The 230686-nt window shown below is 70.6% G+C and carries 198 protein-coding genes, 2 tRNA genes, 3 rRNA genes, 4 pseudogenes and 1 riboswitch (2 of these 208 cut by a window edge); of the genes and pseudogenes, 127 read left to right on the top strand and 80 right to left on the bottom strand.

The genetic code is table 11. The features are described 5' to 3' along the window. Positions 1 to 428: the beginning of a MarR family transcriptional regulator gene (locus OG446_RS14785; protein ID WP_328894477.1), read on the bottom strand. It extends 574 nt beyond the left edge of the window; 428 of the gene's 1002 nt are visible here — the first part of the coding sequence; the start codon lies at positions 426 to 428; its stop codon lies beyond the left edge, outside the window. A gap of 380 nt (positions 429 to 808) precedes the next feature. Beyond that, a complete protein-coding gene (locus OG446_RS14780) occupies positions 809 to 4093 on the bottom strand; it encodes a S41 family peptidase (protein WP_328894476.1) in 3285 nt (1094 codons plus the stop codon). Between the two features lie 182 nt (positions 4094 to 4275). Here OG446_RS14780 and OG446_RS14775 point away from each other — a divergent pair, with 182 nt between their 5' ends. After that, a complete protein-coding gene (locus OG446_RS14775; RefSeq protein ID WP_328894475.1) occupies positions 4276 to 4848 on the top strand; it encodes a TetR/AcrR family transcriptional regulator in 573 nt (190 codons plus the stop codon). Positions 4849 to 4978: 130 nt separating this feature from the next. Next, positions 4979 to 7207 (top strand): MMPL family transporter, encoded by a 2229-nt coding sequence (locus OG446_RS14770; protein WP_328894474.1) that lies wholly within the window; start codon positions 4979 to 4981, stop codon positions 7205 to 7207. A gap of 197 nt (positions 7208 to 7404) precedes the next feature. Here the strand turns inward: OG446_RS14770 and OG446_RS14765 are convergent, their stop codons facing one another. After that, the gene (locus tag OG446_RS14765; RefSeq protein WP_328894473.1) at positions 7405 to 7773 is read right to left on the bottom strand and encodes an SsgA family sporulation/cell division regulator; all 369 of its coding nucleotides are present in this window, start codon (positions 7771 to 7773) and stop codon (positions 7405 to 7407) included. Positions 7774 to 7960: 187 nt separating this feature from the next. Here OG446_RS14765 and OG446_RS14760 point away from each other — a divergent pair, with 187 nt between their 5' ends. From OG446_RS14760 to OG446_RS14730, 7 genes are all read left to right on the top strand, one after another. Further along, positions 7961 to 9025, top strand: coding sequence for an energy-coupling factor ABC transporter permease (locus tag OG446_RS14760; protein WP_328894472.1), 1065 nt, complete (start codon positions 7961 to 7963; stop codon positions 9023 to 9025). Position 9026: 1 nt separating this feature from the next. Next, entirely contained in the window at positions 9027 to 9788 is a 762-nt protein-coding gene (gene cbiQ, locus OG446_RS14755) for a cobalt ECF transporter T component CbiQ (RefSeq protein ID WP_328894471.1), read from the top strand. Continuing rightward, the gene (locus OG446_RS14750) at positions 9785 to 10564 is read left to right on the top strand and encodes an energy-coupling factor ABC transporter ATP-binding protein (RefSeq protein ID WP_328894470.1); all 780 of its coding nucleotides are present in this window, start codon (positions 9785 to 9787) and stop codon (positions 10562 to 10564) included. Before cbiQ ends, OG446_RS14750 begins: the two co-directional genes overlap by 4 nt. Before the next feature lie 100 nt (positions 10565 to 10664). Then, positions 10665 to 11825, top strand: a complete 1161-nt coding sequence (locus tag OG446_RS14745) for a serine hydrolase domain-containing protein (protein WP_328898302.1) — start codon at positions 10665 to 10667, stop codon at positions 11823 to 11825. Then, on the top strand, positions 11822 to 12613 hold the full coding sequence (locus OG446_RS14740; RefSeq protein WP_328894469.1) for an SDR family NAD(P)-dependent oxidoreductase: 792 nt from the start codon (positions 11822 to 11824) through the stop codon (positions 12611 to 12613). The genes OG446_RS14745 and OG446_RS14740 overlap by 4 nt, the downstream gene beginning before the upstream one ends. 310 nt (positions 12614 to 12923) lie before the next feature. After that, positions 12924 to 13487: an RNA polymerase sigma factor gene (locus OG446_RS14735; protein ID WP_328894468.1), complete on the top strand. Its 564-nt coding sequence runs from the start codon at positions 12924 to 12926 to the stop codon at positions 13485 to 13487. Continuing rightward, entirely contained in the window at positions 13484 to 14437 is a 954-nt protein-coding gene (locus OG446_RS14730; protein ID WP_328894467.1) for a hypothetical protein, read from the top strand. The genes OG446_RS14735 and OG446_RS14730 overlap by 4 nt, the downstream gene beginning before the upstream one ends. Positions 14438 to 14508: 71 nt before the next feature. Here OG446_RS14730 and OG446_RS14725 read toward each other — a convergent pair whose 3' ends face one another. From OG446_RS14725 to OG446_RS14695, 7 genes are all read right to left on the bottom strand, one after another. Next, the gene (locus tag OG446_RS14725) at positions 14509 to 14958 is read right to left on the bottom strand and encodes a DoxX family protein (protein ID WP_328894466.1); all 450 of its coding nucleotides are present in this window, start codon (positions 14956 to 14958) and stop codon (positions 14509 to 14511) included. Between the two features lie 16 nt (positions 14959 to 14974). Continuing rightward, the gene (locus tag OG446_RS14720; RefSeq protein WP_328894465.1) at positions 14975 to 16732 is read right to left on the bottom strand and encodes a discoidin domain-containing protein; all 1758 of its coding nucleotides are present in this window, start codon (positions 16730 to 16732) and stop codon (positions 14975 to 14977) included. A 104-nt stretch (positions 16733 to 16836) separates the two neighbouring features. Continuing rightward, entirely contained in the window at positions 16837 to 17946 is a 1110-nt protein-coding gene (locus OG446_RS14715) for a DUF1996 domain-containing protein (RefSeq protein ID WP_328894464.1), read from the bottom strand. 234 nt (positions 17947 to 18180) lie between these two features. Then, positions 18181 to 19032 carry an EamA family transporter gene (locus OG446_RS14710; RefSeq protein ID WP_328894463.1) on the bottom strand — a complete coding sequence of 284 codons (852 nt, stop codon included), beginning with the start codon at positions 19030 to 19032 and terminating at the stop codon, positions 18181 to 18183. A 19-nt stretch (positions 19033 to 19051) separates the two neighbouring features. Further along, positions 19052 to 19819 (bottom strand): hypothetical protein, encoded by a 768-nt coding sequence (locus tag OG446_RS14705; RefSeq protein ID WP_328894462.1) that lies wholly within the window; start codon positions 19817 to 19819, stop codon positions 19052 to 19054. 34 nt (positions 19820 to 19853) lie between these two features. After that, positions 19854 to 21509, bottom strand: coding sequence for a penicillin-binding transpeptidase domain-containing protein (locus OG446_RS14700; protein WP_328894461.1), 1656 nt, complete (start codon positions 21507 to 21509; stop codon positions 19854 to 19856). 133 nt (positions 21510 to 21642) lie between these two features. Then, on the bottom strand, positions 21643 to 23421 hold the full coding sequence (locus OG446_RS14695; protein WP_328894460.1) for a dolichyl-phosphate-mannose--protein mannosyltransferase: 1779 nt from the start codon (positions 23419 to 23421) through the stop codon (positions 21643 to 21645). 53 nt (positions 23422 to 23474) lie between these two features. On the opposite strand from OG446_RS14695, the gene rsmI reads away from it, so the two are divergent. The 6 genes from rsmI (at position 23475) to OG446_RS14665 (ending at position 28938) form a co-directional block, all read left to right on the top strand. Continuing rightward, positions 23475 to 24371, top strand: a complete 897-nt coding sequence (rsmI, locus tag OG446_RS14690; protein WP_328894459.1) for a 16S rRNA (cytidine(1402)-2'-O)-methyltransferase — start codon at positions 23475 to 23477, stop codon at positions 24369 to 24371. Between the two features lie 159 nt (positions 24372 to 24530). After that, positions 24531 to 24905 (top strand): hypothetical protein, encoded by a 375-nt coding sequence (locus OG446_RS14685; protein ID WP_328894458.1) that lies wholly within the window; start codon positions 24531 to 24533, stop codon positions 24903 to 24905. A 48-nt stretch (positions 24906 to 24953) separates the two neighbouring features. Beyond that, the gene (locus OG446_RS14680) at positions 24954 to 25820 is read left to right on the top strand and encodes a TatD family hydrolase (RefSeq protein WP_328894457.1); all 867 of its coding nucleotides are present in this window, start codon (positions 24954 to 24956) and stop codon (positions 25818 to 25820) included. Positions 25821 to 26102: 282 nt separating this feature from the next. Beyond that, positions 26103 to 27167, top strand: coding sequence for a ubiquitin-like domain-containing protein (locus tag OG446_RS14675; RefSeq protein ID WP_328898301.1), 1065 nt, complete (start codon positions 26103 to 26105; stop codon positions 27165 to 27167). After that, the gene (gene rsmA / locus OG446_RS14670; RefSeq protein ID WP_328894456.1) at positions 27164 to 28036 is read left to right on the top strand and encodes a 16S rRNA (adenine(1518)-N(6)/adenine(1519)-N(6))-dimethyltransferase RsmA; all 873 of its coding nucleotides are present in this window, start codon (positions 27164 to 27166) and stop codon (positions 28034 to 28036) included. Before OG446_RS14675 ends, rsmA begins: the two co-directional genes overlap by 4 nt. Continuing rightward, a complete protein-coding gene (locus OG446_RS14665) occupies positions 28033 to 28938 on the top strand; it encodes a 4-(cytidine 5'-diphospho)-2-C-methyl-D-erythritol kinase (protein WP_328894455.1) in 906 nt (301 codons plus the stop codon). Before rsmA ends, OG446_RS14665 begins: the two co-directional genes overlap by 4 nt. Here OG446_RS14665 and OG446_RS14660 read toward each other — a convergent pair. From OG446_RS14660 to OG446_RS14650, 3 genes are all read right to left on the bottom strand, one after another. Then, positions 28926 to 29186, bottom strand: a complete 261-nt coding sequence (locus OG446_RS14660; RefSeq protein WP_328894454.1) for a Txe/YoeB family addiction module toxin — start codon at positions 29184 to 29186, stop codon at positions 28926 to 28928. The two genes, OG446_RS14665 and OG446_RS14660, sit on opposite strands and share 13 nt — an antisense overlap. Next, positions 29183 to 29434 (bottom strand): type II toxin-antitoxin system Phd/YefM family antitoxin, encoded by a 252-nt coding sequence (locus OG446_RS14655; protein WP_328894453.1) that lies wholly within the window; start codon positions 29432 to 29434, stop codon positions 29183 to 29185. The genes OG446_RS14660 and OG446_RS14655 overlap by 4 nt, the downstream gene beginning before the upstream one ends. 101 nt (positions 29435 to 29535) lie before the next feature. After that, on the bottom strand, positions 29536 to 30192 hold the full coding sequence (locus tag OG446_RS14650) for a lipoprotein (RefSeq protein WP_328894452.1): 657 nt from the start codon (positions 30190 to 30192) through the stop codon (positions 29536 to 29538). 195 nt (positions 30193 to 30387) lie between these two features. On the opposite strand from OG446_RS14650, the gene OG446_RS14645 reads away from it, so the two are divergent. The 4 genes from OG446_RS14645 (at position 30388) to OG446_RS14630 (ending at position 38208) form a co-directional block, all read left to right on the top strand. After that, the gene (locus tag OG446_RS14645) at positions 30388 to 32208 is read left to right on the top strand and encodes an ABC-F family ATP-binding cassette domain-containing protein (RefSeq protein ID WP_328894451.1); all 1821 of its coding nucleotides are present in this window, start codon (positions 30388 to 30390) and stop codon (positions 32206 to 32208) included. 172 nt (positions 32209 to 32380) lie between these two features. Beyond that, positions 32381 to 34105, top strand: a complete 1725-nt coding sequence (locus OG446_RS14640) for an outer membrane protein assembly factor BamB family protein (RefSeq protein ID WP_328894450.1) — start codon at positions 32381 to 32383, stop codon at positions 34103 to 34105. 250 nt (positions 34106 to 34355) lie between these two features. Continuing rightward, a complete protein-coding gene (locus OG446_RS14635; protein WP_328894449.1) occupies positions 34356 to 36185 on the top strand; it encodes an outer membrane protein assembly factor BamB family protein in 1830 nt (609 codons plus the stop codon). Between the two features lie 112 nt (positions 36186 to 36297). Next, on the top strand, positions 36298 to 38208 hold the full coding sequence (locus OG446_RS14630) for an outer membrane protein assembly factor BamB family protein (protein ID WP_328894448.1): 1911 nt from the start codon (positions 36298 to 36300) through the stop codon (positions 38206 to 38208). 75 nt (positions 38209 to 38283) lie between these two features. Here the strand turns inward: OG446_RS14630 and OG446_RS14625 are convergent, their stop codons facing one another. Beyond that, positions 38284 to 38730 (bottom strand): hypothetical protein, encoded by a 447-nt coding sequence (locus OG446_RS14625; RefSeq protein WP_328894447.1) that lies wholly within the window; start codon positions 38728 to 38730, stop codon positions 38284 to 38286. Between the two features lie 212 nt (positions 38731 to 38942). Between OG446_RS14625 and OG446_RS14620 the strand changes: the two genes are divergently transcribed. Continuing rightward, positions 38943 to 39638: a helix-turn-helix transcriptional regulator gene (locus tag OG446_RS14620; protein WP_328894446.1), complete on the top strand. Its 696-nt coding sequence runs from the start codon at positions 38943 to 38945 to the stop codon at positions 39636 to 39638. Between the two features lie 35 nt (positions 39639 to 39673). Here the strand turns inward: OG446_RS14620 and OG446_RS14615 are convergent, their stop codons facing one another. Further along, on the bottom strand, positions 39674 to 39970 hold the full coding sequence (locus OG446_RS14615) for a hypothetical protein (RefSeq protein WP_328894445.1): 297 nt from the start codon (positions 39968 to 39970) through the stop codon (positions 39674 to 39676). 15 nt (positions 39971 to 39985) lie between these two features. Continuing rightward, positions 39986 to 41656 carry a sodium:solute symporter family protein gene (locus OG446_RS14610; protein ID WP_328894444.1) on the bottom strand — a complete coding sequence of 557 codons (1671 nt, stop codon included), beginning with the start codon at positions 41654 to 41656 and terminating at the stop codon, positions 39986 to 39988. A 233-nt stretch (positions 41657 to 41889) separates the two neighbouring features. Here OG446_RS14610 and galT point away from each other — a divergent pair, with 233 nt between their 5' ends. From galT to galK, 3 genes are read left to right on the top strand one after another with little or no spacing between them, the layout of a single operon-like run. After that, complete coding sequence (gene galT, locus OG446_RS14605) at positions 41890 to 42933, top strand: galactose-1-phosphate uridylyltransferase (protein WP_328894443.1); 1044 nt, start codon at positions 41890 to 41892, stop codon at positions 42931 to 42933. After that, entirely contained in the window at positions 42930 to 43910 is a 981-nt protein-coding gene (gene galE, locus OG446_RS14600) for a UDP-glucose 4-epimerase GalE (protein ID WP_328894442.1), read from the top strand. The genes galT and galE overlap by 4 nt, the downstream gene beginning before the upstream one ends. After that, on the top strand, positions 43907 to 45094 hold the full coding sequence (galK, locus tag OG446_RS14595; protein ID WP_328894441.1) for a galactokinase: 1188 nt from the start codon (positions 43907 to 43909) through the stop codon (positions 45092 to 45094). Before galE ends, galK begins: the two co-directional genes overlap by 4 nt. 40 nt (positions 45095 to 45134) lie before the next feature. Here galK and OG446_RS14590 read toward each other — a convergent pair whose 3' ends face one another. Then, on the bottom strand, positions 45135 to 45575 hold the full coding sequence (locus OG446_RS14590; RefSeq protein WP_328894440.1) for a GNAT family N-acetyltransferase: 441 nt from the start codon (positions 45573 to 45575) through the stop codon (positions 45135 to 45137). Positions 45576 to 45854: 279 nt separating this feature from the next. Here OG446_RS14590 and OG446_RS14585 point away from each other — a divergent pair, with 279 nt between their 5' ends. Further along, positions 45855 to 46652, top strand: a complete 798-nt coding sequence (locus OG446_RS14585) for a response regulator transcription factor (protein WP_328898300.1) — start codon at positions 45855 to 45857, stop codon at positions 46650 to 46652. On the opposite strand, the gene OG446_RS14580 is transcribed toward OG446_RS14585, so the two are convergent. Further along, the gene (locus OG446_RS14580; protein ID WP_148019081.1) at positions 46611 to 47108 is read right to left on the bottom strand and encodes a MarR family winged helix-turn-helix transcriptional regulator; all 498 of its coding nucleotides are present in this window, start codon (positions 47106 to 47108) and stop codon (positions 46611 to 46613) included. The two genes, OG446_RS14585 and OG446_RS14580, sit on opposite strands and share 42 nt — an antisense overlap. Positions 47109 to 47196: 88 nt before the next feature. Here OG446_RS14580 and OG446_RS14575 point away from each other — a divergent pair, with 88 nt between their 5' ends. Further along, the gene (locus OG446_RS14575) at positions 47197 to 47997 is read left to right on the top strand and encodes a trans-aconitate 2-methyltransferase (RefSeq protein WP_328894439.1); all 801 of its coding nucleotides are present in this window, start codon (positions 47197 to 47199) and stop codon (positions 47995 to 47997) included. Continuing rightward, entirely contained in the window at positions 47994 to 48377 is a 384-nt protein-coding gene (locus tag OG446_RS14570) for a VOC family protein (RefSeq protein ID WP_328894438.1), read from the top strand. The genes OG446_RS14575 and OG446_RS14570 overlap by 4 nt, the downstream gene beginning before the upstream one ends. A gap of 41 nt (positions 48378 to 48418) precedes the next feature. Here OG446_RS14570 and OG446_RS14565 read toward each other — a convergent pair whose 3' ends face one another. The 3 genes from OG446_RS14565 to OG446_RS14555 all read right to left on the bottom strand — a co-directional run bounded on the left by OG446_RS14565 (position 48419) and on the right by OG446_RS14555 (position 52048). Continuing rightward, a complete protein-coding gene (locus OG446_RS14565) occupies positions 48419 to 50149 on the bottom strand; it encodes a VCBS repeat-containing protein (RefSeq protein ID WP_328894437.1) in 1731 nt (576 codons plus the stop codon). A gap of 235 nt (positions 50150 to 50384) precedes the next feature. Beyond that, positions 50385 to 51071 carry a TetR/AcrR family transcriptional regulator gene (locus OG446_RS14560; protein ID WP_266779771.1) on the bottom strand — a complete coding sequence of 229 codons (687 nt, stop codon included), beginning with the start codon at positions 51069 to 51071 and terminating at the stop codon, positions 50385 to 50387. After that, positions 51068 to 52048 carry an acyl-CoA desaturase gene (locus tag OG446_RS14555; protein WP_328894436.1) on the bottom strand — a complete coding sequence of 327 codons (981 nt, stop codon included), beginning with the start codon at positions 52046 to 52048 and terminating at the stop codon, positions 51068 to 51070. The genes OG446_RS14560 and OG446_RS14555 overlap by 4 nt, the downstream gene beginning before the upstream one ends. A gap of 342 nt (positions 52049 to 52390) precedes the next feature. Here OG446_RS14555 and ppc point away from each other — a divergent pair, with 342 nt between their 5' ends. Next, positions 52391 to 55120 carry a phosphoenolpyruvate carboxylase gene (gene ppc / locus OG446_RS14550; RefSeq protein ID WP_328894435.1) on the top strand — a complete coding sequence of 910 codons (2730 nt, stop codon included), beginning with the start codon at positions 52391 to 52393 and terminating at the stop codon, positions 55118 to 55120. Between the two features lie 48 nt (positions 55121 to 55168). On the opposite strand, the gene OG446_RS14545 is transcribed toward ppc, so the two are convergent. The 7 genes from OG446_RS14545 to OG446_RS14515 all read right to left on the bottom strand — a co-directional run bounded on the left by OG446_RS14545 (position 55169) and on the right by OG446_RS14515 (position 60835). Beyond that, entirely contained in the window at positions 55169 to 55639 is a 471-nt protein-coding gene (locus OG446_RS14545; protein WP_328894434.1) for a hypothetical protein, read from the bottom strand. A 98-nt stretch (positions 55640 to 55737) separates the two neighbouring features. Beyond that, positions 55738 to 56331: an aminoacyl-tRNA hydrolase gene (gene pth, locus OG446_RS14540; RefSeq protein ID WP_328894433.1), complete on the bottom strand. Its 594-nt coding sequence runs from the start codon at positions 56329 to 56331 to the stop codon at positions 55738 to 55740. Positions 56332 to 56436: 105 nt separating this feature from the next. Further along, positions 56437 to 57024 (bottom strand): 50S ribosomal protein L25/general stress protein Ctc, encoded by a 588-nt coding sequence (locus tag OG446_RS14535; RefSeq protein WP_328894432.1) that lies wholly within the window; start codon positions 57022 to 57024, stop codon positions 56437 to 56439. A 184-nt stretch (positions 57025 to 57208) separates the two neighbouring features. After that, entirely contained in the window at positions 57209 to 58183 is a 975-nt protein-coding gene (locus OG446_RS14530) for a ribose-phosphate diphosphokinase (RefSeq protein ID WP_148019072.1), read from the bottom strand. 120 nt (positions 58184 to 58303) lie between these two features. Beyond that, positions 58304 to 59752 (bottom strand): bifunctional UDP-N-acetylglucosamine diphosphorylase/glucosamine-1-phosphate N-acetyltransferase GlmU, encoded by a 1449-nt coding sequence (gene glmU / locus OG446_RS14525; RefSeq protein ID WP_328894431.1) that lies wholly within the window; start codon positions 59750 to 59752, stop codon positions 58304 to 58306. 121 nt (positions 59753 to 59873) lie between these two features. Then, positions 59874 to 59945: transfer RNA gene (locus OG446_RS14520), tRNA-Gln, on the bottom strand. Between the two features lie 29 nt (positions 59946 to 59974). Further along, on the bottom strand, positions 59975 to 60835 hold the full coding sequence (locus tag OG446_RS14515; RefSeq protein ID WP_328894430.1) for a hypothetical protein: 861 nt from the start codon (positions 60833 to 60835) through the stop codon (positions 59975 to 59977). A gap of 155 nt (positions 60836 to 60990) precedes the next feature. Between OG446_RS14515 and OG446_RS14510 the strand changes: the two genes are divergently transcribed. Beyond that, positions 60991 to 62292 (top strand): sensor histidine kinase, encoded by a 1302-nt coding sequence (locus OG446_RS14510; RefSeq protein WP_328894429.1) that lies wholly within the window; start codon positions 60991 to 60993, stop codon positions 62290 to 62292. 72 nt (positions 62293 to 62364) lie between these two features. Here OG446_RS14510 and OG446_RS14505 read toward each other — a convergent pair whose 3' ends face one another. Together OG446_RS14505 and OG446_RS14500 are read right to left on the bottom strand one after the other, a co-directional pair. Further along, on the bottom strand, positions 62365 to 62907 hold the full coding sequence (locus OG446_RS14505; RefSeq protein WP_328894428.1) for an SUKH-3 domain-containing protein: 543 nt from the start codon (positions 62905 to 62907) through the stop codon (positions 62365 to 62367). Positions 62908 to 62917: 10 nt separating this feature from the next. Then, on the bottom strand, positions 62918 to 63451 hold the full coding sequence (locus OG446_RS14500; protein ID WP_148019068.1) for a YwqJ-related putative deaminase: 534 nt from the start codon (positions 63449 to 63451) through the stop codon (positions 62918 to 62920). A gap of 304 nt (positions 63452 to 63755) precedes the next feature. Here OG446_RS14500 and OG446_RS14495 point away from each other — a divergent pair, with 304 nt between their 5' ends. The 3 genes from OG446_RS14495 (at position 63756) to OG446_RS14485 (ending at position 68290) form a co-directional block, all read left to right on the top strand. Beyond that, on the top strand, positions 63756 to 64733 hold the full coding sequence (locus tag OG446_RS14495; protein ID WP_328894427.1) for an SMI1/KNR4 family protein: 978 nt from the start codon (positions 63756 to 63758) through the stop codon (positions 64731 to 64733). Positions 64734 to 64738: 5 nt separating this feature from the next. Next, entirely contained in the window at positions 64739 to 67204 is a 2466-nt protein-coding gene (locus tag OG446_RS14490) for an SUKH-4 family immunity protein (RefSeq protein ID WP_328894426.1), read from the top strand. A gap of 192 nt (positions 67205 to 67396) precedes the next feature. Continuing rightward, complete coding sequence (locus tag OG446_RS14485) at positions 67397 to 68290, top strand: cellulose-binding protein (protein WP_328894425.1); 894 nt, start codon at positions 67397 to 67399, stop codon at positions 68288 to 68290. Positions 68291 to 68329: 39 nt separating this feature from the next. On the opposite strand, the gene OG446_RS14480 is transcribed toward OG446_RS14485, so the two are convergent. Further along, positions 68330 to 68785, bottom strand: a complete 456-nt coding sequence (locus tag OG446_RS14480) for a MarR family winged helix-turn-helix transcriptional regulator (RefSeq protein ID WP_328894424.1) — start codon at positions 68783 to 68785, stop codon at positions 68330 to 68332. Between the two features lie 200 nt (positions 68786 to 68985). On the opposite strand from OG446_RS14480, the gene OG446_RS14475 reads away from it, so the two are divergent. Next, complete coding sequence (locus OG446_RS14475; protein ID WP_328894423.1) at positions 68986 to 70440, top strand: MFS transporter; 1455 nt, start codon at positions 68986 to 68988, stop codon at positions 70438 to 70440. A gap of 82 nt (positions 70441 to 70522) precedes the next feature. Here the strand turns inward: OG446_RS14475 and OG446_RS14470 are convergent, their stop codons facing one another. Next, positions 70523 to 71971: an NCS2 family permease gene (locus OG446_RS14470; protein WP_328894422.1), complete on the bottom strand. Its 1449-nt coding sequence runs from the start codon at positions 71969 to 71971 to the stop codon at positions 70523 to 70525. Positions 71972 to 72318: 347 nt separating this feature from the next. On the opposite strand from OG446_RS14470, the gene OG446_RS14465 reads away from it, so the two are divergent. Next, on the top strand, positions 72319 to 72933 hold the full coding sequence (locus OG446_RS14465; protein WP_328894421.1) for a helix-turn-helix domain-containing protein: 615 nt from the start codon (positions 72319 to 72321) through the stop codon (positions 72931 to 72933). 111 nt (positions 72934 to 73044) lie between these two features. Here OG446_RS14465 and OG446_RS14460 read toward each other — a convergent pair whose 3' ends face one another. After that, positions 73045 to 73962 carry a LysR family transcriptional regulator gene (locus tag OG446_RS14460; RefSeq protein WP_328894420.1) on the bottom strand — a complete coding sequence of 306 codons (918 nt, stop codon included), beginning with the start codon at positions 73960 to 73962 and terminating at the stop codon, positions 73045 to 73047. 70 nt (positions 73963 to 74032) lie between these two features. On the opposite strand from OG446_RS14460, the gene OG446_RS14455 reads away from it, so the two are divergent. Both OG446_RS14455 and OG446_RS14450 read left to right on the top strand, forming a co-directional pair. Further along, positions 74033 to 74974, top strand: coding sequence for an NAD-dependent epimerase/dehydratase family protein (locus OG446_RS14455; protein WP_328894419.1), 942 nt, complete (start codon positions 74033 to 74035; stop codon positions 74972 to 74974). 13 nt (positions 74975 to 74987) lie between these two features. After that, positions 74988 to 75869, top strand: a complete 882-nt coding sequence (locus OG446_RS14450) for an aldo/keto reductase (RefSeq protein ID WP_328894418.1) — start codon at positions 74988 to 74990, stop codon at positions 75867 to 75869. 31 nt (positions 75870 to 75900) lie between these two features. Here OG446_RS14450 and OG446_RS14445 read toward each other — a convergent pair. The 3 genes and pseudogenes from OG446_RS14445 to OG446_RS14435 all read right to left on the bottom strand — a co-directional run. Next, positions 75901 to 76791 (bottom strand): annotated as a pseudogene (locus OG446_RS14445) (haloalkane dehalogenase); the annotation flags it as partial. A gap of 42 nt (positions 76792 to 76833) precedes the next feature. Then, the gene (locus OG446_RS14440; RefSeq protein ID WP_328898299.1) at positions 76834 to 77223 is read right to left on the bottom strand and encodes a pyridoxamine 5'-phosphate oxidase family protein; all 390 of its coding nucleotides are present in this window, start codon (positions 77221 to 77223) and stop codon (positions 76834 to 76836) included. A gap of 41 nt (positions 77224 to 77264) precedes the next feature. Next, a complete protein-coding gene (locus OG446_RS14435) occupies positions 77265 to 77957 on the bottom strand; it encodes an NAD(P)H-binding protein (protein WP_328894417.1) in 693 nt (230 codons plus the stop codon). Positions 77958 to 78032: 75 nt separating this feature from the next. Here OG446_RS14435 and OG446_RS14430 point away from each other — a divergent pair, with 75 nt between their 5' ends. From OG446_RS14430 to OG446_RS14405, 6 genes are all read left to right on the top strand, one after another. Next, the gene (locus OG446_RS14430; RefSeq protein WP_328894416.1) at positions 78033 to 78656 is read left to right on the top strand and encodes a TetR/AcrR family transcriptional regulator; all 624 of its coding nucleotides are present in this window, start codon (positions 78033 to 78035) and stop codon (positions 78654 to 78656) included. 344 nt (positions 78657 to 79000) lie between these two features. Beyond that, positions 79001 to 79789 carry an ABC transporter ATP-binding protein gene (locus OG446_RS14425; protein ID WP_328894415.1) on the top strand — a complete coding sequence of 263 codons (789 nt, stop codon included), beginning with the start codon at positions 79001 to 79003 and terminating at the stop codon, positions 79787 to 79789. Then, a complete protein-coding gene (locus OG446_RS14420) occupies positions 79786 to 82365 on the top strand; it encodes an ABC transporter permease (protein WP_328894414.1) in 2580 nt (859 codons plus the stop codon). The genes OG446_RS14425 and OG446_RS14420 overlap by 4 nt, the downstream gene beginning before the upstream one ends. 261 nt (positions 82366 to 82626) lie before the next feature. Continuing rightward, complete coding sequence (gene mfd / locus OG446_RS14415) at positions 82627 to 86157, top strand: transcription-repair coupling factor (RefSeq protein WP_328894413.1); 3531 nt, start codon at positions 82627 to 82629, stop codon at positions 86155 to 86157. Between the two features lie 324 nt (positions 86158 to 86481). Continuing rightward, on the top strand, positions 86482 to 87057 hold the full coding sequence (locus OG446_RS14410) for an RNA polymerase sigma factor (RefSeq protein ID WP_328894412.1): 576 nt from the start codon (positions 86482 to 86484) through the stop codon (positions 87055 to 87057). Further along, positions 87054 to 88160 carry a CU044_5270 family protein gene (locus OG446_RS14405; RefSeq protein WP_328894411.1) on the top strand — a complete coding sequence of 369 codons (1107 nt, stop codon included), beginning with the start codon at positions 87054 to 87056 and terminating at the stop codon, positions 88158 to 88160. The genes OG446_RS14410 and OG446_RS14405 overlap by 4 nt, the downstream gene beginning before the upstream one ends. Positions 88161 to 88277: 117 nt before the next feature. Here OG446_RS14405 and OG446_RS14400 read toward each other — a convergent pair whose 3' ends face one another. Further along, positions 88278 to 88856, bottom strand: a complete 579-nt coding sequence (locus OG446_RS14400; RefSeq protein ID WP_328894410.1) for a TetR/AcrR family transcriptional regulator — start codon at positions 88854 to 88856, stop codon at positions 88278 to 88280. 116 nt (positions 88857 to 88972) lie between these two features. On the opposite strand from OG446_RS14400, the gene OG446_RS14395 reads away from it, so the two are divergent. From OG446_RS14395 to OG446_RS14380, 4 genes and pseudogenes are all read left to right on the top strand, one after another. Beyond that, positions 88973 to 89839: an SCO6745 family protein gene (locus OG446_RS14395; protein ID WP_328894409.1), complete on the top strand. Its 867-nt coding sequence runs from the start codon at positions 88973 to 88975 to the stop codon at positions 89837 to 89839. A gap of 108 nt (positions 89840 to 89947) precedes the next feature. Continuing rightward, positions 89948 to 90313: pseudogene (locus tag OG446_RS14390) on the top strand (HNH endonuclease); the annotation flags it as partial. A gap of 82 nt (positions 90314 to 90395) precedes the next feature. Further along, entirely contained in the window at positions 90396 to 91166 is a 771-nt protein-coding gene (locus OG446_RS14385) for an HNH endonuclease family protein (protein WP_328894408.1), read from the top strand. Positions 91167 to 91238: 72 nt separating this feature from the next. Next, positions 91239 to 92591, top strand: a complete 1353-nt coding sequence (locus OG446_RS14380; RefSeq protein WP_328894407.1) for a tetratricopeptide repeat protein — start codon at positions 91239 to 91241, stop codon at positions 92589 to 92591. A gap of 70 nt (positions 92592 to 92661) precedes the next feature. Here OG446_RS14380 and OG446_RS14375 read toward each other — a convergent pair whose 3' ends face one another. The 3 genes from OG446_RS14375 to OG446_RS14365 form a co-directional block, all read right to left on the bottom strand. Further along, positions 92662 to 93261 carry a DUF6262 family protein gene (locus OG446_RS14375; RefSeq protein ID WP_328894406.1) on the bottom strand — a complete coding sequence of 200 codons (600 nt, stop codon included), beginning with the start codon at positions 93259 to 93261 and terminating at the stop codon, positions 92662 to 92664. After that, complete coding sequence (locus OG446_RS14370; RefSeq protein ID WP_328894405.1) at positions 93258 to 95285, bottom strand: tyrosine-type recombinase/integrase; 2028 nt, start codon at positions 95283 to 95285, stop codon at positions 93258 to 93260. The genes OG446_RS14375 and OG446_RS14370 overlap by 4 nt, the downstream gene beginning before the upstream one ends. 173 nt (positions 95286 to 95458) lie before the next feature. Next, complete coding sequence (locus OG446_RS14365; protein WP_328894404.1) at positions 95459 to 96556, bottom strand: tyrosine-type recombinase/integrase; 1098 nt, start codon at positions 96554 to 96556, stop codon at positions 95459 to 95461. 143 nt (positions 96557 to 96699) lie between these two features. Between OG446_RS14365 and OG446_RS14360 the strand changes: the two are divergent. Next, positions 96700 to 97122, top strand: a pseudogene (locus OG446_RS14360) (HNH endonuclease family protein); the annotation flags it as partial. A 91-nt stretch (positions 97123 to 97213) separates the two neighbouring features. Here the strand turns inward: OG446_RS14360 and OG446_RS14355 are convergent. Continuing rightward, positions 97214 to 98080, bottom strand: coding sequence for a DUF4190 domain-containing protein (locus OG446_RS14355; RefSeq protein WP_328894403.1), 867 nt, complete (start codon positions 98078 to 98080; stop codon positions 97214 to 97216). 226 nt (positions 98081 to 98306) lie between these two features. On the opposite strand from OG446_RS14355, the gene OG446_RS14350 reads away from it, so the two are divergent. From OG446_RS14350 to OG446_RS14320, 7 genes are all read left to right on the top strand, one after another. Further along, complete coding sequence (locus tag OG446_RS14350; RefSeq protein WP_328894402.1) at positions 98307 to 100421, top strand: N-6 DNA methylase; 2115 nt, start codon at positions 98307 to 98309, stop codon at positions 100419 to 100421. A 121-nt stretch (positions 100422 to 100542) separates the two neighbouring features. Continuing rightward, positions 100543 to 101145, top strand: a complete 603-nt coding sequence (locus tag OG446_RS14345; RefSeq protein ID WP_328894401.1) for a hypothetical protein — start codon at positions 100543 to 100545, stop codon at positions 101143 to 101145. Further along, on the top strand, positions 101142 to 102668 hold the full coding sequence (locus tag OG446_RS14340) for a serine/threonine-protein kinase (protein WP_328894400.1): 1527 nt from the start codon (positions 101142 to 101144) through the stop codon (positions 102666 to 102668). The genes OG446_RS14345 and OG446_RS14340 overlap by 4 nt, the downstream gene beginning before the upstream one ends. A 100-nt stretch (positions 102669 to 102768) precedes the next feature. Next, complete coding sequence (locus OG446_RS14335; RefSeq protein ID WP_328894399.1) at positions 102769 to 103737, top strand: glycosyltransferase family 2 protein; 969 nt, start codon at positions 102769 to 102771, stop codon at positions 103735 to 103737. Next, positions 103734 to 104135: a GtrA family protein gene (locus OG446_RS14330; RefSeq protein WP_328894398.1), complete on the top strand. Its 402-nt coding sequence runs from the start codon at positions 103734 to 103736 to the stop codon at positions 104133 to 104135. The genes OG446_RS14335 and OG446_RS14330 overlap by 4 nt, the downstream gene beginning before the upstream one ends. A 137-nt stretch (positions 104136 to 104272) precedes the next feature. After that, on the top strand, positions 104273 to 104929 hold the full coding sequence (locus OG446_RS14325; protein WP_328894397.1) for a SurA N-terminal domain-containing protein: 657 nt from the start codon (positions 104273 to 104275) through the stop codon (positions 104927 to 104929). A 32-nt stretch (positions 104930 to 104961) separates the two neighbouring features. Then, positions 104962 to 105948 (top strand): nucleoside triphosphate pyrophosphohydrolase, encoded by a 987-nt coding sequence (locus OG446_RS14320; protein ID WP_328894396.1) that lies wholly within the window; start codon positions 104962 to 104964, stop codon positions 105946 to 105948. A gap of 19 nt (positions 105949 to 105967) precedes the next feature. Here OG446_RS14320 and OG446_RS14315 read toward each other — a convergent pair whose 3' ends face one another. Beyond that, a complete protein-coding gene (locus OG446_RS14315; RefSeq protein WP_328894395.1) occupies positions 105968 to 107209 on the bottom strand; it encodes a cytochrome P450 family protein in 1242 nt (413 codons plus the stop codon). Positions 107210 to 107363: 154 nt separating this feature from the next. Here OG446_RS14315 and OG446_RS14310 point away from each other — a divergent pair. The 9 genes and pseudogenes from OG446_RS14310 to OG446_RS14270 form a co-directional block, all read left to right on the top strand. Continuing rightward, positions 107364 to 107624, top strand: a pseudogene (locus OG446_RS14310) (cytochrome P450); the annotation flags it as partial. Between the two features lie 105 nt (positions 107625 to 107729). Further along, entirely contained in the window at positions 107730 to 108692 is a 963-nt protein-coding gene (locus tag OG446_RS14305) for a transglycosylase family protein (protein ID WP_328894394.1), read from the top strand. 301 nt (positions 108693 to 108993) lie between these two features. Beyond that, positions 108994 to 109165, top strand: a riboswitch (cyclic di-AMP (ydaO/yuaA leader). A gap of 4 nt (positions 109166 to 109169) precedes the next feature. Beyond that, positions 109170 to 109904, top strand: a complete 735-nt coding sequence (locus OG446_RS14300; protein WP_328894393.1) for a transglycosylase family protein — start codon at positions 109170 to 109172, stop codon at positions 109902 to 109904. A gap of 286 nt (positions 109905 to 110190) precedes the next feature. After that, positions 110191 to 111471: a phosphopyruvate hydratase gene (gene eno, locus OG446_RS14295; RefSeq protein ID WP_073738482.1), complete on the top strand. Its 1281-nt coding sequence runs from the start codon at positions 110191 to 110193 to the stop codon at positions 111469 to 111471. Positions 111472 to 111583: 112 nt separating this feature from the next. Further along, positions 111584 to 112054 (top strand): FtsB family cell division protein, encoded by a 471-nt coding sequence (locus OG446_RS14290; RefSeq protein ID WP_328894392.1) that lies wholly within the window; start codon positions 111584 to 111586, stop codon positions 112052 to 112054. 67 nt (positions 112055 to 112121) lie between these two features. Beyond that, entirely contained in the window at positions 112122 to 112661 is a 540-nt protein-coding gene (locus tag OG446_RS14285) for a DUF501 domain-containing protein (RefSeq protein WP_326661419.1), read from the top strand. Between the two features lie 115 nt (positions 112662 to 112776). Beyond that, on the top strand, positions 112777 to 113721 hold the full coding sequence (locus OG446_RS14280; protein ID WP_328894391.1) for a Ppx/GppA phosphatase family protein: 945 nt from the start codon (positions 112777 to 112779) through the stop codon (positions 113719 to 113721). A 434-nt stretch (positions 113722 to 114155) separates the two neighbouring features. After that, positions 114156 to 115541 carry an NAD(P)/FAD-dependent oxidoreductase gene (locus OG446_RS14275; RefSeq protein ID WP_328894390.1) on the top strand — a complete coding sequence of 462 codons (1386 nt, stop codon included), beginning with the start codon at positions 114156 to 114158 and terminating at the stop codon, positions 115539 to 115541. 361 nt (positions 115542 to 115902) lie between these two features. Continuing rightward, entirely contained in the window at positions 115903 to 117207 is a 1305-nt protein-coding gene (locus tag OG446_RS14270; protein WP_328894389.1) for a cyclopropane-fatty-acyl-phospholipid synthase family protein, read from the top strand. Between the two features lie 70 nt (positions 117208 to 117277). Here the strand turns inward: OG446_RS14270 and OG446_RS14265 are convergent, their stop codons facing one another. From OG446_RS14265 to OG446_RS14255, 3 genes are all read right to left on the bottom strand, one after another. After that, a complete protein-coding gene (locus OG446_RS14265) occupies positions 117278 to 119806 on the bottom strand; it encodes an ABC transporter permease (RefSeq protein WP_328894388.1) in 2529 nt (842 codons plus the stop codon). A 103-nt stretch (positions 119807 to 119909) separates the two neighbouring features. Then, positions 119910 to 120680: an ABC transporter ATP-binding protein gene (locus OG446_RS14260; protein WP_328894387.1), complete on the bottom strand. Its 771-nt coding sequence runs from the start codon at positions 120678 to 120680 to the stop codon at positions 119910 to 119912. A 220-nt stretch (positions 120681 to 120900) separates the two neighbouring features. After that, positions 120901 to 121920: a LacI family DNA-binding transcriptional regulator gene (locus tag OG446_RS14255; RefSeq protein WP_328894386.1), complete on the bottom strand. Its 1020-nt coding sequence runs from the start codon at positions 121918 to 121920 to the stop codon at positions 120901 to 120903. 223 nt (positions 121921 to 122143) lie between these two features. Here OG446_RS14255 and OG446_RS14250 point away from each other — a divergent pair, with 223 nt between their 5' ends. From OG446_RS14250 to OG446_RS14190, 13 genes are all read left to right on the top strand, one after another. Beyond that, positions 122144 to 123880, top strand: coding sequence for an ABC transporter substrate-binding protein (locus tag OG446_RS14250; RefSeq protein ID WP_328894385.1), 1737 nt, complete (start codon positions 122144 to 122146; stop codon positions 123878 to 123880). Between the two features lie 247 nt (positions 123881 to 124127). Further along, positions 124128 to 125123 carry an ABC transporter permease gene (locus OG446_RS14245; RefSeq protein ID WP_219574241.1) on the top strand — a complete coding sequence of 332 codons (996 nt, stop codon included), beginning with the start codon at positions 124128 to 124130 and terminating at the stop codon, positions 125121 to 125123. Next, complete coding sequence (locus tag OG446_RS14240; RefSeq protein WP_328894384.1) at positions 125120 to 126025, top strand: ABC transporter permease; 906 nt, start codon at positions 125120 to 125122, stop codon at positions 126023 to 126025. Before OG446_RS14245 ends, OG446_RS14240 begins: the two co-directional genes overlap by 4 nt. A gap of 48 nt (positions 126026 to 126073) precedes the next feature. Next, positions 126074 to 127015, top strand: a complete 942-nt coding sequence (locus OG446_RS14235) for an ABC transporter ATP-binding protein (RefSeq protein WP_148019026.1) — start codon at positions 126074 to 126076, stop codon at positions 127013 to 127015. Beyond that, positions 127000 to 127908: an ATP-binding cassette domain-containing protein gene (locus OG446_RS14230; protein ID WP_328894383.1), complete on the top strand. Its 909-nt coding sequence runs from the start codon at positions 127000 to 127002 to the stop codon at positions 127906 to 127908. Before OG446_RS14235 ends, OG446_RS14230 begins: the two co-directional genes overlap by 16 nt. Next, entirely contained in the window at positions 127905 to 130313 is a 2409-nt protein-coding gene (locus OG446_RS14225) for a glycoside hydrolase family 2 protein (RefSeq protein ID WP_328894382.1), read from the top strand. The genes OG446_RS14230 and OG446_RS14225 overlap by 4 nt, the downstream gene beginning before the upstream one ends. Before the next feature lie 248 nt (positions 130314 to 130561). After that, positions 130562 to 130647 (top strand) — tRNA-Leu (locus tag OG446_RS14220). A gap of 153 nt (positions 130648 to 130800) precedes the next feature. Beyond that, complete coding sequence (locus OG446_RS14215; RefSeq protein ID WP_328894381.1) at positions 130801 to 131007, top strand: superinfection immunity protein; 207 nt, start codon at positions 130801 to 130803, stop codon at positions 131005 to 131007. 205 nt (positions 131008 to 131212) lie between these two features. Then, positions 131213 to 132790, top strand: coding sequence for a hypothetical protein (locus OG446_RS14210; RefSeq protein ID WP_328894380.1), 1578 nt, complete (start codon positions 131213 to 131215; stop codon positions 132788 to 132790). A 25-nt stretch (positions 132791 to 132815) separates the two neighbouring features. Then, complete coding sequence (locus tag OG446_RS14205) at positions 132816 to 133406, top strand: hypothetical protein (RefSeq protein WP_328894379.1); 591 nt, start codon at positions 132816 to 132818, stop codon at positions 133404 to 133406. A 68-nt stretch (positions 133407 to 133474) separates the two neighbouring features. Beyond that, positions 133475 to 133924 (top strand): hypothetical protein, encoded by a 450-nt coding sequence (locus OG446_RS14200; protein WP_328894378.1) that lies wholly within the window; start codon positions 133475 to 133477, stop codon positions 133922 to 133924. Positions 133925 to 133934: 10 nt separating this feature from the next. After that, a complete protein-coding gene (locus tag OG446_RS14195) occupies positions 133935 to 134348 on the top strand; it encodes a DUF3592 domain-containing protein (RefSeq protein WP_328894377.1) in 414 nt (137 codons plus the stop codon). Positions 134349 to 134440: 92 nt separating this feature from the next. Continuing rightward, positions 134441 to 134818, top strand: coding sequence for a DUF4259 domain-containing protein (locus OG446_RS14190; protein WP_328894376.1), 378 nt, complete (start codon positions 134441 to 134443; stop codon positions 134816 to 134818). A 16-nt stretch (positions 134819 to 134834) separates the two neighbouring features. Here the strand turns inward: OG446_RS14190 and OG446_RS14185 are convergent, their stop codons facing one another. Together OG446_RS14185 and OG446_RS14180 are read right to left on the bottom strand one after the other, a co-directional pair. Further along, positions 134835 to 135182 (bottom strand): MerR family transcriptional regulator, encoded by a 348-nt coding sequence (locus tag OG446_RS14185; RefSeq protein WP_328894375.1) that lies wholly within the window; start codon positions 135180 to 135182, stop codon positions 134835 to 134837. Between the two features lie 23 nt (positions 135183 to 135205). Next, complete coding sequence (locus OG446_RS14180) at positions 135206 to 136141, bottom strand: aldo/keto reductase (protein WP_328894374.1); 936 nt, start codon at positions 136139 to 136141, stop codon at positions 135206 to 135208. Positions 136142 to 136267: 126 nt separating this feature from the next. Here OG446_RS14180 and OG446_RS14175 point away from each other — a divergent pair, with 126 nt between their 5' ends. The 3 genes from OG446_RS14175 to OG446_RS14165 all read left to right on the top strand — a co-directional run bounded on the left by OG446_RS14175 (position 136268) and on the right by OG446_RS14165 (position 138283). Further along, positions 136268 to 136870 (top strand): DinB family protein, encoded by a 603-nt coding sequence (locus OG446_RS14175; protein WP_328894373.1) that lies wholly within the window; start codon positions 136268 to 136270, stop codon positions 136868 to 136870. A 112-nt stretch (positions 136871 to 136982) separates the two neighbouring features. Continuing rightward, a complete protein-coding gene (locus OG446_RS14170; protein ID WP_306070327.1) occupies positions 136983 to 137870 on the top strand; it encodes a Bax inhibitor-1/YccA family protein in 888 nt (295 codons plus the stop codon). Positions 137871 to 137965: 95 nt separating this feature from the next. Beyond that, the gene (locus OG446_RS14165; RefSeq protein WP_328894372.1) at positions 137966 to 138283 is read left to right on the top strand and encodes a hypothetical protein; all 318 of its coding nucleotides are present in this window, start codon (positions 137966 to 137968) and stop codon (positions 138281 to 138283) included. A 109-nt stretch (positions 138284 to 138392) separates the two neighbouring features. Here the strand turns inward: OG446_RS14165 and OG446_RS14160 are convergent, their stop codons facing one another. The 3 genes from OG446_RS14160 to OG446_RS14150 all read right to left on the bottom strand — a co-directional run bounded on the left by OG446_RS14160 (position 138393) and on the right by OG446_RS14150 (position 142156). Next, positions 138393 to 139262 (bottom strand): hypothetical protein, encoded by an 870-nt coding sequence (locus OG446_RS14160; RefSeq protein ID WP_328894371.1) that lies wholly within the window; start codon positions 139260 to 139262, stop codon positions 138393 to 138395. 386 nt (positions 139263 to 139648) lie between these two features. Further along, positions 139649 to 140869, bottom strand: a complete 1221-nt coding sequence (locus OG446_RS14155; protein ID WP_328894370.1) for an acetyl-CoA C-acetyltransferase — start codon at positions 140867 to 140869, stop codon at positions 139649 to 139651. A gap of 225 nt (positions 140870 to 141094) precedes the next feature. After that, positions 141095 to 142156 (bottom strand): SGNH/GDSL hydrolase family protein, encoded by a 1062-nt coding sequence (locus tag OG446_RS14150; protein ID WP_328898298.1) that lies wholly within the window; start codon positions 142154 to 142156, stop codon positions 141095 to 141097. 163 nt (positions 142157 to 142319) lie between these two features. Here OG446_RS14150 and OG446_RS14145 point away from each other — a divergent pair, with 163 nt between their 5' ends. Further along, positions 142320 to 143732: a cystathionine beta-synthase gene (locus OG446_RS14145; RefSeq protein ID WP_328894369.1), complete on the top strand. Its 1413-nt coding sequence runs from the start codon at positions 142320 to 142322 to the stop codon at positions 143730 to 143732. 266 nt (positions 143733 to 143998) lie between these two features. Here OG446_RS14145 and OG446_RS14140 read toward each other — a convergent pair whose 3' ends face one another. Continuing rightward, positions 143999 to 144853 carry a helix-turn-helix transcriptional regulator gene (locus OG446_RS14140; protein ID WP_328894368.1) on the bottom strand — a complete coding sequence of 285 codons (855 nt, stop codon included), beginning with the start codon at positions 144851 to 144853 and terminating at the stop codon, positions 143999 to 144001. Positions 144854 to 145000: 147 nt separating this feature from the next. Here OG446_RS14140 and OG446_RS14135 point away from each other — a divergent pair, with 147 nt between their 5' ends. Continuing rightward, positions 145001 to 145762, top strand: coding sequence for an SDR family oxidoreductase (locus tag OG446_RS14135; protein ID WP_328894367.1), 762 nt, complete (start codon positions 145001 to 145003; stop codon positions 145760 to 145762). 5 nt (positions 145763 to 145767) lie between these two features. Here the strand turns inward: OG446_RS14135 and OG446_RS14130 are convergent, their stop codons facing one another. Then, positions 145768 to 146196, bottom strand: a complete 429-nt coding sequence (locus tag OG446_RS14130; RefSeq protein ID WP_328894366.1) for a hypothetical protein — start codon at positions 146194 to 146196, stop codon at positions 145768 to 145770. Between the two features lie 180 nt (positions 146197 to 146376). Between OG446_RS14130 and OG446_RS14125 the strand changes: the two genes are divergently transcribed. After that, a complete protein-coding gene (locus OG446_RS14125) occupies positions 146377 to 147222 on the top strand; it encodes a MurR/RpiR family transcriptional regulator (RefSeq protein WP_328894365.1) in 846 nt (281 codons plus the stop codon). 535 nt (positions 147223 to 147757) lie between these two features. Then, positions 147758 to 148294, top strand: coding sequence for a hypothetical protein (locus tag OG446_RS14120; protein ID WP_328894364.1), 537 nt, complete (start codon positions 147758 to 147760; stop codon positions 148292 to 148294). A 25-nt stretch (positions 148295 to 148319) separates the two neighbouring features. On the opposite strand, the gene OG446_RS14115 is transcribed toward OG446_RS14120, so the two are convergent. From OG446_RS14115 to OG446_RS14100, 4 genes are all read right to left on the bottom strand, one after another. Beyond that, the gene (locus OG446_RS14115; protein WP_328894363.1) at positions 148320 to 148694 is read right to left on the bottom strand and encodes a hypothetical protein; all 375 of its coding nucleotides are present in this window, start codon (positions 148692 to 148694) and stop codon (positions 148320 to 148322) included. 74 nt (positions 148695 to 148768) lie between these two features. Next, positions 148769 to 149239, bottom strand: a complete 471-nt coding sequence (locus OG446_RS14110; protein WP_148022508.1) for a roadblock/LC7 domain-containing protein — start codon at positions 149237 to 149239, stop codon at positions 148769 to 148771. Positions 149240 to 149277: 38 nt separating this feature from the next. Further along, entirely contained in the window at positions 149278 to 150057 is a 780-nt protein-coding gene (locus OG446_RS14105; RefSeq protein ID WP_328894362.1) for a transcriptional regulator, read from the bottom strand. After that, on the bottom strand, positions 150054 to 150473 hold the full coding sequence (locus OG446_RS14100; protein WP_328894361.1) for a hypothetical protein: 420 nt from the start codon (positions 150471 to 150473) through the stop codon (positions 150054 to 150056). Before OG446_RS14100 ends, OG446_RS14105 begins: the two co-directional genes overlap by 4 nt. Positions 150474 to 150694: 221 nt before the next feature. Between OG446_RS14100 and hutU the strand changes: the two genes are divergently transcribed. From hutU to hutI, 4 genes are read left to right on the top strand one after another with little or no spacing between them, the layout of a single operon-like run. Next, complete coding sequence (hutU, locus tag OG446_RS14095; RefSeq protein WP_328894360.1) at positions 150695 to 152440, top strand: urocanate hydratase; 1746 nt, start codon at positions 150695 to 150697, stop codon at positions 152438 to 152440. A 17-nt stretch (positions 152441 to 152457) separates the two neighbouring features. After that, positions 152458 to 153672 carry an allantoate amidohydrolase gene (locus OG446_RS14090; protein ID WP_328898297.1) on the top strand — a complete coding sequence of 405 codons (1215 nt, stop codon included), beginning with the start codon at positions 152458 to 152460 and terminating at the stop codon, positions 153670 to 153672. Next, a complete protein-coding gene (locus OG446_RS14085) occupies positions 153663 to 155057 on the top strand; it encodes a formimidoylglutamate deiminase (RefSeq protein ID WP_328894359.1) in 1395 nt (464 codons plus the stop codon). The genes OG446_RS14090 and OG446_RS14085 overlap by 10 nt, the downstream gene beginning before the upstream one ends. A 53-nt stretch (positions 155058 to 155110) precedes the next feature. Further along, a complete protein-coding gene (hutI, locus tag OG446_RS14080; RefSeq protein WP_328894358.1) occupies positions 155111 to 156328 on the top strand; it encodes an imidazolonepropionase in 1218 nt (405 codons plus the stop codon). Between the two features lie 172 nt (positions 156329 to 156500). Here hutI and OG446_RS14075 read toward each other — a convergent pair whose 3' ends face one another. Beyond that, a complete protein-coding gene (locus OG446_RS14075; protein ID WP_328898296.1) occupies positions 156501 to 157484 on the bottom strand; it encodes an RNA polymerase sigma factor SigF in 984 nt (327 codons plus the stop codon). Between the two features lie 281 nt (positions 157485 to 157765). Between OG446_RS14075 and OG446_RS14070 the strand changes: the two genes are divergently transcribed. From OG446_RS14070 to OG446_RS14045, 6 genes are all read left to right on the top strand, one after another. Beyond that, a complete protein-coding gene (locus OG446_RS14070; RefSeq protein ID WP_328894357.1) occupies positions 157766 to 158134 on the top strand; it encodes an STAS domain-containing protein in 369 nt (122 codons plus the stop codon). Between the two features lie 229 nt (positions 158135 to 158363). Beyond that, entirely contained in the window at positions 158364 to 158912 is a 549-nt protein-coding gene (locus tag OG446_RS14065; protein WP_328894356.1) for an ATP-binding protein, read from the top strand. A gap of 190 nt (positions 158913 to 159102) precedes the next feature. Further along, on the top strand, positions 159103 to 159780 hold the full coding sequence (locus tag OG446_RS14060; protein WP_328894355.1) for a peptidase: 678 nt from the start codon (positions 159103 to 159105) through the stop codon (positions 159778 to 159780). A gap of 45 nt (positions 159781 to 159825) precedes the next feature. Then, positions 159826 to 160869 (top strand): COG1470 family protein, encoded by a 1044-nt coding sequence (locus tag OG446_RS14055; protein ID WP_328894354.1) that lies wholly within the window; start codon positions 159826 to 159828, stop codon positions 160867 to 160869. Then, positions 160866 to 161996, top strand: a complete 1131-nt coding sequence (locus tag OG446_RS14050) for a hypothetical protein (protein WP_443050120.1) — start codon at positions 160866 to 160868, stop codon at positions 161994 to 161996. The genes OG446_RS14055 and OG446_RS14050 overlap by 4 nt, the downstream gene beginning before the upstream one ends. Before the next feature lie 38 nt (positions 161997 to 162034). After that, positions 162035 to 163402 carry a hypothetical protein gene (locus tag OG446_RS14045; RefSeq protein WP_328898294.1) on the top strand — a complete coding sequence of 456 codons (1368 nt, stop codon included), beginning with the start codon at positions 162035 to 162037 and terminating at the stop codon, positions 163400 to 163402. Positions 163403 to 163594: 192 nt separating this feature from the next. Here the strand turns inward: OG446_RS14045 and OG446_RS14040 are convergent, their stop codons facing one another. Further along, complete coding sequence (locus tag OG446_RS14040; protein WP_328894353.1) at positions 163595 to 165091, bottom strand: peptide MFS transporter; 1497 nt, start codon at positions 165089 to 165091, stop codon at positions 163595 to 163597. A gap of 420 nt (positions 165092 to 165511) precedes the next feature. Here OG446_RS14040 and OG446_RS14035 point away from each other — a divergent pair, with 420 nt between their 5' ends. After that, positions 165512 to 166189, top strand: coding sequence for a response regulator transcription factor (locus tag OG446_RS14035; RefSeq protein WP_018104033.1), 678 nt, complete (start codon positions 165512 to 165514; stop codon positions 166187 to 166189). Positions 166190 to 166204: 15 nt separating this feature from the next. Next, the gene (locus OG446_RS14030) at positions 166205 to 167470 is read left to right on the top strand and encodes an ATP-binding protein (RefSeq protein ID WP_328894352.1); all 1266 of its coding nucleotides are present in this window, start codon (positions 166205 to 166207) and stop codon (positions 167468 to 167470) included. A 4-nt stretch (positions 167471 to 167474) separates the two neighbouring features. Here OG446_RS14030 and OG446_RS14025 read toward each other — a convergent pair whose 3' ends face one another. Beyond that, complete coding sequence (locus OG446_RS14025) at positions 167475 to 168122, bottom strand: GtrA family protein (protein ID WP_443050271.1); 648 nt, start codon at positions 168120 to 168122, stop codon at positions 167475 to 167477. Between the two features lie 202 nt (positions 168123 to 168324). Here OG446_RS14025 and OG446_RS14020 point away from each other — a divergent pair, with 202 nt between their 5' ends. The 3 genes from OG446_RS14020 to OG446_RS14010 are packed head-to-tail and all read left to right on the top strand — an operon-like array spanning position 168325 to position 171199. Beyond that, positions 168325 to 169464 carry a 5-(carboxyamino)imidazole ribonucleotide synthase gene (locus OG446_RS14020; protein ID WP_328894351.1) on the top strand — a complete coding sequence of 380 codons (1140 nt, stop codon included), beginning with the start codon at positions 168325 to 168327 and terminating at the stop codon, positions 169462 to 169464. Further along, positions 169461 to 169997 carry a 5-(carboxyamino)imidazole ribonucleotide mutase gene (purE, locus tag OG446_RS14015; RefSeq protein ID WP_328894350.1) on the top strand — a complete coding sequence of 179 codons (537 nt, stop codon included), beginning with the start codon at positions 169461 to 169463 and terminating at the stop codon, positions 169995 to 169997. The genes OG446_RS14020 and purE overlap by 4 nt, the downstream gene beginning before the upstream one ends. Positions 169998 to 170002: 5 nt before the next feature. Next, entirely contained in the window at positions 170003 to 171199 is a 1197-nt protein-coding gene (locus tag OG446_RS14010) for a dipeptidase (protein WP_328894349.1), read from the top strand. A gap of 19 nt (positions 171200 to 171218) precedes the next feature. Here OG446_RS14010 and OG446_RS14005 read toward each other — a convergent pair whose 3' ends face one another. After that, positions 171219 to 171590, bottom strand: a complete 372-nt coding sequence (locus OG446_RS14005) for a VOC family protein (RefSeq protein ID WP_328894348.1) — start codon at positions 171588 to 171590, stop codon at positions 171219 to 171221. Between the two features lie 93 nt (positions 171591 to 171683). Then, complete coding sequence (locus OG446_RS14000; protein WP_328894347.1) at positions 171684 to 173027, bottom strand: UDP-glucose dehydrogenase family protein; 1344 nt, start codon at positions 173025 to 173027, stop codon at positions 171684 to 171686. A gap of 174 nt (positions 173028 to 173201) precedes the next feature. Between OG446_RS14000 and OG446_RS13995 the strand changes: the two genes are divergently transcribed. Further along, complete coding sequence (locus OG446_RS13995) at positions 173202 to 174359, top strand: acyl-CoA dehydrogenase family protein (RefSeq protein WP_328898293.1); 1158 nt, start codon at positions 173202 to 173204, stop codon at positions 174357 to 174359. A 184-nt stretch (positions 174360 to 174543) separates the two neighbouring features. Beyond that, positions 174544 to 175326: an isoprenyl transferase gene (locus OG446_RS13990; protein ID WP_328894346.1), complete on the top strand. Its 783-nt coding sequence runs from the start codon at positions 174544 to 174546 to the stop codon at positions 175324 to 175326. A 21-nt stretch (positions 175327 to 175347) separates the two neighbouring features. On the opposite strand, the gene OG446_RS13985 is transcribed toward OG446_RS13990, so the two are convergent. Both OG446_RS13985 and OG446_RS13980 read right to left on the bottom strand, forming a co-directional pair. Further along, complete coding sequence (locus tag OG446_RS13985; protein ID WP_443050270.1) at positions 175348 to 175995, bottom strand: DNA alkylation repair protein; 648 nt, start codon at positions 175993 to 175995, stop codon at positions 175348 to 175350. Between the two features lie 56 nt (positions 175996 to 176051). Continuing rightward, entirely contained in the window at positions 176052 to 176348 is a 297-nt protein-coding gene (locus OG446_RS13980; protein WP_443050117.1) for a hypothetical protein, read from the bottom strand. Positions 176349 to 176725: 377 nt separating this feature from the next. On the opposite strand from OG446_RS13980, the gene OG446_RS13975 reads away from it, so the two are divergent. The 7 genes from OG446_RS13975 to OG446_RS13945 all read left to right on the top strand — a co-directional run bounded on the left by OG446_RS13975 (position 176726) and on the right by OG446_RS13945 (position 181170). Next, positions 176726 to 177604 carry a helix-turn-helix domain-containing protein gene (locus OG446_RS13975; protein WP_328894344.1) on the top strand — a complete coding sequence of 293 codons (879 nt, stop codon included), beginning with the start codon at positions 176726 to 176728 and terminating at the stop codon, positions 177602 to 177604. Continuing rightward, positions 177601 to 177810 (top strand): DUF397 domain-containing protein, encoded by a 210-nt coding sequence (locus OG446_RS13970; RefSeq protein WP_328894343.1) that lies wholly within the window; start codon positions 177601 to 177603, stop codon positions 177808 to 177810. Before OG446_RS13975 ends, OG446_RS13970 begins: the two co-directional genes overlap by 4 nt. Positions 177811 to 177818: 8 nt before the next feature. Continuing rightward, positions 177819 to 178274, top strand: coding sequence for a hypothetical protein (locus tag OG446_RS13965; protein WP_328894342.1), 456 nt, complete (start codon positions 177819 to 177821; stop codon positions 178272 to 178274). Between the two features lie 171 nt (positions 178275 to 178445). After that, positions 178446 to 179117, top strand: coding sequence for an enoyl-CoA hydratase-related protein (locus tag OG446_RS13960; protein ID WP_328894341.1), 672 nt, complete (start codon positions 178446 to 178448; stop codon positions 179115 to 179117). Between the two features lie 224 nt (positions 179118 to 179341). Continuing rightward, positions 179342 to 179803: a hypothetical protein gene (locus OG446_RS13955; RefSeq protein ID WP_328894340.1), complete on the top strand. Its 462-nt coding sequence runs from the start codon at positions 179342 to 179344 to the stop codon at positions 179801 to 179803. 87 nt (positions 179804 to 179890) lie between these two features. Further along, on the top strand, positions 179891 to 180367 hold the full coding sequence (locus OG446_RS13950) for a hypothetical protein (RefSeq protein ID WP_328894339.1): 477 nt from the start codon (positions 179891 to 179893) through the stop codon (positions 180365 to 180367). Beyond that, a complete protein-coding gene (locus tag OG446_RS13945) occupies positions 180364 to 181170 on the top strand; it encodes a class I SAM-dependent methyltransferase (RefSeq protein WP_328894338.1) in 807 nt (268 codons plus the stop codon). Before OG446_RS13950 ends, OG446_RS13945 begins: the two co-directional genes overlap by 4 nt. 58 nt (positions 181171 to 181228) lie before the next feature. Here the strand turns inward: OG446_RS13945 and OG446_RS13940 are convergent, their stop codons facing one another. Further along, complete coding sequence (locus OG446_RS13940; RefSeq protein WP_328894337.1) at positions 181229 to 182527, bottom strand: LCP family protein; 1299 nt, start codon at positions 182525 to 182527, stop codon at positions 181229 to 181231. Positions 182528 to 182667: 140 nt separating this feature from the next. On the opposite strand from OG446_RS13940, the gene OG446_RS13935 reads away from it, so the two are divergent. Beyond that, on the top strand, positions 182668 to 183216 hold the full coding sequence (locus OG446_RS13935) for an acyl-CoA thioesterase (protein WP_148018987.1): 549 nt from the start codon (positions 182668 to 182670) through the stop codon (positions 183214 to 183216). A 40-nt stretch (positions 183217 to 183256) separates the two neighbouring features. Here OG446_RS13935 and OG446_RS13930 read toward each other — a convergent pair whose 3' ends face one another. Continuing rightward, positions 183257 to 184723 (bottom strand): LCP family protein, encoded by a 1467-nt coding sequence (locus tag OG446_RS13930; protein ID WP_443050116.1) that lies wholly within the window; start codon positions 184721 to 184723, stop codon positions 183257 to 183259. A 182-nt stretch (positions 184724 to 184905) separates the two neighbouring features. On the opposite strand from OG446_RS13930, the gene OG446_RS13925 reads away from it, so the two are divergent. After that, positions 184906 to 185934: a glycosyltransferase family 2 protein gene (locus OG446_RS13925; protein ID WP_328894335.1), complete on the top strand. Its 1029-nt coding sequence runs from the start codon at positions 184906 to 184908 to the stop codon at positions 185932 to 185934. A gap of 390 nt (positions 185935 to 186324) precedes the next feature. On the opposite strand, the gene OG446_RS13920 is transcribed toward OG446_RS13925, so the two are convergent. From OG446_RS13920 to OG446_RS13905, 4 genes are all read right to left on the bottom strand, one after another. Further along, positions 186325 to 188016 carry an LCP family protein gene (locus tag OG446_RS13920; RefSeq protein ID WP_328894334.1) on the bottom strand — a complete coding sequence of 564 codons (1692 nt, stop codon included), beginning with the start codon at positions 188014 to 188016 and terminating at the stop codon, positions 186325 to 186327. A 64-nt stretch (positions 188017 to 188080) separates the two neighbouring features. Beyond that, a complete protein-coding gene (locus OG446_RS13915; RefSeq protein WP_328894333.1) occupies positions 188081 to 189826 on the bottom strand; it encodes an LCP family protein in 1746 nt (581 codons plus the stop codon). A gap of 223 nt (positions 189827 to 190049) precedes the next feature. Next, the gene (locus OG446_RS13910; RefSeq protein ID WP_443050114.1) at positions 190050 to 191438 is read right to left on the bottom strand and encodes an LCP family glycopolymer transferase; all 1389 of its coding nucleotides are present in this window, start codon (positions 191436 to 191438) and stop codon (positions 190050 to 190052) included. 210 nt (positions 191439 to 191648) lie between these two features. Beyond that, positions 191649 to 192398, bottom strand: coding sequence for a TIGR03089 family protein (locus tag OG446_RS13905; protein WP_326736531.1), 750 nt, complete (start codon positions 192396 to 192398; stop codon positions 191649 to 191651). Between the two features lie 138 nt (positions 192399 to 192536). Between OG446_RS13905 and OG446_RS13900 the strand changes: the two genes are divergently transcribed. From OG446_RS13900 to OG446_RS13890, 3 genes are all read left to right on the top strand, one after another. Beyond that, the gene (locus OG446_RS13900; RefSeq protein ID WP_328894331.1) at positions 192537 to 193865 is read left to right on the top strand and encodes an N-acetylmuramoyl-L-alanine amidase; all 1329 of its coding nucleotides are present in this window, start codon (positions 192537 to 192539) and stop codon (positions 193863 to 193865) included. A 151-nt stretch (positions 193866 to 194016) separates the two neighbouring features. Continuing rightward, complete coding sequence (locus OG446_RS13895) at positions 194017 to 195108, top strand: NDP-sugar synthase (protein WP_328894330.1); 1092 nt, start codon at positions 194017 to 194019, stop codon at positions 195106 to 195108. Positions 195109 to 195197: 89 nt separating this feature from the next. Beyond that, entirely contained in the window at positions 195198 to 196181 is a 984-nt protein-coding gene (locus tag OG446_RS13890) for a DNA-3-methyladenine glycosylase family protein (protein ID WP_328894329.1), read from the top strand. Between the two features lie 195 nt (positions 196182 to 196376). Here OG446_RS13890 and OG446_RS13885 read toward each other — a convergent pair whose 3' ends face one another. The 3 genes from OG446_RS13885 to OG446_RS13875 all read right to left on the bottom strand — a co-directional run bounded on the left by OG446_RS13885 (position 196377) and on the right by OG446_RS13875 (position 199260). After that, positions 196377 to 197696, bottom strand: a complete 1320-nt coding sequence (locus tag OG446_RS13885) for a coenzyme F420-0:L-glutamate ligase (protein WP_328894328.1) — start codon at positions 197694 to 197696, stop codon at positions 196377 to 196379. Continuing rightward, positions 197693 to 198649, bottom strand: coding sequence for a 2-phospho-L-lactate transferase (gene cofD, locus OG446_RS13880; protein ID WP_328894327.1), 957 nt, complete (start codon positions 198647 to 198649; stop codon positions 197693 to 197695). The genes OG446_RS13885 and cofD overlap by 4 nt, the downstream gene beginning before the upstream one ends. Before the next feature lie 122 nt (positions 198650 to 198771). Next, positions 198772 to 199260, bottom strand: a complete 489-nt coding sequence (locus tag OG446_RS13875) for a cysteine dioxygenase (RefSeq protein WP_328894326.1) — start codon at positions 199258 to 199260, stop codon at positions 198772 to 198774. A 706-nt stretch (positions 199261 to 199966) separates the two neighbouring features. Here OG446_RS13875 and OG446_RS13870 point away from each other — a divergent pair. From OG446_RS13870 to OG446_RS13860, 3 genes are all read left to right on the top strand, one after another. After that, a complete protein-coding gene (locus OG446_RS13870) occupies positions 199967 to 200230 on the top strand; it encodes a WhiB family transcriptional regulator (RefSeq protein WP_018103995.1) in 264 nt (87 codons plus the stop codon). A 430-nt stretch (positions 200231 to 200660) separates the two neighbouring features. Next, complete coding sequence (locus OG446_RS13865; RefSeq protein ID WP_328894325.1) at positions 200661 to 204587, top strand: glycosyltransferase; 3927 nt, start codon at positions 200661 to 200663, stop codon at positions 204585 to 204587. Then, entirely contained in the window at positions 204584 to 206107 is a 1524-nt protein-coding gene (locus OG446_RS13860; protein WP_328894324.1) for a DUF5719 family protein, read from the top strand. The genes OG446_RS13865 and OG446_RS13860 overlap by 4 nt, the downstream gene beginning before the upstream one ends. Positions 206108 to 206166: 59 nt before the next feature. Here OG446_RS13860 and OG446_RS13855 read toward each other — a convergent pair whose 3' ends face one another. Further along, positions 206167 to 206595, bottom strand: coding sequence for a metallopeptidase family protein (locus tag OG446_RS13855; RefSeq protein ID WP_328894323.1), 429 nt, complete (start codon positions 206593 to 206595; stop codon positions 206167 to 206169). Positions 206596 to 206917: 322 nt separating this feature from the next. Here OG446_RS13855 and OG446_RS13850 point away from each other — a divergent pair, with 322 nt between their 5' ends. The 8 genes from OG446_RS13850 (at position 206918) to OG446_RS13815 (ending at position 215737) form a co-directional block, all read left to right on the top strand. Then, positions 206918 to 207295: a DUF3499 domain-containing protein gene (locus tag OG446_RS13850; protein WP_328894322.1), complete on the top strand. Its 378-nt coding sequence runs from the start codon at positions 206918 to 206920 to the stop codon at positions 207293 to 207295. A gap of 80 nt (positions 207296 to 207375) precedes the next feature. After that, positions 207376 to 208749: a phosphomannomutase/phosphoglucomutase gene (locus OG446_RS13845; RefSeq protein ID WP_328894321.1), complete on the top strand. Its 1374-nt coding sequence runs from the start codon at positions 207376 to 207378 to the stop codon at positions 208747 to 208749. Positions 208750 to 209377: 628 nt separating this feature from the next. After that, complete coding sequence (locus OG446_RS13840) at positions 209378 to 209560, top strand: Trm112 family protein (protein ID WP_328894320.1); 183 nt, start codon at positions 209378 to 209380, stop codon at positions 209558 to 209560. Between the two features lie 52 nt (positions 209561 to 209612). After that, complete coding sequence (locus OG446_RS13835) at positions 209613 to 210746, top strand: SIS domain-containing protein (RefSeq protein ID WP_328894319.1); 1134 nt, start codon at positions 209613 to 209615, stop codon at positions 210744 to 210746. Positions 210747 to 210885: 139 nt separating this feature from the next. Next, entirely contained in the window at positions 210886 to 212067 is a 1182-nt protein-coding gene (gene manA / locus OG446_RS13830; RefSeq protein WP_328894318.1) for a mannose-6-phosphate isomerase, class I, read from the top strand. 88 nt (positions 212068 to 212155) lie between these two features. After that, complete coding sequence (locus tag OG446_RS13825; RefSeq protein ID WP_328894317.1) at positions 212156 to 213202, top strand: cation diffusion facilitator family transporter; 1047 nt, start codon at positions 212156 to 212158, stop codon at positions 213200 to 213202. Between the two features lie 251 nt (positions 213203 to 213453). Continuing rightward, positions 213454 to 214911 (top strand): adenosylhomocysteinase, encoded by a 1458-nt coding sequence (ahcY, locus tag OG446_RS13820; RefSeq protein ID WP_328894316.1) that lies wholly within the window; start codon positions 213454 to 213456, stop codon positions 214909 to 214911. 214 nt (positions 214912 to 215125) lie between these two features. After that, positions 215126 to 215737: a hypothetical protein gene (locus OG446_RS13815; protein ID WP_328894315.1), complete on the top strand. Its 612-nt coding sequence runs from the start codon at positions 215126 to 215128 to the stop codon at positions 215735 to 215737. A gap of 35 nt (positions 215738 to 215772) precedes the next feature. Here the strand turns inward: OG446_RS13815 and OG446_RS13810 are convergent, their stop codons facing one another. Further along, the gene (locus OG446_RS13810) at positions 215773 to 216723 is read right to left on the bottom strand and encodes an RDD family protein (RefSeq protein WP_328894314.1); all 951 of its coding nucleotides are present in this window, start codon (positions 216721 to 216723) and stop codon (positions 215773 to 215775) included. Positions 216724 to 216843: 120 nt separating this feature from the next. Here OG446_RS13810 and OG446_RS13805 point away from each other — a divergent pair, with 120 nt between their 5' ends. From OG446_RS13805 to rrf, 4 genes are all read left to right on the top strand, one after another. Beyond that, the gene (locus OG446_RS13805; protein ID WP_328894313.1) at positions 216844 to 217851 is read left to right on the top strand and encodes a stage II sporulation protein M; all 1008 of its coding nucleotides are present in this window, start codon (positions 216844 to 216846) and stop codon (positions 217849 to 217851) included. Between the two features lie 703 nt (positions 217852 to 218554). Continuing rightward, positions 218555 to 220080 (top strand): 16S ribosomal RNA (locus tag OG446_RS13800). Between the two features lie 297 nt (positions 220081 to 220377). Continuing rightward, a 23S ribosomal RNA gene (locus OG446_RS13795) occupies positions 220378 to 223502 on the top strand. A gap of 79 nt (positions 223503 to 223581) precedes the next feature. Then, positions 223582 to 223698: ribosomal RNA gene (gene rrf / locus OG446_RS13790) — 5S ribosomal RNA — on the top strand. Together the 16S, 23S and 5S rRNA genes form the textbook arrangement of a ribosomal RNA operon. Before the next feature lie 82 nt (positions 223699 to 223780). Here the strand turns inward: rrf and OG446_RS13785 are convergent. After that, on the bottom strand, positions 223781 to 224731 hold the full coding sequence (locus tag OG446_RS13785) for a LysR family transcriptional regulator (protein WP_328894312.1): 951 nt from the start codon (positions 224729 to 224731) through the stop codon (positions 223781 to 223783). 135 nt (positions 224732 to 224866) lie between these two features. Between OG446_RS13785 and OG446_RS13780 the strand changes: the two genes are divergently transcribed. After that, positions 224867 to 226117, top strand: a complete 1251-nt coding sequence (locus tag OG446_RS13780) for an MFS transporter (protein ID WP_328894311.1) — start codon at positions 224867 to 224869, stop codon at positions 226115 to 226117. Positions 226118 to 226214: 97 nt separating this feature from the next. Here OG446_RS13780 and OG446_RS13775 read toward each other — a convergent pair whose 3' ends face one another. The 5 genes in view from OG446_RS13775 to OG446_RS13755 are tightly spaced (at most 11 nt apart) and all read right to left on the bottom strand, a layout consistent with a single transcriptional unit that may run on beyond the window. Further along, a complete protein-coding gene (locus OG446_RS13775) occupies positions 226215 to 227525 on the bottom strand; it encodes a DUF58 domain-containing protein (protein ID WP_328898292.1) in 1311 nt (436 codons plus the stop codon). A gap of 11 nt (positions 227526 to 227536) precedes the next feature. Continuing rightward, positions 227537 to 228538, bottom strand: coding sequence for an AAA family ATPase (locus OG446_RS13770; protein ID WP_328894310.1), 1002 nt, complete (start codon positions 228536 to 228538; stop codon positions 227537 to 227539). Continuing rightward, positions 228535 to 229761, bottom strand: coding sequence for a DUF4350 domain-containing protein (locus tag OG446_RS13765; RefSeq protein ID WP_328894309.1), 1227 nt, complete (start codon positions 229759 to 229761; stop codon positions 228535 to 228537). Before OG446_RS13765 ends, OG446_RS13770 begins: the two co-directional genes overlap by 4 nt. Then, the gene (locus OG446_RS13760) at positions 229758 to 230444 is read right to left on the bottom strand and encodes a DUF4129 domain-containing protein (protein WP_443050112.1); all 687 of its coding nucleotides are present in this window, start codon (positions 230442 to 230444) and stop codon (positions 229758 to 229760) included. The genes OG446_RS13765 and OG446_RS13760 overlap by 4 nt, the downstream gene beginning before the upstream one ends. 4 nt (positions 230445 to 230448) lie before the next feature. After that, positions 230449 to 230686: the final stretch of a hypothetical protein gene (locus OG446_RS13755; RefSeq protein ID WP_328894308.1), read on the bottom strand. The gene runs 965 nt beyond the window's last position; 238 of the gene's 1203 nt are visible here — the last part of the coding sequence; its start codon lies beyond the right edge, outside the window — the gene reads right to left on this strand; it ends in the stop codon at positions 230449 to 230451.

Below are 230686 nucleotides of genomic sequence, written 5' to 3'. Positions count from 1 at the left end.
GGTTGCGGCAGGCGGTGGTGTGCCTCGGCGGTGAGGAAGGTGTTCCACCACTCGTTGTCGCGGGCCGTCCGCGACCAGAAGGTGCGGGTGACCCAGCGCAGGGTGTCTCCGTCGCCGACCGCGCACCGCGCCTGGCGCAGGTGACCGGCCACGCCGAGGGCCCGCAGCGCGCTGCCGACGGCCATCTGCCCGTACAAGGGTTGCTGTTTGGCGAGCGACTTGATGTTCATCGCGGCGCCCTCGGGGAGCGTGTCGACGTATGCGGCGATGTACCGCTCCCGCTCCGGGAGGCACGCGAAGTCGTCGGCTCGGGGCGGGCGCTGGTCCGGGACGGAACGCTTGCCGTAGCCGGGGCTGGCCTTCGGGCACGGGGCCGGAGCCGGGACTGCGGGCGTCGGCAGGGCGGAGCTAAGGTTCGGGGTAGCCACGAGATCGGGTCGCTTTCGTTCGATCTTGGGGTGAGACCCCGGCCGGTGCATCAACACCGTGTCGGGGTCGCTACGTCGTGGGCACCGTAAGCAGCCGCGACGCTCTGCCGCAAGTCGGTCACAAATTGTCACACTTGCTCGCCGTTACGGGGTAGGGAGGTGGGGAGGGTTTCCCCAACCTCCTTCTTTTACCTACCGGTTGTCAGGCATCGCTCGAATCTCGGCACTCGAAACTCGGGGCTCGGGTCCCGAGCGTCGAGACCCGGGCCGAGCCCCCGTCGCGTACCCACGAAAGAGTGAACAGAGCCTTTCGAAGCTCGGAGTTCGGGGCTTGGATCTCGGGGCTCGAATCTCGAAGCTCACCGCTCCCGCCCCTACCCCTACCGCGGCGGCAACGGAGGCCGCCTGCGGTCCGGCGCCGTGTCGTACGTCGGCGCTGTCGCCGGCGGGTGCGCCGCCAGCAGGTCCAGCGCGACCCGCACCGCGTCGTCCAGTACCGCGTGCCGTCCCTCCGCCCAGTCGAGGGGAGTGCGCAGGGCCTCCAGGTCCGGTTCCACGCCGTGGTTCTCCACCGACCAGCCGTACGTGTCGAACCACGCCGCGTTCATCGGCACCGTGATCACCGTTCCGTCGCCCAGCCGGTGGCGGCCCGTCATGCCGACGACACCGCCCCAGGTGCGCTGGCCCACCACCGGGCCCAGCTTCAGCAGGCGGAACGCGGCGGTGATCATGTCGCCGTCGGAGGACGTCGCCTCGTCGGCCAGCGCGACGACGGGCCCCCGGGGGGCGTTGGAGGCGTACGAGACCGGCTGGGCGTTGCGGGTGAGGTCCCAGCCCAGGATCGTGCGGGTGAGTTTCTCCACGACCAGTTCGCTGATGTGGCCGCCCGCGTTGCCGCGTACGTCGACGATCAGCGCCGGGCGGGAGACCTCCAGGCGCAGGTCGCGGTTGAACTGGGCCCAGCCGGAGCCACCCATGTCGGGGATGTGGAGGTAGCCGCAGCGGCCGCCGCTCAGTTCGCGGACGACCTCGCGGCGTTTGGCGACCCAGTCCTGGTAGCGCAGTGGGCGTTCGTCGACCAGCGGGACGATCGCCACGCGGCGGGAGCGGCCCTCGCCCTCGGCGGGGCGGAAGGTCAGTTCGACCGTGGTGCCGCCCGCCGCGGAGAGGAGGGGGTAGGGGCCGGTGACGGGGTCGACCGGGCGACCGTCGACGTGGGTGAGGACCGCGCCCTCGCGGATGCCCGTACCGGCCAGCGGGGAGCGGGCCTTGGAGTCCGAGGAGTCGCCGGGCAGAATGCGGGCGAGGGTCCAGGCGCCCTCCCTGCACACGAAGTTGACGCCGAGCAGGCCGATCGCGCGCTGGTAGTGCGGGGGGCCCTCGTTGCGGCGGGCGGGGGAGACGTAGGCGTGGGACGTGCCCAGTTCGCCCAGGACTTCGCGCAGGAGGTCGGCGAACTCGTCCGGGGTGGCCACCCGTTCGACCAGGGGGCGGTACTGGTCGAGGATCGCCGGCCAGTCGATGCCGCACATGTCCGGCTCCCAGAAGTAGGAGCGGATGAGGCGGCCCGCCTCGTTGTATGCCTGGCGCCACTCCGCCGGCGGGTCGGCCTCGTGCAGGATGCGGCGCAGGTCGATGTAGACCGTGGAGTCGTTGTCGCCGGGCTCGGTCGCGGGTACGGCGCGCAGTTCGCCGTCGTCCATGACGACGAGGCGGGACGCGTCGCCGCTGACGGCGAACCAGTCGAGGTGGTCGACGAGTTCGGTCTTCTTCGCCTTGGCGATGTTGAAGTACTCCAGGGTCGGCCGCCCCGACATGTCCGCCGGGTTGGCGAACGTCTCGCCGAGCGCGCCGGAGATCGGCCAGCGCAGCCACACGAGACCGCCGCCGCTGACCGGGTACAGCGCGGAGTACTTGGAGGCGGAGACCGGGAACGGCGTGACCCGGCTCTCCAGGCCCTCGAACTCGACGGTGACCGTGGAGCCCTCGGCCGTACCCGCCTCGTCGGAGTCCACCGGGTCGAGGCCGCCCGCGGCGGGCCGGCCGTCGGGGGAGAGGGCGAAGGGGGAGGGCGTCGCCGAGGAGAGCGGGACGAGGTAGGGACGGCAGCCGAGCGGGAAGGAGAGGTCGCCGGTGTGCACGTCGTACACCGGGTCGAAGCCGCGCCAGGAGAGGAAGGCGAGATAGCGGCCGTCGCCCGTGAAGACGGGGTTCTCGTCCTCGAAGCGGCCGTTGGTGACGTCGACGATCGTGGGGGCGCCGGGGCCCTGGATGCGGGCGAGCTTGATCTTGCGCAGGGAGCGGCCGATGCCCGGGTGCGACCAGGTCAGCCAGGCACCGTCCGGGGAGAAGGCCAGATCGCGGACCGGGCCGTTGACGGAGCGGATCAGTTCGGTGGGCTCGCCGGTGGAGGTCTCCTCGTCGGTCTCCAGGAGCAGGAGGCGGCCGTCGTGCGAGGCGATGGCGAGCCGTTCGCCGTCCGGGTCGGAGATGAGCTCCTGGACCCGGCCGAGCAGGCCGGAGGCGAGCCGGAGCGGCGGGCGGTCGCCGCTGGCGCGCGGCAGGTAGGCGATCTCGATCGCGTCCTCGCCGTCCGCGTCGGTGACGTACGCGACCTTCCCGCCGCTGCCGAGCATCTCCGGCAGCCGGACACGGACGCCGGGCGTGTCCGTGATGGTGCGGGCGGGGCCGTCGCGGTGGGTGAGCCAGTACAGGCTGCCGCGTACCGCGACGGCGCTCGCCCGGCCGGTCTCGTCCACGGAGAGCGAGTCGATGTTGCTGGCGGCCGCCACCTGGTACGTACGACGGCCGGCGCGCGGCCCGCCGAGCCGGACCTCCAGCTTGCGGGGCACGGCGTCGGGGGACTCCAGGTCGTCGACCAGCCACACCTCGCCCGCGCACTGGTAGACGACACGGTGTCCGTCGCTGGAGGCGTGCCGGGCGTAGAAGGCGTCGTGGTCCGTGTGCCGGCGCAGGTCGGTGCCGTCGGGGAGGCAGGAGTACAGGTTGCCGACGCCCTCGTGGTCGGAGAGGAACGCGATGCGGCCGCCGACGAACATCGGGGAGTCGAGGTGCCCGCCGATGTCCGGGAGCAGCCGCTCGCCGTGCAGCCACAGCCGCCCGGTCGCGCCGCCCCGGTACCGCTTCCAGGCGGCCGGCTCGTGCGGCGGCTTTCCGGTCAGGAGCAGGGTGCGGCGTTCGCCGTCGATCTCGGCCACGGCGATGTCGGAGACCGGGCCCCAGGGCAGCCGGCCGCCGGGGCTGCCGTCCGTGGGCACGCTGTAGGCCCAGGAGAAGTACGAGAACGGCTGCCGGTGCGAGGAGACGGCGAGGATCTGGGCGCCGTCCCCGGGGTCGGGGGTCCAGCCGCAGACCCGGGCGTCGGTCGACCCCCAGTAGGTGAGCCGGCGGGACGGGCCGCCGGCGACGGGCGCGAGGTGGATCTCGGGGTCCAGGCTGCGCCAGGTCGTGTAGGCGATCCGGGTCCCGTCGGGGGAGAAGCGCGGATGGCTGACTCTGGTGCGGTCGACGGTCACGCGCCAGGCGCGTCCGGGCACCTCGCCCTCGGGGACGAGGGGGGCCACCCAGAGATCGTCCTCCGCGGCGAAGCAGAGCAGATCCTCGTGGAGGTGCGGGAACCGGAGATACGAGACGTCGTCACTCACCCCCCAATGCTTTCGGTGCGCGAGGGCCGCGGCAACTTGTGGTGCGGAACACAAGCGAAACGATTTCGTTTCGCTGGGGGTGCGGGGTACCGTCGAGGTGTACGAAACAGTTTCGTTCGATTGACTGATGTGCGAAGCGACTGACGTACGCATTACCGAGCTCAGGGAACAGGAGGTCGACCATGGCACGCACACGGCTCACGCCCGAGCGTGAGAGCGAGCTGTACGCCGCCGTGCTCGACCTGCTCCGCGAGGTCGGCTACGACGCCCTCACGATGGACGCCGTCGCCGCGCGTACCCGTTCCAGCAAGGCCACCCTCTACCGCCAGTGGGGGAGCAAGCCCGAGCTCGTCGTCACGGCCATGCGGCACAACAAGCCCGTTTCCCTCGGCGATGTCGACACCGGCTCGCTGCGCGGTGACTTCCATGCCGTCCTGGGCCGTAGTGACGACTGCCAGATGGAGAAGGACTCCGCGCTGATGCGGGGCCTGAGCCATGCCGTCCATGAGAACCCCGATCTTCTGCAGGCCCTGCGCGAGCTGCTGATCGAGCCGGAGATGACCGGTCTCGACACGCTGCTGCGGCGGGCCGTGGACCGGGGTGAACTGCGTCCGGACAATCCGGCGCTGAAGTACGTACCGCACATGCTGATCGGCGCGTTCGCCGCCCGGCAGCTCGTTGAGGACCGCCCGGTGGACCAGGCGTTCCTCTCCGACTACGTCGACTCCGTGATCCTCCCCGCTCTCGGAGTCTGACAGCCGTCCCCGCGCCGTCCCCACGGCACCCGTACGGCCCTCTCCCCAAGCCCCACCTGACACGCCGCTCTCGTCGTCGGGCTGGTTCCTCACGCCCATTTCCACTCGACCTGACCGGGAGTACGCCTCCGTGGCCACATTCCTCTACAAGCTCGGACGGCTCGCCTTCCGGCGCCGCCGCTATGTCGCCCTGATCTGGGTGGCACTGCTGGCGCTCGCCGGATTCGGCGCGGCCACCGCGTCCACCGCCACCTCCAGCTCCTTCTCGATCCCGGGTACGGAGGCGCAGAAGGCCTTCGACCTGCTGGAACAGCGATTCCCCGCGGCCAGCGCCGACGGCGCGACCGCGCGCATCGTCTTCAAGGCGCCCGAGGGCGAGAAGATGACGGACCCGGCCCACAAGGCCGACGTCAACAAGATCACCGGCGAGCTGAAGTCCGGCTCGGACCAGATCGCCTCGGTCGTCGACCCGTACACCGGGAACGCCGTCTCCAAGGACGGTTCGACCGCGTACGTATCGGTGACCTACAAGGTCAACTCGATGGAGCTGACCGACGCGACCCGGGAGTCCCTGGAGGACTCGGGGACGGCGGCGCAGAAGAGCGGGATGACCGTGGAGATCGGCGGTGACGCGCTCCAGGTGATGCCGGAGACCGGAGCCACCGAGATCATCGGGATCGCGCTGGCCGCGGTGGTGCTCGTCATCACCTTCGGCTCGCTGATCGCGGCGGGGCTGCCCCTGCTCACCGCCCTGATCGGGGTCGGGATCGGCGTCTCGTCGATCACCGCGCTGGCCAATGTGCTGGACCTGGGCTCGACCACCTCCACCCTCGCGATGATGATCGGCCTCGCGGTCGGCATCGACTACGCGCTCTTCATCGTCTCCCGCTACCGCGCCGAACTGGCCGAGGGCCGGGAGCGCGAGGAGGCGGCGGGCCGTGCGGTCGGCACGGCCGGTTCCGCGGTCGTCTTCGCCGGGCTCACCGTCGTCATCGCCCTGGTCGGCCTCGCGGTCGTCAACATCCCGATGCTGTCGAAGATGGGCTTCGCCGCGGCCGGCACGGTCGCGATCGCCGTCCTCATCGCGCTCACCCTCGTCCCGGCCATGCTCGGGTTCGTGGGCAAGCGGATCATGGGCCGCAAGGCCCGCAAGGCCGCCGCGGACGAGAACCGGCCCGAGGCCAAGCCGAACATGGGCACCCGCTGGGCGCGGTTCGTGCTCCGCAAGCCCGTGTGGGTGCTGCTGGTCGGTGTCATCGGCCTGGGCACCATCGCCGTACCGGCCGCGTCGCTGGAGATGGGCCTGCCGGACGACGGCTCCCAGCCCACCAGCACCACGCAGCGCCGCGCCTACGACCTGCTCTCCGAGGGCTTCGGCCCCGGCTTCAACGGGCCGCTGATGGTCGTCGTCGACACGGCGGCCAGCTCCGACGGCAAGACCGCCGCCAAGCAGGTCACCGACGAGATCTCGGGCATGCCCGGTGTCGTCGCCGTCAGCCCGGCCACCTTCAACAAGGCCGGCGACGCCGCGATGATCACGGTCGTCCCGAAGGACCGGCCGAGTTCCGTCGAGACGGAGAACGTGGTCCACGCGATCCGCGACGCGGGCACGGACATCAAGTCCGACACCGGCGCCGAGGTTCTGGTCACCGGCTCCACCGCGATGAACATCGACTTCTCGGAGAAGATGAACGACGCGCTGCTTCCGTACCTGGCGCTCGTCGTCGGCCTCGCCTTCCTGCTGCTGATGGTGGTCTTCCGGTCGATCCTGGTGCCGCTGAAGGCGGCACTCGGCTTCCTGCTCTCGGTCGTCGCGGCCCTGGGCGCGGTCGTCGCGGTCTTCCAGTGGGGCTGGCTCGGCTCGCTCTTCGGGGTGGAGCAGACCGGTCCGATCATGTCGATGATGCCGATCTTCATGGTGGGTGTGGTCTTCGGTCTCGCGATGGACTACGAGGTCTTCCTCGTCACCCGGATGCGTGAGGCGTACGTCCACGGCGAGAAGCCCGGCCAGGCCGTCGTCACGGGCTTCAAGCACGGGGCCCGGGTCGTCTCGGCCGCGGCCGTGATCATGATCGCGGTCTTCTCCGGATTCATCGGCTCCAGCGAGTCGATGATCAAGATGATCGGCTTCTCGCTCGCCATCGCCGTCTTCTTCGACGCGTTCGTCGTCCGCATGGCCATCGTGCCCGCGGTCCTCGCCCTGCTCGGGAAGCGCGCCTGGTGGCTGCCGCGCTGGCTGGACCGGGTGCTGCCCAACGTGGACGTCGAGGGTGAGGGCCTGCGCAAGGAGCTGGCCGCCGGTGGCGCGGGGGACGCCGGTCCGGACGCCGGGGACGCGCGTGAGCTGACCCGGGTCTGAGCCGGTCGGTGAGCCGACCCTCGGGCTGCTCGACGAGCCGCTGACCTCCGGGGCCGCGTATGAGCGGAGCGCGGCCCCGGAAAGCGCCGGTTACCTGTGGGGACGGGGGACCGGGGCGACGAGAGCCCCCGTGCGCACGTGCACGGGGGCTCTCGTCATGCCGTCCGCAGGGCGGCTCTCGTTCATGCCGTCGTGGATCAGGCGGGCGTGGCCTCGGGCCTGGCCTCGGTCATCGTCCGGCTGTGGGTGCGCCGCAGAAAACGGATCAGCGGCGCGCAGTCGAACTGCACCACCTCGACGCCGTCCGCGGTGTGGCGCTCGACGACCAGCTGGGCCCGGCCGCAGGGCCAGATCCGGAGGCTGTCGTGTGCGACGGGGGCGCGCAGCCCGCGCTCCAGCAGATCGCGCGGGACGGCCCACTGCGCGCCGCCGGGGAAGGCGACCTGGATCATGTCGGGGGCGTCGGCGGTGGCGGTGTCGTAACGCAGCTCCACGGGCACCACGGGCAGATCGCGGGCGTCGGTGACGAGCCGGGCTCGGGCATGTTCTTTGATCACGGGGGACATGGGCCGGCTCCTCCTGTGTATACGTCTTCGTCCTCCAATGTCCCATATTTTCCTAAAAAAGCACTGTGAGGACTCCGGGCAGTTGTGACGACCCCGCTCTTGCGAACGGTTCGCAACAAGGCTCTATCATTGAGAGGTTCACGACCCCGCGCAGCAATGCAGGAACGCAGGAAGCGGAGCCTCCCCCATGCATGTACCCGACGGATTCATCAACGCCCCCGTGTCCGCCGTCGCCGGAGTCGTGGCCGCCGGTGCGGTGGCCGTGAGCCTGAAGGGGGCCAGGCGTGAACTGAACGAGCGCACCGCGCCGCTGGCCGGGCTGGTCGCCGCCTTCATCTTCGCCGTGCAGATGCTGAACTTCCCCGTCGCGGCCGGCACCAGCGGCCACCTGCTCGGCGGGGCGCTGGCCGCGATCCTGGTCGGGCCGTACACCGGAGTGCTCTGCATATCCGTCGTCCTGCTGATGCAGGGCATCCTCTTCGCCGACGGCGGGCTCACCGCGCTCGGTGTGAACATCCTCGACATGGGCGTCGTGACCACCGTCGTCGCGTACGCGCTGTTCCGCGGTCTCGTCGGTGTGCTGCCGCGCACCCGCCGCTCCATGACCGCCGCGTCCTTCGTCGCCGCGCTGGTCTCCGTACCGGCCGCGGCCGCGGCTTTCACGCTGATGTACTGGATCGGCGGAACCACCGACATCCCGATCGGCAAGGTCTTCACCGCGATGGTCGGGGTCCACGTCCTGATCGGCCTCGGTGAGGCCGCGATCACCGCGCTGACCGTCGGCGCCGTCATCGCCGTCCGCCCCGACCTGGTCCACGGCGCACGCGGCCTCACGGCCCCGCTCAAGCTCCGCATCGACGGCGAACTCGTCGACGCCCCCGCTCCCGCGCCCACGCCCGCCCCGGCTCACCGGCCGACCAAGGGGCTGTGGATCACCGGCCTGGTCACCGCGCTCGTCCTGGCCGGCTTCGTCTCCTTCTACGCCTCCGCCAACCCGGACGGCCTGGAGAAGGTGGCCACCGACCAGGGCATCGACAAGGAGGCCAAGGACCACGCCGCCAAGGACTCCCCGCTCGCCGACTACGGAGTCAAGGACGTCTCCGACGCCCGGCTCTCCGGCGGACTGGCCGGCATCATCGGCGTCGGGGCCACCCTCGTCGTCGGCAGCGGTGCGTTCTACGTGGTCAGCCGCCGCCGTCGTGCGGACGACGAGCCCGCGGGCAGCGACGCCCGTACCGACGAGAAGGTCTGACATGGGTGCGGGTCACGCCCACAAGCTCTACCGGCACGGGCACTCGCCGGTCCACGACCTGCCGCCGCACTGCAAGCTCGCCGCGGTCTTCGCCTTCGTCGTGGTCGTCGTCACCACCCCGCGAGAGGCGGTGTGGGCCTTCGGGCTCTACGCACTGCTGATCGCGGGCGCGGCCGCCGTGGCGCGCATCCCGGCCGGCTTCCTCCTCAAGCGGCTGCTGATCGAGGTGCCGTTCGTCGCCTTCGCCCTGCTCATGCCGTTCGTCGTCCCCGGCGAGCAGACACAGGTCCTCGGGCTCTCCGTCAGCGTCCCCGGACTCTGGGGCGCCTGGAACGTCCTCGCCAAGGGCACCCTCGGCGTCGCCGCCTCCGTGCTCCTCGCCTCCACCACCGAGCTGCGCTCGCTGCTGCTCGGCCTCCAGCGCCTGCGACTGCCGCCGCTGCTCGTCCAGATCGCCTCCTTCATGATCCGGTACGGCGATGTGATCACCGACGAGATGCGCCGGATGTCCATCGCCCGCCGCTCGCGCGGTTTCGAGGCACGCGGCATACGGCAGTGGGGTGTCCTCGGCAAGTCGGCGGGCGCCCTGTTCATCCGGTCGTACGAGCGCGGCGAACGCGTCCACCTCGCGATGGTCAGCCGCGGCTACACCGGTTCCATGCCCGTCATCGACGAGGTGACGGCCTCGCGCGCCCAGTGGGCGTACGCCGCGGCACTCCCGGTGCTCGCCCTCGTCGTGTGTCTGCTGGGATGGACCACATGAGCCAGTCCCCCGCCACACCCGTACCGCCGCCCTCCCTGGAGGTCAGCGGTCTCGCCTACGCCTACCCCGACGGCCACCAGGCGCTCTTCGGCGTCGACCTGACCGTCGCCCGCGGTGAGCGCGTCGCCCTGCTCGGCCCGAACGGCGCCGGCAAGACCACCCTCGTCCTCCACCTCAACGGCATCCTCGACGCCGGCGCCGGCACCGTCCGCGTCGCCGGACTGCCCGTGGAGAAGCGCAACCTCGCCGAGATCCGCCGCCGCGTCGGCATCGTCTTCCAGGACCCCGACGACCAGCTCTTCATGCCCACCGTCCGCGAGGACGTCGCCTTCGGACCGGCCTCCGGCGGGCTGCGCGGCGCCGAACTGGAGGAGCGCGTCACCGAAGCCCTGAAGCAGGTCGGCATGGAGGAGTACGCGAGCCGGCCGCCGCACCACCTCTCCTTCGGCCAGCGCCGCCGCGTCGCCGTCGCCACGGTCCTCGCCATGCGCCCGGAGATCCTCGTCCTGGACGAACCCTCCTCCAACCTGGACCCGGCCTCCCGCCGCGAACTCGCCGACATCCTGCGGTCCTTGGACGTCACCGTGCTGATGGTGACGCACGACCTGCCGTACGCCCTGGAGCTCTGCGGCCGCGCTGTCATCCTCAGCGAGGGCGTCATCGCCGCCGACGACCGCACCCAGGACCTCCTGTGCGACGAGGAACTGATGCGCGCGCACCGGCTGGAGCTCCCTTTCGGGTTCGACCCGCGTTCCGTGACGGTTCGCGTTCCGTGACGGTTCGCGTTCCGTGACGGTGAACATCGGGTGACCCGCCCCTCGTCCGACCTGCGGCGCAATGCACCATGGGGGGATGAGCGGGAGCGCAGGAGCAGGCGTGGACGTACGGGGCACGGCAGCGCCCGGATTCGAACCGGTCCGGGATGCTTTCATCCGTAACTTCGAACAGCGTGGCGACCGCGGGGCAGCGGTCACCGTCTACCGGCACGGGCAGAAGGTCGTCGACCTGTGGGCCGGCACCAGAGACGTCGACGGAGCCGAACCGTGGGCCGTCGACACCGTGCAGGTCGTCCGCTCGGCCGGCAAGGGCATCGCCGCCGCCGTTCCGTTGCTGCTGCACCAGCGCGGCCAGATCGACCTGCACGCCCCGGTCGGCACGTACTGGCCGGAGTTCAAGGCGAACGGCAAGGAACGCGTCCTCGTCCGCCACCTCCTCGCCCACCGGGCCGGAATCCCGGCGCTGGACCACCCCCTGACACCGGACGAGGCGGCCGACGGGGTGAGCGGGCCGCGCGCGGTCGCCGCGCAGCGCCCCGAGTGGGAGCCCGGCACCGACCACGGCTACCACGCCCAGACCTACAGCTGGCTCGTCGGCGAACTGGTGCGGCGCGTCACCGGCCGGACCGTCGGCCGCTGGGTCGCCGAGGAGATCGCCCGCCCGCTCGGCCTGGACTTCTGGTTCGGCATCCCGGCGGACGAGGCACACCGGGTGGGCCGGATCGGCCCGGTCGAACCGCCCGCGGGCGACGGCACGGGCGCGCTGCGGATGCGCCCCAAGCGCTCGGTCGTCGACGCCTACCGCGACCCGGACTCGCTGACCCGCCGGGCGTTCGGCGCCATCGACCCGCTCCCCGACGAGAACGACCCCGGCTACCGGGCCGCCGAACTCCCCGCGTCCAACGGCATCGCCACCGCCCGCGGCCTGGCCCGCTGCTACGCAGCGATGATCGGCCCGGTCGACGGTCACCGGCTGTTCGCCCCGGCCACCCTCACCCTGGCCCGTACCGAGGAGTCGGCGGGGCCGGACCGGGTCCTGGTCGTGGGTACCCGCTTCGGCCTCGGCTACATGCTGCACGGACCGGCGGCCCCGCTGCTCGCCCCGGGCTCCTTCGGGCACCCCGGCCGGGGCGGCTCGCTGGGGTTCGCGGACCCCGAATCCGGCATCGCCTTCGGCTATGTGACGAACGGTCTGCAGAAGGGAGTCACCGCCGACCCCCGTGCCCAGGCGCTGGTGCGCGCACTACGTTCGGCCCTATGACTTCTGCCGCGCTTTCGCGCTTCCACGGACACCGCGTCCTCATCACCGGCGCCGGCCAGGGCATCGGCGCCGCCACCGCCCGCAGGCTGGCCGCCGAGGGCGCCCGGGTCCTGGTCACCGACCTCGACGGCGACCGGGCGCAGGCCATTGCGTCGGAGATCCGGGAGAGCGGCGGCGCGGCCGACCCACTGACCTGCGACGTCGCCGACCGGGCGGCCGTCGAGGCGGCGGTGGAGCATGCCGTCTCCCTGTTCGGCGGGCTCGACGTGCTGGTCAACAACGCCTACGCGTGCACCCCGGACGCCCCGCTCTTCGAGGACGAGCCGGACGAGGTCTGGCAGCGCGACCTGGACGTCACGCTCTCCGGCGCCTACCGCTGCTCGCGTGCCGCACTCCCGCATCTCGCCGCCTCCGGCCGGGGCGCGATCGTGAGCATCGGCTCGGTCAACGGGGTGCAGGACTTCGGTAACCACGCCTACAGCGCCGCCAAGGCGGGCCTGGCGAGCCTCACCCGTACCCTCGCCGGCCACGCGGGGCCGCGCGGGGTGCGGGTCAACCTGGTCACGCCCGGCACGGTCCGCACCGGTGGCTGGGCCGGCCGTGAGGCCCAACTGGCCCGGGTGAGCGGCCTCTACCCGCTCGGCCGGGTCGGCGAACCGGAGGACATCGCGGCGGCCGTCGCCTTCCTCGCCTCGTCCGACGCGGCGTGGATCACCGGCACGACGCTGTGCGTGGACGGCGGGCTGACCGCGGTGAACACGGGCTTCCGACAGGCGCTCAGCGAGTAGTCGAGCGGACTGCCCGGGTCGCGGGGGCGCGCCCGACCCGGGGGCGGGCCGGTGCGCCCCGGGGGCTGCCCGGCCCGGCCCGTGGTGCCTGATCCGACTCGGGGGCGGGCGGTGCCGCGTGCTCGGGTCCGCCGGTGACCGGGGCGGGCCGGGTGCGCCCCGGGGCTGCCCCGCCCGGCCCGTGGTCCCCTGACCCGACCCGGGGGGGCGAGGTGATGCCGCGCGCCGGGGCCCGACCGCGAACGCTCACCCCGCCCTTGTGCAAGTACGGGATGAGACCGCCGCCCGGCGGACTCGGACAGGAGACTTCATGGACCCGGACGAGGATCTGCTGGCTCGCTCCGCACGCGAGCCGACGGCCTTCGAGCCGCTGGTCGCCCGGCACTCCCCGGCCCTGCACGGTTACCTCGTGCGCCGCGCCCCGGCAGCCGCCGACGACCTGCTCTCCGAGGTGTGGCTCCAGGCGTACGCCCACCGTGAGACGTTCGACGCCGCGCGCGGCTCAGCCAGGGGCTGGCTGTTCGGGGTCGCCAGGAACGTACTGTCCCGGCACCGGCAGGCCGCGGCACGCGCCGCCGCCCGCGAGCAGCAGCACCCCGACGCCACGGCGGCGGACCCGTGGCAGGCCGTCGACCAGCGCCTGGACGCCGCCACTGTCGGACCGGAGCTGCGCGAGAAGATCGGCGGACTCCCCGCGGTCGAGCGCGAGTTGTTGCTGCTCGTGGCCTGGGAGCAACTGACCCCCGTGGAGGCCGCCGCCGTCGTCGGCATACCCGCCGGCACCGCCCGTTCCCGTCTGCACCGGGCCCGCGCCCGGCTGCGCGACGGGCTCTCCGGAACCACCCGTACGACCCTGACGGGAGACTTCGCATGACGCACGAGGACCAGCAGACGGACGTTCTCGACTTCCCCGGTGCCGCCGCCCTGCAGCGCGCGGGCCGCACCGAACTCCTGGACCCGGCCGTCCAGGCCCGGGCCCGCTCCCTGGTGCTGGGGGCCATCGAGGCGGACCTCGCAGACGCCCAGGACGCCCTGCCGGCCGCCGCCGTCGAGCCCCGCTTCGGCCGGGGCCGGGTGTTCGCCCTCGCCGCGGCGGTCGCGGCCGTCGCGGCGGGCGCCGCCGTCCTCCCGGTCATCGACATGGGCGGCAGCGGACCGGCGGCCGGCGCGTCGGCGTCCGAGGTGTTCACGAGCATGGCCGAGCACACCACCCTCACCGAGGCGTACAACGCGCAGACGCTGACCGATGCGTACTGGAAGACGAGGGTGCGGAGGTGGACGGAGGGCGGCAAGGGCCACACCGAGGACGTGTACCAGAGCCGCACCAGGACCGTCATCAAGGTCGCCGGCCAGCAGACCAGCGTCAAGTCCGTGCCCGAGGGCTTCAGCTGGCAGGTGGGCGACGGCCGGGTGGCCTGGCAGGACATCTACACCCTTCCCACCCGACCGGACGCCCTGCGCGGCATCCTCGCGGCCGGCGCCAAGGGGTCAGCCGCCGAGCAGACCGTCCGCCAGGCCGGTGTGCTGCTGACCCAGGCCCCCGTCTCAGCGCGTCTGCGCGCGGCGCTGTACCGCGTGCTCGCCGACACGCCGGGCGCCGTGGTGACGGAAGGGGTGAAGGACGGGGTCGGCCGTACCGGAACCCAGATCTCCTGGAAGTGGACCGAGAAGTACCCCGCCCACAGCGACCACAACCCGAGCTGGATCGTCAGGCCGTCCGACGGCCGGCTCCTTGAGGTCAACTCCATGCCGGGGGGCCAGGACGGCCACATCGTCCAGCGCTCCACCTACCTCTACGCGGGCCCGGCGAAGACCACGGACTGATCCCCGGAACGCCGGCCGGCCCCCCCGGGGGCAGTCCCGGGAGGCCGGTCGGTGTGGGCGCGTCCGTCCCCTCAGGCGGGCGCACCCGGGTGCTGTTCCCGCTGTGGCCGCGTACTCTCCCGGGTGGCTCCGCGGAAGAGGGGCAGCCGGTCCACGGCCGGCACGCCCGGACCGGTGAACACGAGCAGGAGCAGCGTCCAGCAGAAGAGGACCGCCGCCTCGCCGCCGTTCTGCATCGGCAGCAGGCCTGCCTGCTGGTGCACATCGAAGTACGCGAACGGCATGGAGCCGGAGCCCAGGAACGCGGCCGTTCTCGTACCGCGGCCGAGCGCCACCAGGATGCCGCCGGCCGGCCTGGTGACGGCCGCGTACCACCCCGGCCAGCTGTCGGCGGAGAGCATCGGCCTGCCGAGCACGCCGAAGAGCGACGCGGCTCCGTGGCAGGTGAGGAGCAGCCCGACGACGAACCGGAACATGCTGAGCGCATACGGCTGAGCCCGGTCGAGGCGAGTGACCCTCATGAGTGTCCGCCTCCCGTCAGTTGTAGACGCCGAACTCGTACAGCGAGTAGCCGTAACCGGAGCCGCGGGCCGTGCCGTTGATCCGCACGTAGCGGCCGGTGCCGTTGACGTCGATGTCGTCGATGTCGCCGTTCCCGTCGGTCACCGACTTCACCGTCGTCCAGTTCTGACCGTCCTCGGACGTCTGGATGTCGTACGCCTTGCCGAACGCCGGGTCCCAGGCGAGCTGGACGTGCTTGAACGTCGTCGAGGCGCCGAGGTCGACCTGGACCCACTGCGGGTCGCTCCAGTCACTGGCCCAGCGGGTGTCGAACTTCCCGTCCACCGCGTTGGCCGCACCGCACGGGCAGCCGCCCGTCGGGTCGGTCTGGAAGGTGGACGCGGTGGCCGCCTTGCCCTGGGACACGTTCGTCCCGTCCACCTTCGGTGGGATCACCTTGACCGACTTCGTCTCGATGCCCACGTTGCCCTTGCCGTCCGTGGCCTTCACATAGGCCTTGTAGACACCGGTCCTGCTCGGCGCCTTCGCGGTCAGCGTGCCGTCACCGTTGTCCTTGGTCTCGGCGGGGACCAGCGCCTTGTTCTGGTCGATGTAGTTGCTGCTGAAGAGGACCTGGTAGGTGATCGCGTCGCCGTCCGGGTCACTGGTGCGCGTGCTGATCCTCATGTCGCTGCCGGTGGGGACGCCGGTGGTGGCACCCTCCACCGCCATGTCCGTGATCACCGGCGGGGTGTTGTCGCCCGAGGTGTCGGCGCCGTACGCCTTCTTCACGGCGTAGTACGAAAGACGCTTCTCGCCGCCGGGCAGCAGGTTGAACCACACGCCGCCGAAGTCGTTCTCGACGCCGTAGTGGAACATCGTGGCGCCGAGCGCGACCCCGGTGTGCCCGGTGACGCAGCCCCACGCCTTCTCGTACCCCTCGCCCTTGGCCACATCGGTGGGCTCGGCCGGGACGCCGTTCGCGTCGTCGTCGACCTCCCACTCACCGGCCGGGCCCGTCTCGGTGACGATGTAGGGCTTGTCGTAACCGCCCTGCTCCCAGTCGGACTTGATGTCGCAGACCGCGTTGTAGGCGTTGACCGCGTACAGGTCGAGGTCCGGGGCGTTCTTCTTGTAGTAGGGCCAGGCGCCGGTCCAGGCGTCGGTCGAGGTCACCGGGTGGTCGGGGTCGACCTCGTGGATCTTCTTCGCGATGTCGTTGACGAAGGTGGTGTACGCGTTGCGCTGGGCCTCCAGTTCGTCGCCGCCGTAACAGTTCTGGAGGCCGAGCGTCGACTCGTTGCCGACGTTCCACATGAGTACACCGGGGTTGTCCTTGTAGGTGTCGACCCACTGGGGGAACTCGGCGAGCATGTCGTTCTTGTACTGCGTGTCCGTCAGGTAGTCGACGCAGCCACCGCTGCCGGGGCCGCCGCCGGGCTGGAGCCAGAAGCCGGCGATCACCTTGATGCCGTTGGCCGCCGCCGTGTCGAAGAGCGGTTTGCTGGTGGCGTCGGTGCCCCAGGTGCGGATGGTGTTGACGCCCATGGACTTCACGTCGGGCAGGTACTTCTGCGCGTCGGCGACCGAGGGACCCCAGGTGAGGCCCTTGACCGTGTACGGCGAACCGTCCACGGTCAGCTGCCAGGCGCCCTGCGAGCCGGTGACCTTCACGACGGTGCCGGCCGCCTGGGCCGCGGGTGCCTGGACGGCGAGCAGACCGCCGCCGAGCAGGGCTGCCGGCGCCAGTGGTGCCACCAGGCGTTTGACCCTGCGGGTGGGGGGACGGTGCATGTCATGCTCCTTGCGGGTGGGGGGTGAGTGACGCGCGCGATCTTGGAGAGCGCTCTCCGGGACGGCCCGAAAAAAGGGCCCCGCGTCCGGTGGGGGTGTACGGACTACGGCAGTTCGTAGTTCTGGTCGAGCACGGCACCCTGGCCGGGGTGGTTCTCGTCGTAGCCGCGCGGGTCGCACTGCAGGCCGCCCTTGACGCAGTGGGTGACCATCGCGTCGAGCGTGGCGGCGTCCCAGCCGTTCATGAAGTCGTAGTGGAAGGAGAATCCGGCGCCGCTCGCCAGTCTCACCTGCGACATGTCACCGTTGACCGGCCAGGCCATCTTGAACTCGATCATCGGCAGGGCGACGGGGTGGTCGGCCGGGCACGAGTTGTAGTTGGCGCCCCCCGCCACCGGATACGCCATGTGGCTCTTGTGGTCGGGCGTGTCCAGGTGGATGCCGTCCCAGCAACTGGGGGCCTGGAGGCGCAGGTTGAGCTGGACGTCCCGACGGTCGGGGCAGGTCGCCGGGAAGTCGTAGTTCTTGAAGCTGTCGCCGCACTCCCAGCCCTCGACGGTGCCCTTGAGGTTCTTGAACTCCTCCTGGGTCTGCATCGGGCTGCCGACGACGTACCGCAGCCCCCGGGGGAAGGGCCGCACGCTGGTGTAGTCGGTGACGCCCGACTTGTAGTAGATGGTCTGGACGCCTTCGGGGAGGATCTTCGTGTCCCCGTCGAACAGACTCGGCATCCAGTAACCGGACTTGTCGCCGGGTGCCAGACAGGTGGTGTCACCCGTCTCCAGTGAGGCGGTGGTGGTGTTCGCGTTCGTGGTGGTGTTGCCCATGAACGTGTGGTCGTGGGACTTTCCGGGCTGCCCCGGGTAGACGATCGGGTCGTCCGGGGCGGTGTGCGTCGGGGCGCACTTGGCCTGGAACTCGTGGAAGTACGCCGGCGGCGGGACCTTCGTCGAGGGGGTGACCCCGGTGACGGGCGGGTCGGCCATGATGTAGCCGTCCCCGTCCGGATCGTCGCCGGAGGCCCGGGTGGACGCGGGCATGCCGGGCATGCCCGGCATGGAGTACGCGGCGTGTTCCGCGTGCGCGCCCGCCGCCGCGGCCGGCGTCTCGGGAGAGGCGTTCGCTGTCGCCGCGATACCGGCGATCCCTGCCGTGGTCAGGGTCAGCGAGGTGAACAAGAGCAGTCCGGTGAGGGTTCTCGACCTCCGGGGCATGGAGACCTCCTGCTGCGTCGTGGGGGTGTGCATGGAGTTGGGAGAGCGCTCTCCCAACTCGGAGTGTTCCGCTCCTGACAAGAGCGTGTCAATAGTTGGTGAACGACGGGCGCCCGGGCCGGAGTTGTCCGCCCTGGGCGGGGCGCCGACGGGAAGGGCAGGTGACCTGCGGGGAGTTGCCCGGAACGCGGTGGGCCGGCGGCCGGTACGTGGTCGGCGAGGGGCCGGACGCGCTCAACTCGTGTGCAGCATCAGCCCGATCCCCACCACCATCAGCCCGGCCGCCGCGATGCGCGGGGCGCCGAAGCGTTCCTTGAAGAACACCGCGCCGATCGCCGCGCCGACGATGATCGACGACTCACGCAGCGCCGCCACCGGGGCGAGTGCCGCACGGGTCTGCGCCCACAGGACGAGTCCGTACGCCGTCACCGACAGGGCCGCGCCCAGCAGGCCCCGTACCGCGTACGGGCGGAGCTGGGCCGGGAGGGCGGAGCGGCGCCGGCAGAGGGCGTAGAGGGGGATGGCGATGCCTTCGAGGATCATCAGCCAGGCGACGTACCCGAGCGAACTGCCCGAGGCGCGCACGCCGACGCCGTCGACCGTGGTGTATCCGGCGATGGCCAGGCCCGTGGCGAGCGCGGCCAGGATCGCGGGCCACTGGGGGCGCTTGCCGGAGCCGCGGATGCCCCAGAGGGCCAGCCCGACCAGTCCCGCCGAGGCGACCGCGACCCCTGCCGTGGCCCAGCCGTCCGGGCGCTCGCCCACGAAGACGGCGGCCAGGACGGTGACCACGAGCGGCGCAGTGCCGCGCGCGATCGGATACATCTGGCCGAAGTCGCCGAGCGTGAACGACCGCATCAGCAGCAGCATGTACGCCACGTGCAGGGCGGCGGACACGATCAGGTACGGCCAGGCCTCCGCGGCCGGGAACGGGACGAAGCAGGCGGCGGCTGCGCCGATCAGCACGCCGCCCCCGGAGATCAGGGTGAAGGAGAGCAACTGGTCCTTGATCGCATGCGCGATGGCGTTCCAGCCGGCGTGGGTGAAAGCGGCCGTCAGGACGGCCATGGCGACGAGCGGTGTCACGTGGTACCCGGTATTCCGTTCAGCGGGGGCGGCGGCCGGTGAGAGCCTGCCAGCGTGCGTGGGCCGCGTCGAGTTCCTGGCGGGCCCGGGGGATACGGGGGTCGCCGCTCTGACGGGCCGTGACCTCTTCGAGCCTGCGTGCCTCCTCGCTCGGTCCGGTGGCGCTGCCCCGCAGGCGCCGCAGCTCGGCCCCGGCCTCACGGATGAGCCTCGGCCGGTCCCGCTGGAAGGTCCTGTCCGCGGCGATGGCGTTCTGGACGTCGAGGACGAACCTGCGGACGTACTCCTCACCGAGCTCCGTGTGCGGGTAGCTCAGCAGGTGCCGGCGTCCGTCCGGGCCGGTCAGGTAGACGTGGGACTCCCACGCGGAGTGGTCGGCGCGGATGGACGTCTCGTGCAGCGGCAACTGGAGGTCTCCGCTCCAGTCGTCGGTGCCGCTCGCCACGAGGACGTGCTCGTAGAGGCTGAGGTCCCTGATCTCGCTCCGGTACCCCCCGCGGCCCGGCTCGCGCAGGTACGCGAGCTCCTCCTCGGCCCTGCGCACCTCGCGCCGGAGGCCGGACTCGGCCTTCCGGGCGGCGTTCTGCGCGCCGGACAGCTCCCACCGGGCCGCGTGTTCCAGGGTGCGCAGTGTGTTCCGCGCCGTGTCGAGGTCGTGGCGCGCGGCGGCGTACGCGCCGCCGAACGCGAACTTCAGGCCTCCCGGGTAGCGGTGGAGCTGCCGGGCGACCGCGCCTACGGCGACGAGGGCGGCCACGACGAGCAGCAGGGACAGTCCGGCGATCATGGTGCGTCTTCTCCCGGTGTGTCGGTCGGTACGTTCACTGCCCCGCGCGCAGGACCGCGGCGACGATCGGGCCGGCCGCGTCCCCGCCGTGGCCGCCGGACTGGACGAGGGCCGCCGCCGCCAGGTCGTTGCTGAAGCCGGTGAACCAGCTGTCGGACGTGGCGTGACCGTCGATCTCCGCCGAGCCCGTCTTGCCGCCCTTGTTTTCGCTCACGCCCGCCATCGCGGCGGTCGCCGTGCCCTGGTTCCAGGTTGCCGTGTAGTGCAGCATCTCCTTCAGCTGCGCCGACACCCCGCCCGGCAGCCGGCTCGCGACGGCGAACTTCCGGTTGTCCAGGTCCCTCGGGACGATGTAGGGCTGGAGGAACTGGCCGTTGACGGCGGTGGCGGTGATGGACGCCATGTTCAGCGGGTTCATCTGGACCTTGCCCTGGCCGATGAACGACGCAGCCGTCTCCGCGCCCTGCGAGGGCGGCACCGAGCCGTCGACCGTGACGATGCCCGTCTGCCAGTTCTGACCGATCCCGAAGTACCGCGAGGCCTCGTCGCCGAGCGCCGTGTCGGCCTTGTCCTTGTCGTCCAGCGGCTTGATCGGCTTGATGAACGCGGTGTTGCAGGACCGGGCGAAAGCTGTCTTCAACGTGGGGTTCGACATGTCGAAGTTGTTCAGGTTGTGGAAGGGCACGCCCATCCACGTCAGGGAGGACGGACACTCGACCGGAGAGTCGGCGCTGCCGAGACCGTTCTGGATGATCATCGCGGCTGTCACGATCTTCATCGTCGAGCCGGGTGCCACCGAGGCCTTCCGCGCCGCGTCGTAGCCGTCCGCCCGGTTGTTGGCGATGGCACGTATTGCACCGGTCGACGGTTCGACGGCCGCCACGGACGATTCGGCGTACTTCTTCACGGCGCTCTCGGCCGCCGCCTGGATCCCCGCGTCCAGCGTCGTCCTCAGCCGGCCCGGCTTCCCCTTGACCAGGGTCAGCAGCGTCTTGTCCACGCCGTCGGCGTTCGCGCTGTTGATCCACGTCTCGATGCCCGTGGTGCCGCCGGCCTTCTGGCCGTACTTCTTGCGCAGCTCGTCCAGAATGCCGCCCAGCGACGGGTACTTCTCCTTGGTGAGCACGTTGCCGTTGCGGTCTACGGCCTCGATCGACGCGGTCTTCGACTCGCCGGTCTCCAGCGACTCGCCCTTGCCCAGCTCCGGATGGATCACGGAGGGAACCCAGTCGACGAGCGGGCGGCCCGTGGTCAGACCGCGTACGACGGTGAGCTCGGAGGCGTACGTCCAGGGCTTCGTCCTGCCCTCGTAGGAGACCGTCGCCTTGACCGTGTACGGCACCTTCGAGCCGGTCGCCGGGCCCGGCGTGATCAGGGCCCGGGTGACATGGGCGGACGCGCTGTAGCCGGCCAGTGCGGGCTCGGCATCGCCCTTGTTGTTGGTGAGTTCGGCCGCGACGGCCGCGTCGCCCTTCGCCCATGCGGCGAGGAACGCCTTCGACGTCTCGGCGATCTCCTCCTCGGTGACCGGGCCCGTCTTCACCTCGGTGGACGTGGCCTTGGTGTCCGAACCGCCCCCGACCCCGCTGTTGCCGAGCCCGTCCAGGACGTTGTACGCCCCGTACCCGACGCCGCCGACCACGACGGCGAACACCCCGCCGACCACGGCCACCTTCACTCCACTGCGCATCCCTGCAGTCCCCCTCCCCAGGAGGCCCCCTTGAACACGTTCAAGGGGGCTTTTCCCGGCACTTTACGGGACTGCCGTGACAGCGGGGCCGGTTGTTATCGGAATGCGATCCGGTGCAGCATGCACAGACCGGTCAAATCCAGGTATCCAGCCACATGCGGTCCCGCCAGGAATCCTCCGGAATCGGGGTCCCCGTATACAGCGGCCAGAAGTAAATGAAATTCCAGATGATCAGGAGGACCAGTACGCCGGCCGCGACGGCCCCCAGCGTCCGGCGTCGTTCACCTGACGGATCGTCCTTGGCCAGGCCCAGTTCGTGCTTCTCGCCGGTGCCCGCCGCCGGGCCCAGCATCGCGCCGATCATCATCGCGACCGCCAGGCAGAGGAACGGCACGAACACGACCGCGTAGAAAAGGAAAATGGTGCGTTCCTGGTACAGGAACCACGGCACCCATCCCGCGGCCACGCCGCAGGCGATCGCGCCCGCACGCCAGTCGCGGCGGAAGAACCAGCGCCACAGCACGTACAGCAGGGCGAAGCAGGCGGCCCACCACAGCAGGGGCGTTCCGAGCGCCAGCACCTCGCGTGCGCACTTGCCGGTCGCCGACCGGGTGCAGCCGTGCTGCTCCTCGTAGAAGTACGAGACGGGCCGGCCCAGCACGATCCAGCTCCACGGATTGGACTGGTAGGTGTGACCGGACGTCAGGTTCACATGGAAGTCGTAGACCTGGTTCTCGTAGTGCCACAGGCTGCGCAGCCAGTCCGGCAGCCAGGTCCAGTTGCCGCCCTTGCCGTCGGTCGCCGCCCAGTCCCGGTAGTAGCCGTGCCGGTCGGGGTCGTCGTGGATGATCCAGCCGGTCCAGGAAGCGAGGTACGTGAGGACCGCCACCGGCACCGTGGAGACGAACGCCGGTACCAGGTCCCGCTTCAGTACCGCCTTGTACGGCTGCACCGCGCCCGCCGTCCGCCGCGCGCCCACGTCCCACAGCACGGTCATCAGGCCGAACGCGACCATGATGTACAGCCCGTTCCACTTGGTGGCGAAGGCCAGGCCGAGGGAGATCCCGGCCGCGATCCGCCACGGGCGCCAGCCCAGCCGCAGCCCCTCCGCGATCCCGGCGTCCGGCCGCAGCACGCCGTCCTCGTCGACGGGCAGCGCGGCGGCGAGCTTGCGCCTGGCCCAGTCCCGGTCGATCAGCAGACAGCCGAACGAGGCCAGCACGAAGAACATCAGCACCAGGTCGAGCAGCGCGGTACGGCTCATCACGAAGTGCAGCCCGTCCACCGCGAGCAGCGCGCCCGCCAGACAGCCCAGGAACGTCGAGCGGAACAGCCTGCGGCCGATCCGGCACAGCATCAGCACGGACAGCGTGCCGAGCACGGCGACCATGAACCGCCAGCCGAACGGCGTGAACCCGAACAGCTGCTCACCGATCCCGATGATCCACTTGCCGACCGGCGGGTGCACCACATATCCGGGATCGGTCGGGACCGGCACCTGCGACGGGTCGTTGAGGATCAGCTTGTCGACGTCCTTGGGCCACGACCCCTCGTAGCCCTGCTTGATGAGCGCCCACGAGTCCTTGGCGTAGTACGTCTCATCGAATATCACCGCGTGCGGGCTGCCCAGGTTCCAGAACCGCAGCACCCCGGCGACCGCCGCGACCAGCAGCGGACCGCCCCAGGCCGACCACCGCACCAGCCGCTCCGCGACCGGCGGGGGCACCGCGAGCACCGCCCACACCTGGCCCCCGGGGCGGGTGTACGGCGGAACCAGCCGCTCCCGCAACCCGATACCGGGGCGCGGGAAATGGCCGAAGCGGCGCAGCCGCTGCTGCCAGGAAGTCGGCTCCGGGCCGTGCTGTTCCCCGGCGTCTTGGCCCTGCCGGGCTTCGGGCGCAGTACTCGTCACCGCGCCATCGTAGGGAACGCATCTGTGCGAGGGGTGCCGCCCGTGCTGGGAGGATGGACGTTGTGACTGGAACGACTGGAACGCTGGTACTCGCAGGGACCCCCATCGGTGATGTGGCGGACGCCCCGCCACGCCTCGCCGCAGAACTGGAGACGGCCGATGTCGTCGCCGCGGAGGACACCCGCCGGCTCCGCCGGCTGACCCAGGCGCTGGGCATCCACACGACGGGGCGTGTCGTCTCCTACTTCGAGGGCAACGAGACCGCCCGTACGCCCGAACTCGTCGAGGCGCTGCTGGGCGGCGCCCGGGTGCTGCTGGTCACGGACGCGGGGATGCCGTCCGTCTCCGACCCCGGCTACCGGCTGGTCGCCGCGGCCGTGGAGAAGGACATCAAGGTCACCGCGGTGCCGGGCCCGTCGGCGGTCCTCACCGCGCTCGCGCTGTCCGCGCTGCCGGTGGACCGGTTCTGCTTCGAGGGCTTCCTGCCGCGCAAGGCCGGTGAGCGCCTCGGCAAGCTCCGCGAGGTCGCCGACGAGCGCCGCACCATGGTGTTCTTCGAGGCCCCGCACCGGCTCGACGACACCCTCGCGGCCATGGCCGAGGTCTTCGGCGCCGACCGGCGCGCCGCGGTGTGCCGCGAGCTGACCAAGACGTACGAGGAAGTGAAGCGCGGCCCGCTGGGCGAGCTCGCCGTCTGGGCGGCCGAAGGCGTACGCGGCGAGATCACCGTCGTCGTCGAGGGCGCGGCCGACTCCGGGGCCGAGGAACTGGACGCCGAGGAGCTGGTGCGCAGGGTGCAGGTGCGCGAGGAGGCGGGGGAGCGGCGCAAGGAGGCGATCGCCGCCGTCGCCGCCGCGGCGGGGCTGCCCAAACGCGAGGTGTTCGACGCGGTCGTCGCAGCAAAGAATGCGGCTCGGACCGGCCCTGCGGACGGTAAAGGACTATCGTGAAAAGCAAAGCGAGAGCCGCGTTCCGGGCCTTTTTGCCACGAGAAGGCCAAATCCGCTCCAACACTCGACAGGGCCCGGTGCGCTCCCGCCGGTAAAGGCGTCCACTGGATCCAGGACGCATTCTCCGGAGTGCTTGTCCGGCGGACAAGAGGAGCAGGCATGAGCGAGATCGCAGCAACCACCGTGCACGAGGCGTATGCCTTCGCCTGCATGAGGTGTGGATACGGCTGGGAACAGGCCTACGAAATAGAGCACCACGTCGACGCCTCCAACCATGCATTCGTGGTCTACAAGGCGGACGGCGAACGTGTGCCCTCGCCGCTTTCCACGCCGACCTGCACGAACTGCGGCGGGCACGTCGTACGGATCATGCGGGCCGGCCGGGTCTCCACGGTGCAGCAGCTGCTCCAGAACCGTCCGCCGGCCGCCGAGGCCGACGCCGAGGTGCGGGAGCCCGTGGCGGCCACGGTCGCTCCCGCGGGTGACCACCACTGGCACCTCTCGGACCTGCTCCACCCCTTCCAGCGCCGGTGACGCCCGTGGGGTGAGGTCCGCGGCCACGGTCCTCGTACGATCGTGGCCATGAGCCGTACCGAAGCCCCGCCGTTGCCCGAGCCCCTCCGGGTGCCGGTCGCCGATTCGCACACCCACCTGGACATGCAGGACGGCACCGTCGAGGAGGGCCTGGCCCGGGCCGCCGCGGTGAACGTGACGACCGTGATCCAGGTGGGCTGCGACGTGAAGGGCTCCCGCTGGGCGGCCGAGACCGCCGCGGCGCACGCGAGTGTGCACGCGGCCGTGGCCCTGCACCCCAACGAGGCGCCGCGGATCGTGCACGGGGATCCGGACGGCTGGTCGCGGCAGGGGGCGCGCGAGGGCGGCGGGACGGCCGCGCTGCACGAGGCGCTCGCGGAGATCGACGCGCTGGCCGCGCTGGACCACGTGCGCGGCGTCGGCGAGACCGGACTCGACTACTTCCGGACCGGCCCCGAGGGCATGGCGGCCCAGGAGGAGTCGTTCCGCGCCCACATCGAGATCGCCAAGCGGCACGGCAAGGCGCTCGTCATCCACGATCGCGAGGCGCACGCGGATGTGCTGCGCATCCTGGCCGACGCGGGCGCCCCCGAGCGGACCGTCTTCCACTGCTACTCCGGCGACGCCGACATGGCCCGGATCTGCGCGGACGCCGGGTACTTCATGTCCTTCGCGGGCAACATGACGTTCAAGAACGCCCAGCCGCTGCGCGACGCGCTGACCGTGGCGCCGGTCGAACTGGTCCTGGTCGAGACCGACGCGCCCTTCCTGACGCCCGCCCCGTACCGCGGACGGCCTAACGCGCCGTATCTGATTCCGGTCACGCTGCGCGCCATGGCGGCGGTCAAGGGAGTCGACGAGGACACCCTGGCGTCGGCGATCGCCGACAACACGGCGCGTGCGTTCGACTACTGACCCGCCTTGCGCGACGCTGCGTAGCGGCGCCGCTTTGGAGAGTCACGCCCGCTCGGCTATCGTCCCGGGCGCCAAGAGTGAGCCGGGCGGTACGGACCTTCTGGAGCGAGCGTCGTGAGCAATTCGCAGGGCAGCCACCGTGCAGCACGCGGCAGAGGGCGTACGTCGCCGGCGGGGACGCGCGGGCCCGCCACCGTCGTCGTGCCGGGCCCGTCCCCCGTGCCGCAGCACGAGGAGCTGACGCTCGCCGCCTGGCCCCGGCACGCCCCGACCGTCGTGGACATGCCGAGCGGGCGCACCGCTGCCGCGACCGGCGGCGGCCCGGGCCACACCGCGCAGGCCGGTGGCGGTCCGCACGCTGCGGGCCACACCGCGCAGGCCCCCACCGTCACCGCGCTCACCGTGCCGGCCCCCGGCGGCAGGTCCGGGGCGCGGCGGGGCGCCCGGCGGCGTCGGGCGGCTGTCCGGCCCGAGCAGCTGCGCCGCCTGGTGCCGCAGGCCCTCGTGGTCGCGTTCCTGGCAGGTGGGACGACCGCGTTCGTCGCCGAGGACAAGGCGGTGACCCTGGACGTCGACGGGCAGCCCCGCACCCTGCACACCTTCGCGGACGACGTCGGCGAACTCCTCGCCGAACAGGGCATCGACGCCGACGACGGCACGGCGGTGTCCCCGGCCCCCGGTACCCGCCTCGGCGACGGAGACGTGATCACCGTCGGCGGCCCGCGCCCGGTGACGCTCACGCTCGACGGGGTGCGGCGCCGCGTCTGGACCTCCGAGCCCACCGTCGGCGCCGCGCTGCGCCGCCTCGGCGTGCGGGCCGACGGGGCCTACCTCTCCGTCTCCCGGGCCGCACCGATCGGGCGCACCGGTCTGACGCTGGACGTGCGCACCGAACGCACCGTCACCGTGATGGCCGACGGCCGCGAGCACACCGTCCGCACCAACGCCGCCACCGTCCGCGAGGCCGTCGCCCGGGCCGGCATCGTCCTGCACGGCGAGGACACCACGTCCGTGGCCCCGGAGAGCTTCCCCCGCGAGGGCCAGACCGTCTCCGTGCTCCGGATCGCGACGACCCGGGTGGTGCGCGAGGAGCTGCTGCCGTACGCCGTGGAACGGTCCGGGGACGGGACCCTGGCCGCCGGCACCGAAGTGGTCGAACGGGAGGGCCGGGACGGTTCGCGCCGGGTCATGTACGCCCTGCGGACCGTCAACGGCGTCCGGCAGAAACCCAGGGTGCTGGCCTCCGAAGTCGTACGGGAGCCGGTCAGCCAGGTCGTGAAGGCCGGTACAGGGCCCCGCACGGCAGGGAGAGCCGGGAAGGCGACAGCCCGTACGCTTAACAGGTGAGCACCACAGAGCCCGACGCCCTCCTGGGCCCCGCAGACATCCGCGAACTGGCCGCAGCGCTGGGCGTACGCCCCACCAAGCAGCGCGGTCAGAACTTCGTCATCGACGCCAACACGGTCCGCCGGATCGTGCGCACCGCGGAGGTCCGCCCGGACGACGTGGTGGTGGAGGTCGGACCCGGCCTGGGCTCGCTGACCCTGGCGCTGCTGGAGGCGGCCGACCGGGTCGTCGCGGTCGAGATCGACGACGTGCTGGCGGCCGCCCTGCCGGCCACGGTCGCCGCCCGGATGCCGGAGCGCGCCGGCCGCTTCGCCCTCGTCCACTCGGACGCGATGCTCGTACGGGAACTGCCCGGCCCGCCGCCGACCGCACTGGTCGCCAACCTTCCGTACAACGTCGCCGTGCCCGTGCTGCTCACCATGCTCGACCGTTTCCCCAGCATCGAGCGGACCCTCGTCATGGTGCAGGCCGAGGTCGCCGACCGGCTGGCGGCCAGGCCCGGCAACAAGGTCTACGGCGTGCCGTCGGTGAAGGCCAACTGGTACACCGACGTCAAGCGCGCCGGCTCCATCGGCCGCAAGGTGTTCTGGCCCGCGCCCAACGTCGACTCCGGGCTGGTCTCGCTGGTGCGCCGCACCGAGCCCGTCGCCACCACGGCGAGCAAGGCCGAGGTCTTCGCGGTCGTCGACGCCGCCTTCGCCCAGCGCCGCAAGACGCTGCGCGCGGCCCTGGCCGGCTGGGCGGGCTCCGCCCCCGCCGCCGAAGCCGCCCTGGTCGCGGCCGGCATCTCGCCGCAGGCCCGCGGTGAGGCCCTCACCGTCGAGGAGTTCGCCGCCATCGCCGAGAACAAGCCGGAGCTGCCCGCATGAGCACGAGCGTCACCGTCCGGGTGCCTGCCAAGGTCAACGTCCAGCTCGCGGTCGGCGCCGCGCGCCCCGACGGCTTCCACGACCTCGCCAACGTCTTCCTCGCCGTCGGCCTGTACGACGAGGTCACCGTCACCCCGGCCGACGGGCTGCGCGTCACGTGTTCGGGCCCGGACGCCGCCCAGGTGCCGCTGGACGCCTCCAACCTCGCCGCCCGTGCCGCGACCGCGCTGGCCGGGCGGTACGGCGTCGCCCCCGACGTGCACATCCACATCGCCAAGGACATCCCCGTCGCGGGCGGCATGGCCGGCGGCAGCGCGGACGCGGCCGGCGCGCTGCTGGCGTGCGACGCGCTCTGGTCCACCGGCGCCTCCCGCGAGGAGCTCCTGGAGATCTGCGCCGAGCTGGGCAGCGACGTGCCGTTCAGCCTGGTCGGCGGGGCGGCGCTCGGGGTCGGCCGCGGCGAGCAGCTCACGCCCGTCGAGGTCGGCGGCACCTTCCACTGGGTCTTCGCGGTCGCCGACGGCGGCCTCTCCACCCCGGCCGTCTACCGCGAGTTCGACCGCCTCACGGCGGGCACCCGGGTGCCCGAGCCCGTCGTGTCGCCCGCGCTCCTGGGCGCTCTGAGGTCCGGCGACACCGCCGCCCTCGCCGGAGTCCTCAGCAATGATCTCCAGGCCCCGGCACTGTCGCTGCGGCCTTCGCTGGCCCGCACCCTGGCCGCGGGCACCGTCGCGGGCGCACGGGCCGCGCTGGTCTCGGGTTCCGGGCCGACCACCGCGTTCCTCACCGAGGACGAGGCGTCGGCCCGCGCGATCGCGGACGCGCTGATCGCGTCGGGGTCCTGCCGCACCGCCCGGATCGCGTCGTCCCCGGCGCCGGGGGCGACGATTCAGCGGCCGTAGTGGTAGCGGCAGGAGGCGATGCGTACCTCGTCCTCGGCCACGCGGCAGACGAGGCGGTGTCCGTCGCTGATCCGCCGGGACCAGTACCCGTGGAACCCGTGCCGCAGGGGTTCCGGCTTACCGATGCCTTCGTTCCCGTTGCGGACGACGTCATGGAGCAAGGTGTTGATCCGCTTGAGGATCTTCCGGTCCTGGGCCTGCCACCACACGTAGTCCGCCCATGCCGTCTCATGCCAGACGAGCTTCATTCGGCGAGGTCCCTGACCGTGCCGCCACCGTTCTCGAGTTCATCGATCGCGGCCAGGACACGACGGGCGTTCTCGGGGCTCCGGTAGAGGTAGGCCGTTTCCTTCATGGCCTCGTACTCGTCGAGCGCCACGATCACCACGGGCTCGTGCCCGGCACGCGTCACGATGACCTCCTCGCGGTCGTCGACGACCGCGCTGAGCGTCTCGGCGTACTTGGCCCGCGATTCGGTGTACGTCATCGTCCGCACGACTGCCTCCCAGGTAGCGCTGTACAGGATGCTGTACGTACAGGTAAGCGTACGTACAGCACTCCCGCGAGGGCGAGGGCAACGGCGATACGCGCGCGGCCTCAGCCGAGCCGCACGCTCCGCTTCGCCAGCTCGAACGCCGGCAGCATCCCCTGGTGCTCCGCCTCGTCCAGCCCGCCCAGGTGCACCACGACCGGGCCGTCCGGGGTGGCGACGGCGAAGGCCCGGTTGGGGCGCGACTCGTCCAGGAGTTCGCTGTAGATGGTGTAGCGGGCCTCGGTCACGGACAGCTTCCCGACCGTGGTCTGCGTGTACGTGATCTTCGAGGGGTTGCTGTCGGCCTTCACGAAGCCCTCCAGGGCCTGGCGCGCCGTGCTCCCCTTGTCGTCGCCCTGCCACACCCGGAGGAACCCGATGTGTCCGGCGGGCTTCGCGTCGATCTCGCAGGCCAGGGTGACGGGGCCCTGGATGCCGAGCTCGGCGAAGTCCGAGCCCGGCTCGCCGGCGGCCACGGACTCCGCCGTCCAGTGCTGCGCCGTGTCGAGGACGACGGGCAGCCTGCACACGGAACCGGAGCCCCCGACCGTGCCGCCCTTGGCCGCTGACGTGTCCGCCTTCGCCTTCGCCGTCGTCTTCGCCGGGGCGCCGCCCGGCTTCGTGTCCGCCTTCGCGCCGTCGCCGGACCCCGACGAGCAGCCGGTCAGCGCCACGGCTGCCAGCAGGACGGGCGCCAGCCCGCGAACCGTACGTCGTGTCATGAAGTTCCCCACCCCGGGTGACACCCGGGAACCGGCCCCGGGCCTTGATCAATTCGGGCAAGGTACCGCACCGCGGTGTCCGCGAGAACGCCGTGCCCGGCACCGTCCCGCACAGGTGAGCGGGCGCTCGTAAGGAGCCCGGCGCCATGGCGACTACGCTGAAGGTCAGTGTTTCTCCTTCGAGCTGGAGCGTTCGTGGCCGTCAACCTCGTCAATGTCGAGCAGGTCAGCAAGGTGTACGGCACCCGTGCGCTGCTCGACGGTGTGTCCCTCGGCGTGTCCGAAGGGGACCGGATCGGTGTCGTCGGCCGTAACGGAGACGGAAAGACGACCCTCATCCGGATGCTCGCCAAGCTGGAGGAGGCGGACACCGGCCGGGTCACCCACAACGGCGGACTGCGCCTCGGCGTCCTGACCCAGCACGATTCGCTCGACCCGAAGGCCACGATCCGCCACGAGGTCATCGGCGATCTCGCCGACCACGAGTGGGCGGGCAGCGCCAAGATCCGTGACGTCCTGACCGGGCTCTTCGGCGGCCTCGACCTGGCCGGCTTCGAGCAGGGCCTGGACACCGTCATCGCCCCGCTCTCCGGCGGTGAGCGCCGGCGCATCGCGCTGGCCAAGCTCCTCATCGCCGAGCAGGACCTGATCGTTCTCGACGAGCCGACCAACCACCTCGACGTCGAGGGCATCTCCTGGCTGGCCGGGCATCTGCGCGCCCGCCGATCCGCCCTGGTCTGCGTCACCCACGACCGGTGGTTCCTCGACCAGGTCTGCACCCGCATGTGGGACGTCCAGCGCGGCACGGTCCACGAGTACGAGGGCGGCTACAGCGACTACGTCTTCGCCCGGGCCGAACGCGAGCGGATCGCCGCCACCGAGGAGGGCAAGCGGCAGAACCTGATGCGCAAGGAGCTGGCCTGGCTGCGGCGCGGCGCCCCCGCCCGTACGTCCAAGCCGCGCTACCGCATCGAGGCCGCCAACGAACTGATCGCCGATGTGCCGCCGCCGCGCGACACCAGCGCGCTGATGAAGTTCGCCAACGCCCGGCTCGGCAAGACCGTCTTCGAGCTGGAGGACGTCACCGTCCAGGCCGGCCCCAAGACGCTGCTGACCCACCTCACCTGGCAGCTCGGCCCCGGCGACCGGATCGGCCTGGTCGGGGTCAACGGAGCCGGAAAGACCTCGCTGCTGCGGGCGCTGGAACAGGCCGCCCGCACCCAGGGCGAGGCACAGCCCGCGGACGGGAAGATCGTCGTCGGCAAGACCGTGAAGCTGGCCTACCTCTCCCAGGAGGTCGCGGAGCTCAACCCGAACCTGCGGGTGCTGGAGGCCGTGCAGCAGGTGCGCGACCGGGTCGACCTCGGCAAGGGCCGGGAGATGACCGCGGGCCAGCTCTGCGAGCAGTTCGGCTTCTCGAAGGAGAAGCAGTGGACGCCGGTCGGCGACCTGTCGGGTGGTGAGCGGCGCAGGCTGCAGATCCTGCGGCTGCTGATGGACGAGCCGAACGTCCTCTTCCTCGACGAGCCCACCAACGACCTCGACATCGAGACCCTGACCCAGCTGGAGGACCTCCTCGACGGCTGGCCCGGGTCGATGATCGTGATCTCGCACGACCGGTTCTTCATCGAGCGGACGACGGACAAGGTGCTGGCGCTCCTCGGCGACAAGTCGCTGCGGATGCTGCCGCGCGGCATCGACGAGTACCTGGAGCGCAGGCTGCAGATGGCCGGGGCCGCAACGCCCGCCGCCGCACCCGCCGCGCCCTCCCGGGCCGCCGCCGCCCCGGCGCCGGGCGTCTCGCCGCAGGAGGCGCGCGCGGCGAAGAAGGAACTCCAGAAGGTCGAGCGGCAGCTCGACAAGATGTCGACCCGTGAGACGACGCTGCACGCCCAGATCGCCGACAACGCCACGGACTTCGAGAAGGTCGCGAAGCTCGACGCCGAACTGCGCGAACTCGTCGCGGAGCGCGATGTGCTGGAGATGCGCTGGCTGGAACTGGCCGAGGACGCCTGACCGGCTGCTGGTTCGGGGCGCCTTGCCGCGTGGCCGGTACAACTGCTGTGACCGGTGTGGCCGATGAGGCCTGTGGGACGAGTGGTAGAAAGAAACCTTGCCCGGTGTGACAACCGGACCGCGTCGCACCACAGGCACCGACGGACCGACAACGGAACAGGGGAACGGGCCGATGAGCCAGCCGCCCGGACAGCAGCCGCCGCAGGGTGGGTTCGGAGCTCCTTACGACCCGCCGCCCGGGGCGTATCCGCCACCGGCCGCTCCGCCCCAGCCGGCCGGTCCGTACGGCACTCAGCCCGGTCCGTACCACCAGCCGGGCCCGTACGGCACCCAGCCCGGCCCGTACCACCAGCCGACGCAGGGATACGGGTACCCGCCGCAGCCGGCACCGCAGCCGCCGCAGTCCGGCGGACCCCGGGGCGGCGGGCGTCTGCGCGGCAGGACCGGAGCGATCGTCGCCGCGGTGCTCGGGGTGGCGCTCCTGGCCGGCGGCGGCATCTGGTTCGCCTCCGACGGGGACGGCGAGGACAAGAAGCCCACGGCCGGCGGTCACGACTCGGGACAGCCGAACCCCTCGCCCTCGCCGACCCTGGACCAGGGCGACGGCACGGGTGACGGCGACGACGACGGCACGCTCACCCCGCGCGAGGAGGCCGCCGACATCAACTCCCGGCGCAAGCCGGGCGAGGCGAAGGTCCTCTGGCTCCAGAAGAGCGGCATCGACCTCCCGGAGGGCGGCGAGGACGTCTACGGCCCCTGGTTCGCAGGCGACACCGTCGTCACGGCGATGTACCACACCATCACGGGCTATTCGATCGCCGACGGCAAGCAGAAGTGGACCCTGCGGCTGCCCGCCAACGCCTGCGCGGCGCCCACACAGCCCACCGCCGACGGCAAGATCGTCCTGGGCATCGAGCACAGCACCGCGAGCGACGCGTCCTGCGACAACCTCCAGATGGTCGACCTCACGACGGGCAGGCTCGGCTGGCGCAAGGCGTACGTGCGCGACGGTGCCTGGGACGGGCTCTCCAACCTCGCGATGGCGATCAACGGCGACACCGTGACCGTGGGGCGCACCAGCAGGACCGACGCCTTCCGGGTCAGCGACGGCAAGGTGCTGTTCGGGAAACTGCCCGGCAACTGCCAGCCGTTCGGCTTCGCCAGCGGCCCCGTGGCGATCGCCGCCGCGAGCTGCCAGACCGCAGCGGACGACCACAAGGAACACCAGGTGCAGCGGATCGACCCCGCCACCGGCAAGGTGCGGTGGACGTACAAGGTGAAGAAGGGCTGGCAGGTCGAGCAGATCTACTCCGCAAACCCCATCGTGGTCTCGCTCACGCAGGGGGAGCAGAAGGACAAGTGGGGTGTTCTCGTGCTCAACGCCGACGGCACCTACCGCACCCAGCTGTCCGGCGGGCCGGGCAACTTCGCGCGCAAGTGCGAGAAGGACCGGCACGTCCAGGGCTCCAACCTCGACAGCTGCGTCGGGGTGGCCGCCGGGGCGAACACGTTCTACATGGCGACCGGGGCCGTCGACATCAAGGCCGGCGACGGCAACAAGGTCGCCGCCTTCGACCTGTCCAGCGGCAAGTTCAAGTGGGCGGTCAGCTCTCCGGCCGACCAGCCCCTCGCTCCCCTGCGGGCGGAGGGCGGCAAGCTCCTGATGTACCTCGGGGCAGCCAAGAACAAGGGGGGCGGCATCGCCTCCGTCCCGTCCACCGGCGGTGCCTGGCAGATGGTGCTGCGGCACCCGGCGTCGGCCTACGTCGTCGAACGGGCCTTCTTCGAACCGCACATCTCGTACGTGGACGGGCGCAGCTTCCTCACGCATTCGAGGATCAGCGGCACGGACGACGAGGAGATCGAGACACGCTCGATCGCGGCCTTCGGCAACTGACGGTTCTTTAGGCGTAACGGCGGCATCACGGGGCGGTTCTCCCTTGGGAACAGGGGCGGACCGAACCGGAGCCGGTGCCGGGCCGGGTGGTACAAAGAAGCCCCGCTCGACTGACGTAACACTGCGGGATCCATGCCCGATTCGCTCCATTTCGCCAGCAATGCAAGGGTCTTGTTCGACCCTTGGAGTGCCGGTGCGATCGCGGGGGAGTCCGGACCGGGCACCGGACCGCATGAAGGGGGACGCGCTGATGACCCAGCCGCCCAGCCAGCAACCGCCGCAGGGAGGCTTCGGCGCTCCGCAGGGCCCGCCGCAGGGAGTCCCTCAGCCGCCCCAGGGCCCGCCGCAGACCCCGCCGCCCGCCCAGCCGCCCCAGGCGCCGGCCGGCCAGCCGGGTTACGGCTACCCGCAGCAGCCGACCCAGCCCGGTTACGGCTACCCCCCGCAGCCCGGTCCGTACGCCCAGCAGCAGCCCGGCCCCTACGGTCAGCCGCAGCAGCCGGGCCCGTACGCCCAGCAGCCCGGCCCGTACGGTCAGCCGCAGCAGCCCGGTTACGGCTATCCGCAGCAGCAGTACCCCGGCGCGCCGAGCCCCGCCGGTCCGGCCGGACCCGGCGGCGGCAACCCCTTCAAGGGCAAGCCCGCCGTGATCATCGGGGCCGCGGTCGCCGCACTCCTGGTCATCGGCGGCGGCGTCTTCCTGCTGTCGGGCGGGGACGACGACGAGAAGAAGCCCGTGGCGAAGAAGAGCGGCGAGGTCCAGAAGCCGTCCGCCTCGCCCACCGTCGACGAGGGTGACGGAGACGGAACCGGACGTGAGGGCAGCGACGACCTGAACGGCGGGCGCAAGCCCGGCGAGGCGAAGGTCCTCTGGCTCCAGAAGAACGACGTCGACCTGCCGCGCAACGGCGCGGACGTGTACGGGCCGTGGATCGTCGGCGACACCATCATCAAGGGCATGTACCGCACGGTCTCCGGTTACTCGGTGGCCGACGGCAAGCAGAAGTGGACGCTGAAGCTGCCCGCCGACATCTGCGCCGCACCGGCGCAGACCACCGCGGACGGCAGGATCGTCATCGGGGTCAAGAACGGCACGACCGACAAGGCCGACTGCTCCGACCTCCAGCTGATCGACCTCAACACCGGCAAGACGGGCTGGAAGAAGCCGGTCAAGAGCAGCGGGCTCTTCGACCTGATGTCGGACATCTCCCTCGCCATCAGCGGCAACACCGTGACGGTCGGCCGCACCGGCGCCTCCAACGCGTTCCGGGTGAGCGACGGCAAGGAGCTGTTCGGCAAGCGCGACGGCATCTGCCAGCCGTTCGCCTTCGCCGGCGGCGCCAAGCTGATCGCCGCCACCAGCTGCCGTACCGACGACCTCGACAACCCGCAGCACCAGATCGAGGAGATCGACCCGGACACCGGCAAGCCGAAGTGGACCTACAAGCCCGCGCGCGGCTGGGAGGTCGACAACGTCTACTCGGTGAGCCCGCTCGTCGTCTCGCTGACCAAGGGCAGCAGCAGCCAGGACAAGAAGTGGAGCATCCTCGCGCTCCGGGAGAACGGCACACTCCGCTCCCAGGTCATCAGCGACAAGGGTGACAAGTTCCCGATGGGCTGCGGCAGCGCCTTCGCCATCTTCGGCAAGTCCGTCGACGGCTGCGACGGCGTGACGGCCGACGCCAACACCCTTTACATGCGCACGCAGGACGACACCAGCGGTGCCGGCCGCACCAACCAGGTCGTCGCCTTCAACCTGAACACCGGCCGGACGAAGTGGAAGGCGAAGGCCCCGGCCGAGCAGACCATGAAGCCGCTGCGGATGGAGGGTGCCGACGTGATCCTCTACGTGGACGCCGGATACAACAAGGGCGGCGGGATCGCCACCCTGTCCCCCTCCGGCGGCAGCCCGAGGATGATCCTCCAGCACCCGGCGTCGACGGCACAGATCGAGAGCTCCTTCTGGGACGAGGACGTGCTCTACGCGGCCGGCCGCTCGTTCATCGTGAGCGGGCGGATCAGCGCGGGCAATGACGAAAAAGAACTGGAGACGAAGACCATGATGGCCTTCGGCAAGTAACAGCTCCCCACGGCACCCGCAGGAACACCACCGGTCGCGGGCGGCGGCAGACCCGTCCGCGACCGGTTCCGGCCCACCGACCGACTCCCCTTCTCCAGAGGTACGCAACGCCATGACGCAGCCGCCCCAGCCGCCGCCCAACGACCCGCCCCAGGGCGGGTTCGGCGCCCCCCAGGACCCGCCGCCCGGTGGTTTCGGCGCTCCGCAGGACCCGCCCCCCGGTGGTTTCGGCGCCCCGACGCCGCCGCCCGCCGACCCGTTCGGCAAGCAGCCGGCGACCCCGCCGCCCCCGGCCCCGGGCGGCTACGGCACCCCGCCGCCCCCGGCCCCCGGCGGATACGGAACCCCGCCGCCCGCGGGTCCGCCGCAGCAGCAGCCCGGTTACGGCTACCCGCAGGCCCAGCCGCCGCAGCCCGGATACGGATTCCCGCAGACGCCCCCGCAGGGCCAGCCGCAGCAGGGGTACGGATTCCCGCCCGGCCAGGCGCCGCAGCAGGGCTACGGCTATCCGACCGCCCCGATGCAGCAGCCGTACCAGCCGCAGCAGCCCGGCGGCAACGGGCCGAAGAAGTTCTCCACGCAGGCCCAGATCATCGTCGCCGCGGCGGTCGCCGTGGCGCTGATCATCGGCGGCGGTGTGTGGTTCGCGTCCAGTGGCGGCGACGACGAGAAGAAGGACGAGGCGGTCAGCTCCGCCGGAACCACCGGTGAGAACAAGGGCGGTTCGGGCGGCAGCCTCGGCGGTGGCGGCAAGGAGAAGGCCCCGGCGGACATCAAGGCGCACGTCGGCTTCCAGCTCCCGCAGCCCAAGGTCACCGACGTCACCACGGTCACCGGCTCCTGGCTGACGGACAAGGCGTACGTGAAGACGGGCGTCAACGAGATCGTCGGCTACGACCCGGCCAAGGGCACCAAGCTCTGGTCGATCCCGCTGGCCGGCCAGGTGTGCGCCGCCTCCCGGCACATGAGCAAGGACTTCAAGACGGCCGTCGCCTTCGAGGAGGGCAAGCGGACCGCGGCCAACAAGTACCCCAGCTGCAACCAGGTGGGCGCGCTCGACCTGAACACCGGCAAGCTCATGTGGAACAAGTCGGTCACCGCCTCCACCGGCGGTGACCGCCCGGTCCGCTTCGACGAGGTCACGCTCAGCGGCAGCACGATCGCCGCCGGCGGCACCGAGGGCGGCGCGGCCTTCGACCTGAACACCGGCGCCGAGCGCTGGAAGCCGAAGGTCAGCACGGACGGCTGCTACGACAAGGGGTACGGCGGCGGCGAGGCACTCGCCGTGGTCCGCAAGTGCGGGACGTACGACGACCCGCAGCTCATCATCCAGGCCCTGAACCCGACGACGGGCGCCCCGCTCTCCTCGTACAAGATGCCGGCCGGCGTCGAATACGCGAGCATCGTCTCCACCAAGCCCCTGGTCGTCGCCGCCGACGTCGGCGACACCGCGGGTGACGGCAGTGGCATCTCGGACTTCTTCTCGATCGACGCGGCCAGCGGCAAGCTGCTCACCCGGATCGCGGCGGACGGCGAGAAGTACGCGGCGAGCTGCCGCGCCACGAAGGTCGAGAGCTGCCAGCACGTCGCCGTCGGCAACAACCGCGTCTACGTGCCCACCGAGGAGCACGAGGGCACCGGGGAGTACGGCAACACCAACGAGATCGTGTCGTTCGACCTGACCACCGGCAAGCAGACCGGTGACCGGGCCGACGCGGGCGACCGGTACTCGATGTTCCCGGTCCGCATGGACGGCGGCAACCTCATCGCGTACAAGGAGCCCCCCTACGACAAGGGCGGCCAGATCGTCTCCATCGACGGCGCGACCTTCAAGCCGACCGTGCTGATGGACAACCCGGGTGACGAGGCCGTCCGGGACGCGGAGACCAGCTTCTCCTCGGACTACGCCGAGTACGTCTACGGCGGCGGCAAGCTGTTCATCTCGGAGACGATGGTCAGCAAGCCGCGGGCGAGCTCGCTGGGCGACAAGGAGTACCTGGTCGTCTCGTTCAGTACGAACTGACCCCAGGACACGCGTGAGGGGGCGGAGCCGGCCGGCTCCGCCCCCTCACGCATGTCTCGTCCCGCCCGTAACGGGTCAGGAGTTGGTGCTGTCGTCGAACGCCGGGTACATGATGCCGGACGACACGCACTTCAGGATCGTGCTGCCCTCCATCTGGCACAGCTCGATCCGTGCGGTGCTGATCCAGCCACCGGGGTTGGCGTAGCTGGTCGCGCCCCACGCGGTGCCGGCACCGGTGGAGACCCGGTGGATCGGGAAGTAGTGGGTGCCGGCGTCGCCGGTGGTGATCAGACGCACGCCCACCGAATGACCGTCCGGGGCCTTGTCCTTCACGTACAGGTAGAGCGGGTCGAGCTTGTACGGGTTCAGCCGCCAGGCCGCCTTCACCTCGGCGTATCCCCACGTCGTGGAGACGTCCTCGGCGGTGACGTTGGAGGCGGCGGCGGCCGTCCCGGTGAACGCGGGCCCCGCCAGCACGGCACACGTGGCCGCCGAGACGAGCAGAGTCTTCTTGAGACGCAAGATTCCCCCAGAAGGTGATCCGGACAGGTCAGCATGCAGATTACAACAGGCAGTATTCGGCCATGATGGGCCATCAACTCGCTTTTAAAGCAACCGAAGTCGGCTAACTCGAACCTTCTGTCCGCCAATGGGCCCGCTGCCTCGAACAAGCGTGTAACTTGCCGGGTCTGTAGGGGGCCGGGGGGCCTGCCGGTACGAGGGGGGAGTGCCCGATGGCTGTGCGGCTCATGGTGATCGACGACCACCGACTGCTCGCCGAGGCACTCGCCTCGGCACTGAAACTGCGCGGGCACCGCGTGCTCGCCGCCGCCGCACCCACCTCCGGGGCGGCGGAACTGGTCGTCAGCAGGGCTCCGGAGATCTGTCTGTTCGGCACGGCGGCGCCCGCCGAACCGGGCACCTTCGACCCGGTCGTCAGGATCAGGCGCGAGCGCCCGCAGACCGCCGTGGTGGTCCTCGGCCCGGTGCCCAGCCCCCGGGGCATCGCGGCGGCCTTCGCGGCCGGCGCTGCGGGGTACGTCCGGCACGACGAACGCATCGAAGGCGTCGAGCGGGCGATGGCCAAGGTGCGCGCCGGCGAGGCGGCGATCGCGCCGCAACTGCTCCAGGGCGCCTTCGCCGAGCTGCTCAACCCGGCGGCGCAGCCGGACGACGAGGGCCGGAGGCTGCTGCGGATGCTCACCCCGCGCGAGGTCGAGGTGCTGGTCCGGGTCGCCGAGGGCGAGGACACCCGGCTGATCGCGGCCGGAATGCGGATCGCGCCCAGCACGGCCCGTACCCATGTGCAGCGCGTGCTGATGAAGCTGGGCGTGGGCTCCCGGCTGGAGGCGGCGGCGCTCGCCGCCCGTACCGGACTGCTGGACCGGGCGGTGCTGGGGACGCCGCAGGGGCCGGGCAGCGTCGGCTGACGGTGCCCGGCCCCTGCGGCGTCACTGACCTGGCGTCAGTTGCCGGGCGTGTCCGTGGTGTCCGGCGCGGCGGCCGGCGGCTGGACCGGGCGCAGCTTCATCCAGCCCAGGAAGAACAGCCCCAGGGCCAGCATGGCGAGACCGGTCCACAGGTTGATGTGGACGCCCTCGGCCTTCTTCAGGTCCGCTTCGGACGGGCTGATCCCGGCGATGGTGACGATGACTCCGTAGACCACGAAGAGACCGCCGATGATCGTCCGGATGTCGAACAGCCGGGCCGCCGTGGCGGACTTCTTCTCCAGATCGGAGACTTCCTTGTGCAGGTCGGACATGGTGGGTGACTCCGATCAGAACGAGTAGGGGACGTAGCACAGGGCGGCGAGCACTATCGCGCTCCAGCCCAGCAGCGCGGGCCTGCGGTACCAGGCGTCGTCGCCCTCCGCGGGCACCTCGTCGGCGTCCGGGGACTCGGTTCCGTAGACGAGACCCGCCAGTTCGGCCTCGGGCTTGGGAGCCGTGAACAGCGTGACGACGACCATGACGACCGCACCGGCGACGAAACCGACGATCGCGGAGACGAAGTTGGCGCCCTGGTCGCTCGGGATGTCGATGACACCCTGCTTGTAGATCACGAAGTAGTTGACCATCGCGGCCGTGGTGCCCGCCAGCAGGCCCCAGACGCCCGACTTCATCGAGGCGCGCTTCCAGAACATGCCGATGATGAAGACGACGAAGAGCGGGACGTTGAAGAAGGAGAACAGCGTCTGGAGGTAGCTCATGATGTTGGAGAAGCTGGAGGCGATGAACGCCGTGCCGATGGAGGCCAGCACCCCGAGCACCGTGATCTTGCGGCCGAAGCCCAGGTAGTACGCGTCCGGCTGGTCCTTCTTCACGTACCGCGCCCAGATGTCCGTGGTGAACACGGTGTTGAACGAGGAGACGTTGGCGGCCATGCCGGCCATGAACGCGGCCAGCAGACCGGTCACCGCGATGCCGAGCACACCGTTGGGCAGCAGCTCCCGCATCAGCAGCGGGATGGCGTCGTTGTAGGTCGTGTCCGAGCCGGCGGCGCCGATGTTGGGCACGACCACGGCGGCGACCAGGCCGGGGATCATCACGAGGAAGACGATGAACATCTTCGGGAACGCGGCGATCAGCGGGGTGCGCTGGGCGGCCGAGAGGTTCTTCGCGGACAGGGCGCGCTGCACCTCGGCGAAGTTGGTCGTCCAGTAGCCGAACGAGAGCACGAAGCCCAGGCCGAGGATGATCGTCAGCCAGTTGGCGCCGAGGGGGTTGGCGTCACCGATGCCGGTGCCGCCCCAGGCGGTCATGAAGTTCGCGCCGTGACTCGATTCCAGCGAGTCGCTCAGCCCGTCCCAGCCGCCGACGCGCTTGAGGCCCAGCACGGTGAGCGGGATCAGCGCGGCGAGGATGACGAAGAACTGCAGCACCTCGTTGTAGATCGCGGAGGAGAGCCCGCCGATGGTGATGTAGATCAGGACGAAGAGGCCCGCGACCACGATCGCCACCCACTGCGGCCAGCCGAGGAGCGCCTCCACGACGATCGACAGGGCGTACAGGTTCACGCCCGCGATCAGGACCGCGGAGAAGGCGAAGAGTACGGAGCTCAGCAGGTGAGCCGACTTGTCGAAGCGCTGGAGGAGGAACTCCGGTACGGAGCGCACCTTCGACCGGTAGTAGAAGGGCATCATCACGAGGCCCAGGAAGACCATGGCCGGGATGGCGCCGATCCAGTACCAGTGGACGACCGCGACGCCGTACTGCGCGCCGGTCGCCGCCATGCCGAGGATCTCCGTGGCGCCGAGATTCGCCGCGACGAAGGCCAGACCGGTCACCCATGCGGGCAGTGACCGTCCGGACAGGAAGAAGTCGAGGCTCGTCCTCACGCTCGACCGAGCGGCGAAGCCGATGCCGAGAACGACGACGAAGTAGATCGCCAGGATCGTGTAGTCGAGCCCGTTCGTGGGGAGCCGGAGCCCTGCAGCCAGATATTGCATGTGGGGGTACTCGCTTCGTTGCGCGAACTGAACCCGAAGGAAACTACGCTCTTGTGTTCAGAAACTGAACAGTTCCGATGAGGTTCTTTGTTGGATTGTGATCGTATTGCCGAAAAAGGCGGCCCCAACCCTCTCGCGGCCCCCGCGATGCCCGTCACGTCGCGGATGCCGAATCATTGACGAGCCTGTTGATTTGTGGTTCATTGTGTTCGGTTCTGTTTGGGAGGAGTCTGGTGAAGAAGACGGTTACGACGCTCGCCGACGGCCGGGAGCTGATCTACTACGACAGCCGTGACGACGTCGTGCGCGACGCGGTCGACCGGCGCCCGCTGGATCCCGTCTCGACCTCCTCCGAGGTCCGCCGCGACCCGCTCCTCGGCGACAGCGTCGCCATCGCCTCGCACCGCCAGGGCCGCATCTACCACCCCCCGGCCGACGAGTGCCCGCTCTGCCCCTCGCAGGAGGGCCGGCAGAGCGAAATCCCGGAGCCGGACTACGACGTCGCCGTCTTCGAGAACCGCTTCCCCTCGCTCGCCGGTGACTCCGGCCGCTGCGAGGTCGTCTGCTTCACCTCCGACCACGACGCCTCCTTCGCCGACCTCACCGAGGAGCAGGCCGGACTCGTCCTGGAGGCGTGGACCGACCGCACCGCCGAGCTCGCCGAGCTCCCCCAGGTCACGCAGGTGTTCTGCTTCGAGAACCGGGGCGCCGAGATCGGCGTCACGCTCGGCCACCCGCACGGTCAGATCTACGGCTACCCCTTCGTCACCCCGCGCACCGAGCTGATGCTCCGCTCCGCGGCGGCCCACCGTGCGGAGACCGGCGGCAACCTCTTCGACGACGTTGTCGCCCGCGAGGAGGCCGACGGTTCGCGGATCGTGCTCGCAGCCGAGCACTGGGTGGCCTTCGTGCCGTACGCCGCGCACTGGCCGTACGAGGTCCATCTGTACCCGCGCCACCGCGTCGCCGACCTGCGGCAGCTCGACGAGGCGGCCCGCACGGAATTCCCACAGGTCTATCTGGAACTCTTGAGGCGATTCGACCGGATCTTCGGCCCCGGCGAGCCGCCGACCCCGTACATCTCCGCCTGGCACCAGGCGCCGTTCGGAGTCGAGGGGCGGGAGGACTTCGCGCTCCATCTGGAGCTTTTCACCATCCGACGTACCTCCGGCAAGCTGAAGTTCCTCGCGGGTTCCGAATCCGGCATGAGCGTGTTCATCAACGACGTGCCGCCGGAGACCGCGGCCCAGCGACTGCGAGAGGTAGCGAGCGAGTGAGCAAGTCCCCGAAGAAGTACCTGGTGACCGGCGGCGCGGGATACGTGGGCAGTGTGGTCGCCCAGCACCTGCTGGAGGCGGGGCACACCGTCACCGTCCTCGACGACCTCTCCACCGGTTTCCGCGAGGGTGTCCCGGCCGGCGCCGAGTTCATCGAGGGCCGCATCCAGGACGCGGCCAAGTGGCTGGACCCCTCCTACGACGGGGTGCTGCACTTCGCCGCGTACTCCCAGGTCGGCGAGTCCGTCACCGACCCGGAGAAGTACTGGGTCAACAACGTCGGCGGCTCCACCGCCCTGCTCGCCGCGATGCGCGACGCCGGGGTGCGCACCCTGGTCTTCTCCTCCACCGCGGCCACCTACGGCGAACCGGTCTCCAGCCCCATCACCGAGGCCGACCCCACCGCCCCGACCAGCCCGTACGGCGCCACCAAGCTCGCCGTCGACCACATGATCACCGGTGAGGCGGCCGCCCACGGTCTGGCGGCGGTCTCGCTGCGGTACTTCAACGTGGCGGGGGCGTACGGCAGCTGCGGTGAGCGGCACAGCCCCGAGTCCCACCTCATCCCGCTGGTCCTCCAGGTCGCCCTCGGGCAGCGCGCGTCGATCTCCGTCTACGGCGACGACTACCCCACCCCCGACGGCACCTGCGTCCGCGACTACATCCACGTCGCCGACCTCGCCGAGGCCCACCTGCTGGCCCTCGACGCCGCCACCGCGGGCGAGCACCTGATCTGCAACCTCGGCAACGGCAACGGCTTCTCGGTCCGCGAGGTCATCGAGACGGTCCGCCGGGTCACCGGCCACCCGGTCCCCGAGACCGCGGCCCCGCGCCGCGGCGGCGACCCGGCCGTGCTCGTCGCCTCCGCCGCCACCGCCAGGGAGCGCCTCGGCTGGCAGCCGTCCCGCGCCGACCTGGCCGGAATCGTCACCGACGCCTGGACGTTCGCCCGCCGAGAGGAGCCCACCGCACCATGACCGACCACGCTGAGCAGACCGCCTCCCAGACCGAGCTCACCGCCTCCTTCACCGAGCTCTACGGGACCGCCCCCGAGGGAATCTGGGCCGCCCCCGGCCGGGTCAACCTGATCGGCGAGTACACCGACTTCAACGACGGCTTCGTGATGCCGCTCGCCCTGCCGCACACCGCACGGGCCGCCGTCGCCCGCCGCACCGACGGCGAGCTGCGGCTGCACTCCACCGATGTGCCGGGCGGCGTCGTCCAGCTCCGCGTCGACGAGCTGGCCCCGCATTCCGGCCACGGCTGGGCCGCGTACCCGGCCGGTGTCGTCTGGGCGCTGCGCGAGGCCGGTCACGTGATCACCGGCGCCGACATCCAGCTGTCGTCCACCGTCCCCACCGGCGCCGGCCTCTCCTCGTCCGCCGCACTCGAAGTGGTGACCGGACTGGCTCTGAGCGACCTCTTCGGGCTCGGCCTCACCGCCCCCGAACTCGCGGTCCTCGCCCAGCGCGCCGAGAACGCGTTCGTCGGCGTCCCCTGCGGCGTCATGGACCAGATGGCGTCGGCCTGCTGCACCGAGGGCCACGCCCTGCACCTGGACACCCGCGACCTCACCCAGCGCCAGGTCCCCTTCGACCTGGCCGCCCAGGGCCTGCGGCTCCTGGTCGTCGACACCCGCGTCAAGCACGCGCTGGGCGACGGCGCCTACGCGGAGCGGCGGGCGGGCTGCGAGGAGGGCGCCCGGCTGCTCGGCATCCGTACGCTGCGCGAACTCCCGTACGCGGAGCTGGGCACCGCACTTGACACGCTGGCCGCGTCCGGCGCGGACGAGTCCGTCGTGCGCTACGTACGCCACGTGGTCGGCGACAACCAGCGCGTCGAGCAGGTCATCGCGCTGCTCGACTCCGGCGAGGTGCGCGCGGCGGGGCCGGTCCTCACCGCCGGGCATGTCTCGCTCCGTGACGATCTGCGGGTCTCCTGCGTGGAGTTGGACCTGGTCGTCGAGACGGCGAACGCGGCGGGCGCGCTCGGTGCGCGGATGACCGGCGGCGGCTTCGGCGGCTCGGCGATCGTGCTCGTCGAGGAGGCGCAGGAGGACACCGTCACCAAGTCCGTGCAGGAGGCGTTCGCCGCGGCCGGGTACGCGGCCCCGGGCGTGTTCCCCGCGGTGCCGTCCGCGGGAGCCCGTCGGCTCGTCTGAGCCCGCCGGTCCGGTCGGGGGAGCGCCCCGGCCGGACCGGTCAGAGTTCCTTGACGAGGGTGAACTCGGTGATGCCCGGCGGGTAGTTCTCGATCCGCCCCCGTACCTCGTACCCCCGCTTCCGGTAGAAGTCCGGGGCCTGGAAGTCCCAGGTCTCCACCCGCGAGCGGGCGCAGGACCGCTCGGTCAGGGCCAGCCGTTCCGCCTCGGCGAGCAGCCGCGAGCCGAGGCCGGCACCGCGATGGCGGGCGTCGACCCAGAGCAGGTCCACATGGAGCCAGGTCGCCCAGGTGCGGCCGGTCAGTCCCGCGGCGATCCGGTCCTCGGCGTCCAGCGCCCATACCTCCAGCGGGACTTCGAGCGCTGCCGGCGTATCGCGCAGGGCGCGCAGCCGCGGTGAGCTGGCGGTGTTGTCGTCGCGCAGCCACTTGTTCAGCAGCTGACGTCGCTCTTTGTCCACTTCTGTCTCAAGATGGAACATGAACAACACCCTAGGACCCGACTGTCCGTCAGTTCTGCGAATTTCCTTCCCCCCGGAGCCGCCGCCCGTACCCTGATGCACAGCACCGGTGGGGGCCGGTGCTGATTCAGGGGTACGAGACAGCCGGGTGCGACACCCGGGCGGGAGGGCAGTCGGTGCACGGCGGCGGCCGTGGACTGCGATTCCACTTCCCGTTCCGGGCGTCGCACCCGCGCCGGTCCGTCCCTGCCGGGGGCCGCATCCTTCGCGTGCCCCAGAACACACAGCATGGGGGTGCCTGTGGCCCGTATCCGGGTTCTCGTCGTCGACGACCACCGCATTTTCGCCGAGTCGCTCGCCGCGGCGCTGGCCGCCGAGCCCGATGTCGAGGTGGCGGCGGCGGGCAACGGCCCGGCCGCCCTGCGCTGTCTGGAACGCGCGGCGTCCGAGGGCCGCGGTTACGACGTGATACTCGTCGACGCCGAACTGGGCATCCTGCGCCCGCCCGGCCGCCCGGCCGCGGGCCCGGTCCCGGTGCCCGCTCCGAACGCCGGGAAGAACGGCCTGGTCGACGGCATCTCCCTGGTCGCCGGCATCCGCTCGCTGCGCTGCCAGGTCCGTACGGTGGTGCTCGCCGAGAAGGACGACCCGGGCCGGGCCGCGCTCGCGCTCCAGGCGGGCGCCTGCGGCTGGGTCGCCAAGGACAGCTCGCTGCAACGGCTGCTCGCGGTGATCCGTGGCGTGCTGCGCGACGAGACGCATCTGCCGCCCGCGCTGCTCACGGGCGTGCTGCGGGAGCTGATGGCGGACCGCAAGCACCGCACCGAGAGCGAACTGCTCGTCGAGTCCCTGACCCCGCGCGAGCGCGAGGTGCTGCGCTGCATGGTGGCGGGCCTGGGCCGCAAGGCGGTGGCGGAGCGGCTCTTCCTCTCGCCGCACACGGTGCGTACGCACATGCAGAACGTGCTGGGGAAACTGGGCGTGCACTCGACGCTGGCGGCGGTCGCGCTGGCCCGGCGGGCGGGTGTCGGTCCCGCCGACCTCCAGGCGCCGGTCCTAGCCGGGGACGTTATCGAACGGGGCGGTCAACTGGCGTAGCAGTCCCGCCAGTTCGCCCCGCTGCTGACGGGAGAGTTCGCCCAGGATGGCGCGCTCCTGGGCGAGCAGGCCGGCCAGCGACTGGTCGGCCTTGTCGCGGCCCTCAGCGGTGAGCCGGACCAGCACGCCGCGGCGGTCGCTGGGGTCGGGGAGCCGCTCGACGAGGTTCTTCTTGGTCAGCCGGTCGATGCGGTTGGTCATCGTGCCCGAGGTGACCAGGGTCTGGGTGAGGAGCTGGCCGGGCGAGAGCTGGTACGGGGAGCCGGCGCGGCGCAGCGACGTGAGGACGTCGAACTCCCACGGCTCCAGGTGATGCTCGGCGAAGGCGATTCTGCGGGCCCGGTCGAGATGGCGGGCCAGGCGGGAGACGCGGCTGAGGACCTCGAGCGGTTCCACGTCGAGGTCGGGGCGCTCGCGGCGCCATGCAGCGACCAGTCGGTCGACCTCGTCCTCCATGTGGATCAGTGTAGAGGGTCTGTCGACATGAAGTCTCTTGAATTCAAGTGTCTTGACATCAAGATACTTCGGGTCGATCCTGGACGGCATGACCGCACCCCTCTGGGATCCGCAGCAGTACCTGCGCCACGCGGACCATCGCACCCGCCCCTTCCACGACCTGCTGGCCCGCGTGCCCGAACTGCCGAACGCCCCCGCCCCCCGCATCGCCGACCTCGGCTGCGGCGCGGGCAACGTCACCGCGCTGCTCGCCGAGCGCTGGCCCCGGGCCCGTATCACCGGATACGACAACTCCCCGCAGATGCTGGAACGGGCCCGCGCCCACGCCACACCCCTGCTGGACTTCGCCGAGGCCGACGCCACGACCTGGACCCCCGGCCGGCCGCACGACCTGATCGTCTCCAACGCCCTGCTCCAATGGGTCCCCGGCCACGCCGGCCGCTTCCCGGACTGGCTGGACGCGCTCACCCCCGGAGGAACCTTCGCCCTCCAGGTCCCGGGCAACTTCGACCAGCCCTCGCACGCCCTGATGCGCGAACTCGCCGAGTCCCCGCGCTGGCGCTCCCGCCTGGGAGGGAGCCTGCGCCACACGGACGCGGTCCTGAGCCCGGCCGGTTACCTGGAACACCTCACGGTCCCCGGCATCACCGCCGACGTCTGGGAGACCACCTACCTCCACCTCCTGCACGGCGAGGACGCCGTCCTCGACTGGGTGAAGGGCACCGGACTGCGCCCGGTCCTCACCGCCCTCGCCGACGACGAGGGGGCCCGGGACGCCTTCCTCGCCGAGTACCGAGACCTGCTGCGCGCCGCCTATCCCGCGGGGCCGCACGGCACGGTCTTCCCGTTCCGCCGCATCTTCGCCGTCGCCCACCGGGAGAAGGGATGATCGCCGCCCTCGACCACGTCCAGCTGGCCGCCCCCGAGGGCTCGGAGGAGGCGCTGCGCACGTACTACGTGGACACCCTCGGCATGACGGAGATGCCCAAGCCGCCGGTCCTGGCCGCCCGCGGCGGCTGCTGGTTCCGGGCGGGCCCGGTCCAGCTCCACGTGGGCATCGAGGCGGACTTCCGCCCGGCCCGCAAGGCGCACCCCGGCCTGCGCGTCCGGGACATCGAGGCCTTCGCGGCCCGGCTCACGGAACGCGGCGCCGAGGTCAGCTGGGACGGGGACCTGCCGGGCCACCGCCGCTTCTTCAGCCACGACCCGGTGGGCAACCGGCTGGAGTTCCTGGAACCGGGCGGGGCCCCGGCACCGGAAAACCGGTGACGGGGCCCCGCCGTGCGTGATGACGCGGTCCTGCGGGTGGATCAGTACAGGTTGACGTACGTCGCCCAGCCGCCGCCGACCCTGGCCCGGGCGCCGAACTTGCCGGTGCCGGTCGAGGTGTAGCGGTACAGGTCGCCCTTGGCGTCGACACCGACGAGGTCGGCCTTGCCGTCGCCGTTGATGTCGCCGGGCGCGGCCAGCTTCTTGTAGGTGTTCCAGCCGCCGCCGATGGTCACGCGCGCCTTGAACGGCTTCGAGGCGACACCCGTACCCGGGTAGAGGTACAGGTAGCCGCTCTTGCTGCGGGCGAGCAGGTCGGTGCGGCCGTCACCGTTGTAGTCACCTGCGCCGACCAGCTTGTTGTACGCGTCCCAGCCGCCGCCGACCTTGATCGGGGAGGCGAACCAGGCACCCGAGCCGTTACCCCGGTAGAGGTAGAGCGTGCCGCCCTTGGTGCGGGCCAGCAGGTCGCCCTTGCCGTCGCCGCTGAGGTCACCGGGACCGACGAGGCTGTTGTAAACGCCCCAGCCCTTGCCGATGGCGTAGTTGCCGTTGTACAGCGTGCCGGCGTACAGCTCCAGGAGGTCCCCCCGGCCGTCACCGGTGAGGGCCGACGTGAAGGTGAGGTTGGCGCCGGCCCAGCCCCCGCTGTTGCCGACCGCCTGCCGTGCGGCGAACAGGCCGTTGTTCTTCGGGTAGTACCAGTACAGGCTGCCCTTGGTGTCGAGCCCGAACATCTCGTTCTTGCCGAAGTCGGGGTTGCCGCCCGCTCCGACGAACTGCGACGCCACGTACCAGCCGCCGCCACCACCCGAACGGGTGAGGAAGCTGCCCACGCCCGTCGACTCGTAGTAGTACATCGCGCCGGCCGTCGTGCGGGCGACGATGTCGCCGAGGCCGTCGCCGTTGGCGTCGTCGACGCCGATGATCTGGTTGTAGCTGTTCCAGCCCTTGCCGACCAGCACGCGCCCCTTGAACGGCTGGGCGGACTTGCCGGTGCCGGCGTAGAAGTACAGCTCGCCGGCGGTCGTACGGGTGAAGAGGTCGGCGATGCCGTCGCCGGTCACGTCGTTGGCGCCGACCAGCTGGTCGTAGACGCCCCAGCCGTTGCCGACCTTGACCCGGGACCTGAACGGGTTGCTGTCGACCGCGCCGTTGGCGGCGTACAGGTACAGCTCGCCCGCCGGTGTGCGGGCGAGCAGGTCGCCGCGGCCGTCACCGGTCAGATCCCCGGCGCCGACCACCTTGTTGTACATCTGCCAGCCCTGGCCGGACCAGGTGGCGTAACCGCTGTAGGTGCTCTGGCTCTGGTAGAGCGAGAGCGTGCCGGTGGCGGTCAGCGTCAGGAACTCGGGGCTGCCGTTGCCGTCCAGGTCGCCGGGGGCGACGAGGTCCTTGAACTGCACGCCGTCCGCGCCGTAGATCGAGTACTCGTAGGAGTCCGCGCCGGTCGACGGCTCGACGTACACCTTGCCGTTGATCGCGCGGTACATCGTCTCGCTGTAACCGTCGCCGTCCATGTCCAGACGCGGCTTCGCGGGCACGACCGCGGCAGCGGCACCCTCGACGCCCGCCGCACGCGACTTCTTCGCCGGGTGCTTCGGGAGCGTCAGGGACGGCAGTTGACCGAGAGCCGGCGCGGGCTGCTCGACCGCGGTGCGGTGCGGTGCGGTGTCATCGGCCGAGGCCGGGGCGGCCAGCAGCATGCCGGCCGAGAGAACGAGAGCGGTGCAGGCCGCGATCCGGCCCGCGCGCTTCGAGCGCGCGGGCATGGCACGACGGCCGGGTTCCACAGAAGACAAAGCCCCCCCAGGGGTAAGTGGTGGAACCGGGAGAAACGCCTTCACAGGTGCATTACATGCAGGGTGAAGCATTCCCGGGATGGTCACAGACTCTACAACCGTGACCAGCGGGACTGAAGTGCTTTAGCGGTGAACGACGTCTCGGATCGGACACACAGCGGGGGGCGACGGGCCACGCGACGGGGAGCAACCGGGACACCTCCGCTCAACTCTTGCGGTGCCCGATCAGCCGCGGCTTCGACTCCAGGTTCTCCAGCCCGTGCCAGGCCAGATTCACCAGATGGGCCGCGACCTCCGCCTTCTTCGGCTTCCGGGCGTTCACCCACCACTGACCGGTCAGCGCCACCATGCCGACCAGCGCCTGCGCGTACAGCGGAGCCAGCTTCGCGTCGAAGCCCCGGGCCTTGAACTCCAGCCCCAGGATGTCCTCCACCTGCGTGGCGATATCGCTGATGAGCGAGGCGAACGTGCCCGTCGACTGGGCCACCGGCGAGTCACGGACCAGGATGCGGAAACCGTCCGTGTACGTCTCGATGTAGTCCAGCAGCGCGAACGCCGCCTGCTCCAGCAGCTCACGCGGATGGCCGGCGGTCAGCGCGGTGTTCACCATCTCCAGGAGCTGACGCATCTCCCGGTCCACCACCACGGCGTACAGCCCCTCCTTGCCGCCGAAGTGCTCGTACACGACCGGCTTGGAGACCCCGGCACGCGCCGCGATCTCCTCCACCGACGTGCCCTCGAACCCCTTGTCGGCGAAGAGGGTGCGACCGATGTCCAGCAGCTGCTCGCGGCGTTCCTTCCCGGTCATCCGCACCCGGCGGGTACGCCGGGCGGAGGGTGCGCGGGTGTTCTCGCTGCTTGTGCTTCCATCGGTCGCCACGTCGTCAATCATGCCGCGTCGGCCCGCGCGGGGTGGCGCCGGGACTCGATACGCGCGGAGTCGGGCCAGCGCACGTCGGTCGCCCAGCCCAGCTTCTCGAACCAGCGGATCAGCCGGGCACTCGAATCGATCTGACCCCGCATCACCCCGTGCCGCGCACTCGTCGGGTCGGCGTGGTGCAGGTTGTGCCAGGACTCGCCGCACGACAGGACCGCGAGCCACCACACGTTGCCGGACTTGTCACGGGACTTGAACGGGCGCTTGCCGACCGCGTGACAGATCGAGTTGATCGACCAGGTCACGTGGTGCAGCAACGCCACCCGGACCAGCGAGCCCCAGAAGAACGCGGTCGCCGCACCCCACCACGACATCGTGACCAGGCCGCCCACCAGCGGCGGAATGGCCAGCGAGACAATCGTGAAGGCGAGGAAGTGACGGGAGATCCCGCGGATCACCGGGTCCTTGATCAGATCGGGGGCGTACTTCTGCTGAGGCGTACGCTCCTCGTCGAACATCCAGGCGATGTGCGCCCACCACAGGCCCTTCATCAGGGCCGGCAGGGTCTCGCCGAAACGCCACGGGGAGTGCGGGTCACCCTCCGCGTCCGAGAAACGGTGATGCTTGCGGTGATCGGCCACCCAGCGGACCACCGGGCCCTCCACGGCCAGTGAACCGGCCACGGCCAGGGCGATACGGAGCGGACGCTTCGCCTTGAACGAACCATGGGTGAAGTACCGGTGGAAACCGATCGTGATGCCATGGCAGCCGATGTAGTACATCGCCACCAGCAGACCCAGATCGAGCCAGCTCACACCGCGGCCCCAGGCCAGCGGCACCGCCGCGACCAGAGCCACGAACGGCACGACGATGAACAGCAGGAGCGCGATCTGCTCGATCGACCGCTTGTTGTCCCCGCCGAGCGTGGCGAGGGGAAGGTCCTGACCGTCAGCCGCCTCGGCGGCCTCGATCACTTCGGGGCTGGACTTCATGGGGAGTCCCCTGTGGGTAGGAATGCAGCGGACAGACGGGGCTACGCACCCGTAACCTACGGCGTCGTAAGTATGGCAGCGCGAAGGCTTGCCACACGAGAGGCCGACGGACGGGGCGCGGACCGGCGCCTAACGGGGTAGGGGACAGGGAGCGCACCCCGCACGTACCCGCCATGAACAGCGGGCACGCCTCGGGGCGCGAACAGCGCCGACAGCACGGACACCTATCCTGGAGAGGTCGGACAGCGCGGTCCGCACCCTGCCACCCGGGGGGTCGCGTCGGCACCGCGCCGGCCGCGGGCCCCGGATCCCGTGCTCAACCACTGCAAGGAGCCGCACACTGTGAGCAGTGCCGACCAGACCCCTGCCGCCAGCCCCGAGCTGCGCGCCGACATCCGCCGCCTCGGCGACCTGCTGGGCGAGACCCTCGTACGCCAGGAGGGGCAGGAGCTCCTCGACCTCGTCGAGCGCGTCCGCGCCCTGACCCGTACCGACGGCGAGGCGGCGGCCGAGCTTCTCGGCGACACGGACCTGGAGACCGCCGCACAGCTCGTGCGCGCCTTCTCCACCTACTTCCACCTCGCGAACGTCACCGAGCAGGTCCACCGCGCCCACGAGATGCGCGACCGGCGCGCCGCCGAGGGCGGTCTCCTCGCCCGCACCGCCGACCGGCTCAAGGACGCGGACCCCGAGCACCTGCGCGAGACCGTCAAGAACCTCAACGTCCGGCCGGTCTTCACCGCGCACCCGACCGAGGCCGCCCGGCGCTCCGTACTGAACAAGCTCCGCCGCATCGCCGCACTCCTGGAGACCCCGGTCATCGAGGCCGACCGGCGCCGCCAGGACATCCGGCTCGCCGAGAACATCGACCTCATCTGGCAGACCGACGAGCTGCGCGTAGTCCGCCCGGAGCCCGCCGACGAGGCCCGCAACGCCATCTACTACCTCGACGAGCTCCACGCCAACGCCGTGGGCGACGTCCTGGAGGACCTGGCAGCCGAACTGGAGCGCGTCGGCGTCGAACTGCCCGCCGGCACCCGCCCCCTCACCTTCGGCACCTGGATCGGCGGCGACCGCGACGGCAACCCCAACGTGACGCCCACCGTCACCTGGGAGGTGCTGATCCTCCAGCACGAGCACGGCATCACCGACGCCCTCGAACTCGTCGACCAGCTCCGCGGACTCCTCTCCAACTCCATCCGCTACACCGGAGCCACCGACGAGCTCCTCGCCTCCCTCCAGGCCGACCTGGAGGCACTCCCCGAGATCAGCCCCCGCTACAAGCGGCTGAACGCGGAGGAGCCCTACCGGCTCAAGGCCACCTGCATCCGGCAGAAGCTCGTCAACACCCGCGAGCGCCTCGCCTCCGGCACCCCGCACCGCCCCGGCTGCGACTACCTCGGCACCGCCGAACTCATCGCGGACCTGGCCCTCATCCAGACCTCACTGCGCGAGCACAAGGGCGGCATCGTCGCCGACGGCCGGATGGACCGCACCATCCGCACACTCTCCGCCTTCGGCCTCCAGCTCGCCACCATGGACGTACGCGAGCACGCCGACGCCCACCACCACGCGCTCGGCCAGCTCTTCGACCGCCTCGGCGAGGAATCCTGGCGCTACGCCGACATGCCGCGCGACTACCGGCAGAAGCTCCTCGCCAAGGAGCTCCGCTCCCGCCGCCCGCTCGCCCCGACCCCGGCCCCACTGGACGCCGCGGGCGAGAAGACCCTCGGCGTCTTCCACACCATCAGCCAGGCCTTCGAGCGCTTCGGCCCCGAAGTCATCGAGTCCTACATCATCTCGATGTGCCAGGGCGCCGACGACGTCTTCGCCGCAGCCGTCCTCGCCCGCGAGGCCGGACTCCTCGACCTGCACGGCGGCTGGGCCAAGATCGGCATCGTGCCGCTCCTGGAGACGACCGACGAGCTCAAGGCCGCCGACGTCATCCTCGACGAGATGCTCGCCGACCCGTCCTACCGCCGACTCGTCTCGCTCCGCGGCGACGTCCAGGAGGTCATGCTCGGCTACTCCGACTCCTCCAAGTTCGGCGGCATCACCACCTCCCAGTGGGAAATCCACCGCGCCCAGCGCCGGCTCCGCGACGTCGCCCACCGCTACGGCGTGCGGCTGCGCCTCTTCCACGGCCGCGGCGGCACCGTCGGCCGCGGCGGCGGCCCCTCGCACGACGCGATCCTCGCGCAGCCCTGGGGCACGCTGGAGGGCGAGATCAAGGTGACCGAGCAGGGCGAGGTCATCTCCGACAAGTACCTCATCCCCGCGCTCGCCCGCGAGAACCTGGAACTGACCGTCGCGGCCACCCTCCAGGCCTCCGCCCTCCACACCGCACCCCGCCAGTCCGACGAGGCCCTGGCCCGCTGGGACGCGGCCATGGACACCGTCTCCGACGCCGCCCACGCCGCCTACCGCAAGCTGGTCGAGGACCCCGACCTGCCGACGTACTTCCTCGCCTCCACCCCCGTGGACCAGCTCGCCGACCTGCACCTGGGCTCGCGGCCCTCCCGCCGCCCCGGCTCGGGCGTCTCGCTCGACGGCCTGCGCGCCATCCCGTGGGTCTTCGGCTGGACCCAGTCGCGACAGATCGTGCCCGGCTGGTACGGCGTCGGCTCCGGCCTCAAGGCACTGCGCGAGGCCGGTCTGGACACCGTCCTGGACGAGATGCACGAGCAGTGGCACTTCTTCCAGAACTTCCTCTCGAACGTCGAGATGACCCTGGCCAAGACCGATCTGCGCATCGCCCGCCACTACGTCGACACCCTCGTCCCCGACGAGCTCAAGCACGTCTTCGACGCCATCGAGGCCGAGCACGCGCTGACGGTGAAGGAAGTCCTCAAGGTCACCGGCAACACCGAACTGCTCGGCACCAGCCCGGTGCTCCAGCAGACCTTCGCCATCCGTGACGCCTACCTGGACCCGATCTCCTACCTCCAGGTGTCCCTGCTGGCCCGCCAGCGCGAAGCGGCGGCACGCGGCGAGGAAGCCGACCCGCTGCTCGCCCGCGCCCTGCTGCTCACCGTCAACGGTGTCGCGGCCGGGCTGCGCAACACCGGCTGACCAACACCCGCCGGCCGGCCGAAGGACACGGTCGCGGGCGGGGTCCCCTCACAGGGCGATGAACGTCGCCACGAGCAGGGCCCCGCCCGCGATCCCGGCGCCCCAGCCCACCCGGGGCAGCCGCAGACCGCCGCCGATCACCAGCCCGGCCAGCACCAGCGCCCCACCCAGCGGCATCCACGCATGCAGGAAACCCGGCGTCCCGGTGCGTACGACCTCGAAGGTGTCGGGCTTCACGACGACGGGGAAACGATCCCCCTTCTTCGCGGCAACGGACTTCTCGACCGACACCCGGGAGCGCCCCGCCCCGCCGTCGGTCGGCGTGTAAGGGCCCGTGCACACCTCGGTGCCGCACCCCGTGACCGTCATCGTCCCGTGCTCGCGCCCCTTCGCCAGCACGATGTGGTGGGCCGATTCCCACGAGGACAGCACGCCCGCGACGAGCAGCAGCAGGACGACACAGCCGAGCGCCGCGCTGCGGCCGTACTGCAGGGCACGGTGGGAGGAGCTGCGCTTCATGGGGGCCGATCCTTGGCCAGGGCCCTGCGGCCGGTCAAGTTGTGGCCGAAAACAGCCCGCTTACCGGTGGGTATGTCGGGATTGGCGGACGCCAGGACTCAGGAGTTGTACGCGCTCTGCGCGCGCTCCAGCCCCTCCGCCAGCAGACACTCCACCGAGTCCGCCGCCCGGTCCACCAGGAACGCGAGCTCCTTGCGCTCCGTCGACGAGAAGTCCTTCAGCACGAAGTCCGCGACCTGCATCCGGCCCGGCGGACGCCCGATCCCGAACCGGATCCGGTGGTAGCCGGGACCCATCGACTTCGTCATCGACTTCAGGCCGTTGTGCCCGTTGTCGCCGCCGCCCAGTTTCAGCCGCAGCGTCCCGTAGTCGATGTCCAGCTCGTCGTGCACGGCCACCACATGGTCGAGCGGCACCTTGTAGAAGTCGCGCAGCGCCGTGACCGGGCCGCCCGACAGGTTCATGTACGACATCGGCTTCGCCACGACCACCCGGCGGCTCAGCGGCCCGGGCGGGCCGATCCGGCCCTCCAGCACCTGCGCCTGGGCCTTGGGGGCGCGCTTGAACCTGCCGCCGATGCGCTCCGCGAGCAGGTCGGCGACCATGAAGCCGACATTGTGCCGGTTCGCCGCGTACTCGGGACCGGGATTGCCCAGGCCCACGATCAGCCAGGGGTCATTGGCGTCGGACATCGCGCTGGGTCTCCTCGCGTACGGGCGGGTGGCAGACAGGGAAACGGGGCGGCGGCCTCCTTGCGGAGATCCGCCACCCCGTCAGTCAAGCAGGTGGGGCGAGAATCAGGCCTCGGTGGTCGCGGCCTCGGTGCCCTCGGCGGCCGGCTCCTCGGCCTGCGCGGCGACGACCTGGAGCACGACGGCGTCCTCGTCACCGGCCAGCACGGAACCGGCGGGGAGCGGGACGTCCTTGGCGAGGATGGAGTCACCGGCGTCCAGGCCCGCGATGGAGACCGTGACGGACTCGGGGATGTGGGTGGCCTCGGCCTCGACGAGCAGGGTGTTCTGCACGTACTCGAGCAGGTTGCCGCCCGGGGCCAGCTCGCCCTCGACGTGCACCGCGATCTCGACCTCGACCTTTTCGCCGCGCTTCACGGTCAGCAGGTCGACGTGCTCGATGTTGCCCTTGAGGGCGTTGCGCTGCACGGCCTTCGGGATGACCAGGGCGTCCTTGCCGTCGATCTCGAGACCGATGAGGACGTTGGCGGTACGGAGCGCGAGGTGCAGCTCGTGGGCCGGGAGCGTGATGTGGACCGCGTCGGCGCCGTGGCCGTAGATGACCGCGGGGACCAGGTTGGCGCGGCGGGTGCGGCGGGCAGCGCCCTTGCCGAACTCCGAACGGACCGTGGCGTTGAGCTTGATCTCGGCCATGACTGCACTCCTCGTAAGGTGACAAAGCTACGGATGGTCACCCGGCCCACGACAGGCCTGCTACGAAGAGCGCGTCGATAACGGACCGCCGTACCTATGAGTACGGCCTCCCTCGCCGAGCAACTCGCTGAGTCTACCCGGCGGGGAGGCCGTGCCCAAAGTGGATCTTCAGGACCCCGGGAGGCTACTGCTCCTCGAACAGGCTCGTGACCGAACCGTCCTCGAAGACCTCGCGCACCGCGCGGGCGATCGTCGGCGCGATGGAGAGGACCGTGATCTTGTCGAGCTCCAGCTCGCCCGGGGTCGGCAGGCTGTCCGTGAAGACGAACTCGCTGACCTTCGAGTTCTTCAGCCGGTCGGCGGCCGGACCCGAGAGCACACCGTGCGTCGCCGTCACTATGACGTCCTCGGCACCGTGCGCGAACAGGGCGTCCGCGGCGGCGCAGATCGTACCGCCCGTGTCGATCATGTCGTCGACCAGGACACAGACCCGGCCCTTCACGTTGCCCACGACCTCGTGGACGCTGACCTGGTTGGGCACGTCCTTGTCGCGGCGCTTGTGCACGATCGCCAGCGGGGCGTCCAGACGGTCGCACCAGCGGTCGGCGACGCGGACACGGCCGGCGTCCGGCGAGACGATCGTCAGCTTCGAGCGGTCGACCTTGGCACCGACGTAATCGGCCAGGATCGGCAGCGCGAAGAGGTGGTCGACCGGACCGTCGAAGAAGCCCTGGATCTGGTCGGTGTGCAGGTCGACGGTGAGGATGCGGTCCGCACCCGCCGTCTTCATCAGGTCCGCGATCAGACGCGCCGAGATCGGCTCGCGGCCGCGGTGCTTCTTGTCCTGACGGGCGTAGCCGTAGAACGGCACGATGACCGTGATGGAACGGGCCGACGCGCGCTTCAGCGCGTCCAGCATGATCAGCTGCTCCATGATCCACTTGTTGATCGGAGCCGTGTGGCTCTGGATCAGGAAGCAGTCGGCACCGCGGGCGGACTCCTGGAAGCGGACGTAGATCTCACCGTTGGCGAAATCGAAGGCCTTCGTCGGCACGAGGCCCACACCCAGTTGGTGCGCAACCTCCTCGGCCAGCTCGGGGTGGGCGCGGCCGGAGAAGAACATCAGTTTCTTCTCGCCGGTCGTCTTGATCCCGGTCACAGCACAGTCTCCTCAGACGTGTATCTGGCGCTGCACGCAGATGTCCCGATGTGCAACGAGCCAGCCGAAATGGGGTGAGCATCTATCACGGTACGCCGTGCGCGGCGTACCTGTTTCCGGTCAGCTTTCGCTGCCGGTGTCCTCCGCCGCGGCCTGGGCCGCCTGCGCGGCCGCGCTGCCCGGACGCTTACGGGCCACCCAACCCTCGATATTCCTTTGCTGGCCACGGGCCACGGCCAGCGAACCGGAGGGCACGTCCTTCGTGATGACCGAGCCGGCCGCGGTGTAGACGCCGTCCCCGACCGTGACAGGCGCCACAAACATATTGTCCGAACCGGTCCGGCAGTGCGAGCCGATCGTCGTGTGGTGCTTGTTCACACCGTCGTAGTTCACGAAGACGCTCGCCGCACCGATGTTCGTGTGGTCGCCGATCGTCGCGTCACCCACGTAGGAGAGGTGCGGGACCTTCGTCCCCTCGCCGAGCGAGGCATTCTTGAGCTCCACGTACGTACCGGCCTTGGACTTCGCGCCCATCCGCGTACCGGGCCGCAGGTACGCGTACGGACCGACCGTCGCACCGGCGCCGACCTCGGCCCCGTCCGCGACCGTGTTGTCCACCCGGGCGCCCGCCCCGACGACGGTGTCCTTCAGCCGCGAGTTCGGGCCGACCTCGGCGTCCTCCGAGAGGTGCGTGGTCCCCAGCAGCTGCGTCCCCGGGTGCACGATCGCGTCCCGCTCGAACGTCACCGTCACGTCGATCAGCGTCGACGCCGGATCCACCACGGTCACGCCCGCGGTCATCGCCCGCTCCAGCAGCCGCTGGTTCAGCAGCCGGCGGGCCTCCGCGAGCTGCACCCGGTTGTTGATCCCGAGGATCTCCCGGTGGTCGCCGGCGACCGAGGCGCCGACCCGGTGCCCGGCCTCACGCAGGATGGACAGCACGTCGGTGAGGTACTCCTCGCCCTGGCTGTTGTCCGTGCGGACCTTGCCGAGCGCGTCCGTGAGCAGCTGCCCGTCGAACGCGAACACCCCGGAGTTGATCTCCCGGATCGCCCGCTGCGCGTCGGTGGCGTCCTTGTGCTCGACGATCTCGGTGACCGCGCCGGTCGCCGCGTCGCGCACGATCCGGCCGTAGCCGGTGGAGTCCGGGACCTCGGCGCTGAGCACGGTGACGGCGTTGCCGTCGGCGGTGTGGGTGGCGGCGAGCGCGGCGAGCGTCTCGCCTGACAGCAGCGGGGTGTCGCCGCAGACGACGATCACGGTGCCGTCGACGGTCCCGCCCAGCTCGTCGAGCCCGACGCGCACCGCGTTCCCGGTGCCCTTCTGCTCGGCCTGGTAGGCGGTGCGCACCTGGGCGTCCGCGGCGGTGAGGTGGGCGGTGACCTGCTCGCTCGCGTGGCCGACGACCACGACGAGGTGGAGCGGGTCCAGCTCGCGGGAGGCGGCGACGACATGACCGACGAGCGAACGCCCGGAGATCTCGTGCAGGACCTTGGGGGTCTTCGACTTCATGCGGGTGCCCTCACCCGCTGCGAGGACGACGACGGCTGCCGGGCGTACGGAGCTCACGGATAGGCCCTTCGGCTTCGGGTGATGGACATCCGCAGGATACCGGGGGGCTGTTCGGCCGGTACGGGGGCGGGCATGAGTGCGGGCCCCGACCGGTTCGGTCGGGGCCCGCAGTTGGAAGCTCCCCTACCAGGACTCGAACCTGGAACAAGTTATCCAAAGTAACTCGTGTTGCCGATTACACCATAGGGGATGGCAAACGCCATTAAACCGGACAAATGGTCACCCGGCGGAAGGCGTGGCATCCACTATGCCGTACCACCAGCCCTCGATGCGACGGTAAAGGTCAGCCCCTTGAGAGACCTTGACTACCAGGCAGCCCCGGTAGGAGACACCCACGTTCTTCCGAACGGTCTTGGGGTTGTGCTTCTTGAGCGTGGTCTTCTGGAGGGACGCGACGTCGATGCCTACCAGATCCGCCCAGTACTTCTCGGCTCCCTCGACATCGCCCGTTTCATGGATCATGAGCCGGTAGCGAAGGCGCTCGGGCTCGACGTCGAGAAGGCGTAGCCATGCGAGGTACACCTTGATCACGCTGGGGTCGCTGTTGATGAATGTGACGGTCTCGCGTCGGTCGTAGGGCTTGTCCTTCGTGCCCTCCGCCCAGTACAGGGCCGTGCCGACGGCTAGGAGCGTCGCGTCCGTCATGGTGTCGATCTCGCTCCGGGCCTCGGCCTTCGTCTTCTGCCGTTCGGTGTCCCGCATGGCCAGCTCGTGGTCCCAGCGGAGCCGCCCGGCGAGCCGCGCTTGTTCTGCTGCGGTCCGGCTGCGCTCAGGCTTCGGCAGATCCCGCACCCACAGCGAGATCGAACTCTTCGAGCACCCCAGCTCCACCTGGATCTGGTCGTACGTCTTCCCCTCCAGTCGCAGCTCCCGCGCCTTGGCGCGCAGGTCGTCCTTGGCGTTGGGGCGCTTCGTCCACTCCGGCGCGGGTTCCCCCTCCAGCAGGCGGTTGAGGAGGACGTTGTTGTGGAGCTGGAGCCGGTCGCGGATCTGGCGGCGGCTGAGGCCCTCCCGGCGCAGGGCGACGGCCTGGGCGCGCAAGCCTTCGAAGTCGCCGTATTTCGTCAGTTCTTCCGTCATGCGGTGATCGTCGTCCGGAATGCGGACGTCCGCCGGGGATTCGACTGGCGTTCGCCGGATCGGGTGATGAGCACATGATTCGAATCCGTTCGACGTCCCGACGTGCTGCGCAGGTCACCCGAAAATGAGGTGCGGCCGCCCGTACGCTGGATGCCATGACCGCAACGGGGGCAGACCGGGAGGCGGCGGGATCGACCACCCGCGGCTACTGGTGGTGGGAACGGCGACGGAGTGTCGCACTGGACGGAGGACTGGCGCTGGTCTCGGCGCTGGAGTGTGCGCTGGAAGGGGTGACGTTCGCGGGGGACACCGGACTGCCGGTGCCCTTGGGGGTGGTGTTCGGGCTGCTCGCGGGGTCGGTGCTGCTGGTACGCCGGAAGTGGCCGATCGCCGTGGTGCTCGTGTCGATCGCGACGACGCCGGCCGAGATGGGCTTCCTGATGGGTCTGGTCGGCCTGTACACGCTGGCCGCGTCCGATGTGCCGCGCCGGATCACCGCGGTGCTGATGAGCATGCAGCTGGTGGGGACGTTCATCGTCACCTATGTGCGGCTGCGGCAGGGCGTCGACGCCGACGCGGACTTCGGCCCCGGCGACTGGTACGTGCCGATGCTGTCCCTCTTCATGGCGGTGGGCCTGACCGCGCCGCCGGTGCTGTTCGGCCTCTACATAGGGGCGCGGCGCCGGCTGATGGAGAGTCTGCGGGAGCGGGCGGACTCGCTGGAGCGGGAGCTGTCGCTGCTCGCGGACCGGGCGGAGGAACGGGCGGAGTGGGCGCGTACGGAGGAGCGGACCCGGATCGCCCGGGAGATGCACGACGTGGTGGCGCACCGGGTGAGCCTGATGGTGGTGCATGCGGCGGCTCTGCAGGCGGTGGCGCCCAAGGACCCGGCGAAGGCGGTGCGGAACGCGGCGCTGGTGGGTGACATGGGGCGGCAGGCGTTGACGGAGCTCCGCGAGATGCTCGGGGTGCTGCGGACCGGGGAGCCGATGGTCGCGCGGGTGACGAAGGTCCCGCTGGCGTCCGTGGGGCGTGCGGTGCCGGTGGCGACGGAGGACGGGCCGCGCCTGGATGAGGTGGAGACCCTGGTGGGGGAGTCGCGGGCGGCGGGGATGACGGTGGAGCTCTCGGTGGAGGGGGATGCGCGGCCGTACGCGCCCGAGGTCGAACAGACGGCGTACCGGGTGGTCCAGGAGGCCCTGACGAACGTGCACAAGCACGCGGCGGGCGCGAAGACGTGGGTGCGCCTGGCCCACCGGGACGCCGAGGTCGCCATGCAGGTGGAGAACGGCCCCTCGGACGCGGCGACGGCGGACGCGGGTCTGCCCAGCGGAGGCAACGGGCTCGTCGGCATGCGGGAGCGGGTGCTCGGGCTGGGGGGCGTCTTCGTGTCGGGTCCGACGGACGCGGGCGGCTTCCGGGTGTCGGCCGTCCTGCCGGACGTCGACGCGGCGTAGGGCCTGCCGTCCTGCCGGACGTCGACGCGGCGCAGGGCTTGCGGTCCGGACCGGGCCCCGGCGGCCGCGGGCTCAGCCGGAGACCAGGCGCTCCGGCTGGATGCCGGCGACGAGTGCGGCCAGGGCGCTGTCGATGTCGGGTCCCAGGTACCAGTCGCCGGTGTGGTCGATGCTGTAGATCCGTCCCTCCGCGTCGATCGCGAGGACGGCCTGCGCGTCCCCTTCCTCGCCCAGGGGCGCGACCTCGGTCTCCAGGGCGCGGCCGAGGTCTCCCAGTGTCCGGGCGAGGTGGAGTCCGCTCAGCGGGTCGATCCGTACGGAGGGCGGCGCGATCTGCCGCCCGGGCGCGGTGGCGGTGATGAGGAGCCCGCCGAATTCGGCCCAGGCCTCGACCGCGGCGGGGAAGACGGCGTGCTGGTGTCCGGCGGGTGAGGCGTGGGAGCGCAGGGCGTCGGCCCACTCCTCGGCCTGGCGGATGTCCCAGCGGCCGGGTTCCCAGCCGGCGGCGCGCAGGGCGGCGTCGACGGCGACCGGGAAGCGGGTGGAGCTGTGGCGGTCGTGGTTCGCCGCGCCTGTTTGCGCGGGGAGGTCGGGGAGGTCGGTTCGGTCCTGCATGGGGGCGCTGTCAGCCCTTCTCGGCGGTCGTCGCCGCTCCGGTCGTGGTGAGGTCGACGGGACGTACGCCGAAGTGGGCGAGCATCACGGAGCAGGAGCGGCAGGGTGCCGCGTAGCTGCCGTGGAGCGGGTCGCCGTCCTCGCGGATCCGGCGTGCGGTGAGCCGGGCGTGCTTGAGGGCGCGCCGGGCCTCGCCGTTGGTGAGGGGCTTGCGCTGGGCCCGCTTGGAGCGGCCGGACTCGGCGGCGGTGAGGTGCCGGGAGAGCAGTATGGCCTCGGGGCAGCGGCCGGTGAAGCGTTCGCGCTGGCCGCTGGGGAGCGTGTCCAGGAAGTCCTGGACGAGGTGGTGCAGGACGGGCGGCTGGTCGCCCTTGCCGGCGGTGCAGGTGAGTGTTTCCCCGCGTACGGACAGCGCTGCGGCCACCGCGGGCAGGATGCCGTCGCGGCGGTGGATCAGGCGCGGGGTGTGGCCGGTCTCGTTGCTGCTCCAGCTGAGTCGGGGGTCCCCGGTGGTGACGGTCTGTGCAGAGTGTGCGGTGTGCATGGTGCTGTGTCCCTCCCGTGCCCGCAGCGGCTGCTGCCGAATGTGCACGCCCCCGTGTATGCGGGTGACAGCCTGCCAAATGTGTCGGGTCCTGTGAAAGCGGGGTCGACGAAACGTGTCTGCGTGTCGCGCTCCAGTGGCCCGATCGTCGCTCGTCCGTCACCCGGTTGTGACGGTTGGTGACGGAAGTGGCCGTGGGGCGGAGGGGCGGGGCCTGTCCCGGGCTCACCGCATAGGCTGTGCCTGGACCGCCCCCGTGGGCAGGTCGGTCCTCATCAGCCAGACGCAGCAGGGGGCAACCGCCATGACGACAGGTCGGCTCGGGCAGCAAGCCGCGCCACCGAACGCGGCCTACGCCGGGCAGCTCGTGCACTTCCCGGATCCTGTCCGGGCGTCCCGCCACCCCAGAGGTGTGCGTATGGACGGGAACGGCTGTCCGGACTTCGCGCCCTACGCGCGCGCCGCCGCCGAGATCGCCGAGCCTCCGCAGGGGTTCGGCGTGGACGAGCTGCGGCTCACGGACTATGTGTCGGCGAACGCTGCGCTGGCGGCGAGTGGCCATGATCTGTGGGACACGATTCCCGCGGTGGCCACTCCGCACGGCTGGACCTGGCACCACGTGCCGGGCGGCCGGCGGATGGAGCTGGTCCCGGTGGAGGTGAAGGCGCTGCTCCGGCACCACGGTGGACTGGCGACGACCGCGGTGGACCAGAACAAGCGGGGTACGCGCCCGCTGCAGGAGACCCGGCCGACCCATTTCCGGTTGCCCAGGGGCGCCGTGGCGGTCACCGAGCAGCAGATCCAGGGTGTCGAGGAGGACCTCGGCTACCGGCTGCCGGGTGCGTACCGCTCGTTCCTGAAGGCGGCGGGCGGCTCGGCTCCGTTCGGTGCGGCGCTCGATGCTGAGCTCGGTCTCCTGGTCGACCAGCCGTTCTTCACGGTGCGCGAGGAAGCGGGCGTGAACGATCTGGTCTATGTGAACAAGTGCCTGCGGGACCATCTGACCAAGGACTATCTGGGCGTCGCTTTCGTCCAGGGCGGTATTCTCGCGGTGAAGGTCCGCGGGGACGGCGTGGGTTCGGTCTGGTTCTGTGCGTACGACGACGCGCGTGACCGGGACGGCTGGAGCGTGCAGGAGCGGGTGGATCGGCTGCTGCTGCCGTGCGGCGCCGATTTCGACGCGTTCCTTCAGCGGCTCGCGGGTAATCCGCCGGAGCTGGAGACGGTGGCGAACCTGATGGTGGACGGCGGCTTCGCGCGTGCTGTCCCGGTGGAGGGGTGAGCGCGATGGTGACCTTTGCGCAGGCGCAGGAGCGCGCGGACGAGTGGGTCAACGGTGACGTTCCGGCGTACCAGCACCAGGAGGTGCGGGTGCGTGAGTTCGAGCTGGGCTTCGTGGTGTGGGCCGAGGACCGTGCCGAGGGCCCGGTGTCGGACGGCGGCCGGCAGCGGCTGGTGATCGCCCGGGACAGCGGCGAGGCGACGTTGTGGCCGGGACTGCCGGTGGGTGAGGTGATCCGGCGGTACGAGGAGGAGTACGGGTCGGCGGCCGGTGCGCCCGCGGCCCCCGAGCCGCCGCAGCGTATCGATCTGAACCAGACGTCGTTCCTGTTGAGCCCGCCGGAGTGGCTCCAGGACGCGGCCGACAAGCTGGGTATCCCGGACCGGCGGGCGGAAGCGGCGGGGCAGACACCTCCGCCCGGGCCCGCATCCCCTGCCCCCTCTTCGCAGGGCGGGCCGGTCCCGTACGAGCCGACGGCCTCCCCGGGCGTTCGGGCGTCCGCGCCGCAGCCGCCCGTCGGGGCCACGCCGTGGGCCGGGACCGACACCAACGCCGGGTCCGACGAGGGCGAGGTGGGGCTGCCGGCCACCGTGTTCGCGCCGCCGCTCTCGGGTGCCGACGACGAGGGCGCACCGCCCCGCGTGGTGTCCGCTGATGCTCCGACGGCGCTGATGTCGGGAGGCAGTCAGCTGCCCGCGACGGCGATCGTGCCGGGCCTGCCGCCGCAGGGCGGCCCCGGTGCTCCGCCGGCTCCGCTGCCGGGCGGCCCTGCGCCGAGCGCTGCCGCACCGGGCAGCCCGGCCGCTCCGGGGCCCCGTCCCGGGCCGGGTTCCGGTTCCGGTGACATCTCCGACGAGGCGACCAGCAAGGCGGTCGTGCCGCCGCGCGGTGCGCGTGGCGGTGGTTCGACGACCCCGCCGCCGCCCGGCGCCCCCGGTACGCCGGGCGCCCGGCCCGGCGCGCCGCTGCCGCCTCCCTCGGGACCCGGTACGCCGGGTGCTCCGGCGGGCGGGTACGTGCCGACGCAGCTCGTGTCGCAGCTGGGGCCGCCCGGTGCTCCGCAGCCGCCCGGGGCCCCGGGTGCTCCGCAGCCGCCCGCGCCGCCCGGTTCCACGCCGCCGCCCGGTGGGGGCAACGTCCACCACGCGGCGACGATGTTCGCCGACCCGAACGCGTCCGGTCCGTCCGTGCCGCGTCCGCCGGGTCCGCCCGGCGTACCCGGTGCTCCGCAGCCGCCCGGCGCTCCCGGGGCCCCGGGTGCTCCGCAGCCGCCCGCGCCGCCCGGTTCCACGCCGCCGCCCGGTGGGGGCAACGTCCACCATGCGGCGACGATGCTCGCGAGTCCGGGCCCGGCCGGGCCGTCGGCTCCGCAGCCGCCGGGTCCGCCCGGTCCGCCGGGTCCGCCCGGTGCGCCGATGGGCCAGGGCGGTTCGCTGGGCGGGGCCCCCGGCCCCGTTCCGCCTCCCGCGTACGGGTATCCGCAGGCGCCGACGGGTCAGCCGACCGTCGGCCCCGGTTACCAGGCCGTGCTGCGGTACCGCGGGCCGGACGGCAGTGAGCAGCAGCTGATCCGTCGTTCGGCGCCGGGCACTCCGCACCCCGAGTGGCAGATGCTGCACGAGTTGCGGGCGATGAACGTGCCGCCGCAGCAGGTCATCGAACTGCACACGGAGCTGGAGTCGTGCGAGCTGCCGGGTGGTTACTGCGCCCGGATGATCCGTGAGACGTGGCCGCAGGTGCGGATCACGAGCGTCGCTCCGTACGGGACGGACCACGCGAGCCGGCAGCAGGGCATGCAGCATCTGCTGACCCATCAGGGTGAGCTGCACCAGGTCGCGGACGGTCCGGCGCGGCCGGCGCCGGTGCGGGCTCCGCTGCCGCAGGCGCCGCCGCCGATGCAGGTCCCGCCGGAGGCGATCGCGGAGGAGATGCTGCAGACGTTCGGTCCGCAGGGGGTGCTGCGCTTCGACCAGCGCGCGGTGTCCCGCCAGGGTGTGCCGGAGATCGTGGCGCGGACCCTGGTGTGGGCGGGGCTGCCCGCCGACTTCGGGCCGTTCTTCTGGGCGCAGCCGGGGCAGCCGGTGGTGCCGACGCTGGCGGAGCTGGCGGCGCAGCGTCAGGTGCAGGCGGCTCCCGACGCGGGGTCGTACCTGGTGATGGGCTCGGACTTCGGCCGGGCGATCTGTGTGCAGTACGGGACGGCGAACATCGTGGCCGTGCCGGTGGAGGCGGGCCCCGGCGGGCAGTCGGTGGCGCCGCAGTTCGTGAACACGGGGCTGCCGGAGTTCACGCGTTGCATGGCGTTGCTCGGCCGGATGTGGCGGCTGCGGTACGGGCTGAACCCCGAGCAGGCGGGTCGCTGGACGGTGGATTTCCAGGCGCAGCTGGTGGCGGTCGACCCGGCGGCCCTGGCGTCGCCGGAGAGTTGGTGGTCGGTCCTGCTGGAGCAGATGTGGGACGGGCTGATCTGACGGCCCGGCCGTCGCGGTGGTGCGGGGTGTGGCGCCTCTTCCCTTCGGGGGAGGGGCGCCACGTCCGTTCCGTGGGCTGTGATGCCTGTCGCTTCCGTCCTGAAAGCATCGAAACGATTCCGACTTCTTGACCAATTGCCGCATCCTTGACGTATTGCTCAGTGGTCGGAGAGTCGGAAAGAGGCGTCAAGGATGAGTTCTGCACCGGTGTCCGCGCACGGCTTCGTCGGCGTACGCGGTCGTGGTTACCGTCCGGAGCAGGTGGACCGGACCGTGGCCGCGCTGTCGGCGGAGCGGGACGGGGCGCGGGATCAGGTGGCGCGGCTGACGGCGCTGGCGGAGCGGCTGGTCGCCGAGTCGGCGCGGCTGGACGAGGCCGTCGCCGCGCTGGCACCGCAGGACTATGCCTCGTTGGGGGAGCGGGCGCAGCAGATCCTGGCGCTGGCCGAGGGCGAGGCGGAGACCGTTCGGGCTGCCGCCGCGGAGGAGGCGCAGGCGCTGCGGGACGAGGCGGACGCGGCGGCGCGGACCCTGCGCGAGTCGGCGAGGGCCGACGCGGAGGCGATGCGCGCGGCGGCGACGGCCCGTGCGGAGCAGGTGCTGTCCGCTGCCGAGAGCACCGCGGGTGAGGAACTGGCCGCGGCCCGGCTGGAGGCCGCGCAGGTCCGCGAGGAGGCGCAGGCCGCGATGGCGGCGACCGTGAGCCGTACGGACAGCGTGCTGGCCCATCAGGAGCAGGAGCACGGTGAGCGCCGGAAGGCTCTGGGGGAGGAGCTGGCGGAGGCCGGGGCGGCGCAGGAGGCGGAGCACGCGGAGCTGACGGAGCGTGCGGAGGCCGGTCTCGCCGGGGCGCGGCGCGCGCTGGCCGAGGCGGAGGAGGCCGCGCGCCACGGCCAGGAGGACGCGGCGGCGCAGGCGGCCGAGCTGATCGCGGCGGCCCGGGTCCGTGAGGAGCGGGTCGTTCGGGAGACGGAGCGGATCCTGCGTGAGCACGAGGAGGGGCGCGAGGACGTGCAGGCGCACATGGCGCACGTGCGCAACTCGCTGGCGGCGCTGACCGGGCGGGTGGCTCCGGCGGAGGACTGAACGGGCCGGGGTGTCCGGGGCGGGGCGGGCGCGCCCGGGTCAGGGGCGTGGCCAGGGGCGCTGGGAGATCTGCTCGATCCCGGTGTTGAAACGCTTGAGGTAGCCGGCGAAGGCGGCGATGTCGTCGTCCGGCCAGTCCTTCATGACCTGGTCCAGCGACTGGACGACGCGCTCGCGTTCCGCGTCGAGCAGTTCCGTGCCCTTGTCGGTGATGCGGAACTTGCGGGCCATGCCGCCGTCGGGGTCGGCGATGCGCTCGGCCAGTCCGGCGCGGGTCAGGGCGGCGGTCTGGCGGTTGAGGGTGGAGGCGTCGAGGCCGAAGGCGTCGCTCAGTTCGCCGTTGGACATGGGGCCCTGGACGCGGAGGCGGCTCAGCAGGGTGTAGGCGCTCCGGTCCAGGAGGGCGTACTTGTGGCGTCCGCCCCGGTGATGGGCGAGGCTGTGACGCCCGAGCAGCATCTGCTCGTACTCCACCTCTTCTGTGGGCCTCGGCATGTCTGCGGCCTCCTGCCTCTGCTGCCTCTGCTGCCTCTGCTGCTTCCGCGCCGGGATCGGTCGCACGTCGGATGCCGGGCGACGCCCCATGCTCTCATGCGATGTGCATGACGCATGGAATGTGTATGACACATTAGGCATGTACGATGCACGTCGCTGTCCCGGTAGACGGGACCTCGACCCCAAGGAGTTCCTCCCTCATGGATGCCCCCCAGCCGACAGCCAGATCAGGCGGTGTGATCGCCACGCTCGCCTTCGCCGGCACCGTGGCGGCGGTCATGCAGACCCTGGTCACGCCGCTCATCGCGGAGCTGCCGAAAATCCTCGACACGACGTCCTCCAACGCCGCCTGGGTGATCACGGCCACCCTGCTGGTCTCGGCGGTGTGCGTGCCGGTCTCCGGGCGGCTGGGCGACCTGCTGGGCAAGCGCCGGATGCTGCTGGTGTGCGCGGTGCCGCTGTTCGCCGGCTCGGTCGTCTGCGCGCTCTCGTCGACCGTCGTCCCCATGATCGTCGGACGCGGTCTGCAGGGCATGGGCATGGGCATGGTGCCGCTCGGCATCGCCCTGCTCCGTGACGTGGTGCCGAGGGAGAAGCTGAGCTCCTCCATCGCCCTGGTCAGTGCTTCCCTCGGTATCGGCGGCGCCCTCGGCCTGCCGGTCGCGTCGGCGGTCGCCCAGTACGCGAACTGGCGGGTGCTGTTCTGGGGCTCCGCCGTGCTGGCCCTCGCCATCTTCGCCCTGGTCTGGTTCCTGATCCCGGACGTCCCGGCCGCCGCCAAGGGGCAGCGCTTCGACATGCCCGGGGCCCTCGGCCTGGCCGCCGGCCTGGTCTGCCTGCTCCTCGCCGTCTCGAAGGGCGCCGAGTGGGGCTGGGGCTCCACGACGACGATCGGCCTGTTCGCCGCGGCCGTCGTGGTGCTCGTCGCCTGGGGTTTCTGGGAGCTGCGCACCAAGGACCCGCTGGTCGACCTGCGGACCACGGCCCGCCCGCGGGTGCTCATCACCAACCTCGCGTCGCTCTTCGTCGGCTTCGGTATGTACGCGGGCATGCTGATCGCGCCGCAGCTGCTGCAGTTCCCCGAGGCCACCGGCTACGGACTGGGCCAGTCGATGCTCCAGGCGGGTCTGTGGATGGCCCCCGGCGGCATCATGATGATGATCGTCTCCCCGCTGGGCGGAAAGCTCACCGACGCCCGCGGCCCGAAGTTCACGCTGATCAGCGGCGTGCTGGTCATCGCGGCGGCCTACGGTCTGGGCATTGCCCTGATGGGCTCCGCCTGGGGCCTGATGCTGTTCCTCATGGTCAGCAGCAGCGGTGTCGGCCTCGCCTACGGTGCGATGCCCGCCCTGATCATGAGCTCGGTCCCGGCGTCCGAGACGGCCGCCGCCAACGCGTTCAACACCCTCATGCGCGCGCTCGGCACCTCGATCGGCGCCGCCGTGATCGGCGCGGTCCTCGGCCAGATGACCACGGAGACCGCCGGCTACAGCTTCACCTCCGAGGCCGGGTTCCGTACCGGCCTGATGTTCGGCTGCGGGGTCGCCCTCGTCGCCGTGGTGATCTCGTCGTTCATTCCGGCCGTGCGCGCGTCCGCCGCCGGTGAGAAGGCCGAGGCGCCCGCCTCGCCCGAGGTGGCCGCGGTCAAGAACTGACCCGGACACCGAATCCGCCGAGGCGGTCCCCCGGGGTGGCGCGGTGCGCACCCGGAGGACCGCCTCGGCGTATTCCGGCGGCCTACTTGAGATCGAGGATCTGTTCCAGCGGGTCGATCGCGAAGTAGACGAGGAAGAGCGCCGCGGTGCCCCAGAGCAGCCAGTGGACCTCACGGGCCTTGCCCAGGCACGCCTTGATGATGACGTAGCTGACGAAGCCGGCGCCGATGCCGTTGGTGATGGAGTAGGTGAACGGCATGACGGTGATCGTGAGGAACGCCGGGATGGCGAGGTCGTAGCGGTCCCAGTCGATGTGCTTGACCTGGGTCATCATCAGGAATCCGACCGCGACCAGTGCGGGCGACGCGGCCTGCATGGGCACGATGGTCAGGACGGGCGAGAAGAAGAGGGCCAGGGCGAACATGCCGCCCGTGACGAGGTTGGCGAACCCGGTGCGGGCGCCCTCGCCGACACCTGCGGCGGACTCGACGTAGGTGGTGGCGGACGACGAGGAGGCGGCACCGCCGGCCACCGCGGCCGCGCCGTCGATGAGCAGGACCCGGCCCAGGCCCGGCACCTGTCCCCTCTCGTCGAGGAGTCCGGCCTCGGCGGTGACGCCGACGACCGTGCCCATCGTGTCGAAGAAGTCCGACAGGATGAGCGTGAAGATGAGCAGGATGACGGTCAGGACGCTGATCTGGCCGAACGAGCCGAACAGGTCGAACTGGCCGAGCAGCCCGAAGTCCGGTGCGGCGACGGGCTTGTCGGGCATCGAGGGGACGGTCAGCCCCCAGGACTTCACGTCGGCGAGCGAGTTGATGACGACGGAGACGACGGTCATCACGACGATGCTGATGAGGATGGCGCCCTTGACCTTGCGGGCGAGGAGCACGACCGTCATGATCACGCCGAGGCAGAAGACCAGCATGGGCCAGCCCGTGAGGGTGCCGCTGCCGAGCTGGACGGGAACGGTGGTGTTCGCGGCGTCAGGGATGCGGGTGACGAAGCCGGCGTCGACGAAGCCGATGAAGGCGATGAACAGGCCGATGCCCACGCTGATGGCCTGTTTGAGCGCCTGCGGGATGGCGTGCATGATCGCTTCGCGTAGGCCCGTCGCCACGAACACGCAGATCAGCAGGCCCTCAAGCACGATGAGGCCCATCGCGTCGTCCCAGGCCATGAGCGGGGCGACCTGGTACGCGACAACGGCGTTGATGCCCAGACCCGCGGCCAGGGCGAGGGGCAGATTGCCGCCCACGCCCATGATCAGGGTCATCACCGCGGCGACGAGAGCGGTGGCGGTCACCAGCTGAACGGTGTCCAGCTGGTCGCCGAACTTGTCCTTCGCGCCACCGAGGATGATCGGGTTGAGCACGAGGATGTACGCCATGGTGAAGAAGGTGGCGAAGCCACCGCGCACTTCCCGGCCGTAGGTCGATCCGCGTTCGGTGATGCGGAAGAACCGGTCGAGGGCGCTGCCGCCGGAGCTGGTCGGCGGTATGTCGGCCGGGCTGGTCTTGTTGGGGTGCATGGGGACGTCTCCTGGGCCTGCAACGGGCAGGGTGAAGGGATGGAGGGAAGGAGCCGCTGCTGCCCGGCACGGGGTGACAGGCAGTTGTACGAACACACATGCGGCTTCTTGCGAGCGGATCATACGTGCCGCCCCGGCACCCTCAAATGCCTTGCCGTATAACGACGTTGATGACTGAAATCGGCCTGTCGGTTCCTACGGAATCGCCGGTGATCTATGGAGCCAAACCGTGATTCAGGCGACAGCGGTCATGGCTTTTCCGGTGACGATGCCCATACGTTCTGTGCGTGCACCCTCCACCCCCCTTCAATGCGCGTGCTGCCCGAGCCCTGCGTGAAAAGCTCGGGATGGCCCACGGACACGTCGCGTACGCGATGAGGACGTCCTTCGGGACGGCTCACGTCACCGCTGACCACATCGCGGCGTGGGAACGCGGCTCCGCCCTGCCCGATCCCCATGAACTCGCCGCCCTCGCGGGCGCGTTGTGGTGTCACCCCAGCGAAGTCATGGGGCACCCGCGCACCTTGCGCGAGCACCGCATCGCCCGCGGGATACCGGCCGAGGACGTCGCCCGCGCCACGGGCCTGTCCCTGGACTCCTACGTCCGCATGGAGGAGAGCGGCGTATGGGCCGGTGACCAGAGGCAGTCCGCGAAACTCGGCACCCTGCTCGGCCTCCCGCCGCGCGACCACATCGCGATCACCGGGCTGGAGGACGAACTCGCCCGCCTGCTCGCCGAAGCCGTCAGCACCCGCTGGCAGGCGCATGTCCGCGCCATCGCCAAGCTCATCTCGGTGGACCGCAAACGACTGCACGGGCCGCTGGACTCCATGTACCAGGAGTACCAGGCCCTCATGGCGGCCACCCTCAGCCGGGCCAGCGGCAGCACGGCCTCCGGCGAGGACGGGCGGCGCTACGTCGAGGAGATCGTCGACCACTTCTGGGCCAGGCTGCCGGAGTAGCCATGGCGGTCAGGTGCGGCTCTGGAACCGACGGGCCGAACTCCCCTGCGCACCCCATTGGTTGCCCGGCCCTCCGGCGGACGGTGGACGCCGGCCGGTGCCGTCTCGTCGTCAGCGCGGTCCGGTGTGCTCCGCCGCCTGCTTCCGCAGCGCCCGCACCAGCGCCGTGACCTCCGCACGGGCGCGGGGGTGGCCGCTCGTGGCCACGCCGATGTGCCGGGCCGGGGCCGGCGGCGTGACCGGGACGGTGCGCAGGCCCGGCACCTGCGGTGTCAGCGCGATGGACGGGATCAGCGAGACGCCCATGCGCGCGGCGACGAGTGACCGGGCGAAGAAGTAATCGGTCGTCGTGCCGCGCACCTCGGGGTCGAAGCCCGCCCGCTCGGCGTAACGGCGCAGATACGCCTCGGTCTTGAGGCAGCCGAGCACCCACGGTTCGTCCGCAAGCTCCGCCAGGTCGAGCGTCTCGCGCCCGGCCAGGCGATGCGCCTCGGGCAGAACCACGTGCAGCGGGTCGTTCATGAGCGCGGTCCACGGGGCGGGGCTGCCGCCGCTGCCCGTCCGGCCGGGCAGCGGGCCGTCGAAGTGGTAGGCGAGTGCGAGGTCCACGGCGCCCCGGCGGACCAGGGGCAGACTGTCCTCGGGCTCGTACTCCCGGACGTGCAGGACGGTGCCGGGGTGGGCCGCCGTCAGCTCGGCGAGGGCGCCGGGGAGCAGCAGCCTGCCCCCGCTGGTGAACGTCGCGACGGTGAGCTGGACCCGGCCCGACCCCAGCTCGGTCACCTGTTGCCGCGCGTGCTCGATCTCGGCGGCCACCGACTCGGCCGCACCGACCATGATCCGGCCGGCCGGGGTGAGGCTGACCCCGCGGGTGCTGCGGGTGACGACCTGGGAGCCGAGGCCGCGCTCCAGGGCGGCCACATGCTGCGAGACGGCCGAGGGGGTGAGACGCAGGGCCGCGGCTGCCCGGTTGAAGCTGCCGTGCTCCGCCACCGCCCGCAGGACGCGGAGCCGCTGCACATCGATCAACAGTTTCCCTTATGGCGCATCCAGTGAGTGGGCACTTCTGCTGATGACGGTACGTCCCCAGGATGGAGGCATGCAAAGGATCTGCGTCATCGGCGGTAGCCGGTACTTCGGAAAGCTTCTGGTCCAGCGGCTGTTGGCGGCCGGGCACCGGGTCACGGTCATCAACCGCGGCTCGGTCCCGCCGCCTCCAGGCGCCGAGCACCTCGTCGTCGACCGCGACGACGAGGCCGCTCTCGTCGCCGCGCTCGGGTCGCGTGCGTTCGACGTGGTCGTCGACCAGGTCTGCTACACACCGGTGCAGGCCCGGGCCGCCGTCCGCGCCTTCGCCGGACGCACCCGGCGCTACGTGATGACGTCCACCATCGAGGTCTACGACCCGGCGACCGCCGCCCTTCCGGCAGCCGCGCCGCACACCCCCGTACCGGAGGAACGCGTCGACCCGGCCGCCTGGCCGGTGCGGACGGACCTGCCCTGGGACGACGCGGCCTACCGCGACGCCCACTACGGCGAGGGCAAGCGACAGGCCGAGTCCGTCCTCACCCGGGACGGCCGGTTCGCGTTCGCCTCCGTGCGCAGCGCCCACGTACTGGGCGGCGGTGCCCGGGAGTTCACCGGCCGGCTCGCGTACTACACCGACCGTCTCGTCCGGGGGGCGGAGATCGACGTGTTCGCGCGTGAGCTGCCCACCGTCTTCATCCACTACGAGGAGCTGGCGGACCTGCTCCTGTGGGCGGCGACGGCCACCGCGTTCACCGGCCCGCTGAACGCCTGCTCCGACGGCCTGCTCGACGTACGGGGCCTCGCTGCCGTCCTTGCCGCGGAAGCGGGCCGGGAGCCCGTGTACCGGACCGTGGCCCCGGGAGAGCCGGCCGGTCCGTTCTCCTTCGACCGGTACTACGCCATGAGCAACACCCGTGCGAAGGAGCTCGGTTTCGTCTTCTCCCGCACCACCGGCTGGCTGCCCGGTGCCGCCGCCGAATCCATCACCGCGTCCACCACCCCCGCTGCCTGAGGAGCACCCCGTCATGCGACAGCGCACCATCGGCAGGATCACGGTCGGCGCCATCGGGCTGGGCGCCATGCCGCTCTCCATCGAGGGGCGCCCGGACGAGCGGCGGGCCGTCGCCACCGTCCACGCCGCCCTCGACGCGGGCGTCACGCTCATCGACACCGCCGACAGCTACCACTGGCACGCCGGCGAGAGGGGTCACAACGAACTCCTTCTCGCCCGCGCGCTGCGGAGTTACGGCGGCGACACCTCCGGCGTCCTGGTCGCCACCAAGGGCGGACGCGGGCGTCCCGGCGACGGCAGCTGGACGGTCACCGGAACCCCCGCGCACCTCAAGCGCGCCGCCGAGGACTCGGCCCGGCGCCTGGGCGTCGAGGCGATCGGCCTCTACCAGCTGCACAAGCCCGATCCGGCCGTGCCCTGGGCGGAATCCGTCGGCGCGCTGCGCGAGCTGCTCGACGCCGGCACGATCCGGGCCGCCGGGATCTCCAACGTGACCACCGCCGGGATCCGGGAGGCGCACGCGATCCTCGGCGCCGGCCTGGTCTCCGTGCAGAACCGGTACTCGCCCGCCGTGCGCACCGGCGAGCCGGAGCTCCGGCTGAGCGAGAGGCTGGGCCTCGCCTTCCTGCCGTGGAGCCCGCTGGGAGGCATCTCCCGCAGCGCGCTCGACGGGCCGCCGGGCCCGGCCGGTACGGGCACCGCCTTCCACCGCATCGCGGCCGAGCGTGGAGTCAGCCCCCAACGGATCGCCCTGGCCTGGCTGTTGGCGCGGTCTCCGGTGGTCGTCCCGGTGCCGGGGGCCAGCCGTCCGGCATCGGTCCAGGACTCGGCCCGGGCGGCGGAGACCGAGCTCACCGAGGCGGAGCTGGCGCGGCTCGAAGCCGTACCCGGTTAGGGGCTGTCGTCAGACTGTCGTCCGCCGCGCCTCATCGGCCGGCCGGCGGGTGCAGCAGCCCGTGGCGCCGGGCCCAGGCGTCGATCGCCGCGGCCAGCTCCTCGGGCCGGTCCTCCGGGGAGTGGTGGCCGGCCACACCGTGCCGGGAGACCTCCAGGCCCGCGATGTTCTCCTCGCACCAGGCCACGGCGCTCCGGTCGGTCATCGCGCCCGGGCCCGGCTCGAACGCGGCGAGCAGCTTGGGGACTTCGGGGCTGGCGGCCAGCCAGGCGTCGTACCGCTCGATGCGCGCCACGACGTCCGCGGGCTCGCCGTCCAGCGGCATCATGCGCGTCCAGGCCAGGACCGGGCGACGGCTGTCCGGGGTCGGGAAGGGGCGGCGGTAGGCGTCGAGATCGGCGGGGGCGAGCGGGGTGGCGAGCGTGTCCGGGAGCCCGTCGATGAACCGGGGCTGGTCCAGGACCATGCCCTCGCCCACCCCGGGCGTACGCAGCAGGGTGAACAACTCCCGCCCCGCCGCCGGGAACTCGTCACCGACCAGCGGCTTGACGATCGTCTCGGTGAAGGCGATCCCGCGGACGGCGCCCGGGAGACGTGCGGCCCGGTCGAAGGCGAGCGCTCCGCCCCAGTCGTGGCCGATCAGCACGGCCTCCGTCAGACCGAGTGCGTCGAACCAGGCGTCGAGGTGGCGGGCGTGGTCGTCGAAGGAGTAGTCGATGCGGGGCTTCCCGGACTCGCCCATGCCGATCAGGTCGGGGGCCAGCAGCCGGCGGCCGGGCGCGGCCACGCCGGGAGTGACGTTGCGCCACAGATGGGAGGAGGTGGGGTTGCCGTGGAGGAAGACGAACGGCAGACCGTCGGGGTCGCCGGACTCGCGGTAGTGGAGCGTGGAGCCGAGAACGGGAACGGTGGGCATCGCGGTGTCACGTCGCTTTCGGGGTGGTGTGGTGGTGTGGCATACGGATCAGAGGCCGAGGCTCAGCACGCGGTCGACGGCGATCTCGACGACGACCAGGTCCGGCGGGGAGGGCGGGGCCGTCCCGTAGCGGGCGGCATAGCGGCCGACCGCGTCGGCCAGGCGCACGGGGTCGTCGCCGACCGCGGCCCGGCCCTCCAGGGTGAGCCAGCGGAAGCCGTCCGCCTGGCAGAGCGCGACACGGGCCGCCGCGCCGCCCGCCGCCACGTTGCGGGCCTTGCGGGCACGCGCCCTGGTGGTCACCCGGGCCAGACCGGTGGACGCGTCGAAGGTGAAGCGGACCGGAGTGACGTGCGGGGTGCGGTCCGGGCGCAGCGTGGTGAACGTGGCGGTGACGGGCAGGGTGAGGAACTCCAGTGCCGCGGCGGGGAGTCCGATGGTCTCGGGAGCGCCGTCGGGTGGTTCGGGGGCCGTCCGGCTCACTTCTTCCGCACCCCCTCGTTCCAGATCATGCTGGCGATGTTCGGCTTCACCGAGGTGGTGATGACGCCCATCGCCGTACGGACGTAGCGCCGCTCCTCCAGCTCGCGCAGCATGCTCGCGGCGAGGTCGGCACGGGCGGTGAAGACGCCGTCGGCGCTGACCGGCGCGGTGCGGTAGTCCGTGACGACGGAGTGCTCGAAGAGACCCGAGGGCCGTACGAGGGTCCAGTCGAGGCCGGTTCCGCGGATCACGTCCTCCATGCGGCGCATGTCCGCGTGCAGGGTGCGGCCGAGGCGCCGGTTCACCAGCGGGTCGAGCACATGGTTGAAGAAGTGCGCGCCGGTGGGACGCCAGCCGGGGTCGGCGATGCTGGAACTGATGGCGAGGAGCCGCTTGACCCCGTGGCGGGCCATGGCGTCGGTGAGGGTCGCGGCGCTCGCCGAGTACAGGGTGACGGCCTGCTTGCTGAAGCGGGCGCCGAGCGCCGAGAGGACGGCGTCCGTGCCGGCGACCGCGGCGTCGACGGCCGCCGGGTCGGTGGCGTCGGCGAGGGCCACGGTGAGGCCGGGGCGTTCCCGCAGGGAGCCGGGGCGGCGGGTCACGGCGACGACCTCGTGACCTGCGGCGAGGGCCTGTCCGGTGAGATGGCGGCCGGTCGGTCCGGTGGCGCCGAAGACTGCGATGCGCATGGTGTCGGTCATTCCTTCGTGTGGTGGCCGGAACGCCCTTGACTGTGCCGATCACGAAACGCAGGCTCAACGCTGATGAATAACGCCGCACCTTCCCCCGCGCGCACCCGGGGCCGGCCCCGCGGGAACCCGCCGACCCGCGAGTCGATCGTCCCGGTGGCGCGTGCGCTGTTCCTGGAGCGCGGCTACCGGGCGACGACCCTGCGCGCGGTGGCCGGGGCCGCCGGGGTCGATCCGGCCCTGATCGCGTACCACTTCGGCTCGAAGAAGGGCCTGTTCGCGGACGTGATGCAGTTCCAGTGCGCCAACGCGCTGGCGGTGGACGAGGTCCTGGGCGGTGACCCGGCGACCCTTCCCGGCCGGCTGATCGACGCGGTCACGGACCTGTGGGAGGACGCCGACTTCCGCCGGCTGACCGCGCAGGGCGACGAGGCCGCCGACGTGATCCGCGAATACCTGGAACGCGAGCTGCTGGCCCGGCTTGTTGAATTCCTCGGCGGCCGGGACGCCACCGCCCGCGCCACCGCCGTCGTGACGATCCTCGGCGGACTCATCTACACCCGCTACCTCAACCCGCTCGCCACCCCCGCCGCCCTCACCCCGGCCCAGACGCGCAGCGTCCTCACCCCGGCCCTCGCCGCGGCGCTGGCCCCGAGGCCCCGCACCGCGAGGACCCCGGGCACGGGCCGCCGAGGCTGAAGCCCCTCAGCAGGGCGTTTCCGTACGGCGGGCCCTGCCGCTCCACCCAGCGGTGTGGACCCATGGGCGCAGTCCCTGAGAGATGTGTCCACCCGGGGGTCCAGACCCCTAGGGGTAGCTCCTTACTTGTGGGCAGGGGCCGTTCCTCCCGGCGGAGGACGTGCCCCGCCCCACCCGCTCCGTAGCGTGGTCATGCACGGGGATTGCGGCAGACCACAGGGGGCGGGGTGGGGAAAACCCCACCCGAAGACTGCGCTGGGCACCAGCGCGCCGGACCCCCTCCTGCGACCAGACTTCACAGCAGACAGCGACGAGCTGTCGCCGACCGACATAGGAGAAAAACCGTGACAACGGCTGTAACCATTCCCAGGCACGGGGGCACTGGAGGGCGTACGGCCGTGGCTGCGCGAGCGCGGCAGGTCGTCAAGGCGTACGGCACCGGTGAGACCCGGGTCGTCGCGCTCGACCACGTCGACGTCGACATCGCCCGCGGCCAGTTCACGGCCATCATGGGCCCGTCCGGCTCCGGCAAGTCCACGCTGATGCACTGCCTCGCCGGTCTGGACACCGTGACCTCCGGGCAGATCCACCTCGCCGAGACCGAGATCACCGGGCTCAAGGACAAGAAGCTCACCCAGCTGCGCCGCGACCGCATCGGCTTCATCTTCCAGGCGTTCAACCTCCTGCCGACGCTCAACGCGCTGGAGAACATCACGCTGCCGATGGACATCGCGGGCCGCAAGCCCGACGCCGCCTGGCTGCGCCAGGTCGTGGAGACCGTCGGTCTCGCCGAGCGGCTCAAGCACCGGCCGACCGAGCTCTCCGGCGGTCAGCAGCAGCGCGTCGCGGTGGCCCGGGCGCTCGCCGCCCAGCCGGAGATCATCTTCGGTGACGAGCCGACCGGGAACCTGGACTCACGGGCCGGCGCCGAAGTGCTGAACTTCCTGCGCAAGTCCGTGGACGAACTCGGCCAGACCATCGTCATGGTCACCCACGACCCGGTCGCCGCCTCCTACGCCGACCGTGTGCTGTACCTCGCGGACGGGCGCATCGTCGACGAGATGCTCAACCCGACCGCCGACCAGGTGCTGGACCGCATGAAGGACTTCGACGCGCGCGGGCGGACGTCATGACCGTCTGGAAGACCTCGATGCGCAACTTCTTCGCGCACAAGGGACGCATGGCGCTCTCCGCCGTCGCCGTCCTGCTGTCGGTGGCGTTCGTGTGCGGCACGCTCGTCTTCACCGACACGATGAACACCACGTTCGACAAGCTCTTCGCCGCGACGTCGGCCGACGTCACCGTCAGCCCGAAGACGGCGAAGGTCGACGACACCCCGGAGAACGGCAAGCCCCAGTCGCTTCCCGCCTCGGTCATCGACCGGGTCAAGAAGGCCGACGGGGTGCAGAAGGCCGAGGGCGCCATCTCCAGCTCGGCGGTCACGGTCGTCGACAGCCACAACAAGAACATGGGCTCCGACACGGGCGCCCCGACGCTGGCCGGCAACTGGACCTCCAACGACCTGCGTTCCATGGAGATCACCTCCGGCCACGCACCGCGCGGCCCGACCGAGGTCATGGTCGACGCCGACACCGCGGACAAGCACGACCTGAAGATCGGTGACGAGCTGCGCACCATCGCGGTCACCGGTGACGTCAGGGCGCGCATCAGCGGCATCGCCACCTTCAAGGTCACCAACCCGGGCGCGGCGATCGTCTACCTCGACACGGCCACCGCCCAGCAGAAGCTCCTCGGCAGCCCCGACGTCTTCACCCAGATCTCCATCACCGCCGAACCCGGCGTCAGCGACTCGCAGCTGAAGCAGAGCGTCGCCGCCGCACTCGACGGCTCGGCCGCGTACAAGGTGCAGACCCAGAAGGAAGCCGCGGAGTCCAACAAGGACTCCATGGGCGACTTCCTCGACGTGATGAAGTACGCGATGCTCGGCTTCGCCGGGATCGCCTTCCTCGTCGGCATCTTCCTGATCGTCAACACCTTCTCGATGCTGGTCGCCCAGCGGACCCGCGAGATCGGCCTGATGCGGGCCATCGGCTCAAGCCGCAAGCAGGTCAACCGGTCCGTGCTGCTCGAAGCGGTGCTCCTGGGCATCGTCGGATCGATCCTCGGCGTCGCCGCCGGCGTCGGACTGGCCGTCGGGCTGATGAAGGTCATGGGCGCCATCGGCATGGAACTGTCCACCGATGACCTCACCGTCGCCTGGACGACCCCGGTGGTCGGTCTCGCCCTCGGCATCATCGTGACCGTCCTCGCCGCCTACATCCCGGCCCGCCGGGCCGGCAAGGTCTCGCCCATGGCCGCCCTGCGCGACGCCGGAACACCGGCGGACGCCAAGTCCGGCTGGATCCGCGCCGGCATCGGCCTGGTCCTCACCGGCACCGGCGGCGCGGCCCTGTGGGCGACGACGCAGGCGGACAAGGCGAGCGAGGGCTCCCTCTTCCTCGGCCTCGGTGTGGTCCTCACCCTCATCGGCTTCATCGTCATCGGCCCGCTGCTCGCCGGAGTCGTCGTACGGGCGCTCAGCGTCGTCGTCCTGCGGCTGTTCGGCCCGGTCGGCCGGCTGGCCGAGCGCAACGCGCTGCGCAACCCGCGCCGGACCGGTGCGACCGGTGCGGCCCTGATGATCGGCCTGGCCCTGGTGGCCTGCCTGTCGGTGGTGGGCTCCTCCATGGTCGCCTCGGCCACCGACGAGCTGGACAGGTCGGTGGGCGCGGACTTCATCGTGCAGTCGTCGACCGGCCAGCTGATCGTGCCGCAGGCCGCGAAGGCGCTGGAGACCGCGCCCGGCATCGAGCACATCACGAACTACAAGGCCATCGGCGCGAAGCTCACCAGCCCCGACGGTTCGACGACCGACGAGGACGTCACCGCCGCCGACCCGACGTACCCGCAGGACCTTCAGCGCGAGACCGTCGCCGGTGACCTGTCCGCGGCGTACGGGAAGAACGCCATGTCGGTCGGCGACGAGTACGCCACCGAGCACGGGATCAAGGTCGGTGACACGATCACCGTCGCGTTCAAGGCGGGCGACACGGCGAAGCTGAAGGTCGCCGCGATCACCTCGGACGACACGACCGTGGACCAGGGCGCGATGTACATGAACACCGCGACCGCCGAGCGGTACGTCCCCGCCGACAAGATGCCCAAGAACGTGATCATGTTCGCCAAGGCGCAGGACGGCAAGGAGAAGGAGGCCTACGCCGCCCTGAAGAGCTCGCTCGCCGAGTACCCCCAGTACAAGGTGCAGAATCAGGCCGACTTCAAGCAGGATCTGAAGGACCAGATCGGCCAGCTGCTGAACATCGTCTACGGTCTGCTCGCCCTCGCGATCATCGTCGCGGTCCTCGGGGTCGTGAACACCCTGGCCCTCTCGGTCGTCGAGCGGACCCGCGAGATCGGCCTGATGCGCGCCATCGGCCTCTCCCGCCGCCAGCTGCGCCGGATGATCCGGCTGGAGTCGGTCGTCATCGCCCTGTTCGGCGCCCTGCTCGGCCTCGGCCTGGGCATGGGCTGGGGCACCTCCGCCCAGAAGCTGCTGGCCCTGGAGGGTCTCGGCGTCCTGGAGATCCCGTGGCCGACCATCATCACGGTGTTCGTCGCCTCGGCCTTCGTCGGACTCTTCGCGGCCCTGGTCCCGGCGTTCCGGGCCGGACGGATGAACGTCCTGAACGCCATCGCCACGGACGGCTGAGCCGGACGGTCCGCATAGACTGAAGATTCCGGCCCCGGGCGCTCCTCCAAGCGCCCGGGGCCGGATTTCGTGCGTGAGGCCCCGTGGGGCGCGGCGCGCTGCCCGGTTGCGGGCGCGGCTGTCCCCCCGGAGTCGTACGCTGGTGGCATCCCCGGCCCGTCTGACGTGTCGGGCCCTTCGCGTTGCCCCTGACGGCAGCGTCGCCCCCCGACAGCAGCCGGCTGTCGGACCCCACCCTCGTTACCCGGACGGAAGCCCTTCATGAGCCTGCACGGTCTGCTGGATGTCGTCGTACGTGATCCGGCGCTCGACGAAGCGGTGAAGGCCGCCGGGGACGGGCGCCGGATGCACATCGACCTGGTGGGCCCGCCCGCCGCGCGGCCCTTCGCCGTGGCGGCGCTCGCCCGGGACTCGAAGCGGACCGTGCTCGCCGTCACCGCGACCGGGCGCGAGGCCGAGGACCTGGCCGCCGCGCTGCGCACCCTGCTGCCGCCGGACACGGTCGCGGAGTACCCGTCCTGGGAGACCCTGCCCCACGAGCGGCTCTCCCCGCGCTCCGACACCGTGGGCCGCCGGCTGGCCGTGCTGCGGCGCCTCGCGCACCCGAGGCAGGACGACCCGGAGACCGGGCCCGTCTCCGTCGTCGTCGCACCGATCCGTTCCGTGCTCCAGCCGCAGGTCAAGGGGCTCGGCGACCTGGAGCCCGTGGCGCTGCGGATCGGACAGAGCGCGGATCTCGGCAAGACGGTCGAGGCGCTCGCGGCAGCCGCGTACTCCCGGGTCGAACTGGTCGAGAAGCGCGGCGAGTTCGCGGTGCGCGGCGGCATCCTGGACGTCTTCCCGCCGACCGAGGAGCACCCGCTGCGGGTGGAGTTCTGGGGCGATGACGTCGAGGAGATCCGCTACTTCAAGATCGCCGACCAGCGGTCGCTGGAGATCGCCGACCACGGGCTGTGGGCGCCGCCCTGCCGGGAGCTCCTGCTGACCGACGACGTCCGCGAGCGGGCCGCCGTGCTCGCCGAGGCCCACCCCGAGCTGGGCGAACTCCTCAACAAGATCGCCGAGGGCATCGCGGTCGAGGGCATGGAGTCCCTGGCTCCCGTCCTCGTCGACGACATGGAACTGCTGATCGACGTCCTGCCCAAGGGCTCCATGGCCGTCGTGTGCGACCCCGAGCGGGTCCGTACCCGGGCCGCTGACCTGGTCGCCACCAGCCAGGAGTTCCTGGAGGCGTCCTGGGCGGCCACGGCGGGCGGCGGCGAGGCCCCCATCGACGTCGGCGCGGCCTCGCTGCGCGGTATCGCGGACGTCCGCGACCGGGCCCGCGAGCTGAACATGATGTGGTGGTCCATCTCCCCGTTCGCCGCGGACGACGAGCTCGACGAGGACACCCTCAAGCTCCGGATGCACGCCCCGGAGGCGTACCGCGGCGACACCGCCCGCGCACTCGCCGACACCAAGGGCTGGCTGGCCGACGGCTGGCGCACGGTCTACGTCACCGAGGGCCAGGGCCTCGCCTCCCGCACCGTCGAGGTGCTGAGCGGCGAAGGCATCCCGGCCCGCCTCGACGCGGACCTCGGCGAGATCTCCCCGTCCCTCGTCCACGTCTCCTGCGGCGCCATCGACCACGGCTTCGTCGACGACGGGCTCAGGATCGCCGTCCTCACCGAGACGGACCTGACCGGCCAGCGCACCGCCACCAAGGACCTGGGCCGGATGCCGGCCCGCCGCAGGAAGACCATCGACCCCCTGACGCTGGAGACGGGCGACTACATCGTCCACGAGCAGCACGGTGTGGGCCGCTACATCGAGATGGTGCAGCGCACCGTGCAGGGGGCCACGCGCGAGTACCTCCTCGTCGAGTACGCCCCCGCCAAGCGCGGCCAGCCCGGCGACCGGCTGTACATCCCGACCGACCAGCTGGAGCAGGTCACCAAGTACGTCGGCGGCGAGGCCCCCACCCTGCACCGGCTCGGCGGCGCGGACTGGACGAAGACGAAGGCGCGCGCCAAGAAGGCCGTCAAGGAGATCGCCGCCGACCTGATCAAGCTCTACTCGGCCCGGATGGCGGCGCCCGGCCACGTCTTCGGCCCGGACACCCCCTGGCAGCGGGAACTGGAGGACGCCTTCCCGTACGCGGAGACACCCGACCAGCTCACCACCATCGCCGAGGTCAAGGAGGACATGGAGAAGTCCGTCCCCATGGACCGGCTGATCTGCGGCGACGTCGGCTACGGGAAGACGGAGATCGCGGTACGGGCCGCCTTCAAGGCGGTCCAGGACGGCAAGCAGGTCGCCGTCCTCGTCCCCACGACCCTCCTCGTCCAGCAGCACTTCGGGACGTTCACCGAGCGCTACTCCCAGTTCCCCGTCACCGTACGGGCGCTGAGCCGCTTCCAGTCGGAGTCCGAGTCCAAGGCGACGATCGAGGGGCTCCGCGAGGGCTCGGTCGACCTGGTCATCGGCACCCACCGCCTGTTCTCCTCCGAGACGAAGTTCAAGGACCTGGGCCTGGTCATCGTCGACGAGGAGCAGCGCTTCGGCGTCGAGCACAAGGAGCAGCTGAAGAAGCTCCGCGCCAACGTGGACGTCCTCACCATGTCCGCGACGCCCATCCCCCGTACGCTCGAAATGGCGGTCACCGGCATCCGCGAGATGTCGACGATCACCACCCCGCCCGAGGAGCGCCACCCGGTCCTCACCTTCGTCGGCCCGTACGAGGAGAAGCAGATCGGCGCGGCCATCCGCCGCGAACTGCTCCGCGAGGGCCAGGCGTTCTACATCCACAACCGCGTCGAGTCGATCGACCGCGCCGCCGCCCGGCTGCGCGAGATCGTCCCCGAGGCACGGATCGCCACCGCCCACGGCCAGATGTCCGAACAGGCCCTGGAACAGGTCGTGGTGGACTTCTGGGAGAAGAAGTTCGACGTCCTGGTCTCCACCACGATCGTCGAGTCCGGCATCGACATCTCCAACGCCAACACCCTGATCGTGGAGCGCGGCGACAACTTCGGCCTCTCCCAGCTCCACCAGCTGCGCGGCCGCGTCGGCCGTGGCCGCGACCGCGGCTACGCCTACTTCCTCTACCCGCCGGAGAAGCCGCTCACCGAGACGGCCCACGAACGCCTCGCCACGATCGCCCAGCACACCGAGATGGGCGCGGGCATGTACGTGGCGATGAAGGACCTCGAAATCCGCGGCGCGGGCAACCTCCTGGGCGGCGAGCAGTCCGGCCACATCGCGGGCGTCGGCTTCGACCTGTACGTCCGCATGGTCGGCGAGGCGGTCGCCGACTACCGCGCCTCCCTCGAAGGCGGAGTGGAGGAGGAGCCGCCGCTGGAGGTCAAGATCGAGCTCCCGGTGGACGCGCACGTCCCGCACGACTACGCCCCCGGCGAGCGGCTGCGCCTCCAGGCCTACCGCTCGATCGCCTCGGCCTCCTCGGAGGACGACATCAGGGCCGTGCGCGAGGAGCTCACCGACCGCTACGGCAAGCTCCCGGAACCGGTCGAGAACCTCCTCCTGGTCGCCGGACTGCGGATGCTGGCCCGCGCCTGCGGCGTCGGCGACATCGTGCTCCAGGGCCCGAACATCCGCTTCGCGCCGGTGGAGCTGCGCGAGTCGCAGGAGCTGCGGCTGAAGCGCCTCTACCCGAAGACGATCATCAAGCCGGCCCTGCACCAGATCCTGGTGCCTCGCCCCACCGCGGGCAAGATCGGCGGCAAGCCGTTCGTGGGGCGTGAACTGCTGGCATGGACGGGGGAGTTCCTGACTACGATCCTGGGGTCGTGAGGGGGGCCGGGTGACGGGCGGGGCGGTCGGGCTTCCGGCGGCCCCGGGCCACGTCGGCGTCCGCGTGGGCGAAGACGTGACCGCGCGCTCGGCGACCGGGCACGAGAGGGAGGCCGGGCGCCAGTTGGCCGGTCGGGCACCGCGTGCGAGGACCGGCCCGGCGCCCCGGATCACGGTGCCGCGCCCGTTGCCGGACCCCGCCCGGGGGTTCCCCGCCGCTCAGGGCCGTACAGCTCTACAGCTCTGACCTGCGGGAAGTAACGTTTCGCGGCCCCCGTGCCAAGTGGTGGGTGACAGACCGCACAGACGCACTGGAGGTCCCGCGTGCAGACACCCGCGCACGAGCCCGAACGGGGCAGAACCCCGTTCGGCGAGGTGTACGAGGCGCACTTCGACGCCATCCTCGGCTTCGTCACCCGCCGGACCGCCGACGTGCACGTGGCGGCCGACCTGACCGCCGACGTCTTCGTGGCCGCGCTGGAGACCTTCGAGGGATACGACTCCAGGCGCGGTACGCACGTGATGTGGCTTCACGGGATCGCCCGCAACACGCTGGCCTCGTACGCCCGCGATGCCGCACGTGAACAGAAGGCGGTGGCCGCGCTGAGCGGCCGTCGGCTGCTGGACGAGCAGGACGTGCAGCGCTTCGAGGAACGTATCGACGCCGCGCGGGCGGCCAGGGAGCTGTTCGCCCGGCACGCCGTGCTGTCGGAGCCGCTGCGCGCGGTGATCGACCTGGTCGCGGTCGACGGCCTGACCACGAAGGAGGCCGCGAAGGTGCTCCGGATCTCCCAGGCGACTGCCCGGGTCCGTCTGCACCGAGCCCGTGCCGCGTTGCGCGCCGGGCGGCCCACCCCGTCCGACGCTTTCAGCAACCCACTCGTGGAGGCCAGCCGATGAACAGCCCGACCGGATTCAAGCAGCGGCTCGGTGCGGAACTGGCTCTCCTGGAACAAGCGCGGGACGAGCGCGCCACCGAGGAGGCAGCCGGTCCTGCCGCGCGGGTGGCCGCCCGCCGGGGCCCGGTCAGGCCCCGCGTGCGCCGGACCGCGCCGGCGGCCCTGGCCGTGGGCGCGGTGGCCGTCGTCATCATCGCGACCTCGGGCGGACAGGGGGCGCAGACCGAGCCGGTGCACGCCCTGACGGTCGCGGAGGTGCTGGACGCGGCGGCGGCCAATGCCGCGAAGGGTACGGACAAGGAGCCCGGCCCCCACCAGTGGCTGTACACCGACACGGTGAGTTGCGACAACGATTGCGGGCACCAGCCTTCCTGGCAGCGGTACGACGGCGCCAAGAGCGCGTCTGTCGGCAAGACCCACCGCACGGGCGACCGCACCGTCGTCTCCGTGACGTCCGGCTCCCCGCTGCCGGGGAAGCGGATCGAGGACCGGCCGCAGGAGACCCGGGAGGTCCTGTCCCGGCTGCCCACCGATCCCCGCAAGCTCCTCGAACGGGTCAGTACCGATCCCTTCTTCGCCGGCGGGCCGGACGCGAGCGACGTCCCCGCCGACAACACGGACATGCGCCACGACTTCCGGGCGGGAGACGCTCCGGCCGTCACCCCCGGAGCGCGGTTCGCCAGGATCGTCCACATTCTGCAGGCCGCGTCGAGCATCCCCCCCAGGGTGAACGCCGCGCTCTATCGCGCGCTGGCGTTGATCCCCGGAGCCGAACTGGTCGACGCGCCGGCGCGGGACGCGGCGGGCCGGCCGGGGCTCACGATCCGGTTCGACTTCCACAACGTGTCCCGCACGCGCGAGTACCTCTTCCTGGACCCGCGTACCTACGCCTACCGCGGCTCCCGCACCGACTGGCACGGGGAGAGCGACTTCTCCGCCTCCTTCGCCAGGCTGGCGACCGCAGTCGTCGACCATCCGGGCCAGGTGCCCGGCGGCCCGGCCCCGGATCCCTCGGACGTCGTGGAGGAGCCGCCGGTCCTCATCGTCGACCTGCCCCCGGCGCCCCTCGCCTCGGCCACGCGCCCCCGGGGCGCGGGGGAGTAGCCTCCCGCCGCGGCCGGGAGCTCCGAGACCGCCGCGAGCGTGCGTGCCAGGCGGGACTTCCGAAACACGCCCTGGTCGTCCCGGTGGATTCCGCGGTCCCGGCGCCCCCCGTCACGGTCACTCGCCGGCGGGGGCCGCCGGGGCGAACAGCAGCTGCGCGAGCCCCCGGAACACCTCCTCCGGATCCCGGTCGCCCACCGCGCCGCTCAGGTTGCCGCTGAGCAGCAGCGTGGCGAAGCCGTGGGCCAGGGACCAGGCGGCCACGCCGGTGAGCCGGGCGTCGTCCCCGCCGCCGGAGGGGAGGCCGGTGACGCCCGCACGCAGCTCGACCGACGCCCGCTCCTTCGCCGCGAGCAGGTCCGGGTCGTCGGCGCGGTAGAGGTCCGGCTGGAACATCACCTGGAAGTGGGCCGGGTGTTCGGCGGCGAACCGTACGTACCGCACGCCCCGCTCCCGCAGATCCGGTGCGTCGGCCAGGGCGTCGGCGAACAGCCCGTAGCCCTCGGTGGCGATGGCGGTGAGCAGGCCGGTGCGGTCCTTGAAGTGGTGGGCGGGCGCGGCGTGGGAGACGCCGGCCCGGCGGGCCAGATCGCGCAGGCTGAGCGCGGTGGGGCCCTCGGTGCGGATGACGTCGAGGGCGGCGGTGAGGACGGCCCGCCGCAGGTCGCCGTGGTGGTAGGTGCGGTCGCTGCTCATGGACGGAACCCTACGCGGAATCTAGTCATTGACAAGTTTGCAGGGCGGGGCGCACTCTGGTCTTCGAGGGATATCTAGTCACTGGCAAGATTGAAGCTGCTGCGGAAGGCGGAGACATGTCCGACGAGCTGGGACGCGTACGGCAGATGTGGCACCTGCTGGAGCCCCTGCACGCTGTTCTCTACTACGCGCCGGAGGCCTTCGAGGAGGCCGCGGCGCTCGGGTACGCGGTCGACGAGCGCTGGCCGAGCTACTTCGCGTGGCGGGCGGCGCCGCTCGGGGAAGCCGGAGCCGGCCTGGTCACGGAGACCTTCTGTACCTTCAGCCCGGCGATGGTGGACGAGTACGTCCCCGCCGTCTGGTCCGTCGCCTCGCCCGACGCCGTGCTCGCCGCCCGGGGCCGGGCCGTCGACCGCGCGTACCGGACGATCCTGGGGGAGGCGGCCACCGCGCCGGACACGGCCGAGGCCGCCGCGCTCCTGCGACGCGTCGCGGAGGCCGCCGACACGGCGGGCCGCCCGCTCGCCGCCGCCAACGCCGCGCTGCCCTGGCCGGACGAACCGCACCTCGCGCTCTGGCACGCGGCGACCGTCCTGCGCGAACACCGCGGCGACGGCCACCTCGCGGCGCTCGCCGACGCGGAGCTCGACCCGGCCGAGGCGCTGGTCTCGTTCGCCGCCGTCGGCGCGGCGCGCCCGGAGGTGTTCGCGAGCCGGCGCTGGAGCGACGAGGAGTGGACGCAGGCCCGCGAACGGCTGCTGAAGCGCGGCCTGGTGGCGGACGACGGTACGGCGACGGAGGCGGGCAGGGCGCTGCGCGCCGAGGTCGAGCGGCGCACGGACGAGGCGGCGGCCGCGCCGTGGCGGACGTTGCGGGACGAGGAACGGGAGCGGCTCGTCGAACTGCTGGGTCCGTTGTGGGTGGCGGCGCTCGGCTCCGGGCTGCTGCCGTCGGAGACGACGCTGGGCATCGGAAAGGTGTGATCCGGGCCGCATCCGGAGGGTACGGATGCCATGAACACTCCCTGGCGGGGCAGACGTCCGTAGGATTCCCGGGTTGGTTCGGCTTTCTCCCCGTCAGGACGGCTTCGAGTGATATCTCCCCGCGATTGTCGAGTGTTCGTGCCCGCCCTGGGTGCGCTGACGGTGCTGGCCCTGACCGGCTGCGACCCCGAACAGGTGTCCTCCGGTGGCGGCGGGGCGAGCAGCAGCGCGAACGGCGGCGGCCGGTCCGCCACCGGCTTCGGCGCCAGCCCGCTGGACAACCCGGACGGTACGAAGCCGGGCCTCGCCCCTCTCACCTCGGACGCGGACCGGGCGGCGGCCCGGAAGGTCATCGAGAAGGTGGCGACCAAGGGCCGGGGCCCCAAGACCGGCTACGAGCGGGACAAGTTCGGGTACGCCTGGAAGGACTCGGTCGACGGCATTCCGCTCTCGCGCAACGGCTGCGACACCCGCATTATCTCTATGCTTCGCGCCGTGATGAGTCTGTTCTCGCAGCGTATGCAGGGTGTGGTCGGCTATGCGTAGTGAGAGGCACATGAGTCACAGTCGCCTGCGGACAGGCAGGAAGAAGGCCGTGATCACGGCCGCCATGGCCGCCGTGCTTGTCACGGGCTGCAATGACCTGGAGTCGGGTGGTACCGCCGCAGGATCTGGACCGGACGCCGCCCCCGGCCTCGTGGTGAGCCCATTGGCGAACCCCGACGGTACGAAGCCGGGGCTCGCCGAGCTCACGTCGGAACAGGACAAGGCCGACGCACGCGAGCTCATCCAAGGGCTCACCACAAAGGGGCGTGGGCCGAAGACGGGTTACGAGCGGGACAAGTTCGGCTATGCGTGGATGGATACGGCGGATGGGGTGCCGCTGGCGAGGAATGGTTGTGACACGCGGAACGACTTGCTGAAACTCCACGGACGGCACGTGAAGTTCCGTTCCGGTTCCGACTGTGTGGTCGTTGCGATGGAGCTGTACGACCCGTACACCGGCAAGGACATCGCCTGGAAGAAGGCCAAGGCCACCGAGGTGCAGATAGACCACGTGGTCCCGTTGTCCTACAGCTGGCAGATGGGCGCCGCCCGATGGTCGGAGAGCAAGCGCAAGCAACTGGCGAACGACGTACTCAATCTGCTTCCTGTCGAAGGGCGCGCCAACTCGGCGAAGAGGGACTCGGGACCGGCGTCCTGGCTGCCGCCGAACAAGAAGATCCGGTGCTCGTACGCGGTGCGGTTCGCGCAGGTCGCCGAGAAGTACGAGCTGGCGGTGACGACGGCGGACAAGACGATGATGCTGAAGCAGTGCCAGGGCTGACCGGACACCCATGGTTGCCTCGGCCCCGGGGCGCAGGGTCTCTCGCGGACGTGGTGGCTAAGGTTCGCAGTCATGGACGCCGCCGATCTCGACCGTCAGGCCCGGACTCTGTCCGGCTGCATTCCTCCGCTGCTGGTCTCCCGGCTTCTTGAGCGCGGCCACAGCGATGAGGTGGAGGCCCAGGCCCGTTGTGGGGAATGGTTCTGCGCGCGGGCATGGGCACGGCTGATCGGTGACCAGGGCCGGCAAGCCCAGGCGTTGGAGGCGCTTGCTCCGTACGTCGCCACGGGCTGGTGGCCGGCGGCCCGGACGCAGGCGGAGCTGCTGGAGAGCTGGGGGCGTGCAGAGGAAGCGATCGCGCTGACCCTGCCGTACGCGAGCACGGGAGGGCTCCCGTTGGAGTATTTCGCGCGGCTGCTGGCGCGGCAGGGCCGTACGGACGAGGCAGTTACTCGGCTGAGTGCGGGAATTGAGGACCGGCTTCTTGCCACCGCTCTGGTCGACATCGCCGAGGGAGCAGGCCGGGACGATGACGTCGCCGCGCTGCTGGCCGCCCGCATACCGGACCGCCACCGCTGTGACAGTCCATGGTGCTGCCGCGGTCTCGACCCCGACGACGCGATCGAGCTGCTAGCCACGATCCGTGAACGCCAGGGCCGCGTCGACGAAGCGATCGCCCTGCTGCGCACCCGGTCCATCGCCTCGGTCGACAACCGGGATCGGCTGGCCGACCTGCTGGCGAGACACGGTCGGATCGAGGAACTGCGCGCGTACGCGGTGACCGATCACCTCGGTCACGCCGCACAGCGTCTGGCTGAAGCACTGGAGGAGCGCGGTGACGTGGAAGGCGCGATCGCCGTGTACCGCAGGCCGGACGACTCGCAGGACTTCCGGTGCCACGGCACGGAGCGACTGGCGGAGCTCCTGGCACGGCATGGCCGAGGGGGCGAAGCGGTCGATGTGATGCGAGACCTGGCCGAGGCCCACAACGGGGACGACTGGATCCTGCATACGTGGTCCAACCTATGTCTCGCACAGGGGCGCCCCGAGGACGGCCTGGCGCACCTCGACGCCCTCGCCTCCGCCCGCGGGGGCGAGGAGGAGTGGGACCTGTACTGGATACGGTTGCCGCTGATCGCCGCCCGTGACGGCGTCGACGCAGCGGTCGCTCGGGCCCGCTCCCACCCCGAGGGCGCCACCTCGTATGCGGCGCCGCACATCGCTGAACTGCTCGCCGACGCCGGACGCACCGAGGAGGCTGTTGCCGTTCTCGCACAGCACGCCCCCGCGAACAGCCGCGAACTTGCCGGCCACCTCATCGACCTCGGGCGCGTCAACGACGCTGTCCTGCTCCTTCAGCAGCGCGATTCCGAACCGGTCTCACCTGTCTGGACCGGCTCGCTCTTCAACGACCCCCCGTTCTGAGTCCGCCTCTCGCGGCTGCCTGGCAGACAACACTCAAGCTGAGCAGCCGCAGGCGATGGTGGAACGCGAGCTACGGAGACGGAACAGCCCGCATGGCACGGCGCAGACCGGCCCGTGCGGCGGTGAGGTCGTCCTCCGCTTCACGCAGCTGGTTCTCCAGGGCGGCGATCCGGTTCCTTGCCTCGGACAGCGCTTGCTCCAGGGCGGTATTCCGCTGCTCGATCTCCTGCACCCGCTCGATCAGCTTGTGCTGGTTCACGCCCTCCAACTCGGCGCCGAGGGAGAGCCTGACCCGGTTACGGAGCCGATCGCGCTCCTTCTTGAGGTCCTTGATCTCTTCGCGGGCCAGTGCGAGATCCGTCCGCAACCCTGCCGGAGACACCTGGGACGCTTCCGGAGCGGGGGAGTTCTGACGACCTCGCGTTCGCTGGGCGGAGATGCCGTCCTGAACAGCCTGGTGCACCTGGGGCTGGTTGTAGACGAACCACGTGGACACCGAGGCCTCCCGTGCCACTTGGGCGACGGTGATCCGTCGCCCTGAGCGGAGAAGGGCATCAACGGAGTCGAGTGCACGTTTTGTCTTCTCTTCGCTGTCCTTGGCGCGGCTGACGCGCAGCCGCTCGATCCGGGCGATCCGGTCGTTGCCGCTGGAAGCAGCAGGGATCATCATTCGGGGCTCCGTGTCGTCAGAGACTGCAGGGGGACGAAGGCCGCTGCCGAACGTGCCTTGCGCAGCTGACGTGAGGCGGATTCGACGGCGACTCGCTCCTCGGCGGGCAGCGCGTCCAGCTTCCGCCGCATCTCGTCGGCCGACTTCGAGTAAGCGCGGATCTGGTCGTCGAGATTGCGCACGACCCAGTCGGCGGCGTCCATCGCCAAGGCGGCTTCCTTGTCGGCCCGCAGGTCCGCGATCTGCTGCTCCAGAGCAGGTAGGTAGGAGGGGTCGGGCCGGTAGAAGTCGCATCCGGCGCACTGGAAGCGGATGCGGCAGTGCCCGCCCCCGGCCTTGACGTTGCTCGGTTCGGTGCAGCCGCCGTAGGGAACCCCGACGCTTTCCACCTCGTAGGCGAGGGGATCACCGAATCCGCGGGCTGCTCCGTGCCGGTCGACGGCGAGTGCCGCGACCGTTCGCACGGCCTCCTGCTTTCGGCTGAGGGAAACCTTGTAATAGCCCATGGTCACGTCCAGTGAACGGTGGTCCATGAGCTCACGCAGTACGTCGGGGCGGGTGCCCGCGTCCGCATGGCGCTGGGCGTATGCATGTCGAAAGCCGTACGGGACAACCTCGGTGCGGTCGTAGGCGAGCGGGACGCCGTCCTCGCCGAGTCGGTCGTCCGAGAGGTTCGGGATCAGCTCGTCGACCCAGTCGCGGAAGATCCGGTTGCAGAACTGCGCGGCCTTCAGATGCCCGCGGCGCGGACGGTTGCGTTGTCCCGGTGAGGGGAAAAGCCACTGGGCACAGGCCGGCACGGTCGGTAGCGCATCGAGTTCCTTCTGCCAGGTCTCGACCAGTTGGGCGGTGCTCTCCGAGACCGGCAGCCGGCGACCGTGGCGTCGCCGTTTGTGGTTGTCGTAGATCAGCGTCGGTTTGCCGTCGACCCGCTCCAGGCAGTCGCGGCGCAGGCTGGTGACCTCGCCCGGACGGCGGCCGGTGTCCCGGAGAACCGCGTAGACGATCTGGTACATCCGCGCGAAGTCGGCAGCCGTCCAGCCGCCGCTCTGGTACCCCGTCGAGGTGCCCAGCAGACCGAGGTGCGCGTCGAGCTGGGCGATCACGTGCTCGGGGATCGCACGACCGAGATCGTCCTCGGTCACTTCCACGGCGGCGATGCTGTGGAAGCGGGGGTTGAGCGCGAACCCGCCGGGAACGTGGTCCATCATTCCGGCCTGACGGGCGTAGTCCAGGAACGTGCGCCAGTGGCGGAGCAGGGCTCTGCGGTGGCTGGTGGAGTAGCCGCGACCGTCCTCGGGACGCTTGGTGATCCGGAACAGGTCCACTACGGCATTCATGTCGGCCATGGCGAGGAGTCCCGGCTCATCCCCATGGGGGCGGCCTGCCAGCGCGGAGGACGCGATGGTCGCCGCGTAGACGGTCTGCCGCAGGTCCACGACGTTGGGGCGGGCCGTGCGGCCGTACTCCTTGACCAGCTCCCGCAGCCAACGCTGCCGCACCGGACGGAAGTCGATGTCGCCGTGGACAGCGGTGTACCCGCGACCGCGCCCTGCCGTCAGTCCGATGAGAGCGCACTCCCATACGTCGCCCGAGGTCGGATCGGTGCCCTCGAACTCGATGCGTGCGCGTCGGACATGCTGGAGAACACCGTTCAGGACGCCGGAGGTCGCGGCTGGAAGCCCGGAGGAGAAGGAGGCGTCCAGGTCGAGGAGTGAGCAGAGCCCGGCGGGGAGGCCGGCCACGATGCGGCGTACCCGCTGGGGGACCAGGCTGATTCCGGCGTCGTCGCGCTGCTGTAGCCCGTACAAGAGCTCCTGGCGGACCGCGGGGCTCACACCCGCGAGCGAGAACTGGGAGACGCCGGGCATCGCCCCGTTCGCATAGGCGTTGGGCCTGCGGCGAGACGGATGCGGGGTGTGCGTGGTGTCGAAGTCCGCAGGGTTGCCCAGGAGGTATCGGGCTTTCCGGCAGGCGTCGCAGCGGGAGCCGTGGCTCACCACATGGGTGGTGCAGGAGGCCACGGAGCAGACGAACACGCTGGTCGTCGGGTTACCAGGATCGGCAGTGAACAGTGCCTGAACGGGGTCCCACTCATCTGTCCGCCAGCCTGACGGAAGGCGCGCCGCGAGCCATGACGACCACTCCGCTTCAACGGAGACGGAGGCAACGACAGCCGAGCGGAGAGGCGCAATGGTCATCGCAGCAGCTCCGATGCGAGGCTGTCGACGGCCGCGCGGAGATCCTCGTCCTGGGCGTGCACGTACACGGCTGTGCTCGCCGACGAGGCATGGCCCAGGAGTGTCTGCACGACGTCGGGAGCGACCCCGTTGCGAATCCAGCGGGTGGCGGCCGTGTGCCGCATCATGTGCGGCCGGGCGGTCAGACCGCAGCGTCTCCCGATCCGTTCGACCACTTGCTTGGCGTTGGAGTACGACAGGGGCCGTCCCGCGTGCAGGCCGACGAGATTGACGAAGACGTAGTCACAGGCGGCGGAGCCGGCCACCTGTTCACGCTCGGCGAGATGATCGCGATACCGATGCACCACCTCTGGCGTCAGTGGAACCATGCGAGGGCGCCCGGCCTTGGCCCGTGCTCCGTTGACGTTGTCCCGCCGAGGCCTGACGTGCAGGTGCGCGCCACCGGTCCGGCAGCCGAGATGGGTGGAGTCGGGGAGTAGATGCATGTCCTCGCGCCGCAGTCCGAGGGCTTCACCGATACGGAGGCCTGCTTCCAGGAGGACGGTCAGCAGAAGCCGGTCACGAGCGGTGCGAGCGGCGTCGATGATCTGATCCGTCTGGGCTCGGGTGAGCGTCTGCGGCGCCCGCTCGATCTCCGCCGCCTTCAGGACACGGGCCTTGACCATCAGGTGCCGGCCGCCCTCGCCGGGATCGAAGCCTGCCGGGGCGTGGGTGAGGAACCGGGGCTCGCTGAGACGCGCGGCGACTTCGTGAGGCACGTGTCCCTGGACGGCGCAGAAGCGGAGGAACTCACACACCGCGGTAAGGGTGGCGTTGACCGTCTTGCCGGTCGGAGGCCGCCCGTACCGGGTCGGTGTCCGCTCGAGGTGGAACTTGAACAGACTCATGTCCCCGAGCCGGACGGTCTTCCAGCCGGTGCCCCGCTCCGTGCACCAGTTGAGGAAGCGACCGATTCTGGGGATGTACGCGCGCTGTGTATGCGGTGACCGTCCGGCTCCGCGCAGGTACAGGGAGAACTCGCGGGCCTCGGGGTGAGCCGCGTAAGTCTCCTCGTCGACCAGGAGCCAGGTGATCTCGCCGGTGGTAGGCGACACGGCCTTCTCTGCACATAACACGGATCTGTTTCCTGTCTTCGATGTCACTCATGTGCCTCATGGCATGGCTGATAACCGTGAGGGACAAGAAGGGGTTACGGCTGTGCCTCATGTACATCGAGGTCAGGAGATAGATAGAGATAACCCGCAACGACCTGCTGGCCCGGGACGGCAAAGAGGTCACACTCCGGTCGGGCTCGGACTGTGTGGTCGTCGCCATGACGCTCATGGACCCGTACACCGGCTCGGCCATCGAGTGGCGCAAGCAGCAGGCCACCAAGGTCCAGATCGACCACGTGATGCCGCTGTCGTACGACTGGCAGATGGGCGCCGCCCGCTGGAACGAGGCCAAGCGGCAGCAGATCGCCAACGACCCGTTGAACCTCCTGCCCGTGGACGGCCCGGCCAACAACGCCAAGCGCGACTCCGGCCCCGCGTCCTGGCTGCCGCCGTACAAGCCGGTGCGCTGCTCGTACGCGCTGCGGTTCGCCCAGGTCTCGCTGAAGTACGAACTCCCGGTCACCACCGCGGACAAGAAGGTCATGCTGGAGCTGTGCGGCGGCTGAGGCTCGGCCTGGCCGGGGCCCGGCCGGGGGTGAGCGCGTGAACGGAACCCGCCCGCGGGCGGGTTCCGTCCTGTGTGCGCGTGGGTGCGGGTCAGAGCTTCAGGTCCCACTGGGTGGCCTCGTACGTAAAGCCGGGGTTGACCTCGACCGTCAGGTTCCCGGCGTCCGCGGGGGCGTCGAAGGCGTAGAGGACCGTGACCTTCTTGCCCGGCAGGACCGTGCCGCTGAAGCCCTCGCCGACCTTGTTGTCGTAGATCTGCTCGGCGTCGACTCCGTCCTTGCCGGCGCGCGCCTCGACGCTGACGAGCAGGGCGTCGAACTTCTCCTTGCCCGCGTTCTCGATGACGACGGCCACCTGGTAGGCCTTGTTGCCCTTGGTGTGCCCGGCCGCGAACGAGTCCGGGGTGTATGAGGTGGCGTCGCCGACCGTGATCGTGACGTCGTCGTCGTAGACCGCCGAGTCGCCGGCCTCCAGGGCCTCGGCGGTGTCCTCCTTCTTTTCTTCCTCCTTGGCGCTCGTGTCGTCCGTGTTCTTGGCGTTGGCCTCCCCGCCGGCCTTCGGCTTCGCGGAGGCGGTCGTGTCCGACACCGCCTTGTTCAGGTCGCTCACCGCGTCGTCGACCGCCTTGAACGTGATCACGGCGCCGACCACCGAGAGGATCAGCGCGATCAGGCCGAGGACCGCGCCGAACGTCGCCATGCTCTTGTTCGTCGCCTCGCCCCTCTTGGCGCGGCCCCGGCCCACCAGCCCCAGGATCAGCGCGATCAGGCCGAGGATGCCCGCCAGCCAGAAGAAGAACGGGACCAGACCCGAGACCGCGCCGATGAGGCCGAGGATCAGTGCCGCCACACCGAGCCCATTGCGCGCGGGGCGCAGGCCGGGGGTGTGGGCGGGGATGTACGGCGGCTGGGACTGCCCGTGCTGCGGGGACTGCGGCGGCTGGGTGAACTGGGACATGGCTGTGCCCTTCGGCAAGTACGTAGATGAGTGGTGAGCGGTTCCACATGCCGCCTTGTGCAGCGACAGGTCAATGACATCATCTCGTGTGAACCGAGTCAACATGATTCACACGGATTGAGGCAGTGCACGTCGTGAACCGGGTGCTGTGAACAGGTCGCTATGCTCGCCGTCACAGCAGTGAACACGGATGGCAGCAGCGGTACGAGCACCAGGGAGACGGCAAGTGCCGGAGAACGCGACAGAGGTGACCGCCGCCGGGATCGCCCGGCTGGCAGGGGTGGGACGTGCCGCCGTCAGCAACTGGCGACGCCGGCACACCGACTTCCCCAAGCCCGTCGGCGGCACCGAGACGAGCCCCTCGTTCGCCCTGCCCGAGATCGAGCAGTGGCTGCGCGACCAGGGCAAACTCGCCGAGGTCCCGCTCCGCGAGCGCGTCTGGCAGCAACTGTCCGGACATCCCGCAGGCGCCGTCCCCGCCCTGTTCCACGTCGGATGCGCCCTGCTCCTCGCGCAGGAGCGGCCCACCGCCTGGCGGGAGATCACTGCGGTGTCCGACGCGCGCATGGCCGGAGTGCTCTCCCTCGCGCTGAACGAGGTGCTCACCGCCCGGTTCGGACCGGCCTCCGGGACCGGCCGCGCGGTTCACAGCCCCGACCGCTCCGAACTCCTGCCGTCCGTACCGCTCCTGCGGGGCGCCGCCGAGCTCGCCGCCGGGTCCGGGGCCCGGGACGCCTTCGAGTTCCTGCTCGGGCGTCAGCTCGACGCCAACCCGCGCCAGTACACGCTCACACCGCCCGGCCTGGCGGACCTGATGGCCGCGCTGGCGGACACCGGCGGCGGCCCCCCGCGCACGGTCCTCGACCCGGCGGCGGGCACCGGCACCCTGCTCGGCGCGGTTCCGCGGCCCACCGCGCTGTACGCCCAGGAGAGCGACCCGGACCTCGCGGCCCTCACCGCGCTCCGTCTCGCCCTGCATGCCGGCCCCGCCGAGCGCACGCTCGCCGTGCGGACCGGCGACACCCTGCGCACCGATGCCTTTCCCGGGCTCACCGCGGACGCCGTGCTCTGCCACCCGCCGTTCAACGAACGCAACTGGGGCCACGACGAACTCGCCTACGACCCGCGCTGGGAGTACGGCTTCCCCGCCCGCACCGAGTCCGAACTCGCCTGGGTGCAGCACGCGCTGGCCCATCTGCGCGAAGGCGGCACCGCGGTCCTGCTGATGCCGCCCGCCGCCGCGTCGCGCCGCTCGGGCCGCCGCATCCGCGCCGATCTGCTGCGCCGGGGCGCCCTGCGGGCCGTCATCGCGCTCCCGGCCGGCGCCGCACCCCCGTACGGCATCCCGCTCCACCTCTGGGTCCTGCGCAAGCCGGACGCCGGACCGCACCCCTCGCCCGAACTGCTCCTGGTCGACACCGCCGAACCCGCCGAACCCGCCTCCGACCGGAGCGGCCGCGACCGGCTCGACTGGCCGGCCCTGCACACCGCCGTGCTCGACGCCTGGCGGCCGTTCAACGGCGAGGCGGAGACCGGCCCGGCATCCGCCCCGAGCCCCCCGGGCGCCGAGAGCAGCCGCCCCCGGCCCGGCGTCAGCCGCACCGTCCCCGTCATCGAACTCCTCGACGACGACGTCGACCTGGCCCCCGCCCGCCACCTGCCGTCCGCGGCCGCGGCCGACGGACCCGCCGAGCTGACCGACGTACGGGACCGGCTGACCAGGAGCCTGAGGCTCGCGGACAGCCTCACCCCACCGCCCGTGGAGATCTCCGACCCCGCCCGCTGGCCCCTCACCACCATCGGCGAACTCGCCCGCGCCGGCGCCCTCCAGCTCCGCACCGGCGGCACCGGCACCGGCCCCGGCTCCGTACTCACCGAGCACGACGTCCTCGGCTCCACCGCCCCCTCGGGGAACCTCCCCGCCGACGGGCCGCACGAGGACCCCGTGCTCGTCGAACCCGGCGACGTCGTCGTCCCCGTACTCGGCGGCGGCTCCGTCGCCCGCGTCATCGACGACGCCACCGCGGGCGCCGCGCTCGGCCGCAACCTCCAGCTGCTGCGCCCGGACCCGGCCGCCCTCGACCCCTGGTTCCTCGCCGGCTTCCTGCGCGGCACCGCCACCAACCGCCGGGCCAGCAGCTACGCCTCCACCGCCACCCGGCTCGACGCCCGCCGCCTCCAACTGCCCCGGCTGCCCCTGGCCGAGCAGCAGCGGTACGGCGAACGGTTCCGCACCCTGGCCGCGTTCGAGGACGCACTGCGCCTCGCCGGCCAACTCGGCGGCCGGCTCGTCCAGGGGATGTACGACGGACTGACGGACGGTACGGTCACGCCGGAGTGAGCGGAACCACAACGGTTCCGTACAACCCGGGGCCCCTTGTCGGTGTCGCCCCTTACGCTCGGTTCTGCGCGCACGCCCAGGTGCGCGCGGACGTCCCATGACCAGGTATCCAGGAGCAGCCATGTACGCCCCGGGCCAACCGCCGACGGCGCCGCGCAGAGTCCCCTCCAGGGCCTGGATCGTGTCGATGCGCGTGCTGTTCACCGCGCTCGCGGTGTGCTCCTGCGGCCTGCTCCTGTGGGCGCCCCTGCTGCGGCTGGCGTTCGTGCGCCGCAGAACCGCCGACTGGTGGGTGAGCGGAGCCGGCTTCGTCCTCGCCCTCACCCTGCTGCTCGTCATCGGCAGGGACGGCGAGGACGCCCACGGCGTCGACTTCGTCCTCATACCGATGCTGTTCCTCGCGATGGCCGCCGCCGCCGCGTACTACCTCGTCGCCGACATCCGCCACTACGCGCAGCTGACACGGCAGAACACCCTGGGCGGCCACCTGCCGCCGGCGCCCGGATACGCCTACGCCCCCACGGTGCCCATGCAGACCCCGCCCGTACACCCCCTGCCCCCGCAGCAGTACCAGCAGCCTCAGTCCACGCCCCCCGCACACCAGCCGCAACCCCCCGCCCAGCCGCCCCACTCGACGCCCCAGCCCCACCCCCAGCGCATCGACCAGGTACGCGCCGAACTCGACGAGCTCAGCGACTACCTCCGTAAGGAGGAGGGGCGGTGAGCGGTCGCCTCATCGGCGGACGGTACGAGCTGGCCACGATCCTCGGACAGGGCGGGATGGGCCAGGTCTGGACGGCCTACGACCAGCGCCTGGACCGCCGGGTCGCTGTCAAACTGCTGCGCCCCGACCGTGTCACCGGCCCCATCGGCAGCAACGCCGCCGAGGAACTGCGCCGCCGCTTCGTCCGCGAATGCCGCGTCACCGCCCAGGTCGACCACCCGGGCCTCGTCACCGTCCACGACGCCGGCAGCGACGGCGACGAACTGTTCCTCGTCATGCAGTACGTCGAGGGCGCCGACCTCGGCGACCACCTCGCCGAGCACGATCCGTACCCCTGGCAGTGGTCCGTCGCCGTCGCCGCCCAGCTCTGCGCCGTCCTGTGCGCCGTCCACGCCGTGCCGATCGTCCACCGCGACCTCAAGCCCCGCAACCTGATGGTGCGCCCGGACGGCACCGTCCTCGACCTCGGCGTCGCCTCCGTCCTGGACACCGACACCACCCGCCTCACCCACACCGGATCGCCCATCGGATCCCCGGCCTACATGGCCCCCGAGCAGGCCATGGGCGGCGCCGTCGGCCCGTACACCGACCTGTACGCCCTCGGCGTGCTCCTGCACGAACTCCTCAGCGGAGACGTACCGTTCGCCGGCTCCACCGCCCTCGGCGTACTCCACCGCCACCTCTACGAACCGCCGGCCCCCGTCCGCCAGATCCGGCCCGACATCCCGGAACCACTCGAAACCCTCGTCCTGCGACTGCTCGCCAAGGACCCGCAGCACCGCCCGGCCAGCGCCCAGGAGGTGTACGAACACCTCGCCCCGCTGCTGCCCACCCGGAACTCCGGACAGCCCTCCGGACCGCTCGACCCCACCCGCCCCTTCCTGCGCCCCCATGCCCCGTGGCCCGACCGCGCCGCTACCCCACCGACTGCCCAGCCCGCGCCGATGCCCGCACGGCCGGACGTCGCCGCCGCCGTCGACGAGGTCAAGAGGCTGCTCGGCGAAGGCCGCATCACCCAGGCCGTCGACATGCTCGGCGGCATCCTTCCGGCCGCCGCCGAACAGCACGGAGAAGGCTCCCCGGTCGTCCGCATCCTGCGCAAGCAGTACGCGGCGACCCTCATGGACGACGGCCAGTACCGCCGCGCCCTGCCCGAACTGCGCCGCCTCGCCGACGACCGCGCCGCCGAGGCCGGCCCCGCCGACCTCCAGACCCTGCAGTTCCGCTACGACGCCGCACAGTGTCTGGAACAACTCGGCGAACCGGCCGCCGCCCTCGCCGCGTACCGCGCGGTCCTTCCGTACTACGAGAACCAGTACGCGACGAACAACGACCCGGCACGCTCCTACGAGATCCGCCACCGCATCGGCCAGCTGCTCCTGGCCCTCGGCGACCACGCCGGCGCCCGCGGCCAGCTCCAGTCGCTCCTCTACGACACCGAGCGGATGTACGGACCGCACCACCCGCTGCCCGCCGAACTGCGCCGGCAACTGGAACGCCAGCTGAAGGTCAGGGGCGGCTGAACCGCCACAGGGCCCCCGCCCCGGGCCAGTTCACCCAATCGTCGCCCCCAGGCCATACCCGCCATCCACGCCTGTCACGTTGACCGGCTGATGTACTTTCGTGCTGATCTCGCTGGTGGTGCCCTGCTTCAACGAGGAAGACATCCTCGAACGCTTCCATGAACGCGTGACGGACGAGATGACCCGCCTCGGCCACGCGTTCCAGCTCGTGTACGTGGACGACGGGAGCGCGGACCGTACGCTGCCGATCCTCCAGGAGCTGGCCGCCGCCGACCCCCGGGCCCGCTACGTCTCCTTCAGCCGCAACTTCGGCAAGGAGGCCGCCATGCTGGCAGGCCTCCAGCACGCCGAAGGCGACGCCGTCGTCATCATGGACGCCGACCTCCAGCACCCGCCGGAGCTCGTCGGCCGCATGCTCCAGGAGCACGCACAGGGCTACGACCAGGTGATCGCCCGCCGCACCCGCAAGGGCGACCGCGTCACCCGCACCCTCACCGCCCGCGCCTACTACTGGCTGATCAACCGCCTCGTCGACGTCGAACTCGTCGACGGGGTCGGCGACTTCCGGCTCCTCTCCCGCCGCGCCGCCGACGCCGTACTCGAACTCACCGAGTACAACCGCTTCTCCAAGGGCCTCTTCGCCTGGGTCGGCTTCCCCACCACGACCTTCAGTTACGAGAACGCCGTCCGGGAACAGGGCCGCTCCGCCTGGACCTTCGGCAAACTGCTGAACTACGGCCTCGACGGACTCCTCTCCTTCAACAACAAGCCACTGCGCGCCGCGCTCTACCTCGGCATGCTCCTGATGTCCCTCGCCTTCGTCTACGCCGCCTGGATCGTCGGCGTCGCCCTGGTGAAGGGCGTCGACACCCCCGGATACGTCACCCTGCTCGTGGTCCTCACCGCCCTCGCCGGCGTCCAGATGGTGATGGTCGGGGTGGTGGGGGAGTACGTCGGCCGGATCTACTACGAGGTGAAGCGCCGCCCGCACTTCCTGGTCAAGGCCACCAACACCCAGGCACACCGGCCCGCTCGGGAGCCGGAACCCCTGGAGTTCGTACGCCGATGACGGTCAAGGCACAACTGGCCCGCTTCGCCCTCGTGGGCGCCGTGAACACCGGCACGTACTACGGCTGCTACCTCGTCCTGCTGCACTGGCTGCCGTACATAGCCGCACACGTGCTCGCCTTCGCGCTCAGCATGACCGGCTCGTTCTTCCTCAACTCCTACTTCACCTACCGCACCCGGCCCACCTGGCGGAAGTTCCTGCTCTTCCCGCTCACCAACGCCGCCAACTTCGTCATCACCACCGGCGGCGTCTACCTGCTGGTCGACCTGGCCGGATTCAGCAGCCGCTACGCACCCCTGGTCGCTGCCGCGGCCGCCATCCCCATCACCTTCGTCGTCTCCCGCACGATCATGCTGCGGCCCGACACCCCGCCGAAAACGCCCGAACGCGTCGGCTGATCCGCGCCGCCCGGGGGCCGCATCCGCAACTCCTCCCGAATCGTTGGTCGAATCAGTGGCCCGGACCGGTTCCACTACCTAACATCGATCACTGCAAGGCCTTGTGCACCGCCGCACAATCTCCTCGGGAGGCTCCTTTGCACCGCCGCCGTCGCTCCGCGCTCACCGTCTCCGCCGCACTGCTCACCGCAGCGCCGCTCCTCGCCGCCTGCGGCAGCCAGGCCCACCCGGGCGCCGCGGCCGTCGTGGGCGGGGACCGGATCACGGTGGCCACCGTGCAGGGCCAGGTAGCGGAGGTCCGCCGGGCGCAGGACACCTCGAAGCAGGCCGCCCAGATCACCAACCAGTCCGGCCAGCTCCCCCGCGCCAAGCTGCACGGGCTGATCCTGGACCGCGTCCTGGACAAGGCGTCCGCCGACGCGGGGGTGACCGTCACCCGTGCCGAGATCCAGCAGATGCGGCAGCAGGCCGTCGCCCAGTACAAGGGAGAGGCCGGGCTGCGCGCCGCGGTGCTCCAGGAGCGCTGGATCGCCCCGGACCAGATCGACGCCTTCCTGCGCGAGCAGATCCAGCTGACCAAGCTCGGCCAGGCACTCGGCGCCGACCCGACGACCCCGGCCGGCACGAAGACCCTGGGCGACGCGCTGACGAAGGCGTCCAAGGCGCTGAAGGTCGACGTCAACCCGCGCTTCGGCACCTGGAACAACCAGCAGATCCAGCTCGCCGAGTACAAGGCCCCCTGGATCTCCCAGGTCACCAAGCCGGCCCAGTCGGCCGCCGAGGCCGGGGCCTGAGGACTGTCCGACGGCCGGGGTAGATTCGCCTTGTGAACGCTGAAGACCCCGGCCGCATCGTCCTGCTCACCGCCAGCCACCGCGTCGCGCCCGGACTCCTGTCCTGGCCCGCCTGGCAGACCCTGCACGCCGCCGACCGGGTGCACTGCGGGGAGCAGGACCAGCCGCAGCTCCCCTATCTGCGCGAGGCGGGCATCACCGTCACGCTCGGCGTGCCCGACGCGCAGGAGCTGGTGGATGTGTGCGCCGGCGGCCGGACCGTCGTCGTCCTCACCGGCGGCGAGGGCAACCAGCCACTGACCGACGGACTGGCCCGGCTGGCCGGTTCGGGCCGGGTGCGGATGCCGAACCTGGAGCTGCTGCCGGGTTCGTACGACCTTCCCGGCGCCCGGCTCCTCGATCTCGTCCAGGTCATGGACCGGATCCGCCTCGAATGCCCCTGGACCTCGCAGAAGACCCACAAGGGCCTCGCCAAGTACGCCATCGAGGAGGCGTACGAACTCGTCGAGGCGATCGAGGACGGCGACCGCGAAGAGCTCCGCGAGGAGCTCGGGGACGTACTGCTCCAGGTCGTCTTCCACGCGCGCATCGCGGAGGAAGGCCTTCCGGGAAGCGGAGACGAGCCGTTCTCCATCGACGACGTCGCGGCCACCCTCGTCGAGAAGCTGATCCACCGGCACCCGCACGTCTTCGGCGACGAGACCGCCGAGACACCGGAGGACGTCCACGCGCACTGGCTGCGCACCAAGGCCATCGAGAAGCAGCGGGAGTCGGTCACCGACGGGGTGCCGCTCGGCCAGCCAGGACTGGCACTCGCCGCGAAGCTCGCGAGCCGGGTCCGTGCCGCCGGACTCGACGTCCCTCTCCCAGCGACCGGGGGCGAGGGCGACGAGATCGGCTACCGCCTCCTCGCCCTGGCCGTGCGCGCCCAGGAGGACGGCATCGACCCGGAAGCGGCACTGAGGGCCGCGGGGCGTGCGTACCGGGATGCCATCAGGGCGGCGGAGGGCGTCGGCTGAGGAGAAGCCGACGTGGTGATCAACCGGCCCGAGGAGTGAACTCCACGGGAAGTGTCCGCAGCCCACGCATGATGAGACCGCCACGCCACCGTAGGTCAGCTGGGTCCGCCGCGAGCTGAAGGTCCGGCAGGCGGCGGAACAGGGTCTCCAGCGCGGTACGGCCCTCGAGCCGGGCGAGGGGTGCGCCCAGGCAGTAGTGGATGCCGTGGCCGTACCCCAGGTGCTGGTTGTCCCGCCGGGACAGGTCGAGCGTGGCCGGCTCCGCGAACCGGGCCGGATCGCGGTCGGCCGCAGCGAGGACCACGAGAACCGGATCTCCCTCGCGGATGTGCTCGCCCCCGATGTCGAGAGCTTCCGTGGCGTAGCGCCAGGTAGCCAGTTCCACCGGGCCGTCGAAGCGCAGCAACTCCTCGATGGCGGTGTCCAGGAGACCGTTGTCGCCTCGCTGGATCGCACTCTGGAACACGGCACGCTGCGGGGGGTTGCGGAAGAACGCGTGGGCGCTGTTGCCGATCAGATTGATGGTCGTCTCGAAACCCGCGAAGAGGATCACGAAGCACATCGCGGCGGCCTCGTTCTCGGTGAGGTGCTCGCCGTGGTCGCTCGCCCGGATCAGACCGGAGATCAGGTCGTCGCCGGGGTTCTCCCGCTTTCTGTGAATCAGCTCGGCGAGGTAGGCGCGGATCTTCTTCACTGACCGGGCGACCCCACCGCGCGGCCCGCCGCCGTGCCGGATCATCATGCCCGCCCAGTCGCGGAAGTCGTCCTGATCCTCTTCGGGTACACCGAGCAGATCGCAGATGGCGTAGATGGGGAGCGGGAAGGCGAAGTCATGGATCAGGTCGGCCTCGCCCTTGTCCGCGAAATCGTCGATGAGCCGGTCCGCCAGTTCCTGCACACGGGGCCCGAAAGCGGCGATCGTCCGGGGCGTGAACGCCTTGGACACCAGTCGGCGCAGCCGTGTGTGGTCCGGCGGGTCGATGTTCAGCAGATGCGTCATGAGGTTGGCGCTGCGCTCGCCGGGGATGCCGGTCTTGCTCTTTCCCCGGGCGTCCTCGGCGTGGTGTGCCGGGTTCTTCGAAAGGCGGCTGTCGGCGAGAGCCTGTCGTGCGTCCGCGTACCGGGTGACGAGCCACGCCTCGACGCCGCTGGGCAAGGTCGTCCGGTGTACGGGGCTGTGCTCCCTCAGCCAGGCGTAGGCGGGGTACGGGTCGGTGGCGAACTCCCAGGTGAAGAGTTCGGGCGGCGGGGTGCGGTTCACGTGACGACGGTATCGGGCGTCTGTCGGTGAGCCGCCTCGGCCGGTGTTCCCAAGGGTCCGTTCCGAGATGCTCCGCGGGCTCTGTGTCGAACATCAACGGCCCCGGCGAATCAGCTCCGCTGAACCACCACCAGCAGGAGTAGCCTGCCCGAAAAAGGACCTTGCGCGGCGTGACAATCAGCACCTCGGTTACGGTCACGGAATCCACTGCTGCCTGGGAGCACCGCTCACCCGGCTGGAGGGGCAGGCTGCGCTCGGGACTCTTCTGAAGCGCCTTCCTGACCTGCGGCTTGCGGGAGAACCTGCCGATTTTCGGTGGCGTGGCGGGCTCATCATGCGTGGACTGCGCACGCTCCCGGTGGAGTTCACGCCCGGGTCGGTGCGCGATGAAGGTGACATTCTGTCAACTCTGTGACTTTCACGTGATCTCTGCTGCATCGACTTGTGACATGCGTTCGAGTCCCGCTAGGTTCACCGTTCGACTCACCAGTCACTCGTCAGTCACACGGAAGGCATCCCCATGGGCTCCGCTAACGGCAGACACCGTCGCCCTCGGCAGGCACCCGCCATCATCGTCGCCGCAGGCGTGACCGGTTCGGCCATCGCCATCCCGCTGCTCGGCGCGGCGGGCGCGCACGCCGCAGACGCCTCGACCTGGGACCGCGTGGCCGAGTGCGAGAGCGGCGGCATGTGGAGCGCCGACCTCGGCAACGGCTACTACGGCGGCCTGCAGTTCTCGCAGGAGGTCTGGAAGTCGTACGGCGGCGAGTCGTACGCCGAGCGCGCCGACCTCGCCAGCCGCTCGCAGCAGATCGCCGTGGCGGAGAAGGTCCTGGACGACCAGGGGCCGAAGGCGTGGCCGAGCTGTGCGGTCATCTCGGGTCTCGTCGTGGACAGCGGGCTGCCGGGTGTGGACCCGGGCAGCACTCCGTCGGCCGACCCGACGGAAAGCGTGGACCCGTCCGCGAGCACCGATCCGTCCGCGAGCACCGACCCGTCCGGGGACGCGACCCCGTCGGACGACGCGTCCTCGGGGGCGAAGGCGCCGTCGGGCGATGCGAAGGACGAGGACGCGAAGCCGGACGCGTCGGCGTCCCCGTCGGCCACGCCCTCCGCCACCCCCTCCACGACGCCCTCGGGTGACGCCTCGGGCGCCGAGAAGGGCACCTCCGGGCAGGAGACGGGCGGCAAGCACCGCGGCACGCCGGCGCCCGAGGAGACCCGGGAGAGCGGCCGCAGCGGCGACCGGGACGCGGGGCGGCATGCCTCGCGCGGTGACGGTGGCGCACGCGACACCGGCGCCTCCGCTGCTGACGGTGCGTACACCGTCCGCGCGGGCGACAACCTGTGGGCGATTGCTGATGCACAGAAGCTGCCCGGCGGGTGGACGGCTCTGTACGAGGCCAACAAGGCCGAGGTGGGCTCCGACCCCGACCTCATCCTGCCTGGCCAGAGCCTCGATCTCGACGTGAAGGCCGAATGAGCGCGGTCTGATGATCAGCTGAAAACACCCCAAATATTGGGGTAGTTAAGAGGCCTATGTCCCACTTTTGACCAAGTGAGACATGGGTCTCTTTGCGTGAACTGGCGCGTCTTGTCCGGGAGGTCCCGCCACATCCGTTCCCACCTGCGCAAACGGCACTTCTTCAGATGCAAGTAAGGGCTGTTTATCCGGTATGTCCATCTTTGGATATGAGGGTGGGGTGTGTTTACGGTCGGAACCGCTCGCACCGCGGGCCCCGTCGATCGTCACGCCGAATCCTGCCGTCGGTCGAAGGGAACAGACGCGTAAAGCGCCGTAGGCAGGAGCGGGGGACCCAGGTAAGCGCCGGACCCGATCGTCGCAAGACGCATCAGGACCGGCTTGGGGTGAAGTCGCGTGCTAGGACGTGCGACCGGGCAACTCACTTGGCCCGAACCCGACAGCTCACCTCGTAGGCGTCGGTGAGGAGAAGTCTCGATGCTGCTCAACAGCAAGGGCAACAAGCACCGCCGCCCGTCCAAGGCCGTCCGTATCGCCACGCTCGCCGGTGTCACCGGTGCCGCCATCGCCGTGCCCCTGATGGGTGCGACCGGCGCCTCCGCCGCCTCCGTCTCCACGTGGGACGCCGTCGCCCAGTGCGAGTCCGGCGGCAACTGGTCCATCAACACCGGCAACGGTTACTACGGTGGCCTGCAGTTCTCGCAGTCCAGCTGGGCCGCCGCCGGTGGCACCCAGTACGCGGCCCGCGCCGACCTGGCCACCAAGGCTCAGCAGATCGCCACCGCCGAGAAGCTCCTCGCTCTGCAGGGCCCGGGTGCCTGGGCCTGTGCCGGCGCCGGCAACCTGAGCAACGACGGCGTCGACCCGGGCGTCGACACCGGCTCCTCCGCCGCCAAGACCGAGACCGCCCCGAAGCAGGAGTCCGCTCCGGTCCAGAAGGCCGAGCCGAAGAAGGCCGAGCGCACCGAGGCCCCCGCCACCAACCGCTCGGACCGCGCCGCGGCCCCGAAGAAGACCGTCACCACTCCGACCGGCAAGAAGGTCGCGAAGGGCGATGGCGAGTACAAGGTCGTCACCGGCGACTCCCTGAGCAAGATCGCCGCCGACCACAAGGTCAAGGGCGGCTGGGCGCAGCTCTTCAAGCTGAACAAGGACATCGTCACGGACGCCGACCTGATCTACCCGGGTCAGCAGCTCCACCTGACGAAGTAGTCGCGATCTCTCCTCGCTGATGACCCCGGCCGCCCCGGCCCGGTGCGCACCTTCCCCCCGTGCGTTCCGGTCCGGGGTGGGCCGGTTTCTGCGTTGTTCGTTCAACTGTTGTCGTTACTGGCCAGTAAATTTCTGGCCGTTTGTCCCGCTGTGCCTGCCCTTGGGTCCTTTTTCGTCCCAGGGGACGGGCGGTCGGCCGGTTGCGGCGGCCGAGCCGGTTAGGCTCTTGTCGCAAGGCCAAAGCGACCCTGCACCACAAGCGTCACATCCCAGAAGGAGATGCCTCGTGCCGTCCATCGACGTCGTCGTAGCCAGGGAAATCCTCGACTCCCGCGGAAACCCCACGGTCGAGGTCGAGGTCGGCCTCGACGACGGCAGCACGGGCCGTGCTGCCGTTCCGTCCGGCGCCTCCACCGGCGCGTTCGAGGCCATTGAGCTTCGCGACGGCGACCCCAACCGCTACCACGGCAAGGGCGTCGAGAAGGCCGTCCTCGCCGTGATCGAGCAGATCGGCCCGGAGCTCGTCGGCTACGACGCGACCGAGCAGCGGCTGATCGACCAGGCGATGTTCGACCTGGACGCCACGGAGAACAAGGGCTCGCTCGGCGCCAACGCCATCCTCGGCGTCTCGCTCGCCGTGGCCCACGCCGCCTCCGAGGCCTCGGACCTGCCGCTGTTCCGCTACCTCGGTGGCCCGAACGCGCACCTGCTGCCCGTCCCGATGATGAACATCCTCAACGGTGGGTCGCACGCCGACTCCAACGTGGACATCCAGGAGTTCATGATCGCGCCGATCGGCGCGGAGTCGTTCTCCGAGGCCCTGCGCTGGGGTGCCGAGGTCTACCACACGCTGAAGAAGGTCCTGAAGACCAAGGGCCTGTCCACCGGTCTCGGTGACGAGGGCGGCTTCGCGCCGAACCTGGAGTCGAACCGCGCCGCCCTGGACCTCATCGTCGAGGCCATCAAGGAAGCCGGTTACGCCCCGGGCAAGGACATCGCGCTCGCGCTCGACGTCGCCGCCTCGGAGTTCTACAAGGACGGCAAGTACGAGTTCGAGGGCAAGTCCCGCTCGGCCGCCGAGATGACCGAGTACTACGAGGAGCTCGTCTCCGCGTACCCGCTGGTCTCCATCGAGGACCCGCTGTACGAGGACGACTGGGCCGGCTGGAAGGTCATCACCGACAAGATCGGCGCCAAGGTGCAGATCGTCGGCGACGACCTCTTCGTCACCAACCCGGAGCGTCTGGCCCGCGGCATCGAGGAGGGCTCCGCCAACGCCCTGCTCGTCAAGGTCAACCAGATCGGTTCGCTGACCGAGACCCTGGACGCCGTCGAGCTGGCCCAGCGCAACGGCTTCAAGTGCATGATGTCGCACCGTTCCGGCGAGACCGAGGACGTCACCATCGCCGACCTCGCGGTCGCCGTGAACTGCGGCCAGATCAAGACCGGCGCCCCGGCCCGCTCGGACCGTGTCGCCAAGTACAACCAGCTGCTGCGCATCGAGGAGATCCTCGACGACGCCGCGGTGTACGCGGGCCGCTCGGCGTTCCCGCGCTTCAAGGGCTGACACCCAGGTCCGACGAAGCCCGGCGGGGTCAAGTGCCCCGGCCTCCGTCCGTCCCCGCACTCGGTCCCGTACCGTGTGCGGGGACGGACGTGCGTAATGGGGAGGCGGAGACATGGCCGCGAAGGACCGGGACCGGTTCTCCACCGCGACCCGGCTGCGGTTGCTCGGTGAGCAGACCGCCGCCCGCGTCTACCGCTCCCAGAACCGCCGTCAGGCCCGCCGCTCCCGGCTCACCGGCCGGGCCGCCTTCCTGGCCCTCGTGGTCTGCTCGCTGATCGTCGCCCTCGCGTATCCGATGCGGCAGTACGTGTCGCAGCGCGACGAGATCGCCGACCAGGAGCGGCTGGCGCAGGAGGCCGAGGCCCGCACGGAGGAGCTGCGCGACGAGAAGGCGCGGCTCCAGGACGACGCGTACATCAGGCGGCTGGCCCGCCAGCACCTGCACTACCTTCTTCCCGGGGAGACCGGCTACACGGTGGTCGACCCCGACGCGGTCAAGGAGCGCAACGGGACGCCGGAGGAGACCGACCGGCCCTGGCACTCCAACCTGTGGGACGGCGTCGACAGTGCCGACCGCGGCTGACCCGCATCCCTTCCCGTACCTCTGCAGAACCGCAGTTCGAGCAGCCCGATCAGAACCCTAGGCAGGCATGGAAACGCCCCCTCCCCAGACCGAGTCCACCGCGCCCACCGACGCGGACATCGCCGCGTTCCAGCAGCAGCTGGGGCGTCCGCCGCGAGGTCTGCGCGCGATCGCGCACCGCTGCCCGTGCGGCAACCCGGACGTGGTCGAGACGCAGCCCCGGCTGGAGGACGGTACGCCGTTCCCGACGACGTTCTACCTGACGTGCCCGCGTGCGGCCTCCGCGATCGGCACGCTGGAGGCGAACGGGGTCATGAAGGAGATGACCGAGCGCCTCGGTACGGACCCCGAGCTCGCCGCGGCCTACCGGGCGGCGCACGAGGACTACATCGCGCGGCGTGACGCCATCGAGGTGCTGGAGGGCTTCCCGAGCGCGGGCGGCATGCCGGACCGGGTGAAGTGCCTGCACGTGCTCGTCGGGCACTCGCTGGCCGCGGGGCCGGGGGTGAACCCGCTCGGGGACGAGGCGATCGCGATGCTGCCGGAGTGGTGGCGCAAGGGGCCGTGTGTGTCGCCCTGCGGCGCGCCGGACGGGGACGAGGGCTGAGCGTCCGTACCCGGGGGCGCTGCCCCCGGACCCCCGCTCCTCAATCGCCGGAGGGGCTTGATTTCGGCGCCGGCGGAGCATGGTTCGGGGCCGTGGACTTGATGTGGGAGTACTCATGACACGCGTGGCCGCCATCGACTGCGGTACCAACTCGATCCGTCTGCTGGTCGCGGACGCCGACCCCGTCACCGGGGAGCTCGTCGAGCTCGACCGGCGGATGGAGATCGTCCGGCTGGGGCAGGGCGTCGACCGGACCGGCCGGCTCGCCCCCGAGGCGCTGGAGCGGACCTTCGCGGCCTGTCGGCAGTACGCGGCGGTGATCAAGGAGCATGGCGCGGAGAAGGTCCGCTTCGTCGCGACCTCCGCCTCCCGGGACGCGGAGAACAGGGACGACTTCGTCCGCGGCGTGCTGGACATCCTGGGCGTCGAGCCCGAGGTCATCACCGGTGACCAGGAGGCCGAGTTCTCGTTCGACGGGGCCACGAAGGAGCTCGTCGGGCGGGACGACCTCGCGAAGCCGTACCTCGTCGTGGACATCGGCGGCGGCTCCACCGAGTTCGTCGTCGGCGACGACCGGGTGCGGGCGGCCCGGTCCGTGGACATCGGCTGCGTCCGGATGACCGAGCGCCACCTCACGCGGGACGGGGTGGTCAGCGACCCGCCCGCACCGGAGCAGGCGGACGCGATCCGTGCCGATGTCGCCGCCGCGCTGGACCTGGCCGAGGAGACCGTCCCGCTCACCTCGGCGGGCACACTCGTCGGCCTCGCCGGAACGGTCACCACCGTGGCCGCCATCGCGCTGGGGCTGAAGGAGTACGACTCCGAGGCGATCCACCACTCCCGGATCTCCCTGGAGCAGGTCCGGGAGATCGCCGGCCGGCTCCTCGCCTCGACCCACGCCGAGCGCGCGGCGATCGGCGCGATGCACCCGGGCCGGGTCGACGTGATCACCTCCGGGGCGCTGATCCTGCTGGCCGTGATGGAGCGGACCGGGGCGCGCGAGGTGGTCGTCAGCGAGCACGACATCCTCGACGGCATCGCCTTCTACGCGGCCCGTTAGGACAGGTCCGCAGGCCGTCGCGGAAACTGCTCATCAGCATTCCGGCCTGCACTTTTGAGCCCCTCCGGACGGCCCTGCGGGTGCCTTCGGCGACATGCCGCCACGAAGTTCGTGAACTTCTTCACAAGGAATTGGCCCCCCTGGGGCGGACTTCTGCTCCGAACGGGCCCGCGGGAGGGTGCGCGGGGTCACCCGCCCCGCATACGGGGCGGTTCCGGGTGTGTTGCACGCGTGTGAATCGGAGGGGTGGTTCACCCCGCTCGGCGGCTCAAGGGCCAGCTCACAAGCGGTGAACAACGTTCGCCAGGGTGCTGTGGTTCCCCTGTCGACCCATGACCTGGGTCACGTGGGCGGCGAAGTGTAGCAGAGGGTGGGCCATACCTTGTGAAGGGGCTCACGAGCGTGCCCCCCGAGGGGGGTGGATACTCGATGGCATGAGCACCACGGAGCGTCCCAGGATCCTCGTAGTAGGCGGTGGGTACGTAGGCCTGTACGCAGCTCGGCGCATTCTGAAGAAGATGCGCTACGGCGAGGCGACCGTCACGGTCGTCGACCCCCGGTCGTACATGACCTACCAGCCCTTCCTCCCCGAAGCTGCTGCCGGCAGCATCTCGCCTCGGCATGTCGTCGTCCCGCTGCGACGCGTGCTGCCCAAGGCTGAGGTCCTCACCGGCCGCGTCACGACCATCGACCAGGACCGCAAGGTCGCCACGGTTGCGCCGCTCGTCGGCGAGGCCTACGAGCTGCCCTTCGACTACCTGGTCATCGCGATGGGCGCCGTCTCCCGTACCTTCCCGATCCCCGGCCTGGCCGAACAGGGCATCGGTATGAAGGGCATCGAGGAGGCCATCGGCCTGCGCAACCACGTCCTCGAGCAGCTGGACAAGGCTGACTCGACGACCGACGAGGACGTCCGCCGCAGGGCGCTGACGTTCGTCTTCGTGGGCGGCGGTTTCGCCGGTGCGGAGACCATCGGCGAGGTCGAGGACATGGCCCGCGACGCGGCGAAGTACTACACGAACGTGAAGCGCGAGGACATGCGCTTCATCCTCGTCGACGCCGCCGACAAGATCCTTCCCGAGGTCGGCCCGAAGCTGGGCACCTGGGGCCGGGAGCACCTGGAGTCCCGCGGTGTCGAGGTCTTCCTCTCGACCTCCATGGACTCCTGCGTCGACGGTCACGTGGTGCTGAAGAACGGCCTGGAGGTCGACTCCAACACCATCGTGTGGACCGCCGGTGTGAAGCCGAACCCGGCGCTGGCCCGTTTCGGCCTGCCGCTCGGCCCGCGTGGCCACGTCGACACCACCGAGAAGCTCCAGGTTCAGGGCACCGACTACATCTGGGCCGCGGGCGACAACGCCCAGGTGCCGGACATGGTCGGCCGCAGGGCCGGCAACCCGAACGCCTGGTGCCCGCCGAACGCCCAGCACGCGCTGCGTCAGGCCAAGGTCCTCGGCGACAACGTCATCTCCGGGATGCGCGGCTTCCCGCAGAGCACGTACAGCCACGCCAACAAGGGTGCGGTCGCCGGTCTGGGCCTGCACAAGGGCGTCGCGATGATCGTCATGGGCAAGGTGAAGATCAAGCTCAAGGGCCGTCTCGCCTGGTACATGCACCGTGGCTACCACGGCATGGCGATGCCGACCTGGAACCGTAAGATCCGGATCTTCGCCGACTGGACCCTGGCGATGTTCCTCAAGCGCGAGGTCGTCTCGCTCGGCGCCATGGAGACTCCCCGCGAGGAGTTCTACGAGGCAGCCAAGCCGGCGCCGGCCCCCGCCGCCGCCAAGCCCGTGGGCGAGAAGGCCAAGGCCTCCTAGTCCCGCCCGGACAGGAGGGCTCCGGCCCGCCGGTCCGGTACGCGGATCTCCGGATCCGCGACAGACAGTCGCACGACGCCCGAAGGGGCCGTCCGCCATCCGTGGTGCGGACGGCCCCTTCGGCGTATCGGCGCAGGTCGGCGCGGTGGCGGGTGCGGGAGTGCGGGGGCCAGCGCCCCAGCGGATGCATGTGCCGTACAAGTATTTTGCCGTTCCATTGCGCGGTAGCGGGATGGCCCGGCCGCCGGAAACTGTTGAAGGGGTGTACCTCGCCGCGGCGCCCAGGGTGCCGGGGCGTGGTTCGAGGCATGCGTGGGCATGTCTGGGCACGTTGGGAAACACCATCACGGAGGTGTGCGCCATGGCAGACGCCGCGTTGCGGCTGACCGCTCTCGCCCAGGAGTTGCTGGGAGAACCCCTACCGGTCCGCATCCGGGCCTGGGACGGCAGCGAATCCGGACCCCCCGGTGCCCCCGTCCTCGTCATCAGGAACCGCCGTGCCCTGCGTCGCCTGCTGTGGAAGCCGGGCGAACTGGGCCTCGCCCGGGCCTGGGTGGCCGGGGAACTCGACATCGAAGGCGATCTGTACGCGGCCCTGGACCTGATGGCCGGGCTGATCTGGGAGCGCGGCGGCGAGGCGAAGGACAGCGTCCACCCGGTCCGCGACCCGAAGCTGCGCGCCGCGGCCAAGGGGCTGCTGCGACTGGCCGGGCCGTGGCCCCCGCCCCCGCCGCCGCCCGAGGAGGTGCGCCGGCGCAGCGGCGCGCTGCACACCAAGCGCCGCGACAAGGAGGCCATCAGCCACCACTACGACGTGGGCAATGACTTCTACGAACTGGTCCTCGGCCCGTCCATGGTCTACTCCTGCGCCTACTGGGAGGACGGCGGGACCCTTGAGGGAGCCCAGCGCGACAAGCTCGACCTGGTCTGCCGCAAGCTCGCGCTGAAGGAGGACGACCGCCTCCTGGACGTCGGCTGCGGCTGGGGCTCCATGGCCATCCACGCCGCCCGTGAGTACGGCGCCCGCGTCACCGGAGTGACCCTCTCCGTCGAGCAGGCCGCCTTCGCCAGGAAGCGCATCGCCGAGGAGGGCCTGACCGACCGGATCGAGATCCGGGTCCAGGACTACCGGGACGTCAGGGACGGCCCGTACGACGCCATCTCCTCGATCGGCATGGCCGAACACGTCGGCTCGGTCCGCTACCGCGAGTACGCCGACGACCTCTACGCACTCCTCAAGCCCGGCGGGCGCCTCCTCAACCACCAGATCGCCCGCCGCCCGGAGAAGGACGAGTCCGCGTACCACGTGGACGAGTTCATCGACGCCTACGTCTTCCCGGACGGCGAACTGGCCCCGGTGGGCCGGACCGTCGCGACCCTCGAAGAAGCCGGTTTCGAGGCCCGCGACGTCGAGTCGCTCCGCGAGCACTACGCACTGACCCTGCGCCGCTGGGTCGCCAATCTGGAGAAGGAGTGGCCGCGTGCGGTGAAGATGACCTCGCCCGGACGGGCCAGGGTCTGGCGCCTCTACATGGCAGCCTCCGCACTCTCCTTCGAGCACAACAAGATCGGTGTGAACCAGATCCTCGCGGTCCGCCCGGCCGACGGCGGGGTCGCCCGCATGCCGCTGCGCGCCCGCGACTGGAAGGCGGACGCGACCGGCTGATCCCGGGACACGGAAGAGGGCCGGCACCCGCGGTGGCGGGTACCGGCCCTCTTCCGTGTCCCGTTCCGGGCTACTCGGTCTTGATGGCCGTCAGCATGTTCAGCTTCGCGGCGCTGCGGGCCGGCCACAGGGCGGCGAGCACCCCGACCAGCGCGGCCAGCAGGAGGAAGACCGCGATCCGGCCCCACGGCAGGACCAGGACGTACTCCGGGATCTCGGCCGCCACGGTCTGCCCGATCGCCCAGCCGAGGAACATGCCGAGCCCGATGCCGACCACCGCGCCGAAGAGGGAGATGACCACCGCCTCCAGCCGGATCATGCGCTTGACCTTGCGCCGGTCGAGGCCGATGGCCCGCAGCATGCCGATCTCCTGCTGACGCTCGAACACCGACATGGCCAGGGTGTTGACGACCCCGAGCACCGCGATGATCAGCGCCATGGCCAGCAGCCCGTACATGATGTTCATCGCGAGGTTGATGGAGCCGCCGAACATGTCACGGATGTCCTTGCGGTCCATGATGCTCATGCCGGGGTTGTCACCCAGGGCGTCGACCAGCGCCTGCTCGTTGGCCGCGCTCGCGCCGCCGTCCGACTTCACCCAGATCTCGCGGATGTCCGCACGGGCCTGGTGCGGGGCCACGACCTCACGGGGGATCAGGACCGGCGAGAGGAACTCGTTGTCCTTGTAGAAGGCGCCGATCCTCAGCTTGCCCTTCTTGTCGTCCTCGTACGTGACCGGGACGGTGTCCCCGGTCTTCCAGCCGTTCGACTTCGCGGTCTTGTCCGAGACGGCGATCTCGCCCTTGCCCAGGGAGTCCAGGGAGCCGGCGACCGTGTCGACGGTGAGGACCTTCTGCACATCGCCGGGGGTGACACCGGACGCCGAGAGCGAGGTGTCGCCGATGTCCAGCCAGACCGCCTGCTGGGGCGAGACGGCGGTGACGCCGTCGGCCTTCTCCAGGGCGGTGAGCGCCGACTCGTCGAGCGCGTCGCCGCTGGCCATCGAGATCATGTAGTCGGCCTTGATGTTGTCCGTCGTCACCTTGTCGACCGCCTGGCCGAGGGTGACGCCGAGCACCGAGATGCCGGTGACGAGGGTGAGGCCGATCGCCAGCGCGGAGGCGGTGGCGCCCGTGCGCCGCGGGTTGCGGACCGCGTTCTGCGCGGCCAGCTTGCCGGAGACCCCGAACAGCCGCTGCAGCAGCGGGCGCACCAGGGCGATCACCGGCCGGGACAGCAGCGGGATCAGGATGATGACGCCGATCAGGGCCAGGAAGGAGCCGCCCGCGATGAGGAGCTGGCCGTTCGACCCGGCCTGTGCCGCGCCGGCCACGACCGCCGCCCCGCCGAGCAGGGTGATGACGGCACCGATCGAGTTGCGCAGCACCAGGGACTTCACCGTGGCCACCGCGTACTGGCTGTTCATCGCCGCGACGGGCGGGATCTTCGCGGCCCGGCGGGCCGGCAGCCAGGCGGCCAGCACGGTGATCAGGACGCCGACGCCGAAGGCGGCGATGACGGTGGCCGGTGCGACGACCAGTGGTCCGGCGGGGATCTTCCCGCCGATCAGGCTCATCGCGGAACGCAGACCGGTGGCGAGGCCGAGGCCCAGCGCGAAGCCGACCACGGACGCGATCAGGCCGACGACGGCCGCTTCGAGCAGCACGGAGCGCTTGACCTGACGGCGGGAGGCGCCGACGGCGCGCAGCAGCGCGAGTTCCTTGGTGCGCTGGGCGACCAGCATGCTGAAGGTGTTGGCGATCAGGAAGATGCCGACGAAGAGGGCGATGCCCGCGAAGGCGAGCAGCAGCTTGTTGAGGCTGCCGAGGGCCTTCTCGGTCTGGTCGGCCTGCTCGTCCGCGCGGACCTGGCCGGTCTTGGCCTCGGCGTCCTCGGGGAGCAGCGGCTTGACGGCGGCCAGCAGCTGCTGGTCGGAGGCGCCGGGCGCGGCGGCGACGTTGACGTCCTTGAACTCGCCCGGCCGGAGGAACAGCTGCTGGGCGACGGGGGTGTCGAACAGGACCAGGCTGCCGCCGGCGTTGACCGCGCCGTCCTCGGTGGTGAAGACCCCGGACAGGGTGTACTCCTTCACCGGACCGTTGGTGGCGACCCGTACCTTGTCGCCGACCTCGTACTCGCCCTTCTCCGCGGTGTCCTTGTCCAGGGCGACGCTGCCCGCGGCGGTCGGTCCGGAGCCGTCGGTGAACGTGTACTGGGCGTCCTGGCCGTTCTTGCCCGGGGCGAAGTTGGACCCGGTGTTGGACCAGCCGTTGCCGATCAGCTTGCCGTCGGGGTCGGCCACTCCGGCGAAGCCGTCGACGCGGCCGGTGGCGGAGGCGACGCCGTCGAGCTCCTGGATCTTCTTCAGGGTGGCGGCGTCGATGGCGGCGGTCTTCTCGTCGCGCTGGTCGGCGTAGGTGGTGACGGCGACGGCGATGTCGTCGTAGCTCTTCGCCGACTGGTTGCGGAAGGCGTTGCCGAGGGTGTCGGTGAAGACCAGGGTGCCAGAGACGAAGGCCACGCCGAGCATCACGGCGAGGACGGTCATCAGCAGCCTGGCCTTGTGCGAGAGCACATTGCGCAGGGCGGTACGGAACATGGCTGTCAGTCCTGGGATGGGTGAGGGGTTCCGGACGGGGGCATGGGCCGGGCGTCGCACGGCAGGAGGCGGTGCGACGGAGGCCCTGGGGAGGAGCCGGGGCTCAGCTGGTGCGGCCCTTGGCGTCGAACGCCTTCATCCGGTCCAGCACCCCGTCCGCGGTGGGGTGCATCATCTGGTCCACGATCGCCCCGTCGGCGAGGAAGATCACCCGGTCCGCGTAGGAGGCGGCGGCCGGGTCGTGCGTCACCATCACCACGGTCTGGCCCAGTTCGCGCACGGAGTTGCGCAGGAAGCCGAGGACCTCGGCGCCGGAGCGGGAGTCCAGGTTTCCGGTGGGCTCGTCACCGAAGATGATCTCGGGCTGGGAGGCCAGTGCGCGGGCGACCGCGACGCGCTGCTGCTGGCCGCCGGAGAGCTCGGTCGGGCGGTGCTTCAGCCGGTCGGCGAGGCCCACCATGTCGATGACCTTGCGCAGCCAGTCCTGGTCGGGCTTGCGGCCCGCGATGTCCATCGGCAGCGTGATGTTCTCCAGCGCGGAGAGCGTCGGCAGCAGGTTGAACGCCTGGAAGATGAAACCGATCTTGTCCCGGCGCAGCTGGGTGAGCTGCTTGTCCTTGAGGGCCCCCAGCTCCGTCTCGCCGATGCGCACGGAACCGCCGGTGAAGCTGTCGAGACCGGCGACGCAGTGCATCAGCGTGGACTTGCCGGAGCCCGACGGGCCCATGATCGCGGTGAACTCGCCCTGCGGGAAGTCCACGGTGACCCGGTCCAGGGCGGTCACCTTGGTCTCGCCCTCCCCGTAGACCTTCGACAGTTCCGTGGCGCGGGCGGCCACCGCGGTGGCGCGGTGAGCGGTGGACATGGTGGTCACGGGAGACTCCAGGGTCGGGTTCGTACGGGGCGGGGAGCCCGTCCGGCGGTCCCGCCGGGCGGCGGGGGCCCGGGACAGGGGCACCACTCCATCGTCTCCGCCGGCCGGCCGCCGGTCGTCACTCCCGGTGCCCGTTCCGGGGCCAGCCTTGAGTCGCACCGCCAGGGCCTTCGCGTCCTCCTGCGGTATGACATGGGGTCCGGGGACCGCCCCGCCCCGCCTACCGTGGCGGGGCCGTCGACCCCCGCGGGACGAGCCGGGCCGCCGCGTCCTCGTAGCCCTCCGCCGTACCGTCGGTGACCAGGGACAACAGGATGCGTGCGGCATGGCCCCCGTAGGCCGGGATGTCGCGGCTCAGCGCGGTGAGCGGCGGCCGGACCACCCGGGAGAGCTGGGAGTCGTCCCAGGCGACGAGGGAGAGGTCGGCCGGCACGTCGAGCCCCATCTCCTGGGCCACCGAAAGACCGGCCACGGCCATGATGTCGTTGTCGTAGACGACGGCGGTGGGGCGATGCGGGGAGCTGATCAGCCGTCGCGTCGCGTGCGCCCCGTCCTGGCCGGAGTAGTCGGTGTGGACGATGACCGGGTCGCCGAGCCCGAGTTCGGCGCAGATCCCGGCCTGGGCCCGGTCGCGCAGTTCCGTGTGGTCGAGGCCGGGCAGTCCGGCGACCCGGGCGATGGACCGGTGGCCCAGTGCGGTCAGGTACGTGAGGGTGTCGCGGAGTGCCGTGTGCTCGTCCGACCACACGGAGGGCAGCGGGCCTGCCGCCGAGGGGTGGCCGATCACCACGGCCGGCAGACCGAGTCCGGTGACGCCCTCGATGCGCGGGTCGGAGCTGCGCAGATCGGCGAGGAACACGCCGTCCACCCGGCCCTCGCCCCACCAGCGGCGGTAGACCTCCAGTTCCTGTGCCGGATCGGTGACGACCTGGAGGAGCAGGGCGCAGCCGCGGGGCGAGAGTTCGCTCTCGATGCCGCTGATCAGCTCCATGAAGAACGGCTCCATGCCGAGCAGCCGGGCGGGCCGGCAGAGGGCGAGGCCGACGGTGTCGGCCCGGGCGCGGGTGAGGGCGCGGGCGGCACTGTTGGGCTGCCAGCCGATTTCATGGGCGATGGCCTTGATGGTGGCGCGGGTCGTGGGGGAGACGCCCGGACGGTCGTTCAGGGCGTAGGACACCGCGACCTTGGAAACCCCGGCCCGGCGGGCTATATCGGCGATCGTGGGGCGGCGCCTGGGCAATGCGACCTCGCTTAACCGGTTCGTATTACATGAAACGCCTTGGACTTCGGCCCTCTCGCACACGGCTCTTCTCCTGGAGCGATGATCGCTCAACTGCCCCTGAAAATAAAGGGATGGGAGCGCTCCCGCACTCTTGACATGCCCTCCCGGCGGCCTTAGCTTCACGGCACTTACCCGGTTCAGTAACTCCGCTCGGCAATGACGGCGGGGAGAAGGAGGGACGATGGGCACGGGATTCCGGGGACGGACCGCGGCCACGCTCGCCGTGATCGCACTCGCCGCCACCGCGTGCACGGGGGGCGGCTCCTCGGCGGGCGGCTCCGGCGGCACGGGCGGCGGAGGGGGCGGCGCGCTCCCGCGCAACGAGACGCTCTACACCACCGGTACGCAGTGGGGGCCGCCGGCCAACTACAACCCGCTGCACAACTGGGACCACGCCACCGGCACCAAGGGGCTGGTCTACGAGACGTTGTTCCACTTCGACCCCAACGAGGGCAAGCTGACGCCCTGGCTGGCGGAGTCGGGCAGCTGGACCGGCGACAAGACGTACGAAGTGAAGCTCCGCCCCGGCATCACCTGGTCGGACGGCAAGCCGCTGACCGCCAAGGACGTGGCGTACTCCTACGGGCTCGGCAAGATCGAGGCCTCGTCCTTCCACACCCTGTGGAGCTGGCTGTCGGACGCGAAGGCGGTGGACGCCACGACGGTCCGCTTCACCTTCAAGGAGGCCCGCTACCAGGAGTGGGACTTCACCCTCTACGGGCAGCCGATCGTCCCGGAGCACATCTGGAGCAAGCGCCCGGAGAAGGAGATCCTCGACGGCGTCAACGACAAGCCGGTCGGCACCGGTGCGTACACGCTCAAGAGCAAGTCCCAGGACCGGGTCGTGTGGCAGCGGCGCGACGACTGGTGGGGCGTCAAGGCGCTCTCCATGAAGCCCGCGCCCCGCTACATCGTCGACGTGTCCAACCCGAGCAACGAGGTGGTCATCGGGCAGCTGGGTCAGGGCCAGCTGGACCTCAGCAACAACTTCCTGCCCGGCGCCTCCTCGCTGATCAAGAGCAAGAAGGTCGTCTCGTACTACGACAAGCCGCCCTACATGCTCTCCGCCAACACGGCCTGGCTGGTGCCCAACACCACGAAGAAGCCGATGAACGACGCGGCCTTCCGCCGGGCGCTCGCCGCCTCGGTCGACACCGAGAAGATCGTCAAGGGGGTGTACGGCGAGCTGGTCAAGCCCGCCAACCCGACCGGTCTGCTCCCGCAGTGGGACAAGTTCGTCGACCAGGACCTGGTCTCCCGTGAGGGCTTCTCCTTCGACACCGACAAGGCCAAGCAGATCCTCGCGGACGCCGGGTACAAGGACACCAACGGCGACGGCCTGGTGGAGAACAAGGACGGCTCCAAGATCAGTCTGAAGCTGGCCGTGCCCACCGGCTGGACCGACTGGATGGAGGCCGCCAAGGTCATCGCCTCGTCCGCCAAGGACGCGGGCATCAGCATCACCACCGAGTTCCCCGACGCGAACGCCCTCAACGAGACGCGCGGCAAGGGCAACTTCGACCTGGTCGTCAACAACGAACGCCAGCTGTCCAGCACCCCGTGGACGTACTACGAGTACATGTTCCAGCTGCCCGTCCAGAAGCAGCAGAACACGGTCAACTTCGGCCGGTACGAGAACGAGGAGGCCTGGAAGCTCGTCCAGGAGCTCGGCGGGGTGAAGACGGATGACGTCGAGGGCATGAAGAAGGTCATCTCGAAGATCCAGGCGATCCAGCTCAAGGAGATGCCGGTCATTCCGCTCTGGTACAACGGCCTCTGGGCCCAGTCCACCACCGGGAGCTGGACGAACTGGCCGTCGGACGCCGCGGGTGCGCCCAAGTACGCACCGGCGCTGTGGCGCAACTGGCTGGAGATGGGCGGCTTCGAAGCCCTCACCCAGATCAAGCCCGTGAAGTGACACGGCCGTTCTGAACAGGACCGGCTCCGCGCCGGCCGTTCCGAGAGGGCGGCCGGCCGCGTGTCGGTCGCTCCGAGAAGGACCGGCTCCGCGTCGCCGGCCGTTCCGAGAAGGACCGGCTCCGCGCGGGCCGTTCCGAGAGGGCGGCCGGCCGCGCGCCGGACGTTCTCGATTCCATGACCGCCCCGCCGTGCGCACGCCGCCCTGACCGCCGCCCGTACGGCGGGGCTCTCTCCCGGGAGCCCCCTTGCGTCGCTACTTCGCCCGCAAACTTCTGATCTACGCGCTGACGTTCGTCGTCGCCGTCACCGTCAACTGGATGATCCCGCGCTTCATGCCCGGCGACCCCGTCGCCGCCATGGTGGCCAGGGCCCGGGTCTCGCAGCCCGAGGCCGTCGAGGCCATGCGCGCCTACTACAACGACCTGTTCGGCTTCGACGAGCCCGTCTGGCAGCAGTACCTGCACTTCTGGGGCGCCCTGCTGCAGGGCGACTTCGGGCTGTCCATCTGGGTGTTCCCCAAGCCCGTCGCCGACGTGCTGCTCGACGCACTCCCGTACACGCTGGGGCTGATGATCCCGTCCGTCCTGCTCAGCTGGTTCGTCGGCAACTGGGCCGGGGCGCTGGCCGCCCGCCGCAAGGTGCTCGACAACACCGTGCTGCCGGCCGGATACCTGCTCACCGCGATGCCGTACATGTGGATCGCCGTCATCCTCGCCTGGGCGCTCGGTTCCAAGGCGGGCTGGTTCCCGCTCTCCGGCGGCTACAGCCTCGACATCCAGCCGACCTGGTCCACCGCCTTCGCCGTGGACCTGCTCCAGCACTGGGTGCTGCCGTTCCTCTCGCTCTTCCTGGTCGCGCTCGGCGGCTGGGCCATCGGCATGCGCAACATGATCATCTACGAGCTGGAGTCCGACTACTCCTCCTACCTGTCGGCCCTCGGCGCACCGCAGCGGCTCATCCGCCGCTACGCCTTCCGCAACGCCGTGCTGCCCCAGATCACCGGACTCGCCCTCCAACTGGGCGTCCTGGTGGCCGGGGCCCTCGTCACCGAGATCGTGTTCGCCTATCCCGGGCTCGGCTCGCTGATCCTGGCCGCGATCCAGAACCAGGACTTCTTCCTGCTCCAGGGCGCGTTCCTGTTCATCGTCATCGGCGTACTGATCGCCAACTTCCTCATCGACATCGTGTACGTCGTCGTCGACCCCCGCACCCGCACCGGCATGGCAGGAGGCCAGTCATGAGCACCGTGCCCGAACCGGCCGCCGAGACCGCCGCACCCACCGCCGCCGCCGCCCGCCCCGGCCGTGAGACGCTCCACTACGCCGTGCGCAACCCCAAGCTCCTCATCGGGTTCACCGTCGTCGTGCTGCTCCTGCTCGTCGGCATCATCGGCCCGCCGCTCCTCGACAGCTCCGACCCCAACGAGTACGTGGGCCCGCAGGCCGCGCCGCCGGACGGCACGTACTGGATGGGCACGACCACCTTCGGCCAGGACGTGTACGCCCAGTTCGTGCACGGGCTGCGCGCCACCTTCCTGGTCGGCGTCGTCGGCGGGGCCATCGCCGCCGTCATCGCCATGCTCGTCGGCTTCCTCGCCGGCTACCGCGGCGGAGCGGTCGACGAGATCCTCAACATGCTCACCAACGTGGTCCTGGTGCTGCCCGCGCTCGCCGTGCTGCTGATCATCAACGCCTACCTCGGTGTCCGCTCGGTCCCCGTGCAGGGACTGTTCATCGGGCTCACCTCCTGGCCCTGGGCGGCGCGGGCCATCCGCGCGCAGACGTTCTCGCTGCGCACCCGGGAGTTCGTGGACCTGGCCCGGCTCAGCGGCAGCGGCACCTGGCGGATCGTCTTCCGCGAGATCGCGCCCAACATGAGCTCGTACCTCTTCATGATGTTCATCCTGCTCTTCGGCGGGTCCGTCCTGATCGCCTCCTCCCTCGACTTCATCGGGCTCGGCCCCACCGAGGGCGTCTCGCTCGGGATGATGCTGCAGAGCGCCCAGCAGTGGAGCGCGCTCCAACTCGGCATGTGGTGGTGGTTCGTCCCGCCGGGCGCCGGGATCACCGCGATCGTCGGCGCGCTCTACGTCGCCAACGTCGGCCTCGACGAGGTCTTCAACCCGAAGCTCCGGGAGGCCTGAGCAGATGACTGCGACCGTGACCGACAACCTCGGGGGAGGCCTGAGCACATGACCCTGACCGTGACCGACCTCCGGGTCCACTACCGCACCCTGCGCGGCGAGGTCCGGGCCCTGGACGGCGTCTCCTTCGACCTGGCCGACGGGGAGATCCTGGGCCTGGCGGGCGAGTCCGGCTGCGGCAAGACGACGCTCGGCAAGTCGCTGATCCGCCTGGACGGCCGGATGCGGCACGCGGGCGGCACCGTCACCCTCGACGGGGACGACGTGCCGGTCGCCGACGACCGCGCGATGAACGCCTTCCGCTTCCACCGGATATCGCTCGTACCGCAGTACTCCATGAGCGCCCTCAACCCGACCCGGCGCATCGGGCGCATGATCCGCGAGCTGCTCGCCTCCCGCGGCGTCAGCGTGGACACGCCCGAACTGCACCGTCGCCTCGACCTGGTGGGGCTGGACCACGACGTCCTGAACCGCTACCCGATCGAGCTGTCCGGCGGCATGAAACAGCGGACCGTCATGGTGATCTCCACCCTCCTCGACCCGTCCGTCCTCATCGCCGACGAGGTCACCTCGGCCCTGGACGTCTCCACCCAGCGGGCCGTCGTCGGCGCGCTCACCGGGCTGCGCGACAAGGGCCTGGTCACCAGCATGATCTTCGTGACGCACGACCTCGGCCTCACCTCGCACATCGCCGACTCGATCATGGTGATGTACGCGGGCAAGCTCGCCGAGAAGGCGCCCACCAAGGTCCTGACGACCGCGCCGCGCCACCCGTACACCAAACTCCTGCTCGGCTCGCTCCCCGAGGTCGGCGCCCGGTACGCCGACAAGCCCCTCAAGGGCATCGCCGGCGCCCCGCCCTCCCTCCTGAACCCCCCGGCCGGCTGCCGCTTCCGCGACCGCTGCCCGCTCGCCGACGAGCAGTGCGCCGAGGAACCCCCGGTCGTGGAGATCGCCCCCCGTCACTCCGTCGCATGCTGGAAGGCCTGATGCTGACCCTCGACCACGTCACCAAGACCTACCGCGCCGGAGCGTTCGGCGGCGGTTCCGTCACCGCGGTGGACCGGGTGTCCTTCACCGCCGAACCAGGCGAGGTCGTCTCCCTCATCGGCGAGAGCGGCAGCGGGAAGTCCACCATCGGCCGGATGATCCTCGGCCTGACCGGAGTCAGCTCCGGCAGCCTCACCCTGGACGGCCGGCCCGTCCGCCCCGGTAAGGACTTCTACCGCCGCGTCCAGGGCGTCTTCCAGGACCCGTTCTCCTGCTACAACCCGGTCTTCCGGGCCGACCGCGTCTTCGACATGATCCGCCGCGCCTACCACCCGGGCGTCTCCGACCAGGAGTGGGCCGGCCGCGTCGAGAAGGCCGTACGGGACGTGCGCCTGGACCCCGGACAGGTGCTCGGCCGCTACCCGCACCAGCTCAGCGGCGGCCAGCTGCAACGCCTCCTCATCGCCCGCGCCCTCCTGCTCGACCTGAGCTTCCTGGTCGCCGACGAGATCACCAGCATGCTCGACGCCTCCACCCGCATCGACGTCCTCAACCTCCTGGCCGCCCTCAAGGAACGCGGCCTCGGCGTCCTCTACATCACCCACGACCTCGCGCTCGGCACCTACCTGGCGGAGAAGACCGTGGTGCTGCGCCGTGGCAGGGTCGTCGAACGCGGCGACACCCAGAAGGTGTTCGGCAACCCGCTCCACCCCTACACCCGCACCCTGCTGGCCGCCGTGCCCCGGCTCAACACCCCGTGGGACCCGCCCGAGCCGCTGGAGAGCTGCGCCTTCCACGAGGGCGGGGACCGGGACACCGATCTGTACGAGACCGAGCCGGACCACTTCGTCGCCTGTGCCCAGCTCCCCGACTGCGGAAGGACCTCCGCGTGACCCTTCGCCACCTGCCCCTGCACGACGGCTGGACGCTCGGCGCGGACAGCCCCGTGCCCGTGGGGCTCCCCACAGGCGGCGTCCCCGCCACCGTGCCCGGCTGCGTCCACACGGACCTGCTCGCGGCGGGGCTGATCGACGACCCGTACCTGGACGACAACGAGAACCGGCTCGGCTGGATCGGCCGCACCGACTGGACGTACCGCACCACGTTCGACTGGACGCCGGACGGGCACGACCACGCCGACCTGTGCTTCGACGGCCTCGACACCGTCGCCACCGTCCTTCTCAACGGCATCGAGGTGGGCCGCGCCGCCAACCAGCACCGCAGCCACCGCTTCCCCGTCCGCGCCCTGCTGGCCGAGGGTGCCAACACCCTCGACGTACGGTTCACCGCCCCGTACACCTATGCCGAGGAGCTGCGCGACCGGCTCGGCGACCGGCCCGGTGCCTATGCGGAGCCGTACGCCTTCATCCGCAAGATGGCGTGCAACTTCGGCTGGGACTGGGGGCCGACGCTGGTCACGTCCGGCATCTGGCGGCCGGTCGCGCTGGAGACCTGGAGCGGCCCGCGGATCGCGTCGGTCACCCTGCTGCCCGATCTCGACGACGCGGGGGTGCCGCGCCTCACCGTCACCCTCGACGTCGACCGGTCCGGCCAGGGGGCCCTGGAAGCCGTCGTGGAGGTCGCGGGCGAGCGTGCCGCGTTCACCGTCCTCGCCGGCGAGGACCGGGCCACCGCCACCCTGTCCGTCCCGGGCGCCGCGCTCTGGTGGCCGCGCAGCCACGGCGAGCAGCCCCTGTACGACGTCACCGTCCGCCTCGGTGAGGAGGTCCGGCGGTTCAGGACCGGTTTCCGCGGCGTCACGCTGGAGCGCGAGGCGTTCCGCTTCGTCGTCAACGGCGAACCCGTCTTCGTACGCGGCGTCAACTGGATCCCCGAGGACTGCTTCCCCGCCCGCGTCACCCGGCAGCGGATCTCCGACCGCCTCGACCAGGCGGTCGCGGCCGGGGTCAACCTGATCAGGATCTGGGGCGGCGGCCTCTACGAGAGCGACGACTTCTACGAACTGGCCGACGAGAAGGGCCTGCTGGTCTGGCAGGACTTCCCGTTCGCCTGCGCCGCCTACCCGGAGGAGCAGCCGCTGTGGGACGAGGTGGCGGCCGAGGCCCGGGAGAACGTCACCCGCCTCTCCCCGCACCCCTCCCTCGTCCTGTGGTGCGGCAACAACGAGAACCTGGAGGGCCACGCCGACTGGGGCTGGCAGAAGGACCTCGGCGACCGGACCTGGGGCCACGGCTACTACCACGGGCTGCTCCCCGCGATCGTCGCCGAGACCGACCCGAGCCGTCCGTACTGGCCCGGCTCGCCCTACTCCGGCACCGAGGACATCCACCCGCAGGACCCGGCACACGGCACCATCCACATCTGGGACGTGTGGAACCGGGCCGACTACCGGGCCTACGCGGACCGGGTGCCCCGCTTCGTCGCCGAGTTCGGCTTCCAGGGCCCGCCCGCGTACGCCACCCTGCGCCGCGCCATCAGCGGCCCGCTGACCCCCGACGCCCCGCTCCTGGCTCACCACCAGAAGGCCGAGGACGGCAACGCCAAGCTGCTCAGGGGCCTGGGCGACCACCTGCCGCAGCCCGGCGCGGACTTCGACGACTGGCACTGGCTCACCCAGCTCAACCAGGCGCGCGCGGTCGCCTTCGGCATCCGCCACTTCCGCTCCCACACCCCGTACTGCATGGGCACGATCGTGTGGCAGCTCAACGACTGCTGGCCGGTCGTCTCCTGGTCGGCGATCGACGGCGGCGGCCGCCGCAAGCCGCTCTGGTACGCCCTGCGGGCCGTGTACGCGGACCGGCTGATCGCCGTGCGCGACGGCGCCGTCCATCTCGTCAACGACGCCCCCGAGCCCTGGACCGGCACGCTGCGGCTGACCCGGCACGGTCTGGACGGGGCGGTGCTGGCCGAGGAGGAGGTGGTCGTGAGCACGGCCGCGCGCGCGGTCACCCGGGTCCCGCTGCCACCGTCGGTCGCCGAACCGGCCGACCGGACCCGTGAGCTCCTGGTCGCACGCCTCGGCTCCGTCCGGGCGGTGGAGTTCTACGAGGAGGACACCCGCCTCGCGCTGCCGCCCGCCCGGTACGACGTCTCGGTGACGGAGTGCGGGGACGAGGCGCCCGGCTACCGCGTCGAGGTGACGGCCCGCACCCTCCTGCGGGACCTCGCGCTCTTCCCCGACCGGCTCGACCCGGCGGCCCAGGTGGACGAGATGCTCGTCACGCTGTTGCCCGGCGAGAGCACGGTGTTCATGATCACAGGAGCGGTGCTGCCGGACCCGGAGGCACTGGGCGCGCACCCCGTGCTGAGGTGCGTCAACGACGGCCTCATCCGGTAGGGGTGGCGCGCCCCTGGCGATCCATGGCGCGCGCCTGGCGAATCGGCTGTGTGGGTGCGGCGACTTTCCGTCAATTCGGATACGCGGCCGCCGCGCCCGCCACGCCGCCCCGCCATGTGACTATGCCTCCCACGTGTGCTGACGGACCCTCAAGCGATCAATAAAATAAGACAACATCGAGCCACTGTCCGTCCGGCCGGGGGGAGCCCCCGGATAGGGTCATGTGCCAACGCGGAGCCGCGCGCCACGCCCGGATGGTGGAATGCAGACACGGCGAGCTTAAACCTCGCTGCCCCTCGGGGGCGTACCGGTTCGAGTCCGGTTCCGGGCACCACCGCGCGCACGGGGAACGACGACGGAACGAGCGGCGGCCTGCCGCCCGGACCGGCATCCGGTCACCGAACGGTGATCAGGTTTCACACACTGTGGACATCCATGGTCGGGCGTGGAGAATGAATCTCCACATCCGTTCGCTGCGGGGGGCCACATGAGCGCCAATGTGATCGTTGTCTTCTTAGGGCTGATAGTTGCCGCTCTGGTCTACTTCGTGCCGGCGGTGGTCGCCTTCTCGCGAGGAGTGCCGAACAAGGGCTCCGTCCTCGTGCTGAACCTGTTCCTGGGCTGGACCCTGGTGGGCTGGGTCGTGGCGCTGGCCATGGCGGCGCGCAGCGCGCCGCAAGGTCCCCGTTACTGAGGCACCCGGCGGTGCCGTGAGCGGCTGAGGGCCCGCGCGTCTGCTCCGCCAAATCCGCGCACGGCCCTGCCCGGGCCCACTGGGGCCCACTGCCGGTCGCTCGTACGTCCGGAATGAGGCCCCGCATTTGGGCCCACGGGCCCGTGCCCGGACCCCCTCACCTCTCATAGCCTCCCTGCCCTAAGGCCATACGGGAGGACAAGCCATGCCGAGGTACCGGGAGCCCATACCCAACAGCAGATGGAGTGACCGGGGAGCCACCGCGTTCGAGTACCTCGGCACCATTCTGGTCGTCGTGGCCCTCATCGGCGGTATGGCGGCGGCCGGCCTCGGCGGGAAGATCACCGACCGGATCCAGTGCCTGGTCTCGTCGATCGGCGGCGGCAGCGCCGGCTGCGGCGGGGGCAAGGAAGGCGAGGCGAGCGGCGATCCCAACGCCGAGTTCGAGCCCCTCACCTGCGCCACGGTGACCAAGTCCGGCACGCAGGGCGGCAAGTTCGGAGTCTCGTTCGAAACGCTCGGCATCGAGTTCGGCGGCGAGTTCGGTTTCGAGGAGACGACGACCAAGGCCAAGACGGACGTCAACAAAGACGGCAAGATCGACGACAACGACGAGCAGGTCTCCCTCACCTTCACGGACGCCGGCTCGGTCAAGGGCACGGAGAAGCCCAAGGCCCGCATCAAGATCGGTGACGTGGGCAAGGACAAGGTCGAGATCGGCGCCGGCCTCACCGTCACCACGGGCGACACCTGGGTCTTCGACAGCCAGGAGGAAGCGGACCAGTTCCGTAAGGACCTGGAGGAGTACAAGAAGCTCAGCCGGCTGAACAAGCTCTCCAACCTCAGCCCGATCGTCGGCGGGTCCACCGAGATCGCCAGCTGGTTCGGCAAGGGGCCGAAGGCCAAGGAGAGCCGCCTCAAGGACAACATCGAGGACAGGCTCGGCAACAAGCACATCACCACGCAGAAGATCAGCCTCGAAGTCGCCGCCCAGGCCGGCTTCCAGTTCGGCGCCGGGATGAACGCCCCCGACACGACGAACCCGGACGGCACGACCACCCCGGCCCCGAAGCCCGGTGCCACCGTCGAGGCCGGCGTCAAGATCTCCGGGTCGCACGAAGTCACGCTGACGCAGAACCACATCAACAACACCGACGCGTACACCTACCAGGCCAAGGCCACCGGCGGTGCGTACGCGAAGGGTGAGGCCGGCCCGGTCAAGGCGGGCGCGGAGGCCGCCGGGTCGGCGGCGGGTGCCATCACCGTCACGGTCGACAGCAAGACCGGCAAGGTGAAGAGCATCACGATGACGCGGACCCTGGAGGGCAAGGCGGAAGCGAACGCCGGTCTCAAGGGCGATGTGAACGGCAACAAGAAGGGCGGCGGGACGACCACCCAGGTCATCACCACCACGGTCCCCCTGGACGACAAGAACATGACCCAGGCCGAGTCCGACGCCATCAAGGCTCAGATGTTCTCCGGCCAGGGCATGAACAGCGCCTTCAACTACCTGTTCACCGGGACGCCGGTACCGACCAAGGACCCCGGAGCGGGCGACCCGTTCGGCCACTACGCGTTCAACCACGGCCAGGTCAGCAAGCAGGAGTACGACGGCTCGTCCTCGTCCGAGGAGATCGGCCTCGACATCAACCTGGAGATCGCCGGTATCAACGGCGCCTACACCACCTCCGAGTCGGAGAAGAGCCTGACGAAGGCCGAGTTCCTCGGGGCTCCCTCCGGAGGCCAGCGCTCGTTCTTCCCGTACAGCTACTGTGCCAAGTGATTCACCGGTGCAAGGAGACCTGATCATGAGCAAGCCTTCCGTCCGGCGGACGGTGCGGACTGCCGCCGTCACGACCGCCGTCCTCACCGCCGGCCTGATGCTCGCCGCGTGCGGCGGGGAGAAGGGATCGGACACGGCCGCGCCCGCCGCGCCCAGCGGCTGGAAGAAGCTCGCGGGACCCACGGTGTCGCTCGCCTACCCGCCGGGCCTCACCGAGCAGAGCAAGGCGGAGCGCGGCAAGCTCAACGACGCCGCGGCCCTGCAGAGCGAGGGGGACCGGCCGACGGTGAAGGTGTCGATCCAGAGCGGCTTCGCCAACGCCTCGACCGGTGACGACGCCGCGTCGGTCGGCCGGGCGCTCCTCATGGCGACCACCGAGGTGAAGAGCACCAAGGACGTGGGCATCGAGGGTGCGAAGGATGCCAAGCGCATCGACTTCACCTACACCGGTACGGGAGTGCCGCAGTCGCCCCCGAAGGGCGCGACGGTCGACGGCGTGGTCATCACGGGCGTCGACTCCGAGGGAAAGATCTACTCCGTCCGCATCGACGCCCAGCAGGGCAAGCTCAGTGACGCGGACCGGACGAAGATCGTCGACAGCATCCAGGTGAACTAGGTCCTGTCCGGACTTCCCCGGGCCGGACCTGACGCCCGAACGCCGGGCGACGACGAAGAGGCAGCCGAATGTCCAGATACGACGCACACCGCGGGTACGCCGCCGCACCCGCCCACGACCGGCCGCGGCTGATGAACCTCATGCTGCCCTGGGCCGCCGGCATCGTGGTGACGCTGGTGACGCAGCTGGTCCTCGCCGTGCTCGTCTGGGACGTCATCACGGGCGACGACGTCTCCACCATGGCCTCACCGGTCCGCACCGTCCTGCTGCTGCACCTGCCGTCCGCGGCCTGTGTCGCGCTGGGTGTGTGGGCCGCGGCGGCCGTGCACCAGGGCGCGTCACGGGAGTCGCAGGTACGGCACTTCATCGCGGCGTTCACCCCCGCCGTCGTCCTCCAGCTGGTCATCTTCCTCTCCCAGGGAAGTGATCTCACCGTCATCACGTTCCTGGTGCAGCTGGTGGTCCTGGTGGTTGGCTGTGCGGTGGGCTTCCTCGTCGACAGGCTGCGCAACGGTTAGAAGGACTCGGATGGACACGTCGCTCGTACTCATCGGTGTGGTCGCGCTGGTGGCGCTCAGATCCCTGGGCCGGACCCTCCAGCAACTGCGCGGCGCACGCTCCGGCGTGTCCGCCCCGGCGCGCTGTGTCCGGGTGGACGAGCGGGAGACGGCGACGGGCTCGTCGGGCGACCGGCGGTCCTGGCACGTGTTCGCGTTCACCGCGCAGAACGGGGAATGGGTCGAGTTCCGGAACACCGGCAACAAGCGCTTCCACGAGGGGGCGCGGGTCACGGTCCGCTACGACCCCGCCGACCCGCACCGGACGGCCACCCTGGCCGGCAGCCCGCGCGCCGCGCTGGCCGAGGGAGCCGTCTCGCTGCTGCTGATGGGGCTCGTGCTGCTGATGTTCCTCACGGACTTCCCGCAGAACCTGTTCGACTGACGTCCGGCCCACCGGCTGTCCTCCGGTTGTCAGTGCCCTCTGCTGTGATGCGTACGGAAGCGACGGCGACAGCACAGCGCGGAGGCGGAACAGTGGGCACATGGGGTGCGGGCAACTTCGACAGCGACACGGCGGCGGACCACCTCGGGGACCTGGTCGGCCGGCTGGTGGCCGAGGTGACCGAGGCGATGGCCGGTGACCCGGTGGAGCTCGAACCGGACGAGTACTGGGGCGTGACCGTCCCGTGCAACCTGGAACTGCTGCTCGTCCTGGACCGGCAGGGCTGGGTGGGCGTGACGCTCCCGGCGCCCGAGGTGATCCGGGCCTGGCAGAAGACGTTCCTGGCGGTGTGGGAGGCGACGATCGACGGCCTGGAACCGAAGCCGGAGTACAAGGACGAACGCAGAGCGGTGCTCAACGAGACGTTCGAGCGTCTGGCCGAGGCGTCGGCGGCCGGGTCGCAGGATTAGCGGCTCCCGGTCGGACTCAGCTGTAGTAGGCGATCTTGTCGTCGAGGACCCCCATGGCCCGGTGCAGCGCTGCCACTCGCTGCTCCAGTGCGGTACGGCGCTCGCGCAGGAAGGCGACTCGCTCCTGCGGGGGGTGTTCGGCGCGCAGGAGGGCGACGAACTCCCGCAGGTCCGCGATGCCGAGACCGGCCTCGCGGAAGCACGTGACGAGACCGATCCAGAAGACGTCGTCCTCGGTGTACTCCCTGCGTCCGCCTCCTGAGCGCCGGATCGGGCCGATGAGCCCTTCGCGCTCGTAGTAGCGGAGGGTGTCGATGGAGACACCGGTGCGGTCGGCGGCGGCCGCCGGGGCGAGAGTCGTCATGGGGGCTCCTTCTGCCACCGCCGCTACCGTGCTCCGGCGAGACGTGCCAGGTGCTCGGCACCGAGCCGCACACGGCGTGCGGTGAGTGCCTCCTCGATCTGCTCCACCCGGCTTGCCCCGACGATGGGGTCGATGCCCTGCCGCATCAGCCATGCGAGGACGACCTGGTTCCGCGTGGCCGCGAGCTCGTCGGCGACGTCGTCCAGGACCGCGAGCACCCGAGTGGTTCCGGGGTGATCATAGGTTGACGGAAGCGGCTTGTCCGCGCGTACGTAGGAACCCCACATCAAAGAGCTGTACGACCACACAGCGAGCCCCTCCGACCGCGCGAGGTCGAGATCCTCGGCGGTGAGCAGGCGGTGGCCGCCCTCCGCGACGGGGGTGAGCGGGCGCGGCTGGACGAGCGAGTGGCGCAGCTGCAGGCACGTCCACGGTTCCACGCGCTGCTCCCGGGCCAGCGACCGGGCGCGCTCGACGCGCCAGGCGGCATGGTTCGCCGCCCCGATCCGCAGGGCCACTCCCTTCGCGACCAGTTCGCCGAAGGCTCCGACCGTTTCCTCCAGCGGCACGGTGCGGTCCTCGGCGTGGGCCCAGAGCAGATCGACGTGGTCGACTCCGAGGCGCGCCAGGCTCTCCTCCACACCGGCGTGAACGGCGCGCGCCGAGAGCCCCTCGGCGCTTTCCGGAGCGTGCGGGACGAGCGGGTTGTGGCGGACCTTCGTCGCGATCCGCACGGTGTCGCGCGCGCCCGGGCGTGCCTTCAGCCACGCGCCGATGACGCGTTCACTGGCGCCGCCGACACCGGCGGGGTCGGTCCAGAAGGAGTAGCAGTTCGCGGTGTCGAGCCAGCCGCCGCCACCGGCTACGAAGGCGTCGAGGATCGAGAAGGCCCTGTCCTGGGGGACGCGGGTGCCGAAGTCCATGGTTCCGAGGACGATCAGGGGGTCTTTGGTATCCATGCCGCCCATCCTCGGATCTGGAGCGCGCTCCAGATCAAGCGCTTGCGCCGATTGCTTCTCCCCGTGTGCCGGGGGCAAGGGAGAAAAGCCGTTGGGCACGGCCCGGGCGCCCGGCAGAGTGGCGTCATGACCAGCACAGGCCAGGAGGCGGATCGGGTGACCGGCTACAAGAAGGACCTGCACCTGTATCTGCGGGACGCCCGCGACACGTTCCTGTGGAAGCTGGAAGGACTGTCGGAGTACGACATCAGGCGGCCCATGACCTCCACCGGCACCAATCTGCTGGGCCTGGTCAAGCACGTCACCGGAGCCGAGGGCTTCTACTTCGGCGACGTCTTCGGACGCCCGGCCGACGCGCCGGAGCTCTGGATCGCAGGTGACGCCGAGCCGAACGCGGACCTTTGGGCGAGGGCCGACGAGACCCGCGACGAGATCGTCGCGCGCTACCGCCGGGTGTGGGCCCACTCCGACGCGACGATCGAAGCGCTGGACCTCGACGCGACGGGTCTGCTCCCCGGGGGCGAGGGCAAGGAGCTGACCCTCCACCGGGTCCTCGTCCACATGGTCGCCGAGACCCAGCGCCACGCGGGGCACGCCGACGTCGTGCGGGAGCTGGTCGACGGGGCCACGGGCCAGCGGGAGAAGGGCCGCAACACGGCCCCCGGCGACTCCGCGTGGTGGGCGGGTCATCGCGACCGGGTGGAGCGTGCGGCGCGGGAGGCGGGGTGACCGCGGCCCGTGCGCCGATCGCGGAAAGATCCTCCCCTGGCACTAGGGAGTTTGTTTTGCCTACCCATTACTCTTGTTCCAAGGCCACGCTGGGTGGCCATGGAGGAGTGAGATGAGGAGCAGCAACCCGGTCTTCTCGCGACGGGGCTTCAGCCGCGACAACGGTCACGCGGGCTTCAACGCGTCACCGCAGGCCGGGGCCCCCGTAGCGGGTGCCAACCCGTACGCGCAGGGCACCGCCCCGAACCCGTACGCCACCAACCCCTACGCCCAGCAGGACACCCAGTACGGCGCCCCGCAGGCGCCGGCGCGCTCCGGTGCGATGACGATCGACGATGTCGTCACCCGTACGGCGCTGACACTGGGCACGGTCGTGCTCGGTGCCGTGCTCGCCTGGGCCCTGCTGCCGGTCGACGAGGCCAACCTGGGCAAGTCGTACGGCATCGCCATCGGCGCCGCGATCATCGCCTTCGTGCTGTCGCTCGTCCAGTCCTTCAAGCGCAAGCCCGTCCCCGCGCTGATCATCTCGTACGCGGCCTTCGAGGGCGTGTTCCTCGGGGTCATCTCCAGCGCGGTGAGCACGTACATCGGGCCGGGCGTCGTGATGCAGGCCGTGATGGGCACCATGTGTGTCTTCGCCGGTGTGCTGCTCGCGTACAAGATGCGCTGGATCCGCGTCACCCGCCGGTTCTACGGCTTCGTGATGGCCGCCGCCATGGGCTTCATGCTCCTGATGGTGGTCAACCTGCTGTTCGCCGCGTTCGGTGGCGGTGACGGCCTGGGCTTCCGCAGCGGCGGCCTCGGCATCCTCTTCGGTGTCATCGGCATCATCCTCGGCGCGTGCTTCCTGGCCCTGGACTTCAAGCAGGTCGAGGACGGCATCGCCTACGGCGCTCCGCGCGAGGAGTCCTGGCTGGCGGCCTTCGGCCTCACCATGACCCTGGTGTGGATCTACCTGGAGATGCTGCGCCTGCTCTCCATCCTCAGCGGCGACGACTAGTCACCACGCCCGCCGATCGCGGACGGCCCGCAGGCTCCTCCACGGAGCCTGCGGGCCGTTTCCGTTGTCCGGGCAGGGGCGCGTAGGGTCGCGGGGTGCTTGATACGACGCCCCTGATCGCCGCCGTGGACCGATTCGCCGACCGGCTGCGCGCCGCCCCGCAGAGCAGGCTGCAGCGGGGGGCGGCGGCAGAGGGGCTGGTCGCGGCCAGGGAGCTGGCGGTGCGGGCCCAGCGCGTCGAGGCGCCGGGCCGGGAGCCGCGGATCATGCCGGATGCCGGGATCTTCGCCATCGGCGACCAACTCGCCGTCGCGGGGCGGGATCTGGCCGTGGCATTGGAAATGGCCCCGTCCGTGGAGCTGGACGAGGCCGTGCAGTTCGTCGAGGGAGCGGCGGCGCGGGCGTTCGCTTGAGCGGTGCGCGCGGGACGTTCGCGGGCTTTCCCCGCAGGGGCGCTGTTTTGGGGGAGCGGCCGGCGAGGGCCGCTCTGCCCGGGGGTGGGGCCGGAGACCGGTCCGCGGGCTAGAAGCTCGCTATGACGCGGTCGGCCAGTATGTAGACGTTGTCCTTGCCGCACGAGAACGTCAGCGCGTACGCGCCGGAGACGCCGGAGCCGCCCAGGAGCACGGGGTGCTCACCGGCCCGCAGCGACGCGGCCAGCTGCTCGGCCGTCTCGCGGTGGCCAGGGGTCATACACAGCGTGGTGCCGTCGGCGAAGACGTACACGTCGAGCGTGCCCAGCGGGCCGGGGCGCACGTCGGAGAGCTCGGTCCGGCTGTCGGCCAGCTCCTCCAGGCGGTTCACCGTGCGCTCGTGGTCGGTGACGACGGGCGTCTGCACCGGCACGAAGTCGGGGTGCGAGGGGTGGCGGCGGCGTGCCGCGGCCAGCTCGGGGGAGTCCTCGGCGAACTCGGCGGTCTCCGGGAGCTCGGCCATGTCGGCCAGTTCCGTGAGCTCGGCCAGCTCCGTCAGTTCCTCGAACGCCTCGGTGGCGTCGAGGTCCATCGACTCCAGCCCGGCGAAGTCGCTCTGGCGCGGCATGAAGAACGGGGCGTCCTCGCCCAGCCCGGCCAGCCCGCCCAGCAGGGACGGGGCATCGGCGGCGTCGCGCGCCTCCTGCGTGGCCCAGAAGGCCCGGGCCTCGGCGAGCTCGCGCTCCCGCTCCTCGGCCAGCGCCTCGGCGACCGCCGCGCGTATTTCGGCGGCAGGGGTGGCTTCGTTACGGCTCTGAGCGGGTACGGCCGCACTGTGGGCGCGGCCGTCGGCCAGCTCCCTCCGCAGGGCGGCCACCTGCTGACGCAGCCCGTGAGCGGCGTGCAGAGCGGCAGCACCCACGGCCGTGGCAGCGGCGGTGGTCAGCAACAGGGCAAGAGGCATGGCGCTCACTGACATACTCCCGGTTTCAATCGATCCCCCGACTTCCTACATCAGCTTGTCCTGTACCGGCACCCTGTGTCAGTGCATTACGTCACGAATTGGACAGGTCTTTGTGCCCGGGGTTTAGCCCTGATGTGGGTGTGACCTGCGGGAATGACTCTCCCCCAGGAGATAGGTCACATCCTGGGGGAGATTCGGTCACGGTCGGGGCTCGGAACCGGCCACTTCGTCCGGCCGGAGGGCCCGGAAGGCGGTGTGGGCCCGGCGGGCGCCGATGGCCGGTGATCCGGCGGATCCGGAGCGTCACGAAAACGTGAGCGGTTGCGGGGGCGCCCCCGCGGTGCACTCCGGCCCGGCCCGGCTCGGTCCGGCGCGGCCGGGTCGGCCCGGCCGGGATCGGATCAGCTCAGCCGCTCGATGACCATCGCCATGCCCTGGCCGCCGCCCACGCACATGGTCTCCAGGCCGAACTGCTTGTCGTGGAACTGCAGGCTGTTGATCAGCGTGCCGGTGATCCGGGCGCCGGTCATGCCGAAGGGGTGGCCGACGGCGATGGCGCCGCCGTTGACGTTGACCTTGTCCAGCGGCAGGCCCAGGTCGCGGTAGGACGGGATCACCTGGGCGGCGAACGCCTCGTTGATCTCGGCCAGGTCGATGTCGTCGATCGTCAGCCCGGCCCGCTTCAGCGCCTGCTTGCTCGCCTCGACCGGTCCGTAGCCCATGATCTCGGGGGAGAGGCCGGAGACGCCGGTGGAGACGATCCGTGCCAGCGGGGTCAGGCCGAGCTCGCGCGCCTTGGTGTCGGACATGATCACGAGCGCCGCGGCACCGTCGTTGAGCGGGCAGCAGTTGGCCGCGGTCACCAGGCCGTCGGGGCGGAAGACCGGCTTCAGGCCCTGCACGCCCTCCAGGGAGACGCCCGCACGCGGACCGTCGTCCTTGGAGACCACCGTGCCGTCCGGGGTCGTGACCGGGGTGATCTCGCGCTCCCAGAAGCCGTTCTTCAGGGCTTCCTCGGCGAGGTTCTGCGAGCGGACGCCGAACTCGTCCATGTCCTGACGGGTGACGCCCTTGATCCGCGCCAGGTTCTCCGCCGTCTGCCCCATCGCGATGTACGCGTCCGGGACCAGGCCGTCCTCGCGCGGGTCGTGCCAGCTCGCACCGGACTCCTCGGCGCGGGCCGCGGTGCGGGCCTCGGCGTCGGCGAAGAGCGGGTTGCGGGTGTCCGGCAGGCTGTCGGAGTTGCCCTTCGCGAAGCGGGACACCATCTCCACACCGGCGGAGATGAAGACGTCGCCCTCGCCGGCCTTGATGGCGTGCAGCGCCATGCGGCTGGTCTGCAGGGAGGACGAGCAGTAGCGCGTGACCGTACAGCCGGGAAGGTGGTCCATCCCCATCTGCACGGCGATGATGCGGCCCAGGTTGTTGCCCTGCTCGCCGCCGGGGAGGCCGCAGCCGAGCATCAGGTCGTCGATGTCCCGCGGGTCCAGCTCGGGGACCTTGGCGAGGGCGGTCTGGATGATCGTGGCGGTCAGGTCGTCCGCGCGCAGGTCCTTCAGCGAACCCTTGAAGGCCCGGCCGATGGGCGAACGGGCAGCAGAGACGATCACGGCTTCGGGCATCACGCGGCTCCATGAGGGCTGGAAGGCTGTCTGGCAGGACTGCTCTGGAAGTTACCCGGACGTACTGCTGAGGTCACCCGACAGGGCGTGTGATGCGGGCCTCTTTTCTAAGCAACCGCTCAGTTCGTCGAGTGGGAGTCGGACGGGAAGGGCGCGGGGCCCCCGCAGGGCACGCCCTGCCGGTCCCTGCACGGCATGCACTGCGGGCCCCCTCGGGGCGCCCCCTCAGGCATGCCGCGGCGAGGTGTCGGTGCCGGTGCCCGGGCGTCGTTCCACCCGCGTCGAGCCGCCCGCCTCCCCGTGCATCTCCGGGTGCGGGTGTGGGTGCGGCTCCGTCGCCGCGGGCAGACGCCGCCGCCTGCGGTGCTTGAGGAGCGCCCAGGGCGCCCGGGCCCCGGTGACCTCCGTACCGGCCTCCTTGGCCGCTTGGGAGGCCGCCTTGGCCACCGGCAGCATGTCCTCGCGCCGCGCCCCGTCCAGCCGGTCGGTCTCCGGCCACAGGCCGAGCACCGCGCAGAGCGTCGGCAGGAGCGCCATCGCCGCCGTCGCGTACCCCTCCGCCGACGGGTGGTAGTTGTCCGGGCCGAACAGCTCCCGCGGGTTCGCCTCGAACTCCGGGCCCAGCAGATCGCCCAGCGACACCGTGCGTCCGCCCTGCTCCACCGAACCGATCGTCTGCGCCGCCGCCAGCTGCCGGCTCACCCGGCGGGCCATCCACCGCAGCGGCTGGTAGACCGGCTCGATCGTGCCCAGGTCCGGGCAGGTGCCCACGACGACCTCGGCCCCCGCCGTACGCAGCCTGCGCACCGCCGTTGTCAGACAGCGCACCGACTGGGTGGCGGGCATCCGGTGCGTCACGTCATTGGCGCCGATCATGATCACGCAGACGTCCGGCACTCGGGCCGGGTCCGCGAGCAGCAGCGAGACCTGCCGCTCCAGATCGTCCGACCTGGCCCCCGGCTGCGCGACGTTGCGCAGATCCACCGGCCGCTCCGACACCGCCGCGAGCCCCGAGGCGAGCAGCGCCCCCGGAGTCTGCCCGGCCCTGCGCACCCCCTGCCCGGCCGCCGTGGAGTCCCCGAGCAGCCCGAACCGCAGCGGGTCCGCAGGGCCCGCGAACGCCACCCCGTACCGCCCGTCCGCGCTCGGCGGCACCGGAGCGGTGCCGCCTCCCACCTGCCGCTTCGCCAGCTGGACCTCCGCCAGCAGGACGCCCACCGCTGCGGCGCCCAGCAGCCCGATGCTGCCACCGCCGTACGCCGCGCCCGCCGCGATCCGCCGTGCCACCCTTGCCCTCGACACAGTCCGGTCCACCTCCTCCTTGCCGTACTGCCCTACCGCCGTACACAGAGCTAACTGCCCCCAAGTGGCCGTCGTTCAATCGCTTCGCCCAATCTCGTGCCCGTACGCATACTCTTGCGGCACCATCTCGGAGACCCCGGAGTACACGGTGCAATTCCACGATTCGATGATCAGTCTCGTAGGCAATACCCCGCTGGTGAGGCTGCGCAGTGTGACGGCCGGCATCCAGGCGACGGTCCTGGCCAAGGTCGAGTACTTCAACCCCGGCGGTTCGGTCAAGGACCGGATCGCCCTGCGCATGATCGAGGCCGCCGAACAGAGCGGCGAGCTGCAGCCCGGCGGCACGATCGTCGAGCCGACCAGCGGCAACACGGGCGTGGGCCTGGCGATCGTCGCGCAGCAGAAGGGCTACAAGTGCGTCTTCGTCTGCCCGGACAAGGTGTCCACGGACAAGATCAACGTGCTGCGCGCCTACGGTGCCGAGGTCGTCGTCTGCCCGACGGCGGTCGACCCGGAGCACCCGGACTCGTACTACAACGTCTCGGACCGGCTGGTCCGTGAGACGCCGGGAGCCTGGAAGCCCGACCAGTACTCCAACCCGAACAACCCGCGCTCCCACTACGAGACCACCGGTCCCGAACTGTGGGAGCAGACGGACGGGAAGATCACGCACTTCGTGGCGGGGGTCGGCACCGGCGGCACGATCAGCGGCACCGGCCGCTACCTGAAGGAAGCCAGCGGCGGCGCCGTCAAGGTCATCGGCGCGGACCCGGAGGGCTCGGTCTACTCCGGCGGCTCCGGCCGGCCGTATCTGGTCGAGGGCGTCGGCGAGGACTTCTGGCCGTCGGCGTACGACCGGACGGTCACCGACGAGATCGTCGCCGTGTCCGACAAGGACTCCTTCCAGATGACCCGCCGCCTCGCCAAGGAGGAGGGGCTGCTGGTCGGCGGTTCCTGCGGCATGGCGGTCGTGGGCGCCCTGGAGGTCGCGAAGCGGCTCGGACCCGACGACGTGGTCGTCGTCCTGCTGCCGGACAGCGGCCGCGGCTACCTCAGCAAGATCTTCAACGACGAGTGGATGGCCGACTACGGCTTCCTGGAGGACACCGGCCCGTCCGCCCGTGTCGCCGACGTCCTCGACTACAAGGCGGGCCCGATCCCGACGCTCGTCCACATGCACCCGGAGGAGACCGTCGGCGAGGCGATCGACGTGCTGCGCGAGTACGGCGTCTCGCAGATGCCGATCGTGAAGCCCGGTGCCGGACACCCGGACGTGATGGCCGCCGAGGTCATCGGGTCGGTCGTCGAGCGGGAACTGCTGAACGCGCTCTTCGCCCAGCAGGCCTCGCTCACCGACCCGCTGGAGAAGCACATGTCGCCGCCACTGCCGCAGGTCGGCTCCGGCGAACCGGTCGAGGACCTGATGGCGGTGCTCGGCGGCACCGGCGCGGCCGACGCGGCGATCGTGCTCGTGGAGGGCAAACCGAAGGGTGTCGTCAGCCGGCAGGACCTGCTGGCGTTCCTCGCCAAGGAGGCGCCGGCCCCCGGCACCAAGGCGTGACGCGGTCCGGAACGCGCCCTTCGTGAAAACGGTACGAGCGCGACACGTGGCCGCAGCACCGGCTTAACACGGCTCGGGCAGATTAGTGGGTGTCGGCAGGGAAACCCGCCGGCACCGAAACGGCGACACGGACTACGGAGCGGCTCCCGGACCTCCACCGTCGCCCGGATGCGAGATCCGGCCCTGACCCGGATCGCGTCCTTCGCGGGGACCGCCGTCGTCCCGCCCCCTGGGAAACCGGGGGTGCGGCGGTCCCCGCGACACATCTATGCGCAGAGACCGCGCGCACCCTCCTCGTCCCCGCCCTGCACCTTTCTGGCCAGCAGGGCGATGCGCTCCGCCGTCTCCGAACCGGGCTCCGGGGTGTAGACCACCAGCGACTGGTCCGGGTCGCCGGGCACGCCGAGCGTCTCGTACGGAAGCGTCAGCCCGCCCACGACCGGGTGGTCGATCCTCTTCACGCCGTACGTCTTCGCCTGCACCTGGTGGTCCGCCCACAGCCGGCGGAAGTCCTCGCTCTTCATGGACAGTTCGCCGACCAGGGCGGCGAGCCGCTTGTCGTCGGGGTGAAGTCCCGCGTCCAGGCGCAGATGCGCGACCGTCTCCGCCGCCACGGCCGGCCAGTCCGGGTACAGCTCCCGCGCCGCCGGTTCGAGGAACGTCTGCCGCGGCATGTTCCGTTCGTCGGCGGCCATCCGGGAGAAGCCGACGACCGCGTCACCCAGCGCGTTCCACGCCAGGACGTCCATCCGGCGGCCCAGGACGAAGGCGGGCGCCGGGTCGAGCGTGTCCAGGAGCAGCCGCAGTCCCGGCCGTACCCGCTGTGCGGCGGTCGGAGCGGCCTTGCGCGGTGCGGGGCGGGCCACCGTGCGCAGGTAGGCGTGCTCCGTCCCGTCCAGCCGGAGCACCCTGGCTATCGCGTCGAGCACGGCGTCCGAGACGCTGGGGCCGCGGCCCTGTTCCAGCCGGATGTAGTAGTCGACGCTGACCCCGGCGAGCTGGGCGACCTCCTCACGGCGGAGCCCGGGCACGCGCCTGCGGCCGTAGGAGTTCAGCCCCACGTCCTCGGGCCGGATACGGGCTCGTCGTGAGCGGAGGAAGTCTCCGAGGTCGCCGTCCATGGAGCCGAGCGTAGAAGACCGGCCGGTTCCCGTCCTGGTACTGCCGGACCCAGGAAAGACGCACCCCTGGGTAGCCGCGGCGCGCCGTCACAGAGTGGGGACCGGCCCGGGGAGACGCCCCGGGCAACAGCGCCCAGGAGTACCGACATGTCTTACGCAACGCTCGCCGGCCGCACCGCGGTCATCACCGGAGCCGCCAGCGGCATGGGCCACGCGACGGCACGGCTGCTCGCCGCCCACGGGGTACGGGTGGCGCTGCTGGCCCGCCGGGAGGACCGGCTGACGGAGCTCGCCGGAAAGATCACCGCCGAGGGCGGTCAGGCACTCGTCGTGGTCACCGACGTCACCGACCAGGCGTCCGTGGACACCGCCGCCCAGCGGGTGCGTACGGAGTTCGGCCCGGTGGACCTGGTGGTCAACGCGGCCGGTGTGATGCTGCCGAACCCGGTGGACGCGGGCCGTGCCGACGAGTGGCAGCGGATGCTCGACACGAACGTGACGGGTGTCCTGCGCGTCATCCGGGCCTTCACGGCCGGCCTGGTGGCGGCCGCCGCCGGGGGCCGCACCGCCGACCTGGTCAACATCTCGTCGATCGGCGCGCACGTCACGTTCCCCAACTACGCCGTGTACGGGGCCACGAAGGCCGCGCTCACGTACCTGTCGGCCTCACTGCGCACCGAACTCGGCCCGCGCGACGTCCGCGTCACGAACATCGAGCCCGGCCTCACCGACTCCGAGCTGGCCGGCCATGTCGACAACGCGGAACTCAGCGGTCAGCTGGACGGCATGTTCGACGCGCTCGGCGGGCTCTCCAGCGACGAGATCGCCGACCTGATCGCGTACACGACCAGCCGCGCACGCCACATCAACCTCCGCCAGGTCGTCGTGCTGCCGACCCGTCAGGCCTGAGGCGCTCAGTCCTCCCAGTCGGACGTCGTCCGCCGCTCGTTCTCCCTGCGCGCGAACAGCCGCCCGCTGTGGACGGCCTGGACGACGTTGACGCCGACGATGCCGAGCCAGGCCACGACGAGCCCTTCGATTCCCGCGTTCGCGACACCGATGGCGGACAGCGGGATCGCCAGGATCAGGGAGATGATCCCGAACCCGAAACGCTCACCGAAGGTCCCCAGGGGCGGCTGCGGGGTGCGCGCCCCGCGGGCGACGCTGATCTGCTGCTCGGCGAAATGGCGCCGGACCCGGCGGTCGAGCGTGCCGTCGAGGCGCTGTTCGACCTTCTCGAGAAACGACTCGACGAGCGCGGACTCGTACTCGGCCCCCAGCTCGCTGCGGGCCTGCAGGGTGGCCTTGAGCTCCTTCTTGAGCTCGGTGTCGGGTGCGTCCATGGTTCCACGGTACGAAGCGGGTGCAGCCGGGTCAGTGGGGCTAACCCCCCTGTTTCCCCCTAGGGGCCGCGCCGGCGGCCCGTCCACGGAGCGGCTGCATATGGACATGCAGACGGCTTACTGGCTGAATGGATTCGTCGGTGCCGGATCCCGGCACGGCCGATCTACCGAGGGGACAGCATGAGCGGGAGCAGCCCGGCCGCGCGTGTGCAGCAGCTGTTCGAAGGGCGCAGGCTCACGCCCACGCAGCGGCGCATCGCGCACTCGATGGTGCGCAGGGCCGGCGACGCTCCGTTCCTCTCCAGCGTGGAACTGGCCGAACTGGCCGGGGTCAGCCAGCCCTCCGTCACCCGGTTCGCCGTCGCCCTCGGGTTCGACGGCTATCCCGCGCTGCGCAAGCACCTGCGCGAGGTCGCCCCGGCCGGGCCCGCCGAGGGCGAGGGGGAGGACACGTACAACGAGTACCAGCAGGCGGTGCTCGGCGAGATCGAGAACCTGCGCCACCTTGCCGAACTGCTCGCCGATCCCGGGCCCGTCGAACGGGCCGGCCGGCTCCTCGCCGCCTCGCGGCCCCTGCTCGTGCTCGGGCTGCGCGCGGCGTCCTCGCAGGCTCGGGGCTTCGGATACTTCGCCGCCAAGGTGCACCCCGACGTCCGGGTCCTCGACGAGGGGGGCAGCATGCTGCACGACCGGATCGACGCGGCCCGGCGGGCCGGTGCCAGTGCGCTGATCTGCTTCGCGCTGCCGCGCCACCCGCGCGAGGCCGTGGACGCCCTCGCCCACGCGCGGGACCGGGGACTGGCCGTGGTCTCGGTCGCCGACTCCGCGTTCGCACCGGTGGCCGCACACAGCGATCTGCTGATCCCCGCCGCGGTGGGAACGGGGCTCGCCTTCGACACCGCCTGCGCGCCGATGCTGCTGGGGCGGGTGCTGCTGGAGGCCATGTGCGACGACCTGCCCGACGCGCAGGCGAGGCTGGAGGAGTTCGACGCGAATGCCGCTTCGCGGCAGCTTTTCGTCGAGTGACGTTGCGCTGTTCCGGGGCGGGGGTTTTGTCCTCAATCGCCGGACGGGCTTGAGTTGTGCGGCTTGCTCCGCGGGGGTGCGCCGTTGTCCGGTGGGTGGGGTCCGGTGCCCCTCCGGGGCGTCTCCTCAGACGACGAACGTTTCCAGTCCCACGCAGCGGACCCGGGTATCCGTTCGTCGTCCTGCGGGGACTCCCCTGCACGGCCCCGGACCGGCCGCCTTGCGTCTGCGGCAGCAGTCCTACCGGTATGCAGACGCGGGTGATGCCGGGTGGGGGCGTGCAGGGGAGTCCCCGCAGAAAATGGCGTACGACCCGGGTACTTGTCCGTTGTCGGGTGCACACGCCATTTTTGAGGAGTCTCCCCGGAGCGACCCCACCCCCACCCACCGGACAGGGGCGCACCCCGCAGGGGACCCGCGCGCCGTTTCTCAGACATCGCTCATGTACGGCCCCTAATCTGCGCCCACGGAATGGGGCACAGGAGCCGTCGAGAGGGGCACGGACGTGGGGCGCGGAGCGCAGTCGTTGGCGAGAGTGGCCGTGATCGTACGGGCCGGAGCGGCGCCCATGTGGTGGCCCGGCCTGGTCGCCGCGTCCATCGGGGCACTGGTACCGGGACTCACCGGCCGCCGCATCGGACTGCTGGCTGGGGCGGCGCTGTTCCTGGTCACCATGGCCGTCGTCGCACTGTCGCGCGGGGGCCGGTACGCCTCGCTCGCCCGGGGCGCCACCCGGGCCGGCCGTACCGACTTCCTCCAGGACCGGGCCGTGACCGTACGCAACTGGCGCCGGGGGCACCGCTGGTGGCTGCTCGGGGCGTTCCTCGCGGCGGTTGCCAGCGCGTTCGCCGTGCCCGGGGCGGGCGGGCTGCTGCTTGCCGGGGCCGGTGCCGGGCTCTGGGCCAAGGCCGTCAGGTTCGGGCAGCGGGAGCGCCGGGACGACGTCCTGTACTGGGTGCGCACGGACCGGGTGGGGCGCGGGCGCCCCGCCGGCAAGCAGGTCGAGGCCTACCGGACGACGGGGCCCGCGGCGGGCGACGCCGCCCCCGGTGGGGCGCGGCGCTCCCGCTGACGCCAAGGTTCCGAGACGCGGGGTCTCAGATCTCCAGGTCGGCCTCGATCTTCTTCAGCTGGTGGCGGGCCATGGCCAGGTTCGCCCGGCCCGAGTCAAGCACGAGGTACAGGAACAGGCCGTTGTTGCCACGGGACTTGAGCAGCCGGATCAGGTGGTACTGGGTGCCCAGCGTGATCAGGATGTCCTCGATCTCGTCCTGGATGCCGAGATGTTCCATGGTGCGGAGCTTGGCGCGTACGACGTCGGTGTTGCCCGCGGCCGCGACCTCCAGGTTGAATTCCTTGCCGCCGCCGAGGGTGCCCAGCGCCATGCCGCTCGTGTAGTCGACGAGGGCGACACCGGTGGTGCCCTCGATGGACGACATCGCTTCCTTCAGTGACGCTTCGGTGTTCGCCATGAGTGCTCGTTTCCTTTCCCTGACCGGTCGGGAGGACCGGTTCCGTTTCTGGGTCGTGCCGGGCTCGTGCGGGGTCATGTCGGGCGGTGCGGCAGGGGCCCGGGCTGGTGCGGGGTGCGGGGCACCGGAGCCCGGGGGCCCGGCGCGGGCTGCGGGGTGCGTTCCAGGGCGGCGTCGACGAGTTCGCCGATCCGGGAGCCGGACCTGCGGCCCTCCAGATGGAGCCGGCCGACGTTGATCCGGTCCTCGGCGAGCAGGGTCAGTACGGCCGAGGAGCCGGCGGCGTACGTCGCGATGTAGCCGGTCTCGCCGCGGACGAGGAGTTCGCGGAAGCCGCCGCGGCCGGTCGCGTCCGTCATCCGGATCGAGACGCCGAGCGCGGCCGCGGTCAGCGCCGCGACGCCCTCCGCCTCCACTCCCGGGGTGTCATGGGCCAGGACGAGTCCGTCGGTGCTGGCCGCCAGGGCCCCGGAGAGGAGCGGAACCCGGGCCCGTAACCGCTGGAGCTCGGCCAGGACATCCTGCACTTCGGCCTCGGGCACCATCAGCTGTCTCCTCCCGGCACGCTGTCTGAGCGCGCGTATCACAGGGCCTCCAATGCGTCTCGGAGCCGGCGCAACAGGGCGACGTCGGGGTCGGCCGTGACCTCGGGGAGCGGGATGCGGCCGGCCGGGACCGCCGTCTCCCGTACCGCGGCGACGAGTCCGGCGGCCGCCAGCCGACGCAGGTCGACCAGGGTGTGGAACGCCGACCTGCCCAGTTCCTGCGCGATGTCCGTTGCCGTACGCAGCCCGTCCACGCGCTCCAGTACGCGGCGCTGGCGCGGCGGTACGGGGGAGTCGGCGGGGCGGCCGGTACCCACGAGCGGGGCACTGTCGGTCACCGACTCCGGCCAGATCCGGTCCAGCAGTTCCCGGCGCCGGAGCGTCTCGCGCTGCACGGCGTCCACGGGGACGGGGCGGACCGGGCCGATCCAGTGGGCGACCCCGTAGCGGAAGCGGGCCGGGGTCCGGGTCGGGGCGAGGGCGAAGAACGCCGCGTCGTACAGCGCCCCCAGGTGGCAGAGCTCCAGGGCGCCGCCCGGCACCCGGCCGCTGTCCACGAGGTAACGGCCCACCCGCTGTCCGGCACCGGCCTGGGCGACCGCGTCCCACCAGCCCTCGCGGCGCAGCGCGCCGCCCCGGGTGAGCAGGACGTCGATGCCGGGGGTGGCGGGGCTCTCGGCGTGCACCACCTTGCCGTCGGCCAGATAGAGGGTGCCGCGGTCGCGCATGAGTGCGCCGGTGGCCCGTTCGGCGGCGAGGCGCTGGAGCATGGGCGAGAGGACGGGGGGCGGGGCGGGCGAAGGGGCGGGCCTTCTCATGCCAGCACCAGCCGCTCGGCCATCTCGCCCAGCCGTATCCGGGCCAGGGCCAGATTGCCCTCCGCGCGGTCCAGCCACAGGTGGAGGAAGACGCTGCTGTCGAAGTCCGTCTCGACGAACCTGAGGATGTGGTACCCGGAGCGGGTGGTGACGATGACGTCCTCCACGGGCGGCGTCCCCGCGAGTCCCGTGCCGTCCCCGGTGGCAGGCGTCTCCGGTAAGCCGACCGCGAAGGCGGGCTGTTCGGCCGCCATCCGCGCCACCTCCGCCGTCTCCGCGGCGGTGGCCTCGTGATCGCCGTTGGGCGAGTCACCGATGGTGCCGAGAGCGAGACCGCTCGTCCAGTCGACCACGGCGGCACCACGGGCACCGGGCAGTCTCATGACGTCGAGCAGGCACTCGTCGATTCCGGGCACGCGGACTCCCCTCCGACGCTGCGTGCGGCTGTGACCCCGAGGTTACGCAACGTGCTCGTTCCAGGTGGAGGTTCTGGCATTTTCCATTGGTACATGCGGCAGGCCGGGGAAAATGCCCCGCCGAGGGCCGGTGGCGACGGGCCCGCCCCACCCTGTTGACTGGAGCTATTCAGCCACTCAAGATGTGAATAGAAAATTCACAGTCGCGAGGAGGCATTGCCATGTCAGGACCCCGCCCCGTACGGGCACCGCGCGGTACCGAACTGAGCGCCCTGGGATGGCAGCAGGAAGCCGCGCTGCGCATGCTGCAGAACAACCTCGACCCCGAGGTCGCCGAGCACCCCGACAAGCTCGTCGTCTACGGCGGCACGGGCAAGGCGGCCCGGGACTGGCGCTCGTTCGACGCGATGGTCCGCACGCTGCGGACGCTCAAGCAGGACGAGACGATGCTCGTGCAGTCGGGGCGGCCGGTCGGTGTCATGCAGACGCACGAGTGGGCCCCGCGGGTCCTGATCGCCAACTCCAACCTGGTCGGCGACTGGGCGAACTGGGAGGAGTTCCGCCGCCTCGAGGCGCTCGGGCTCACCATGTACGGCCAGATGACCGCCGGTTCGTGGATCTACATCGGCACGCAGGGCATCCTCCAGGGCACGTACGAGACGTTCGCCGCCGTCGCCGCGAAGAAGTTCGGCGGCACGCTGGCCGGGACGATCACGCTGACCGCCGGTCTCGGCGGGATGGGCGGTGCCCAGCCGCTCGCCGTGACGATGAACGACGGCGTCGCGATCTGCATCGACTGCGACCCGCGCGCCATCGAGCGCCGCATCGAGCACCGCTTCCTGGACGTGCAGGCGGACAACCTGGAGCACGCGCTCCAGCTGGCCACCGAGGCGAGGGACGCCCGCCGGCCGCTCTCCATCGGACTGCTCGGCAACGCGGCGGAGCTGCTGCCCCGGATGCTCGCCGAGGGCGCCCCGGTCGACATCGTCACCGACCAGACCAGCGCGCACGACCCGCTGGCCTACCTGCCGCTCGGCGTCGACTTCGACGACATGGCCGACTACGCCACCGAGAAGCCCGCCGACTTCACCCTGCGCGCCCGTGAGTCGATGGCGAAGCACGTCGAGGCGATGGTCGGCTTCATGGACGCCGGTGCTGAGGTCTTCGACTACGGCAACTCGATCCGCGGCGAGGCCCAGCTCGCCGGGTACGGGCGGGCCTTCGACTTCCCCGGCTTCGTGCCCGCCTACATCCGGCCGCTGTTCTGCGAGGGCAAGGGCCCGTTCCGCTGGGCGGCGCTCTCCGGTGAGGCCTCCGACATCCACAAGACCGACAAGGCGATGCTGGAGCTCTTCCCGGAGAACGAGTCGCTGCACCGCTGGATCAAGATGGCCGGTGAGCGCGTCCACTTCCAGGGACTGCCCGCCCGCATCTGCTGGCTCGGCCAGGGCGAGCGCGACAAGGCCGGCGAGCGCTTCAACGACATGGTCGCGCGTGGCGATCTGGTCGCCCCGCTGGCCATCGGCCGTGACCACCTGGACTGCGGCTCGGTCGCCTCGCCGTACCGCGAGACCGAAGCCATGCTCGACGGATCCGACGCGATCGCCGACTGGCCGCTGCTGAACGCCATGGTCAACGTGGCGTCCGGGGCCTCCTGGGTCTCCATCCACCACGGGGGCGGGGTCGGCATGGGACGCTCCATCCACGCCGGACAGGTCACCGTCGCCGACGGCACGAAGCTGGCGGGCGAGAAGATCCGCCGGGTGCTGACCAACGACCCGGGCATGGGCGTCATCCGGCACGTCGACGCCGGCTACGACATCGCGGAGTCGGTCGCCGCGGAGCGCGGGGTCAGGGTCCCGATGCGCGAGGGCGGCCCGGACGGCACGAGCACCGCGGCGGACACGGACGGGACCGCCGCATCCCGCACGAGCACCGCGGCAGGCACGGACGGGACCGCCGCGTGAGCCCCACCTTCCACGCGATGTGGGCGTCGTTGCGGAACATCGGCCGCAACGCCGAGTCCGGCGGCTACCGGCGCTACGCCTGGACCGGGGCCGACGCCGACTGCCGCCTCTGGTTCCGGATGCAGGCCGAGGCCCGCGGCCTCGACGTCGAGGTGGACCGCAACGGCAATCAGTGGGCCTGGCGCGGCGACCCCCTCGCGGGTGACGCCGTCGTCACCGGCTCGCATCTCGACTCCGTGCCGGACGGTGGTGCCTTCGACGGGCCGCTCGGCGTCGTCTCCTCCTTCGCCGCGCTCGATGAACTCCGCCGCAGGGGAGTGGAGTTCACCCGGCCGCTGGCGATCACCAACTTCGGTGACGAGGAAGGGGCCCGCTTCGGCCTCGCCTGCGTCGGCTCCCGGCTCGCCGCCGGGCAGCTGACCGTCGAGGCCGCGCACCGGCTGCGCGACGGTGACGGCATCACCCTGCCGCAGGCCATGGAGGCGGCCGGGTACGACCCCGACGCCATCGGCCCGGACCCCGAACGGCTCGCCCGTATCGGCGCGTTCGTCGAACTCCACGTCGAGCAGGGCCGCGCCCTCGACCTGAGCGGTGACCCGGTCGGCATCGCCTCCGCGATCTGGCCGCACGGCCGCTGGCGCTTCGACTTCCGGGGCGAGGCCAACCATGCGGGCACCACCCGGCTCGCCGACCGCCGCGACCCGATGCTCACGTACGCCGAGACGGTGCTCGCGGCCCGCCGGGAGGCCGAACTGGCCGGAGCGCTGGCCACCTTCGGCAAGATCGCCGTCGAGCCGAACGGTGTCAACGCCATCCCCTCGCTCGTGCGCGGCTGGCTCGACTCCCGCGCCGCCGACCAGGACACCCTGGACACGGTCGTCGCCGGCATCGAGCGGGCCGCCCGGGAACACGCCGAGCGGGCCGGGATCGACCTCGACGTCGTACGGGAGTCCTTCACGCCCGTCGTGGAGTTCGAGCACGCCCTGCGTGACGAGCTGGGCGCGCTCCTGAAGGGGTCGGCCCTCCGCGACACCGGGCGCGACGTCCCCGTACTCGGCACCGGAGCCGGACACGACGCGGGTATTTTGTCCGCTTCGGTCCCTACCGCCATGCTGTTCGTACGGAACCCCACCGGGATCTCGCACTCGCCGGCCGAGTACGCCGCCGAGGACGACTGCGTGGCCGGGGTGATCGCACTCGCCGACGTACTGGAAGGTCTCGCGTGCCGCTGACGACGGAAGTGACGGAGGCGACGGGCAGGCCCGTCACCGTGACGTACTGGCTCTCCCACGCCTGGCTCGGCACCCATGTCGAGCCGGACGTGGTCCTGGAGGTGTCCGGCGGGCGGATTGCCGGGGTGCGGACCGGCGTCGGCGCCCCGCCGCCCGGCGCGACCGTGCTGCGCGGGCTCACGCTGCCCGGTCTCGCCAACGCCCACTCGCACGCCTTCCACCGGGCCCTGCGCTCCACCGTCCAGGTCGGCTCCGGCACCTTCTGGACCTGGCGCGAGACCATGTACCAGGTCGCGTCCCGGCTCACCCCCGACACGTACTACGACCTGGCCCGTGCCGTGTACGCCGAGATGGCGCTGGCCGGCATCACCGCGGTCGGCGAATTCCACTATCTGCACCACGCGCCGGGCGGCGTCCCGTACGACAACCCGAACGCGATGGGTGAGGCCCTGATCGCGGCCGCCCGCGAGGCCGGAATCCGGATCACCCTGCTGGACACCGCCTATCTCGCCGCCGGATTCGGCCGCAGGCCCTCCCAGTACCAGCAGCCCGACCGGCACCAGTTGCGCTTCTCTGACACGACCGCCGACGCCTGGGCGGAGCGCGCCGGTCTCCTCAAGGGTGACGACAACACCCTGATCGGCGCGGCAGTCCACTCCGTGCGGGCCGTTCCCGCCGATCAGCTGGCCACCGTCGCCCGGTGGGCCGAGGAGCGGCACGCCCCGCTGCACGTCCACCTCTCCGAGCAGACCGCGGAGAACGACGCCTGCCTCGCCGCCCACGGCCGCACCCCCACCCGGCTCCTCGCCGACCACGGGGTCCTCGGCCCGCGCACCACCGGCGTCCACAACACCCACCTCACCGGCGAGGACATCGAGCTCATCGGCTCGACGGCGACCGGCACCTGCATGTGCCCGACCACCGAACGCGACCTGGCCGACGGCATCGGCCCGGCCGTGGCCCTCCAGCGCGCCGGATCGCCGCTCTCGCTGGGCAGCGACAGCCACGCCGTGATCGACCTCTTCGAAGAGGCCCGAGCGATGGAGCTCAACGAGCGCCTGCGGACCCGCACCCGAGGCCACTGGACGGCCGCCGCACTGCTGCGTGCCGCCTCCGCCGACGGCCACGCCGCACTCGGCAGGCCGGACGCGGGCGTCCTCGAACCCGGTGCCCCCGCCGACCTCGTGACCGTCGCCCTCGACTCCGTCAGAACAGCGGGGCCGGTGCCACGGCTGGCAGCCGAAACAGCGGTATTCGCCGCCTCCGCCGCCGATGTGCGCCACACCGTGGTCGCGGGCCGGCACCTCGTCCGCGACGGACATCACGCGTCGGTCGACGACGTCCCCGGAGCGCTCGCGCGAGCCATCGCGGCCCTGCACCACTGAGCACCCAGGCGGTGGCCACTCCGCCGTCCCCACGCAAGGAGAGCAGTCCCCCGATGACGACGACCGCGATCACCCACATCTCCGCACTGGTCACCAACGACCCCTCCCTCGGCGACAGTTCCCCCCTCGGACTGATCCAGGACGCGGCCGTCGTCATCGAGGGCGACCGGGTCGTCTGGACCGGTGAATCAAGCAAAGCACCCGCCACTGACAACGCCGTCGACGTGGGCGGCCGGGCCGTGATCCCGGGCTTCGTCGACTCCCACTCCCACCTCGTCTTCGCGGGCGACCGCACCCAGGAGTTCAACGCCCGGATGTCCGGCCGCGCCTACAGCGCGGGCGGCATCAGGACCACGGTCGCCGCCACCCGGGCCGCGACCGACGAGGAGCTCTCCGCCAACGTCGCCCGCTACCTCGCCGAGGCGCTGCGCCAGGGCACCACGACGTTCGAGACCAAGTCCGGCTACGGCCTCACCGTCGATGACGAGGCCCGCGCCCTGCGCATCGCCGCCCGCCACACCGACGAGGTCACCTTCCTCGGCGCCCACATCGTCTCCCCGGACTACGCGGACGATCCGGCCGGGTACGTCGACCTGGTCACCGGCCCGATGCTCGACGCCTGCGCCCCGTACGCCCGTTGGATCGACGTCTTCTGCGAGAAGGGCGCCTTCGACGGCGACCAGGCCCGGACGATCCTGACCGCGGGGCGCGCGAAGGGCCTCCACCCACGGGTCCACGCCAACCAGCTCGGACACGGTCCCGGCGTCCAGCTCGCCGTCGAGCTCGACGCGGCGTCCGCCGACCACTGCACCCACCTCACCGACGCCGACGTCGACGCCCTGGCCCAGTCGGAGACCGTCGCCACGCTGCTCCCCGGCGCCGAGTTCTCCACCCGGGCCGCCTGGCCCGACGCCCGCCGCCTGCTCGACGCGGGGGCCACCGTCGCACTCTCCACCGACTGCAACCCGGGCTCCTCGTTCACCTCGTCCGTGCCGTTCTGCATCGCCCTCGCCGTCCGGGACATGGGCATGACCCCCGACGAGGCGCTCTGGTCCGCCACGGCGGGTGGCGCGGCCGCCCTGCGTCGCGACGACATCGGCCGGCTCGCCCCCGGCGCGCGCGCCGACCTGGTGGTCCTCGACGCCCCCAGCCACGTCCACCTCGCCTACCGGCCGGGCGTCCCGCTGGTCCACGAGGTCTGGCGGCGCGGCGAGCGGGTCGTGGCACCCCACCGCGGCCGAGGGGCCGTCGAGGGATCCGACCGGGCCTGAAGCGACGTCAACAACGCGGAAGGACCTGCCCCTCGCCGGGGCAGGTCCTTCCAGCAGTCGAGCCGGCAGCCGAGCCGAGCCGGCAGCCGAGCCGGCAGCCGAGCCGAGCCGGCAGCCGAGCCGGCAGTCGAGCCGAGTCGGCAGTCCCGCAAGCGTGTTGCGGGGTGCTCGCTCATTCCTCCAGGGTCAGTCCCTTGCGGAGCTTGACCAGGGTGCGGGAGAGCAGCCGCGACACATGCATCTGCGAGATGCCGAGCTCCTCGCCGATCTCCGACTGCGTCATGTTGGCGACGAACCGGAGCGAGAGGATCGTCCGGTCGCGGCCCGGCAGCGAGGCGATCAGCGGCTTCAGGGACTCCACGTACTCGATGCCTTCGAGTCCGTGGTCCTCGTAGCCGATCCGGTCGGCCAGCGCGCCCTCGTTCTCGTCCTCCTCGGGCTTGGCGTCCAGCGAGCTCGCGGTGTACGCGTTGCTCGCGGCCATCCCCTCGACGACCTCGTCGTGGGTGATGCCGAGGCGGTCGGCGAGCTCGCCCACAGTGGGCGAGCGGTCCAGCTGCTGGGCGAGCTCGTCGCCCGCCTTGGCCAGGTCGAGTCGCAGCTCCTGCAGGCGGCGCGGTACGCGCACGGACCAGCTGGTGTCGCGGAAGAAGCGCTTGATCTCGCCGATGATGGTCGGCATCGCGAAGGTCGGGAACTCGACGCCGCGGCTGAGTTCGAACCGGTCGATCGCCTTGATCAGGCCGATGGTGCCGACCTGGATGATGTCCTCCATCGGTTCGCTGCGCGAGCGGAACCGGGAGGCGGCGAACTTGACCAGGGCCAGGTTCAGTTCGACGAGCGTGTTGCGCACGTAGGAGTACTCGTGCGTGCCCTCTTCGAGGGACTCCAGCCGGGCGAAGAGCGTCTTCGACAAGGCCCTGGCATCCACGGGCCCCACTTCGGAGTAGGGCGGGATCTCGGGAAGTCCTTCGAGACCGGTCACGCCTTCGGTGCTGCGGTTGTCTTCGGTACTGCTGGTGTCACTGCCACTGCTGGTGGTGCTGTTGCGCGTGCCGTCCAGGACGGCCGCAGCAGGGGAGTCTGATTCGGTCAGTCCCTGAGGACATGCTGACGTCGCGTTGTGGGTACGCGGTTCGTCGAGCCGGGGTGACATGGTCTCCTCCATCGTTCTCGGCATATGGCTGCCGATGCCCATACGTGTTCCTGCGGTGAAGCGGCGCCTCCAAAGCCGGCCGTGTTTTGGGTGTCCCCCTACCCTTACCCGGTCCTTGCGGGTCGTTACAACCTCCAATTGATGCTATATGTCCGGTTTGTTGAGTTCTTCGGCTACCGCGTGGCGCACGGAACGCGTAGTGTTTTAAGAACGTCAGCGATGGCTGCAACTCATCTGCATGTGCATGGATGCAGACAGTGACGAGGCGAAGAGGGGCGGGCATGGACCGCGGGACGGTCGGCAGCGCGAACCGGGGTCGGCTTCAGGTCGAGACCCGGACCGAGGGCCGCAGTGAGGTTGTGACGCCGGTGGGTGAGCTGGATCACCACACGGCGGACCTGCTGCGCGAGCCCTTGGAGCACGCCGTCGAGCAGGGGCGAGTGCGCCTGGTGGTCGACTGCTCGCAACTCGAATTCTGTGATTCCACCGGGCTCAATGTGCTGCTCGGTGCCCGCCTCAAGGCGGAGGCGGCCGGGGGAGGGGTCCATTTGGCCGGAATGCTGCCGGTGGTGGCACGGGTCTTCGAGATCACCGGGGCCGAGGCGGTATTCACCGTCCACGACTCCCTCGAAGAGGCCCTGCATACCTGATCGTGCCGCGGTTCGGCACCCCGGGCGCCCCATCTGTTGCCCGCGTCACGCGTTCCGCGTAGGCGAAGTGGGTGTTGTCACGAAACGGCAGGGCAGGAGACACCTCGGTGACCCGTGGGAGACCTGCACCTTTTCGTGTCGGTGCGGTACCCGTATCGGTGGTCGTATCAATATTCGTTTCTGTATCTGTATCAATGGCGACATGGTGAATCGGTGAGGTGAAGCGCTGATGAGCACCACCCGGCAGCATCCGCCGGGCGACCTCGGCCGCGAGCCGGAGGGCGCAGGCGTGGGTGCACGCGCCGACGCGGGCATCCGCGCGGACGCGGATACCCGCGTTCCCTCCGCCGCGCACGTGGAGCCCGCGGGGCGGCAGTGGCGCACGCTGTCACTGCGGGAGGCCACCGGCATCGTGCCGACGGCCCGCGATTTCGCCCGCCAGGCGCTCCATGACTGGGGCTGGCTCCCCGCCTCGACCGCCGACCGCCGTGCCGCCGCCGAGGATGTCCTGCTGGTCGTCTCCGAGCTGGTCACCAACGCCTGTCTGCACGCGGACGGCCCCGACGAGCTCCGCATCGCCTGCACGCCGAAGGCGCTGCGGGTGGAGGTCGCCGACGGCGGTGCCGGACAGCCCGCTCCCCGTACCCCGCACCGCGCCGGACGGCCCGGTGGTCACGGCATGTTCATCGTGCAGCGGCTCTGCCTGGACTGGGGAGTCGTACGGGTGCCGGGTGAGCCGGGCAAGACCGTCTGGGCGGAGCTGGCCGCCCCCGTGTAGCCCCTGCGCGGGATTTCCCCGCGTCCCCCCGGGCTCGTACGCCCCTCGAAGAGCGCGCCGGATCGGCGCGCTCTTTGTCTTCCCTCCACAAGGCCCCGGGCGTACCTTGACGGCCAATCTGATGTGTCGTCAGTTACTTGTGCCGCACCCGAGCGGCGCGCGGCGACTCCCGGCATGAGGGGAACTCGAGGTGTCGAACCAGAAGCGAACAGCTCTCGCGCTGGCGTCCGGGCTGGCCGGCGCGGTGGTGCTGCTGGCCGCGCCCGCCGCCCACGCGACGGTCGTCGACGTCAACTACAAGTGCAAGACCCCGATCGGTGACAAGGCCGCCGTCTCGCCGATCGACATCAAGAGCGTCAAGAGTGGCAGCGGCTACAAGCTCACCATGTCCTTCCAGAAGGGCGTCTCCTCCAGCCCGGTCGAACTGGGCAAGGGCGCGATGAACCCCAGTGCGGTGATCAAGGTCGGCGGCGCCGACCCGGGACAGGTCCAGGTCTCCGGCCCGGCCAACTCCGCGGCCATACCCGCCAACAGCCCCATCAAGATCAACGACCTGTCGGGTACCTACACCCCGAAGAAGAGCGGCAAGGTCGACTTCACCGCCGGGGTGCTCACCATCAAGGCGCTCGGTACGACCACGACCTGCACCCCGTCGAACAACCCGGGCCCCTCGCTCTCCCTGGACGTCACCGCGGCAGGCGGTGGCACGAGCGGCAGCGCGACCACGCCCGACACCGACACCTCGCTGCCCAAGACCGGCCCGCTGGACTCGGCCGTGGCACTCGGCACCCTCGGCGGCACGGTGCTGCTGACCGGTGCGGCGGGCGTGCTGTGGCTGACCAGGCGGGGGCAGCGGGCCACGGGCTGACCCCCGCGCGAACCGTCGCCGCCGTCACGCACCAGGGAGCCGCCCATGCCGCCGTTGACCGGTCACCCCACCCGCCCGGCCCCGGTCCCCGTCGTCGGACAGCCGTCCGCCGCACGGCGGCTGGCCCGTGCCCTGCCGCTGCTCGCCGTCCTGTGGTGCACCTTCGCCGCGGTGGCGGTGGCCGGTGCCACCGAGCACCCGGCCGGACCGGCGTGGACGGCGCAGCCGGCGGGCAGCGGTTCCGGGCGGGACGAGGCCAGACCGTACTTCTATCTGGAGGGCCTGCCCGGCAGCGTCCTGGAGGACCGGCTCTCGGTCACCAACCCGGGGCCCGAGCCGGTCACGGTGCGGCTGCGCGGCGCCGACGCCTACAACACGGGCGACGGCGGCTTCGCGGTGCGCGGAGCGACCGGCTCCACCGGGACCGGGGCCTGGCTGCGGACCGCGAGCCCCGAGGTGACGGTGCCCGGCCGGACCAGGGCCGACGTGCCGGTCTCCTTCACCGTGCCCGAGGACGCGCTGCCCGGTGACCACCCGGGCGCGATCGTCGCCGAGAGCGGCGGCCGCTCGGTGGGCGTACGGGTCCAACTGCGGGTCGGCGGGCCCACGCTGGCCGCGCTCACGGTGGAGGACGTCGCGGTGGGCGGCGGGACCATCCACTACACGCTGGTCAACCGGGGCAACGCGGTCCTGGTGCCGCGCCTGTCCGTCAGCGCGGACGGCGTGTTCGGGACCCTGCTGCGACGCGACGCCCGCACCCTGCCGGTGGAACTCCTGCCCGGTCAGCGGGTGCGGCTCACCGAACCGTGGCGGGACGCCCCCGCCCTCGACTCCGTCACCGTACGGCTGCGCGTCACGGCGGCGGGCGGCGCGCACGGCGAGGCGACCGCCTCGGCGGCCTTCGTGCCGTGGGCGCCGGTGACCGGCGGCGCACTGCTCCTCGGGGGTGCCGTCGCCGCCGTTCTGTACGGCCTCCGGCGCAGGCGGGCGACGCGGCGGAGCACCCACGACGACGGGGCCGCACCGGCCCCGGACCATCGAAAGCACTCCGACGAGAGGCACTTGGTGAAGGCGGGAGCGGAATCGTGACTGGACGGACCGGACCGGCGGCATTCCGGAGCGACGGCCGCGGGCGGGCGGCAGCGCTGCTCGCCGTACTGCTGGCCGCGATACTGCCCGCCCTGCTGCTGACCGCGACCGGGGCCGGGGCCGAAGAGCGCAGCGCGACGGACCCGAAACCCGTGGTCACGCTCTCGCAGAAGCAGGCGGGCAAGGGCGGCGAGATCACCGTCAAGGGCAAGGGCTGGCGGCCCGACACCCTGCTCATGATGCTGATCTGCGGGCAGTCCACCCCGGCCCGGGGCGTGATCGGCGGCACCAACTCCTGTGCCAACGCGGAAGGCCGGGCCGTCACCACCGACAAGAAGGGCGCCTTCACCAAGGAGATGCCGGTCACCGAGCCGCCCGCGCCGTGCCCCTGCGTGGTCCATGTCGCCACGGTCACGGGCGAACAGGCCCTGGCCGACGCGGTGTTCGTGGTCGCCGGACACCCCGTCGCCGCGCTCCCCAAGGAGACCGGCGACGGGAAGCTCGCCGTCCTCGCTGCCACCCGGCTGGAGGGCGACAGCGGGCTGCTGACCTGGTTCGGCGCCCCGCCGTCGCGCCGGCTCGTGTTCACCGTCGGCAATCTGGGCTCCGCACCGGTCAAGGACCCGGTCTTCCAGGTCGGCACCGCGCACGGCGTCTACGCCGCGCAGTGGGAGGAGCGGCAGTGGCGGGGGACCGTCGAGCCAGGCCGCAAGGCCCGTATCGAACTGCCCGTCGAGCTGACGGCCGGTGCCCACGGCGACTACCAGATCTCGCTGAAGTACGGCACGAAGGTGCTGGCCGAGCAGCCGTGGGGGGTCGGCCGCCCGTGGGGCGTGACGCTCTTCTGGATCCTGCTCTGCCTCGTCGTGCCCGCGGCCGTGTTCCGTATCGGCATGGCGATCGTCGACAGGGTCCGGCCGCGCACCGGACATGCCGCGGGCCGCCGCAGGGCAGGCAGCCCGTCCCCGCGCGCCGCCGTGACCGCGAGACTCCCGAAGCTGCGGCGCGCCCCGGCCCCGGCCGTGGGCCCCACGCCGCCCCCGAGCACGACCACGGCCACGCTGCCGTGGTTCACCCCTGATTCCGCACCGTCAGAGCACAGACCGACGACGAAGGGACATTCGTGAGTACGCAACGCAGGACGGTCGCGGCGGGAGTCGCGATGATGATCGGCGGGGCGGGCATGCTGCTGGCCGCGAGCCCGGCCCAGGCCGCCGAGATCTCGTACAAGACGGAGTGCATACCCCCGGCCATCTCCGGACTGCCGCCCGTCCAGGGCACCACCAAGGTGCAGCTGACCGCGCCCGCCTCGGCCAAGGTCGGGGACACCGTCGAGGTCGTGTGGAAGACGATCCAGGGCGCGTCCGACAACCCCGATGTCCTCGATCTCGAAAAGGACACCATCAAGCCGACCGGCGTCATCAAGCTGGGCGGCGCGGCCAGTGGCGATCTGAAGATGGAGGGACCGCGGCAGAATCCGCCGATCCCCAAGAAGAGCCCGATGGTCGTGTCGGACATGAAGGGCACGCTGAAGCTGGAGAAGGCGGGTGACCTGACGCTGACACCGGACGCGTACGCCCTCAACGTCTCGAAGCCGATCTCCACGGACACCAAGTGCACCCCGAAGGAGACGGTCCAGCCGGGCGCGACGATCAAGGTCACGGACGGCGGCGGATCCACCACCGGTGGCACGACGTCCGGAGGAACGACGGCGGGTGGCACGACGACGGCCGGGGGTACGACCGCGGGCGGCACCACCAGCGGCGGCACGACCTCCGGCGGCACCACCAGCGGAGGCACGACCTCCGGTGGTACGACCGCCGGCGGTTCGGACGCGGGCGGCTCGGCCTCCGGCGGCAGCGGCGGTGCCACGGACTTCCCGGGCAAGGAAGTCGTGGTGAACTTCTCCTGCCAGCCGCCGAGCCCGGTGAAGGACATCGCCTCCAAGGTGACGATCAACGCCAAGAAGAACGGCGGGAGCTACGCACTCACGGTCAAGACCGCCAAGGGCGTGATGAACAGCCCGGCCGCTCTGCCCGCGGGGGCGCTCAAACCCTCCATGCAGGTCGTCGTCGGCGGCGCCGACAAGGGCTCCGTCACCGTCACCGGGCCGGGGAACCCCAAGGCCCTGGAGGCGAACATGCCGGTCGACCTGCCCGACATGACCGGCACGTACAAGCCGGGTGCCTCTGGCAAGTCCACCCTCACCCCCGGCGATCTGACGATCGACGTCACGCTGGGCACCTCGAAGATCAAGATTCCCTGCACGGCCAAGAGCGGCACCAAGGCGTCGCTCGAACTCGACACCACGGCCCAGGAAGGCGGTGCTTCCGGCGGTGACAGCGGGGGCTCCGGCGGAGCAGCGGCGGCGGCGGGCGGCGGCACGGCTTCCGGCGGCGGGCTCGCGGCCACGGGGGCCGAGGACAACGGCGCCCTGCGCGCACTCGGCCTGGTCGCCGGTACGGCGATCCTGCTGGGCGGCGCCGTGTTCACGTTCACCCCATGGCGCCGACTGCGCTCGGGCCGGAGCTGACACCGGACCGTACGCGTCCGGATCTGACACCGGACCCGTACGTGTCCGGATGTGACACCGGACTCCGTACGTGTCCGGTGCTGACACCCGGCTCCGTACGCGTCCGGAGCTGACGCCGGACCCGTACGCATACGGAAGGGGCCGCCGCACCGTGGAAACGGTGCGGCGGCCCCTTCGCGTGGAACCGGGAGGTCAGCTCGCGTCACTCATGTGCTGCGTGACCTTCTTGCGGTACATCCAGATGCCGACACCGGCGATGACCGCGAGGACCGCCTCGAACGCGACGGCGCCCGTGGTGTCCAGGTCGACACCGACCGGGGTGGACGTGAGCAGACCGGTCAGCGAGTCGCCCGCGGTGACCGCGAGGAACCAGACACCCATCATCTGGGAGCTGTACTTCGCCGGAGCCATCTTCGTGGTGACCGACAGACCGACCGGGGAGAGGCAGAGCTCGGCGATCGTCTGGATGAAGTAGATCGCCACCAGCCACATCGGGCTGACCCGGCCGCCGTTGGCGGCGGTGTCGATCAGCGGGATCAGGAAGACGACGAACGAGACGCCGATCAGCACGAGGCTGGAGGCGAACTTGACCGCGGTGCTCGGCTCCTTGCCGCGCTTGTTCAGCCACAGCCAGCCCGAGGCGAGCACGGGGGCCGCCGCCATGACGAAGATCGGGTTCAGCGACTGGTACCAGGACGTGGGGAAGTCGAACCCGAACAGGTGGTTCGTGGTCGAGTTCTCACCGAAGATCGACAGGGTCGAGCCGTTCTGGTCGTAGATCATCCAGAAGACGGCCGCGACCACGAAGAACCAGATGTAGCCCGACAGCTTGGACTGCTCGGTGTTCGTCAGTTCCTTGTCGCGCTTCATGCGGACCAGGACCATGATCGGGATGACCAGACCGGCGATGCTGAGCGGCACCGTGGCCCAGTCGGCGAAGTTGCCGGTGATGCCGAGCACGCCGTAGAGCGCGACCGCGACGATCAGCCAGAGCAGACCCTTGCGCAGGGCGGAGCTCTTCTCCTGCTCCGTCGCCGGGCTGGAGACGACGTCGCTCTCCGGGCTCAGGTGGCGGGTGCCGAGCATGAACTGGGCGAGGCCGAGGGCCATGCCGATCGCGGCGAGCGCGAAGCCGAAGTGCCAGTTGACCTTCTCGCCGACGGTGCCGATGGACAGCGGGGCGAGGAAGGCACCGATGTTGATGCCGATGTAGAAGAGCGTGAAGCCACCGTCGCGGCGCGGATCCTCCGGCCCCTTGTAGAGGTGGCCGACCATCGTGGAGATGTTCGCCTTCAGCAGCCCGGAGCCGAGTGCGACGAGGGCGAGGCCCGCGAAGAACGTCGCCGAGTTGGGTATCGCGAGCGTGATGTGGCCCAGGATCACGACACCGCCGCCGATGGCGACCGTCTTGCGCGGCCCCCAGAAGCGGTCGGCCATCCAGCCGCCGGGCATGGCGAGCAGGTAGACCATCGCCATGTAGGCGGAGTAGATCGCCGTCGCCGTGGTGGCATTCATGTGCATGCCACCGGGCGCGATCAGGTACAGCGGGAGCAGTGCCTTCATGCCGTAGAAGCTGTAGCGCTCCCACATCTCGGTCATGAAGAGCGTGGCCAGGCCGCGGGGGTGGCCGAAGAAGGTCTTCTCGCCACCCGCGGTGCTCGCCGGGTCCTTCGTCAGGCTGGACGCCATGATCGATCCTTGCTTGCTCGGGACGCGTCGCTCGTAAGCCGTACGCGCCCGGTGGGGGGAGGCCGGCACCGACACGGGTACGCCCACCGCGTCGGGATCCACGCCCGGAGCGCCTTCTTCGGCGTACGGGCCCGGCCCACAGGTCATTCACTGAAATTCCGGACTGGCGGGTACCAGCCCCGCACATGCAAAAGGACCCTCGAGCGCTCATAGCTGCCCAAAGGTCCTTGAGTAGTGCAACAGGCGTTGAAACACCATACGACACGACTGAGCGGCATATGGAAGGACTTGAGAGATGGATCACAGGTCCAGGTGCAACCACACTCCCATATTCGAAGGTCCAGGCGCGAACGGGTCGCAGACCCGCAGGGCTTCCGGATCACCTCACGCCCCGTCGTCCGCGCGGACTACCATCACTCCATGACCCGTGTACTGCTCGCCGAGGACGACGCATCCATCTCGGAGCCGCTGGCCCGCGCCCTGCGTCGGGAGGGCTACGAGGTCGAGGTCCGCGAAGACGGCCCGACCGCGCTCGACGCCGGCCTCCAGGGCGGCATCGACCTGGTCGTGCTCGACCTGGGGCTGCCCGGGATGGACGGCCTCGAAGTCGCCCGCAGGCTCCGTGCCGAGGGCCACACCGTGCCGGTCCTGGTGCTCACCGCCCGGGCCGACGAGGTGGACACGGTCGTCGGCCTCGACGCCGGCGCCGACGACTACGTCACCAAGCCCTTCCGGCTCGCCGAGCTACTGGCCCGGGTCCGGGCCCTGCTGCGCCGCGGCGCCACCGAGCCCGCCCCGCAGCCCGCCACCCACGGCGTCAGGATCGACGTCGAGTCGCACCGCGCCTGGATGGGCGAGGAGGAACTCCAGCTCACCGCCAAGGAGTTCGACCTGCTGCGGGTCCTGGTCCGGGACGCGGGCCGCGTCGTCACACGCGACCAGCTGATGCGCGAGGTCTGGGACACCACCTGGTGGTCGTCGACCAAGACCCTCGACATGCACATCTCCTGGCTCCGCAAGAAGCTCGGGGACGACGCCGCCAATCCCCGCTACATCGCCACCGTCCGGGGCGTCGGCTTCCGCTTCGAGAAGAGCTGACGTACAGAAGCAGTCATGCGCCGACGACTGATCAACTCCACCCTCGCCGTGGTGCTCGTGGTGATCGCCGTCTTCGGCGTCTCCCTCGTCATCGTCGAGACCCGCACCATCAGCAGCAGCGCCCAGGAGAGCGTCGACTCCGAGGCGCTGCGGCTGATCAGCGTGATCGAGAGCCGACTGCTGGGCGCCGAGCGGATCAACCCCGGCGTCCTGGCCGAACAGATCGACGACACGCGCTACGCCCTGGTCAAGATGCCCGGCCGCGCCCCCATCGAGGTCGGTGACCGCCCCAGCGGCAGCGTGATCAGCGCCACGGAGGAGGGCGAGCACGGTGAGAGGGTCACCGTCGAGGAGTCCCGCTCCTCCGTCACCCGCGAGGTCGGCCGCACCCTGATGATCATCGGCGCGGTGGCGCTGCTGGCCATCGTCTCCGCCGTGCTCCTGGCCGTACGCCAGGCCAACAAGCTGACCTCGCCGCTCACCGACCTCGCCGAGACCGCGGAACGCCTGGGATCGGGCGACCCGCGCCCGCGCCACAAGCGGTACGGGGTGCCGGAGCTGGACCGCGTCGCCGACGTCCTGGACTCCTCCGCGGAACGCATCGCCCGGATGCTCACCGCCGAGCGCCGGCTCGCCGCCGACGCCTCCCACCAGCTCCGCACACCGCTGACCGCGCTCTCCATGCGGATCGAGGAGATCTCCGTCACGGACGACATCGCGACGGTGAAGGAGGAGGCGAACATCGCCCTCACCCAGGTCGAGCGGCTCACGGACGTGGTCCAGCGCCTGCTGACCAACGCCCGGGACCCGCGGACCGGCTCCGCCGTCGTCTTCGACCTCGACGAGATCGTCAAGCAGCAGATCGAGGAGTGGCGCCCGGCCTACCGCAGCGAGGGCCGGGCCGTGGTCCGCTCCGGCAAGAAGGGGCTGCGGGCCGTCGGCACACCGGGCGCGGTCGCCCAGGTGCTCGCCGCGCTGATCGAGAACTCACTCATGCACGGCGGCGGCACGGTCGCACTGCGGACCCGGGTCACCGGCAACCAGGCGGTCATCGAGGTCACGGACGAGGGCCCGGGCGTCCCGGTCGACCTGGGAGCCCGGATCTTCGAGCGGACCATCAGCGGGCGCAACTCCACGGGCATCGGCCTCGCGGTGGCCCGCGACCTCGCGGAAGCGGACGGCGGCCGTCTGGAACTGCTCCAGCAGCAGCCCCCGGTCTTCGCGCTCTTCCTCAGCCAGGTGGCCCTGGACAGGGACGAACCGGAACGCCCGGTGCGATGACCGGCTACCGCCGGGCGGAGTCCGCCTCGACCCGCACGGTCGCGGCCGGCGCGGGCGCCGGTGCCGGTACGGAAACGGCCTGTCCCGGCCGCGCGGCGGCATCCTCCACGCCCACGCCCGCATCCTGCACGACCACGTCAGCCACGCCCGCGTCCTGCACGACCACGTCCGCCACACCCACGTCCTGAACGCCCGCGTCAGTCACGACCACGTCTTTGTCAGGCAGCGCCCTGAAGACCCACGTCCGGTAGGACCAGAAGCGGAACATCGTCGCGATGCCGATGCCGAGGATCTTGAAGACGTTGCTCTGCACCGGGGTGTTCCAGCCGAACCCGTACGTCGCCGCGTACAGCACACCCGTCTCGATGACCGCACCCACCGCGCTGAACAGCAGGAACAGCGTCAGCTCGCGGGTCCGGCCGCTCTTGTCGCGGTCCCGGTACGTCCAGTAGCGGAAGCCGACGTAGTTGCAGAGGATGGCGACGAACGTCGCCATCAGGCCGGCCCGCACCGTGGGAATGTCCGTGGAGCGCCACAGCAGGTTCGATACGCCGATATTGACGACCAGGCCGACCGCGCCGACCACGCCGAACTTGGCGACCTCCCGGGCCAGCAGATCCAGCCGGGCCCGCAGTGCGCCCCGTTCGCTCATGTGATCGCTCAGCCCGTCTGTCGGTTCGGCTTCAGGTTCCGTCAACCCAGCCATGCTAACCAGGCGGCCCGTCGGCTGCCTGTGAGTGCGGGGACAGGTGTGGCAGGGCCGTGACACCCGGAGCCTCCTCCCCGGCCCGGCCGCAGGCCGCCGCCCGGGGGCATCGTCCGGTGCTCCCGGAGGGTGCGGATACCCTGGAGGAGTGACGTTCCCGGTAGTCGGCATGGTCGGTGGCGGTCAGCTCGCCCGTATGACCCACGAGGCGGGCATCCCCCTCGGCATCAAGTTCAAGCTCCTCAGTGACACCGCTCAGGACTCGGCGGCCCAGGTGGTCAGCGAGGTCGTCGTCGGCGACTATCGCGACCTGGACACGCTGCGTGCCTTCGCGCGCGGCTGTGACGTGATCACCTTCGATCACGAGCACGTGCCCACCGAGCACCTACGGGCCCTGGAGGCGGACGGCATCCCCGTGCGCCCCGGCCCCGACGCGCTGGTGCACGCCCAGGACAAGGGGGTGATGCGCGCGAAGCTCACCGAGATCGGCGCGCCCTGCCCCCGCCACCGCATCGTGACGGACCCGGCCGACGCCGCGGCCTTCGCCGAGGAGGTCGGAGGCTTCCCCGTCATCCTCAAGACGGTGCGCGGCGGTTACGACGGCAAGGGCGTCTGGGTGGTCCGCTCCGAGGCGGACGCGGCCGACCCCTTCCGGGCCGGCGTCCCGGTCCTGGCCGAGGAGAAGGTCGACTTCGTACGGGAGCTGGCGGCCAACATCGTCCGCTCACCGCACGGCCAGGCCGTCGCCTACCCGGTCGTCGAGTCGATCCAGGTCGACGGCGTCTGCGACACGGTCATCGCCCCGGCCCCCGAGCTGGACGAGCGGCTCGCCGGAGAGGCCCAGCAGCTCGCCCTCCGGATCGCCGCCGAGCTCGGTGTCGTCGGCCACCTCGCCGTCGAGCTCTTCGAGACCCGCGACGGACAGATCCTCGTCAACGAACTGGCGATGCGCCCGCACAACTCCGGGCACTGGACGCAGGACGGCGCGATCACCTCGCAGTTCGCCAACCACGTCCGGGCGGTCCTGGACCTCCCGCTCGGCGACCCGCGCCCCCGCGCCACCTGGACGGTCATGTCCAACGTGCTGGGCGGCGACTTCCCGGACATGTACCAGGCGTACCTGCACTGCATGGCCCGCGACCCGCAGCTCAAGATCCACATGTACGGCAAGGACGTGAAGCCCGGCCGCAAGGTCGGCCACGTCAACACCTACGGCGATGATCTGGCGGACGTGCGCGAGCGCGCCCGGCACGCGGCCGACTACCTGCGAGGAACGATCACCGAATGACCGCACAAGGTTCCGCTCCCGTCGTCGGCATCGTCATGGGCTCGGACTCCGACTGGCCCGTCATGGAAGCGGCGGCCAAGGCCCTCGACGAGTTCGAGATCCCCTACGAGGTCGACGTCGTCTCCGCCCACCGCATGCCGCGCGAGATGATCGCGTACGGCGAGAACGCCGCGGGCCGGGGCCTCAAGGCGATCATCGCGGGTGCGGGCGGCGCCGCCCACCTGCCCGGCATGCTCGCCTCCGTCACGCCGCTGCCCGTCATCGGTGTGCCGGTCCCGCTGAAGTACCTGGATGGCATGGACAGCCTCATGTCCATCGTGCAGATGCCCGCCGGCATTCCGGTCGCCACCGTCTCCATCGCGGGCGCACGCAACGCGGGCCTGCTGGCCGTCCGCATCCTCGCCGCCCACGACAGCGAGCTGCAGACCCGCATGACCGAGTTCCTGCAGGACCTCAACGACCAGGCCACCGAGAAGGGCAAGCGCCTGCGGAGCAAGGTCCAGAGCCCCGACTCCTTCGGCTTCGGGAAGTAGGAACCATGACGGACCGACTGGACCTGGCCCGGGAACTCCTCGCCGAGTACCCCGTCGTCGACGGCCACAACGACCTCCCGTGGGCGCTGCGCGAACAGGTCGGCTACGACCTGGACGCCCGCGACATCGCCACCGACCAGTCGGCCCACCTGCACACCGACATCCCCCGGCTGCGCGCCGGGGGAGTCGGAGCCCAGTTCTGGTCCGTGTACGTACGGTCCGACATGGCGGGCGACGACGCGGTGAGCGCCACCCTGGAACAGATCGACGCCGTCGCCGAACTGCTGGAGCGCCACCCCGCCGACCTGCGCCGCGCCCTGACGGCCGACGACATGGAGACGGCCCGCTCCGAGGGCCGCATCGCGTCCCTGATGGGGGCCGAGGGCGGCCACTCCATCCACAACTCGCTGGGCACCCTGCGCGCCCTGCACACCCTCGGCGTCCGCTACATGACGCTGACCCACAACGACAACATCGCCTGGGCGGACTCGGCGACGGACGCCCCGGGCGTCGGCGGCCTCTCGCCCTTCGGCCACGAGGTCGTACGGGAGATGAACCGCACCGGCATGCTGGTGGACCTCTCGCACGTCGCGGCGACGACCATGCGTGACGCGCTCGCCACCTCGACCGCGCCGGTGATCTTCTCGCACTCCTCGGCGCGGGCGATCTGCGACCACCCGCGCAACATCCCCGACGACGTCCTCGCACAGCTCCCGGCCAACGGGGGCATCGCCATGGCGACCTTCGTACCGAAGTTCGTGCTGCCGGAGGCCGTCGCCTGGACGAAGTCCGCCGACGAGAACATGCGCGCCCAGGGGCTGCACCACCTGGACACCACCGAGCGCGGGATGAAGGTCCACGCCGCGTTCGAGGCGGCGAACCCGCGCCCGATGGCCACCGTGGCGACGATCGCCGACCATCTCGACCACATGCGCGAGGTCGCCGGGATCGACCACATCGGCATCGGCGGCGACTACGACGGCACCGCGTTCCTCCCGCAGGGCCTCGAAGACGTCTCGGGCTACCCGAACCTGATCGCGGAGCTCCTGGGCCGCGGCTGGTCCGCCCCCGACCTCGCCAAGCTCACCTGGCAGAACGCCGTACGGGTACTGCGCGCGGCCGAGGACGTGGCCCGCGATCTGCGCACCCGCCGCGGCCCGTCCCACGCCACGATCGAGCAGCTGGACGCCCCGGCGGCCTGAGCCACCGGGGCGCGCGTGTTCAGCAGGCGCAGAGACAGAACGGGTGCCCCGCCGGATCGGCGTACACCCGGAAGGTCCGCTGCCGGTCCTCCGCGTCGAGCACCGTCGCACCCAGCGCCAGCGCCTCCCGCTCCGCCGCGTCCAGATCCGCCACCTTCAGGTCGAGGTGCGACTGCTGCGAGCCGTCCGCACCGGGCCACCGCGGTGGTACGAACCCGGGCGCGGCCTGGAAGGCGAGCGGGGTGCCGAAGTCGCCGGTGAGGTCGACCCACCTGTCGTCGTTGTCCTCCATCACGGTGACCTTTCCGCCCAGCAGCCCGGCGTAGAAGCCGGCGAGGGCCAGCGGGTCCGGACAGTCCAGGACGACGGCACCCAGTGTGGCGATGGCCATGACGTTTCCTCCTTGGCGGATCTGATCGCTCGGCTGAGAGGCGGAGAGGCGGAGAGGCGGAGAGGCGGAGACGGGGTGCGGGTGCGGGTCGGGTCAGGCCTTCGGCCGTCCCATCGCCCGGTACGTCCACCCGGCCCCGCGCCACACCGCCGGGTCCAGGGTGTTGCGCCCGTCCAGGATGATGCGGCGGCCGACGGCCTCGCCCAGCGCCTCCGGGTCCAGCTCCCGGAACTCGCGCCACTCGGTGAGGTGCAGCACGACATCCGCGCCGCGCACGGCGTCCAGGGCGGTGTCGGCGTAGCCGAGGGTGGGGAACAGCCGCCGGGCGTTGTCCATGCCCTTCGGGTCGAAGACCGTGACCTGGCCGCCCTGGAGGTGGATCTGCCCGGCCACGTTCAGCGCCGGCGAGTCGCGTACGTCGTCCGAGTCCGGCTTGAACGTCGCGCCCAGCACCGCGACCCGCTTGCCGAGGAACGAGTCCCCGCCGACGGCCTCCCGGGCCAGCTCCACCATGTGGCCGCGGCGGCGCATGTTGATGGAGTCGACCTCGCGGAGGAAGGTCAGGGCCTGGTCGGCGCCCAGCTCACCGGCGCGTGCCATGAAGGCACGGATGTCCTTGGGGAGGCAGCCGCCGCCGAAGCCGATGCCGGCCCGCAGGAACTTCTTCCCGATGCGCTCGTCGTGGCCGATCGCCTCGGCCAGCTTCACGACGTCGCCGTCGGCGGCCTCGCAGACCTCCGCCATGGCGTTGATGAACGAGATCTTGGTGGCGAGGAAGGAGTTGGCGGAGGTCTTCACCAGCTCGGCGGTCGGGAAGTCCGTCACCACGAACGGGGACCCCTCCGCGACCGGTCCGGCGTACACCTCGCGCAGCAGCTTCTCGGCGTGCTCGCTCTCCACGCCGACGACGATCCGGTCCGGGTGCAGGGTGTCGTTGACGGCGAAGCCCTCGCGCAGGAACTCCGGGTTCCAGGCCAGCTCGGCCCCCTCGCCCACGGGCGCGAGCTCGACGAGCCGGGCCGCGAGCCGGGCCGCGGAGCCGACCGGCACGGTGGACTTGCCGACGACCAGGGCGGGCCTGGTCAGATGGGGTGCGAGCGATTCGAATGCGCTGTCCACGTAGCTCATGTCGCAGGCGTACTCACCGTGCTTCTGCGGGGTGTTCACGCAGACGAAATGCACATCGCCGAATTCCGCCACCTCTTCCCACGAGGTGGTGAAGCGCAGCCGCCCGCTGGAGCCCGCGATGCCGGCGACGTGCTTCTTCAGGATCTCTTCCAGCCCCGGCTCGTACATCGGGACCCGGCCGGCGGACAGCATCTCGATCTTCTCGGGCACGACGTCGAGCCCCAGGACCTCGAAGCCCAGTTCCGCCATGGCCGCGGCGTGGGTGGCGCCGAGGTAGCCGGTGCCGATCACAGTGATCCTGAGGGCCATGTAGTGCTCCTGTGAGATGCGGACAGACGTGCGGTGAACGAGCATAGTCCTGCCTTTGAAACGTCCCATTCCGGCTGTCGTGAAGCTCACGGCCCCAGCACGTATGCCTGTGCCGGGGAAGGCGCCTAAAATTGGGTTACTTAACGGTAGTTAGCATCATGGGGAGTGAGCGTCTTGGCGGGTTCGACCGATTTCGACCTGTACCGTCCGGCCGAGGAGCACGACATGCTCCGTGAGACGGTGCGTGCGCTCGCCGAGGCGAAGATCGCCCCGTTCGCGGCCGCGGTCGACGAGGAGGCCCGCTTCCCGCAGGAGGCGCTGGACGCCCTCACCGCCGCCGACCTGCACGCGGTCCACGTCCCGGAGGAGTACGGCGGCGCCGGCGCCGACGCGCTCGCCACGGTCATCGTGATCGAGGAGGTGGCCCGCGCCTGTGTCTCCTCCTCCCTCATCCCCGCCGTGAACAAGCTCGGCTCGCTCCCGGTGATCCTCTCCGGCTCCGAGGACCTGAAGAAGAAGTACCTGGGCCCGCTCGCCAAGGGCGACGCGATGTTCTCGTACGCCCTCTCCGAGCCGGACGCGGGCTCCGACGCCGCCGGCATGAAGACCAGGGCCGTCCGCGACGGCGACTTCTGGGTCCTCAACGGCGTGAAGCGCTGGATCACCAACGCGGGCGTCTCCGAGTACTACACGGTCATGGCGGTCACCGACCCGACCAAGCGCTCCAAGGGCATCTCGGCCTTCGTCGTCGAGAAGTCGGACGAGGGTGTCTCCTTCGGCGCCCCGGAGAAGAAGCTCGGAATCAAGGGCTCCCCGACCCGCGAGGTCTACTTCGACAACGTCCGCATCCCCGCCGACCGCATGATCGGCGAGGAGGGCACCGGCTTCGCCACCGCGATGAAGACCCTGGACCACACCCGCATCACGATCGCGGCCCAGGCGCTCGGCGTCGCCCAGGGCGCCCTCGACTACGCCAAGGGCTACGTCCAGGAGCGCAAGCAGTTCGGCAAGCCGATCGGCGACTTCCAGGGCGTCCAGTTCATGCTCGCCGACATGGCCATGAAGCTGGAGGCGGCCCGTCAGCTCACCTACTCGGCCGCCGCCAAGTCCGAGCGCCTCGACGCCGACCTCACGTTCTTCGGCGCCGCGGCCAAGTGCTTCGCCTCCGACGTCGCGATGGAGATCACCACGGACGCGGTCCAGCTGCTCGGCGGCTACGGCTACACGCGGGACTACCCGGTGGAGCGGATGATGCGCGACGCGAAGATCACCCAGATCTACGAGGGCACGAACCAGGTCCAGCGCATCGTCATGGCCCGCAACCTCCCGTAGGCGGATGGACGGATCAGCGATCACGGCCCCCGGCATACATGCCGGGGGCCGTATCCGTATGCGCCTGCCGCTCGCCGCAGCCGGACTGCCGTGCCGAGGCAGCGGTCAGGTGCGTGCGCGGAGGGTGCCGGACGCCGCTGATATGGTCCGCGGACGTGATGTGCGACGTGATGGGGTTGGTTCGGTGAAGCTGCTCCCGCTGTTCCTCCGGCGGCCGATAGAGGCCGTGTACGAGCGCCGGCTGGCCGCCACCCTGGTGGGGTTGCCGCGCCCGCAGCACGTCGGGATCATGCTCGACGGCAACCGGCGCTGGGCCCGGCAGGCGGGCCACACGGATCTCCGGGAGGGATACCGGGCGGGCGGCGCGAAGGCCACCGAGTTCCTGGACTGGTGCGAGGCCGCCGCGATCGAGCGCGTGACCCTCTTCATGCTCTCCGACGACAACCTCGGGCGCCCCGCCGAGCAGCTCGGCCCGCTGATCGAGATCATCGAGGAGACCATCCAGGACATCACGGCCGTCGGCCGCCCCTGGGAGGTCCAGGTGATCGGCTCGCTCGACCTGCTCCCCGGTGCCACCGCCCAGGCACTCAAGCAGGCCACTGCCGCGACGGCCGGGCGCGGCGGGCTCAAGGTGGACATCGCGGTCGGCTACGGAGGCCGACGGGAGATCGTCGACGCGGTGAAGAGCGCCTTCGAAGAACACCGAGCCGCCGGTGGCGACCTGGCCGAGCTGGTCGAGCGGTTCGACATCGAGGACATTTCCCGGCATCTCTACTCGCCGACGGCCGACCAGACCGACTTCATCATCCGGACCTCCGGCGAGCAGCGGCTGTCGGGTTTCCTGCTCTGGCAGTCCGCGTACGCCGAGATGCACTGGGTGGACTGCTATTGGCCGGCGTTCCGCCGCGTGGACTTCCTGCGTGCGATTCGCTCGTACGCCAACCGGCAACGGCGATTCGGCAAATGACCGCCGTCGTGCCCGGACCCCCTACGTCCTGTCCTGCCGCCGCCGCACCAGCTCATTGATCCAGACGGGCGCGTACGGAGACGTGCAGCCCCGGGGCGTCGGGTAGTCCTTGAGCACTTCCAGCCGCTCGCCGATGCCGATCGCCCGGGTGCGGTGCTCGGGGTGCTCGATCCCGATCTGGGCCAGGCAGTGGTTCATCGCCCACTGCAGGCGGTCCGGGGCGTCCTTCATCTGCGCCTCGATGACATCGAGCAGCCCCGCGAGGTCGAGGCCCTCGGGCTTCTTCGCCACGCGCTCGGTGGTGAGCGCCCAGCCGGCACTGGCGACGACCGGGTCCGGATCGGCGGACCAGGCGAGGCGCAGCTCCTCGGCGTGCGGACTCTTCTTCACGACGTAGTTCACGAGCCAGTCCTGCACCTTGGGTGCCCGGGCCTCGCGCAGCATGGCGTCCAGCTCGTCGCGGGTGAACGCCTTCGGGCGGCAGATCAGGAGCGCCAGCAGCCGCGCGGCGGTGTCGCCCGTCGCCCAGAGCTCGACCGCGAGCTCCTGCTGGGTCTTCAGCCGCTTGGCGAGCGCGCGCAGCTTGCCGAGGTTCACCCCGTGGTCGTCGCCGTGCTTCTCGTTGACCGCGCGCGCCTTCGGGTCGTCGAGTGCGGCCAGCTCGGCCATCACCTCGGTCACTGTCGTCCCGGCCACCGGAGCCTCCCGTTCCTCGCGTACGGGATTCAGCGTACGGCTGCCTGCGGGGGGAAGCGGTCGGTGAGGACCTTGATGCCGACCTTCGCCCCGGCGGGCAGGGACTGGATGTGGACGGCGAGGCCGATCGCGATCAGGGAGAGTTCGTGGTGCTGGGCGAGGTGGTTGCCGATGATCACGAAGCCGGAGACGTGGCGGGTGTTGACGTGGATGACGCCGGATGTCGGCGTGACGTCACGGGGGCCGGATGTGCCGGGGGAGCCGGGCTGGGCGCACGGGGGCGCGATAACCTGCCGGGAAGCCATCGGGAAGCTCTTCTTCCTCATGGGCAGGCCCCTGCTCGGGATTCTCAGTCCCGGCGGGGGCCGTCTCGGTTCTGTGGTTGTCGCGGCGAGCATATGCCGATCAACCGGCCTCGAATCCAGCCCGGTTGCCCAGGTTCACTCGCGCGAGTGACGCAGGTCGGGGCGGGGGTCGGTCGGGTTTGGTGGGGTTCTTTTCCCTGAGTTCTTTAAAAGCCTTTAGACGTCGTGGGCAGCCGCGTCGCGGGCAACCGGGTCGTGGCCGCGTACGTCGTGGGCATCCACGACCCGGTGGCGGTTGTCCGGAAAGTGTCCGGCGCTGTCCCGGTTGTCCGGAGTGACGCGAGGGGAACGGATGCCGTTGTGGAAGGAACGGCACGCACGTCGGAAGTGGGGCACGCATGACCGGGGTTGGCGGCGGTACGGAGCAGGGCGACGGCGGGGCGGACGAGCCCGGCTGGGAGGTCGACCCCGATGACGAGTCGGGCGCCGCGGTGGTGGCCGCGGTGGGACGCCAGATCAAGGCGTGGCGGGAGGCGGCGGGCCTGCGGGCCGGAGAGTTCGGGGCCGCGATCGGGTACGGGGAGGACCTGGTCCGCAAGGTGGAGGGCGGGCGGAGGATCCCCCGGCCGGAGTTCCTGGACCGGGCGGACGAGGTGGTCGGCGCGGGCGGCAAGCTGGCCGCGATGAAGCGGGATATGGCGCAGGTCCGGTACCCCAAGAAGATCCGGGAGCTCGCGAAACTGGAGGCGCAGGCAGTGGAGTTGCTGGCCTATGGCAACAGCAGTTTCCACGGTTTGCTTCAGACCGCCGAGTACGCGCGTGCCCTGTTCTCGATGCGGCAGCCTGCGTACCCGCAGGACGAAGTAGAGCGAGGTGTGGCCGCCCGGATGGGGCGACAGGCGATCTTCGAGCGGTCGCCCAGCCCGACTCTCGGCTTCGTCCAGGAAGAAGTGACGCTCCGGCGCCCACTCGGAGGCAAGATGGTTCTGCGGCGTCAGCTCGAACACCTCTTGGAGGTCGGCGAGTCGCGCAACGTCACGGTTCAGGTGATGCCGATGGACCGCGAGGAGCATGCGGGAATCGACGGGGAGATCCAGGTGCTGAAGTTCAGAGACGGTACGGCGGTGGGGCGCTCCGAGGGAGCCTTCAGCGGTCGGCCGGTTTCAGATCCGAAGCAGCTCCGAATCCTTGAACTGCGTTATGGCATGATCCGGGCCCAGGCTCTCAGCCCTCGGGAGTCGATGGCCTTCATCGAGCAAGTGCTGGGAGAGACATGATCCGCAAGTCGTCTGCCGGGGATGCTTCCGCGTTGAAGTGGGTCAAGAGCAGTTACAGCGACAGCAGCAATGGCAGCGAGTGCGTCGAGGTCGCGGCCACTCCGGGCACCGTCCACGTCCGCGACTCCAAGCGCACCCAGGGCCCCCGCCTCGCCTGCGACCCGGCCGCCTGGGCGGCCTTCGTCGCGTACGCGGCGCAGGGCTGAGCCGCCGCATGGGCCATCCTCATCTGCCCAGCACCGAGACCGCCGTCGCCGCAGTCCGTGAGGTCGCGCGCGCGTACGGCCTGGAGATGACCGTCACCGACGACATCGGTGCCGACCGGACCTCGCGCCGCACCTCCGCCGGGGCGTTCGCCGTGCTCGACGCGGACGGCTCGCTTCCGCACGAGGCGTTCATCGAGCTGGGCGGGGCGCCCGCCGTCACCGTTCAGGTGTTTCCCGAGGACGACGCGAAGATCACCGTCGACGGGGTGGAGTTCGAGGACGTCCCCCGTGACTCCGTGCCCGCGTTCCTCCGCTCCGTGTACGGCGGCATCGCGTACGTGAAGGGGAGGTTCTTCCCGCCGGGCCAGTGGCTCGTCGTCCCGCTGCCCGGTGACGAGACGTACAAGGAGCTCGTCCCGCGCACGATGCTCAGCCCCTGGCTGGCCCGCAACTTCCGCAGCTGAGCCCGGCGCCCCGAGGGTGTCGGCGGGTGAACGATCACGGCTGTCCCCCTTGCCGGGCCATGCTCCAGCCCATAAGTTACCGACAGGTAGTCCGCTGGGGGTGGGTCGACTCCTCGCCCTGGTCGCAGTCCGCAGTCACGTCACCCGTCAGTCCGGCTCGAAGGAGTTCCCATGCCCTCGCTCGACCGCCACGACAACGTTTTCGTTCTCGACCTCGGGGACGGGGAGAACCGCTTCCACCCGGACTGGCTCGCCGCCGTCGGTGCCGCGCTCGACGAGGTGGAGAAGGCGGAGGGCCCCCGGGCCCTGGTCACCGCCGCGACCGGCAAGTTCTACTCCAACGGGCTCGACCTGGACTGGCTGTTCGCCCACGCCGACCAGCACCGGGACTACGTCGTCTCGGTGCACGAGCTCCTCGCCCGGATGCTGTCGCTGCCGGTCATCACGGTGGCCGCACTGCAGGGGCACACCTTCGCCGCCGGTGCGATGTTCTCCCTCGCCCACGACTTCCGCGTCATGCGTGCCGACCGCGGCTACTGGTGCCTGCCCGAAGCGGACATCAACATCCCCTTCACCCCCGGCATGGCCGCCCTCATCCAGGCCCGGCTGGCCCCGCAGACCGCGCACAAGGCCATGCTCACCGCCCACCGCTACGGCGGGTCCGAGGCCGCGGCGGCCGGCATCGTCGACCGGGCGGTCAGCGAGGACGCCGTGCGCTCCACCGCGATCGAGATCGCGCAGGCGCAGGTGGCCAAGGCCGGTGACACCGTCGGGACGATCAAGGCCCGGATGTACGCCCCGGCCCTGGCCGCCCTGCGCGACACCACCGACCCGCTGGGCTGAGCCGCCGGCGGCGAGAACTCACGGTCAGTCAGTTCCCTGCTGTGCGGGCATGGTTGCCGCGCCCCTACAATCCTGCGGTGATCACGCCGACCGGCGTGACCCGAAGGGACCGGCGAGTTGACCACGTACATACCGGGACACAGACCCCGGCCTGATCACCGACACGCTCACGTGCCCGCAGCGGCCCGAAGACGGCCCAAGCGGTACAACCGTCGGGCGGCCCCATGCCGTTGAGCGACGACAGACGACAGGTCGCGACGGTGGCCGATCTCCCCGTACCGCTGGCGAAGCTGCTCTGGCGACAGCACACCGTCTACCGCGAACGCGACGGCACCGTGGTGATCCGGGGCGAGGACGCCGGCCGTTGGATCAGCCTCGCGTCCCACGGGCGCGGCCGGGTAAGGGTCCGGGCCGGACGCATCCTGGACGGCGGCACGACCGCCCCGGCGCGCGCCGAGACCACGGTCCCGCTGGACGGGGACATCGCCCGTCTCGCGGCCTGCTGCCGCGGCCTGCTGGCCGAGACGGCCGGCGCGAGGGCGGCACAGGCGCCGGCGCCCCCGCCGGCACGGGCCGTCCGGCCGGAGCGGAGTTCCCGGAAGGCCGGGCGCGGGCGGAGGACGGCCGTCCTGATGTGTGCCGCTGCCGTCGTCGCGGGGCTGATCGCCGCCTCCGTGTTCGGCTGAGGCGGGCGACGGGGGGCTACGGGCGGCGCGGACGACCACCCGATCCGGGCGAGGGCTTCCCGGCCCCGTGGCGTACCTTCCCTCTCCATGACGGACATCGACAAGCTCACCGGCCTGTTCGAGGCACTGGGCGCCGACGACGCCTCGGGCTGGGCCGAGTCGGAGGCCGAGGAGAACATCCCTCAGCTGGCCCGGTACCGCTTCCTGCGGATGGTCTGGCAGGACATCGACGTATGGAGCTCGGCGGCCCCCGACTGGATCGCGGCCTACCGCAAGGAAGGCCTGGCGAGCGGGGCCGTCGAGCGGGCGGTCCAACTCGGGCTGACACCCGGTGAACTGGGGGAGATAGCCCGGGAGGTGGCGAAGGAGACCGCGTTCGGTCTCCTCCACGGGCTGGCGGACCCGGCGGACGGCGATCTTCCGCCCGAGGCCGAGGCGCGGTTGCCCGGCTGGTGTCTGGCCGAACTGTCACCGGAGGGAAAGCCGACGGGACGGATCCTGGGCGCGCTCCACGAGGACCTGGACGAAGTCGAGCCGCAGGGCCCGGCCGGAGGTGTCGCATGACCGCGTTCGACGTGAGTGAGCGACGCATCTGGGACGGGCGCGCCGAGAGCTACGCCCGGACCTTCGCACGCCTCTGCGCCCGTACGGTGCCCGCCCTGCTGGACGCGGCGTCCACCGCTGCCGGAACCCGCCTGCTCGACGTCGGGTGCGGCAGCGGCAGCGTGACGGTGGCCGCCGTCGGGCGCGGAGCGGTCGTACGAGCCGTGGACGCCGAACCCGGCATGGTCGCGGCCACCCGGCGCGCGGCGCCCGGAGTCGAGGTACGTACCGGCTGCCTGCCCCAGCTTCCGTACCCGGACGGTGAGTTCGACGCCGTCGTGGCGAACTTCGTGCTCAACCACGTCGGACGGCCGCTGGACGCGCTCGTCGAGCTGCGCCGGATCACCCGCCCCGGTGGCAGGGTCGCCGTGACCATCTGGCAGGTGCCGGGCGCCCCCGGCCAGGCGCTGATCGGGCGCGCGGCCGAGGCTGCCGGTCTGACCCGGCCCGCCTGGCTGGCCACCGTTGACGAGGAGCACGACTTCCCGCGCACACCGGAGGGGCTGAGCGATCTGGTGACGGCGGCCGGACTCGGGGACGTACGCGGCGCATCGCTGTCCTGGGACCACCGGGCCGACGCCGAGGACTGGTGGGCCGGACCTGCCTCCGGGGTCGCCGGGATCGGGCAGCTGGTCAACAGCCGTGGGCCGGAGGGCGTGGCCGCGGCGAAGAGGGAGTACGACGTGATGTGCAGGGAATTCGAGGGTGAGGACGGGCTGCTGGCGCTACCGCACGTGGCGGTGCTGGCGCACGGGAAGGTGTAGACGCCCGAGGGCCCGGACGGTTCAACCGTCCGGGCCCTCGGCTGTCCGGTGCACGCGGTCAGCTACCGGTGACCGTGACCTTCTCGTCGTTGTTGAGCTGCTCGACCAGCTGCTTGACCTTGGCCTTGTCCCAGAGCAGGTTGCCGCCCGAGGAACCGGAGATCGGGATGTTCAGCGACGCTCCGTCGCCGCCCGTGACGCCCTTCATGGCGAAGAACATCTGGCTCAGGGACCACAGCGACATGTCCTTGTCCACGATGAGGGTGTCGAGACCGGCACCCATCGTCGGGTACAGCTTGAACGGGTTGAGGACCGTCGACGGCGTCGCCGTCTGGCTCGCCAGCGCCGCGAGGAACTTCTGCTGGTTCTTCGTACGGTCCAGGTCCGAGGTGAAGGCGTGCCGGGTCCGGACGAAGGCGAGGGCCTGCTGGCCGTCGAGCGTCTGCTTGCCGGCCGCGAAGTCGGCGCCGGAGTACTTGTCCTTGAACGCCTTCGGGATGTCCAGCTCCACGCCGCCGATCGCGTCCACGATCTTGGCGAAGCCGCCGAAGCCGATCTCGACGTAGTGGTCGATGTGCAGCCCGGTGTTGAACTCGACGGTACGGACGAGGAGCTCGGGGCCGTCCTCGGCGTACGCGGCGTTCAGCTTCGTCGTGCGGCCCGTGCCCGCGAACTTCTTGCCGGACTCGGAGCCGACGAACGAAGGGATCTCGACGTTCGAGTCACGGGGCAGCGAGACCAGCGTCGGGCCGTTGGAGCCGTCGTGCAGGATCATCATCGAGTCGGTCCGCTTGCCCTCGGCGGAACCGGTGTGGAGCCTCTTCTTGTCCTCGGACGTCATGCCCTCGCGGCTGTCCGACCCGACGATCAGGTAGTTCGTGCCGTCGCCCGCCTCCGGCCGCTCGATGACCTTGGAGAGGTCGACCTCCCGCTTCAGCTTGGAGTCGGCCCAGAAGTACGTGCCGAGGGAGACGGCGAGGATCACGACCACCAGGACCAGTGAGCCGATCTTGATCCGGCGGCGCCAGTCGGGCGCCGCCCCCGGGCGGCCCTGGACGTATCCGCCGTCACCGGGGCCGCCGCCGTGACCGCCACCGCCGCGGCCGCCCTGGCCGCCGCCGTAGACGTGTCCCGTGTTGTAGCCGCTGTCGTACTCGGGGGCGTCGCCGTAGCCGCCGGGCTGCTGCTGCGGCACCTGTGGCTGCCTCGGCGGCGCCGGGCGCTGCCGGGGCGGGGCGGGGCGGCGCTGGACGTGCGGCATCGAGCGGGCGCTCTCGGGCCGGTTGCTCGCGCTTCCCTGCCCGTAGCGGTTTCCGCTGCGGTCGTCGTCGGTCCAACCCTCGGGCCAATCGTTCATGCGATCCAGTGTGCAGGTCGGGGCCGCTGCTATTACAGGGTGTGAGGGAAATCGGACCAGGGCTGTTGCGAAGCTGATGCAAAGCGACGCGCTCGCGGCCCCCGCATATGACCTCATGGCGCCCGCATAAGGTGGAGGGCATGACAGATCAGGCCCCGCGCCCGGAGGGCGACATTCCGGGCAAGCCCACCGCGGCCTCCCGGACCACCCTCAGCCACATCATGACCGGCAGCGACACGAACCTGCTGGGTACGGTGCACGGCGGCGTGATCATGAAACTGGTCGACGACGCGGCGGGCGCGGTGGCCGGCCGGCACTCCGGCGGGCCCGCGGTGACCGCCTCGATGGACGAGATGGTCTTCCTGGAGCCGGTCCGGGTCGGTGACCTCGTTCACGTCCGCGCCCAGGTGAACTGGACCGGCCGCTCCTCCATGGAGGTCGGCGTCCGCGTCATGGCCGAACGGTGGAACGAGTCGACCCCGGCCTCGCAGGTCGGCAGCGCGTACCTGGTGTTCGCCGCGGTCGACGCGGACGGCAGGCCCCGCCGGGTGCCGCCCGTGATCCCGGAGACGGAGCGCGACAACCGGCGCTACCAGGAGGCGCAGATCCGCCGCACCCACCGCCTCGCCCGGCGCCGCGCGATCAAGGAACTGCGCGAGAAGCGCGCGGCCGACGGCATCGAGGACTGAACGGAACCGGTCCGGGAGCCTGTCCTCGGAGTCCAGCCCCCTACGGGCAGACCACCTCGTCGCCCTTCACCGCGCCGAACCTGCCCGGAGCGGGCTCCTCGGCCCGCACCCGCTCGACCTTCCGGTAGTCCGCGCCCGCCGTCACCTTCATCGTGCCGCCCTGGCCCTTCACGGCCTTCAGCTCGGCCCCCGGCAGCGCCGCCGCCAGGGACTTCGCGGACCGGTCCCAGCGCGGGTCGTACGTGACCAGGGTGTGTTTCAGGTCGCGCTGCGGTGCGGTGAGCGGGGCGCGGGTGGTGTCGAAGCCCGTGGCGTGCAGAGCGGCGTCGACCGTCGAGCCGAGGCCGTCCTTCGGGGTCCCGTTGTAGACCTGGACCCGGATCTGCTTCGGCGGGACGTCGACCTTCTTCGCCGGAGCCTGCTTGGGCCGCGCGACGGTCAGCGGCTTGTCGTCCCGCAGCGCCTGGAACAGCGCCTTCGACTTCTTCTCGTCCCACTTGACCGTCGAGCCGATGCCCTTGACCTGGTACGCGACGTTCCCCATGGGCACCGAGGTGAATTCGGAGGAGGCGGCGGAGAAGCCCCGCATCGCCTGGCCGAGCTCCAGCATCTGCTCCGTACCGAAGCCCTTGTCGGCCCGGACCGACTTCAGCATCGTCGAGGCGACCTCACGGAACCTCACCGGGTTCAGCAGCACCCCGCTGCTCGTCGCCTGCTTGATCAGCGAGGCCATGAACTTCTGCTGGCGCTGCATCCGGCCCAGGTCGGCGGCGCCGTCGATGTGCCGGGAGCGTACGTACTGGAGCGCCTGGCCGCCGTCCAGCTCATGGGTGCCGGCCGCGAGATCGAGACCGGTGTAGGAGTCCTTCATCGGCCGGGCGGTGCAGATCTTCACGCCGCCGAGGGTGTCGACCGTCGTCATGAAGCTGGTGAAGTCGACCTCCAGATAGTGGTCGATCTTGACGCCCGTCATGTGCTCGACCGTCCGCACGGTCAGATTCGGCCCGCCCTCGGCGTACGCGGCGTTCAGCTTCACCGGGTGGGCCGCGTGCTCCTTGCCCGTCGTCGCGTCCCGGTGCTCGGGGATCTCGGCGTAACTGTCGCGCGGCAGGCTGACGACGCTGGCGCGCTCCTTGTCCGCGGACAGGTGCACCAGCATGATCGTGTCGGTGCAGTGGCAGGGCGCACCGCCCAGCCGGTACTTCTTCTTCTCCGCCGCGGTGATCTTGTCGCGGCCGTCGGTGCCGACCAGCAGCAGATTCATGCCGTTGCCGCCCGCGGGCCGGTTCTTCATGTCCTTGAACGGGTCGATCCGGTCGATCCCGGACTCCAGACCGGTCACCACGGCGTGGCCGATGCCGCCCGCGCCGAGGACGAGGACGGAGAGCGTGGTCGCCACCCGCATGCCCCAGCGTGGCCGCTCGTCCTGCTTCCTCCTGGCCCGTCTGGGCTGCGGGGGAGCGGTACGGGGCCTCGGCGGACGGGGGGAGCGGTGCGGCGTGGACACGGGAGGACACCTCCGCGGTGCAAGGGGGACCGTTCGCACGGTAGGCCCATACGATCTCCATCCCGGGCAGCAGGCCGGCGGCGCGCGCCGCTGTCCCCCATTCGCGGTAACGTGGCGGCCGAATACGCCCGCCTGGTGGGGTGCGAGACCCCCGGCGCCCCCGAGGACCACCCGAGGACCACATGTCTGCCGCGCAGCACCCCGCCGTCTCCGTGATCATGCCGGTACTCAACGAGGAGCGGCATCTCCGGAACTCCGTCCGGCACATCCTGGAGCAGGAGTACGCCGGTGAGATGGAAGTGGTGATCGCGCTCGGCCCGTCCACGGACCGTACGGACGAGATCGCCGCCGAGCTGGTCGCGGAGGACGCCCGGGTCCAGACCGTGCCGAACCCCACCGGCCGCACCCCCGCCGCGCTCAACGCCGCGATCAAGGCCTCCCGCCACCCGGTGGTCGTGCGGGTCGACGGCCACGGGATGCTGTCGCCCAACTACATCGCGACGGCCGTACGGCTCCTGGAGGAGACGGGCGCGCAGAACGTCGGCGGCATCATGCACGCCGAGGGCGAGAACGCCTGGGAGGACGCCGTCGCCGCGGCCATGACGTCGAAGATCGGTGTCGGCAACGCGGCCTTCCACACGGGCGGCCAGGCCGGACCGGCCGAGACCGTCTATCTCGGCGTTTTCCGCCGGGAGGCCCTGGAGCGGGCGGACGGTTACAACATCGAGTTCATCCGCGCCCAGGACTGGGAGCTGAACTTCCGTATCCGCGAGGCCGGCGGCCTGATCTGGTTCTCCCCCGAGCTGCGGGTGCAGTACCGCCCGCGCCCCTCCGTCCGCGAACTCGCCAAGCAGTACAAGAACTACGGCCGCTGGCGCCACGTCGTCGCCCGCTACCACCCCGGCTCGATCAACCTGCGCTACCTCGCCCCGCCGACCGCCGTCGTCGCGATCGCGGCGGGCCTCGTGGTGGGCGCGGCGGTGACCCCGTGGGCGCTGGTCGTGCCGGCCGGGTACGCCGCGGCGATCGTCGCGGGCTCGCTCCCGGCGGGCAAGGGCCTGTCACTGAAGGCACGGGCGCAGATCCCGGTGGCGCTGGCGACCATGCACATGTCGTGGGGCTACGGCTTCCTGACCAGCCCGCGCTCACTGGCGAAGCGCGTCATCGCCAGCCGGCGGCCGGCGGTGCAGACCGGATCTCAGCACGTCTGATCACTGCTGCGGAGAAGCGTGTGGGCCTGTCCGGCGAAGTGCGCCGGACAGGCCCACACGTGGTGTGTGGTCAGCCGCAGTGGAAATAGCCGTCGTACGGGGCGCGGTGCTGGAAGTACTCCTTCCCGCCTCCGGCCGGGTAGACGGTCGGTCACATGTCTGCGAACGGTGAGGGAGGAGTGTCCGCTCCGGAAGGTGAGGTCCTCACCTTCGGCTCACCGTTCCTCGAGCACTCGCCAGAAGGCGTCGGACGGCAGGACGAGCCGTCAGCCAGGGCCGGCCGTTCCGCTGGACGAACGCCCCTGCCGGGCGTGGCAGTGAGCCCGCTGGACGGCTGCGGCACGGGTGTTCCGGCCCGGCCGGTCCGCCGCGCCGGAACACCCTGGCGCGTCAGCTCTTGTCGCCGTCCCACCTGTAGACGGAGTAGACGTCCATGCACTTGCCCTCGTCGGCGGCGTTCAGATCATCGGCGCCGTCCGGGAGGTCACCCGCCTCCGTCGCCTTCGGAGCTTTGTACACGGTCCCGTCGCGCCAGTCCGCCCCGACCACGAGGGTCAGCCCGCCGACCTCGGTGTCGGCCATGACGGCCGTCGTCGGCAGCCCCAGTGCCTTGGCCACGGACGCCGCGTCGGACCTGCCCTGATCGCCGTCCTCCTTCGCGTACCGCACGGCCGTCTCCTTCGACGGGTCCGCGGTCCGTGAGGCCTCGGCCAGCGCGAAACCCTTGCCGTTCAGGATCTGGGCCACCTCGGTGGCCCGGCCGTCCTTGGGGGCCTGGTCCGAACCACCCGTGCCGTTGACCACGGTGAGGCCGAGCGTGCCCGGCTCCGCCGCGGGCGGCCCGGCAGGTGTCGCGGATGCCGAGGCCTTGGCCTTCGGCTTGCCGTTCTTGTCGAAGGCGACGTCTTCGCGGAGCATCTGCCACATCCTGTCGGCGGACTTCTCGACGGGGACGAGTCGGTTCTTGTCCTGGGACCATTCGGCCGTCGGGATCGTCGTCATGGTGATGCGGTTGATCGGCACGCTCTTGAGCTGCATCGCCAAGTCGTAGAGCTTCTTGACCGTCTTGATCTCGTCCGAGACCTGGAGGGCCTTGGTGGCCGTCTCCGCAAGGTCCATGAGCCGGCCCGGGTTCGACCACGCGTTCTGCTTCTTGAGCGTGCGCAGCATCGAGTTCATGTACATGTGCTGGGCCCGGGCCCGGTTCTGGTCGTTGCCGAACGCGTGCCGGGTGCGCAGCCACTGCAGCGCCTGCTCGCCCTTCACCGTGTTCTTCCCGGCCGGCAGCTTGAGGCCCGAGCCACCCTTGACCATCCGGGTCGGCCTGTCCCACACACCGGTATTCACACAGACCTCGACGCCGCCGATCACGTCCGCCATCGCCACCACGCCGGCGAAGTCGAGCATCACCCAGTGGTCGATATAGACGCCGGTGAGCTTCTCCCAGGTGGTCAGCGTGCAGCCCGGACCACCCCGCTGAAGCGACTCGTTGATGGGTTTGTCGTCCGTCGCGGTGTACTCCTGGCCCGTCTCGGAGTCCTTGCACTCGGGGATCTCGACGATCGTGTCGCGCGGGATGCTGACCAGCGAGGAATTCTTCCGGTCCGCCGAGATGTGCAGCAGCATCTGGACATCGCCACGCGGCTTGTCACCGGCGGTGTCGCGACTGCCGCCGAGCTTGACGTTCTCCGCGGAGTCGCGGCTGTCGGAACCGATCAGAAGGATGTTGAGCGGGGTCTGCCCCATCGCGTTGGGAGCGGCCTGCTTCACGCCGCTCTCGCCGCCACTGCGGCTGCTGCTGCGGATGTTGCTGTTGAGGTGCTGGTAGTAGAGGTATCCGGCGGTGGCCGTCCCGAGTATCAGCACGGCCAGCGTGATCGCTATCCAGCGGAACACCCGGCGCTTGCGGGACTTCTTGGCCCCCCGCTTGGGTGACTTGCCGCGCCGGTGGCTCGCACGGCCCCCGCTGCCCGCGGCGCTGTCGGCTGCGCGCGGTTCCTGGCCGCCTCCTTCGTGGAGGTCGTCGTCCCACCCCAGTTCACGGGCGCGCGGAGCGCGTGGTCGCGTCCCCTCCCCAGGCATGCTGCTCCGTCCCACCAGGACCCCCCTGCTGTTCAGACTCGCGGTATCGCGCAGTGACCTGGCGTCACTTGGCGCACACTTGCTTGTCGGCGCTGGACTTCGGAATGTCGATCTTCGTCGGCCCGGTGATGGGGGTGCCCGCGCCCTTGAAGTCCGCCCCCAGCGTCAGCACCATCGCCTGCAGTCCGACGGCGTCCTTGGTGCCCGGCTTCATCGCCGTCGCGGGAAGCCCCATCATCTCGGCGAGCGCCCGGGCCTGGTCAGCCTGGTTCGGCGCGTACTCGAGCGTCGTCTTGGCGGCCTTCGCCGGGGCGTTGGCCTTGTTCGTGGACTTCAGGACGCCCTTGTCGTTCTGGAGCCAGGTCACGGTCTGCTGGGCGGCGCCGGCGATCTCACCGCCGTTGTAGACGTCGACACGCACATCGGCCGCTGCCGCCTTCGTCCCCTTGAGCAGCGCGTCCTGCTTGCTCTTGGCGGCCTTCTTCTGCGCGGCCACCTCGGTCAGCGAGGTGTCCTCCTGCATCATCGACAGCAGCTGGGGCGCCTTCACCGGGTCCACGACCACCGTGATCGGGGTGGGCTCCGCCGGGTTGTCGATCACCGGCAGCGTGACGAACGTGATGTTCTTCGTGTCGATCTTGGTGAGTTCCTTGGCGAGCGTGGTCAGCTTCGGAACCGAGTCGATGGCGGAGTCGACCGTCAGCGCCTTGGTCGCCGCGTCCGCCAGCTTGAACAGCTTCTTCGGGCTCGTCAGCGTGTCGTTCGACTTCATCTCCTTGATCATCGAGCCGATGAACTGCTGCTGGCCCTTGATCCGGTCGAGGTCGCTCCCGTTGGTGTACGCGTGCCGGGTCCGTACGAACGCCAGAGCGTCCTCGCCCTGCACGGTGTTCGGGCCTGCCGGCAGGTCGAGGTGCGACTTGTCGTCCTTGACCGCGTGGGCCAGGCAGATGTCGACGCCGCCGACCGCGGTGGAGAGGGTCTTGACCGCGTTGAAGTCGACCATCATGAAGTGGTCGACCGACAGGCCGGTGAGCTGCTTGACGGTGTCCATCGTGCAGCCCGGGTCCCGGCCGTCCTGGCCGAGGCTGGTGTTGAACCGTACGTTCTGGGTGCCCGGGATGGTCTTCTCGGAACCGTCCGCCTGCTTGGTCTTGCAGTCCGGAATGTCGGTCATGAGGTCGCGGGGGATGCTCACCGCGGTGGCGTTGGTGCGGTCCTTGGAGACGTGGAACAGGATGTTCGTGTCCGCGTGCCCGGCACTGCCCTTGTCGCCGTAACCCTCGTTGCCCTCGCCGGTCCGTTTGTCGGTACCGATGACCAATATGTTGAGGGGTGCGTTGGCGGTCACGACGTCCTTGTTGCCGCGGTCACCGATGTCCACGGAGCTCAGGTTGCCGTTGAAGTGCTGGTACAGCCAGTACCCGCCGGCCGAGACCGCGACGAGCAGGAAGGCCATCACGCCGCCCGTCCAGAGCAGCGCCTTCTTGCGGCGGGCCTTGGGGGCCTTGCGCTTGCGCCGGCCCGCGTTCTTCTCGGCGGAAGCGGCGGCCTCCTGGCCACGAGGGCCGGAGGACGAACGTCGGCCACCCTGCCGGGGCACCTCGGGGCCGCGGCGCGAACCCTCGCCGCCGCCTTCACGGGGAGCACCTCTGCGCCCGGAACTCCGCGGAGCCGAAACTCCTGACGCCCTGGCTGAATCCCCTCCGGAATTGTTCAGTCGCAGTTCGTAGTCGCCGGTGTCCGGGTTGAGAACCCATTGGTCTGCGGGATCGATTTCTTCCGCCCGCCCACGGCCTTGTGCATCCACGGTCGCCTGAGTCCTCCGTCGGTGCCACGCGAGGCGCCTCCCCCGATAAGGCGCTCAGTCTTTCGCTCCGGAAGTGCGCGGCCGGGTGGCCGGAAGCACCGGATCGCGTCACACTATCCGTCCCGTTCGCTGCCGAGCGACGGGCGTGACATATTCCACGGCCCTTACAATCGGGCATTCTTCCCATTGCACGCCGAACGTTGTTGTCCGCTTGGTCATTGCTTTACTGCTTGCACAGGTCCGTTGCCGCATTGTTTCCCGAGTAGGTGGGTGTGGGGGTCGGTCCGGAGGCGTCGGTGGCGTCATCATTTTTTCCGTCGTCATCCTTCAGCTGATCTGCGGGCACGACGGCGACGGGCTTGTCGTCGCGCAGTTGCTTGAAGAGCTTGTCCGCATCGGGCTGCACCAGTTCGTCCCGGTTTGCGTTGGCGGAGTACGGCTGCCGGGGGACGGTCAGGAACTGCACCTTGTCCGTCGGTACGTTGCGCATGCCGCGTACCAGGTCGTAGAGGTCCTTGAGGCTGTCCAGGCCCGGGTCGGTGGTCAGCGCCTTGGTGGCCGCGTCCAGCACCGGGTAGAGCCGGGTGGGGTTGAGCAGGACCCCGTTGCTCTGCACCTTGTTCACCAGGGCGCCCAGGAACTGCTGCTGGCGGTCCATCCGTTCGGTGTCGCTGCCGTTGCCGATGGACTTGCGGGCCCGTACGTACCCCAGTGCCTGCTCGCCGTTGAGCTTCTGGCGGCCCGCCGCGAGCTTGAGGTGGGCGGCGCTGTCGTCGATCGGCTCCTTGAGGCAGATCTCGACCCCGTCCACCGCGTCGACCATGTTCTTGAAGCCGCTGAAGTCCACGACCATGTGATGGTCGATGCGGATGCCGGTCATCTTCTCGACCGTGCGGATGGTGCAGGCGGTTCCGCCGGACTCGAAGGCCCAGTTGAACTGTGCGAACTGCGGCTTGTTGACAGTTTTGTCCGACTTGTGGCACTCCGGGATGTTCACCATCAGGTCGCGCGGGATGGACATGGCCGTGGCGCTCTTCCGGTTCGCGGCCAGGTGCAACAGGATCGTGGTGTCCGAACGCTGGCTGCCGCCGTCGTCGCGTCCGTACTTGCGGTTGTCCCCGGCGCGGCTGTCCGAGCCGATGAGCAGGATGTTCTGCGCGTTGTGGACGACGGAGGAGGGGCGCTCCTTCTCGTACGCCCTGAGTTCGGCGGCCGCGGAGGTGTCCGTCCGGATGTTGCCGTCCAGCTTCTTGTACAGCCACCAGCCGGCGCCCGCGGCGACGAGCACCACGAACGAGGCGCCCAGCGCGGTCCAACGCACCCAGTGACGCTTGCGCTTGACGACGATGTCGACGGTCGGCCCCGGTCCGCCGGAGCCCTCCGACGGCGCTCCGTGCGAAGGCCCGCTGCCGGATCCGCTGCGCGTCTCGCCGCCCGGGCCGTCCTTCGGGCCGGTGCCCGGGGCGTCGTCGTGGCCGGGCACCGCACCGGGCGACCCGTCCGGCGCCCGATCCCCGCCCGCGGCCGGGTTGTCGGGTGTCCGGTCCCCGCCCGCGGCCGAGTCGTCCGGGTCGGCCGGCGTGCCGGCGCTTTCGGTCACGTCTGCGTCCATCCTTCACATGCGGCAGCGCGAAAGGCCGCCGGTCGCAGAAGTAGACGGCTGAACCTCACGCTTGGTTGTGCCTCGAGTGGTCTGTACCGCAGATCATGTACCGGAGTTGACGCATCGACGGGAGGGCTCGGCCCACGCTGGGCCGGACGGGTGGTCCTCGGGCCGCTTGTCATACCGCGGTGTTGGCCGAAGCCACCCGGCCGTCGGCCGTCACACGCTCAGCGTGACCCGCTCGCTCTCGACGCGCTGCGCCAGCCCGTCCTCGCCCAGTTGCCCGAGGTGCCGGCACAGGACCACGGAACCCCCGGTGGCGAGCGGTGCGAAGAGCCCCGCGCTGAGACCGTCCCAGGTGTCGTACGTACGCCCCGACAGCAGCCGCGATCCGGCGCCCAGGCCCAGCGCCGCACCGTCCTCGCGAGCCCGCGCGACCAGCTCCGCCCCGGTGAACCCCACGCCGCCCACGGTCAGCGCCGGTCCGTCCGGGTCGACGGGCGCGAACGGGGCGAACCGGTCGCCCTGGCCCGGCACCTCGACGGCGTAGTCCGCGAAGCCCTCGGGAGCCTGTGGGAACCTCCCGCCCAGCGGGCGCAGTGCCAGCGCGATCCGCTCGCCGCGGCAGGCCCGCGCGGCGTCCAGGCTGTCCGGCCCGGAGACGACGAGATCGGCGGCGGCGGGATCTCCCTGGACATCGGCGACCACGCCGACCGAGGCACAGGCCAGCAGCCAGACCGCGGACTGCCAGTGCGCGGGCAGCAGCAGCGCGAGCCGGTCGCCGGGCTCGGCGGCGAGGTCGCCCTGCAACAGGTTCGCCGTCTTGGCCACCCAATTGGCGAAGGTGGCCACCGACAGTTCGACGCGCTCTCCGGTGGCGTCGTCGTAGAAAGTGACCATGGGGCGGGCCGGGTCCGCGGCAAGCGCGGAACGCAGCAGGTCGGCAGGGGTGCGGTCGCTGGCGTTCATTCGCAGAAGGTTACGCGGCGGTGCCGGGGTGGGCCGGGTGCGGCGGGAGCCGCGTACACCGGTTCGGCAGACGAGCCGTCAATTGGACGGAAAAGTCCGGGTCGCCGGAGTGGTGCGCTTGTGCCCAGGATCATCTGTATGCGTGCCTTCATTGCATCCTCCATTGGTGTCACCTGCGCGGCAGCTCTCGTACTGCCGCTCGCCGCGCCCGCGGGCGCCGCCCCCGACACCCCCGCCCACCCGGTCACCGCGGGATCCGTTCCCGCCGAGGCGTCCGGACCGGCCGAAGTGCCCGGTTCGACGCAGTCCCTGGCCCTGAACCCGCTGGCCTCACCCTCCGTACGGGCCACCGGCACACCCGCCGCCGCGGCAGCCGAACAAGGACTGCCCGAGCGTGACGTCCAGCCGTTCTCCCTGGTCGGCGTCGTCTGGGACGACGTGGACACCGAACTCCACGGCACCGCCCAGGTCCGCACCCGGGCCACCGGCACCGACCGCTGGTCCGACTGGCAGGACCTGGAGACGCACAACGCCGAGCACTCCGCCGACGCCGGGACCGCCGAGCGCGACTCGGGCGCCGCCCGCGGCTCCACCGCCCCGCTCTGGGTCGGCGACTCCGACGGCGTCGAGGTCCGGGTACGCCCCGAGACCCCCGGCCCCGGCGACAGCGCAGAGGCCCCCGTGCCGCTGCCCGCCGGCCTGCACCTGGAACTCGTCGACCCCGGCAAGGACCCGCAGGAACTCCCCGCCACCGGCGCGGCGGGCGCCGACCGCGCCGGCTCGCTCGGAGCCACCGTGCTCCCCGCCCTGAGCCGGGCCGAGACCGAGGAGGCCGCCGGCCTCGCGCCCGCCGCCAAGCCGTACATCGGCCCCCGGCCGCGCATCGTCACCCGCAAGGGCTGGGGCGCCGACGAGAAGCTCCGCGAGAGCGGCTTCGCGTACACGAAGAGCGTCAAGGCCGCCTTCATCCACCACAGCGCCACCGGCAACAACTACAAGTGCTCCCAGGCGCCCTCGGTCCTGCGCGGCATCTACCGCTACCACGTCAAGAGCAGCGGCTGGCGCGACATCGGCTACAACTTCGCCGTCGACAAGTGCGGAAACATCTACGAGGGCCGCGCCGGCGGCGTGACGAAGGCCGTCATGGGCGCGCACACCCTCGGCTTCAACACCAACACCATGGGCATCGCCGTGCTGGGGACCTTCACCAAGTCGAACCCGCCGGCCGCCGCCGTCAACGCCGTCTCCAAGCTCACCGCCTGGAAGCTCGGCCTGTTCGGCGCCAACCCGAAGGGCAAGGTCACCCTGACCTCGGGCGGCAGCAACAAGTACAAGAAGGGCAAGAAGGTCAAACTCAACGTCATCTCCGGCCACCGGGACGGATTCGCAACCGAATGCCCCGGAGCGCGTCTCTACAAGAAGCTCGGCACGGCCCGGACCAGTTCGGCCAAACTGCAGGGCCGCTGACGCGCAAGGAGCCGTGAACCGGCGCCGGACGCGCCGGAGACCTGCTGCGGGCTGCTGACCGGAGGACCCCTCCACCGGTCTGCATACACTGGCCAGCCGAAAGAAGCGGTTGTTCGTCGGCCCGGCCCCAGCAGGAAGCAGAGACAGTGCTGTGACAGAGGCAAAAGAAGCGATCCTCCTGGTCGGCGGCAAGGGAACCCGGCTGCGCCCGCTCACGGTGCACACTCCGAAACCCATGGTTCCGGCAGCGGGCGTCCCCTTCCTCACGCACCAGCTGGCGCGTGCCCGGGCCGCCGGGGTCGAGCACATCGTCCTCGCGACGTCGTACCTGGCGGAGGTCTTCGAGCCGTACTTCGGTGACGGTTCGTCGCTCGGCCTCCACATCGAGTACGTCACCGAACGCGAACCGCTCGGCACCGGCGGCGCCATCCGCAACGTCGCCCGGCGGCTCACCTCGGGCCCGGACGAACCGGTCCTCATCTTCAACGGCGACATCCTCACCGGCCTCGACATCCGTGCCCTGGTCACCACGCACACCGACTCCGGAGCGGACGTCTCCCTCCACCTGACCCGGGTCGACGACCCGCGCGCTTTCGGCCTCGTACCGACGGACGACACCGGCCGGGTCACCGCGTTCCTGGAGAAGCCGCAGACACCCGAGGAGATCGTCACCGACCAGATCAACGCGGGGGCGTACATCTTCCGCAGATCGGTCATCGACACCATCCCGGCAGGCCGCCCGGTCTCCGTGGAACGCGAGACCTTCCCCGGACTCCTCGCCGACGGCGCACACCTCCAGGGCATGGTCGACTCCACGTACTGGCTGGATCTCGGTACTCCCCAGGCGTTCATACGCGGCTCCGCCGACCTGGTCCTCGGCCGCGCGCCGTCCCCTGCCGTCCCCGGCCGGTGCGGCGACCGCCTCGTCCTGCCGACCGCCTCCGTCGCCCCCGACGCGAAACTCTCCGGCGGTACGGTCATCGGCGCCGACGCCGTCATCGGCGCGGGCGCCAGGATCGACGGCTCCACCGTGCTCGCGGGCGCCGTCGTCGAACCGGGCGCCGTGATCACGGACTCCATGGTCGGAGCCGGGGCCAGAATCGGCAGCCGTACGGTGCTGGTGGGCGCGGTCGTCGGCGACGGGGCCAAGGTCGGCGCCGACAACGAACTGCGCGACGGCGTCCGCATCTGGTGCGGGGCGCACCTGCCCGCCGCCTCGGTGCGGTTCTCCTCGGACGAATGACCGGCCCGGCCACTCCGCCGTGGACTCCCCGAGTGGCCGGAATCCGCCGTACCCTCGACAGGCACCCCCGACTACCGAGGACCTCATTCGTGGCAGGACGATTCGCTCCACGCAGCGCCCCGCGCGCGGCCGTCCCGCACCAGGCGGCGGCGACGCCCGTTCCGGCGCCGCTGACCCGCGACTGGACCCCGACGGGCCCGCTCGACCTGCGGCTCGTCCTCGGCCCGCTGCGCCGTGGCCCCGCCGACCCCACGTTCCGGATGTCCGCGGACGGCTCCGTCCGCCGGGCCAGCCGCACCCCCGCGGGCCCCGGCACCCTCCACGTCGTCGCCCGCGACAGCCGGATCGAGGCCGCGGCCTGGGGGCCCGGTGCGTCCTGGCTGCTGGACCAGCTGCCGACCCTGCTCGGCGCGTCGGACGAGCCGGAGGCCTTCACCCCGCGCCACCGGCTGCTCGCCCTGACCCACCACCGCCGCCCGGGCCTGCGACTGCTGCGCACCGGCCTGGTGCTGGAGTCCCTGATCCCGTCGGTGCTGGAGCAGAAGGTCACCACGGACGAGGCGTACCGCGCCTGGCGGCTGCTGGTCCGTACGTACGGAGAGCCGGCGCCGGGCCCTCAGGAGTACGGCCTCTACGTCATGCCGGACGCCCGCACCTGGTCGCTGATCCCGTCCTGGGAGTGGCACCGCGCGGGCGTGGACAGCAAGCGCTCGGCGACGATCCTGCGCGCGGTCCGGGTGGCCCGCCGCATGGAGGAGGCGTCCGCCATGGCCCTGCCCGAGGCCATGACCCGTCTCCAGGCGATCCCCGGCATCGGCCCCTGGACGGCCGCCGAGACCCTCCAGCGGGCGAACGGCGCGGCGGACGCGGTGACGGTCGGCGACCTCCACCTGCCCGGCATCGTCGGCCACGCGCTGGCCGGCAACCGGAACGCCGACGACGAGGAGATGCTGACCCTGCTCGCCCCGTACGAGGGCCAACGCCACCGGGCCACCCGCCTGATCATGCTCTCGGACAACACCCCACCCCGCCGCGCCCCCCGCATGCAACCGCGCAACATCGCCCGCCTGTAGAAGGCCGCCCGGCTCGCCGGCCGGACCTGGGCGCCCCCCCATCGGCCCTGCCCGACTTCTTTCGCGGTCCGGGGCGGCCAAATCAGGCCTGTCCGGGTTGCTTCGCGGACTGGGGCGGCCCATTCAAGCCCGTCCGGCGATTGAGGACCGGGGTCCGGGGCAGCGCCCCGAAACCACACCGCACAGGCCACCGCCTCACCGCACCGCGACAAACCCCTCCGCATCGCGCCCCGCACGAGGCGTCGGCGCCTCCACCGCCCGCCCCACGGCCACCGCGCCCAGCGGATCCCACGACGCGGGCAACGACAGCACCTCCCGCACGACGTCCCGGCAGAACATCGTCGAGGACACCCACGCCGAGCCCAGCCGCTCGCCCGCCAGCGCCACCAGGAAGTTCTGGATGCCGGCGCCCGCGGCGACCACGAACATCTCGCGCTCCGCCCCGTCCCGCCGCGCGTCCCCGTACGTGTGGGAGCCGTCCATCACCATGCACGGCACCACCAGATACGGCGCCCGGCGCAGCACATCGCCCCGCTTCACCCGCCGCGCGATCGACTCCTCGCTCTTGCCGTCCCGCCGCAGGTCCGCGATCCACGCGTCCCGCATCGCGTCCAGCAGCCGGGTCCGGGACTCCGGCGACTCCAGCAGCACGAACCGCCACGGCGTCGTGTGATGCGGCGCGGGCGCCGTCACCGCCGCGGCCACCGCACGCCGCACCGCCCCCGGGTCCACCGGCTCGTCGGTGAACTCGCGGACCGTACGCCGCTGGGTCACCGCCTCCCGCACCGCTTCGGACGTGCCCAGCCGGAACATGTCGTCGGCCGCGACCCGCACCATCGCGCGGGCCCCGTCGGCATCGGCCGGGTCCATGACATGTCCGAGCCCCCGCACGACCGCGACGGGCAGCCCGTCCGCCTTGCCCTTGACCAGGTCACCGGCCGAGGCCAGCTCGTCCGCGGTGGCGACCACGGTCGCGCTCAGCGGATTGCCGTACGCGTCGCTGCCGCCCCGCAGATCGTCCAGCACCCGCACCCCGGCCGCGCCGATCGCGACATCGGTCAGCCCGTTGCGCCACGGCCGCCCGAAGGTGTCCGTGACGACGACACCGACATCGACGCCGAGCGTGTCCCGCAGCCCCTGCCTGATCGCCCGCGCCGAGGCGTCAGGGTCCTCGGGCAGCAGTAGGACCGTCCCGGCGGGGGTGTTCGACGCGTCGACCCCGGCGGCGGCCATCACCAGGCCCTGCCGGTTCTCCACGATGCGCAGCGTGCCGCGCCGCGCCACCACCCGTACCGTCTCGGCGTCGATCGCCGCCTCCCGGTCGGTGGCCTCGACGATCCGGCCCTCGGCCTTGGAGACGATCTTCGAGGTGACGAGCAGCACGTCACCGTCGGCAAGACCCGGCTCGGTGGCGGCGATCAGTTTCGCGAGGTCGTCCCCGGCCCGCACCTCGGGCATCCCGGGCAGCGCCCACACCCGGTAGGACGGCGTGGCGTCCGGCTCGGCGGCGCTCATCCCCGTACCTCCTCGGCAAGCGCCAGCGCCTGCCGTGCCATCGCGGCGGTCGCGGCGGCATCGGTCATCATCAGCGGGACGGAACGGCAGCGGATGCCCGCCGCCTCCACCTCGTCCACCGCACCCGCGTCCACGGTGTCGACGAGCCAGCCGTCGAGAAGCCCGGACCCGTAGTGCTGGGCGACGGCCGCTGCCGTCGACTCGACGCCCACCGCGGCGAGTACCTTGTCCGCCATCCCGCGCACGGGTGCGTCACCGACGATGGGGGAGAGGCCGACAACCGGCACTCCGGCCTCGGCGATGGCCTCCCGGATCCCGGGCACGGCGAGGATCGTCCCGACGGACACCACAGGGTTTGACGGCGGGAAGAGGATGACGTCGGTCTCCGCGAGGGCCTCCAGGACGCCCGGTGCCGGCTTCGCCTGCTCGGCGCCGACGGGCACGATCGCCTGCGCGGGGACGGAGGCGCGCAGCTTCACCCAGTACTCCTGGAAGTGGATGGCGCGGCTCTCGCCGTCGACGTCGACCGCCACATGCGTCTCGACCCGGTCGTCGGACATCGGCAGCAGCCGGACCCCCGGCTTCCAGCGGGCGCAGAGCGCCTCGGTGACGGCGCTCAGCGGATAGCCCGCGCCGAGCATCTGCGTGCGGACGATGTGGGTGGCGAAGTCACGGTCGCCGAGCCCGAACCACTCGGGGCCGACGCCGTACGCCGCGAGTTCCTCCTTGACGTGGAAGCTCTCGTCGGTACGGCCCCAGCCCTGCTCCTCGTTGATGCCACCGCCGAGGGTGTACATCACGGTGTCGAGGTCGGGGCAGACCTTGAGGCCGAACAGATGGATGTCGTCACCGGTGTTGCCGATCACCGTGATGTCCGCGTCGGGCGCGGCCTCCTTGAGGCCACGCAGAAAACGAGCACCACCGATACCGCCGGCCAGAACCACAATGCGCATGCGAAACAGTCTGTCAGGCGAAGCCTGATCGTTGTCGGGGTGGTGGTGGGTGACGGGTGGGACTGTCAGGCGAAGCCTGATCCTTGTGGGTGGTGGCGGGGGACGGTTGTTGGCGGCGGGCCTCAGAGGGCCACGGCCGCCGCGCACTGGGTGGCGTGCATCGGCATGTCGGTCAGGCCCGGGTAGTAGACGTGCAGGCTGACGGCCGGTTCCAGGGAGTCGTTGGCCACTTCGTGGACGTAGCCGGGGGCGAAGACCCGCTGGGCACCGGCATCCAGATTCCGCCGGCCGCGGTCCGTACGTTCGGTCAGTTCGCCTTCCAGCACGGTGAGTACGCCGGAGGACGGCCCGTGGTCGTGCAGGCCGCTGCCCTGGCCGGGGACCCAGCTGAGCAGCCAGATCTCGTAGCCGGGTCCGGTGCGGAGTCGGTGGTACCAGCGGGTGGTGGCGTCGTACTGGACCAGGTGGGCCCACTGGGAGCGGTCGGCGGCGATGGCGCGGGCGAGCCCGACGAATTCCGCGACGGTGGAGGGGTGCTCGCGGGCGGGGCGCAGGAGGTGCTGGACCTCAAGGAGGTCGCCGGCGATCTGGAGGTCGCTGTCGCTGTTCATGGGTGCGGTGGTTCCTCGGCAGGGGTGCAAGTGGTGCTGTGCGGATGCAGGGGTGTCGCAGGACCTGGGGGACCGGGTGACCGCAGAGGCGGGAAGCCGCGTGGGGGAGGGCCCGGAGGTCCGGGAGGAGCTGTGTCGGGCTGGAGCGCGGGGGCTTCAACAGCTGAGACAGCTGGAACAGCAACAGCGGGCCTGGACAGCGCTGCGGAACCCACGGATGTGGGTGGTGCGCATGGCTGAGGTCGCTGGCATGACATCAAGGAGAGCCGGAGAATCGCCGACTGTCAACCCAATGCCCGATTTGGGGGCAATGTTTCACCTCATCCGGTTACTCCATGCGGAGAAAGGTTTATGCACCTCCCGCACCGGAGACATGGCGCAACAACCGCCGCATCAAACGTGGTCGAGCCCCTGTGACCCGACTGTGATCTTGATCGCTTCAGTGATCGAATCGCAACGTGTGCGCCCTCCCGGGAGTTCTTCCCTGTGGCGGGCGAGAGCGTGACGAAACCTCTGGCATATGTCAGGTTTTTGGTGATTTGAACACTTTACGCATACGCTTGGTTCCGCAGAGTGAATACCGGGTCCAATAGCAGATCTGAGCTTGACTGGCCCGAAGCTACACACTTGTAATTTCACTCGTGTCGTTCGGCCGATTCGATAACGGCCGCATCACGGGGACGCAAGAAACAGACGAGGGGCGCACATGACCGAGCTGTTCCAGCAACTGCTGGTCGAGGACGCGGACGAGGAACTCGGCTGGCAGGAGCGCGCACTGTGCGCCCAGACCGATCCCGAGTCCTTCTTCCCCGAGAAGGGCGGATCCACCCGCGAGGCCAAGAAGGTCTGCCTCGCCTGTGAAGTCCGGTCCGAATGCCTGGAGTACGCCCTTTCCAAGGACGAACGATTCGGCATCTGGGGCGGTCTTTCCGAGCGAGAGCGACGGCGCCTCAAGAAGGCCGCGGTCTGACCCGGCCCCCTCCGCGAAACGCCCCCGGCCCGCAGGCCGGCCGCGAGAAACACCCCGGGGATCGGGCCGCTCCCCGGACCTGAGCCGCCCATGGCCCGCCGCCTGCACCCTGCCCGCAGGCGGCGGGCCATTGCCGTACCCCCGGGCCCCGCCGCTGCCGTACCCCCGACGTCCTGCTGCCGCACCTCCGGTTTCCCACCTCCGGTTTCCCGCCCCCGGCACCCTGCGTCGCCGTGCCGGGCCCGGGCGCCGACCGCCCTCCACCGCTGTGCCGCCGCTCTCGTTCAACCGCTCCGCGCCACCCCGGTTATCCGTACCGTTAGTGTGGGGCCCCGTCCGAGACGCGCCAACGACCCGACAGGGCGCGCGTGTACACCGATGCAGCCCCCGGGGGACGTCCCCCGGACCCGGCCGGAGGGCCCGTACCTCGATGTCCGTGCACAGCCAAGCAACGGCGCCGTACGCGGCCGCCGCCGCCCCAGAGTTCCCCCGGCACGTCGTCACCGCCGTGCTCGTCTCCCACGACGGCGCACGCTGGCTGCCCGACGTGCTCGCCGGGCTGCTCGGGCAGGAACGCCCCGTACAGAACGTCGTCGCCGCCGACACCGGCAGCGCCGACGACTCCGCGCGCCTGGTCACCGAGGCGCTCGGCGCCGACCGCGTCCTGCACCTCGCGCGGCGTACGGGCTTCGGCACGGCCGTCGAGGAGGCGAGCCGCACCGCCGGCGTCCTGACTCCGGACGACCTGCCGTACCTGAAGCGCCCCAGCGGCTGGGACCCCGTCACCAGGTCCTGGCGCGACGACGCCTACGACCTGCCGGACCTGCCGCACGGCGAACCGGTGCAGTGGCTCTGGCTGCTCCACGACGACTGCGCACCCGAACCCGACGCCCTCGCCGAGATGCTGCGCGTCGTCGACGGCGACCAGCACGCCGCGATCGTCGGCCCCAAACTCCGCGGCTGGTACGACCGCAGGCAGCTCCTCGAAGTCGGCGTCTCGATCGCCAACAGCGGACGCCGCTGGACCGGCCTCGACCGGCGCGAGCAGGACCAGGGCCAGCACGACCAGGTCCGCACCGTCCTGTCCGTCTCCACCGCGGGCATGCTGATCCGCCGGGACGTCTGGGAGGAGCTCGGCGGCTTCGACCGCAGACTGCCCCTGATGCGCGACGACGTCGACCTGTGCTGGCGCGCCCACATGGCGGGACACCGGGTGCTGGTCGCCCCCGACGCCGTCCTCCGGCACGCCGAGGCCTCCGCCCGCGAACGCCGCCCCATCGACTGCGCCGGCCGTTCGGTCTCCAGCCCGCACCGCGTCGACAAGGCCGGCGCCGTCTACACCATGCTCGTCAACGCCCCCGGCAAACGGCTGCCCTGGGTACTGCTCAGGCTCGTGCTCGGCACCCTGCTGCGTACGCTCGCCTACCTCGTCGGCAAGGTGCCCGGCCAGGCACTCGACGAGGTCACCGGCCTCCTCGGCACCCTGCTGCGCCCCGGCCGGATCCTCGCCGCCCGGCGCCACCGCGGCAAGGGGGCCGTCGACCCGGCCGAACTGCGCGGGCTCTTCCCCCCACCCGGCGCCACCGTCCGCGCGACGGTCGAACAGGTCGCCGGGAACTTCGGCGGCGGCGCGGAGCCCGAGTCCGGCGGCTCGCGCCACGGAGCCGTCGAATCCGGCCCGGGCGGCGACGACGCCGACTTCCTGGAGATCGACCAGTTCGCCAGGCTGAAGCGCGTCGGCCGCAAGCCGGGCCCGGTGCTCTTCGCCCTCCTGCTCCTCGTCTCACTGGTCGCCTGCCGCAGCCTCCTCGGCGGCGGCGCCCTGGCCGGCGGCGTCCTGCTGCCCGCACCCGGCGACGTCTCCGACCTGTGGGGCCGCTACGCGGACGGATGGCACACCGTCGGCACCGGCGGCACCCAGACCGCACCGCCCTACCTGGCCGTCATCTCGGCCCTGTCCGGGCTGTTCCTCGGCTCCACCGGCTTCGCTCTGACCCTGCTGCTGGTCTGCTCGGTCCCGCTCGCCGGACTCACCGCCTACTTCGTCTCCCGGCCGCTGCTCCCCTCCCGGCTGCTGCGGGCCTGGGCCAGCGTCGCGTACGCCTTCCTGCCCGCCGCGACCGGCGCCCTGGCGACCGGCCGCCTCGGCACCGCCGTCCTCGCCGTCCTGCTCCCGCTGATCGCCCGTGCGGCCGTCTCCGCGCACGGCATGCGGAGCGGCGGCGGCGACAGCCGCGGCAGCTGGCGCGCCACCTGGGCGTACACCCTGCTGCTCACCCTCGCGATGGCGTTCACCCCCATCGTCTGGCCGCTCGCCGTGGTCCTCGGCATCGGCGTGCTGGCGCTGCGCCGGGGCGACATCACGGCCTACGGCCTCCGCTTCCTCGCCGCGGTCGGCACTCCGCTGCTGGTTCTCGCGCCCTGGTCGCTGTCGCTCCTGACGAGCCCCTCGTCCTTCCTGAAGGAAGCGGGGCTGGAGACCGGTTCGGGCTCGGCCTCCGCTCTGGACCTCCTCGGCATCAGCCCCGGTGGCCCCAAGGCGGCCGGCGGCGTCCTGCTCCTCGGCGTCGTGCTCGCGGCCCTGGCCGCGCTGCTGCGCGGGGAGCGGCAGTTCGCCGCCCGGACCGCCTGGGTCGTGGCCCTGGTGGCCCTGGCCTTCGCGGGGCTCGCCAACGGATCCGGCTGGGCCGGACCGGCCACCCTCGTCTACGGCGCCGCGCTCATCGCCGCCGCGCTGGTCGGCGCGGACGGTGCCCGGATCCGCGTCGCCGAGCTCAGCTTCGGCTGGCGTCAGCCGGTCGCCGTCCTGATCGCGCTGGCCGCCGGGGTGGCCCCCGTGCTGGCCGCCGCCGGCTGGATGATCGGCGGCGCCGCGGGGCCCCTGGAGCGCCGCGACCCGGTGCAGGTGCCCGCGTTCGTCGCCGAGGAGAGCGGCACCCGGGACCAGCCGCGCACCCTGGTGCTCGGCGGCACCTCGCCCAGCTCCGTCGCGTACACCCTGATCCGTGGCTCCGGCGCGCGGCTGGGCGATGCCGAACTGGCCGCGGCGGGCGAGGGCAACAGCCACCTCGACAAGGTCGTCGCCAACCTGGTCGCGGGCTCCGGCGCCGACCAGGGCAGCCAGCTCCGCAGCTTCGCGATCCGCTACGTCCTCGTCCGGGACGGGGCGCCGAAGCAGATGAGCCGCGTCCTCGACGCGACCCCCGGCCTCAGGCGCCTCAGTCAGCTGGACGGCAGCGCGCTCTGGCAGGTGGACCGCCAGGTCGCCCGGATCATGATCGTCCCGGCGGCAGCCGCCGACGAGCAGCTCCCGGTGGGCTCCGAGCCCGTCGAGGCGCACACCGAGATCGAGCCGGGCGGCGCGGGCCGGGTGCTGCGGATCGCCGAGGCCGCCGACCCGGGCTGGCAGGCCACGCTCGACGGACGGCCGCTGACCCGCAAGACCGTCGACGGCTGGGCGCAGGGCTTCGAGCTCCCCACCGGGGGCGGCAAGCTCGACCTCACGTACGAGACGCCCTTCACGCACTCCGTGTGGATCTGGATCCAGGCCGCGCTCACCGTGGTCCTCCTGGTCCTGGCCCTGCCGGGCCGCCGCCGGGAGATCGACGACGACCTGCCCGAGGAGGACGCACCGGTCCCCGCCGAGCCGGTCGCCGGTGAGGGGCGCCGGGCCCGCAGGCTGCGAGCGGCCGCGCTGGCGGAGGGCGAGGGCGACGACGTCGAGAACCTCGACGGCGGCGAGCCCGTGGCCGCGGGGGAGCGGGCGGACCACTTCCCCGCCCAGCAGACCGGCCTGCCCGACGGGCAGGAGCCGCTCGGCACCGACGCCGGGCAGGACGTCTTCGTCCCCCAGCAGGCCGACGGCGACACCGGCCAGTACGCGGCGGTGCCGCAGCAGCAGTACGGGGAATGGGACGGCCGGCAGTACCAGGGCGCCGACTACCCGCAGTACCAGGAAGGCCAGTACCAGGAAGGCCAGTACCAGGAAAGCCCGTACCAGGAGGGTCAGTACGAGGACGGCCAGTACGGTGCCGCGCAGCAGCAGCCTGACGGCGCCGCGGGCTACGAGGCATACGGCTACCCGCAGCAGCAGGGCGAGTACCCCCCGTACGCCCAGGGCCAGTACGGCAGTCTCCCGCAGGACAACAGCGGTCAGTACGCCCCCGACGGTCAGTACGGCAACAACGCCCCCTACGACGCCGGCCAGTACGGCACGGGTCAGTACGGCACCCAGGGCGCCTACGGCGAGCAGGGCGCGTACGACCCGCAGAACCCCGACGAGAACCCCGACGGGAACCCGGCCCCGGGCCAGAACCCGTGGCCGACCCGTAACGCATCGCGAGGCGAGTCCGAGTGAAGTCCACCAGCCTGTCCCTCATCGCCGGGGCCGTCGCCCTCGCCGCCGTCACCGGATTCGCCGCGGTCACCGCGCCGGACGGTGGAGGTACGACGACGGCGAAGGCCGCCACCCGGCTGCCCGTCGAACGCTCCAGCCTGCTCTGCCCGGCCCCGGGCCTGTCCGACCTCGCGGAGACGGAGTACACCTCCTTCACCCCGGCGGCGAAGAGCGGTGCGGCCGCCGGACCGGCCGGTACGGCCGAACTCCTGTCCACGGCCGTCAAGGACGTGGCCAAGGACACCGCGAAGGACAAGGACAAGAAGACCGGGAAGGCGGACCCGGACAAGCCGGTCGTCCTCCTCAAGGAGCCCGGCAAGCCGGCGACCGCCGAGGTGTCCGGCGCGGACGCCCCGGCCCTCGTCGGCACCGCCACGGGCCGGCTGGCCCCCGGCTGGACCGCCCAGCAGACCACCACCGTCGAGGCGGGCGACTCCCGAGGGCTGCTCGGGGTCGGCTGCACCGTGCCCGACACCGACTTCTGGTTCCCGGCCGCGAGTACGGCGAAGTCCCGCGAGGACTACGTCCACCTCACCAACCCGGACGACACCGCCGCCGTCGCCGACATCGAGCTGTACGGTCCGGAGGGCCCGCTCAAGTCCGAGGTGGGCGAAGACATCACGGTGCCCGCCCGGTCCGGTATCCGCGTCCTCATCTCGACGCTGACCAGCAAGGCCGAGGACGATGTGACCGTCCACGTCACCACCCGGAGCGGACGCGTCGGGGCGGTCGTCAGGACCGCCGACGACAAGAGCGGCAGCGACTGGCTCGCCGCCTCCACCGAGCCGACGGGCACCCTGGTCCTGCCCGGTATCCCGGCGGACGCGACCTCGGTGCGGCTGGTGGCCTTCGCCCCCGGCGAGGACGACGCCGACCTCACGGTGAAACTGCTCGGCAAGACGGGCGCGATCTCACCGGCGGGTCACGAGGAACTCCACGTCAAGTCGCAGATGACCGCCGGCGTCGACCTGAAGGCCCTGACCCGGGGCGAGCCGGGCTCCCTGCTCCTGACCCCCCAGGAAGGCAAGGCCACCCCGGTGGTGGCCGCTCTGCGGGTGGTCCGCGGCAAGGGCGACAAGCAGGAGGTCGGCTACATCCCGGCGACGGGCCCGGTGGGCGCGCAGGCGACCGCCGCGGACAACCGGGCGAAGGGATCGGTCCTCTCGCTCACCGCCCCCGGCGCCGCCGGCACCGTGAAGGTCACGGCGTCAGCGGGCAGCAAGGGCGGCACCCCGGTCAGCAAGACGTACAAGGTGGCCGCCGGTACGACCCTCGCGGTCGCCCCGCCGGTGCCGGCGGGGCTCAAGGGCACGTACGCGCTGACCGTCGAGACGCAGTCGGGCGGCCCGGTCCACGCCGCCCGCACGCTGACGGTCCCGATGGACGGCATCCCGATGTTCACGGTGCAGACGCTGCCCGACGACCGTGGAACGGTCGAGGTACCGGCCGCCGAACAGGACCTGTCGGTCCTGGACGACTGACACCGCAGGCGGGTGGGGGCGGGCCGGAAACCGGCCCGCCCCCACCCGCCTGCGGCCGCCTACTCCTGCCCGTACCGGGGATCGACCGACTCGGGCGAGAGTCCGAGCAGCTCCGCGACCTGCTCGACCACGACCTCGTGCACCAGCAGCGCACGCTCGTCACGGTTCTTGGTGCGGATCTCGACCGGGCGCCGGTAGATGACGATCTGCGCCGGCCGTTCCTTCTCCGCGGGCAACGCGCTTCCCAGCGGCACGGTCTCCTCCGACGTCCCCGGCACGTCGAGGACCACGAAGTCGACCTCGGCCAGTTGCGGCCAGCGTCGTTCCAGCCGCTCCACCGAGTCCTGCACCAGATCGCGGAAACTGTCCGCCCTGCTGGCCGACAGCGGCACCTGGGGCGGGGCGACGGGGCCGCGCATGCCGCGGCCGTGTCGGTCTCGGCGCCGAGGTCGGGGCTCGGACGGGCGGGGCGGTACGGGACTGTCCATCACTGACGCAGCGTAACCCCCGGGCGGACGAGCGGCCCGGGGCTGACCGGGCGGGAACCGGCTTGATCGTTCCTGACCGATCCGGCCATGGGACGACCCGTTTCAGGCCCAGCTGGTGATCGCTGATTCCCTGCCGTGTGACAGGTTTTGCATCGAGTGGTGACCGGAATCGTGGCCGCCATGACCTGGGCCCCTCTCCTCCAGCGCAGGTCAGGGGAGTTGCCAGGGAAGAGTCTGTGCCCGAGCTCACAGTGCGACACGGTGGGGTGAGCCGGGGGAGAGTCGTCGCAGCCCGCTCAAGAGTGCGGTACCGTCCAACATCGTGAGCCCTGTACGTCGCTGTTCGCGCACCGCGTGCGGCCGCCCTGCCGTCGCGACACTGACGTACGTCTATGCCGACTCGACTGCGGTCCTCGGCCCGCTCGCCACCTACGCCGAGCCCCATTGCTACGACCTCTGTGCCGAGCACAGCGAGCGCCTGACCGCGCCCCGTGGCTGGGAGGTCGTCCGGCTCTCCGACCCCTCCGCGCCCGCCCGCCCCAGCGGCGACGACCTCGAAGCGCTGGCCAATGCCGTACGGGAGGCCGCGCGTCCCCAGGACCGTGCCGACGGCTCCAGGGGCGGCGGCCCGCGCACCGCGGACCCGATGGAGGTCGGCCGCAGAGGCCACCTGCGGGTCCTGCGCTCCCCCGACTCCTGAGCGGCCGCCGCCCGGAGCGTGAGGCGTTCCGGGCCGCCGGGTAGTTTGGCGGTCCGAAGAAACCTCAGGAGGACCGGCCCGTGACCGCAGATCTGTCGCAGCTCGTGAAGGCCTACGACGTGCGCGGAGTCGTGCCCGATCAGTGGGACGAGGCGATGGCCGAGCTGTTCGGGGCGGCGTTCGTCGAGGTGACCGCCGCGGACGCGATCGTCATCGGCCATGACATGCGCCCCACGTCCCCCGCCCTGTCGGGAGCCTTCGCCCGGGGCGCGGCGGCCCGCGGAGCCGACGTCACCATGATCGGTCTCTGCTCGACCGACCAGCTGTACTACGCGTCGGGGTCACTGGACCTGCCGGGCGCGATGTTCACGGCCTCGCACAACCCGGCGCGGTACAACGGCATCAAGATGTGCCGGGCAGGTGCCGCACCGGTGGGCCAGGACACCGGCCTCGCCGAGATCCGCACCCTGGTCGAGAAGTGGTCGACGACCGGCGCACCGCCACCGGCCACCACCCCCGGCACGGTCACCGAACGCGACACCCTCACCGACTACGCCACCCACCTGCTGTCCCTCGTCGACCTGACCACGATCCGCCCCCTGAAGGTGGTCGTGGACGCGGGCAACGGCATGGGCGGCCACACGGTCCCGACGGTCTTCGCAGGTCTGCGGCTCGAACTCGTCCCGATGTACTTCGAACTGGACGGTACGTTCCCGAACCACGAGGCCAACCCGCTCGACCCCGCGAACATCGTCGACCTCCAGGCCCGGGTGGTGTCCGAGGGAGCCGACCTCGGCCTGGCCTTCGACGGCGACGCGGACCGCTGCTTCGTCGTGGACGAGCGCGGGGCGGGCGTCTCCCCGTCGGCGATCACCGCCCTGGTCGCGGCCAGGGAACTGGCCCGCAACGGCGGCCGGGGCACGGTCATCCACAACCTGATCTCCTCCCTCTCGGTCCCGGAGGTCGTACGCGAACACGGCGGCACCCCGGTCCGCACCCGGGTCGGCCACTCCTTCATCAAGGCGGAGATGGCCGCACACGGCGCGATCTTCGGCGGCGAGCACTCGGCGCACTACTACTTCCGCGACTTCTGGAACGCCGATACGGGCATGCTCGCCGCCCTCCACGTCCTGGCCGCCCTGGGCGGCCAGGAGGAGCCCCTGTCGGCGCTGGTGGCCCAGTACGACCGCTACACAGACTCGGGCGAGATCAACTCCACGGTCGATGACCAGCAGGCCCGCACAGCAGACGTCCGGACCGCCTTCGCCACCCGCGAGAACGTGACCACCGACGACCTGGACGGCCTCACGGTCACCTCCCCGGACTGGTGGTTCAACCTCCGCCCCTCGAACACGGAGCCGCTGCTGCGCCTGAACGTCGAGGCCGGCGACGAGGAAACGATGACGGCGGTACGCGACGAGGTCCTGACCCTGATCCGCAGGCAGCCCAGCTGACCTTCCGCCTTCCCTCCGACTGCCCGCCGCCTCTCCCCGACCCTTCCGGCGCCCTCCCCAGCCCTTCCGGCGCCCTCCGGGGCAATTCCAACGCCCTTCCGGCGCCCTTCCAGCCGCTCCGGCGCGCCTTCCAGCTTCTCCCGGGGCGAATCCAGCCCTCTTGCCGCACTTTCCGGAGTGTCCCGGGGCGAATCCAGCCCTCTGCCGCACCATCGGGCCTCTCCCCGGGCACCTCCCTCCTGGTTTCACCTTCCGGCCGTCCCGGGGCAAATCCAGCCCCTCCGGCGTTTGAGGAGCGGGGTCCGGGGCGGAGCCCCGGTTACGGGAAGGGGCGGGGAGGGGAACAGCCCCGCCGCAGGCGCACCCCACCCCCCGTTGCCCCCACTGCCCACCCCTCGCCCACCCCCTCCGAACCCACCGCTCACCCCGGCCCGGCCGGGCCGCGCCCCCGCCACCCCGGCGGTAGGCTGGCCTCGCCCGTTCCACGTGGCACGAACAAGATCAACTGAACACCCGGAACACGCACCACCCAGCGCTGCACCGCACCACCGCACGAACCACCGCACCACCGCACCACCGCACGACACCACCGCCCACCCCGCCCGCTCGCCCGAAGGGACACCCACCCATGCCGCTCGAAGCCGGCCTTCTGGAGATCCTGGCCTGCCCGGCCTGTCACTCCCCCCTCGACGACCGGTCGGCGGCCGACAGTCCCGAACTGATCTGCACCGGCAAGGACTGCGGCCTGGCCTACCCCGTACGGGACGGCATCCCCGTCCTCCTCGTCGACGAGGCCCGCCGCCCCGCGTAGCCGGGCCCCACACCCCGCACGGTGATCGGCACGTGATCGGAGGACCGTCCCCATGCTCGACGAGTCGTTGCTCGACGCCCCGGAAGCCCTGGCCCGAGCCGACCGCCGCGGTCTGCTCCGCGGCGCCGCCGAGGCCGGGGCCCGGGTCCGTACCGCCGCCCGGCACGCGACGGAGGCCGGGATCGCCGAGCTGAACCCGGAGGGCCGCCCGCGCGCCGTCCTGGTCGCGGGCTCCGGCACCGCCGCATCCGGCGTCGCCGACCTGATCGGCGCCCTGGCCGGAGCCTCCGCCCCGGTCACGCGTATCCACCCGACCGGCGTCGCACCGGCCGCAGGCGCGATGCGATGGACGCTGCCCGGCTGGGCCGGCTCCGTCGACCTGCTCCTCGTCGTCACAGCGGACGGCTCCGAACCGGGCCTCGCCCTCCTCGCCGAGCAGGCGTACCGCCGCGGCTGCACCGTCGTGGCCGTGGCGCCCCGGAAGTCACCCCTGCGCGAGGCGGTCGACGGCGTGCACGGCCTCGTCGTGCCTATGGCCTCCGCCCCGCACGGCGAGTACGACGCCGAGACCTCGGCCGCGGGTCCCGGCACCCTGTGGGCCCTGTTCACCCCGCTGCTCGCCCTCCTCGACCGCGTCGGCCTGGTCACCGCGCCCGCCGAGGTGCTGCAGAGCGTCGCGGACCGCCTGGACCGTACGGCGGAGCGCTGCGGACCGGCGATCGCCACGTACAGCAACCCGGCCAAGACCCTGGCCGCCGAACTCGCGGACAGCCTGCCCCTCATCTGGACGGAGGGCGACGCCGCGGGCCCGGTCGGACGCCGCTTCGCCGCGGTCCTGGCCGAGCTCTCCGGCCGTCCGGCCCTGGCGGCCGAACTCCCCGAGGCGCTCCCCGCCCATGGCGGCCTGCTGGCCGGTGCCTTCGCGGCCGGTGCCGACCCCGACGACTTCTTCCGCGACCGGGTCGAGGAGTCCGAACCCCTCCACGCCCGGGTCGTCCTGCTCCGCGACCGGCCCACTGGCGGGCTGAGCGCGGCCCCCGCCGCCCGCGAGCTCGCCCTGGGCCACGACACGGCGATCAGTGAACTGGAGCCGGAGGAGGGCAACAGGCTCGAAGCCCTCGCCGAACTCCTCGCGGTCACCGACTTCGCCGCCGTCTACGTGGCCCTCGCCGCAGGACGCGGCTGACCGTGTGACGTCCGGCCCCGGGCAGCGCCGCCCCACACCTCACGTACGGCCGGGCCCCCACACAGACAGCCAAGACCCACGCATCCCACACTTCCGCATCCCACACTCACGCATCCCACACAGCACGAGGACGAATTCCATGGACCGGCTCTCCAACACCGTCCGCCCGTACGCCTGGGGCTCCACCACCCTCATCCCGACCCTGCTCGGGGTCGCCCCCACCGGCGAGCCGCAAGCGGAGATGTGGATGGGCGCCCATCCCGGAGCCCCGTCCCGGATATCCCGCACCAGTGCCGCCCCCTCGGTCACCGCCGAACAAGCGCTCACCGACGTCATCGCCGCCGACCCGGCCGCAGAGCTCGGTCAGCCCGCCGTCGACAAGTTCGGCCCCCGTCTTCCCTTCCTCCTCAAGCTGCTCGCCGCCGGAGCCCCGCTCTCCCTCCAGGTCCACCCCGACCTCGCCCAGGCACAGCACGGTTACGCGGATGAGGAGCGCCGGTCCGTTCCGATCGACGCCCCCCACCGCACGTACAAGGACGCCAACCACAAGCCCGAACTGATCTGCGCCCTCACCCCCTTCGACGGCCTGTGCGGCTTCCGCCGGCCCGTCGAGGCGGCCGAGGCCATGGAGGGCCTGGGCGTCGACTCCCTCAAGCCGTACGCCGATCTGCTGCGCGCCCACCCGGAAGAGGCCGCCCTGCGCGAGGTCCTCACGGCGATCCTCACCGCGGACCCGGCGCAGATGGCCGAGACGGTCGCGGCCACGGCGGCCGCCGCCGAACGGATCGGCGGCGCCTACGCCCCCTACGCCCGCATCGCCCACCACTTCCCCGGCGACGCCGGCGTCCTCGCGGCCATGCTCCTGAACTACGTACAACTCCAGCCCGGAGAGGCCCTGTACCTCGGCGCCGGTGTTCCGCACGCCTACCTCGAAGGCCTCGGCGTCGAGATCATGGCCAACTCGGACAACGTGCTGCGCTGCGGGCTGACGCCCAAGCACATCGACGTACCCGAACTCCTGCGCATCGTCCGCTTCGAGGCCACCGAGCCGGGGATCCTGCGGCCCGAGGCCTCCCCGTCCGGCGAGGAGCTGTACGAGACGCCGGTCGACGAGTTCAGGCTCTCCCGCTTCGACCTCTCACCGGGCGCGGCCCCCGTGGACCTCACCGCGGCCACGCCCCAGATCCTGCTCTGCACGGCGGGCACGCCGAAGGCCGGCGAGCTCGGCCTCGGGCCGGGCGAATCGGTTTTCGTACCGGCCGGGGAGAAGGCCGAAGTGTCCGGTACGGGCACCGTGTTCCGCGCCACTGTGGTGGCCTGACGTACCGTCCGCACCAGCGGCTGCAACAATGTCCGGCCGTACCGCGGCCGCCGGAGCCGCAGCACCTACGAAGGGACACCAGGCACCCATGAGTGCGTCAGGCGGAACCAAGGCGATCGTGGCGGCGCTCGCCGCCAACCTCGCGATCGCAGTGGCCAAATTCGTGGCGTTCCTGTTCAGTGGCTCGTCGTCGATGCTCGCGGAGAGCGTTCACTCGCTCGCCGACTCGGGCAATCAGGGACTGCTGCTGCTCGGCGGCAAGAAGGCCCAGCGCGAGGCCACCCCCCAGCACCCCTTCGGATACGGGCGCGAGCGCTACATCTACGCCTTCCTCGTCTCCATCGTCCTCTTCTCGGTCGGTGGCATGTTCGCGGTGTACGAGGGCTACGAGAAGATCAAGCACCCGCACGAGATCGAGGCCTGGTACTGGCCGGTCGGCGTCCTGGTCTTCGCGATCATCGCCGAGAGCTTCTCCTTCCGTACGGCGATCAGGGAGTCCAACGAGACCCGCGGTCCCCTCTCCTGGACCCAGTTCGTACGCCGCGCGAAGGCCCCGGAACTCCCCGTCGTCCTGCTCGAGGACCTCGGCGCGCTCATCGGCCTCATCCTCGCGCTCGCCGGTGTCGGCCTGGCCCTCGGTACGGGCAACGGTGTGTGGGACGGCATCGGCACCCTGTGCATCGGCATCCTGCTGATCGTCATCGCGATCGTCCTGGCGGCCGAGACCAAGTCCCTGCTGCTCGGTGAGGCCGCCGGTACCGACCAGGTCGAAAAGATCAAGGCCGCGGTCGTCGACGGCCACACCGTCACCGGCGTCATCCACATGCGTACGCTCCACCTCGGCCCCGAGGAACTGCTGGTCGCCGCCAAGATCGCGGTTCAGCACGACGACACCGCCACCGAGGTCGCCAACGCCATCAACGCCGCGGAGTCCCGCATCCGCGAGGCCGTGCCGATCGCGCGTGTCATCTACCTGGAGCCGGACATCTACAACGCGGCGGCGGCCGCGGCCGGCGTCAACCCGGCCAAGACACTGGGCGGGACACCCGGCGCGACACCGGCCGGCCCGACGGCCGACGGCACCCCCGGCGACGCCCCCGACACCCCGGCCGACCCGACGGAATCCGGTCACTGACCGCCTCCGATACGCCGATGAGGCCGCTCCCGGACCCGGTGGACTGGGAGCGGCTGGGCCGTTCGGTGTAGATTCGTCGGCAGTGTCAGACGTCGCTGCTGATGGCGGTCGATCGGTCCGTACGCCGGACCGGCCGAGGGAGAGAGGGCCTCCGACGAACTGCGCTGCGGAACTGTCCGGGCATTCGTGTGCCCACGGTGTGCCGCAGAGCCGCCCTACCCACCTCGACCCATCACGAGGAGCAGCCCGTTATGACGACGGTCGCCAATCGACAGGACTTCAAGGTCGCCGACCTCTCCCTCGCAGCCTTCGGCCGCAAGGAGATCACCCTCGCCGAGCACGAGATGCCCGGCCTGATGTCGATCCGCAAGGAGTACGCCGCCGCGCAGCCGCTGGCCGGCGCCCGCATCACCGGCTCGCTGCACATGACGGTGCAGACGGCCGTGCTGATCGAGACCCTCGTCGCCCTCGGCGCCGAGGTCCGCTGGGCCTCCTGCAACATCTTCTCCACGCAGGACCACGCCGCCGCGGCGATCGCGGTGGGCCCGAACGGCACCCCGGAAGCCCCCGCCGGCGTCCCGGTCTTCGCCTGGAAGGGCGAGTCGCTGGAGGAGTACTGGTGGTGCACGGAGCAGGCGCTGACCTGGCCGAACACCCCCACCGGTGGTCCGAACATGATCCTCGACGACGGTGGTGACGCCACCCTCCTCGTCCACAAGGGAGTGGAGTTCGAGAAGGCCGGCGCGGCCCCGGACCCGTCGACCGCGGACAGCGAGGAGTACGCGAACATCCTCACCCTGCTGAACCGCACCCTGGGCGAGTCCCCGCAGAAGTGGACCCAGCTGGCCTCCGAGATCCGTGGTGTCACGGAGGAGACCACGACCGGTGTGCACCGGCTGTACGAGATGCACCGTGACGGCACCCTCCTGTTCCCGGCGATCAACGTCAACGACGCGGTCACCAAGTCGAAGTTCGACAACAAGTACGGCTGCCGCCACTCGCTGATCGACGGCATCAACCGCGCCACCGACGTCCTGATCGGCGGCAAGACCGCCGTCGTCTGCGGTTACGGCGACGTGGGCAAGGGCTGCGCGGAGTCCCTGCGGGGCCAGGGCGCCCGAGTGATCATCACCGAGATCGACCCGATCTGCGCGCTGCAGGCGGCGATGGACGGCTACCAGGTCGCCACCCTTGACGACGTCGTCGAGCAGGCCGACATCTTCGTCACCACGACGGGCAACAAGGACATCATCATGGCCGCCGACATGGCCCGGATGAAGCACCAGGCCATCGTCGGGAACATCGGCCACTTCGACAACGAGATCGACATGGCCGGCCTGGCGAAGATCGACGGCATCGTCAAGGACGAGGTCAAGCCGCAGGTCCACACCTGGACGTTCTCCGACGGCAAGGTCCTCATCGTGCTGTCCGAGGGCCGCCTGCTGAACCTGGGCAACGCGACCGGCCACCCGTCGTTCGTGATGTCCAACTCGTTCGCGGACCAGACCCTGGCCCAGATCGAGCTGTTCACCAAGCCCGAGGAGTACCCGACCGACGTCTACGTGCTGCCCAAGCACCTCGACGAGAAGGTCGCCCGCCTCCACCTCGCCGCGCTCGGCGTGAAGCTCACGACGCTCCGCCCCGAGCAGGCCGCCTACATCGGCGTCGAGGTCGAGGGCCCGTACAAGTCCGACCACTACCGCTACTGACGCCGTCACCACCTGCGACGGCCTGCCGGTGACCTGGCACCTCACCACCGGTCGGTGAGGACCGGCCACCGGCAGACCCCGCATCGTCTGCGGACGCGCGCGCGTCCGCAGACCCGGTGACTCAGCAGCAGCTACGAACGCAGGCCCCCGCACCCCCGTGCCGGGGGCCTGCGCCGTACCGCACCCGCACAACCCGAGGAACCCGAAGGACCCCATGCCACGCGGCCGATATTCGCTCCACGATCTCCACGACCACACCCCCCTCGGTGAAGAACACTTCCACTGCGCACCCGGCCCCTCGGGCTGGCGCTACGTCTCCCAGACGACCGCCCCGTCCGGCGATCACCTCGGATCCGTCGACCTCACCCTGGACGAGCTCGGCCGCCCCATTCGCCTCGAACTCCACGCCGCGAGCTGGCAGGTCCGCGGCGCCGCCCTCGAAGGCGTCACCTGGGTGCGCACCGACCCGAGCGGCATCCATGCCACCGAAGGCAATGTCCGCGCCCACGCCTTCAGCGGCACTTCCCCCGCATTCCTCATCGCCACCGCACGGCTGCTGCGTCTCACCCCCACTTCTCCGGCCACCCGGGTCCGCGTCGTCACCTTCACGGACCCGGTACTCGCCCCCCGTACCGTCGACCAGTCCTGGGCCCTGGTGAACAGTGAAGCGCACGCCACTGACAACGGGCCTCTGACCGTGGACGCGTACCAGGTCAGCGCCCTGGACACCGGTGAGCAGCACACCGTCCACATCGCCGGCGACGTCGTCCTCTCGGCCCCGGGCATCGAGCTCGAAGAGCTGGAATCCCCGCCCTCCGACCGGTAGGGCCCGCCGCCCCGTTCAATGACGCCGGACAGGCCCTAGGCGGGCGGAGCGAAGCCGCCCGTGGACGGCCGCACCGCGTCCGCCCCGGCATCCGCCGCTGCACCGTCCCGCCCGACTGGCGGTGCCGGGGCGACGGGCGCGGGAGCGGGGTGGGGCGCCGGAACGGGATGAGCCGAGGGAGCGTCGTAGTGCGGCAGAGGAACGGGGTGGGGCAGAGGCGTGGCAGAAGGCGCTGCCGCGGACGCGAACGCCCTTCGTGCGTCACGCGTCTGACGTTCGTTCACCACGGCCGCCAGGAACGCGGCGGCAGGCACCCCCGCCGGGGCCGGTACCCCGGTCCTGACAGCGAGCTCCTCGGCCAGCCGTTGCGACATGGCGCGCCCCACGGCGGCATCGAGTTGGTGCATCCGCGTCAGGTACTGCCGCACGGCAAGCCACAGATCGTCCGGGACGGCCGACAGGTCCAGTCCGGCGAACCGGCCGACCAGCCAGGGCGGCGGAGGCGGCACGGCTGCGGCCCTGCCCGCCGGCACCCGCTCCCGTACGACGAGTGTCCCCGCGAAGACATCCCCGAGCCGCCGCCCTCGCGCCGAAACCAGCGAGGCGATGGCGGCGACGGCACCGAGCGTCGCGAGGATCTCCACCACGCCCATCGCCCCGCGCACCAGCGCATGCCGGAACCGGATGGGCCCGCCGTCGTCCCGGACCACCCGCAGCCCGCACGCGAGTTTCCCCAGCGAACGGCCATGGCTGAGTGTCTCCACCGCGATGGGCACCCCCACCAGCACGAGCAGAAAGGTCGCGACGGTCACCGCGGCCATCGCCGCTTCGTCGAGTGTGACCGTCGCGATGGCCAATCCGATCGACACCAGCACGAAGACCGTTCCCACCGCCACCAGATCGATGACGAGAGCCAGTGCCCGGCTCGGCAGTTTCGCCGGCCGCAGCCCCAGCACGACCGCATCCCCGGTCACCAGCTCACTCATTGCTGCCCGCCCCTTCGCCGACCATCCCTGCCCCTCGGGGCCACAATCTGCCAAGCTGACCCGCAACGCGCCGCAGTTGTACGGACCCGTACACACCCATGCCAGGAGCAGCAGCCGACCATGGACCTCGACGTCTTCGTCAACACCCACCGCATCGAGTGGGACCGTCTGGACCACCTCCTGCACCGCGGGCGCAAACTCACGGGAGCGGAGGCCGATGAACTGGTCGACCTCTACCAGCGCACGGCCACCCACCTCTCCCTGATCCAGTCCAGCGCGCCCGACCCCCTGCTCACCGCGCGCCTGACGCAGCTGGTGGCCCGGGCACGCTCCACGGTGACCGGCACCCGTCGTGCCTCCTGGCGCGACGCCGTGCACTTCCTGACGGCAGGTTTTCCCGCGGCGGTCTACCGGTCCAGGCACTGGTGGATACCCACCGCCGTCCTCTCAGCGCTGCTGGCAGCGCTGATGGGCTGGTGGATCGGCACCCATCCGGAGGTCCAGGCGGCCATCGCCGCTCCGGAGGACCTCCGCCGTCTGACCAGTCCGGGAGGCGAGTACGAGACGTACTACTCCAGCCACCCGGCGGCCTCTTTCGCCGCCCAGGTCTGGACGAACAACGCACAGGCCGCAGCCATGTGCCTGGTGCTCGGCGCGTTCCTCTGCGTTCCGGTGATCTGGATTCTCTTCGTCAACGTGCTCAACCTTGCGGTGGGTATCGGCCTGATGTCCTCGGCGGGCCGGCTCGACACCTTCCTCGGGCTGATCCTTCCCCACGGGCTGCTGGAACTCACGGCGGTCTTCGTCGCGGCAGGAACCGGCCTCCGCCTGGGCTGGACGGTCATCGATCCCGGCCCGCACACCCGGCGTACAGCCCTGGCACAACAGGGCCGGGCTGCCATCGGCATGGCCATCGGACTTGCGCTCGTACTGTTCGTGTCGGGCGTCATCGAAGGCTTCGTCACCCCTTCAGGCCTTCCGACCTGGGCACGCATCGCCATCGGGGTCGCCGCTGAGTTGGGCTTCCTTGCCTACGTCTACATCCTGGGCGGCCGGGCGGCCCGAGCCGGCGACGCAGGCGACATCGCGGCAGGCGAACGGAGCGCCGAGCTGCCGGTGGCCGCCTGATGTGCGAGCGGCCGTGCTGACCTGCTAGTCTCCTCAAGCCCCAAAAGAACCGTTGACACGGCGGACTGGGGGAGGTAGATTCGAACGGTTGCCTCGAACTGGACAAGTTCGAGCTCAACGGTTAGGTTTACCTAGCTCTCAACGGAAATTTAATTTCCGCAGAGCCATTTGATTCCCACTCTCTGGAACATGAAGCCGATCAATTCGGCATATTGCTTCTGATAAAGTCGAATCAGCCGAAAGGCAAGGCCGCTTCAACAGGCCATCGGAACTCAAATTCGGACCGGAAACGGTACGCACGGGTTCTGGTAAGGTTGGAACCGCTGGAAAGGGAAAGCGCGAAAGCGAAGAACTGGAAAGCAAAATGCGAGACCCGCTTCGACCGGGAATCGGACACGAAAGAGTCTGATAGAGTCGGAAACGCAAGACCGAAGGGAAGCGCCCGGAGGAAAGCCCCAGAAAATGTTCTGCGGGTGAGTACAAAGGAAGCGTCCGTTCCTTGAGAACTCAACAGCGTGCCAAAAGTCAACGCCAGATATGTTGATACCCCGACCTGTTTCGGCAGGTTCGAGGTTCCTTTGAAAGTCCTAACAAGTCTTCGGGCTTGGTAGGCAATGCGCACAGCGAGGACATAGCGAACGGCCGGTCATATTCCGACTTGGTCGTTCCGCTCTCGTGGTGTCTACCCGATTACGGGAAAACATTCACGGAGAGTTTGATCCTGGCTCAGGACGAACGCTGGCGGCGTGCTTAACACATGCAAGTCGAACGATGAAGCCTTTCGGGGTGGATTAGTGGCGAACGGGTGAGTAACACGTGGGCAATCTGCCCTTCACTCTGGGACAAGCCCTGGAAACGGGGTCTAATACCGGATAATACTTTCCCTCTCATGGGGGAAGGTTAAAAGCTCCGGCGGTGAAGGATGAGCCCGCGGCCTATCAGCTAGTTGGTGGGGTAATGGCCTACCAAGGCGACGACGGGTAGCCGGCCTGAGAGGGCGACCGGCCACACTGGGACTGAGACACGGCCCAGACTCCTACGGGAGGCAGCAGTGGGGAATATTGCACAATGGGCGAAAGCCTGATGCAGCGACGCCGCGTGAGGGATGACGGCCTTCGGGTTGTAAACCTCTTTCAGCAGGGAAGAAGCGAAAGTGACGGTACCTGCAGAAGAAGCGCCGGCTAACTACGTGCCAGCAGCCGCGGTAATACGTAGGGCGCAAGCGTTGTCCGGAATTATTGGGCGTAAAGAGCTCGTAGGCGGCTTGTTGCGTCGGTTGTGAAAGCCCGGGGCTTAACCCCGGGTCTGCAGTCGATACGGGCAGGCTAGAGTGTGGTAGGGGAGATCGGAATTCCTGGTGTAGCGGTGAAATGCGCAGATATCAGGAGGAACACCGGTGGCGAAGGCGGATCTCTGGGCCATTACTGACGCTGAGGAGCGAAAGCGTGGGGAGCGAACAGGATTAGATACCCTGGTAGTCCACGCCGTAAACGTTGGGAACTAGGTGTTGGCGACATTCCACGTCGTCGGTGCCGCAGCTAACGCATTAAGTTCCCCGCCTGGGGAGTACGGCCGCAAGGCTAAAACTCAAAGGAATTGACGGGGGCCCGCACAAGCAGCGGAGCATGTGGCTTAATTCGACGCAACGCGAAGAACCTTACCAAGGCTTGACATCGCCCGGAAAGCCGTAGAGATACGGCCCCCCTTGTGGTCGGGTGACAGGTGGTGCATGGCTGTCGTCAGCTCGTGTCGTGAGATGTTGGGTTAAGTCCCGCAACGAGCGCAACCCTTGTTCTGTGTTGCCAGCATGCCCTTCGGGGTGATGGGGACTCACAGGAGACTGCCGGGGTCAACTCGGAGGAAGGTGGGGACGACGTCAAGTCATCATGCCCCTTATGTCTTGGGCTGCACACGTGCTACAATGGCCGGTACAATGAGCTGCGATGCCGCGAGGCGGAGCGAATCTCAAAAAGCCGGTCTCAGTTCGGATTGGGGTCTGCAACTCGACCCCATGAAGTCGGAGTTGCTAGTAATCGCAGATCAGCATTGCTGCGGTGAATACGTTCCCGGGCCTTGTACACACCGCCCGTCACGTCACGAAAGTCGGTAACACCCGAAGCCGGTGGCCCAACCCCTTGTGGGAGGGAGCTGTCGAAGGTGGGACTGGCGATTGGGACGAAGTCGTAACAAGGTAGCCGTACCGGAAGGTGCGGCTGGATCACCTCCTTTCTAAGGAGCATCTAGATTCCGCAAGGAATCCAGAGCCACTACGCCGGCAAATGTTCGGCGGTGGTTAGCTCATGGGTGGAACGTTGACTATTCGGCACGACAGGTTGTTTTCACTAGTACTGCTTCGGCGTGGAACGTGAGGGTGATCGGTCGGGTCGGGCACGCTGTTGGGTATCTGAAGGTACGGCCGTAAAGGTCGTCCTTCGGTTGCCGGCCCCAGTGAACTCATCCGGTAAGGGTGGGGTGATGGGTGGCTGGTCGTTGTTTGAGAACTGCACAGTGGACGCGAGCATCTGTGGCCAAGTTTTTAAGGGCGCACGGTGGATGCCTTGGCACCAGGAACCGATGAAGGACGTGGGAGGCCACGATAGTCCCCGGGGAGCTGTCAACCAAGCTTTGATCCGGGGGTTTCCGAATGGGGAAACCCGGCAGTCGTCATGGGCTGTCACCCGCTGCTGAACACATAGGCAGTGTGGAGGGAACGAGGGGAAGTGAAACATCTCAGTACCCTCAGGAAGAGAAAACAACCGTGATTCCGGGAGTAGTGGCGAGCGAAACTGGATCAGGCCAAACCGTATGCGTGTGATACCCGGCAGGGGTTGCGCATGCGGGGTTGTGGGATCTCTTTTTCATGGTCTGCCGGCCGTGAGACGAGTCAGAAACCGTTGATGTAGGCGAAGGACATGCGAAAGGTCCGGCGTAGAGGGTAAGACCCCCGTAGCTGAAACATTAACGGCTCGTTTAAGAGACACCCAAGTAGCACGGGGCCCGAGAAATCCCGTGTGAATCTGGCGGGACCACCCGTTAAGCCTAAATATTCCCTGGTGACCGATAGCGGATAGTACCGTGAGGGAATGGTGAAAAGTACCGCGGGAGCGGAGTGAAATAGTACCTGAAACCGTGTGCCTACAAGCCGTGGGAGCGTCGCGCATCGAGCTTGCTCGGTGCGTCGTGACTGCGTGCCTTTTGAAGAATGAGCCTGCGAGTTTGCGGTGTGTTGCGAGGTTAACCCGTGTGGGGAAGCCGTAGCGAAAGCGAGTCCGAATAGGGCGATTTAGTAGCGCGCTCAAGACCCGAAGCGGAGTGATCTAGCCATGGGCAGGTTGAAGCGGAGGTAAGACTTCGTGGAGGACCGAACCCACCAGGGTTGAAAACCTGGGGGATGACCTGTGGTTAGGGGTGAAAGGCCAATCAAACTCCGTGATAGCTGGTTCTCCCCGAAATGCATTTAGGTGCAGCGTCGTGTGTTTCTTGCCGGAGGTAGAGCACTGGATAGGCGATGGGCCCTACCGGGTTACTGACCTTAGCCAAACTCCGAATGCCGGTAAGTGAGAGCACGGCAGTGAGACTGTGGGGGATAAGCTCCATGGTCGAGAGGGAAACAGCCCAGAGCATCGACTAAGGCCCCTAAGCGTACGCTAAGTGGGAAAGGATGTGGAGTCGCAGAGACAACCAGGAGGTTGGCTTAGAAGCAGCCACCCTTGAAAGAGTGCGTAATAGCTCACTGGTCAAGTGATTCCGCGCCGACAATGTAGCGGGGCTCAAGCGTACCGCCGAAGTCGTGTCATTCACACATATAGGGCCAACGCCTGTGTGGATGGGTAGGGGAGCGTCGTGTGCCGGGTGAAGCAGCCGCGGAAGCGAGTTGTGGACGGTTCACGAGTGAGAATGCAGGCATGAGTAGCGATACACACGTGAGAAACGTGTGCGCCGATTGACTAAGGGTTCCTGGGTCAAGCTGATCTGCCCAGGGTAAGTCGGGACCTAAGGCGAGGCCGACAGGCGTAGTCGATGGACAACCGGTTGATATTCCGGTACCCGCTTTGAAACGCCCAATACTGAATCAGGCGATGCTAAGTCCGTGAAGCCGGCCCGATCTCTTCGGAGTTGAGGGTAGTGGTGGAGCCGACGAACCAGACTTGTACTAGGTAAGCGATGGGGTGACGCAGGAAGGTAGTCCAGCCCGGGCGGTGGTAGTCCCGGGGTAAGGGTGTAGGCCGTGTGGTAGGTAAATCCGTCACACATTAAGGCTGAGACCTGATGCCGAGCCGATTGTGGTGAAGTGGATGATCCTATGCTGTCGAGAAAAGCCTCTAGCGAGTTTCATGGCGGCCCGTACCCTAAACCGACTCAGGTGGTCAGGTAGAGAATACCGAGGCGTTCGGGTGAACTATGGTTAAGGAACTCGGCAAAATGCCCCCGTAACTTCGGGAGAAGGGGGGCCATCACTGGTGATCCGATTTACTCGGTGAGCTGGGGGTGGCCGCAGAGACCAGCGAGAAGCGACTGTTTACTAAAAACACAGGTCCGTGCGAAGCCGTAAGGCGATGTATACGGACTGACGCCTGCCCGGTGCTGGAACGTTAAGGGGACCGGTTAGCTGACTTTCGGGTCGGCGAAGCTGAGAACTTAAGCGCCAGTAAACGGCGGTGGTAACTATAACCATCCTAAGGTAGCGAAATTCCTTGTCGGGTAAGTTCCGACCTGCACGAATGGCGTAACGACTTCTCGACTGTCTCAACCATAGGCCCGGTGAAATTGCACTACGAGTAAAGATGCTCGTTTCGCGCAGCAGGACGGAAAGACCCCGGGACCTTTACTATAGTTTGATATTGGTGTTCGGTTCGGCTTGTGTAGGATAGGTGGGAGACTTTGAAGCGGCCACGCCAGTGGTTGTGGAGTCGTCGTTGAAATACCACTCTGGTCGTGCTGGATGTCTAACCTGGGTCCGTGATCCGGATCAGGGACAGTGTCTGATGGGTAGTTTAACTGGGGCGGTTGCCTCCTAAAGAGTAACGGAGGCGCCCAAAGGTTCCCTCAGCCTGGTTGGCAATCAGGTGTTGAGTGTAAGTGCACAAGGGAGCTTGACTGTGAGACCGACGGGTCGAGCAGGGACGAAAGTCGGGACTAGTGATCCGGCAGTGGCTTGTGGAAGCGCTGTCGCTCAACGGATAAAAGGTACCCCGGGGATAACAGGCTGATCTTCCCCAAGAGTCCATATCGACGGGATGGTTTGGCACCTCGATGTCGGCTCGTCGCATCCTGGGGCTGGAGTCGGTCCCAAGGGTTGGGCTGTTCGCCCATTAAAGCGGTACGCGAGCTGGGTTTAGAACGTCGTGAGACAGTTCGGTCCCTATCCGCTGTGCGCGTAGGAATATTGAGAAGGGCTGTCCCTAGTACGAGAGGACCGGGACGGACGAACCTCTGGTGTGCCAGTTGTCCTGCCAAGGGCATGGCTGGTTGGCTACGTTCGGAAAGGATAACCGCTGAAAGCATCTAAGCGGGAAGCCTGCTTCGAGATGAGTATTCCCACCCTCTTGAAGGGTTAAGGCTCCCAGTAGACGACTGGGTTGATAGGCCAGATGTGGAAGCCCGGTAACGGGTGGAGCTGACTGGTACTAATAGGCCGAGGGCTTGTCCTCAGTTGCTCGCGTCCACTGTGTTAGTTCTGAAATAACGAACGGCCGTGTTTATTTCCGGTGTTGGTTAATTTCATAGTGTTTCGGTGGTCATTGCGTTAGGGAAACGCCCGGTTACATTCCGAACCCGGAAGCTAAGCCTTTCAGCGCCGATGGTACTGCAGGGGGGACCCTGTGGGAGAGTAGGACGCCGCCGAACTCCTTTTGAATAGTTAAGCCCCGTGCCCTTGTGGCACGGGGCTTTTCTGCGTTCTCTGCGCTCCCGTCCAGGAACGATCACATTAGGCCCGCCGCACATCGGAGTCCTTGGCCCATGCAGGCTTCCAGGTCTCACCGTCGGCCTGGTGGGGGCGTGTGGAGCCGAGATGATCGCGGAGGGCGAGGAGCGCGGGGTGTGGGTTGTCGCGGCGCCAGATCAGCGAGTGCGGATAGACAGGTGTGGGATCGATTACCGGGATACGCCGCAGTCCGTGGCCGGCGGGCCAGATGAGGCGGGTGTGCTCGCCCATGAAGGTAGCCAGGGCCGGGGTGTCGGCGATGGTGTCGAGAAGGGCGTCGGACCCGAAGTTGGGGCCGGTTGCCTCGATGGTGAGGTCGAATTCGGCGACGAGATCGTCGTAGTAGGCGCCCCACTCGGTACCGGGGACGATGCCCGGCATCCAGATCCGGTGCCCGGCGAGCTGCGCGAGGGTCACCGATCTGGCACCCGCCAGTGCATGGGCAGGACCCGTGAGGAGTTGCAACGGTTCATCGAGCACGCGGACGGATTCGATCTCCTCGGGAAGCGGCCGGCCGGGTGCTGTGACGGCGCGGAATGACGCATCGATCGCACCGGTCCGGATAGCGGCGACGGCCGCCTCGATCTCGAACAGCATCAACACGTCGAGTTCGATTTCGGGATACGCGCGGTGGAACCCGCGCATCAGGCCCGCCTGTGCGCCCCGCGACGCGATCACGTCGACACGCAGCGGCCGTCGTCCGGCGTGCACGGACGCGACCGCGCGTTCCGCGACGCGCAGCAGCTCACGTGCGTGAGGCAGGAGTGCCTGCCCGTCGATGGTGAGCTCGGCGCCGCGTGGAGTGCGGGTGAACAGCCGCACACCGAGGCTTTTCTCCAGCACGGAGATGCGTCTGGAGACGGCCTGCTGGGTGATCGAGAGCTCGGCGGAGGCTTCCTGGAACTGACCCGTGTCGGCGACGGCCGCGAAGGTGCGGACGGCTTCGAGATCCATGGGGAACCACGGTAAGCCACAACGGATCGTTGTGCAGCGGCGCCAGGTTGGTTGTTTGACCTGCTGTTGTCCAGCTCGATTAGCTCTTCATGGTCAATGTCTGTTTGTTCGACAACACATCAGGGCGGGCTGAGCATGGTGAGCAGGAGACCGTTGGGCCGGCAGTTCGGCTGGCTGTGGGCGGCGTACGCAGTCAGTGGGTTCGGTACGCGGCTGGCGTTCGACGCGTTCGCTCTGATCGCGATCCTTGCACTCCACGCAGGGCCGACCCAGGTATCCGTACTGGCCGCGACAGGGCTCGCTGTGGGAGCCGCCGTAGCCGTGCCGCTGGGGCCGTGGCTGGAGTTCCGCCGCAAGCGGCCGGTGATGGTCGCGATGGACCTGATCCGGTTCGTAGCGCTGATGAGCGTACCCGCCGCCTATGCGCTCGGGCTGCTCGGCTTCGTACAGCTTCTGCTCGTGTCCGTCGTCGTCGGTGCGGCCGACATCGCCTTCAGCGCGGCCAGTGGCGCGTATCTGAAGACGCTCGTACGGCCGGAGGACCTGCTCGCCGCGAACGGACGGTTCGAGTCCACGGCCTGGACCGTCACGGTGCTCGGACCGCCGGCCGGCACAGCAGCGATCGGATTCTTCGGACCAGTGACGACCGTGCTGGCCGATGCGGTCAGCTATCTGCTCTCAGCAGCAGGAATCCGTGCGATCGGTGGTAGCGAGCCGCTCCCTGCGCGGACGGGCACGCCAAGGTCGCGCCTCCGGCCCCGTGACCTGATCGAAGGGTGGCGGTACATTCTGAGCCACCCGGCCCTGCGTCCCCTGTTCTTCAACACGGTCCTGGTCAGCGGTCTGATCATGGCGACCTCGCCACTGCTCGCCGTCCTCATGCTCGGGAACCTCGGGTTCGCCCCCTGGCAGTACGGCCTCGCCTTCGGCCTGCCCTGTATCGGCGGGATCATCGGCTCACGGCTGGCCCGAGGGTTTGTCGCACGGGTCGGACGGCAGAAGGTCCTGCTCGCCGCCGGGGCGCTGCGCGCGTGTTGGTCGCTCGGGCTGGCCTTCATCCGGCCCGGCACAGGCGGACTCGTACTCGTCATCGTGGTCGAGTTCGGGCTGATCACCTGCATGGGTGTGTTCAACCCGGTGTTCGCCACCTACCGGCTCGAACAGACGGCGACGGACCGGATCGTCCGCACCCTGGCGGCGTGGTCGGTCACCAGCAAGCTGACTGTCGCGGCCATGACCGGGCTATGGGGTCTGCTGGCCGCCGTCACCGGGCCTCGCGCCGCGATCGCCGTCGCTGGTCTTCTCATGCTGTTCACCCCGTTCCTGCTTCCCTGGTCCGAACGCGAGCCACACCACGAGCCGGATGCGGCCGGGATCCGGGCCTGACTCCCCTCGCGATTCGTCCGCCGCCGCCCCGCCCTGCCTCTGCCTGTCCCTGCTCGCGACTCGGGCCGGCAGGTTCGGTGCGACGGGGCCGGCGACGTTACAGCCGGCCGGCCGCCTTGAGGGCCAGGTAGGCGTCCGCGAGGGACGGCGCGAGGCTGTCCGGGGTGGCGTCGACGACGACCACGCCGTGACGCTGGAGCTGGTCCGCCGTCCGACGCCGTTCTGCCTGAGCCTGGGCTCCCGCGGCAGCGTCGTAGATCGCGTCCACTGTTCCCCTCGCTGCCGCCATCTCCTCGATGTGGGGGTCCCGCACGGCTGCCAGCAGCACGGTATGGCGCTGGGTAAGACGTGGCAGTACGGGCAGCAGTCCTTCCTCGACCGGGGCTGCGTCAAGGCTGGTCAGCAGCACGATCAGGGAGCGCCGGGGAGCGTGCGTGAGCGCGGCGGCGCTCAGGCCTCGGGCGTCGGTTTCCACGAGTTCCGGCTCCAGCGGGGCCAGGGCGTCGACCATGGCCGACAGGACGTCACCGGCACCGCGGCCCCGGACCTGGGCGCGTACACGGCGGTCATAGGCGAGAAGGTCCACGCGATCGCCGGCTCGGGTGGCCAGGGCGGTGAGAAGGAGTGCCGCGTCCATCGAGGCGTCGAGGCGGGGCACATCGCCGACTCGGCCCGCTGATGTACGGCCCGTGTCGAGGACGATGAGGATGTGACGGTCGCGCTCCGGGCGCCAGGTGCGTACGGCGACCGCCGATTGGCGCGCGGTGGCCCGCCAGTCGATCGAGCGGGTGTCGTCGCCGGGGACATAGGCGCGCAGACTGTCGAACTCCGTGCCCTCGCCCCGGGTGAGGACACTCGTACGGCCATCCAGTTCGCGCAGCCTGGCCAGGCGGGACGGCAGGTGTTTACGGCTCGTGAAGGGCGGCAGGACCCGTACCTTCCACGGGGCGCGGTGGCTGCCCTGGCGGGCTGCTAGTCCCAGCGGGCCGTAGGAGCGCACGGTGATCTGCTCCGCCCGGCGGTCGCCGCGACGGGTGGGGCGCAGCAACGTGGCGACACGGCGCCGTTCACCGGACGGCACATCCAGTGTGTGGCGGGACGCTGCCTGGTCGGTGCCCGGGAACCAGCTGCTGGGAGGCCATGCGTCGCGGAGGTGTGCCCGCAGGCGACGTTGGGAAGGGTTGACTACGGTGAGTAGCACTTCGGCGCTCTCGCCGAGTCGAACGGTTGTATCACCGGATCGAGTGAACTGGAGCTGACGCACTGGCGCTGCCAGGGCGTAGTCGCACAGAATTGCTAGAAGAAGCGGGGCGTTGACCGCGAGCATGCCCGTCCAGCTCGGGGCCAGGATGCCTACAAGGAGTGACCCAAGGGCGGCGAGCAGAGCGGTGCGTCCGGTAAGGGCCACCATTCACCGCCTCAACGGGGTACGGGGACATGGGCGAGAACCGCGGTGATGACGGAGTCCGGGGTAACCCCCTCCATCTCCGCCTCGGGCCGCAGTTGTATGCGGTGCCGGAGCGTGGGGAGTGCGAGGGCTTTCACGTCGTCCGGGGTGACGTAGTCGCGGCCGGTCAGCCAGGCCCAGGCACGGGCAGTGGAGAGCAGAGCGGTGGCGCCCCGGGGTGAGACACCCAGGGAGAGCGAGGGGGATTCACGCGTGGCACGACAGATATCCACCACATAGCCGGCGATCTCGGGGGAGACGGTGGTCCTGGCGACAGCGATACGTGCGGCCTCCAGATCGGCGGGCCCGGCGACCGGTCGTATGCCCGCCGCGTGCAGGTCGCGCGGATTGAACCCGTCGGCATGGCGGGTCAGGACGTTGATCTCGTCGTCGCGGGACGGCAGCGGGACCGTCAGCTTGAGGAGGAACCGGTCCAGTTGGGCTTCAGGGAGGGGATACGTGCCTTCGTACTCCACGGGGTTCTGCGTGGCCGCCACGAGGAACGGGTCCGGCAGGGGGCGAGGAGTGCCGTCGACAGTGACCTGGCGTTCCTCCATCGCTTCCAGAAGGGACGACTGGGTCTTGGGAGGCGTCCGGTTGATCTCGTCGGCGAGCAGAAGGTTCGTGAAGACCGGTCCCGGCTGGAAGGAGAACTCGGCGGTGCGGGCCTCGTAGACGAGTGAGCCCGTGACGTCACTCGGCATCAGGTCGGGGGTGAACTGGACGCGCTTCGTGTCGAGTTCGAGCGACGCTGCGAGGGCCCTGACCAGGAGGGTCTTGGCCACGCCGGGGACACCTTCCAGCAGGACATGGCCGCGGCAGAGCAGCGCGACCACAAGACCGGTGACCGCCGGGTCCTGTCCGACCACGGCCTTCGCGATCTCGGAGCGCAGCGCTTCCAGGGAAGCGCGGGCAGCGGCGTCGCCGCTGACGGTCCCGGTTGTCCCGGCGGGAATGGGGGGCGGGGCGCTCATGAGGTACGGACCTCTCTTTCGAGGGTGTCGAGTTGTTCTGCCAGAAGGACGAGTGCGGCGTCGTCCGAAGGGACCGAGCCGAAGAGCAGTTCGTGGAGGCGGGTGTCGTCGGATCCGCGGCGCACGGAAACGGCGGGGAGGAGCGCCGCGGGAGCGTGTGCGTCGCGAAGGGAGACGCCGACCAAGGGGGCGAGGCGGGTACGAGTGGCGTGGCGCAGGGAGGCGGCAGCCCGGTCGCGGGCCTTGGTCTTGCGCTGGAGGCGGGCACGGCCCTCGGTGGATTCGGAGGCGCGGATGACCACGGGAAGCCGCTCGGCGACCACGGGGCCCAGGCGCCGCGCTCGCCAGATCGCGGCGAGTACGGCCGCGAGGGTGAGTTGGAGGGTTCCCCAGAGCCAGCCCGACGGCACCAGGTCGATGAAGCTGCTTTCGTCCTCCGCGCTGTCGCCGTCCGAACCGCTGTCGTCGTCTCCGCTGCTGCCCGCAGCCGAGGGATCACTGAGCGAGGGGAGGTACCAGACCAGATGTGGGCGCGATCCGAGGAGTTGAAGGGCCAGCGAGGCGTTGCCCTCGTTGTCCAGACGGTCGTTGTAGAGGAGGTCGGGGGATCCGAGCAGGACGGTGTCACCCGAGGCCGGCTGTTCCAGCATCAGCAGGGAGGGAAGTTCGGCGGCCGGGTAGCAGGCGAGGGCACCGACACCGGTCGACGTGTAGCGGAAGCCCCCTGTCTCGGCCTGGCCGGCCTGGCGTGCAGCGGCCAGAGAGCACTGTGGGGCACGTGCCGACACCGGCACGGAGGACCGCGCGCGGACGCCGGGTGCCAGTGTGCCCACAGAGGGTGGACCGGCAGCGAGGAGGACGGTCCGGCCGCCCGTATCGATGGTTGCCGAACGGAACGCGTCCTGTTGAGACGGCGTCAGCAGGTTGGGGGCGGCGACCAGCAGAGTGGTGTCGGAGCCGGCTGCGGACGTGGCGGCACGAAGCGTGGTGACGACCCGGACGGATACGCCGCGGTCTTTGAGGAGTTCGGCGACGGCCCTGCTGCCGTAGCGGTCTGCGGAGCGGGGATCGAGCCGACCGTGCTGGTCTCCGGAGCGGGTGGCGGCCAGGGCGATGCCTGCGGCGACGAGTACGAGAAGGGCAAGCAGGAGCCCGCGAGCGCGGATCCAGACCTGGCGCGGTGTGAGGGAGGAGGAGGTGGACGGAGCGGTCGTCGCGGTCATTCGGCAGCTCCCAGGAGCGTGCCGGAGAGGTGCGGTGTCGCGGACTCGATGTCGAGATCGAGGGTGAGCACGGTCAGATACGTCTGCTGGTCGGCCGATCGGCCGCCGTATGTCACGTCATCGAAGATCCGGGCTGCCGCGCGGAGCCGCGTGGCATGTGCGGGAAGCGTGCGGCCCGCCTCTGCGGCGGCCTCGTCGGCGGTGCGTCCGGGGCGGGCGTCGAGCAGAGCGCGTTCCTCCAGTGAGCGGACGATGGCGCGCATCCGCTCCTGGACCGCCTGGCTCCAGTGGCCGGCGGCGGCGTGGGCCTCGGCGGCGGCGCGGTGTTCCAGTGCTCCGCGCGGGCCGCTCTCGAAGAGGGCGTCCGCTGCCCGCGAGGTGCGCTGCGGCGCGCCCAGACGCCAGAGGAGCGCGGCGATCAGGGCGATCACGATCAGTACGAGTACGACCAGTCCCGCAGGTCCGCCCGGGGCAGCGCCCGAGGCGGTCGAGAGGAGATCGCCGATCCAGTCCCACAGGTGGTCCAGAGCGCGCTGGAGCGGGTTCGGATCGTTCTCGTGGTACATCGGCTTGGACAGTTCGTGCCGCGCGGCTTCGCGGGCGGGCACCCGTGGAGTGTCCACGGGTATGTCGCCGCTTGCCCGGATCAGCAACACCGCTGCTGTGCCACCCGCCCCCGACACGGTGTCAGCTCCTGTTGTCGTAGCCGGGCAGACCGGCTGCCCTGGCAAGGTCGAGGTCGAGCGCTTCTCGCCGGATGCGCTGGTCGACGTAGAGAAGGGCCATGACACCGGCGGACAGAGGATAGGTGATCGTCGCGATGACCACGTCGCCGATCGCGGAGACGATCAGGAACGGCCAGCCGAAACTGGTGGCTCCGTCGGTGAGGAAGGAGCTCAGGCCGCCGTCGTCCACCGCCATCGCG

Origin of the sequence: Streptomyces sp. NBC_00236, from assembly GCF_036195045.1 — a bacterium.
GTDB lineage: Bacteria > Actinomycetota > Actinomycetes > Streptomycetales > Streptomycetaceae > Streptomyces.
The sequence above is the reverse complement of the archived record's forward strand: the minus strand, read 5'-3'. Positions and strand labels throughout refer to the sequence as shown.

Coding starts and splice junctions, on each gene's coding strand:
- OG446_RS14450 (WP_328894418.1), top strand. CDS start 74,988: ATGCGACAGCGCACCATCGGCAGGATCACGGTCGGCGCCATCGGGCTG.
- OG446_RS14000 (WP_328894347.1), bottom strand. CDS start 173,027: ATGGCCCTCAGGATCACTGTGATCGGCACCGGCTACCTCGGCGCCACC.
- OG446_RS14055 (WP_328894354.1), top strand. CDS start 159,826: ATGCCGCCGTTGACCGGTCACCCCACCCGCCCGGCCCCGGTCCCCGTC.
- OG446_RS14500 (WP_148019068.1), bottom strand. CDS start 63,451: ATGCACACCGCACACTCTGCACAGACCGTCACCACCGGGGACCCCCGA.
- OG446_RS13925 (WP_328894335.1), top strand. CDS start 184,906: ATGTCTGCCGCGCAGCACCCCGCCGTCTCCGTGATCATGCCGGTACTC.
- mfd (WP_328894413.1), top strand. CDS start 82,627: ATGAGCCTGCACGGTCTGCTGGATGTCGTCGTACGTGATCCGGCGCTC.
- OG446_RS14420 (WP_328894414.1), top strand. CDS start 79,786: ATGACCGTCTGGAAGACCTCGATGCGCAACTTCTTCGCGCACAAGGGA.
- OG446_RS14265 (WP_328894388.1), bottom strand. CDS start 119,806: ATGTTCCGTACCGCCCTGCGCAATGTGCTCTCGCACAAGGCCAGGCTG.
- OG446_RS13835 (WP_328894319.1), top strand. CDS start 209,613: ATGCTCGACGAGTCGTTGCTCGACGCCCCGGAAGCCCTGGCCCGAGCC.
- rsmI (WP_328894459.1), top strand. CDS start 23,475: ATGGACGTTGTGACTGGAACGACTGGAACGCTGGTACTCGCAGGGACC.
- OG446_RS14515 (WP_328894430.1), bottom strand. CDS start 60,835: ATGACGGAAGAACTGACGAAATACGGCGACTTCGAAGGCTTGCGCGCC.
- OG446_RS13960 (WP_328894341.1), top strand. CDS start 178,446: ATGCCCTCGCTCGACCGCCACGACAACGTTTTCGTTCTCGACCTCGGG.
- OG446_RS13865 (WP_328894325.1), top strand. CDS start 200,661: ATGTCCGTGCACAGCCAAGCAACGGCGCCGTACGCGGCCGCCGCCGCC.
- OG446_RS13855 (WP_328894323.1), bottom strand. CDS start 206,595: ATGGACAGTCCCGTACCGCCCCGCCCGTCCGAGCCCCGACCTCGGCGC.
- OG446_RS14570 (WP_328894438.1), top strand. CDS start 47,994: ATGATCGCCGCCCTCGACCACGTCCAGCTGGCCGCCCCCGAGGGCTCG.
- OG446_RS14400 (WP_328894410.1), bottom strand. CDS start 88,856: ATGAGCAGCGACCGCACCTACCACCACGGCGACCTGCGGCGGGCCGTC.
- OG446_RS13870 (WP_018103995.1), top strand. CDS start 199,967: ATGACCGAGCTGTTCCAGCAACTGCTGGTCGAGGACGCGGACGAGGAA.
- OG446_RS14215 (WP_328894381.1), top strand. CDS start 130,801: ATGAGCGCCAATGTGATCGTTGTCTTCTTAGGGCTGATAGTTGCCGCT.
- OG446_RS14270 (WP_328894389.1), top strand. CDS start 115,903: ATGGCAGACGCCGCGTTGCGGCTGACCGCTCTCGCCCAGGAGTTGCTG.
- OG446_RS14760 (WP_328894472.1), top strand. CDS start 7,961: ATGCATGTACCCGACGGATTCATCAACGCCCCCGTGTCCGCCGTCGCC.
- OG446_RS14505 (WP_328894428.1), bottom strand. CDS start 62,907: ATGCAGGACCGAACCGACCTCCCCGACCTCCCCGCGCAAACAGGCGCG.
- OG446_RS14650 (WP_328894452.1), bottom strand. CDS start 30,192: ATGACACGACGTACGGTTCGCGGGCTGGCGCCCGTCCTGCTGGCAGCC.
- OG446_RS13875 (WP_328894326.1), bottom strand. CDS start 199,260: ATGAACAGCGACAGCGACCTCCAGATCGCCGGCGACCTCCTTGAGGTC.
- OG446_RS14345 (WP_328894401.1), top strand. CDS start 100,543: ATGTACGCCCCGGGCCAACCGCCGACGGCGCCGCGCAGAGTCCCCTCC.
- OG446_RS14615 (WP_328894445.1), bottom strand. CDS start 39,970: ATGTCCGACCTGCACAAGGAAGTCTCCGATCTGGAGAAGAAGTCCGCC.
- OG446_RS14590 (WP_328894440.1), bottom strand. CDS start 45,575: ATGTTCCATCTTGAGACAGAAGTGGACAAAGAGCGACGTCAGCTGCTG.
- OG446_RS13920 (WP_328894334.1), bottom strand. CDS start 188,016: ATGCCTGGGGAGGGGACGCGACCACGCGCTCCGCGCGCCCGTGAACTG.
- galK (WP_328894441.1), top strand. CDS start 43,907: ATGACCGACCACGCTGAGCAGACCGCCTCCCAGACCGAGCTCACCGCC.
- OG446_RS14045 (WP_328898294.1), top strand. CDS start 162,035: ATGATCGGCGGGGCGGGCATGCTGCTGGCCGCGAGCCCGGCCCAGGCC.
- OG446_RS14715 (WP_328894464.1), bottom strand. CDS start 17,946: ATGCCCCGGAGGTCGAGAACCCTCACCGGACTGCTCTTGTTCACCTCG.
- OG446_RS14535 (WP_328894432.1), bottom strand. CDS start 57,024: ATGGCCGAGATCAAGCTCAACGCCACGGTCCGTTCGGAGTTCGGCAAG.
- OG446_RS14765 (WP_328894473.1), bottom strand. CDS start 7,773: ATGTCCCCCGTGATCAAAGAACATGCCCGAGCCCGGCTCGTCACCGAC.
- OG446_RS14620 (WP_328894446.1), top strand. CDS start 38,943: ATGGCTGTGCGGCTCATGGTGATCGACGACCACCGACTGCTCGCCGAG.
- OG446_RS13770 (WP_328894310.1), bottom strand. CDS start 228,538: ATGAGCGCCCCGCCCCCCATTCCCGCCGGGACAACCGGGACCGTCAGC.
- OG446_RS13980 (WP_443050117.1), bottom strand. CDS start 176,348: ATGAGGAAGAAGAGCTTCCCGATGGCTTCCCGGCAGGTTATCGCGCCC.
- OG446_RS14485 (WP_328894425.1), top strand. CDS start 67,397: ATGAGTTCTGCACCGGTGTCCGCGCACGGCTTCGTCGGCGTACGCGGT.
- OG446_RS14510 (WP_328894429.1), top strand. CDS start 60,991: ATGACCGCAACGGGGGCAGACCGGGAGGCGGCGGGATCGACCACCCGC.
- OG446_RS14740 (WP_328894469.1), top strand. CDS start 11,822: ATGACTTCTGCCGCGCTTTCGCGCTTCCACGGACACCGCGTCCTCATC.
- OG446_RS13780 (WP_328894311.1), top strand. CDS start 224,867: ATGGTGAGCAGGAGACCGTTGGGCCGGCAGTTCGGCTGGCTGTGGGCG.
- OG446_RS14180 (WP_328894374.1), bottom strand. CDS start 136,141: ATGGATACCAAAGACCCCCTGATCGTCCTCGGAACCATGGACTTCGGC.
- OG446_RS13905 (WP_326736531.1), bottom strand. CDS start 192,398: ATGAACGCCAGCGACCGCACCCCTGCCGACCTGCTGCGTTCCGCGCTT.
- OG446_RS14040 (WP_328894353.1), bottom strand. CDS start 165,091: ATGGCGTCCAGCCTGACGAAGGACCCGGCGAGCACCGCGGGTGGCGAG.
- OG446_RS14250 (WP_328894385.1), top strand. CDS start 122,144: ATGGGCACGGGATTCCGGGGACGGACCGCGGCCACGCTCGCCGTGATC.
- OG446_RS14630 (WP_328894448.1), top strand. CDS start 36,298: ATGACGCAGCCGCCCCAGCCGCCGCCCAACGACCCGCCCCAGGGCGGG.
- OG446_RS13945 (WP_328894338.1), top strand. CDS start 180,364: ATGACCGCGTTCGACGTGAGTGAGCGACGCATCTGGGACGGGCGCGCC.
- OG446_RS14105 (WP_328894362.1), bottom strand. CDS start 150,057: ATGAGAAGGCCCGCCCCTTCGCCCGCCCCGCCCCCCGTCCTCTCGCCC.
- OG446_RS14300 (WP_328894393.1), top strand. CDS start 109,170: ATGCTGCTCAACAGCAAGGGCAACAAGCACCGCCGCCCGTCCAAGGCC.
- OG446_RS14025 (WP_443050271.1), bottom strand. CDS start 168,122: ATGAGCGAACGGGGCGCACTGCGGGCCCGGCTGGATCTGCTGGCCCGG.
- hutU (WP_328894360.1), top strand. CDS start 150,695: ATGTCAGGACCCCGCCCCGTACGGGCACCGCGCGGTACCGAACTGAGC.
- OG446_RS14280 (WP_328894391.1), top strand. CDS start 112,777: ATGACACGCGTGGCCGCCATCGACTGCGGTACCAACTCGATCCGTCTG.
- OG446_RS14135 (WP_328894367.1), top strand. CDS start 145,001: ATGTCTTACGCAACGCTCGCCGGCCGCACCGCGGTCATCACCGGAGCC.
- OG446_RS14235 (WP_148019026.1), top strand. CDS start 126,074: ATGACCCTGACCGTGACCGACCTCCGGGTCCACTACCGCACCCTGCGC.
- OG446_RS14610 (WP_328894444.1), bottom strand. CDS start 41,656: ATGCAATATCTGGCTGCAGGGCTCCGGCTCCCCACGAACGGGCTCGAC.
- OG446_RS14130 (WP_328894366.1), bottom strand. CDS start 146,196: ATGGACGCACCCGACACCGAGCTCAAGAAGGAGCTCAAGGCCACCCTG.
- OG446_RS14720 (WP_328894465.1), bottom strand. CDS start 16,732: ATGCACCGTCCCCCCACCCGCAGGGTCAAACGCCTGGTGGCACCACTG.
- OG446_RS13900 (WP_328894331.1), top strand. CDS start 192,537: ATGCGTGCCTTCATTGCATCCTCCATTGGTGTCACCTGCGCGGCAGCT.
- OG446_RS14200 (WP_328894378.1), top strand. CDS start 133,475: ATGTCCAGATACGACGCACACCGCGGGTACGCCGCCGCACCCGCCCAC.
- OG446_RS14480 (WP_328894424.1), bottom strand. CDS start 68,785: ATGCCGAGGCCCACAGAAGAGGTGGAGTACGAGCAGATGCTGCTCGGG.
- OG446_RS14430 (WP_328894416.1), top strand. CDS start 78,033: ATGAATAACGCCGCACCTTCCCCCGCGCGCACCCGGGGCCGGCCCCGC.
- OG446_RS13950 (WP_328894339.1), top strand. CDS start 179,891: ATGACGGACATCGACAAGCTCACCGGCCTGTTCGAGGCACTGGGCGCC.
- OG446_RS14170 (WP_306070327.1), top strand. CDS start 136,983: ATGAGGAGCAGCAACCCGGTCTTCTCGCGACGGGGCTTCAGCCGCGAC.
- OG446_RS14435 (WP_328894417.1), bottom strand. CDS start 77,957: ATGCGCATCGCAGTCTTCGGCGCCACCGGACCGACCGGCCGCCATCTC.
- OG446_RS13815 (WP_328894315.1), top strand. CDS start 215,126: ATGCCACGCGGCCGATATTCGCTCCACGATCTCCACGACCACACCCCC.
- OG446_RS14775 (WP_328894475.1), top strand. CDS start 4,276: ATGGCACGCACACGGCTCACGCCCGAGCGTGAGAGCGAGCTGTACGCC.
- OG446_RS14155 (WP_328894370.1), bottom strand. CDS start 140,869: ATGCCCGAAGCCGTGATCGTCTCTGCTGCCCGTTCGCCCATCGGCCGG.
- OG446_RS14010 (WP_328894349.1), top strand. CDS start 170,003: ATGACGGACCGACTGGACCTGGCCCGGGAACTCCTCGCCGAGTACCCC.
- OG446_RS13975 (WP_328894344.1), top strand. CDS start 176,726: ATGACCGGGGTTGGCGGCGGTACGGAGCAGGGCGACGGCGGGGCGGAC.
- OG446_RS14565 (WP_328894437.1), bottom strand. CDS start 50,149: ATGCCCGCGCGCTCGAAGCGCGCGGGCCGGATCGCGGCCTGCACCGCT.
- OG446_RS14465 (WP_328894421.1), top strand. CDS start 72,319: ATGGCCCACGGACACGTCGCGTACGCGATGAGGACGTCCTTCGGGACG.
- OG446_RS14675 (WP_328898301.1), top strand. CDS start 26,103: ATGCCGAGCGGGCGCACCGCTGCCGCGACCGGCGGCGGCCCGGGCCAC.
- OG446_RS14680 (WP_328894457.1), top strand. CDS start 24,954: ATGAGCCGTACCGAAGCCCCGCCGTTGCCCGAGCCCCTCCGGGTGCCG.
- OG446_RS13935 (WP_148018987.1), top strand. CDS start 182,668: ATGACAGATCAGGCCCCGCGCCCGGAGGGCGACATTCCGGGCAAGCCC.
- OG446_RS14660 (WP_328894454.1), bottom strand. CDS start 29,186: ATGAAGCTCGTCTGGCATGAGACGGCATGGGCGGACTACGTGTGGTGG.
- ahcY (WP_328894316.1), top strand. CDS start 213,454: ATGACGACGGTCGCCAATCGACAGGACTTCAAGGTCGCCGACCTCTCC.
- OG446_RS14210 (WP_328894380.1), top strand. CDS start 131,213: ATGCCGAGGTACCGGGAGCCCATACCCAACAGCAGATGGAGTGACCGG.
- OG446_RS13840 (WP_328894320.1), top strand. CDS start 209,378: ATGCCGCTCGAAGCCGGCCTTCTGGAGATCCTGGCCTGCCCGGCCTGT.
- OG446_RS14405 (WP_328894411.1), top strand. CDS start 87,054: ATGAACAGCCCGACCGGATTCAAGCAGCGGCTCGGTGCGGAACTGGCT.
- OG446_RS14075 (WP_328898296.1), bottom strand. CDS start 157,484: ATGTCACCCCGGCTCGACGAACCGCGTACCCACAACGCGACGTCAGCA.
- OG446_RS14185 (WP_328894375.1), bottom strand. CDS start 135,182: ATGACGACTCTCGCCCCGGCGGCCGCCGCCGACCGCACCGGTGTCTCC.
- cbiQ (WP_328894471.1), top strand. CDS start 9,027: ATGGGTGCGGGTCACGCCCACAAGCTCTACCGGCACGGGCACTCGCCG.
- OG446_RS13970 (WP_328894343.1), top strand. CDS start 177,601: ATGATCCGCAAGTCGTCTGCCGGGGATGCTTCCGCGTTGAAGTGGGTC.
- OG446_RS14375 (WP_328894406.1), bottom strand. CDS start 93,261: ATGATGATCCCTGCTGCTTCCAGCGGCAACGACCGGATCGCCCGGATC.
- OG446_RS14560 (WP_266779771.1), bottom strand. CDS start 51,071: ATGATTGACGACGTGGCGACCGATGGAAGCACAAGCAGCGAGAACACC.
- OG446_RS14700 (WP_328894461.1), bottom strand. CDS start 21,509: ATGCGCAGTGGAGTGAAGGTGGCCGTGGTCGGCGGGGTGTTCGCCGTC.
- OG446_RS14070 (WP_328894357.1), top strand. CDS start 157,766: ATGGACCGCGGGACGGTCGGCAGCGCGAACCGGGGTCGGCTTCAGGTC.
- OG446_RS14495 (WP_328894427.1), top strand. CDS start 63,756: ATGACGACAGGTCGGCTCGGGCAGCAAGCCGCGCCACCGAACGCGGCC.
- OG446_RS14635 (WP_328894449.1), top strand. CDS start 34,356: ATGACCCAGCCGCCCAGCCAGCAACCGCCGCAGGGAGGCTTCGGCGCT.
- OG446_RS14140 (WP_328894368.1), bottom strand. CDS start 144,853: ATGGACGGCGACCTCGGAGACTTCCTCCGCTCACGACGAGCCCGTATC.
- OG446_RS14305 (WP_328894394.1), top strand. CDS start 107,730: ATGGGCTCCGCTAACGGCAGACACCGTCGCCCTCGGCAGGCACCCGCC.
- OG446_RS13985 (WP_443050270.1), bottom strand. CDS start 175,995: ATGGCCGAGCTGGCCGCACTCGACGACCCGAAGGCGCGCGCGGTCAAC.
- OG446_RS14640 (WP_328894450.1), top strand. CDS start 32,381: ATGAGCCAGCCGCCCGGACAGCAGCCGCCGCAGGGTGGGTTCGGAGCT.
- OG446_RS13825 (WP_328894317.1), top strand. CDS start 212,156: ATGAGTGCGTCAGGCGGAACCAAGGCGATCGTGGCGGCGCTCGCCGCC.
- OG446_RS14275 (WP_328894390.1), top strand. CDS start 114,156: ATGAGCACCACGGAGCGTCCCAGGATCCTCGTAGTAGGCGGTGGGTAC.
- OG446_RS13910 (WP_443050114.1), bottom strand. CDS start 191,438: ATGGACGCAGACGTGACCGAAAGCGCCGGCACGCCGGCCGACCCGGAC.
- OG446_RS14665 (WP_328894455.1), top strand. CDS start 28,033: ATGAGCACGAGCGTCACCGTCCGGGTGCCTGCCAAGGTCAACGTCCAG.
- OG446_RS13955 (WP_328894340.1), top strand. CDS start 179,342: ATGCCGTTGAGCGACGACAGACGACAGGTCGCGACGGTGGCCGATCTC.
- OG446_RS14705 (WP_328894462.1), bottom strand. CDS start 19,819: ATGATCGCCGGACTGTCCCTGCTGCTCGTCGTGGCCGCCCTCGTCGCC.
- manA (WP_328894318.1), top strand. CDS start 210,886: ATGGACCGGCTCTCCAACACCGTCCGCCCGTACGCCTGGGGCTCCACC.
- OG446_RS14580 (WP_148019081.1), bottom strand. CDS start 47,108: ATGGAGGACGAGGTCGACCGACTGGTCGCTGCATGGCGCCGCGAGCGC.
- OG446_RS14005 (WP_328894348.1), bottom strand. CDS start 171,590: ATGGCCATCGCCACACTGGGTGCCGTCGTCCTGGACTGTCCGGACCCG.
- OG446_RS14395 (WP_328894409.1), top strand. CDS start 88,973: ATGTCCGACGAGCTGGGACGCGTACGGCAGATGTGGCACCTGCTGGAG.
- OG446_RS13805 (WP_328894313.1), top strand. CDS start 216,844: ATGGACCTCGACGTCTTCGTCAACACCCACCGCATCGAGTGGGACCGT.
- OG446_RS14545 (WP_328894434.1), bottom strand. CDS start 55,639: ATGAAGCGCAGCTCCTCCCACCGTGCCCTGCAGTACGGCCGCAGCGCG.
- OG446_RS14575 (WP_328894439.1), top strand. CDS start 47,197: ATGACCGCACCCCTCTGGGATCCGCAGCAGTACCTGCGCCACGCGGAC.
- OG446_RS14030 (WP_328894352.1), top strand. CDS start 166,205: ATGCGCCGACGACTGATCAACTCCACCCTCGCCGTGGTGCTCGTGGTG.
- OG446_RS14065 (WP_328894356.1), top strand. CDS start 158,364: ATGAGCACCACCCGGCAGCATCCGCCGGGCGACCTCGGCCGCGAGCCG.
- OG446_RS13940 (WP_328894337.1), bottom strand. CDS start 182,527: ATGAACGATTGGCCCGAGGGTTGGACCGACGACGACCGCAGCGGAAAC.
- OG446_RS14750 (WP_328894470.1), top strand. CDS start 9,785: ATGAGCCAGTCCCCCGCCACACCCGTACCGCCGCCCTCCCTGGAGGTC.
- purE (WP_328894350.1), top strand. CDS start 169,461: ATGACCGCACAAGGTTCCGCTCCCGTCGTCGGCATCGTCATGGGCTCG.
- OG446_RS14230 (WP_328894383.1), top strand. CDS start 127,000: ATGCTGGAAGGCCTGATGCTGACCCTCGACCACGTCACCAAGACCTAC.
- OG446_RS14470 (WP_328894422.1), bottom strand. CDS start 71,971: ATGCACCCCAACAAGACCAGCCCGGCCGACATACCGCCGACCAGCTCC.
- OG446_RS14725 (WP_328894466.1), bottom strand. CDS start 14,958: ATGAGGGTCACTCGCCTCGACCGGGCTCAGCCGTATGCGCTCAGCATG.
- OG446_RS14730 (WP_328894467.1), top strand. CDS start 13,484: ATGACGCACGAGGACCAGCAGACGGACGTTCTCGACTTCCCCGGTGCC.
- OG446_RS14355 (WP_328894403.1), bottom strand. CDS start 98,080: ATGTCCCAGTTCACCCAGCCGCCGCAGTCCCCGCAGCACGGGCAGTCC.
- OG446_RS14205 (WP_328894379.1), top strand. CDS start 132,816: ATGAGCAAGCCTTCCGTCCGGCGGACGGTGCGGACTGCCGCCGTCACG.
- hutI (WP_328894358.1), top strand. CDS start 155,111: ATGACGACGACCGCGATCACCCACATCTCCGCACTGGTCACCAACGAC.
- OG446_RS14195 (WP_328894377.1), top strand. CDS start 133,935: ATGGACACGTCGCTCGTACTCATCGGTGTGGTCGCGCTGGTGGCGCTC.
- OG446_RS14380 (WP_328894407.1), top strand. CDS start 91,239: ATGGACGCCGCCGATCTCGACCGTCAGGCCCGGACTCTGTCCGGCTGC.
- OG446_RS13785 (WP_328894312.1), bottom strand. CDS start 224,731: ATGGATCTCGAAGCCGTCCGCACCTTCGCGGCCGTCGCCGACACGGGT.
- OG446_RS14160 (WP_328894371.1), bottom strand. CDS start 139,262: ATGTCAGTGAGCGCCATGCCTCTTGCCCTGTTGCTGACCACCGCCGCT.
- OG446_RS13810 (WP_328894314.1), bottom strand. CDS start 216,723: ATGAGTGAGCTGGTGACCGGGGATGCGGTCGTGCTGGGGCTGCGGCCG.
- OG446_RS14125 (WP_328894365.1), top strand. CDS start 146,377: ATGAGCGGGAGCAGCCCGGCCGCGCGTGTGCAGCAGCTGTTCGAAGGG.
- OG446_RS13765 (WP_328894309.1), bottom strand. CDS start 229,761: ATGACCGCGACGACCGCTCCGTCCACCTCCTCCTCCCTCACACCGCGC.
- OG446_RS14175 (WP_328894373.1), top strand. CDS start 136,268: ATGACCAGCACAGGCCAGGAGGCGGATCGGGTGACCGGCTACAAGAAG.
- OG446_RS14490 (WP_328894426.1), top strand. CDS start 64,739: ATGGTGACCTTTGCGCAGGCGCAGGAGCGCGCGGACGAGTGGGTCAAC.
- OG446_RS14475 (WP_328894423.1), top strand. CDS start 68,986: ATGGATGCCCCCCAGCCGACAGCCAGATCAGGCGGTGTGATCGCCACG.
- OG446_RS14090 (WP_328898297.1), top strand. CDS start 152,458: ATGTGGGCGTCGTTGCGGAACATCGGCCGCAACGCCGAGTCCGGCGGC.
- OG446_RS14110 (WP_148022508.1), bottom strand. CDS start 149,239: ATGGTGCCCGAGGCCGAAGTGCAGGATGTCCTGGCCGAGCTCCAGCGG.
- OG446_RS14330 (WP_328894398.1), top strand. CDS start 103,734: ATGACGGTCAAGGCACAACTGGCCCGCTTCGCCCTCGTGGGCGCCGTG.
- OG446_RS14035 (WP_018104033.1), top strand. CDS start 165,512: ATGACCCGTGTACTGCTCGCCGAGGACGACGCATCCATCTCGGAGCCG.
- OG446_RS14240 (WP_328894384.1), top strand. CDS start 125,120: ATGAGCACCGTGCCCGAACCGGCCGCCGAGACCGCCGCACCCACCGCC.
- OG446_RS14285 (WP_326661419.1), top strand. CDS start 112,122: ATGGAAACGCCCCCTCCCCAGACCGAGTCCACCGCGCCCACCGACGCG.
- OG446_RS14685 (WP_328894458.1), top strand. CDS start 24,531: ATGAGCGAGATCGCAGCAACCACCGTGCACGAGGCGTATGCCTTCGCC.
- OG446_RS14455 (WP_328894419.1), top strand. CDS start 74,033: ATGCAAAGGATCTGCGTCATCGGCGGTAGCCGGTACTTCGGAAAGCTT.
- OG446_RS13885 (WP_328894328.1), bottom strand. CDS start 197,696: ATGAGCGCCGCCGAGCCGGACGCCACGCCGTCCTACCGGGTGTGGGCG.
- OG446_RS14735 (WP_328894468.1), top strand. CDS start 12,924: ATGGACCCGGACGAGGATCTGCTGGCTCGCTCCGCACGCGAGCCGACG.
- OG446_RS14555 (WP_328894436.1), bottom strand. CDS start 52,048: ATGAAGTCCAGCCCCGAAGTGATCGAGGCCGCCGAGGCGGCTGACGGT.
- OG446_RS14115 (WP_328894363.1), bottom strand. CDS start 148,694: ATGGCGAACACCGAAGCGTCACTGAAGGAAGCGATGTCGTCCATCGAG.
- OG446_RS14385 (WP_328894408.1), top strand. CDS start 90,396: ATGAGTCACAGTCGCCTGCGGACAGGCAGGAAGAAGGCCGTGATCACG.
- pth (WP_328894433.1), bottom strand. CDS start 56,331: ATGTCCGACGCCAATGACCCCTGGCTGATCGTGGGCCTGGGCAATCCC.
- OG446_RS13965 (WP_328894342.1), top strand. CDS start 177,819: ATGGGCCATCCTCATCTGCCCAGCACCGAGACCGCCGTCGCCGCAGTC.
- OG446_RS14290 (WP_328894392.1), top strand. CDS start 111,584: ATGGCCGCGAAGGACCGGGACCGGTTCTCCACCGCGACCCGGCTGCGG.
- cofD (WP_328894327.1), bottom strand. CDS start 198,649: ATGCGCATTGTGGTTCTGGCCGGCGGTATCGGTGGTGCTCGTTTTCTG.